General features: G+C 63.7%; 167 protein-coding genes and 5 pseudogenes. 91 read left to right on the top strand and 81 right to left on the bottom strand.

All coding sequences use genetic code 11. From position 1 onward, the window contains the following. Positions 1–103 precede the first annotated feature (103 nt). Positions 104–562 (top strand): annotated as a pseudogene (locus GGR40_RS15870) (Fic family protein); the annotation flags it as partial. 114 nt (positions 563–676) lie between these two features. On the opposite strand, the gene GGR40_RS15875 reads toward GGR40_RS15870, so the two are convergent. Next, complete coding sequence (locus tag GGR40_RS15875; RefSeq protein ID WP_429277223.1) at positions 677–1,123, bottom strand: GMC family oxidoreductase N-terminal domain-containing protein; 447 nt, start codon at positions 1,121–1,123, stop codon at positions 677–679. Between the two features lie 5 nt (positions 1,124–1,128). On the opposite strand from GGR40_RS15875, the gene GGR40_RS15880 reads away from it, so the two are divergent. Beyond that, positions 1,129–1,566, top strand: coding sequence for a hypothetical protein (locus GGR40_RS15880; protein WP_429277224.1), 438 nt, complete (start codon positions 1,129–1,131; stop codon positions 1,564–1,566). 35 nt (positions 1,567–1,601) lie between these two features. Here GGR40_RS15880 and GGR40_RS15885 read toward each other — a convergent pair whose 3' ends face one another. Both GGR40_RS15885 and GGR40_RS15890 read right to left on the bottom strand, forming a co-directional pair. Further along, a complete protein-coding gene (locus tag GGR40_RS15885) occupies positions 1,602–2,390 on the bottom strand; it encodes an SDR family oxidoreductase (RefSeq protein WP_429277225.1) in 789 nt (262 codons plus the stop codon). Further along, entirely contained in the window at positions 2,387–2,716 is a 330-nt protein-coding gene (locus GGR40_RS15890) for a nuclear transport factor 2 family protein (protein ID WP_429277226.1), read from the bottom strand. The genes GGR40_RS15885 and GGR40_RS15890 overlap by 4 nt, the downstream gene beginning before the upstream one ends. Before the next feature lie 97 nt (positions 2,717–2,813). On the opposite strand from GGR40_RS15890, the gene GGR40_RS15895 reads away from it, so the two are divergent. The 4 genes from GGR40_RS15895 to GGR40_RS15910 all read left to right on the top strand — a co-directional run bounded on the left by GGR40_RS15895 (position 2,814) and on the right by GGR40_RS15910 (position 7,587). After that, on the top strand, positions 2,814–3,719 hold the full coding sequence (locus tag GGR40_RS15895) for a LysR family transcriptional regulator (RefSeq protein ID WP_429277227.1): 906 nt from the start codon (positions 2,814–2,816) through the stop codon (positions 3,717–3,719). 81 nt (positions 3,720–3,800) lie between these two features. Continuing rightward, positions 3,801–4,913 (top strand): DNA alkylation repair protein, encoded by a 1,113-nt coding sequence (locus GGR40_RS15900; RefSeq protein WP_429277228.1) that lies wholly within the window; start codon positions 3,801–3,803, stop codon positions 4,911–4,913. A gap of 452 nt (positions 4,914–5,365) precedes the next feature. Next, positions 5,366–6,646 (top strand): sensor histidine kinase, encoded by a 1,281-nt coding sequence (locus GGR40_RS15905; protein ID WP_429277229.1) that lies wholly within the window; start codon positions 5,366–5,368, stop codon positions 6,644–6,646. Between the two features lie 482 nt (positions 6,647–7,128). Then, positions 7,129–7,587, top strand: a complete 459-nt coding sequence (locus GGR40_RS15910) for a GNAT family N-acetyltransferase (protein WP_429277230.1) — start codon at positions 7,129–7,131, stop codon at positions 7,585–7,587. Here the strand turns inward: GGR40_RS15910 and GGR40_RS15915 are convergent. From GGR40_RS15915 to GGR40_RS15925, 3 genes are all read right to left on the bottom strand, one after another. Beyond that, positions 7,584–8,135, bottom strand: coding sequence for a hypothetical protein (locus GGR40_RS15915; protein WP_429277231.1), 552 nt, complete (start codon positions 8,133–8,135; stop codon positions 7,584–7,586). The genes GGR40_RS15910 and GGR40_RS15915 overlap by 4 nt on opposite strands. A gap of 86 nt (positions 8,136–8,221) precedes the next feature. Beyond that, positions 8,222–8,836, bottom strand: coding sequence for an outer membrane protein (locus tag GGR40_RS15920; RefSeq protein WP_429277232.1), 615 nt, complete (start codon positions 8,834–8,836; stop codon positions 8,222–8,224). Positions 8,837–9,247: 411 nt separating this feature from the next. Continuing rightward, the gene (locus GGR40_RS15925) at positions 9,248–10,078 is read right to left on the bottom strand and encodes an alpha/beta fold hydrolase (RefSeq protein WP_429277233.1); all 831 of its coding nucleotides are present in this window, start codon (positions 10,076–10,078) and stop codon (positions 9,248–9,250) included. On the opposite strand from GGR40_RS15925, the gene GGR40_RS15930 reads away from it, so the two are divergent. Beyond that, positions 10,071–10,334: a hypothetical protein gene (locus GGR40_RS15930; protein WP_429277234.1), complete on the top strand. Its 264-nt coding sequence runs from the start codon at positions 10,071–10,073 to the stop codon at positions 10,332–10,334. The two genes, GGR40_RS15925 and GGR40_RS15930, sit on opposite strands and share 8 nt — an antisense overlap. A 444-nt stretch (positions 10,335–10,778) precedes the next feature. Here GGR40_RS15930 and GGR40_RS15935 read toward each other — a convergent pair whose 3' ends face one another. Both GGR40_RS15935 and GGR40_RS15940 read right to left on the bottom strand, forming a co-directional pair. Further along, positions 10,779–11,420 (bottom strand): FMN-dependent NADH-azoreductase, encoded by a 642-nt coding sequence (locus GGR40_RS15935; protein ID WP_429277235.1) that lies wholly within the window; start codon positions 11,418–11,420, stop codon positions 10,779–10,781. Positions 11,421–11,504: 84 nt separating this feature from the next. Next, complete coding sequence (locus GGR40_RS15940; protein ID WP_429277236.1) at positions 11,505–11,984, bottom strand: carboxymuconolactone decarboxylase family protein; 480 nt, start codon at positions 11,982–11,984, stop codon at positions 11,505–11,507. Positions 11,985–12,456: 472 nt separating this feature from the next. Between GGR40_RS15940 and GGR40_RS15945 the strand changes: the two genes are divergently transcribed. Both GGR40_RS15945 and GGR40_RS15950 read left to right on the top strand, forming a co-directional pair. Beyond that, positions 12,457–13,071 carry a response regulator transcription factor gene (locus GGR40_RS15945; protein WP_429277237.1) on the top strand — a complete coding sequence of 205 codons (615 nt, stop codon included), beginning with the start codon at positions 12,457–12,459 and terminating at the stop codon, positions 13,069–13,071. After that, complete coding sequence (locus tag GGR40_RS15950) at positions 13,061–13,534, top strand: response regulator (RefSeq protein WP_429277238.1); 474 nt, start codon at positions 13,061–13,063, stop codon at positions 13,532–13,534. Before GGR40_RS15945 ends, GGR40_RS15950 begins: the two co-directional genes overlap by 11 nt. Here GGR40_RS15950 and GGR40_RS15955 read toward each other — a convergent pair. Next, positions 13,525–14,190 (bottom strand): response regulator transcription factor, encoded by a 666-nt coding sequence (locus GGR40_RS15955; RefSeq protein ID WP_429277239.1) that lies wholly within the window; start codon positions 14,188–14,190, stop codon positions 13,525–13,527. The genes GGR40_RS15950 and GGR40_RS15955 overlap by 10 nt on opposite strands. Before the next feature lie 464 nt (positions 14,191–14,654). On the opposite strand from GGR40_RS15955, the gene GGR40_RS15960 reads away from it, so the two are divergent. Beyond that, the gene (locus GGR40_RS15960) at positions 14,655–15,074 is read left to right on the top strand and encodes an Ohr family peroxiredoxin (RefSeq protein ID WP_429277240.1); all 420 of its coding nucleotides are present in this window, start codon (positions 14,655–14,657) and stop codon (positions 15,072–15,074) included. Positions 15,075–15,078: 4 nt separating this feature from the next. Here GGR40_RS15960 and GGR40_RS15965 read toward each other — a convergent pair whose 3' ends face one another. The 6 genes from GGR40_RS15965 to GGR40_RS15990 form a co-directional block, all read right to left on the bottom strand. After that, positions 15,079–16,044, bottom strand: a complete 966-nt coding sequence (locus GGR40_RS15965; protein WP_429277241.1) for a LysR family transcriptional regulator — start codon at positions 16,042–16,044, stop codon at positions 15,079–15,081. Further along, a complete protein-coding gene (locus tag GGR40_RS15970) occupies positions 16,010–16,789 on the bottom strand; it encodes a sensor histidine kinase (protein ID WP_429277242.1) in 780 nt (259 codons plus the stop codon). The genes GGR40_RS15965 and GGR40_RS15970 overlap by 35 nt, the downstream gene beginning before the upstream one ends. Positions 16,790–17,024: 235 nt before the next feature. Further along, entirely contained in the window at positions 17,025–17,453 is a 429-nt protein-coding gene (locus GGR40_RS15975; protein WP_429277243.1) for a cupin domain-containing protein, read from the bottom strand. 49 nt (positions 17,454–17,502) lie between these two features. Next, a complete protein-coding gene (locus tag GGR40_RS15980) occupies positions 17,503–18,264 on the bottom strand; it encodes an SDR family oxidoreductase (RefSeq protein ID WP_429277244.1) in 762 nt (253 codons plus the stop codon). Positions 18,265–18,327: 63 nt separating this feature from the next. Beyond that, positions 18,328–20,046, bottom strand: a complete 1,719-nt coding sequence (locus tag GGR40_RS15985) for a sensor histidine kinase (RefSeq protein ID WP_429277245.1) — start codon at positions 20,044–20,046, stop codon at positions 18,328–18,330. Positions 20,047–20,419: 373 nt separating this feature from the next. After that, positions 20,420–21,433, bottom strand: a complete 1,014-nt coding sequence (locus tag GGR40_RS15990) for an AraC family transcriptional regulator (protein WP_429277246.1) — start codon at positions 21,431–21,433, stop codon at positions 20,420–20,422. On the opposite strand from GGR40_RS15990, the gene GGR40_RS15995 reads away from it, so the two are divergent. Then, complete coding sequence (locus GGR40_RS15995) at positions 21,415–22,377, top strand: oxidoreductase (protein WP_429277247.1); 963 nt, start codon at positions 21,415–21,417, stop codon at positions 22,375–22,377. The two genes, GGR40_RS15990 and GGR40_RS15995, sit on opposite strands and share 19 nt — an antisense overlap. A 511-nt stretch (positions 22,378–22,888) precedes the next feature. On the opposite strand, the gene GGR40_RS16000 is transcribed toward GGR40_RS15995, so the two are convergent. Next, positions 22,889–23,335 carry a carboxymuconolactone decarboxylase family protein gene (locus tag GGR40_RS16000; RefSeq protein ID WP_429277248.1) on the bottom strand — a complete coding sequence of 149 codons (447 nt, stop codon included), beginning with the start codon at positions 23,333–23,335 and terminating at the stop codon, positions 22,889–22,891. Positions 23,336–24,395: 1,060 nt separating this feature from the next. Here GGR40_RS16000 and GGR40_RS16005 point away from each other — a divergent pair. Further along, entirely contained in the window at positions 24,396–27,485 is a 3,090-nt protein-coding gene (locus GGR40_RS16005; protein WP_429277249.1) for a sensor histidine kinase, read from the top strand. On the opposite strand, the gene GGR40_RS16010 is transcribed toward GGR40_RS16005, so the two are convergent. Next, entirely contained in the window at positions 27,482–28,114 is a 633-nt protein-coding gene (locus tag GGR40_RS16010) for a response regulator (protein WP_429277250.1), read from the bottom strand. The two genes, GGR40_RS16005 and GGR40_RS16010, sit on opposite strands and share 4 nt — an antisense overlap. 253 nt (positions 28,115–28,367) lie before the next feature. On the opposite strand from GGR40_RS16010, the gene GGR40_RS16015 reads away from it, so the two are divergent. Then, positions 28,368–28,787: a DoxX family protein gene (locus GGR40_RS16015; protein WP_429277251.1), complete on the top strand. Its 420-nt coding sequence runs from the start codon at positions 28,368–28,370 to the stop codon at positions 28,785–28,787. Positions 28,788–28,990: 203 nt separating this feature from the next. On the opposite strand, the gene GGR40_RS16020 is transcribed toward GGR40_RS16015, so the two are convergent. The 3 genes from GGR40_RS16020 to GGR40_RS16030 form a co-directional block, all read right to left on the bottom strand. Continuing rightward, positions 28,991–30,253, bottom strand: a complete 1,263-nt coding sequence (locus GGR40_RS16020; protein WP_429277252.1) for an MFS transporter — start codon at positions 30,251–30,253, stop codon at positions 28,991–28,993. Between the two features lie 78 nt (positions 30,254–30,331). After that, positions 30,332–31,477 (bottom strand): nuclear transport factor 2 family protein, encoded by a 1,146-nt coding sequence (locus tag GGR40_RS16025; protein ID WP_429277253.1) that lies wholly within the window; start codon positions 31,475–31,477, stop codon positions 30,332–30,334. Between the two features lie 29 nt (positions 31,478–31,506). Next, positions 31,507–32,238, bottom strand: coding sequence for an alpha/beta fold hydrolase (locus tag GGR40_RS16030; protein WP_429277388.1), 732 nt, complete (start codon positions 32,236–32,238; stop codon positions 31,507–31,509). Positions 32,239–32,430: 192 nt separating this feature from the next. Between GGR40_RS16030 and GGR40_RS16035 the strand changes: the two genes are divergently transcribed. Then, on the top strand, positions 32,431–33,465 hold the full coding sequence (locus tag GGR40_RS16035; RefSeq protein ID WP_429277254.1) for a cupin domain-containing protein: 1,035 nt from the start codon (positions 32,431–32,433) through the stop codon (positions 33,463–33,465). A 470-nt stretch (positions 33,466–33,935) separates the two neighbouring features. Here the strand turns inward: GGR40_RS16035 and hisD (GGR40_RS16040) are convergent, their stop codons facing one another. After that, on the bottom strand, positions 33,936–35,231 hold the full coding sequence (hisD, locus tag GGR40_RS16040) for a histidinol dehydrogenase (protein WP_429277255.1): 1,296 nt from the start codon (positions 35,229–35,231) through the stop codon (positions 33,936–33,938). A 215-nt stretch (positions 35,232–35,446) separates the two neighbouring features. Here hisD (GGR40_RS16040) and GGR40_RS16045 point away from each other — a divergent pair, with 215 nt between their 5' ends. Beyond that, positions 35,447–36,451, top strand: a complete 1,005-nt coding sequence (locus GGR40_RS16045; protein WP_429277256.1) for a LacI family DNA-binding transcriptional regulator — start codon at positions 35,447–35,449, stop codon at positions 36,449–36,451. 265 nt (positions 36,452–36,716) lie between these two features. After that, a complete protein-coding gene (locus GGR40_RS16050; RefSeq protein WP_429277257.1) occupies positions 36,717–38,993 on the top strand; it encodes a TonB-dependent receptor in 2,277 nt (758 codons plus the stop codon). Between the two features lie 227 nt (positions 38,994–39,220). On the opposite strand, the gene GGR40_RS16055 is transcribed toward GGR40_RS16050, so the two are convergent. The 3 genes from GGR40_RS16055 to GGR40_RS16065 all read right to left on the bottom strand — a co-directional run bounded on the left by GGR40_RS16055 (position 39,221) and on the right by GGR40_RS16065 (position 42,395). Beyond that, positions 39,221–40,507, bottom strand: coding sequence for an amidase (locus tag GGR40_RS16055; protein ID WP_429277258.1), 1,287 nt, complete (start codon positions 40,505–40,507; stop codon positions 39,221–39,223). Then, entirely contained in the window at positions 40,497–41,261 is a 765-nt protein-coding gene (locus GGR40_RS16060) for an HpcH/HpaI aldolase family protein (RefSeq protein WP_429277259.1), read from the bottom strand. Before GGR40_RS16060 ends, GGR40_RS16055 begins: the two co-directional genes overlap by 11 nt. Positions 41,262–41,381: 120 nt before the next feature. After that, entirely contained in the window at positions 41,382–42,395 is a 1,014-nt protein-coding gene (locus GGR40_RS16065; RefSeq protein ID WP_429277260.1) for a LacI family DNA-binding transcriptional regulator, read from the bottom strand. 226 nt (positions 42,396–42,621) lie between these two features. Between GGR40_RS16065 and hisD (GGR40_RS16070) the strand changes: the two genes are divergently transcribed. The 5 genes from hisD (GGR40_RS16070) to GGR40_RS16090 all read left to right on the top strand — a co-directional run bounded on the left by hisD (GGR40_RS16070) (position 42,622) and on the right by GGR40_RS16090 (position 47,882). Continuing rightward, entirely contained in the window at positions 42,622–43,953 is a 1,332-nt protein-coding gene (gene hisD, locus GGR40_RS16070) for a histidinol dehydrogenase (protein WP_429277261.1), read from the top strand. A gap of 92 nt (positions 43,954–44,045) precedes the next feature. After that, positions 44,046–44,810: an SDR family NAD(P)-dependent oxidoreductase gene (locus tag GGR40_RS16075; protein WP_429277262.1), complete on the top strand. Its 765-nt coding sequence runs from the start codon at positions 44,046–44,048 to the stop codon at positions 44,808–44,810. Positions 44,811–45,072: 262 nt separating this feature from the next. Continuing rightward, positions 45,073–45,690, top strand: a complete 618-nt coding sequence (locus GGR40_RS16080) for a DedA family protein (protein ID WP_429277263.1) — start codon at positions 45,073–45,075, stop codon at positions 45,688–45,690. 133 nt (positions 45,691–45,823) lie between these two features. Further along, complete coding sequence (locus GGR40_RS16085) at positions 45,824–46,498, top strand: response regulator transcription factor (RefSeq protein WP_429277264.1); 675 nt, start codon at positions 45,824–45,826, stop codon at positions 46,496–46,498. 25 nt (positions 46,499–46,523) lie between these two features. Continuing rightward, positions 46,524–47,882 carry a HAMP domain-containing sensor histidine kinase gene (locus GGR40_RS16090; protein WP_429277265.1) on the top strand — a complete coding sequence of 453 codons (1,359 nt, stop codon included), beginning with the start codon at positions 46,524–46,526 and terminating at the stop codon, positions 47,880–47,882. On the opposite strand, the gene GGR40_RS16095 is transcribed toward GGR40_RS16090, so the two are convergent. The 17 genes from GGR40_RS16095 to GGR40_RS16175 form a co-directional block, all read right to left on the bottom strand. Beyond that, positions 47,877–48,590 (bottom strand): hypothetical protein, encoded by a 714-nt coding sequence (locus GGR40_RS16095; protein ID WP_429277266.1) that lies wholly within the window; start codon positions 48,588–48,590, stop codon positions 47,877–47,879. The two genes, GGR40_RS16090 and GGR40_RS16095, sit on opposite strands and share 6 nt — an antisense overlap. Positions 48,591–49,004: 414 nt before the next feature. Next, a complete protein-coding gene (locus tag GGR40_RS16100) occupies positions 49,005–49,658 on the bottom strand; it encodes a hypothetical protein (protein ID WP_429277267.1) in 654 nt (217 codons plus the stop codon). 122 nt (positions 49,659–49,780) lie between these two features. Continuing rightward, positions 49,781–50,959, bottom strand: coding sequence for a Ca2+-dependent phosphoinositide-specific phospholipase C (locus tag GGR40_RS16105; protein WP_429277268.1), 1,179 nt, complete (start codon positions 50,957–50,959; stop codon positions 49,781–49,783). Between the two features lie 67 nt (positions 50,960–51,026). Then, on the bottom strand, positions 51,027–53,309 hold the full coding sequence (locus GGR40_RS16110; RefSeq protein WP_429277269.1) for a TonB-dependent receptor: 2,283 nt from the start codon (positions 53,307–53,309) through the stop codon (positions 51,027–51,029). A 108-nt stretch (positions 53,310–53,417) separates the two neighbouring features. Beyond that, complete coding sequence (locus tag GGR40_RS16115; protein ID WP_429277270.1) at positions 53,418–54,611, bottom strand: TetR family transcriptional regulator; 1,194 nt, start codon at positions 54,609–54,611, stop codon at positions 53,418–53,420. A gap of 121 nt (positions 54,612–54,732) precedes the next feature. Continuing rightward, entirely contained in the window at positions 54,733–55,371 is a 639-nt protein-coding gene (locus tag GGR40_RS16120; protein WP_429277271.1) for a hypothetical protein, read from the bottom strand. Then, the gene (locus GGR40_RS16125) at positions 55,368–55,844 is read right to left on the bottom strand and encodes a hypothetical protein (protein WP_429277272.1); all 477 of its coding nucleotides are present in this window, start codon (positions 55,842–55,844) and stop codon (positions 55,368–55,370) included. Before GGR40_RS16125 ends, GGR40_RS16120 begins: the two co-directional genes overlap by 4 nt. Beyond that, positions 55,841–57,154: a FliI/YscN family ATPase gene (locus GGR40_RS16130; RefSeq protein ID WP_429277273.1), complete on the bottom strand. Its 1,314-nt coding sequence runs from the start codon at positions 57,152–57,154 to the stop codon at positions 55,841–55,843. The genes GGR40_RS16125 and GGR40_RS16130 overlap by 4 nt, the downstream gene beginning before the upstream one ends. After that, complete coding sequence (locus GGR40_RS16135; RefSeq protein ID WP_429277274.1) at positions 57,144–57,749, bottom strand: FliH/SctL family protein; 606 nt, start codon at positions 57,747–57,749, stop codon at positions 57,144–57,146. The genes GGR40_RS16130 and GGR40_RS16135 overlap by 11 nt, the downstream gene beginning before the upstream one ends. Then, entirely contained in the window at positions 57,746–58,243 is a 498-nt protein-coding gene (locus GGR40_RS16140) for a hypothetical protein (RefSeq protein ID WP_429277275.1), read from the bottom strand. The genes GGR40_RS16135 and GGR40_RS16140 overlap by 4 nt, the downstream gene beginning before the upstream one ends. Then, on the bottom strand, positions 58,240–58,950 hold the full coding sequence (gene sctJ / locus GGR40_RS16145) for a type III secretion system inner membrane ring lipoprotein SctJ (protein ID WP_429277276.1): 711 nt from the start codon (positions 58,948–58,950) through the stop codon (positions 58,240–58,242). Before sctJ ends, GGR40_RS16140 begins: the two co-directional genes overlap by 4 nt. A gap of 50 nt (positions 58,951–59,000) precedes the next feature. Next, on the bottom strand, positions 59,001–59,393 hold the full coding sequence (locus GGR40_RS16150; protein ID WP_429277277.1) for a hypothetical protein: 393 nt from the start codon (positions 59,391–59,393) through the stop codon (positions 59,001–59,003). A 2-nt stretch (positions 59,394–59,395) separates the two neighbouring features. Continuing rightward, positions 59,396–59,710, bottom strand: coding sequence for a hypothetical protein (locus tag GGR40_RS16155; protein ID WP_429277278.1), 315 nt, complete (start codon positions 59,708–59,710; stop codon positions 59,396–59,398). A 24-nt stretch (positions 59,711–59,734) separates the two neighbouring features. After that, complete coding sequence (locus GGR40_RS16160) at positions 59,735–60,922, bottom strand: SctD/MshK family protein (protein ID WP_429277279.1); 1,188 nt, start codon at positions 60,920–60,922, stop codon at positions 59,735–59,737. Beyond that, positions 60,922–62,772, bottom strand: coding sequence for a type III secretion system outer membrane ring subunit SctC (sctC, locus tag GGR40_RS16165; protein WP_429277280.1), 1,851 nt, complete (start codon positions 62,770–62,772; stop codon positions 60,922–60,924). Before sctC ends, GGR40_RS16160 begins: the two co-directional genes overlap by 1 nt. Then, positions 62,769–64,727, bottom strand: a complete 1,959-nt coding sequence (locus tag GGR40_RS16170; RefSeq protein WP_429277281.1) for an FHIPEP family type III secretion protein — start codon at positions 64,725–64,727, stop codon at positions 62,769–62,771. Before GGR40_RS16170 ends, sctC begins: the two co-directional genes overlap by 4 nt. Further along, positions 64,724–65,419, bottom strand: a complete 696-nt coding sequence (locus GGR40_RS16175) for a lytic transglycosylase domain-containing protein (RefSeq protein ID WP_429277282.1) — start codon at positions 65,417–65,419, stop codon at positions 64,724–64,726. The genes GGR40_RS16170 and GGR40_RS16175 overlap by 4 nt, the downstream gene beginning before the upstream one ends. Before the next feature lie 558 nt (positions 65,420–65,977). Here GGR40_RS16175 and GGR40_RS16180 point away from each other — a divergent pair. The 19 genes from GGR40_RS16180 (at position 65,978) to GGR40_RS16270 (ending at position 79,847) form a co-directional block, all read left to right on the top strand. Then, complete coding sequence (locus tag GGR40_RS16180; RefSeq protein ID WP_429277283.1) at positions 65,978–67,105, top strand: EscU/YscU/HrcU family type III secretion system export apparatus switch protein; 1,128 nt, start codon at positions 65,978–65,980, stop codon at positions 67,103–67,105. Continuing rightward, positions 67,102–67,425 (top strand): flagellar biosynthetic protein FliO, encoded by a 324-nt coding sequence (gene fliO / locus GGR40_RS16185; RefSeq protein ID WP_429277284.1) that lies wholly within the window; start codon positions 67,102–67,104, stop codon positions 67,423–67,425. The genes GGR40_RS16180 and fliO overlap by 4 nt, the downstream gene beginning before the upstream one ends. Further along, entirely contained in the window at positions 67,416–68,171 is a 756-nt protein-coding gene (locus GGR40_RS16190; protein ID WP_429277285.1) for a hypothetical protein, read from the top strand. The genes fliO and GGR40_RS16190 overlap by 10 nt, the downstream gene beginning before the upstream one ends. Then, complete coding sequence (locus tag GGR40_RS16195) at positions 68,168–68,467, top strand: FliM/FliN family flagellar motor switch protein (RefSeq protein WP_429277286.1); 300 nt, start codon at positions 68,168–68,170, stop codon at positions 68,465–68,467. The genes GGR40_RS16190 and GGR40_RS16195 overlap by 4 nt, the downstream gene beginning before the upstream one ends. Positions 68,468–68,470: 3 nt before the next feature. Next, positions 68,471–69,139 (top strand): type III secretion system export apparatus subunit SctR, encoded by a 669-nt coding sequence (gene sctR / locus GGR40_RS16200; protein WP_429277287.1) that lies wholly within the window; start codon positions 68,471–68,473, stop codon positions 69,137–69,139. A 13-nt stretch (positions 69,140–69,152) separates the two neighbouring features. Continuing rightward, a complete protein-coding gene (gene sctS, locus GGR40_RS16205) occupies positions 69,153–69,419 on the top strand; it encodes a type III secretion system export apparatus subunit SctS (RefSeq protein ID WP_429277288.1) in 267 nt (88 codons plus the stop codon). 26 nt (positions 69,420–69,445) lie between these two features. Then, entirely contained in the window at positions 69,446–70,210 is a 765-nt protein-coding gene (gene sctT, locus GGR40_RS16210; RefSeq protein WP_429277289.1) for a type III secretion system export apparatus subunit SctT, read from the top strand. Then, on the top strand, positions 70,207–70,572 hold the full coding sequence (locus tag GGR40_RS16215) for a helix-turn-helix domain-containing protein (RefSeq protein WP_429277290.1): 366 nt from the start codon (positions 70,207–70,209) through the stop codon (positions 70,570–70,572). The genes sctT and GGR40_RS16215 overlap by 4 nt, the downstream gene beginning before the upstream one ends. 157 nt (positions 70,573–70,729) lie before the next feature. Further along, positions 70,730–71,332, top strand: coding sequence for a hypothetical protein (locus GGR40_RS16220; protein ID WP_429277291.1), 603 nt, complete (start codon positions 70,730–70,732; stop codon positions 71,330–71,332). 246 nt (positions 71,333–71,578) lie between these two features. Next, positions 71,579–72,367 (top strand): DUF6683 family protein, encoded by a 789-nt coding sequence (locus GGR40_RS16225; RefSeq protein ID WP_429277292.1) that lies wholly within the window; start codon positions 71,579–71,581, stop codon positions 72,365–72,367. Positions 72,368–72,424: 57 nt separating this feature from the next. Further along, a complete protein-coding gene (locus GGR40_RS16230) occupies positions 72,425–72,727 on the top strand; it encodes a hypothetical protein (protein ID WP_429277293.1) in 303 nt (100 codons plus the stop codon). A 150-nt stretch (positions 72,728–72,877) separates the two neighbouring features. Then, a complete protein-coding gene (locus GGR40_RS16235; protein WP_429277294.1) occupies positions 72,878–73,315 on the top strand; it encodes a hypothetical protein in 438 nt (145 codons plus the stop codon). A gap of 23 nt (positions 73,316–73,338) precedes the next feature. Further along, entirely contained in the window at positions 73,339–74,235 is an 897-nt protein-coding gene (locus GGR40_RS16240) for a DUF1521 domain-containing protein (protein ID WP_429277295.1), read from the top strand. Between the two features lie 44 nt (positions 74,236–74,279). After that, positions 74,280–75,707: a hypothetical protein gene (locus tag GGR40_RS16245; protein WP_429277296.1), complete on the top strand. Its 1,428-nt coding sequence runs from the start codon at positions 74,280–74,282 to the stop codon at positions 75,705–75,707. A gap of 12 nt (positions 75,708–75,719) precedes the next feature. Further along, positions 75,720–76,166 carry a YrhA family protein gene (locus GGR40_RS16250; RefSeq protein ID WP_429277297.1) on the top strand — a complete coding sequence of 149 codons (447 nt, stop codon included), beginning with the start codon at positions 75,720–75,722 and terminating at the stop codon, positions 76,164–76,166. 116 nt (positions 76,167–76,282) lie between these two features. Further along, positions 76,283–77,725, top strand: coding sequence for a hypothetical protein (locus GGR40_RS16255; RefSeq protein WP_429277298.1), 1,443 nt, complete (start codon positions 76,283–76,285; stop codon positions 77,723–77,725). Next, on the top strand, positions 77,722–78,192 hold the full coding sequence (locus GGR40_RS16260; RefSeq protein ID WP_429277299.1) for a hypothetical protein: 471 nt from the start codon (positions 77,722–77,724) through the stop codon (positions 78,190–78,192). The genes GGR40_RS16255 and GGR40_RS16260 overlap by 4 nt, the downstream gene beginning before the upstream one ends. 4 nt (positions 78,193–78,196) lie before the next feature. Then, positions 78,197–79,042 carry a hypothetical protein gene (locus GGR40_RS16265; RefSeq protein ID WP_429277300.1) on the top strand — a complete coding sequence of 282 codons (846 nt, stop codon included), beginning with the start codon at positions 78,197–78,199 and terminating at the stop codon, positions 79,040–79,042. Positions 79,043–79,046: 4 nt separating this feature from the next. Further along, positions 79,047–79,847 carry an ankyrin repeat domain-containing protein gene (locus GGR40_RS16270; protein WP_429277301.1) on the top strand — a complete coding sequence of 267 codons (801 nt, stop codon included), beginning with the start codon at positions 79,047–79,049 and terminating at the stop codon, positions 79,845–79,847. On the opposite strand, the gene GGR40_RS16275 is transcribed toward GGR40_RS16270, so the two are convergent. The 3 genes from GGR40_RS16275 to GGR40_RS16285 are packed head-to-tail and all read right to left on the bottom strand — an operon-like array spanning position 79,841 to position 86,799. Further along, positions 79,841–81,685, bottom strand: coding sequence for an Svx/AvrXca family virulence/avirulence protein (locus GGR40_RS16275; protein ID WP_429277302.1), 1,845 nt, complete (start codon positions 81,683–81,685; stop codon positions 79,841–79,843). The genes GGR40_RS16270 and GGR40_RS16275 overlap by 7 nt on opposite strands. A 1-nt stretch (position 81,686) precedes the next feature. Then, a complete protein-coding gene (locus tag GGR40_RS16280; RefSeq protein ID WP_429277303.1) occupies positions 81,687–84,458 on the bottom strand; it encodes a DUF5695 domain-containing protein in 2,772 nt (923 codons plus the stop codon). Positions 84,459–84,477: 19 nt separating this feature from the next. Continuing rightward, positions 84,478–86,799, bottom strand: a complete 2,322-nt coding sequence (locus GGR40_RS16285; RefSeq protein WP_429277304.1) for a S9 family peptidase — start codon at positions 86,797–86,799, stop codon at positions 84,478–84,480. A 176-nt stretch (positions 86,800–86,975) separates the two neighbouring features. On the opposite strand from GGR40_RS16285, the gene GGR40_RS16290 reads away from it, so the two are divergent. The 10 genes and pseudogenes from GGR40_RS16290 to GGR40_RS16335 all read left to right on the top strand — a co-directional run bounded on the left by GGR40_RS16290 (position 86,976) and on the right by GGR40_RS16335 (position 105,154). Further along, positions 86,976–87,713 carry a FadR/GntR family transcriptional regulator gene (locus GGR40_RS16290; RefSeq protein ID WP_429277305.1) on the top strand — a complete coding sequence of 246 codons (738 nt, stop codon included), beginning with the start codon at positions 86,976–86,978 and terminating at the stop codon, positions 87,711–87,713. Between the two features lie 97 nt (positions 87,714–87,810). Next, on the top strand, positions 87,811–90,198 hold the full coding sequence (locus GGR40_RS16295) for a beta-L-arabinofuranosidase domain-containing protein (protein WP_429277306.1): 2,388 nt from the start codon (positions 87,811–87,813) through the stop codon (positions 90,196–90,198). Next, positions 90,195–91,196 (top strand): annotated as a pseudogene (locus tag GGR40_RS16300) (Ldh family oxidoreductase); the annotation flags it as partial. The gene GGR40_RS16295 and the pseudogene GGR40_RS16300, both read left to right, overlap by 4 nt. Before the next feature lie 258 nt (positions 91,197–91,454). Next, a pseudogene (locus GGR40_RS16305) lies at positions 91,455–93,029 on the top strand (DUF885 domain-containing protein); the annotation flags it as partial. Then, positions 93,019–94,593, top strand: coding sequence for a family 43 glycosylhydrolase (locus tag GGR40_RS16310; RefSeq protein ID WP_429277307.1), 1,575 nt, complete (start codon positions 93,019–93,021; stop codon positions 94,591–94,593). The pseudogene GGR40_RS16305 and the gene GGR40_RS16310, both read left to right, overlap by 11 nt. A gap of 216 nt (positions 94,594–94,809) precedes the next feature. After that, positions 94,810–97,530 (top strand): TonB-dependent receptor, encoded by a 2,721-nt coding sequence (locus tag GGR40_RS16315; RefSeq protein ID WP_429277389.1) that lies wholly within the window; start codon positions 94,810–94,812, stop codon positions 97,528–97,530. 209 nt (positions 97,531–97,739) lie between these two features. Then, positions 97,740–98,669: a dihydrodipicolinate synthase family protein gene (locus tag GGR40_RS16320; protein WP_429277308.1), complete on the top strand. Its 930-nt coding sequence runs from the start codon at positions 97,740–97,742 to the stop codon at positions 98,667–98,669. Between the two features lie 10 nt (positions 98,670–98,679). Then, the gene (locus tag GGR40_RS16325) at positions 98,680–99,678 is read left to right on the top strand and encodes a 4-hydroxyproline epimerase (RefSeq protein ID WP_429277309.1); all 999 of its coding nucleotides are present in this window, start codon (positions 98,680–98,682) and stop codon (positions 99,676–99,678) included. A gap of 68 nt (positions 99,679–99,746) precedes the next feature. Further along, a complete protein-coding gene (locus GGR40_RS16330; protein WP_429277310.1) occupies positions 99,747–102,011 on the top strand; it encodes a S9 family peptidase in 2,265 nt (754 codons plus the stop codon). A 41-nt stretch (positions 102,012–102,052) separates the two neighbouring features. Beyond that, positions 102,053–105,154 carry a glycoside hydrolase family 2 TIM barrel-domain containing protein gene (locus GGR40_RS16335; protein WP_429277311.1) on the top strand — a complete coding sequence of 1,034 codons (3,102 nt, stop codon included), beginning with the start codon at positions 102,053–102,055 and terminating at the stop codon, positions 105,152–105,154. A gap of 111 nt (positions 105,155–105,265) precedes the next feature. Here GGR40_RS16335 and GGR40_RS16340 read toward each other — a convergent pair whose 3' ends face one another. From GGR40_RS16340 to GGR40_RS16355, 4 genes are all read right to left on the bottom strand, one after another. Beyond that, positions 105,266–108,163: a TonB-dependent receptor gene (locus GGR40_RS16340; protein WP_429277312.1), complete on the bottom strand. Its 2,898-nt coding sequence runs from the start codon at positions 108,161–108,163 to the stop codon at positions 105,266–105,268. A 151-nt stretch (positions 108,164–108,314) separates the two neighbouring features. After that, positions 108,315–109,829 (bottom strand): glycoside hydrolase family 27 protein, encoded by a 1,515-nt coding sequence (locus tag GGR40_RS16345; RefSeq protein WP_429277313.1) that lies wholly within the window; start codon positions 109,827–109,829, stop codon positions 108,315–108,317. A gap of 56 nt (positions 109,830–109,885) precedes the next feature. After that, on the bottom strand, positions 109,886–111,304 hold the full coding sequence (locus GGR40_RS16350; protein ID WP_429277314.1) for an amino acid permease: 1,419 nt from the start codon (positions 111,302–111,304) through the stop codon (positions 109,886–109,888). 23 nt (positions 111,305–111,327) lie between these two features. Continuing rightward, positions 111,328–111,984, bottom strand: coding sequence for a GntR family transcriptional regulator (locus tag GGR40_RS16355; protein WP_429277315.1), 657 nt, complete (start codon positions 111,982–111,984; stop codon positions 111,328–111,330). A 275-nt stretch (positions 111,985–112,259) separates the two neighbouring features. On the opposite strand from GGR40_RS16355, the gene GGR40_RS16360 reads away from it, so the two are divergent. The 3 genes from GGR40_RS16360 (at position 112,260) to GGR40_RS16370 (ending at position 117,017) form a co-directional block, all read left to right on the top strand. After that, entirely contained in the window at positions 112,260–113,486 is a 1,227-nt protein-coding gene (locus tag GGR40_RS16360) for an NAD(P)/FAD-dependent oxidoreductase (protein WP_429277316.1), read from the top strand. 13 nt (positions 113,487–113,499) lie between these two features. Further along, positions 113,500–114,681 (top strand): M24 family metallopeptidase, encoded by a 1,182-nt coding sequence (locus GGR40_RS16365; RefSeq protein ID WP_429277317.1) that lies wholly within the window; start codon positions 113,500–113,502, stop codon positions 114,679–114,681. 146 nt (positions 114,682–114,827) lie between these two features. Beyond that, entirely contained in the window at positions 114,828–117,017 is a 2,190-nt protein-coding gene (locus GGR40_RS16370) for a TonB-dependent siderophore receptor (RefSeq protein ID WP_429277318.1), read from the top strand. A 64-nt stretch (positions 117,018–117,081) separates the two neighbouring features. On the opposite strand, the gene GGR40_RS16375 is transcribed toward GGR40_RS16370, so the two are convergent. The 9 genes from GGR40_RS16375 to GGR40_RS16415 form a co-directional block, all read right to left on the bottom strand. Beyond that, the gene (locus tag GGR40_RS16375; RefSeq protein WP_429277319.1) at positions 117,082–117,840 is read right to left on the bottom strand and encodes a FadR/GntR family transcriptional regulator; all 759 of its coding nucleotides are present in this window, start codon (positions 117,838–117,840) and stop codon (positions 117,082–117,084) included. A gap of 41 nt (positions 117,841–117,881) precedes the next feature. After that, positions 117,882–118,799: a sugar kinase gene (locus tag GGR40_RS16380; RefSeq protein ID WP_429277320.1), complete on the bottom strand. Its 918-nt coding sequence runs from the start codon at positions 118,797–118,799 to the stop codon at positions 117,882–117,884. Positions 118,800–118,823: 24 nt separating this feature from the next. Further along, on the bottom strand, positions 118,824–120,032 hold the full coding sequence (manD, locus tag GGR40_RS16385; RefSeq protein ID WP_429277321.1) for a D-mannonate dehydratase ManD: 1,209 nt from the start codon (positions 120,030–120,032) through the stop codon (positions 118,824–118,826). A 208-nt stretch (positions 120,033–120,240) separates the two neighbouring features. Beyond that, complete coding sequence (locus GGR40_RS16390; protein WP_429277322.1) at positions 120,241–121,662, bottom strand: carboxylesterase/lipase family protein; 1,422 nt, start codon at positions 121,660–121,662, stop codon at positions 120,241–120,243. A gap of 24 nt (positions 121,663–121,686) precedes the next feature. Then, positions 121,687–122,985, bottom strand: a complete 1,299-nt coding sequence (locus GGR40_RS16395; RefSeq protein WP_429277323.1) for an alpha/beta hydrolase family protein — start codon at positions 122,983–122,985, stop codon at positions 121,687–121,689. A 116-nt stretch (positions 122,986–123,101) separates the two neighbouring features. Further along, positions 123,102–125,330 carry a TonB-dependent receptor gene (locus GGR40_RS16400; protein ID WP_429277324.1) on the bottom strand — a complete coding sequence of 743 codons (2,229 nt, stop codon included), beginning with the start codon at positions 125,328–125,330 and terminating at the stop codon, positions 123,102–123,104. 222 nt (positions 125,331–125,552) lie between these two features. Further along, positions 125,553–127,952, bottom strand: coding sequence for a glycoside hydrolase family 31 protein (locus tag GGR40_RS16405; protein WP_429277325.1), 2,400 nt, complete (start codon positions 127,950–127,952; stop codon positions 125,553–125,555). Positions 127,953–127,955: 3 nt separating this feature from the next. Continuing rightward, complete coding sequence (locus tag GGR40_RS16410; protein WP_429277326.1) at positions 127,956–129,227, bottom strand: MFS transporter; 1,272 nt, start codon at positions 129,225–129,227, stop codon at positions 127,956–127,958. 136 nt (positions 129,228–129,363) lie between these two features. Next, a complete protein-coding gene (locus tag GGR40_RS16415; RefSeq protein ID WP_429277327.1) occupies positions 129,364–130,890 on the bottom strand; it encodes a glycerol-3-phosphate dehydrogenase in 1,527 nt (508 codons plus the stop codon). A 129-nt stretch (positions 130,891–131,019) separates the two neighbouring features. Here GGR40_RS16415 and glpK point away from each other — a divergent pair, with 129 nt between their 5' ends. Beyond that, entirely contained in the window at positions 131,020–132,537 is a 1,518-nt protein-coding gene (gene glpK, locus GGR40_RS16420) for a glycerol kinase GlpK (protein ID WP_429277328.1), read from the top strand. Between the two features lie 43 nt (positions 132,538–132,580). On the opposite strand, the gene GGR40_RS16425 is transcribed toward glpK, so the two are convergent. From GGR40_RS16425 to GGR40_RS16435, 3 genes are all read right to left on the bottom strand, one after another. Further along, positions 132,581–134,773 carry a TonB-dependent receptor gene (locus GGR40_RS16425; RefSeq protein WP_429277329.1) on the bottom strand — a complete coding sequence of 731 codons (2,193 nt, stop codon included), beginning with the start codon at positions 134,771–134,773 and terminating at the stop codon, positions 132,581–132,583. Then, positions 134,770–135,915: a PepSY-associated TM helix domain-containing protein gene (locus tag GGR40_RS16430; protein WP_429277330.1), complete on the bottom strand. Its 1,146-nt coding sequence runs from the start codon at positions 135,913–135,915 to the stop codon at positions 134,770–134,772. The genes GGR40_RS16425 and GGR40_RS16430 overlap by 4 nt, the downstream gene beginning before the upstream one ends. Before the next feature lie 163 nt (positions 135,916–136,078). Then, positions 136,079–136,483 (bottom strand): hypothetical protein, encoded by a 405-nt coding sequence (locus GGR40_RS16435; RefSeq protein ID WP_429277331.1) that lies wholly within the window; start codon positions 136,481–136,483, stop codon positions 136,079–136,081. Positions 136,484–136,809: 326 nt separating this feature from the next. Between GGR40_RS16435 and GGR40_RS16440 the strand changes: the two genes are divergently transcribed. From GGR40_RS16440 to GGR40_RS16465, 6 genes are all read left to right on the top strand, one after another. After that, entirely contained in the window at positions 136,810–137,793 is a 984-nt protein-coding gene (locus GGR40_RS16440) for a GGDEF domain-containing protein (protein WP_429277332.1), read from the top strand. 1,009 nt (positions 137,794–138,802) lie between these two features. Beyond that, positions 138,803–139,714 (top strand): HEPN domain-containing protein, encoded by a 912-nt coding sequence (locus tag GGR40_RS16445; protein ID WP_429277333.1) that lies wholly within the window; start codon positions 138,803–138,805, stop codon positions 139,712–139,714. Positions 139,715–140,188: 474 nt separating this feature from the next. Then, on the top strand, positions 140,189–141,271 hold the full coding sequence (locus GGR40_RS16450) for a LacI family DNA-binding transcriptional regulator (RefSeq protein ID WP_429277334.1): 1,083 nt from the start codon (positions 140,189–140,191) through the stop codon (positions 141,269–141,271). 119 nt (positions 141,272–141,390) lie between these two features. After that, positions 141,391–142,167, top strand: a complete 777-nt coding sequence (locus GGR40_RS16455) for a ThuA domain-containing protein (RefSeq protein ID WP_429277335.1) — start codon at positions 141,391–141,393, stop codon at positions 142,165–142,167. Positions 142,168–142,206: 39 nt separating this feature from the next. Next, the gene (locus GGR40_RS16460) at positions 142,207–143,322 is read left to right on the top strand and encodes a pectinesterase family protein (RefSeq protein ID WP_429277336.1); all 1,116 of its coding nucleotides are present in this window, start codon (positions 142,207–142,209) and stop codon (positions 143,320–143,322) included. 200 nt (positions 143,323–143,522) lie between these two features. Then, complete coding sequence (locus GGR40_RS16465) at positions 143,523–144,401, top strand: rhamnogalacturonan acetylesterase (RefSeq protein ID WP_429277337.1); 879 nt, start codon at positions 143,523–143,525, stop codon at positions 144,399–144,401. 379 nt (positions 144,402–144,780) lie between these two features. On the opposite strand, the gene fucP is transcribed toward GGR40_RS16465, so the two are convergent. Beyond that, positions 144,781–146,094, bottom strand: coding sequence for an L-fucose:H+ symporter permease (fucP, locus tag GGR40_RS16470; RefSeq protein WP_429277338.1), 1,314 nt, complete (start codon positions 146,092–146,094; stop codon positions 144,781–144,783). A gap of 154 nt (positions 146,095–146,248) precedes the next feature. Here fucP and GGR40_RS16475 point away from each other — a divergent pair, with 154 nt between their 5' ends. From GGR40_RS16475 to GGR40_RS16520, 10 genes are all read left to right on the top strand, one after another. After that, the gene (locus GGR40_RS16475; protein WP_429277339.1) at positions 146,249–147,139 is read left to right on the top strand and encodes an amidohydrolase family protein; all 891 of its coding nucleotides are present in this window, start codon (positions 146,249–146,251) and stop codon (positions 147,137–147,139) included. After that, positions 147,136–149,511 (top strand): glycoside hydrolase family 95 protein, encoded by a 2,376-nt coding sequence (locus GGR40_RS16480; RefSeq protein WP_429277340.1) that lies wholly within the window; start codon positions 147,136–147,138, stop codon positions 149,509–149,511. Before GGR40_RS16475 ends, GGR40_RS16480 begins: the two co-directional genes overlap by 4 nt. A 10-nt stretch (positions 149,512–149,521) precedes the next feature. Next, positions 149,522–150,265, top strand: coding sequence for an SDR family oxidoreductase (locus GGR40_RS16485; RefSeq protein WP_429277341.1), 744 nt, complete (start codon positions 149,522–149,524; stop codon positions 150,263–150,265). Next, positions 150,262–151,539, top strand: coding sequence for an L-fuconate dehydratase (locus GGR40_RS16490; protein WP_429277342.1), 1,278 nt, complete (start codon positions 150,262–150,264; stop codon positions 151,537–151,539). The genes GGR40_RS16485 and GGR40_RS16490 overlap by 4 nt, the downstream gene beginning before the upstream one ends. Continuing rightward, entirely contained in the window at positions 151,539–152,315 is a 777-nt protein-coding gene (locus GGR40_RS16495; protein WP_429277343.1) for an L-fucose dehydrogenase, read from the top strand. The genes GGR40_RS16490 and GGR40_RS16495 overlap by 1 nt, the downstream gene beginning before the upstream one ends. A 218-nt stretch (positions 152,316–152,533) precedes the next feature. Next, entirely contained in the window at positions 152,534–153,544 is a 1,011-nt protein-coding gene (locus GGR40_RS16500; RefSeq protein ID WP_429277344.1) for a zinc-binding alcohol dehydrogenase family protein, read from the top strand. A 13-nt stretch (positions 153,545–153,557) separates the two neighbouring features. After that, entirely contained in the window at positions 153,558–154,403 is an 846-nt protein-coding gene (locus GGR40_RS16505; protein ID WP_429277345.1) for a fumarylacetoacetate hydrolase family protein, read from the top strand. Between the two features lie 91 nt (positions 154,404–154,494). Next, a complete protein-coding gene (locus tag GGR40_RS16510) occupies positions 154,495–157,200 on the top strand; it encodes a TonB-dependent receptor (RefSeq protein WP_429277346.1) in 2,706 nt (901 codons plus the stop codon). 93 nt (positions 157,201–157,293) lie between these two features. Continuing rightward, the gene (locus GGR40_RS16515) at positions 157,294–158,115 is read left to right on the top strand and encodes an IclR family transcriptional regulator (RefSeq protein WP_429277347.1); all 822 of its coding nucleotides are present in this window, start codon (positions 157,294–157,296) and stop codon (positions 158,113–158,115) included. 1,050 nt (positions 158,116–159,165) lie between these two features. Further along, positions 159,166–162,528: a TonB-dependent receptor gene (locus tag GGR40_RS16520; protein ID WP_429277348.1), complete on the top strand. Its 3,363-nt coding sequence runs from the start codon at positions 159,166–159,168 to the stop codon at positions 162,526–162,528. Positions 162,529–162,718: 190 nt separating this feature from the next. Here GGR40_RS16520 and pelA read toward each other — a convergent pair whose 3' ends face one another. Both pelA and GGR40_RS16530 read right to left on the bottom strand, forming a co-directional pair. Next, on the bottom strand, positions 162,719–164,017 hold the full coding sequence (pelA, locus tag GGR40_RS16525) for a pectate lyase (RefSeq protein ID WP_429277349.1): 1,299 nt from the start codon (positions 164,015–164,017) through the stop codon (positions 162,719–162,721). A gap of 21 nt (positions 164,018–164,038) precedes the next feature. Beyond that, positions 164,039–166,624, bottom strand: a complete 2,586-nt coding sequence (locus GGR40_RS16530; protein ID WP_429277350.1) for a glycoside hydrolase family 3 C-terminal domain-containing protein — start codon at positions 166,622–166,624, stop codon at positions 164,039–164,041. 179 nt (positions 166,625–166,803) lie between these two features. On the opposite strand from GGR40_RS16530, the gene GGR40_RS16535 reads away from it, so the two are divergent. The 6 genes and pseudogenes from GGR40_RS16535 (at position 166,804) to GGR40_RS16555 (ending at position 174,418) form a co-directional block, all read left to right on the top strand. Next, positions 166,804–169,947: a sugar-binding domain-containing protein gene (locus GGR40_RS16535; RefSeq protein WP_429277351.1), complete on the top strand. Its 3,144-nt coding sequence runs from the start codon at positions 166,804–166,806 to the stop codon at positions 169,945–169,947. Beyond that, positions 169,944–170,930 (top strand): pectinesterase family protein, encoded by a 987-nt coding sequence (locus tag GGR40_RS16540; protein WP_429277352.1) that lies wholly within the window; start codon positions 169,944–169,946, stop codon positions 170,928–170,930. The genes GGR40_RS16535 and GGR40_RS16540 overlap by 4 nt, the downstream gene beginning before the upstream one ends. Positions 170,931–171,219: 289 nt before the next feature. After that, a pseudogene (locus tag GGR40_RS22120) lies at positions 171,220–171,372 on the top strand (HU family DNA-binding protein); the annotation flags it as partial. Further along, on the top strand, positions 171,350–171,988 hold the full coding sequence (locus GGR40_RS16545; protein ID WP_429277353.1) for a MucR family transcriptional regulator: 639 nt from the start codon (positions 171,350–171,352) through the stop codon (positions 171,986–171,988). The pseudogene GGR40_RS22120 and the gene GGR40_RS16545, both read left to right, overlap by 23 nt. 535 nt (positions 171,989–172,523) lie before the next feature. Beyond that, the gene (locus GGR40_RS16550; RefSeq protein ID WP_429277354.1) at positions 172,524–174,035 is read left to right on the top strand and encodes a hypothetical protein; all 1,512 of its coding nucleotides are present in this window, start codon (positions 172,524–172,526) and stop codon (positions 174,033–174,035) included. A gap of 206 nt (positions 174,036–174,241) precedes the next feature. Next, entirely contained in the window at positions 174,242–174,418 is a 177-nt protein-coding gene (locus tag GGR40_RS16555) for a hypothetical protein (RefSeq protein ID WP_429277355.1), read from the top strand. A 66-nt stretch (positions 174,419–174,484) separates the two neighbouring features. On the opposite strand, the gene GGR40_RS16560 is transcribed toward GGR40_RS16555, so the two are convergent. Beyond that, complete coding sequence (locus tag GGR40_RS16560) at positions 174,485–175,387, bottom strand: DUF4238 domain-containing protein (RefSeq protein WP_429277356.1); 903 nt, start codon at positions 175,385–175,387, stop codon at positions 174,485–174,487. A 63-nt stretch (positions 175,388–175,450) separates the two neighbouring features. Here GGR40_RS16560 and GGR40_RS16565 point away from each other — a divergent pair, with 63 nt between their 5' ends. From GGR40_RS16565 to GGR40_RS16575, 3 genes are all read left to right on the top strand, one after another. Then, complete coding sequence (locus GGR40_RS16565) at positions 175,451–175,690, top strand: BrnA antitoxin family protein (protein ID WP_429277357.1); 240 nt, start codon at positions 175,451–175,453, stop codon at positions 175,688–175,690. Positions 175,691–176,335: 645 nt separating this feature from the next. Continuing rightward, positions 176,336–176,848 (top strand): helix-turn-helix domain-containing protein, encoded by a 513-nt coding sequence (locus GGR40_RS16570; RefSeq protein WP_429277358.1) that lies wholly within the window; start codon positions 176,336–176,338, stop codon positions 176,846–176,848. Next, complete coding sequence (locus GGR40_RS16575) at positions 176,811–177,869, top strand: reverse transcriptase family protein (RefSeq protein ID WP_429277359.1); 1,059 nt, start codon at positions 176,811–176,813, stop codon at positions 177,867–177,869. The genes GGR40_RS16570 and GGR40_RS16575 overlap by 38 nt, the downstream gene beginning before the upstream one ends. Positions 177,870–178,156: 287 nt before the next feature. On the opposite strand, the pseudogene GGR40_RS16580 reads toward GGR40_RS16575, so the two are convergent. The 12 genes and pseudogenes from GGR40_RS16580 to GGR40_RS16635 all read right to left on the bottom strand — a co-directional run bounded on the left by GGR40_RS16580 (position 178,157) and on the right by GGR40_RS16635 (position 196,008). Then, positions 178,157–179,543: pseudogene (locus GGR40_RS16580) on the bottom strand (IS1182 family transposase). A gap of 168 nt (positions 179,544–179,711) precedes the next feature. After that, a complete protein-coding gene (gene pgi / locus GGR40_RS16585; protein WP_429277360.1) occupies positions 179,712–181,232 on the bottom strand; it encodes a glucose-6-phosphate isomerase in 1,521 nt (506 codons plus the stop codon). Positions 181,233–181,273: 41 nt separating this feature from the next. Next, positions 181,274–183,577 carry a heparinase II/III domain-containing protein gene (locus GGR40_RS16590; RefSeq protein ID WP_429277361.1) on the bottom strand — a complete coding sequence of 768 codons (2,304 nt, stop codon included), beginning with the start codon at positions 183,575–183,577 and terminating at the stop codon, positions 181,274–181,276. A gap of 49 nt (positions 183,578–183,626) precedes the next feature. Next, a complete protein-coding gene (locus tag GGR40_RS16595) occupies positions 183,627–185,597 on the bottom strand; it encodes a glycoside hydrolase family 97 protein (RefSeq protein WP_429277362.1) in 1,971 nt (656 codons plus the stop codon). Between the two features lie 31 nt (positions 185,598–185,628). Beyond that, on the bottom strand, positions 185,629–187,113 hold the full coding sequence (locus GGR40_RS16600) for a glycosyl hydrolase family 28 protein (RefSeq protein WP_429277363.1): 1,485 nt from the start codon (positions 187,111–187,113) through the stop codon (positions 185,629–185,631). Between the two features lie 29 nt (positions 187,114–187,142). Next, on the bottom strand, positions 187,143–189,797 hold the full coding sequence (locus GGR40_RS16605; RefSeq protein WP_429277364.1) for a TonB-dependent receptor: 2,655 nt from the start codon (positions 189,795–189,797) through the stop codon (positions 187,143–187,145). Between the two features lie 131 nt (positions 189,798–189,928). After that, positions 189,929–190,939, bottom strand: a complete 1,011-nt coding sequence (locus tag GGR40_RS16610) for a sugar kinase (protein WP_429277365.1) — start codon at positions 190,937–190,939, stop codon at positions 189,929–189,931. 1 nt (position 190,940) lies between these two features. Beyond that, positions 190,941–191,699: a 2-dehydro-3-deoxy-D-gluconate 5-dehydrogenase KduD gene (kduD, locus tag GGR40_RS16615; RefSeq protein ID WP_429277366.1), complete on the bottom strand. Its 759-nt coding sequence runs from the start codon at positions 191,697–191,699 to the stop codon at positions 190,941–190,943. Positions 191,700–191,820: 121 nt separating this feature from the next. Continuing rightward, complete coding sequence (gene kduI / locus GGR40_RS16620) at positions 191,821–192,657, bottom strand: 5-dehydro-4-deoxy-D-glucuronate isomerase (RefSeq protein WP_429277367.1); 837 nt, start codon at positions 192,655–192,657, stop codon at positions 191,821–191,823. A 30-nt stretch (positions 192,658–192,687) separates the two neighbouring features. Next, positions 192,688–193,536, bottom strand: a complete 849-nt coding sequence (locus tag GGR40_RS16625) for a class I mannose-6-phosphate isomerase (RefSeq protein ID WP_429277368.1) — start codon at positions 193,534–193,536, stop codon at positions 192,688–192,690. A gap of 1 nt (position 193,537) precedes the next feature. Next, the gene (locus GGR40_RS16630) at positions 193,538–194,716 is read right to left on the bottom strand and encodes a glycoside hydrolase family 88 protein (RefSeq protein WP_429277369.1); all 1,179 of its coding nucleotides are present in this window, start codon (positions 194,714–194,716) and stop codon (positions 193,538–193,540) included. Continuing rightward, entirely contained in the window at positions 194,716–196,008 is a 1,293-nt protein-coding gene (locus GGR40_RS16635; protein WP_429277370.1) for an oligosaccharide MFS transporter, read from the bottom strand. The genes GGR40_RS16630 and GGR40_RS16635 overlap by 1 nt, the downstream gene beginning before the upstream one ends. Before the next feature lie 158 nt (positions 196,009–196,166). On the opposite strand from GGR40_RS16635, the gene GGR40_RS16640 reads away from it, so the two are divergent. Genes GGR40_RS16640 through GGR40_RS16655 form a run of 4 tightly spaced genes read left to right on the top strand, consistent with a single transcriptional unit; the run spans position 196,167 to position 201,380 of the window. Next, a complete protein-coding gene (locus GGR40_RS16640) occupies positions 196,167–197,276 on the top strand; it encodes a LacI family DNA-binding transcriptional regulator (protein WP_429277371.1) in 1,110 nt (369 codons plus the stop codon). A gap of 47 nt (positions 197,277–197,323) precedes the next feature. Beyond that, positions 197,324–198,229: an ROK family protein gene (locus tag GGR40_RS16645; protein WP_429277372.1), complete on the top strand. Its 906-nt coding sequence runs from the start codon at positions 197,324–197,326 to the stop codon at positions 198,227–198,229. Between the two features lie 2 nt (positions 198,230–198,231). Then, positions 198,232–199,977 (top strand): glycoside hydrolase family 43 protein, encoded by a 1,746-nt coding sequence (locus tag GGR40_RS16650; protein ID WP_429277373.1) that lies wholly within the window; start codon positions 198,232–198,234, stop codon positions 199,975–199,977. Further along, positions 199,974–201,380, top strand: coding sequence for a glycosyl hydrolase family 28 protein (locus tag GGR40_RS16655; protein WP_429277374.1), 1,407 nt, complete (start codon positions 199,974–199,976; stop codon positions 201,378–201,380). The genes GGR40_RS16650 and GGR40_RS16655 overlap by 4 nt, the downstream gene beginning before the upstream one ends. A gap of 85 nt (positions 201,381–201,465) precedes the next feature. Here GGR40_RS16655 and GGR40_RS16660 read toward each other — a convergent pair whose 3' ends face one another. Continuing rightward, a complete protein-coding gene (locus tag GGR40_RS16660; RefSeq protein ID WP_429277375.1) occupies positions 201,466–204,375 on the bottom strand; it encodes a TonB-dependent receptor in 2,910 nt (969 codons plus the stop codon). Positions 204,376–204,897: 522 nt separating this feature from the next. Between GGR40_RS16660 and GGR40_RS16665 the strand changes: the two genes are divergently transcribed. Then, a complete protein-coding gene (locus GGR40_RS16665; RefSeq protein WP_429277376.1) occupies positions 204,898–207,723 on the top strand; it encodes a TonB-dependent receptor domain-containing protein in 2,826 nt (941 codons plus the stop codon). A 584-nt stretch (positions 207,724–208,307) separates the two neighbouring features. Here GGR40_RS16665 and GGR40_RS16670 read toward each other — a convergent pair. Beyond that, positions 208,308–209,030 carry a cytochrome c biogenesis CcdA family protein gene (locus tag GGR40_RS16670; protein ID WP_429277377.1) on the bottom strand — a complete coding sequence of 241 codons (723 nt, stop codon included), beginning with the start codon at positions 209,028–209,030 and terminating at the stop codon, positions 208,308–208,310. A gap of 192 nt (positions 209,031–209,222) precedes the next feature. Between GGR40_RS16670 and msrA the strand changes: the two genes are divergently transcribed. The 5 genes from msrA (at position 209,223) to msrB (ending at position 212,490) form a co-directional block, all read left to right on the top strand. Beyond that, the gene (gene msrA, locus GGR40_RS16675; RefSeq protein WP_429277378.1) at positions 209,223–209,960 is read left to right on the top strand and encodes a peptide-methionine (S)-S-oxide reductase MsrA; all 738 of its coding nucleotides are present in this window, start codon (positions 209,223–209,225) and stop codon (positions 209,958–209,960) included. 31 nt (positions 209,961–209,991) lie between these two features. Next, positions 209,992–210,576, top strand: coding sequence for a sigma-70 family RNA polymerase sigma factor (locus GGR40_RS16680; RefSeq protein WP_429277379.1), 585 nt, complete (start codon positions 209,992–209,994; stop codon positions 210,574–210,576). Further along, positions 210,569–211,261, top strand: coding sequence for an anti-sigma factor (locus tag GGR40_RS16685; RefSeq protein ID WP_429277380.1), 693 nt, complete (start codon positions 210,569–210,571; stop codon positions 211,259–211,261). The genes GGR40_RS16680 and GGR40_RS16685 overlap by 8 nt, the downstream gene beginning before the upstream one ends. Positions 211,262–211,343: 82 nt before the next feature. Continuing rightward, the gene (locus GGR40_RS16690; RefSeq protein WP_429277381.1) at positions 211,344–211,904 is read left to right on the top strand and encodes a fasciclin domain-containing protein; all 561 of its coding nucleotides are present in this window, start codon (positions 211,344–211,346) and stop codon (positions 211,902–211,904) included. Positions 211,905–211,998: 94 nt separating this feature from the next. Then, the gene (msrB, locus tag GGR40_RS16695) at positions 211,999–212,490 is read left to right on the top strand and encodes a peptide-methionine (R)-S-oxide reductase MsrB (RefSeq protein ID WP_429277382.1); all 492 of its coding nucleotides are present in this window, start codon (positions 211,999–212,001) and stop codon (positions 212,488–212,490) included. A gap of 28 nt (positions 212,491–212,518) precedes the next feature. On the opposite strand, the gene GGR40_RS16700 is transcribed toward msrB, so the two are convergent. Further along, positions 212,519–212,824 carry a DoxX family protein gene (locus tag GGR40_RS16700; protein WP_429277383.1) on the bottom strand — a complete coding sequence of 102 codons (306 nt, stop codon included), beginning with the start codon at positions 212,822–212,824 and terminating at the stop codon, positions 212,519–212,521. Positions 212,825–213,939: 1,115 nt separating this feature from the next. On the opposite strand from GGR40_RS16700, the gene GGR40_RS16705 reads away from it, so the two are divergent. Continuing rightward, a complete protein-coding gene (locus tag GGR40_RS16705; RefSeq protein ID WP_429277384.1) occupies positions 213,940–217,863 on the top strand; it encodes a beta strand repeat-containing protein in 3,924 nt (1,307 codons plus the stop codon). A gap of 52 nt (positions 217,864–217,915) precedes the next feature. After that, a complete protein-coding gene (locus tag GGR40_RS16710) occupies positions 217,916–218,986 on the top strand; it encodes a TIGR03032 family protein (protein ID WP_429277385.1) in 1,071 nt (356 codons plus the stop codon). Between the two features lie 195 nt (positions 218,987–219,181). Here the strand turns inward: GGR40_RS16710 and GGR40_RS16715 are convergent, their stop codons facing one another. After that, positions 219,182–220,168 carry an MBL fold metallo-hydrolase gene (locus tag GGR40_RS16715; protein WP_429277386.1) on the bottom strand — a complete coding sequence of 329 codons (987 nt, stop codon included), beginning with the start codon at positions 220,166–220,168 and terminating at the stop codon, positions 219,182–219,184. Between the two features lie 20 nt (positions 220,169–220,188). After that, a partial coding sequence (locus GGR40_RS16720) for an SDR family NAD(P)-dependent oxidoreductase (protein WP_429277387.1) occupies positions 220,189–220,685 on the bottom strand: 497 nt, incomplete at its 5' end.

The raw sequence follows: 220,685 nt of genomic DNA on the forward strand, positions 1-220,685 counted from the left end.
ATCTGCGCCTCGGTAAAACGGCTCTTCCTCATGCGTCTGCTCCTTACAGTGGCAGACTCTACATCAAAATGAGGGACCTTTCGGGGGGCAGGTCACCCGCGAAGCTGTCCTTTCCAGTAAAATCGAAGGCACCCAGGTCACACTCGGCGAAGTCCTAGAATTTGAAGCGCAGGCACCTTTTCGACGAAAGCAGCCCCAAGAAGGCTGGCGCCCGCGAGGTACTCAATTATCGAGCCGCCCTTCATGCGGCCACGCGGCTTATGGAAAATCTGCCGCTGTCGCAACGTCTCATCAAGGCGGCGCATCAGGTGCTGATGGACGGTGTTCGAGGTCGCAACAAGGACCCCGGGCAATATCGGGGCATTCCCAACTGGATCGGTGCGGAAGGATGCACCATAGAGCAAGCGCGGTTCGTCCCCCCGGGCGCGGACCGTTCAAAGCGGCTATGGCCGGATGGGAAGAGTATATTCATTCCGAATCGCCTGACCGCTTGGTCCAGTTGGCCATCGTTCATGCTGAGTTTGAAGCGATCCATCCTTTCGGCGAACCAGCGTGTCGATGAGAATGGTCAAATTGAGACGATCGGCCACGGGCTGGACATATGCCCTGTAGAGCGAGTGACGCCGCCCATCGCGAACGAGCATGTCGGTATAGGCCGCGCCGCCCGCACCCTCCATCATCGCGCCATTGGGATGATCAAAGCGTGGGATGCCGAACGCTTTGGCCGCGTCGAGCAACGCGCCTGCCACCGGGCTCGGATCACGCGCTGGCGCGACCCAGACCGGCCCTGTGGTGCCCCGATACTGCGGATCGGGCGCGCCTGCCAGTTCTCGATCCGGCGGAAGATATCGAGCACGGCATCATACCCCCAACCAAGATCCCCCGATACCGCCGCGAAATGGTCCCAGTCGCTTCGATGCCCCCGTGCCCACGCCATGACGTTGACGCTGGACCCGCCGCCGAGCCCCTTGCCCATCGCCATGGACAGGGCGCGGCCATCGAGATGCGGATTGGGTTCGGCCTGGAAGCCCCAGTCGCGTTCGCTTCCGAGATTGGTGGGCCATAGCGCCGGGTCCAGCACGGCTTCGGCTTCGTCGCTGCCGCCCGCTTCGATCAGAAGCACGGTGCATGCGTCTTTTCGGCGAGGCGCCTGGCGATCACCGATCCGGCAGCCCCGGCGCCGCACACGATGAAATCGTAGGCCGACCTGAGATCGGTGCGGCGTCCTGCCTGATTTTCGCGCGCGCGACGATGCATTTCCCCGGCTTCGCCGGAGAGGAAGGTAACTGTCATGTCCTGGGTCTTTCGTTAGTTGGCGCTCGCGCCGGCTCGGTCCGCCGAACGCGAAACCTGGCCAATGCGCGACAGGTCGTCATCGCGCTCGCGAAAGAGGGCGACGCGCTTCGTTTTCGCACGGGATGCCTGGGTGACACATTGCTTGAGGCATCGGGGCAGACACCCGCCGCGCTCGCCAAGTTGAACGACGAGATCAACGCACTGCGTAACCCGGCCTATTGGCATATTGGTGGCTGGGTGGTAGCGGAGACGCCGGCCGAAGCGGACTGAGTTTCCTGCTCGCGGCCGGCGATCGTCCTGGTTGCTCAAACGGTCGGCATTGTCCCACCGTCAATCACAAACTCGGCCCCGTGGATCGCTGATGCACGATCGGAGGCAAGATAGGCGATGAGGTCGGCCACCTCTTCGGGTTCGGCGCCGCGTCCAATCGAAATCCCTCCCAATGCGTCCAGCACGAATTGGCGCGCGTCCTCGATTGTCCCGCCATTGGCAGTCCGAAGCATTTCAAGAAAGTCGTCGGTGGCTTCCGTCATGATCCAGCCGGGCGAGACGGCGTTGACACGAACACCCTGAGGACCAATCTCTTTCGAAATCGATTTGCTGTAGGTCCTCAGGGCAGCTTTGGCAGCGGCATAGGCTGTCGTGGACTCGGGCAGCGGCAGAACGGACTGGATCGACGTGACATGAACAACGACGCCCGCGCCACGCTCAAGCATCTGCGGGATCAGCAGACGATCGAGCCGGACGCTCGCCATAAGGTTCAGGTTCAACTCCGCGAGCCAGTGGTCGTCCGTTAGCGCGGCGAAGCCACCGGCTGGCGAAGCCGAACCGCCAACGACATGAGCAATGATGTCTATGCCGCCCAGTCGCTCAAGTGCCACCTTGGCCAGCGCTTCGCTACCTTCCGCCGTCGTCAGGTCCGCCTGCACATATTCGACGCCCTCAACCGGGTTTTTGATCGTGCGAGCTCCCGTGACGACATGGGCTCCTCCGGCCACGAAGCGCTCGACCGTTGCGCGGCCCAAGCCCTTGGTGCCACCGCTGATGAGCACGCGCTTGCCCGCGAAACCGGTGGGATCTGCCTTGATACTCATACCGTGACCTCCAGGGTTTTGATGGCGCCGTTTGCCAGCGTAAATCGATAGGTGAAGCGGAGCGGGCTGCCCGGAAAGTCGCCATGGGCTGGACCCTCGACAACGACGGTGCCGTCTTCCTGTCGAACAGTATCGGGTGCGAATATGGCCGTCACGGGAACCACTTCTTCTTCGAGCAGCTCACGGATTTCTGCATGGCCTTCGAAGCGTTTGCCGTTGTCGATGAAAACGGCGTCGTGAACGAACGGCTTCAACATGCCATCGACATCGAGACGGGCGTTTGCCTCGACAAAAACAGCGATCGGTTCTGGTAGATCTATTGTCATAGCTAATCTCCTCGCAGCTGATGAGACCTATTTAGCGGTAGACTTTCCAGCTGATAATCGAGACAAAATGCCATAGAGTATCACGGAGATCGGGATAATGATTCGCCATTCGCTCATCGAGCTCGAAGCGGTCCTGGCGATAGTTCGATGCGGCTCGTTTCGAGCAGCGGCGCTGGATCTTGGCATGTCAACCACTGCGATCAGCAACGCGGTAGGCAAGCTCGAACGGGAGCTTGCCGTTCGCCTGTTCAATCGCACGACGCGCAGCGTCTCGCTCACCTATGCGGGACGGATCTTTGTCGGGCAGATCAAACCAGCGTTCGAAGGCATCCAGAAGGCAATGGATACGGCGCGGTCGCAGCAGGAGACGCCATCCGGCACCTTGCGGATCAATGCCTTTGCAACGGCGGCGCGCGAGATCATGGCTCCGTTGGTCCTGCGCTATATGCAGCGTTACCCGCAGGTTCATATCGACCTTGTCACTGAAGGGCGGCTGGTAGACGTCGTAGCGGGGGGATTCGACTTGGGTTTGCGAAGTGCGGATCTGGTGCCAAGTGACGCGATCGCCATTCCGCTGGGCCAGATACGACGCATGGCAGTTGCCGCATCACCCGACTTTTTCGAAGGAAGAGCTATCCCGCAGGTGCCGCAGGATCTGCTCGCTTACCCCTGCGTTCGCGGGCGGCTCCCCAATGGTGCATTGCTCAGATGGCGGTTCGAGAAGGCTGGAGAAGAACTTCTGCTCGACGTTGACGGACCGATGACCCTGGACGAAGCTTCCCTGGCACGCATCGCGGTGACACGGGGTGTAGGGATTGGGTATTTCATGGAGACCGATATTCGCGAAGACATCGCGGCAGGCCGGCTTGTGCGCATTCTTGAAGACTGGACGCCGCCGCTTGCGCCTTTGTGCCTCTATTATTCCAATCGGCGCAATTCCTCCGCAGCGTTCCAAGCCTTCATTGCTCTCGCGCGCGATTTCGCCGCTGGACGGCTCGCATAGATCGAGGGCTGGTGCAGCGTTCTTTCCCTGACTCTTGGCATTGCGCCATTCAGCGCTACTCAAATTGAAAATGGCTTCGCGATGACGGACATGACCACACCTGTCTTGCTTAAGGACATTCTCGGTCCGCAGGCGCTGACCATCATCGCCGATGCCGGCAGCTCAGTATCGGCGCGCTTCGATCGCGCCAGCTTTCTCAGCGCCGCGTCGGAGGGGCTCGATGGGCTGTCGATTATGGAGCGCGTCCGCCATGTCGCCGACGCTCTCCATTGCGCGCTACCGGCGCGATATGTGGATGCGCTTGAGATCATCCGTGGCATGGCGCCCCAACTCACGCATGGCTTCCAGGCAGTCGCAGTCATCGAGTTCGTTGCGCGATACGGGCTTGGCGATTTCGACAAATCAATGGTCGCGATTGCCGATCTGACCCGCTTTGGGTCCGCCGAGTTCGCCATTCGCCCGTTTCTGGTCCAGGATACTGAACGGACGCTTGCCATGATGAAACAATGGACCAGCAGCGCTGATGAGCATGTTCGCAGGCTCGCCAGCGAAGGTAGCAGGCCGATGCTGCCGTGGGCATCGCGCATCCCGGCACTAAAGGATGATCCGACGCTCGCTGCCCCGATCCTCGAAGCGCTCAAGGCCGATCCGAGCGCCTATGTTCGCAAGTCTGTCGGCAATCATCTCAACGATATCGCGAAGAACCATCCGGACTGGCTGCTGGATCGTCTTACCGAGTGGCCGACTGACAATCCTGATACGGTCTGGATCATCCGTCATGCGCTGCGGACATTGATCAAGAAGGGCAAACCTCGCGCCCTTGCTCTCATCGGCGTCACACACGGTGCCTCGGTGAAAGTGCGCCGTTTTTCGATCGAGCCTCACGTCGTGCGTCTGGGCGAAACAGTCGTTATCGATGCCGAACTGGCCTCCACCTCCCACAACGATCAACGCCTAGTCGTCGATTATCGCATCTATTATGCGCGTGCCGGCGGAAAGACTGCGGCCAAAGTTTTCAAACTCAAGACCTTTGAACTCCCTGCCGGACAAACTGCCAATCTCAAAATTCGCCAGGCTATTCGTGACTTCAGTACGCGTCGTCATTATCCCGGCCGGCATGAGGTGGAGCTCATTGTCAATGGGCTGACGATGGCAAGCACTGCTTTTGAAATCGCAAGCGATTCTTTTGCCTGAGCAACTGGTTTTTCAATTCATTATTGAGGGGATCCGCCCCAGCTCTTGATTTGGTTTTTTCAATCAGGTTCTGCGATCTTTAATCGAAGGAGCATGACATCCGCCATTGCCCTTCGTGGCAAGCCGGAAGATGCATCCTGATGGGCCATGCTCTTCGGATCGAGCATTACGACCTGGATGCCCGCCACCGCGATGGACGTCCGTGGCGCAAGCATCGAGTCGGCGACGACCTTTACCCGTTCGGGGATTGTGTCGTTGATGAGTTGGAATCAATGTGCACCTGCGGACGCGGGGCTCGATCGGCGGACGGTCGGGTAGCGCTGCGGTTGGTCCTTGAAGGGCGTGATGAAGAGGATCGCGCGCAGCGGGATCGATCAGGAAATGGGGCTGGTTCGATGTGTCGGCCGACACCGGCTGCGGATCAGGGGGCGAATATGAGCAGCTTGTTGCCAATGGCCGAAGCCACCGTATTTTCGCTTGCGGCGCGGCAAGAGCCCCCCGTGATACAGGCTGACGAGGGGGAGACCTTCTCGCGCCTGTTGATGCACATGCCCATCGCGCTTTGGCAGGTGGATTCGACCAGCCCGGCTGACGCCTTTGAGAAGCTGAAGGCGCAGGGCGTGCAGGATATAGAGGCCCATCTTCTTCAGAACCCCGAACTTGTCGAATATGCCTGCGATACGGTGATGGTGACCCGCGCGAACAACGCCGCCCTTGCCCTGATCGGGCAGACCGACGAGGGGTTCTATCCCAAGTCGGTGCGGCACATCTTCGAGGCGACGCCGCAGGCCGCCGTTCGTGTCATAGTAGCGCATTTCCATGGCCGCAGGACTCACGTCGAAGAGCTTCGCATACACTGTTCAGACGGACGTACCGTCGACGTGCTTTTCCTCGTGACCTTTCCACGTCCGCCCGAGCGCCTCGACGTCACCTTCATCATGATGCTGGAGATCACGGACAGGCTGGCAACGGAAGCGCACCTTCGGCAGCTGCAGGCGGATCTTGCACACGCTTCGCGCGTATCGACGCTAGGTGAGCTGGCGACTTCGATTGCGCACGAGGTGCGACAGCCGCTTGGGGCGATAGTGCTGAACGGCAACACGAGTCTGCGTTGGCTCGACAAGGCAGAGCCGAACTTGCCTAAGGCCCGCCAGCTCGTAACGCGGATGATCGAGGCCGCGACCCAGGCGACTGAGATCATCGACCGGATCCAGGGCATGGCCTCCAAGCGCGTACCGGTTCGATCACGCCTCAAGCTGAACGAGATTGTCGACGTCGCGCTGCGCTTCGTGCACCATGAGAGCATCGAGCGGAGGGTGGCCATCCGGGCCAACCTCGATCCCGACATTCCGGAGATCGAAGGCGATCGCATCCAGCTCCAGCAGGTCATCGTGAACCTACTGGTAAACGCCATGCATGCAATCGACCATCGCGACGGGCCGGGGCCGCGTCAGGTGTTCGTTTCGACGGAGCGGCATGGCAACAGCCGGGTCACGCTGGTGGTCGCAGATACCGGGCCTGGAATCGCTGACGAAAATCTGGAAAATCTGTTCGACGGCTTCTTCTCGACAAAGCCGGAGGGGATGGGGATGGGCCTCACGATATGCAGCAGCATCATGCGATCGCATGATGGCGAAATCCGTGCCGAGAACCGCGTGGATGGCGGCGCCAAATTCACCTGCAGTCTTCCCGTTGCCGATTATTCGGAGCCGCCCGAGGAAGATGTCCCTTAGCACCAGCCCGAGATTGATGCGTGCACAGCCCTGCAATCGTGGGGACTCAGAACCGATCGTAGCGCTGCGGACATTACCGCTTCTGCTACCGCCTTATGCAGCACCTAGACTCCCTTGATCCTGGCATCCGAACGTTCGATACTAGGCAGTCGCAAATGCCGATCTCATACGTTGAGAGGAAGGTGTCGGCACCGCCGTAGCCCTTGCACCGGCGGCCGTGAAGTTCTCGTAGTGCAACAACCGTTCGACCACTGTCGATGGCTGTGCATCGCTCTTTAAAGGCTCCTGGTACAGGGCGGGGTTGCCACGTTTCAGGGCGCATTTCGTCGATACGATGGTCGATCTCTCCCTTGGTATGAGAAGAGCTGCCCTCCGTCCGGTCGTGACGCACATACTTCATGGGTAGGATCGGAAAACCTGCCGTCGCGACCAGGGCTCATGAGGAGCGACGGCCTTTGACGCATGGATGGGAGCGGTAGAACATGGATACTGTTGGATCGGGGCAGGAACTGGAATGCAAAGAGCTTACGACCGCGGACCAGCTCTCAGCAGCGGTTCCGGTTATGCGGGTTCTGCGCCCGCATCTCGAACCGTCCGACGAGGCGATTGTAAGGCGGCTAAGGTGCCAGATGGAGCAGGGCTATCGATTGCTCGCGCTTAGGCGCGGCACCGACATCCTGGCTCTTGCCGGGTTCCGCATCCAGGAAAACCTTGTCTTTGGTCGCTTCCTGTACCTCGACGACCTTGTGGTCGCTATCGATGCGCGCAAGCAGGGTCATGCCGAGACGCTGCTTGCTGCCGTCCGCGAGATCGCGATCACCTCCGGACTGGACGTTCTTGCGCTGGACACCGCGCTGACCAATACCGGTGCCCAGCGCGTCTACCATCGCGCCGGCTACGAAACGGTGGCCTATCATCTGATACAGCGCCTCGACCGTTAGTGGGGGCGAGGGTCGCGCGGGATCATGATCGAGGCCATCGTCGCAAAGATAAAGCCGGTGATGATTATGCTCATCAGGGCTTCCTCGACCACGGATTCCACCAAGAAGTAGATGGCTGCAGTGACGGCCGCGAGAACGAGCCAGGCTGTCAGCTCATGGTGCCGATCCAAACGCTTGGGAGCGAGGCACTTGACGATCCGGATAACCACCGAGGCCTGTTCCAAAGAGTACCCGGCGCGAATGAAGCGGTCGAGCGTCTCGGGATCGATGGCCTGATCTACACGTGCGAGGATCGCGAAGCGGCGCAGTTCCTCCAGACGTTCGTTAGCAAGGCGGTTCGGGTGCTCGTGTTTGAAGAAGTGGGCGAGGGTTCGCCGCCACGGGGGGATGTCGGCGATCGACTTGGCGGTGTCGCGAACCGAGAGTTCGACGACGATGCGCTCCCTCTGCGTGAGCGATGTGCGCTTGGACTTCTGAGCGACTGAAACTTCTGCGGCACAGTGCTCGACCGCGTCGAACTCCCGGAGTGCAGTGACGGCGTAGCCCATCTTGAAGCTCCTGCTTCGTCAGGGAACCCCAGCCGCCGGAGCGGCCGGGAGGTTCCTCGGGGAAGGGGCGTTTGGCCCCGTCACGTTCAGAAGTGGTAGGCCACGCCGACCAAGGCCTGGTGGCGCTGGAACTTCGTGTCGTTGCCTCCGAGATCGCTGTAGCGATACTCGATACGGGCCGAAACCTTCTCGGTCAGCATGCGCTCAACGCCTCCGCCGATCGACCAGCCGTCGAAGGTGTTCTTCCCGTAGCGTGAGTCTGCGGCGTCGGTGACGCGTACCGAACCGCGCAGGTTCTCGTAGCCTCCACGGACGTACAGCAGCGTCTTGTTGTCAGCGAGGTAGCCGGCGCGCGCACCTAGATTGAAGCTGTACTCCGGATCAATGCTGGCGAGTGTGCCAGCACCCGAGCGGGTGATGGCATCGTCGAAGCCCATGCTGAAGCCGCCTTCGGCTGACAGAACGACGCTGTCCGAGACCTTGTAATTGTAGCCGGCGAAGATTCCTGCGGTGGCGGAATCCCGCGACCGGCCAATGTCGGCACGACCGATATCGGTCTCGGCGCGCTCGACCTTGTTCTTGTTCCAGCCGGCCTCAATGCCAGCATACGGGCCTTGGAAGGCTTCCTGAGCGGCAGCGGGGGTGCCTGCCGCGACGGCGGCGGCGAGGGCGAGCGAGATGGAGGCGATCAGCTTCTTCATGGCACTTACCTTTCGTTCATGCCGCCTCGGCCCGTTGGCTTTGGTCGGCGGTTGTCGTCAGGCGTGACGCGCTTCGGGTTGGGGGGACGAAGGCCGTCGTTCTCGGAACCGCGTTATTGTGGTTCCGACGGTCTGCTTCGGCCTTGTCCTGTATCCTGCGAGAGCGTCGCTAGACGCACTCTAGGTAGCCCGGGTAGCGGGAAAGTATTATCGGGCACAATGCCATGTCATTCATGCTGAGATGCGAGGAATGGCTAAACGATCGTCGAGATATTCCATCTCTTCGGAGAGTAGCCGGCAGGCATTAGAGGTCGCGTGCGGGCACCGGATGGTCCACGGGTCGCCATGGTCGCCTCAATGGCAGCGGTGCAGTCGCGGCGGGATCGTCTGATCCCGCCGCGACGGCGACTTTTACTTGCGGATGAACGCGAGGATATCGGTATTCAGGACGTCGGCATGCACAGTAAGCATGCCGTGCGGGTATCCCTTGTAGACCTTGAGCTCGCCGTTCTTGAGCAGCTTGACCGCGAGTTGGGCGGAGTTCGCGATCGGAACTATCTGGTCGTCGTCGCCATGCATCACGAGGACCGGGACATCGATGGCTCTCAGGTCCTCAGTGAAGTCAGTTTCGGAGAACGCCTTTATGCAATCATATTGGGCTTTTGCTCCGCCCATCATTCCCTGGCGCCACCAGTTGTTTATGGTTCCCTGGATGACCTTGGCTCCCGGGCGGTTGAAGCCGTAGAACGGCCCCGACGGGACGTCGATGTAGAACTGGGCGCGGTTAGTCGCCAGCGCAGCGCGGAAACCGTCGAACACCGAAAGCGGCAGGCCTCCGGGGTTGTTGTCGGTCTTGAGCATGATCGGTGGCACTGCGCCGACCAGTACGGCCTTTGCGACGCGACCGGCCTGCGCCCTGGCGACGTAGCGGGCGACCTCGCCGCCACCCGTGGAATGGCCGACGTGGATCGCCCGGTTTAGATCGAGATGTGCGGCGAGTTCGACGACGTCCTGGGCGTAGGTGTCCATGTCATTGCCTGCGTCGGTCTGGGTGGAGCGCCCGTGGCCGCGCCGGTCATGCGCTACGACACGAAAACCCTTCTCACGGAAGAAGAGCATCTGCGCGTCCCAGTCATCCGAGCTTAGTGGCCAACCGTGGTGGAAGACTATCGGCTGTAGGCTCTTGGGCCCCCAGTCCTTGTAGAAGATTCGGGTACCGTTCTTCGTGGTGAAGTTGTCCATCTTCATTTCTCCGGTGTGCGAGGTGGTTGGCGCCGACCCGGCCGCTGTGATCGGCGTCGACAGGATTATCCCGGCAGCAGTCATTCCGCCCAGCACTTCGCGCCGGGTCGATCGGAAAGATGCGGTGTCGTTTGAGCCAGAGGGAGTTGTCATTGATCCGGTCCCCTTTCCGAAAGGCAGGCCGCAATGGCAGGCCGGAAAATCCGAACCCGCCCTCGACGGTCCCGATCTCTCGGAAGCGGGACGCGGCGGTTGAACGAGCAAGACGACCGGACGCAGTGCGATTGAGCGAGATCATTGGCCGGTCAGGGATCAGAATAGCCCCGGCAGGTGTCGGTAACCACAGGCGCAAGGTTGAGAGGCGCTCATACGAACGGGTAGGCGGCGGTCTGCGTTGGTACAGGATGGGGTAGCGGCCCGCGAAGTCGGATTCTCGATCGGGCTCTGATTTTGCCCCTTGCGGGCGGACCGGCGTTAAAGGCCGGCCCGCCCTTGGCCACGCGTGCGGGGGGCAATGGCACGGTGGCATGCTCGGATTGCGGACGGGGGGAAGTCCGAGCATGGTTGGATTGCATCAAGGAGGTGAGTGCGACTATCAGACAGGCGTCAGTGGCCGTCATCCTTGTGTATAGGTTGGCGCCAGTTCGAGATTTTCGCGCATGACACGCACTCGTCTGGAGCGCAGCCCTGTTCGACGACTTCAGGCGAAGGCGGGTGTCGGCTCGCCGACACCAAACACCTCGTCCCGCGCGATGGTCTTGGCTCCCTCGATCGTGACCTGCTCGGCACGTGCTGGGCTGGCGAGGCCGTCGAGGTAGACGAACTTTAGTCCTGTGATGCCTATCGTCGTGAGGACGTCACCTAGATACCCGGTGAGATGATCAGGTTGGAATTTGCCTTCACCGGCGACGATGCCGCCAGCCGTCACGACGACCAATGTAGGACGGTTTTCGATGAAACCCTTCTTGATCCCATCAATGGTTGCGAAGCTGCGTCCGTATCGGAGCACGAAGTCGATCCACATCTTCAGCGACGCGGGAACGGTGTAGTTGTGCATCGGTGTTGCGATGACGACGAAGGCAGCATCTTCGAGTTCGCGGATCAACTGCTCGGAGAGCGTGAACACCTCGCTGTCATGCGAGTGGCCACCAACAATGGCATCGGCGTATACGGAATGGACTGTTGCATCGGCGAGCACTGATAGGTCGCGCTCGACGAGTTCGAGCGACGGGTCCTTGCGCTGGAGATTCTTCACCGCCTGCATCGCGAGGATGGCGCCGCGCGATGCACGGCCGTAAGGGCTCGCCGTGATGAGGAGGATGGATGCCACAGGGTCGTCCATTCTTGTCGTGACAGGGAATCGTCGGCAGCCCTGGATGTGCGGGGCAGGGCGCGGACAGCCGAGACTATCATGCGATCCTGAGGATCAGGACAGGTTTGCCTTGTCGAGACCGAAGGCCTTGTCCTGCGAGCCCGGAACGGACTGGAAGGCGATGGACGCGCGGTTCCAGGCGTTGATCACCATCACCATGTAAGTCAGGTAGACTGTCTCCTCTTCGGAGAACTCGGCGCGGACTGCATTGTAGATTTCGTCCGGCACGCCGTGCGGCGCCAGCTTGGTCAAAGCCTCGGTCCACTCGAGGGCGGCTCGTTCGCGGACGTTGAACAACGTCGATTCACGCCAGATCGCGATGTGGTGGATTCGCAGTTCCCGCTCACCGTGGATCTTCGCCTGCTTGATGTGCATGTCGAGACAGAAGGCGCAGCCGTTGAGCTGAGAGGCCCGCATCTCGACCAGGCCAAGGATCGCCTCCTCGACGGTCCCCTTCTTCGCGGCGAAGGTCAGGTCCATCAGCTTCTGGGTGAGGGCGGGCACTTGCTTGAGATGGTCAATACGCTGGGTCATTTCTCCGAACTCCTTCGTGTTTCTTGGTAGCGCGAAGATACGGCGCCGTATTTCATACGATTAGCTAGGTGAAGGACATGAGATTGATGCCGGAAACCGCGCAATACCCGCTTGAGGATTGGCCAGCGAGGATTTTCAGCTATCGACCGCACTGGAAAGTTCCTTCGCGTACCAACCTGCGCCGCGCGATTGAGGGACTGAAGGCTGAGGCGGCAAAGGTACCTGCACAGCCAGCGCGCGACGCAGTTCTGAATAGGCATGGCGTCGACGAGAGAGGGACTATGTTTCGCGGGGCGTCTAGATCACGCTCGGGCCGGCATCATACGAAGGGCTATGTGGGGGCTTCATCCTTGGTGAGGCTGGAGCGCTCTGCTACCTTCTGGCCGAGGAGGCCGACACGTTGATCGAGAATGGCACACGGGCGACGAGGCAACCCGCAGGGTTGACCGTCGCAGAGGACGACCGCCCGCTGGTGGTGATCGCCGACGACAGTGCCAAGCTGCGTGAGGCGCTGGAGGAACTGTTCCTGTCCGTCGAGATCGAGACGCGAAGCTTCGAGAATGCGAAATCGCTTCTCGAAGGCGGACTCCCGGATCGACCGGGCTGCTTTATCCTGGACGTGCGCATGCCCGGCCTTAGCGGCCTTGATCTGCAAACGCAGCTGGTCGAACGTGGGCACCTGATGCCCATCATCTTCCTGACGGGTCATGGGGACGTGCCGATGAGCATCCGGGCCATCAAGGGAGGGGCATTCGACTTCAGGACGAAGCCGATCCGGGACCAAGATCTGCTGGACGCCGTCGCCGCAGCCATAGACGCGGACCGGGCGCGACGGGCGATCGACCAAGTGGCGCATGAAAGCGTCGGCAGGTTCAACAGCCTGTCACCGCGCGAGCGTCAGGTGCTGGAGTTCATCGTCGGGGGCCTTCTCAACAAGCAGATCGCGTATGAGCTGGGGGTGACCTCGGCTACGATCAAGCTGCACCGCGGCAGCGTCATGAAGAAGATGGAGGTGCGATCGGTGGCGGAGCTGGTGCGGGTGTGGGATCACATCCCGCTCACAATCCGTCAGGGCGATGCTGCATAGACTTGCGTATGGCTACCGCGCCACGCCGGAATGTCCGATTGGTAGCGGTCTGGTTCCCCTTGTTAAGGAACTCCGTTTGCAGCGTAATCCACTGATTGCGGTCGTCGATGACGATGCAGGCATGTGCGATGCCATCGCAGAGCTTCTCGAGCTTCTCGAATATGAAAGCGTGCGCTTCTCGTCCGGCTCGGAGTTCCTGTCAGACCTCGAAAAACGCCGCTTTGACTGCCTCGTTTCCGATGTCAGGATGCCGGGGATGGACGGGTGCGAGCTTGGACGCCGCGTCACCGCGCTGGTGCCTGAACTGCCTATAATATTCGTGAGTTCGAGCGAGGATGAGCTGGGGCGTGTGCGCGCATCGCGCGCAGGCGGCTACGCGTTTCTGCGCAAGCCGCTCGATGCCGACGAGTTCAAGCTCCAGATCGATCTGTCTCTGGAGCGGGCGAATCGAAATCAGGCCTGATGGACCTGGAAGTGGGGAGTGGTGTTGCTGATCGCGAAGTTGATCAGCCGGTCCATACGCACCAGGTGCTGCACGTTATGGGCTCCGAGCTTGTGCATGGCGTTGCTGCGGTGGATCTTGACCGTGATCTCGCTCAGCGAAAGCGCGTCGGCGATTTCCCGGTTCTTCCTGCCGGACAGTACGAGCGACGCGACCTGTTTCTCTCGGCAGGTCAGCGTAGCGAACTTCAGCCGAACCTGCCCACCCTCGAGGGCAGCCGACCGGGCGAGGTTGTCGAACTCGATCGCCGCGTTCGCTGCATCCAGCACTTCCTGATCGCGCAGGGGCTTGAGCAGGAAGTCCTTGGCGCCCGCCTTCAAGCCGCGGACCGCCATGGGAATGTCAGCGTATCCGCTCATGAAGACGACGGGCAGGAGGAAGCCGTGCGCAGACAGTCGCACCTGAAGCTCCAGACCGCCCAGCTGCGGAAGTCGCACGTCGCACAACAGGCATCCGGGAGAGACAGGGTCAGCCTGATCGAGGAATTCAAGAGCAGTCGCGTAAGTGCGTGCCTGCAGCCCTACCGATAGAAATAGGTCCTCCAGTGCTTCGCGCACACCCTCGTCATCATCCACGATGTGTACGATCACTTCGCTCAGGATGAACTGTGCTTCCATCGTTCTCTCCAGTGCTGGCGGCGAACGAGCCGATCCGAAGACCGGCCTGGTCGCAACCATCTTAGCCGCTGCCCAGGCAACATGCCATCATACGAAGAGCGAGTTGCCCGAGGCCGTCCATGGCCGCGATCCCGTGACCAACTCTAAATGATGGAAGCCGAGACCAACGGATGATCATTCCTCCCCCGTCAGCTTCGCGGGCCTGACGACAAGCCCGATAATCGACGGAATGGATGCGGCTATCTTCCTCGTGTTCTGCAGGCATCCGAGGGAGAAGATCTTGCCCGCACCCGCCGATCAGAAGCCGCCTTACGCTTGCGCTGAAGCCCCATTGCGCCGCGATCGGCACCGATGATGTGGCACCTTGCCCGTTATCCGCCCCTGCGGGAACGTCTAGACATAGGCTGCGGGCGCTCGAAGCTTCCCGGATTGAGCTTTCGCAACCCTCAAAGAGGACGTGCATCATGAGTAGGTTCTACAAGGCCTCCGCCACTGCGGTCGGAGGCAGATCGGGTTTCGCGTCCAGCAGTGATGGACGATTGAGGGTCGAGCTTTCGACCCCTGCCATCCTGGGCGGCGATGACGGTCCGGGTACCAACCCCGAACAGCTCTTCGCCGCAGCGCGCGCGGCATCCCTGCTTGCGGCGATCCGTCAGGTGGCCGCTGGCAGGGGCGTCCGGGTGCCTGCCGACAGCAACGTAACCGCCACGGTCGCGATCGGTCCTGATGGCGCGAATGTCATGACCCTGAACGTGGCGCTTGCGGTCGACATTCCTTGCATCGACATCTCAGAGGCGAACTCCATCGTCGAGGAGGCGATGGGCATCTGCCCGATCGCACGTGCGACGGGCGAGCAGGTTTCTTCCGTCGTCCATGTCGGCTGACGGCTCATCCCGACCCGCTTCTCCGTTGGAGGTTCCGCCGTGCATAGTAGTCCCTCAGCCATTCGATGAAGACGCGGACGCGGGCGGGGCGGGCCACACCCGGCGGCGTCACCATGTAGGCCGATACTTTCGCGGCCGACCACTCGGGCAGCAGCGGCACGAGGCTGCCGTCTTGCAACTCCCTGGTCATGAAGAAGTCGGGCAGAAGCGCCACGCCGATCCCCGCCACGGCTGCGGGGACGACCGCCACTGCATGGTTGACGTGGAAGCGCCCGGACATCCGCACGGACACGGAGCCATGGTCGGGGTGTTCGAACTCCCAGTCCAGACCCCAAGGGACGTTTGTAGGAATGATCGCGGGGAACCGCGCCAGCTCTTCGGGGTGCTCGGGCAGCCCATAACACTCAATGAGGGATGGAGCGGCGACCAGAGGTCGGTTGAATGAGATCAGCTTCACCGTGCGCAACGTGCTGTCCGGCGGTTGGCCCGGTCTTATGCATATGTCGTAGCTCGAACCGATCGGATCTACCTCCTCCTCGGTCAGGCATAAATCCATCTCTATGTCCGCGTAGTCCGACAGGAACATCGGGATGATGGGGACGATGGTAGCAAGGCCGAATGCCGTCCCGCATGCCACCCTGATCTTGCCCCGCGGGATGGCGGCCTCCTCCACGATGTCCGCCTCGATTGCGCGGCCGTCGGAGAGGATGCGTGCCGCCCGGTCGACGGTCAGGCGGCCACTTTCGGTAAGCGAGAGCTTGCGGGTCGTGCGGTGGAAGAGCGTTGTCTGCATCCGCTGCTCGAGGCGGGTGATAGCCTTCGACACGGTGGTGCTGGCCAAGCCGAGGTCTTCGGCGGCGCGGCTGAACGAGCCGAGTTCGGCCACTCTCGCGAAGATCGCCCATGCTTCGAAGTCGGGAATGTGCGGCAACTCGCTAACCTCGCGATGCACCGGGGCGCGTGATGCCACGTCGCTTGGTCCGGGTACCGCGACGAGCGCCCGAAAGCGGTTGAAGCTCGAACTTCGCCTCTGCAGCCGGAAAGCGGCGGAGCGGGTTGGGTTGGTTCTGTTGGGGAAGATCGCCTGCCTTCATCCACAGTGTGAACCGCGTGCCCGGGGCCGTATCCTGCCAGACATAGAACGCGCCCAGCTTCGCTGCCGCCGCGTCTATCAGGTGTGCGCCCAGCCGCGCTTCTGTCCGGGAGGGCGAATGTGCGAACCCGATGCCGTCGTCTTCGACCGTCAGCTGCCACCCGGTCGCATTCGTCAACAGCGCTATTCGCACCTCGCCCGGCTTGTCGTCCGGATAGGCGTGCTTGCATGCGTTACTGACCAACTCCGCCACGAGGATGCCGATGCTGGTGGCTTCCTCTGCGGGGAGATGGACCGTTTCGGCGTGGATTGAGAGGTGTCTTCTGCGACCCGCGTCCTGGCATACCAGCCGCAGATCGGCACCAAGATCGTCAAGATAACTGGCCAAATCGATCCGCCCGGGCTGATTAGAGCTGTGGAGGCGTCGGTGGATGTTCGCGATGGCGTAGATACGTCGGCGAGTGATGTGGAGGATTTCGGCAAGACCCACCGCCCCTGCGTCCTCGGCCAATCCGCTGTCCAGTTCGAGCAGGGCTGCCAGAAGGCCGAGGTTGTTCGCAATCCTGTGGTCTGCCTCTATCTGAGCCATGGCGTCGACCGGCGGTAGCACGGTGGTATGCATTGGTTCCTCCGGCGGCTTTGAAGGTCGCGCGCTCTTGAACACGGCCCGTCAGCAGCGAAGCGAGGTTGCGGCGTCTCTAGCGACACCGCTGAGCCGACGCGGTTGTGCCCTTAATCACCTCCACGGCGGCCTAGAGCGGGAACTCGGCGCCGGTTGCCCCCGTCATGGCAGGTTTTTCGTGAGGTCGAAGGCGGCTCCACAGTTCCTGCGACGGTGATGACCGGCGCCGTGCGGATCAGTGGGGCTTGTCGAATGTGGTCAGCGGTCCGTCGTTGTCGTCAAGGATGAAGATCGCCAGGAGCTTGGCCGGCTGGGTCTTGCTGGCGTTTGCGCTCACGCCGTGCTGATCGCCGGGACTCTCGGTCCAGTATTCGCCCGCCTTGTAGGTTTTCGGTGCATCGCCGTTGACGGCACTGACGATTGCACCCTCCAGTACATACGCGGTGATGAACGCGGATTTCGCGTGTGTATGCGCGGGCGAGCTGTCGCCGGGTGCATAGGTGACAAGCACCGTCCTGATCGTTTTGCCCGGGATGTTGGTGATTGGATGAGAGAAGTCGGGCTTGATCGACGACAGCACGGGTGCGTTCTTGGCGGTCTGGGCGTTAGCCGAAGCTGCTCCCAGCAGCCCGGCGGCGAGCAGTGTCGCAATGGGGTAGCGCATGATTTTACCTCTCGTTGTGCTTGGTGATGAAGGCATAAGTGATCACCGCTCAGGATGCTGCCGGCGTCCTCTGACCGGCGAGCCATTGCTCGAACGTAGTTGCCCTCAGGTGGATGTCGAAACCGGGAAGCAGCGTCTCGTCTTCCAGCGGCGCTCCGAAGTAGGTGCCTTCGGGATCAACCTCGATCTGCACGGCACCACCAGTCTCTTGCACCCAGCGTCGCGCAAGTTCGTCGATGCGGAACACCTCCGGACCTGCGATCTCGTAAGAGCCGTTGACAGGTGTCGCGAGCACGCGCTCTATCAAGGTCTCTGCGACGTCCGCCGCCGAGATCGGCTGGAACTTGACGTCCGCCAGCCTTGCGATGCCATCCACTGTGCCCATTTGGACCATCATTGGCACGAGTTCAAAGAACTGGGCCGCGCGGACGAGCGTGTAGGGGACCGGCCCTTGCTCGATAAGCTTCTCCTGCGCCACCTTCCCCGCGATGTAGCCGCTATCGACGAGGCGGTCGCTACGCAGTACCGAGAGCGCCACGTGGTGCCGCACATCCGTGGCGATCTCCGCCTCCATGATGTTGCGAGCGGCAGTCTTGAAGAAGCCGACGGATGCATCGCGGTCCATTGTGATCATGTTTGTCACGTCCACGACGACGTCAGCACCCTGCAACGCTTCCTTCAATCCGTTGCCGGAAATGATGTCGACGCCGTTGTCAGGCGAGGCGGAGATCGCTTCATGTCCACGATCGTTGAGCCCTGTTACGACTTTCGAGCCAATCTGCCCGGTGCCTCCGATGACGACTATGCGCATGTGCTTTCTCCCAGCGATCTGACTGCACGGGATTTCAATAGCCTTTCGGTCAACGCCGCTGGATCATAGCTTGGTCCCGTTCCGCTCATACGAAGGTCGAGGAAGAACGGGGGGCGGCCATCCGCTGCCGAACAAACCGTCTTGGCTGATGGATGGAGCAGCGCATCGAGGGATCCGGACATGCGCGATTGCCCCGCCGCCTTCGGCGTTCTCGATTGTCAGCGTTCCGAGGTGGTTTTCGACGATGGACCTGCTGATGGCGAGGCCCATTCCGATGCCCTGCGCCTTGGTCGTGAAGAAGCTCTCGAAGAGTCGGGGAAGGTGCTCTTCGGCGATCCCGGGACCGGTATCGCTGATGGCGAGTTCAACGAGGTCGTCAGGTCCATCCACCACACGGAGCACGACGTCCCGGCTCCCGCATATCGACTGTGTCATGGCTTGTACGGCGTTAAGCACGAGGTTGACCACCACCTGCTGGATCTGGACCGGGTCCACCCAGACGCATTGCAGGGTGCCGCGACGATCAATTCGAAGTTGTACTCCGTTCGATCGCGCCTCGTCCTCGACTAGGGTGAGTGCTTCCCTTGCGAGTTCGCCGAGATCTACGCAGACCCGTTCACCGCTACCGCCCTTCGCCATCTTGCGCATTCCGTGCACGATGGTCGCGGCTCGCTCGGCTTCCGACGCAACGCGCTCGAGCCGTCGCGCGGCGCGTTCGATGTCGGGCGGCTCCTTTTCCAGCCACTTGCGCGCGGTGCTGCTGTTCACGTTTATCGACGAGAGCGGCTGCGTGATCTCGTGCGCGATCGAGGCCGCGAACTCGCCCATGAGGGACATCCTGGCGACCCGGGCGAATTCGGCCTGTGTTCGTTGCAGCTTGGCTTCTGCGCGCAGGCGGTCACTGATGTCCACCATTCCGACGAAGCTGTTCCCTTCGATTTCCTCACCGTCCGGGTAGGCGATGGTGAAGAGGACGTTGATCTGCTGTCCGGCCGCCCCGCACATGACGACCTCCTCGGAATAGTGACGTGCGCCGGCGAAGGCTGCGGCCATGTTGCGTTTGAAGGCTTCGGGCGCGAGGCGGTAGTAGGATCGCACCGGGCATAGCACCGACTCTCTGGTGCCGTCCCCGAACATCTTCACCGCCTGGTTGTTGGCCTCCACTATGACTGTGCCGTCCAACGCCGCCTCGAACGCGGCTGGATGATCGTCAAGGTAGGCGATGAGGTCATGGTAGCCAGCTTCGCGGGCGATTGTGAAAAGGCCCAGAGCGCCTCGGGAGTCCACGCGCATCAGCGCTATCGGTACATCGTTGAAGAGCCGCCCATAGCGCTGCTCGATGATCTGGAGGCGCGGGGACGGCGTCACCTTCAATTCGTCGGATGCGAGGACCAGGCAGATCGACTGGATTGCCCAGCGCGTAGCCATGACGCGAACACCGATACGCTTACCAGCGAGGCTGCGCGCTAGGACAGTGTCAGGCTCAAGGTCGACCCCCTCCGACGCAGCGCGGATCATTCGATCAATGAGCCCGCAGCTATCCTCGGGGAACAGCTCGCCCAGCTTGCGACCCACAAGGTCGCTCGGGGAAAGCGAGCCAAAGAGCGTGCATGCGGACGGCGACGCCCAACGCACCGTCAGGCCAGAGGCTAAAGCAAGTTCTCCTGCTTCGAGAGCATCGACCTCGAGGCATGCGTTGAGGCGCGTGATCAGGCGTTGGTAGCGCTGGATCCCGTCATCGGAGGGCGAGGTCGTGACGCCGTCGGGATCGTTAGGCGACATGCTGCGAAGATCCTCTGCAGCCTCTCCTTTGACCATACCCATCCGGGTATCGGAGCCGTCGGACCCGGTAATTCTTGCTGCGCCGCACCGAAGGATTGATCGCTCCCGGAGCCGGATCGGCGTCATTCCCAATGTCTTCTATCGAGCTTCGACGGTTCATGGGCCTTTGATCGGGCGGATTTTCCGCGGAGGGTGACGCCGGCGGGGCAGCGGCTCGCGGGGGAGCGACGAAATGGACGAGGTTCATCGGCTCGTACCAGCATCGTCTCATTCGAGGCGGCATTGGTCACGACGTCCCGCATTAGGCTCCAAAGGAGTTCGCGCACGCGGTCCAGTCGAACGTCGCGGGCAGCTGAGATGCATCAGGCATGGATCAGTCGGGAGCCGGCTTGGATGCCGCCGCAGCGCGATATTGCCCCGGTGACACGCCGAAGCGCCGCTTGAACGCGGCACCGAAGGCGCTGTCGGACAGGAAGCCGAGAGATCCGGCGATGGACGAGGCCGATTCCCCGCCTGCCCTGAGGCGAGAGGCGGCAATGGTCAGCCTCCAGCCGGATGCGTATTCTACGGGAGTGGTGCCGACCCGCTCGCGAAAGCGGGCAGCAAACGTGGAGCGGGACTGGTGAGCGAGGTCGGCAAGCTCCTCCAGCCGCCACGGGTGCGCGGGCTTCGCGTGTATTGCCCGGATGGCGGACGCAAGCGGGGGATCGCTCAACGCACCGATCCAGCCGGGTGCCTCATTCCCGAGCGTCTCGAAGTGGGCTCGCAGGGCATGGACGAACATGAGCCGGAGCAGATCGTCGCATGCGGCGCGCGATCCGGCGAGACCGCTGCGCCACTCCGCGTCCAACTGGTCGAGGAGCCAGGCGAGAGGCCGGGCTCCGGTGTCATCAGCACGGATCACCATCGTGGCCGGCAGAAGGTCGAGCACCTGGGCTGCACCTACCGCTTCGAACGTGACACTGCCGCCGAGGATCTCGACTTCGGAGCCGACGCCGTATCGACCGGCCAGCGCATCGTCTGAGAATGCCACCGCCGCATCGACGGGATCGAGATCCGGATCGCTCGTCAGCACGAATTCCGAGCGGTCCTTGATCACCACGCAGTAACCCGGGCGCAGTCGATGCCGCTCGTTTCCGAGCACCAGCCAGCATTCGCCGCGCCGCACTAAGTTGAACTTGCAAGTGGCCGGTCGAAACCGGAGCGACCAGGAACCCCCGGCTTCCAACCTGACCGAACACGCCGGTCGCGCCTGCACCATCGCGAGGATGTCCGACAAAGGATCTATGGGGGGATTCTGGATGATCACGACAGATTTTCCGACGACGCGCGATGTTTCGTCCGACAGATATGGGCCAGAGTTACCGCATGACAACAGCACAAGCACCAATTCATTCGGGCTTTGGGCCCTCCTCGACCGCCGACGAAGTGATGAAGGGTGTCGACCTCGTCGGCACGACCGCAATCGTCACGGGCGGTTATTCCGGTATTGGGCTGGTCACGACGCGCGCACTTGCCCAGGCCGGGGCGGAGGTCGTCGTTCCCGCCCGCGATTTGAAGAAAGCGGAGTCAGCGCTCGGCGGCCTTGCCGGCGTCAAGATCACGGAGATGGACCTGATTGACGCAAGTTCGGTCGAGGCATTCGCTAGACGCTTTCTGGATAGCGGCCGGTCCTTGCCCATCCTCATAAACAGTGCGGGCGTGATGGCGAGTACTCTGTTCCGGGATGCGGATGGGCACGAGGGACAGTTCGCGACGAACCACCTCGGCCACTATCGGCTCGTATGCGCCCTGTGGCCTGCGCTTGTATCGGAGGGGGCGCGCGTGGTGTGCGTCTCGTCGCGGGGACATCAGATCGCGCCGGTGGACTTCGAAGATGTCGATTTCCTCGATCGCGAATACGACAAGTGGCAGGCATATGGACAGTCGAAGACTGCAAATGCACTCTTCGCACGTGCGTTGGACCGCCGGGGTACGGGTCATGGCGTGCGCGCGTTCTCCCTACATCCAGGACAGATCATCACGGACCTGGCGCGTCACCTCTCCAAGGACGAGCTGAACGGCTTCGACGCCTTCGATGCGGACGGTAGGCCGAAGATCGACCCTGCGGCAGGGATGAAGACGGTGGAACAAGGTGCGGCAACGAGCCTTTGGTGCGCGACCAGTCCGGCCCTGAAGGGACTGGGCGGCCTCTATTGCGAGGATTGCGACGTGGCCGGGATCAACCACTGCGAAATCGGCCGGAAGGGTGTAGCGGAATGGGCGGCCGACGATGCGGCTGCGGAGCGGTTGTGGCAGCTTTCCGTAGACTGGACCGGCCGGACCGTCTGATCATCGATCCGGAACGGGGATGGAAAGGCATGGCGAACTGACTTTTGTTGGGCCAGGCTCACCTTTCGGCGTATGCGGACCCACGCTGCCAAGCCATTCCCATCGGGTTGCGCGATGGCAAGTTCGAGCCCCGAACGGGTGTGATCGACACCGACAGCGGCGAAGCGCTGAGGGCTGCGGCGCGCGATCTCTTTCGGTTCTGCCAAGGTGCAATCGGCGACGGTGCCGGCCCAGGTTCTCCACGAATTTGCTCGTGCAGTGCCGGCGCGCGTCCGCGCTTATTGACCAGTTCGAATCGGATCTACCGAGAAGCATCCGAGATGCAAAGGCGCCGCTAGTCGCGATGCCGGGACCCGCAATTATTACGCGACCGGATCGATGAATATGATGATGCCGTGGCCGATCGCGTCCACGCCGAGGAGGCGGCGGAGGCCAAGATGATCCGCTGCATGGCTCTCTTCGAATTTGGTGATGGACGGCTTGGACGCGGCTGGGCCGCGCCCAAAGTCAGTCAGGGTCTTGCGGCCACCGGAAGGCGGAATGGGGCGCCCAGCCGGTTGAAGGCGTTCATGGCCGCGATGGTAATCGTCAGGTCGACGAGATCTTTCGGTTCGAAAGCCTCAGCGACCGCCGCATACGCCTCGTCCGAAGCATGTGTCTCGCTGACGTTCGTGACCTCTTCGGCCCATGCAAGTGCGGCGCGATACTGGTCCGCAAAGAGGTGTGGCACCTCCTGCCACACGGGCACCAGAGCGACCTTGTCGATGGGCATGGTCTTTAGGAGATCGCGGGTGTGAATGTCGATACAGTGCGCGCAGCCGTTGATCTGTGAGACGCGCAGGAAAATGAGGTGGATCATCTCCTCGGGGAGGTTGGTCCCCGTCATGATGTAGTGGTGCATCCCGTAAAGGGCCTTGGCTCCGGCGGGGGCGACGTCGGGCCAGTTCAGTCGGTTCATGCTTTTTTCCTTTCCTCTAAATTTCGCAGATCCGCCCTTCGTCATCTCGTGGGATGAAGCCGAACGTTTCCGTAGTTGATGCCGCAGGCACGCTGGGCGCGCGATCAGGTGCTTGGCGAGGCCATGTAATACGGTCGTCCAGATAAGCCGTCCCCGCGCACCCGCCACGTAATGGGAACTGCTGTGAGCGTTACTTGCCAAAGACATGCCATCCGGACGATCGAGACAAATGTGGGTGCCGGTGCCAAGCGAGCTTTCGCGGTTCTCCGCGCAAACTGTCCGTCGATGAAGTCGAAGACCGTCATCAGGGGCTCGTTTTTGCACTTATGTCAGGCTGGCCTCGCACCTGTGGCAGGTCGACCACGAGAGAGGTGACGGCAGCGTCCGCGCTCGATCCTCTACTTGTCATATCACGCTCCCTGCGGCGTCTTGCCGGCGACCATTCGCCTCAGCTTCCGTGGCGCGACGGCGCAGTCGGGACCATACCCACATGGGTATTCACCTCCGAGCCTGGGTGGGTAAGCCGGTGCCGTGGCCCCGATATGGCCGCGCTGCTGGAACTGGGAAATGTCTGCGGATGGCGCAGAAGGACGAACGAGGGGCTGCGTCGCCGTACGTGACCCGCGAGCTGATCGTCGATGATCATCCGCTTATGCGCGCGACGTGCGCATCGGTGCTTGAAGATCGGAAAGAAGACATAGTCTTCGGAAACGCGCTTATGCCAATCGGCTCTCGGCGCCGGGATGTCGTGATGATGGACCTCCAGATGCCGGGTAGTGAGCCGCCGGACGCTAGTGTTTCAGCATGCTTGCCATTCAACCCGGCGATCCGGTTGGGGTCCTCATGCTAGCGAGCGGAAGTGGAAATCAGCCCGCGTTCGGCAAGTCGGTGCCTGGCAGGGCGCTCGCCACGCCAACATAACAGAATGACAAATCTTTCAATCAATCGAGGAAATTTGCGTTATTCTCTGGCAGCGACTGCAATCCGGCTTAGAAACTGTTGCTTCCAGCATTTCACCCGGCGCTTGCTGCGGGGCGACAGGAGGGGTGAGCGGCGGACGATGGTCGGGTGGCTGGCAAAGTTGTGGGCAAAAGTATTGTCGACGATGCTCATGATTGCCCTCAGTGGTGCAGCGCCCTCGGTTGACCAAAGAGCAGTTTGGTCGTCCCCTGGATTTGCGGCCTATACCCATCAGAAATGGGGCCGCGAGCGCGATGCTCCCAAGCAGATCTACTCCATTTCACAGGGAAGGGACGGTTTCCTCTGGTTGGCGACCGGAGAAGGCGTCTACCGCTTCGACGGCATTCGCTTTGAACGCATTCCGGCGCCGGAAGCACCCAATCAGGGTGCGCCATCCGCTGTCCTGGTCACCCGCAATGGTGACGTGTGGGTCAGCTTTTCGGGATCACACCGCTTTGCAATTTATCGCGGTGGACGTATCTCGATGTTGCCGGTCTCTCCGGTGACCCACCGAGTGTCCTCCATGCGGGAAGGGCCGGACGGTTCGGTCTGGGTTCTTAGCGACGCCGAGGACGACCCTTTGTTTCGGCTGAAGGACGGTCGATGGACGAACTACGGCCGGGCACAGGGAATACCGTCCGGAAACCCGTTCGACATGGTAATCGACGCGAGCGGCGCCGTCTGGCTGACCCATGCGAGTTCGATCCTCAGGCTCGACGCTGGCGCCCGTCGCTTCTCGCGTTTCAGCGTCTGGAATTACACCGTGGCGCGGATGGCCCTCGATCCTGACGGCAGGATGTGGATTAGTACGGATCACGGCAGCTATCCGGTCACCGGCCCCCACGGACGCGGCTCCCCCCCGGCGTTACGACATGCCTACGCTACCGATCGCCCTCAGATCAGGGGCTACACCATGTTCGACAGGGAAGGGAACCTGTGGATGGCCACCGAATATCGCGGGATCCAGCGGGTTCAGCGGCCCAACCCCCGGGGGGCGGCAACCAAGGCTGAGGCGGCGTTTGCGGTGGAACGATTCACGGTGCAAGACGGACTGACGTCGAACATCACCGAACGCCTGATGCAGGATGCAGAGGGCAACGTCTGGGTCGGGACGGAGAAGGGCCTCGACCGATTTCGTCGAGCATCGGTAGTTGATGTGCCGCAGCTTGACGATCCGCATGTCTTTGGCGACCAACTCCTGGTCGCGCGCGACGGAAGCGTGTTCATCTCCGAAGCGGGGCGGATCTATCGCGTGCCCCCGGGCGGCAAACCAGAGCAGATACTCGTTGCTTCGGACCGCCCGAGCACAATCTGCCAGGCACCCGATGGGGATATCTGGATCACGCTCTTCCGCACGGTGCTCGTCTGGCGGGACGGACGGGTGGTGGGCAGAAAGCCGACGTTGCCCACCGATATCACTGTTTATGATTGTGCTTTCGATGCAAGCGGCGACTATTGGATCAGCGTGGCCCGTGCCGGGCTCTACCGGCTGCGGGGCAATCGCTGGGAGCGGGTGTTCGGCCAAACCAGCCCCGACTTTCGTCCGCGTTCCATGATTGCAGATCGGAACGGGAGGCTGGTCACCCAGTGGAGCTACCGGACGCTGCGATATGCGGAGCCGTCAGGCCACCGCGCGATCAGGGTCCCGTTCCAGATTCAGGATCCTCAGCCGGTCACGCTGTATAGTCCGCCGAAAGAAGTTCGAGTCCCCTATCTCTATGTGGGAGGACCCGATGGTGTCGCCCGTCTGGTAGAAGGCCGCTGGCAGCGGCTCGGCAAGGACAGGGTGCCGGGACTGGTGAACGTCAACGGGATAGTGGTCACCCCAGGCGGAGAGCATTGGTTTGCTGGAAGTGCCGGCATCGTCCGGATCGCCGCCTCAGAGGCGGAGGCTGCCTTCAAGAACCCGGACCGGCGGCCCGAATATGAACGGTTCGACGAGGATTCCGGGCTTGCAAGCATGCCTCACGACCACAGTCGCAGATCAATCGTGCAGGGCGGGGACGGCCGCATCTGGATAGCGACCCAGTCGGGCGCGGCCTGGATCGATCCGGCGAGGCTGACCCGCAATCCGCACCCGCCGAAGCTGCGGGTGTCGAATGTGAAAGTGGACAATCGATACTATCGGGATCCGACGTCGGTCCGATTGAACGCGGGGGAATCCGATATTGAGATCGACTTTTCGGTTCTGAGCCTCTCAAACCCGGAACAGACGCGGGCTCGATACATGCTCGAGGGGCAGGATGACCGCTGGACGTCCAGCGGGCACCGGCGCGAGGCCTTCTACACGAACCTCGCACCCGGCCGGTATCGCTTCAGGGTGGTGGCCGCCAACGAGGACGGGATCGAGAACAGCGATGGGGCCTCGGTCGACATCGAGGTCGTGCCGACGTTCGTGCAGTCGATCTGGTTTCTTATCGCTCTTGCCACGGCGACGGTGCTGATCATCTGGCTTCTTCTGCGACTTCGCGCAGCTCAGGTCGCGGCGCAGATGCGAAGCCGGCTGGAGCAGCGCCTGATGGAGCGCGAGACCATCGCGCGCGATCTGCATGATACGCTGCTTCAGGGCGTGCAGGGCCTGATGTTCCGCATTCAGGCAGTAGCCAACCGGCTCACCTCGGGAAGTCAGGAGCGCCAGTCGCTCGAGCAGGCGCTTGAACGGGCTGACGACCTGGTCATGCAGGGCAGAGAGAGCGTACGCAACCTGCGCGTCAGCGACATGGCCGGCGACCTGCACCGCACGCTTCGCGACGCTGTTGACGACGCGCTCCTCGATGACACTATCGACGTCCAGATCGTAGAGCGCGGCTCGCCGCGGTCGATCCATCCTCTCGCTCTCGCCGAGATCAAAGCAATCGTCGGCGAAGCGCTTTTCAACGTCGGGAGACACGCCGACGCCACGCAGGTTGAACTGGTTGTGTCCTACGGCCGCAGGACACTCAGACTGAGGGTGCAGGACGATGGCCGAGGAATTCCGGTGGACGTGCTCGACAGCGGGTGTCGGGAAGGACATTTCGGCTTGGTGGGAATGCGTGAGCGCGCGCAAGTGATCGGTGGCTCCGTCGTAGTGCGGAGCGTGAAGGAGGAGGGGACGGAGGTCGTCCTCGATGTGCCGGGCGGGGTCGCTTACGGACATGGGTTCCGGTTTGGTGAATGGGCTGCGAGGCTCTGGCCTCGACGGACTCTCTAGAGTTCTAGGAAGCCCCGACGGGTCGCAGTTATGGCTGCCTGCGTACGGTCGGTTGCGTCGAGCTTGAAGAAGATGTTCTTGAGCGCGACCTTTACCGTTTCGGCCGACACTCCGATACCGTTGGCGATCTCCTTGTTCGTAAGGCCGCGCGCCACCATCCGCATGATCGTGATCTCGCGGCCGCTCAGATGCTCGCTGACCGGGTGCTGATCGAACTCCTCCAGGATCTCGCTCTGCACGTAGGTGCCGCCGTCGTGGACCTTACGGACGGCGTCGAGCAGCTGGTTGCGCACGCCGCTCTTCAGGAGATAACCACTGGCGCCGGATCGAAGGAGTGCACGGGCCGGCACGTCGCCTTTGTAGTTTGTAAGGACGATAATGCGCGCGTCTGGGCATTCGGCACGAATTGCCACCAAGGCGTCGAAGCCGTTCATGCCGGGCATCTGGAGGTCCATGAGCGTGACGTCGGGACGCAGCTCACGGAAGCGCTCCACAGCTTCGGTGCCACTGGAGGCCTCGCCGCACAGAATGATGTCGCCCTGACTACCGATCAAAGCGGAAATGCCGTCGCGAAGTAGTGGATGGTCGTCCACCACGAGGACTTTGATTGGGATCTTCAGGGCTGCCATCACATCTGCCCACCTTTCTTTTGGGCCACGCCTTGTAGCTATGGCGCGTTCATAGCGCGACAGATTTATAATTTCGACATTACCCGCATGGGTATGTTCAATTCTGCGAAGCGCGCAGACTTTCAGGTTGTCATATACAGGTTTCGCTTGTGCCGACACGATTGAAGATCGGTGCCGGGGGGCTTGCTCGCATACCGAGGGTTTTCCCTCGGCCACGATGGCGGGCCTCCGAGGGCCGTGGGGAGAGATTTCGATGAACGCTAGTCCGACGGATAGGGAGCGGCGCATCGACCCGTTCTCGACGGCGATAGCCGACGGGACGCAACTGATAGGGAGATTGGTGATCGCACCGATGTTTCTCCTGACCGGTATAGCCGCGATCAGCGATCCGCAGAAGTTCATTGCGTCGTCCAGCCTTCCCGCTCCTGCGGTTGCGCTGGGGGCGGCAATCCTGACCGAGATGATCTGCGGCTCGCTGCTCGTCATCGGCTATAGGACGCGTTTGGCGGCGGGCGTGCTGGCAGGGTTCACATTGATGACCGCAGCCATGTCGCATGGTAATCTGACCGAGAGCACCCAATTTGCGATGTTCTGGAAAAATCTGGCCATCGCGGGTGGGCTGATGCAGATCGTGGCGGTGGGCGCGGGGCGATGGAGCGTTGACTTCAACTAGAAGCAGCCATCGACGTGATCTCGATCGCGAAGTCTGAGATCCTTCGAGGGGCATTGAACCCTGCTGCGGTCAGAAACCGATCAATCGTCCTATGGCCAGACCCGGTCACGCTCCGGCGAAGGATACGCCCTGTCCGTCATGCGGGCCCTTGAGCTTGGCAGTTGGGGTTTTGCCTGACTGCAGGATCTTGGCTGGCCGCCGCCTCAGCGGCGCTCCAGCGTCTCGCGCTGTGCGAGCCACAGCACTGCAGCCAGCGAGAACGCCAGGCTTGCAGAGGCCATGGCGATGGTCATGCCGAGCTTCTGCGCAAGCGTCGCGGTGATCAGCGGCGCGAAGAAGCTGATAATCCGGCCCCAGTTGAAGATCGAGGCGGCGGTAGACTGCAGATGCGGCGGGTACAATTCGGCCAGCCACGGTCCCCAGGTCACGCTCGAACACAATGCAGCGCCATAGACCAGCCCGATCAACTGCAGCGTCAGCACGTCGGTGGGCGCCAGCAGGTAGGCGATGATGGCGGCGGCAGCGATCAGGAAGCCGATCGCGTTGAAGCGACGGCCGAAGCGATCGGCCGTCCAGCCCCAAAAGAAGCCGCCGGCGATGTTGCCCGCAAACTGCCAGGCCACCAGCTTTCCGACCGTCGCAGCGTCAAACCCGCGTTCACCCGAAAGGTAGGTGGTCAGCCAGCCGCTGTAAGCGGCGTAGCCGAAGAAGTTGAGGCCGGTCATCGCCGCCAGCATCAGTGTCTGGCGGCGCACCGCGGGCGCGAAGAGTTCGCCGATGGGCAGCTTCGCCGCGCGTTCGGTAGCCATGTCGATCCGCGACCGTGCCGGGATCAGCCACAGCACCATGAGTGCCAGTGCGAACGTGGGCAGGCCCCCGATCCACAGCAACAGCTTCCAGTCTCCGGGCGCCACCGCGCCCATCGATAGGCCGAGCGCGACGATGGAGAAGCTGAAGAACGCGTTCATCGTGCCTGCAAGTCTCCCGCGCAGCGAGGGGCGAAAGAGGTTCACGTAGATGCCCACGCCCACCGGAAAGCTCGCGCCCGCGAAAGCGCCAAGCAGGAACCGCTGGACCAGCAGCATTGGATAGCTGTTGACCGCCGTGCCGGCGATCAGCATCGTGCCATAGCCGAGCACGACCAGCGCGAAGATCCGGCGACGCCCGAAGCGGTCGGCGACCTGCCCGATCAGCACCGCGCCTACCAGCGCACCCGCGCCTTGCGCCGAATAGGCCGATCCTGCCTCCAGCAGCGAGAGATTCAGGGACGCGCGAATGAACGGGCGCAGCACGTCCACCGTGTTCCACGCCCAGCCATAGAGAAATTCGCAGGCGAGCAGCAGCGCGAAAATCGTGACTTGCCGCCCCATGCCTGGCATGAGGGAACGTGCGGCCCCATCGACCGGCTCGGCTTCGATGGCGCCGTCAGGGGCAACGTCAGGCGCGAGGGGGGCGATTATGGGCATGCACGGCTCCGGTCATGGTTGGAGTGTGGCGGAAGCAGGGTCGGGGCCGCGACTTGCTCGCGACCCCGAAAATGTGCGTCAGGCAGCGGCCTGGATTGCCGCCAGCTTCAGCTGCACGAGCATCGACAGCTCGTCGTAGACAACCCATTCGTCGACGATCTTGCCGTCCTTCACGTGGAAGTGCGTCACGCCCATCACGAACAGGTGATGTCCGGTCGGCGCGCCGAGCGAGCCGTAGCCAAGGTGGTGGCCGTCCATCACCCAACGGACCGCGTATTTGGTGCCGCCTTCTTCGCTGTCGACCGAGGCGATATGCTGCGGTACGAACGAGCAGTCGGGCAGCAGCGCAACGAGGCGCATGGTCTGCTGCAGCACGGAGGCGACGCCATACAGCTCGCGCATCAGCGGCCCGTGCCACTGGCAGTTTGGCGCGTAGATCTCGTGGATCTTGCCGAACATGCGCTTGTTGTAGATGTGGTGCAGCCATTCGAGCAGCTGCTCCTCACCCGCATTGTGCGCGATCGAAAGGTCGGCCTCACTCTCCGGGGGGTACTGGCCGAGCAGACGGCGGTTTTCGGTGAGGTCGAGCACCGTTTCACCCAGATCGAACTTCTTCTGCGCGATGCTCTGCGCAAAGACGTGCGGATCGAGGCCGACCTGGATCAGGGGCCCCATGTTGTCGCGCACGATCCACTCCTTGTAGATCTTGTTCTCCAGGATCATGCAGTCGGCGACGGTGCGGGTGCAGTACGTGCGGCCCGTCGGCTTGCCCCAGGAACCCGGCTCGGTGTGGCGGCCCAGGCCGTGTGTCATGTGGCTGGTGTAGAAGCCTTTCACGTCATCGCCATTCCAGATCACCTGCTGCGCCATGCCGCGCCGGTCAGGGAACTCGACGAGGCGCTGGATGGTGTCGCGGATGTGCGTCTCGCGGTCGTACATCGTGCCCATCGTCGTATAAGCGACGCAGTTATGCGTGTAGTGCGAGTAAATCAGCCCGACGTCGCGCTCGTCCCATATGCGGTGGGTGCAGCGGATGATGTAATCGACGATGTCGGTGTAGCATTCGTCAAAGCCGCGCATCGACTGTACGCGCTTGCGCCCCTCGGGCACAAGCTGGGTGAAGTCGCGCCGCTCGACCTGCAGGACGCGGCCCGTCTCGCCGTCGCTGGGAGAAATGTCGGTGCGCGGCGGCGTGGGCTTCTTGGGGGCTTGGGTATCAGTCACGTGACCTCCGTGGGATGATCTTGATGATGCTATGCGAGCGTCCGCACGTGCGCCAGCCAGTCGGCCAGCGTGCGGGCACACAAATCAGGACATTCGAGCGGCAGGAAGTGCCCTGCGCCCGGTGCGATCACTAACTCGGCGTCGGGCAGGCCCTCGGCCAGTTCACGCTGCAGTTCAGGCGGAGCGATGCGGTCTTCAGCCCCGCCCAACACAACTGCGGGCATTTGCATTGCCAGCAGCAGCGGGCGCTTGTCGGAGCGGGTGAGGGCCACTTCGACCTGCAGTGCCAGCGTGCCGGGTGGCTGGCTTCGCGCCATCGCCACGATCGTCTCCTTCAGCGCATTGTCGCCCTGCGCTGCGGCGGCGACCGAGCGCTCCCACAACACCTCGCCCACGAGCACCCCCGGATCGATCATGGCGGCGGCGCGGCGGGCCGCGTGATCGGCATCAGGAACGTCGCGTCCGCTGGCGGCGATCAGCGCCATGGCGGCGACCCGCTCGGGCGCGAGCACCGCCATTTCCAGCGCGACGATGGCGCCCAGCGAGAACCCGACCGCAATGAAAGGCCCGGAAACCCTCGAAAGCGCCCGCTCGGCGAGCCCGTGCGCCGATGCTAGGCCGGTCATGTCGCAATGCACCACCGGACGTCCGGTCAGCGCTGCATTCCGCAGCATCGGCTCGAAAAGCCGGGCGTCGCACAGCGTTCCCGCAAGCAGGAGAAGCGGCGGGTCGTCAGCACAGTTTCGTTCATTAACGGCCATCGTCACGCACAGCTCCCCGCGGGACCGTGTATCTGGTCCTCTCGATCAATTATCGTCCAACCGACGTGTCATAGCTTGCGCCGGCGGTGTCCATGAAGTACCACCATTGAATTCGAATGCAAGTGTGATTCATGAAATCTGAAAAGGTACAGGAAAGCACCCCGCATCGAAGACCCTATTGAGGAGTATGACGTGACCGAGTGGACTCGCGAAGCGATGGCCCAGCGCCTCGTGCGCTACGCAGACCTCGTGCCTTGCCGCACCGCCTTCATCGATACCCGCACGCCGGGCTCGACCGAGAAGGAGAACTTCACGATCATCGGTGCCGGCGTGTCCGAAAGCGCCGACCAGTTCGTCCACATCACCGAGCCGCACGGCTTCAACGTCGGCGCTGCCCGCCAACCCGAAGGCTGCGTGAACTCGCAGCACAGCCACGAGACGGCGGAGGTCTTCGTCGTGCACTCCGGCCACTGGCGCCTGATCTTCGGCCCCAACCGCGAGGACGGGACGCTCGACATCGCGCCGGGGGACGTCTGCTCGGTTCCCACCCGCATGTTCCGCGGGTTCGAGAAACTCGATGAAGGGGTGGGCTTCCTTTGGGTGCTGCTCGGTCAGGATGATCCTGGCAAGGTGACCTGGGCGCCCGCCGTGTTCGAATCCGCCGCCGACTTCGGCCTCAAGCTGACAAAGGGCGGCATTCTGATCGACACCAGCGACGGCGACTACACCTTACGTGAGGCCGAACTGGAAGCCCCGCTGGGCGAGGACGACATGGCGCAGCTGCGCACCCCGCCCCTCGAAAAGTTGGCTGAATGCGTGGTGCGCTTCGCCGACGTCTCGGCCAACCCCGCCTCGCCTCTGGCCGCGCCCGGTGTCGAGGAGGCGGGGCTGATCGTCCCGCAGCCGACCGCAGATGGCTTTGCCCCCGGCCCGATCAGCGGCTGGTGGCCGCACGGCTTCAACTTGCGCCTGCTGACGCTCCAGACCGGCGCCTACGTCCCGCGCCACAGCCGGCGTGAAGTGGAAGTGATCTTCGTCCATTCCGGCACGCTTGAAGTGAGCTGGGACGGCGACGAGATTGTCATGGGCGCTGGCGACACCCTGACAGTTCCGGTCGGCCTGTCCCGCGCGCTGCGCAACACCGCTTCGGTGCCCTGCGTGGCCTACGTGGTGCGCGGCGGCGAGGACATCGCGCGGCCGCTGTTCGAGGCCGGCGCCACAGCCTGATTTTCTGCGAACACCCACGTCGTCCGGCACATCTGATTGGCCGGGCGACATTTTCTGGCCTGCCCGGCGCCCCATCCGCGCCGAGCAGGCTCCTTGTTGCCCGGCCCCTGGCGGCTTCGGCCGGCAACGATCGTCTTTTCCGGAACTGGCGGGCGTTTCGCGCCACAGACCTGCCAGACCTGCTACGGCGATCAACAAGGTAGCCGTCGGGCGTCAAGGTCGATGGACTTAAGCGTGAATGGGAACTCCGCAGGCCGGCAGCGGGGCGCTGTCAATGACTGGAGAGGGATACCGTTTTCCGCCCGCCCGAGCGAGCAGCCGTCAAGCTATGCCTTCCAAGGCGACCGCTTAGGGGCCGCGCGGAGACATTTTCCTTCAGAACCGTCCAAACCTGTGCACTTGGCGCAGCCGGAAACGTGAGGGGGCGGCTTCGGGCTCCCGAAGCCGCCCCCTCACGCTGCGACGGGGGGTCAGGCGGGCTGCTTCAGCCGGTCGAAGCGGATCGCGGCGGCCTTCTGGTGGCCTTCGAGACCCTCGCTGCCGCTCTGCCGGATCGCAGGCGGGGCGACGGCGGCGACGGCTTTGTCTTCCAGCCACTGATGCGTGGCGATCTTGACGTAGGAGCCCACCCACAAACCGCCGGTATAGCGCCCTGCGCCCATCGTCGGCAGGGTGTGATTGGTGCCTACGTTCTTGTCCGAATAGACGACGCTGGCGTTCTCGCCGATGAACAGCGAGCCGTAGTTGCGCAGCTTCTTCGCGAAACCGTGGGGGTCGGCGGTGTGGACCTGCAGGTGCTCGGCCGCGACGTAATCGGAATAGGCGATCATCGCCGCCTCGTCGGCGCAGAGCACGACTTCGCCGTAATTCTCCCAAGATTCCGCTGCGACCTTGGCGGTGGCAAGGGTCTGGAGCTGGCGCTCGACCTCGCGCACGGTGGCTTCGGCCAGCGCGCGGTCGGTGGTGATGAGGCCGACGCGGGTGCGCACGTCGTGCTCGGCCTGTCCAAGCAGGTCGCACGCGATCAGTTCAGGGTCGCCGGAGGCGTCGGCGACGACGAAGATTTCCGAAGGGCCGGCGAGCTGGTCGATGCCGACCGGGCCGAAGACCTGTCGCTTGGCCTCGTTCACGAAGGCATTTCCCGGGCCCATGATCTTGTTGACTTGCGGCACGCTTTCGGTGCCGTAGGCCATCGCCGCGATCGCCTGCGCCCCGCCGATGCGGAAGATGCGATCGGCACCGGAGAGGTGGCAACCCGCGATCATCGCGCGGTGAGCATTGGGCGGCAGGCAGGCAACGACTTCGGCGCAGCCCGCGACTTTGCCTGGCACGATCGTCATGATCGGCGCGGAGAGCAGCGGAAAGCGTCCGCCGGGCACGTAGGCGCCGACGCGGTCGATCGGGATCACCCGGTGACCCAGGTGCAGGCCGGGGATCGGCTCCAACTCCAGCGGGAGGATGGTGCCGAGCTGGGCTTCAGCGAAGCGACGCACGTTGTCGATCGCGAATTCGGTGTCGGCGCGAGTCTGCGGATCGAGTTCTTCGAGCGCGGCCTGCCGCTCGGCAGGGGTCACCTCGAAGCGGTCCAGTTCAGCCTTGTCGAACTCGGCAGAGTAGCGGCGCAACGCGGCGTCGCCCTCAGCGCGCACGTCGGCAAGAATGCGGGCGACCAAACCGGCGACGTCACCACTATCCGTGATTTGGTCGCGCACGGGCGCCTTGATGTAGGTTGTGGTCTCGGAAAATCCGTGCGGCGCATCGGTCATGGAAGGGCTCCCGTTGGGTTGGGTTTGGGTGGGTCGGTTTACACGACGTACCAAAGATTATTGCATTCGAAGTCAAATGTCACGTGACAAACGGCGGGCGCTGTTGCGTTGCATTTGCGGCGGCGCGTTTACGCCGCTAGACCGGGCTTTCGCGCCAAGTTACGGACGTTTTCATGCCAAAGCCTCGATCGACCAAGAAGCTCAAGTCCACAGGAATGGAAGACGGTCGCCGTCCCACGTCCTACGACGTGGCACGTATCGCCGGGGTGTCGCAGTCAGCGGTATCGCGCTGCTTCGCCCCAAATGCGTCGATCGCTCCCGCCAAGCGCGAACTGATTCTCAAGGTCGCTGCGGAAATCGGGTACAGGCCTAATGCGCTGGCACAGGCTCTGATCTCGAAGCGGACCAACATCGTGGCGGTCATCATTGCTGCGCGCACGAACCTTTATTATCCCGAAGTGCTAGCCGAACTGGGCGCGCGGCTGAGCGAGAAGAACTTTCGCGTACTTCTCTTTGCATTGTCCCAGGAGAGCGAGGTCGACGGCGTGCTGGAGCAGATCTGGCGGCATTCGGTCGATGGCGTGATCTCGGCAGCGCGACTGTCCACATCGCAAATCGCGCAGTTCTGCGAGCATCGTGTTCCGGTGGTCCTCTATAACCGCGTCGCCAGCGGCGCGGCATCTGTGCGGTGCGATTCAGGGGAAGGGGAGCGGGATCTGGTCGGCCGCCTGCTCGCGGCGGGGCATCGGCGCTTCGGTCTGATCTCCGGTCCTTTGGACAACTATGTCGGAGAGGAGCGCCGCAGCGCTGCGTTGGCGGCGCTGTCCGGGGCCGGTATCGCCGACGTGCCCGAGGTGCGCGGCGACTTTACATACGAGAGCGGCCATGCGGCGATGGCAGAACTCCACGGCAGGGGGTGCGAGGCTATCATTGCGGTCAACGACATGATGGCTATCGGCGCAATGGACGCGGCGCGAATCGATCTTGGCCTTTCGGTGCCGCAGGACCTGTCCATTGTCGGTTTCGATGGTTCAGGTGCATCAAGACTTGGTGCATACGACCTCACCACGGTGCGCCAGCCGGTGCGCCGGATGACCGAAGCAGCCATCGAGCTTCTAATAAAGCGTATTGAAGATGCTTCTTCTCCGCCTGAACAGCGATTGTTTAGTGGTCAGCTGGAAGTGGGAAGAAGCGCGGTCATTTCTTTAGAAGGTTCTTGAAAAAATTATCATTACAATTCCACAATATTTGGACATTTCGGCGGTACTGTCTAAAATTGCCCTAGATTGTCGCTCAGCATCATCGGATGTAATGATAATTTCGCTTTATAATTAGTCGTTTTTAACAGGTCATCCATTTAACGAAGTTGTGACTTCGAATGCAAAAATTCGTGGACAGCGGGGCGGGTCGCAGATACGTTTCCTGGAGTTCGAGGGCATTTGAGGGATGAACATGCACACTCGTTTGATCCAGGGAGTTTCGTTGGTGGCGCTGATTTTCGCGGCGGCGCCCGCCATGGCGCAGGATGCCACCACCACCACTTCCGTGCCTGCGGCGGAGGAATCCGCAAATTCGGCAGCAGATATCGTGGTTACCGCACAGCGGCGCAGCGAGCGGTTGCTCGACGTTCCCGTCGCCGTCACTGCTCTTTCAGGGGATGCGCTGCAGCGGCTCGGCGCGCAGAACGTGTCAAAGGTAGAATTGGCAACGCCGGGCTTCACCTGGGGGTCGCAGGGGTCGGACTCGTTCCCCGCGATCCGCGGCGTGCGCACGAGCCTCGTCAGCGCGCAGACCGACCCGGTCATCGGCTTCTACCTGGACGGCGTCTATCAGAGCCGTACCCAGCAGCAGAGCATACCGCTGTTCGACGTCGCCCGCGTCGAGGTCTTGCGCGGCCCTCAGGGCACGCTCTACGGACGCAACACCTTCGGCGGCAACATCAGCGTCGTCACCGCCGAGCCCACTGACGAATTCGCGGCCGGGATCAACCTCGACAAGGGGAACTTCGATTCCGCCCGCATCGACGGTTTCGTCAACATCCCCGTAAGCGACACCCTGCAACTGCGCGTCGCCGGGGTTTTCCAGCGCCATGACGGCTACGTCAAGTCGACGACACCGGGCATCGTCCTCAACGACCTGAACGAGAATGCGCAGCGTGCCTCGCTCAAGTGGACGCCCGATGATCGCCTTGAGGTGATCATTCACGCGGGCAGTTGGCGCCGCGACGACGCGGGGGCGGGCTCCTACGGATACAAGACAGCCGGTACGCTGATAAACACCACGACCGGCTACCAGTCGATCGACGGATCGGGTGTGGCAGTGAACCCTTCAGTCCCCAACGGCAGCCCGAACGTTGCGGGTCTTGACGTCGGCGTTCCTGTGACCGGCGGAGCCTGGACCAACGATTGGGATTACCAGCCGTTCGAGCATGTCGCCGAAGACTACGTTTCTGGCAAGATCGCCTATGACCTGGGCTTTGCGACGATCAGTTCGATCACTGGCTACACGCACTTCACCGCCCACCGCAGCGCCGACAATGATCAGTCGAGCAAGGTCTTTGAAGCCTATGGCTACGGCTCGGGCATCCAGGAGCCGAAAACCCGATCAAAAGCGTTCTCGCAGGAGTTGCAGTTGGCTTCGAGCAGCCGCACACCGCTTGAGTGGATCGTTGGCGCCTACTATCTCAAGGACGACATCTTCGAGACGTACCAGCAGAAAGTTACCGCGCCCGGCGCCACGACCAATGGCTTCCGTGCGGATTCCGATATCAGCGTCGAGGCGCTGGCGTTCTACGGCCAGGCCAGCTACGCGATCGTGCCTGACAAGCTGAAGCTGATCGGCGGGATCCGCTATTCGCACGAGAAGAAGAGCTTCGTCTTCTCAGACTTCGCAGATGCACCGCCGAACACCTACGATTTCACGACGCCTTATGTTGTCACCCGTGGTTCGCCCAGCTTCAACAGCTGGACCTGGCGCGCTGGCCTGCAGTACACCGTCGATCGCAACACGATGATCTACGCGACGGCATCAACCGGCTTCGCATCGGGCGGGGTCAATGACAGCGGCGGCAATCCCCTGATCCCGCAATCCTACGCGCCGCAGAAGGTGGACGCCTACGAAGCGGGCTTCAAGAGCCGCATCCTGGGTGGGCTTGGCCAGTTCGAGGCCTCGGTGTTCTACAACAAGTTCAGCAATCTGCAGATCAACATCTACACGCCGCTGGTCTCGTACTTCGGCTCGGCGGGCAAGGCGCGCAGCTATGGGGCCGAGATGGCGCTGCGGCTGAACCCGGTACAGGCGCTGCATATCGATGCCACTGCGGCGCTGATGAACGCCGAGTACACCAGTTACATCAGCGGCAACAATTTCTACGGTCTTTCCGATGGTACCGATCCGGTGTCGCTGAACCTGAAGGGCAACCGCATTCCGCAGTCGCCCAAGCTCAAGACGACGCTGGCGGTATCCTACGACATCGATCTGGGCACCGCGGGCATGCTGTCGCCAATGGGGTCGTGGCTGCATTCGAGCAGCTACTACACCACAGACCGCAACACCGTGCTGGACCGCCAGGGCAGCTACGACAAGTTTGACGCCTCGCTGCGCTGGAGCAGCCCGGACGATCGCACATACGTCGAAGCCTACGGCGACAACCTGACCAATCAGGCCGTGCTGCTAAGCGGCGTGATTGGTCGCCGCCAGCGTATTCAGGTATCCTACGCGGCACCGCGCACTTATGGCATCCGCGTCGGCACCAAGTTCTGACGAGGGCAGGGCAGGGGCGGGGGCCTCGCCCCCCCCTAGGCCCGGACGGCGATCTTCCCCGTTTGAAACAACAGTTGAAATTCCGGCGAACGCGGGAGCCTGTTTCCCGACTTCTCGTATCGCGCGGGCATCACTTGGGCTCCCCCCTGCGCGGGGATCACGGGATGAAGTTGAAGATGAACGGCCTCTTCCTTGCGGAGGGGGCCGTTCTCGTGGGCAGAAGGCGTTCAGGCCTGCTCGATGATGCGCGCGAGGTCGAACAGCATCTGTTCGCGACCCGTCGGAGCCAGCAGTTCGACACCGACAGGGCAACTCTGCGCGCCGGCCGGTACGCTGATCGCGGGCCAGCCGGTACGCGGCGCCAGTTCGGGAGCCCAACCGACGCTGGGATTGCCCAGACCCTCGGGAATGACGCGCAGGGTCGGGTGGAACAGCCCGTCGAGACGGCGTTCCGCCATGGCCCGCACCAAGGTGTCAGTCAGCCGGCGATGAGCGGCAAGGACTGCCCGCGCCTCCTCCACGTCGCGCGACAGGCGATTAAGGATCACCGGGCGGTATTCCGGCAGGAACCGGCCCCCTTCGAGCAGGGCAGCGAGGCTTTGAGGTGCGGTTCCTGTCACAAAATTCCGGGCGAGATAAGCGCCGAACGCGGCCGCGAATTCGACATCGACGATATGAGGGCCTGCCAGCAATTGCGCGATATCGGGGATCACGAACGGATCGACGATTTCGGCCCCTCCGTCCGCCAGTTTCCGCAAGGCGCGCTCACAGGCGGCAATTACCCTCGGGTCGGTACCGAAGGCGGCGCGCAGTACGCCGATACGCGGCGGCTCGCGCGATTCTCCCCCAGCGATTCTGCCGCCCATGGCAAGATAGATCCTGCGGGCATCCTCGACGGTTCGGGCGATCGGGCCGATGGTGTCGGTGGACGGGGCCAGCGGCGCGACACCGTCCAGCGGCAAAATGCCGTGCGCGGGGCGAAGTCCGACAAGGCCGTTGCAGGCCGCCGGAACGCGGACCGAGCCACCGGTATCGGTGCCGATCGCGGCGGTTGCAAAACCGCGCGCAACCGCGACCCCCGAACCGCCGCTCGATCCACCCGCCGTCGTGGCCGGGAAAAAGGGGCTGAGAACGTCGCCCCCGAGCGAACTGCGCGAACGCACTTCGAAGGAGAACTCGGACAAGTTGGTCTTGCCCACGATGATGGCCCCGGCAGCGATCAGTCGGTCAATCACCGTTGCATTGGTGAGCGGCATCGCGGCTTCGAGCGCGAGGCATCCCGAACTGGTCGCCATGCCCGAGATGTCGATATTGTCCTTGATCGCCAGCACCATGCCATGGAGCGACCCCGCCGGCGTCCGTCGGCCCCTGGCCGCGTCCGCTTCGCGCGCCGCCATGCGGGCGCGCGGGTTCAGCGCCAGCATCGCGTTCCAGCGATGATCCTCGGTGGCGATAAGGTCGAGGCAGGCGTCCAGCCTTGCCTCCACGCTGGCGGTTGGGCGATCAGGCAGCAACGGACCTGCGCGCCTTGTCGAGAAGGTCCGCGGCGCCTTGCAAAAGGAAGCCATGATCGGAGCCAAGCAGGAACAGGCTGGCGCCGCGTTCGTGCCAAAAGGGGACGTCCTCGATCCGGCTGAGAAACATGCCGACCGCCCGGCCATTTCTGCGGCCCGCGTCGCAGATGCGCTCAACGGCGCCAACGACGCGCTCATGGTCCTGGCTGGCGAGGCCGTAGCCCACCGTCAAGTCCACGCGGCCGACAAACAGGCAGTCGATGCCCGCGACGCGGGCGATTTCTTCAATGGCATCGACCGCCACGGGGTCTTCGATCTGGGCGATGGCCACGGTTTCGCGCTCGCTCAGGCGCAAGTGGTCGGGCATGGCGCGCGTCGTATAGCAGGCCGCGCGAGTGGAGCCGGCATATCCGCGCCCCCCGGGGCCGAAGCGGCATGCACGGGCGAAAGCAGTAGCCTCTGCCGCATTGCGAATATGCGGCGCAACGACGCCGGTGGCGCCGCAGTCCAGCGCATTGAGCACGTGCTCCGGCGTCGCCACCGGAATCCGCACGAGGCTGGGCATGCCGATGGCGCGGGTCATCGCCACGCAGCCGTCGATGGCCAAGCGGTCGAACGGCGCATGCTCGGCATCAAGGCACAGGCAGTCGAGGCCGGTCAGCGAAAGCACTTCGGCAACGACCGGCGAGGGCGTCTTGACGAATGTGCCGACTAGCAGTTCGCCCGAGGCCAGCTGTTCACGGAATACGGGCATGCTCAAGACAGAGCCTGACGGCATTCGCAGTGCGGCGTTGCAGTTCCCATAGGATCATCCTCCGATGAATTCGAATGCATCGATAGGCACTAGCGTTTGCGCGGTCAATCGGATTTCCGGTCAGGAGCCTACCGGACGGGTGCTGCCGCGCACGACGAGGGAACCTTGCGCGACGACCTGCTCGTGCCGGTCGGCATCGGTGCGCAGGGACAGGATCAAGCGCATAGTCTGCGCCACCATGAAAGCGGCCGGCTGCGAATAGCTGGTGAGCGAGAAGCCGGGCCATCCCGCCATAGGCACGTCGTCGTACCCGGCGATCGAAATCTCGCGGCCCACGTCCAGCCCGAATTCGTGGCGGGCGACGGTGATCGCAGCCAGCGCCATGGTGTCGTTGGCGCAGAAGATCGCCTCGGGCCGTTCCTTGCGCAGCAGCAGGCGGCGGGTGGCGGTCATCGCGGTATTGAAATCGAAGGCGCCCTCCTCCCGGACCAGGGCCGGTGCGCCCTTCTCGGCAAGGTATTCTGCAAATCCCGCCTCGCGCTGGGCGTTGGTGGAGGAATCCGCAGTCCCCGCCATGAAGGCGAAACTGCGGTGACGTCCGGCCAGCAGGTGCGCAGCGATCGCCCTTGCGCCTGTCTCGTTGTCGCCCACCACGCAGGAGGCATCCTGCGCAGGGGTGGTTCGGTTGTAATGGATCACCGGCACCTGCGCGCGGCGGCACTGCTCGGTCAGGGTGGAGGAGGGGCTGACGGACAGCAGCACCAGCGCATCAATCCGGTAATGCAGAATTTCGTGGATGGAGGGCTCGGGCCGGGTGCTGCCTTGCGCGGGGAACAGCATCAGGCGCAGCCCGGCGCCGTCAAGCGCATCGGACAGCAGTTGCAGGGTGTGGGTGAAGAACGGATTGGTAAGATGCCCGACGCCCACGCCGACGATGTTCGAGCGGCCGCGCAGCAGGGAGCGGGCCAGCGGATTGGGTCGGTAACCCAGTTCTTCGGCGGCGGCAATGATCCGCTCGCGCTTATCGGCGGCGATGCTCGCGCCCGGCGTGAAAGCGCGCGACACCGCCGATTGAGACACGCCGGCCCTGCGTGCGACGTCCAGGGACGTGATCCCCTCTTTTTCGATCTCCATGCCGCTCCCTATCGAGTGGGGGAGGGGGAGGTCAACGACGTTGCGCAGGCACGCGGTACGGTTTTTGAATGCATGTGCATGGATTTCAGCACACGATAAAAGAAGATATAGCTGCAGGAGTTGCATATTGCTTGGGAGCAGTTGCACATGTATGCATCGTAGGTCGGTGTTCGATTCGTGGCGCCGCACGGGAAGCGGGCAGACCGCCCGAGCAGGAGCAGGACGAATGGCGATCTATCTCAAGCGCGGCGCGACCGCAGAGGCGAAGGCGGACGCGGATCGAAAGGTGCGTGACATCGTGGAAGCGGCTCTGGCCGACATCGAGGCCCGCGGTGACGCTGCCGTGCGTGAGATGAGCAACCGGTTCGACAACTGGGACCGCGAGGATTACCGCCTCTCGCAAGCCGAGATCGACGCCTGCGTGGAGTCCCTCTCAGCCCAAGAGCGCAAAGACATCGAATTCGCGCAGGCGCAGGTTCGCAATTTCGCGCAGATTCAGCGTGACAGCATGAAGGACGTCGAGGTCGAGACGCTGCCCGGCGTCGTGCTTGGCCACAAGAACCTGCCGCTGAATTCGGCGGGCTGCTATGTGCCGGGCGGCAAGTATCCGCTGTTGGCCAGCGCACACATGTCGGTCATTACCGCGAAAGTTGCTGGCGTGAAACGGGTGATCACCTGTGCGCCCCCGTTCCAGGGCAAGCCCGCGCGTGCGATCGTCGCGGCGCAGGCGATGGCGGGTGCCGATGCGATCTATGCGCTGGGCGGCATCCAGGCGGTAGGCGCAATGGCTCTGGGCACCGAGACGATCGACCCGGTCGATATCCTCGTTGGCCCCGGCAACGCCTTCGTGGCCGAGGCCAAGCGTCAACTCTACGGCCGTGTCGGCATCGACTTGTTCGCAGGGCCGACCGAAACGCTTATCATCGCCGACGAGATCGGCTGCGATCCCGAGATGGCGGCCACCGATATCCTCGGGCAAGTCGAGCATGGCCCGGACAGCCCCGGCGTCCTGCTCACCAATTCGGAGAGGTTCGCGCGTGAGACGATGGCCGAAATCGAACGTCTGCTGCAGATCCTGCCCACCGCCGATCACGCCCGCAAGGCGTGGGAGACCTTCGGCGAGGTGATCGTGGCAGACAGCTACGAAGAGATGGTCCGCGTCGCTGACGAGATCGCCTCCGAACACGTGCAAGTCATGACCGCCGACCCGGACTATTTCCTGAAGCACATGACCAACTACGGCGCGCTGTTCCTGGGCAATCGCACCAATGTCAGTTTCGGGGACAAGGTGATCGGCACCAATCACACGCTGCCTACCAGGAAAGCGGCGCGCTATACCGGCGGGTTGTGGGTCGGCAAATTCATCAAGACCTGCACCTACCAGCGCGTCCTCACCGACGAGGCTTCGGCGATGATCGGCGAATACTGCAGCCGCCTCTGCGCGCTGGAAGGTTTCGCCGGACACGGCGAGCAGGCGAACATTCGCGTGCGCCGCTTCGGCGGGCGTGACGTGCCTTATGCCGGGCAGGCAGAACCGACCCCGGCAACGGCGGCCTGACCGGTCATGAACGGGGTGGACAAGGTGGCTTTGGCCGTCTCTGTTGGCCCCGTTCGGCGTTGCGGCGATCTGGAACACACGAGGACGATGCGATGACCCTGCCCAGAACTCCCAGCCTGCGCCTTGATGGGCGGCGCGCGGTCGTGACCGGCGCGGGCCGCGGCATCGGTCTTGCCGCCGCCGCCGCGCTGGCCGAAGCAGGGGCGGATGTCACGCTGGTGGCGCGTACCGCAGGCGAGATCGAGGCGGCTGCGGCGCGAGTCGCCGCGCAGGGCGGCACCGCGCAGGCCGCAACGCTCGACGTGTCGGACCTTGCCGCCGTCGACGCCTTCTTTGCCGGGCGAGAGCCATTCCACGTTCTCGTCAACAATGCCGGGACCAACCGGCCCAAGCCGATGTGGGAGGTGAGCGCCGAGGATTACGATGCGGTGCTCAACCTCAACGTCAAGAGCGCCTTCTTTGTGGCGCAGGCCTGCGCGCGGCGGATGATGGCGGCGGGGGAAACCGGCAGCCTGATCCACATGGGGTCGCAGATGGGCCATGTCGGCGGGCCGAACCGCTCGCTTTACTGCGCTTCCAAATGGGCGCTGGAGGGCATGAGCAAGGCCATGGCGCTCGACCTTGCGCCGCACGGCATCCGCTCCAATACGATTGCGCCGACCTTTATAGAGACGCCGCTCACCCGGCCATACTTCGAGGATCCGGTGTTCAAGGCCAGCGTCCTGGCCAAGATCAAGCTTGGACGGCTGGGTCGGGTGGAAGACCTGATGGGAGCGGTGCTGTTCCTGGCGTCGGAGGCTTCGGCGCTGATGACCGGGACCAGCCTTGTCGTGGATGGCGGCTGGACCGCCGATTGAGGCATGGTCGCTCTCGCGCCTGTCGGATGATGTCCCCGATCGGATAATTGCCGGAAACCGGGCCGTCGCAGATGTCCGAATGAAACATTGCGATTCCCCAATGTTCAGCCCTTGTCCTTGTTGCACGAGCGGAAGTTGATTACCTTCTGCAAAGGTAGCTCGACGGCTTGCACGTATATCCGCGACGTAAAACAAACGTCGCGTTCCGAACGTCTCTCGGCAGCTTCCATGCAGCAATTGCTCTGACGGGACTATTTTAGGAATGCTGCAAAGCTGGTCATCGCCCACTGAATTGCTCATTCATTATAGTGACATATCGAGTTGGATCCTGGGGGCGTTGATCTTTGCTGAGTGTACTGCGTTGGTCGGTCTCCTGTTCCCGGCAACCATCACGATGATTGGCGTAGGCGGCTTGATAGGTGCTGGCCTGCTTGACCCGATTGTCGCCTCGTCAGTAGCTGTGACCGGAGCTGCACTTGGCGGCACTCTGTCATTCGCAATGGGGCGCTTTGCCGGACCGCATGTCCATCGCTGGGAACGCCTACAGCGGCATCGGGCCGTCGTCCTTCGCTCGGAGAACCTCTTTCGAAGATTCGGGCTCCTGCTGATCTTCGTTGCGCGTTTTTACGCTCCTGCCCGCGCGACAGTTCCGCTGCTGGCGGGCATGATGAAAATGAAGTCCAGGCCCTTTGTGCTGGTCGATACGGTCGCCGCGATTTTCTGGGTATCGATCCTGTTCTGGATCGGAAGCACATCGGCTACGGCCCTCGAAAACGTCTCTGTGGGTTCCACGGGCAAGGTGGCGCTGTTCGTTGTTCTTGCCATCGCGATGAGTTCTGCAGGGACTCTCGGGATGAAGAAACTGTTGAGTGCCGGGTAGCCGACATAGTCCCCGCAAGCGCGATGCATAATCGCGGGAGGTTCGGTGCCGGCGTGAAATGGCACATTCCCAAGGTTGGGGTGCACGGCGTTTCGCGTTAATGCTGCGGCGAGAAGGATTCCTGAAGGCTGCGATGCGCATATTGCTGATAGAAGACGACCTGGAGATGGCTGGCTTCATTGCCGAGGGGTTAGCTGCACAGGGCCACACGGCGTTGATCGCGTCGGAGGGCAGAGAAGGTCTTCGCCGCGCCCAGAGTGAGAACTGCGATGTTCTGATCGTGGACCGAATGCTGCCGGACATGGACGGCGCGGATCTCGTCTTGCAGATGCGCAATCTTGGCCTTTCCGAGCCGATCCTGCTGCTCACCTCGCTGGGCGCGATAGAAGACCGGGTCAAGGGCCTGGGAAGCGGGGCGGACGATTATCTCGTAAAGCCCTTCGCCATGGCGGAACTGTCTGCACGCATTGATGCACTTGGGCGGCGTGGCCGGGGCGGGCTTGGCGACACGGCCGCTTGCGGCACCATCAAACTCGACAGGGTACGGCGCGAAGTATGGCGCGAGGGACAACGGATCGTGCTCCAGCCTCGGGAGTTCGAGCTTCTTGAGCAGCTGGTTCGCCAGCAGGATCAGGTAGTCTCACGCGCGATGCTGCTGGAACAGGTCTGGCATTTCCATTTCGATCCGCAGACCAATATCGTGGAAACGCACATGAGCCGGCTGCGTCAGAAGATGAACGCCGGCTTCGAAGTGGACCCCATCGTCACCGTGCGCGGGGTGGGATACAAGCTGCGCAGCGATGTCTGAAGTGAGACGCCGACGGCTGGGAACCATGACGCGCATCGCCGTCTGGTTCGCCGGATTTTACACGATCGCGACGCTGAGCCTTGGTGCGGCCATATACGTGATCGGTGAAAGCGCCTTGCGCGAACAGCTCGACGATCGCATCGTGGCGGAAAGCGACTATCTTCTGGATGTTCGCAGGCGACGCGGCGTGGCGACGCTGCGAAACACCCTGCAAAGGCGTGACGATCGCGGCGTCAATACCCTGGGCTACCTGCTGGCCGATCATGAAGGCAGGAGGATTGGCGGAGAGCTCACGACAAGAGTTCCACCAGTCGGCTGGAACCAGATCGAGTTTCAGGATCAGGAGGGGCAACGCAATATCGCCCGCGCACTGACGGTTGTGTTGCCGGATGGCGGCAGTCTGACCGTTGCAATGGAGCTGGCACCGCAGCGTGCGCTGCGTCATACCACGGCTCTGCTTCTGCTCGCAGGCCTGGGAGCGACTCTTCTTGGCGGTATCGTTGGCGGTGCATTGCTGACGCGGGCAATCCGTTCACGGTTGAAGGCGATGAATGCGACGGCACAGGGCATCATTTCAGGCGACATGCAGTTGCGCATGCCCGTGCCGCAGCCAGAAGACGAATTCGGTCAACTGGCGGGCAAGCTCAATGCCATGCTGGATCGCAACAGTGCGCTGATCGAGAATCTGCGGCAGGTATCCAGCGGCATCGCCCACGATCTCAGGACGCCGCTTGCCAAAGTACGCCAGCGTCTGGAACGCATGACGTCATTCGTGTCCGAGGACGATCCCCTGCGCGAAGAGGTCGAGCATTCCATAGCCGAGATCGATGGAACGCTCTCCCTATTCAGTGCCCTGCTGCGCATAGCAGAGGTCGAAGCCGGTGCTCTGCGACAGTATTTCAGGCCGTTCGACTTGTCAGGTGCAGTCGCAAGCGTCTGCGAGAGCTATGCAGCGGTTGCCGAAGACAGCGCAAAATCGCTCACTTGCAGCATCGCGCCGGGCGTCTGCCTTCTCGGCGATGAGGAACTGGTATCGCAAGCGCTGGTCAACCTGTTGGAAAACGCGATTCGATACACCCCGACAGGATCGCATATCCGGGTGAGCCTCGATCTGTGGAGAGATCGTGCGCAGCTTGGCGTCACAGATGATGGACCCGGCGTCCCGGCCAGCCAATGGCAACTGCTGACGCAGCGTTTTGCGCGGGGAGACCCGTCGCGCACCAGTCCCGGCTACGGGCTGGGGCTGAATCTGGTCGAGGCGGTCGCCAAGGTACATGGTGGTCGGCTTCGGTTCGCGGATGCTTGCCCGGGGCTTCAGGTGGTCATCGATTTCCCGCTGGTGAGCGCCGGATGCCAATCCCAGGCCACCACGCCTTCTTCATAGTTCGCGAATGAGGCGCAGGCCCGCGCGGGGCCGCCAGCCGAGGCCCACTTCATGTGCGGCACCCACGCCAGCCTGAAGCGACAGGCTGCCACCAAGCTTCTGGTGCAGTTGCGGCATGATCAGCGCTTCCTTGCCGGCTCCGGACTTGAAGTTCACCTCGACGCCCACCCGGCTTGCCGGTGACAGGTCATAGAAGGTCGAATGGTTGAGCAGCAACCGTCCGTGCCCGTCGTCGCCGGAGCTGATATCGCCAGCCCCGGCCATCGCCATCATGCTCCACCGTTCGTTGAAGCGAAATCCCACAAGATAAAGGGCGCTGCTCTCCCATCGTGCATTCTCGCGATTATAGAGGCCAAGGTACTGGACTCCGTGCACGCCCTTTCCGTCGGCGAATGTACCGAACGTGCCCTGCAGGCCCATCTTGTAATCGGTGACCCGCGTGTCTTCCAGGGGAAGCTCCAGTTCGACCGCGAAGCCGTCAACGAGCGCCAGCTCTATCTCCGGAGCCCACTCGACCGCTTTGTGTGGCCCTGACAGGCGGGTCTGCGCCAGGGCATTGACCTCCAGTTCTCCGGCGCGCGCGCCCAGCGGGCGTACCATGTCGAAGACCATCGGTTCCGGGACGTCGGGATAGTCGCGCGCCATCGCCGGGGCGGTCGACGACAGCAGGAAAAAGGCAGCCAGAACTACGCGAATGGGACGCGTCAAAGGACAATCTCCAGATCAGGGCCGGTAGCCCGACGAATTCACCGGAGCGCTATTGCGGTGCCTGCGCGCGAATGACAGACCGCCGGTGTCACATTGGGAAGAACCAATATTTGCCCGGCGGCTGCAGTTACCTGCTGCGCGCCACGCACTTACTCCCGTCGGGACCGACGTCCCCCCGCACAGGTCCGCTCAGCATTGACGCTGTCCCTGGTGACACCGGGTGCACCCGAAACAGGAGAGGCTTTTTCTTCCAGCGTCAATCTATCGCCGAACGCGCCGCTTGCAATGTGATGGCCAGCTATGGGGTCAGGGAAGCAAGCCGTATCCCGCCTGCAGAAGCGGGTCGAATGTCGTCACATCATCGGTGCTCTGGTGCAGAGCCCTGACATCTTCCGTTACTGAGCAGCCGCCCTGCTACAGATAGCGTGCCCGTGCCATCGTCAGTTGGCCGATCACGTCGCTGAGCAGGTATGCGTCGCGTTTTCGGGTCCAGGGTTGAGCCGATTGCGGGTCATATTGCACAGGCAGGCGCACCTGCCGTACCACGGCGGCGTCCATTCCGTTGTCGCGCGAGACCAGAATGCAGCGCTTCACATGATCGCGGTGCCCGACCACCGCGACACGGCCGAGTGCGGCAGCGCTTCCGGCGTGGGCGAGGACGGCTTTGGCAACACCGTCGGTGCTGAGGTAGATCGTCCTGCCATCATCGCCCCTGCTCGGAGAGATCGACACGACGTCGACCATTCCATGCTGGCTGCGCAGGCACTCGGCTATTTCCCATTGCGCGTAGATCCGCACGGGTCGGACCCTGCGGATGGCGTGAACCGCATCGGCCAGCAGCGCGTTGATCGGGCCGGGTTCAGGTGCTTCTTCGCCGTCCGCTAAACCGGTATCCGGATTGACCGCCCCGGTCGCCGATCGGTAGCCGAAGCTGTAAGCCACGACGCTGTCGGCATCTTTCGCCGAAAACTGCGGATAGCTCCAGCGAAAGCCCGCCTCCCGGATACAGGATGCCAGTGTGCGGGCCGTGTCCGCGTCAGCAAGTTCGCGTTCCAGCGTCCTTGCCATGAGCTGCTCCAGAGGGTCCACATCGACCGCTGCAGAGCCGCCACTGGTCAACGTGCCCGCGATGGCGGAACGACCCCCAAGCAGGCTGGCCGTCCCGCCGATCAGAACCCCGCGACGCGTCGTCACTTGGCCGCGTCCGAACATCTGGTCAGGACGGGATTGCATTGCCACCCTCGCGCGGACGGCGCGAGGTGGTAACCGTTCGCGTAGATGTTGGGCGCGCTGAGATAGTCGGTCGAGACGATCTGCGCCCCGCTGGCCAGCGCCGCGTCGCGGCGGGCGGCATTGTCCTGCCGGGCGTCTGCGGTATCGATATCGGCGCGGCTGCGTACCAGATAGCCCTTGCGCACGGCATCGCGGATTTCCTGCCCATGGCTCAGCGCATTGTCGAAGAGCATGAACGCGGTGTGGGCCATGCCGGGCCTTCCCTGCACGAAGGCCATGCGCCCTTGGAGCGACGGGCGGCCTTCAAGGTAAGGAGCAAAAGCCTTCAGGTTCATTGCCGGTACCAGGAACAGGAACACGAACTTGCCGCGTGCCTGACCCAGCGTGGGCCAGCGCCTGGCAAGCGCGGCAGACTCCAGCGTGGGCATCGTGCCACGCAGATCGTCGGGGGTGATGACTTTGTCGCGGCCCAGGATCTCGCGGATCGTGGCGTCCACTTCCTCAAACTGCGCAGCATCGAACGGCGGAACGGGGGTGGCGCCGGGGATTACCCGGTCCAAGCCCGAGAGTTTCGGCTCCAGCAGCACGAACACCGGACTGTGGCCGGGTTCTGTATCCGACCACTGCCGCAGCAGCGTCAGACATGACCGGAAGGTCGGACACTGGCTGCGAAAGTCGAGATCGGCGACATGAAACACCTTGAGCCCCGGCTTTGTCAGCTCATCCCGATAGATCGGGGCCAGGTCCGTCTCGCCTTTCGCGCGCAGTTCGCGGTAGGGCAGCGGGTCGGCGTAGGCGCCGCCGGTTGGATCGGGCTGGAGATCGATCTCCACGCTGCGCACACCGCTGCGCAACTGGGCCTGCAGCGGCATCTGGACGTAGTCCAGAGCCTTCGCCATGTCGGTGATGCCGCTGGGATGTTCGTCCTGCATGGCAGCCGTCTGCTCGGGCGTCATGGCAGAGGTCATCTCCGCCATCAGCGCGCTCAGCCGCGGCGCCATGAACGCCATGGCGCGGGGATCCGCAGGCAGCGCATAGCTGTTGTGCGTGCCCACGACCTGGATTTCATTGATAGGCAGATCTTCCCGCACATCGCGCGCGTCGCCCCAGGCCGCGCTCGCAAGGAGCGCGGCCATCGCCGTCATCGCCATTCCAACTATCGTTCTTTTCATGGTTTGCGTCCCGAAGGGCTGGATGGAGCGATCAGAAGTTCACGTTCACGAAGCCGCCCACGGTGTGGCGCGCATTGGGCGAGGTGTAGTGCAGAAGGCCGAGGACGCCGTACTGCTGCCAGCCAGTGGAGAAGTACTTGTCGAACAGGTTGCGCGCATAGACGCCGACCTCGACCTTACGGTCGGGCAGGGTCACGCTGAGGCGTGCGTTGACCAGGCCGTAGCCCGGAACGTTCGAATAGTCGGGCTGGCCCACGACGGTCCAGTATTCGCTGCGATAGGCGTAGTCGGCATGGGCGCGAAGGCCCATGCCCGATCCGAATTCATGGTCGTAATCGATGGCGGCAGTACCCGACCATTCGGGAGAGTTGGTCAGGCGCGATCCGGTGTAGTTGGTGGTCGCGTTGTAAACGTAATCTGTGAACTTGGCATCGGTATAGGTCAGCGCGCCCGACAGTTGCAGACCGCGCATCGGCTGGACCACCAGATTGCCTTCCACGCCCTGCGTGCGCAGCCCCCCGGCATTGCCGATCACGGTGGCGTTGATGGTGCCGCCCGCGCCATCAGGGATGTTGGTCAGGATGGTGGCCTGGAAGTCCTTGAAGTCGGAACGGAACACGTCGAGGTTCAGGCGCAGCCGGCGGCCGAACCATTCGGACTTGATGCCGGCCTCCCAAGCCTTCACCGTCTCGTCCTCATAAGGCGCATACTTGTTGCCGACGAAGGCGATCCCGGCGGGCTTGTAGCCCGTGGAGTAGCTGGCATAGACCATCAGGTTGTCGGCCAACTGGTACTGCGGCGCGATGCGGAACGAGAAGTTATCCCCTTTCACGCGGCCAAAATCGAATGCCGGGGCCGCGCTGGATGCGACGAAGTTGGGGTTGTAGCCTGCTACCTTCAGCGGGTGGATGGTGACATAATCGAGGCTCTGCGAGTTGTTGTCATGGGTATAACGCCCCCCCAGCGCCACGCTGAACTGCGGCGTGAGGTTGAACTTGAGCTGGCCGAACACCGCCATCGTCTCGTTCACCGAATCGAACAGCGAGGCATTGCCCGGCCTGCCGATGGCGCCGGTCAATGCGATCAGCGTAGGCAGCGGCGTACCGTTCGCGTCATAGAGCGGCGCGCCGCCGGTCGACCACTGCAATTGCGTCTGGCGCGCATGGAGCCGGTTGTAGAACGCACCCACCAAGTACTCGACGAAGCCGCCGGTGGGCGATGCCAGATGGATTTCCTGGCTGAACTTGTCGGTATCCAGTTCGCCCAGGTTGAAGGGGATGTAGGCGTAGCGGTCGTAAGGCGTCAGGCTGGCAGGGGTCGAGTTGTCGTAGCGGGTGGCGCGATAGGCAGTGATCGAAGTCAGGTCATGGTCGCCGATCTTCGCGCTGGCACGCAGCGAGGTGCCCCACTCCTCGGTGATGATCTCGCCGAACGAGGAGTCTGCGGTGTCGGCGCTTTTGGGGCCGGGATAGACGCCCAGTTCGTTGAGGATCGCGGTGACGGCAGCGGGTTGCCCTGAAACCGGCGTACGCACGCTGCTGTCCCAGTGATAGGCGTAATCGCCCGAAAGCGTCAGGTTGAAGCTGTCCGATGGCTCAAGGTAGAGCTTTGCACGACCGCCGTATTCGTGCTGCGATCCGACCTTGCGATCAAGCGTCACGTTGCGTCCAAAGCCATCGAATGCCTGGTCGAAGCCGGAGATGCGCAGAGCGGCGATCGGGCCAAGCGGCACGTTGGCGGTCGCATTGAGAATGCGTTCATCGTGTTCGCCGAAGCTGGCACTGGCGCGCAACGACCATTCGTCCAGCTTGGGCTTCACGGTCGAGACCGCGATCACGCCCGAAGTGGCGTTCTTGCCGAACAGGGTGCCCTGCGGCCCCATCAGCACGTCGATGCGCTGGATGTCGACAAGGCCGGTCAGGCCGTTCGCGCGCTGGCCGTCCATGACCACGTCATCGACGACGACGCTGACCGATTTGGCGTTGGAGAAATCGAACGACGTGCTGCCCACGCCGCGGATCTGGAATGCCGCGCCCTGCGTCGGATCGTACTGCACGCCCGGCATCGTGTACTGCAGGTCCGTGACCGACGTATAGCCGGTCTTTGCCAGCGCCTCGCCATCGATGGACTGGATTGCAAGCGGCACCTTCTGGCTGCTTTCGGCGCGGCGCTCTGCGGTCACCGTGATTTCGGGCAACGCATCATCGGCGCCCACCTCTTCGGCACGGGCGGTCGTGGCCCAGCAGGGCATCAGCGCGCCGGCCATGAACGTCGAGAGAAGGTGGATGGTACGCGTGCGGTGGAAAGCAGACATGGGAGGGCTCCGTCCTGTTGACCGATGGTCTTCGGGACGCAGCCTCTAGGGGCGTTTCATGACTCTTTTGAGGCGTTAGTGCGGTATTCTACGCTGTCGAAAAGGTGATTATAAAACGGATGTGCGGTTCTTGAAGATTTGAACAAGGTCGAATGAATTCAGCAATCCATCCCCGGCGGCAAGGCTCTGAAGGTTGCGACCGATTGATGCCATGACGATTGCCTGCACTTTTGCCCGGTCGGAATTCTCGGAAATTTCCAGCCACTGCGCGATCTGTTCGTGGACGTTCTCGGCGCGCCGGCGCCGCATATCTATGGCGAACGGAACAAACGCCGGGTCGGACAATGCGGCAAGCGCGCACTCGTGCGTCAATCGAACGATGTCGCTGCTGGCGAGCCGGGCGCCGCTGTCCAGAATGCGGCTGCGCATCCGGCGATAGACCGCCTCCACTCCGGCGAAAAGGACGTCGCGCTGGGAAGGAAAATGATGCGCCACGCTGGAGCTTGCCACCCCTGCAGCCTGGGCCACTGTGCGATGGGAAAGCGCGCCAACTCCCTGGCTGACGATGACGTCGGCGATATGATCCGCCAGAACGCCCTTTGCGCCTTCTGGCGGACGGGCCGTGGCATCATGGGCGGCAGAGGCCGGGGCGGCAAGGCGATCGACTAGGGCCATGTGCCAGTTCGTCGGCGCACGGTCTGCAAGCGGCTTGTCGCCACGCAACAGGCCCCGGATCGTCGAATGACGCAGCAGCCGGTAATCCGTTTGCGTACTCAAGAGGATCGTGAAGATCTGTTCGTCCTGGCAGTAACAGGCGATCAGATGGGCCAGCCCCCTGCCTTCCGGCGTCGCCGGCAACAGATCGCACCAGAGCGCTTCCATGCCCTCCATGAGCGCCGCCATTCTGGGGAGCGTATCGGGTTGGCGACTTGCAAGCAGCGCAAGTTCGCACGTCACGATCGCCGACGTGCGCCTCGTTCCTGCGCCCTCATCCAGCCATTCACAGACAAGGTCGGGAAGTGCGCCCAGAGCTAGTGGATCGTGCCCTGCCGTCCGGTCTCGCCATTCGGCGCGGGTGTTCGACAGCAATTCGATCTCTCGTTCAAGCACGGCGATGATCAGCGATCCGCGATCCCCGATGCGATGGCTGATGGACCCCACCGACTTCCCGGCTTCTTCCGCGACGCCGCGCAAGCTCATTCCGGCCAGCCCCTTCAAGGCGATGACGCTGCGTGCAGCGTCGGCGATGCCGGTGATTTCCCGCGACTGCGATCGGGGGCGAGATGTGCTGAATGCTGCCATCCGACACGGAATAATGCCCTCGCGCCGCCCGTCCAGTCAGTACCGACCGGGCATGCCGCGGATATTGGCCCGGCCCTGGTTCACGGGCCCGCCCGGGCAGGCCATGGCAGCCGGTGGATCGTCAGTTATCTGGCGAAATCGGGGGGAAGCCGGCCCCAAGATCGACTACCGATTCAACAGCCAGACCCCGCGCTTCCAGACGCGCGCGTAAATCCTGCTCCGAATTGGCGCCCGCATCGTCGGACGTTTCGTAAGATAGCGTCATCCCGCCGTTCGTGCCGCCGTCGATAATGACGTTCTCGACCGTGTAGTGGCGGGGGTCGAACTGGACATGGCTCTGCGCGGAACCCGCCTGAGGCAAGCCAAGGCGCGCGGCGAACTCGGCCATCATGTCCGAGCTCGCGATGGGTGGCGATGTCAGGGGGGCGGCATCCTGCGGCATATGCGCGCCGGCTTTCGCATCCTGAGCGGACATTGCCGCGACTGGGGTGTCGTCACTCGCCTGCTGCCCGGGCTTCGTCCGATCCAGCGGAGCGGGGCTTGTCCATCCGTCTGATGGCTGCGCGAGCGTGGCCTCCACATCCGCAACGATGCCTTTTTCGTCCTTGCCCTTGCGATTTCGGGCCAGCGACAGGGCGAACTGCTCGGCAGGGTCAAGGCCGGTACGCGACTGGTCCGGAAGGCCTTGCTGGCGAGGAGGCGGCAGGTCCGGGCGTGAAACGTGCCCCGAGGCCGCCGATGAACGCGCAGTCTCGATCACAGGAGCGCTCCCCTGGCGGAAAGTGCGCCATTCTGGCTGACATCGTCGCTCTTGCGGGCGCGCTGCTTGACTTTGTGTTTGCGCGCGAGATCCAGCTGGTTCTCTGCCACATCCAGCCGCAGGTTGGCGCGATGATGATCGCTTCGGGCTTTCGCAAGATCTTCACTGGTGCGCCGGACCGCGTCGGTGGCGTCCAGTTCCTGACGGGAGAGGGCCTCGATCGCGCTGTGCCGCGTTATCAGGTAATCGTGCAGCAGCGCATCGACGGGCGCCGAGGCGCGCAGCCTGAGGGCTGCTTCGTGACGCTGCTCTTCCGACATCAGCTCATTGCGGCAAAGCTCCAGTTCGGCCTGGCGCAGTTGGTGGTCGCGGGCACAGGCGATGAACGCCTGCTCCTGCCGCTCCCGCTCGCGACCGCGCACCCGCACGAGGATGCCGAGCTGGTCGATGTCACCTGCCGGGGGCTGGCTCATGCTTCAATTCCTCTCAACAGTGTCAGGGTCTTTTCGAAGGGTGTTCGGTCGTGGCTGGACTGGCGCAGCAGGGCTTCGATCCCCGCACGCGCGGCGAGGGCCTTGTCCGCCAGCGCATCCTGCCCCGGCCTGTAGTCTCCCAGCTGCAGCAGGAGTTCGATGTCGTCCAGCTTGGCCAGCATGGCGCGCAGGGCCTGTGCGGCCCTTTGCTGCGCAGGCGGTGCGATCTGGCCGAACAGGCGGCTCTGGCTGGAGAGCACGTCGATGGCGGGATAGTGGCCCTTGGCAGCCAGCTTGCGCGACAGGTAGATGTGTCCGTCCAGCAGCGAACGCACTTCCTCGCCCACCGGATCGTCTTCCTCGTCTTCCAGCAGGACGGTGTAGATGCCGGTGATCGCGCCCTGCGCATCGGCCCCCGCGCGTTCGAACAGGCGGGGAAGTTCGGCGAAGACCGAAGGCGGGAAGCCGCGCCGCACCGGCGGTTCGCCGGCGGCAAGGCCGATCTCGCGCAGGGCGCGGGAAAAGCGGGTCACCGAATCCATCAGCAGCAGCACGTGCAGCCCTTCGCGGCGAAAGCCCTCCGCCATCGCCGTCGCCGCATGGGCCGCGCGGGCGCGTTCCAGCGCCGGGCGGTCGGACGTGGCGACGATGACGACCGAGCGCGCAAGCCCTTCCGGCCCCAGCGTGTCCTCTACGAATTCGCGCACCTCGCGGCCACGTTCCCCGATCAGGGCGATGACGGTCACATCGGCGCGCGACTGTCGGGCCAGCATCCCAAGCAGAGTGCTCTTGCCGCCGCCCGCCGCCGCGAAAACGCCCATGCGCTGGCCGCGTCCGATGGGCAGCAGGCCGTCCACGGCGCGGATGCCGGTTTCCAGCATCGTGTCGATGCGCGCACGGTCCATCGGATTGGGCGCCGGGGCGTGAAGGGGCTGGCGCATGTCCGTGACGATCGGCGGGCCGGCATCTAGCGGGTTGAACCGCGCGTCGACTACGCGCCCCAGAAGGGCCTGCGCCACTGGTACCTGATCCTCGCCCACGCGCAGGATCACTTCGGTTTCGCTGGACAGCCCGCGCAAGTCGCCCATTGGTGCCAGCAGCACGTCGCCGTCGGCAAGGCCGACCACTTCGGCCAGCAGCGTCGGTTCGCCCGCGCCGTCCAGCAGCGCGCATGTCTGGCCAATCCGCGCGGTGATGCCGCCGACGCGGATGGCGGTTCCGATGGCGCCCTTGACGCGGCCCCGCTGTTCGTAGGGGGGCGCCTCGGCCAGCTGGTCGAACAGGCTGCGGACCTGACTGTCAATCGACATGGGCGGCGCTCCACCGATGTTCTATTGCGGCGATCTGGCGGTCGATGTCGGCGATCACCCGTCCGGACGCGGTGACGACCCGGCACTGGTGCGGCAGCAGTTCGGGGTCCGGCCGCAGCGTGACCGGCACCGCGCGTTCGGTCTGGGCGAGGGCGTGGGCCACCGTGTCCGCCATCTCCGGCGCGACGTGGACCTGAATGTCGTCTGCTGGAAGCACCGAGGCGACCGCGCGCCTGGCCGCGCCGACCAGCATCGCCTCCTCGCCGATGTCATCGACCATGCGGCGCAGTGCGGCCAGCGCAAGGTCGGCGATCTGGTGCTCCTGCGACAGGCGATCGTCGGCGGCCTGGACCGCGATCCCGGCCACGGCAGCGGCGAAGGCGGCGCGGCCCTGCTCCTCTCCCTGCCGCAATCCCTCGGCGCGGGCAGAGCGCTCGGCCTCCGCACAGCGCAGTGCGACCTGATCGTGAAGCGCATGAAGGTGAGCCAGAAGCGCGCCCGCTTCGCGCAGGGCCTGCGTGTCGCGGGCCTTCACCACCTTGCGCGAAGTGGCGATCAGCGCACGGCCGTCGTCGTGGATGAGGTGGAAGGTCACAGCCGCAGCAACCCTTCCGCTTCGGCGACATGGCGAGCGGCCTCGGCGTCTCCCGCAGGGCTCTGGCCAAGGCTGCGGGCAAGCGGCTGGGGAAGGCCGTGAAGGGCCAGCCGTTCGCCTTCGCCGGTCAGATCCTGTGGAGAGGGCAGGGTGCAGGTGCCGCTGCCGCCCAATGCCAGCGCCCGTTCGAACACGTCGTCGCCGACGGAAGCGGCGTAGAGGCGCAGCGCATTCCCGGAAATCACCTGCCCCAGCGCATCGCGGGCGGACAGCAAGGCGGTGAGCGCGAAGACACGGTGCTGGTCCGAAACGTCCGATGCCGGCCATGCTGGCCACCGCGCCACCTCGGACAGGCGCGGCGTGGCATCGGCCGCGGCACCATTCAGACGTGCGGCGAAGCGTTCGGCGCGGGATCGGACAAGCCCCTGCGACCGGGCGTACCGTGCCGTGCGCAGAAGGGTCGCGCGGGTCCGGGCTGCGCGCCCGCGCTTCATTGCGTCGTCTCCGCCAGTTCGCGGCTGGCCGCGGGTCGCGGCGCGCGGCGGCGCATGAACAGGGCGAAGATCAGCCCGCCGATGCCGGCCAGACCCAGCGCGCCGGCCACCACGGGCGTCCCGAGCTTCATCATCGGCCCGGCAGCTTCCTCGGGCGCGGCCTGGCTGGGGACCATCACCACCGATACCCGCTCGTAAGCCAGTCCTTCGATTGAGTTGGTGACCAGCGACTTGATCGCCCCGGTCTGGTCGCGCAGGTCGTAGCCCGGCTGATACTTGACGAACACCGCCGCCGACGATGGCTTCAGTTTGTCGGACAGCGGGTCTGCTTCCGGGATGGCAAGATGGACGCGCGCCTGGACCACGCCATCGATCTCGCTGACCGTGTGGCTCAGTTCCTGCGAAAGGCCGTAGACCAGACGCGCGCGTTCCTCGGTGGGTGAGGAAACGAAACCCTTCTTCTCGAAAACCTGACCAAGCGAGGCGAAATCGCCGCGCGGCAGGCCCTTGGCCTTGAGCACCTCGACGGCGTGGGCGAAGTTTTCGGGATCGACCGAAATGCTCCATTCGCCTTCGCCACCGGACGTCTTGGTGGCGGGAATGTCGGCCTGCTGCAGAACAGCGACGGCCTCGTTGGCCTCACCTTCCTGCAACTTGCCGTAGACTTCCTGAGACCCGCAGGCCGACAGGGCGAGCATGAGCGACATCGCGGTCGTGACCGCCAACCATGGGCGACTTGCGGGCATTGCTTGTATCCTCAACCCTGCTGCCGGAACAGCTGCTGGACGCCTTCCGCGCTGCGGTTGGCGATGTTGGAGGTGAGCTGGCAGTGGAACATGAATTCCTGGCAGCGCATGGTCAGCTGGACCACTTCGCCCGGCGTCATTTCACTGCCCGAGCTTTGGGCGGTGCGGGCATATTCGGTGACGCTTTTGGCCTCGCCGTTCACCTTGTCGAGCATGCCCATCATGTCGCGCAGGGCCGGGGGCACGTCGCCCGCCCCGCCGACGGCATTCGTCAGCGCGGCGTCGAAGCGGCCGGCAAGGTCGCCACTGGCCTGCGGAGCCGGCTCCGGCGTCACCGCAGGCCCCAGTTCGCTGATGCGCGGCGGCGGGGCGGCGCTGGCCGCCGCGATGCTTTCCACCGCCATGGTCAGCTCTTGCGCGCCATCGTCTCAAGCGCCTTGCCGACGCTGTCGAGCGAACTGTGCGAGCTGTTCGAGAGGAAGCTCATCTTGAGCGATTCCGCCGTCAGCTCGGTGATCTGCGACGGGTTGTCGCCGCCGGCGTTGGCGACCATGTCGGACCGCTGCTCGATCTGCGCGGCCTGGCTGTCGAGCGCCTTGCCCCAGGCGGCGGCGAAGGCTTCGAACCAGTTGTCGGGAGAATCGCCCTGCTGCATGCGGTTGCCGGTCAGCGGCGTCGCGGCGAGCATCGAAGTGTCGGCATTGACGGAGAGATTGGCCATGATTTCAGATCCTTTCCTTGAATTTCAGAGCTTCAGGTCTTCCATGCGGCCGTCCTTCTGAAAGCGGACGGAATCCTTGCCGACGGACACCAGCGTGTGCCCGGTGGGCAGCACGGCGCCGGGGAACCAGCGCGCGCCGTCGGCGGTAACGATGTAGCCGGGGTCCGGCACCAGCGTGGCCATGCCGGTGGTGCCCGCTCCGAAGAACGCCTGCAGCGCATTGCCGCCGCGGCTGTCGTCGATCCGGTAGGTGACCCGCTCCAGCCCCGGAAGATCGCGCTTGAGCAGCTGGGTCAACTCCGCCTGCTTGTCGGCGGGCATGAACGCAGTCGCCACGCTCAACGCACGGGGTGCGGAGGGAACCGGTTCGATCGCGGCATCGATGCCCTGCGCCTGCAAAATCTCGCTGGCCGCCGAAGCCAGACCGGCGCTGGTATCGACGTCCAGCGTCACCGGAACGGCGGCGTCGGAGGCGAGAAGGCGCAGCCGCTCAAGGTCCGCCTTGCTGGATACCAGCCCGCTGACCACCAGCCCTCCGGCGCCGTTGCGGGCGACGGCAAGGCCGGTGATGCCTGCATCCGCAAGCTGGTCCTCGAAGCTGGCAGGCTCCTGACTGCTGGCGGCGAAATCGGCGTGAAGCAGCGCGGCGGCGGCGATGACCAGCAGGCCCGAGACGGCGGCCAGCGCCAGTCGCGGTCCACGCACCTGCACTTCCAGGTCGCGCCACCTCTCGCGGCTCATGCGGGCGATGCGATCGGCCAGACCGGGGGCGGGCAGCGGCTCCACCGGGGCGGCGGCGCGCGATGTGGCCACCCGCTCGGCCTCGTCCCACCGGGTGCTTTCGCGCGTGCCGTGGGCCAGTACGAATTCGCCAAGGCGGAACGGCAGGAAGCTGGGCAGCTGCGCTTCCTCGCCGTTTTCCAGGCAGCGGCCCAGCAATTCCACCCGGCCTTCCACGACCCGCAGCATGGCGGTGTCGCCATCGCGGCGCAGTTCGACCACCGTGCCGCGCGTTCCCGCGCCGCGCAGGACCACGTCGTTGGCAAGGGCATGGCCGATGCACAGCCGCTCGCCCGCGCGCAGGGGATAGTCCTTGCCCGCAAGCCGCCCCGCCACCACACGCACGACATGCGCGTCCATCACGGCAAGCGGCTGCGGCGTGTCCTCGGCGACGCCGATGGAGGTGAAGCTGTCTTGCGCAAGGGTGGCCATTACTTCACCTCTCCGAAGTTCGGCGTGGGCAGAGCGGGAGACGGCGCGGCGGACAGGGGAGTGGACCCCTGGTGCGATACGCCGAACGCTGCGCCGCCCGCAGAGGCCGTCGCGGGAGCAGCGGCGTCGAGGTCGATCAGACGCGGGGTGATGAGGAACAGGCGCTCTATGCGCTGGCGGCGCTTGGTGGTGGACTTGAACAGGTTGCCCAGCACCGGAATGTCCTTGAGCAGCGGGATGCCGCTTTCGGCGTCGTAGTCGGAATTGACCGTCATGCCGCCCAGCAACAGGCCCTCGCCCTCGTTGATGAGGGCCTGGGTGTTGACGCTGGCGCGTTCGACCACGGGAATGCGATCAACCCGGCTGTCAAGCACAGAGCCGTCCTCCACGCCGATCACCATGCGGATGCGCGGGCGCCCGTTTTCCGAAAGGACGTGGGGATTGACGCGCAGCACCGTGCCTGCGGTGACGTTGAAGAGGTCCACCTGCCGGTCGCCGGCCACGCGCACGTAGAACGTCCGCGACCGATCGAATACCGCCTCCACGTTGGACAGGGTGACTAGCTGCGGCCGGGATACCACACGCGCCGCGCCCTTTTCCGCCAGCGCCGAGATGCGGCCGATGAATTCGCGGTTGGAACCGATCACGCCGCCCAGCGACAGGCCGGAATTGGCCGCGCCGGTGTTGGCGATATCGGTCAGCGGATTGCCGGTGCGCCGCACGATGTCGCCGCCGAACACGGAGTTGAAGCCCTCCGAACGGAAGCGCCAGTTGATGCCCAGTTCCTGAAGGCGGTCCACGTTCAGGTCGATGATCGTGGCTTCGAGCTCGACGATCTGGGGCCTGACATCCAGCGCCTGCACGAGTCCTTCGTAAGCGGGCATGTTCTCGGGCCGGTCGCGGACGATGACGGCGTTGAGCGCCGGATCGATGGCGATGCGCGGCCCCTGCTGCGGCAGGTTGCGCGGCTCACCGCGGGCGTCCTCCACTGCCGGACGCGGGGGGATGCCCAGGTATTCGTCATCGTCGTACGGGGTGGAGCGGCTGGCATCGGGCGCGACCGAATCCAGCCCCTTGCCAAGCAGGCGCGGCTGCGACTGGCGGATGGCAACGTCGCTGTAACCTGCGGTTATGCCCCCCGCAACGGCGCCGTCACCCATCACGCGCGACAGCGTTGCGCCGACGCCCGGCACCCGGATCTGGCGCCCTCCGGCGTTCAGCGTCGTGTCGTCTGCGCGGGCATAGCGCAAATAGAACACGCGCAGTTCGTAAGGCTCTATCGTGCCGACGCCGCTTTCGACAAGCCGGGGATAGGCGGTGCCCGGCGGCGCGATCTGGCGGGTGCCCATGGTCGGCTGCAGGCGGGTGAGCGAATTCGCCATCTGCTCCACCTGATCGAGATAGCGCGGCACACCCGACGCCATCACAAGGTCGGGCGCGGCCCGGCGCAGGCGGTTGTTGGCGTCCATCAGCCCGGCACCGCGTACCTTGGTCGCCAGTTCGTCCGACCGGCCCGCCGGCACCGAAACGGAGCGGCTCTGCACTTGCGTGGCGCTGTAGACCGTGGTGCTCGCCCCATCGCTGTAGGCGACGAGGTTGAAGGCCTGCGCCAGGCGCTTCCAGATCTGGTCCGGTTCGCCATCGAACTTGCCGTTGACCTTACCCGTTACTTGCGGGTCGATCGTCACGTTCTGGCCGGATGCGGCGAAGAATTCGCGCAGGAATTCTCCAATGTCCCGGTTGCGCGCGGTCAGCGTCACCGTGCGGGTGCTGAAGGCCGGCTCAGCCGCGAACGAGGGGAGGGGCTGGGAAAGCAGGGCAAAGGAAGCAAGGGTGCTGCGCAGTTTCACTCGGCGGGCTCCATGCGGTTGTCTGCGACGGCCAGAGGCGTGCGGTCGAGCTGACCCACGACATCCAGCGGCATCGTCGGCGAAAGTTCGTTGAAGGCGAGGATGGGCACGTCGAACAGCTCACCCCCGGTAAGGCGGCGCAGCACGCGCCGCAGGTCGTAGGCGACGACCACGGCGCGCGCGCCGCTGCCCCGCACCTCGTCGGCGATCATGCCGATCAGGATGCGTCCATGCTCCGGCTCCATCGCAAGGCGGGCTATGCCGTCGACCTGGCGCACGTTGTCTTGCAGGAACCGTTCCAGCTCCAGCCCGACGACAAGCACTTTCAGCCGGCCATCGACGCAGTGCGGCGGCGTCAGATAGCGCTTGAGGGCGACGCGGGTACGGTCGGCGAGGGGCAGGGCGGCACGCTCGGACTGTCCGGCCTCGGCCAGCGCTTCCATCACGTCGCGCATGTTGCGCATCGGCACTTCCTCTTCGGCAAGGAGGCGCATGACTTCCGCGATCTTGGGCGCCGAAACCGCGCGCACCACTTCCTTGACGACGTCGGGGTGCGTGGCGCCCAGCTGATTGAGCATCGTGGTGACTTCCTGAAGGCCCAGGAACCGGCCCACGTTGCGGCGCAGGATGCCTTCGATCTCAAGGCACACGCGATCCTCGAACCCGTCCTCGTCCAGTACACCCGACCCTGCGCAGGCATCGTAAAGGTACAGCGCCCAGGCTCTGGCGGGGGCCTGCACCTGAACGATCTCGGCGGACGGCAGGGCGACGCCAAGGCGGTGCTGCAGCGTGCTCAGCACCCGTACGACCCCGGCGTGAAGGGCGCGCATCTGCGGCGCGCTAAGGCCGTCGCAGGCGATTTCAAGAACGAGGGGGCGCACCGGGCGCAGCTGTTCCGGCTCCGCGGCCAGCACGTCGGGCGCCGTGGTCTCGACCGCGCACAGGGGGGCCAGCTTGCCGTCGATCCACGTGCGGGAGAGCGGATGCTGCCACGCCCCGCCACCGGCAAGCGCCAGCGCAAGCCCCAGGAACACCAGCGTGGGGAAGCCAGGGATCAGGCCCAGCAGCACGCAGAGCGCGGCGCCGGTGAACAGCACCCGCGGCTTGCTGGCGATCTGCGCGGCGATGGCGGGGCCAAGGTCGGCCTCGCGTTCGTCGTCGGTCGTGCGGGTGACCAGCAGGCCCGCCGCCATCGCGCTCAGCAGCGCCGGAAGCTGGGCGACGAGGCCATCGCCGATGGTCAGGATGGAATACGTGGTCGCCGCTTCGCCCGCCGACATGCCGTGGTACATCACGCCCACCGCCAGCCCGCCGATCAGGTTGACCAGCACGATGATGATCGAGGCGATGGCATCGCCCTTCACGAACTTCATCGCACCGTCGAGGCTGCCGTGGAGCTTGCTTTCCAGTTCCAGCGTACGGCGGCGCTGGCGCGCCTCGTCCTTGCCGATGAGGCCCGAACGCAAGTCGCTGTCGATGGAAAGCTGCTTGCCCGGCATCGCGTCCAAGCTGAAGCGCGCGGCCACTTCGGCGACGCGCTCGGCGCCCTTGGAGATCACCACGAACTGCACGATGGTGATGATGAGGAACACCACCAGCCCGACGACGAGGTTCCCGGCCGCCACCATCTGCCCGAACTGCTCGACGATGTGCCCAGCCTCGGCATGGGCCAGGATCATGCGCGTCGTCGCGATCGAGAGCGAAAGGCGGAAAAGGGTGCTGAGCAGCAGCACCGTGGGGAACGTGGAAAAGTCGAGCGGCTTGGACACGTAAAGCGTGCTCAGCAGCAGCAGCACGCCCAGCGTCATGTTCGTGGCGATCAGGATGTCGAGGACCAGCGGCGGCAGCGGCAGGATGAGCAGGCCGACGACGGCGACGACCACGCCGACCAGCAGCGTGTCCGCTGGCCGCAGCTTGCCCAGCGGCAGGCGCGAGAGGAAGGCGCGGGCTGTCACCGGCCCGTGCTCGCCAGACGCAGGTCGCCGTAGCGGCCCATCACGTTGGTGACGTAGGCCTGCGTTTCGGCGAAAGGCGGGATGCGGTTGCCGTAGCGTTGCACCGCGCCCTCGCCGGCGTTGTACGCGGATAGGATAAGCGCAAAGTCGGTGCCGAAACGCTTCTGCAGTTTTTTGAGATAGCGCGCCCCGGCATCGAGGTTCGTCGCCGGGTCGAACAGTGCGGCGGGCGTGACGCCCAGCATCGCGCCGGTCGACGGCATGATCTGCATGAGGCCAAGCGCCCCCTTATGGGACCGGGCCTGGGGCCGCGCCGAGCTTTCCTGCGCGACCATGGCATGCAGGAACAGCGGATCGATCCTGTAGCGCGCCGCCACCTGACGGATCTGCCCGTCGTAAGCGGGCTGCACGATCAGCTTGCGCCGGGTGCGGTTGTACGTGATCTCTTCTTCGGGGATGGCATCAGTATTCGGCGCGGTGCGTAATTTCTTCTTCTTCGCACCGGCATCGTCCTTGGACTTAACGCCGATGATACGTGCGACCGGGGGCAGCTGATCGACGCTGGGTGTCCGCGCCTGCACGATGCGATCGGAGCAGTTGCTCAGCGCTTCGAAGCGCTGGGCAGACTGTGCGTTCGACACACGCACGGCATTGTTGACCGGACAATCCGCGAAATACGATTTGTCCTTCAAGTCCTTCGCCTGCGAATCGCTCGCAGGATACGTCAATAATGCAAGAGCGGTCGCTGAAAACAGCGACGGCCAATTCTTTATGCAAGACATGACAAAATATCCCCTCACATGCTGAACTAGTCAGCGGGTGAAGTCGGTTCGCCCAACCTTGATCGTCATCGTCTGTATTTAAGGTTGCGCCAGATGGGCGCTGTGTAGTCGCGGCGTTTCCTGTCTCGTGTTGCGGTGAGTTGAAAACCCGGTTTGCGATGAACCGTGCAAACACGTGGGTGAACGTGGAAACGTTTCAGTATTTTGGCAGTTACGCGGCCTCATTGTGACAGCGCTGCTACCACTCGACCTGAAGTGTTCCAAAGTAACACTTTGACAAAGGCTGTAAAAATTTCCGACGCGGTTGACAGAATGTGGAGCCATAGCCCTATATTGGGGCTCTGGTCGGAGTCGCCCGCTCTACCTCGAAGTTGATCCTGGGATTATTCCTCAGGTGAACCTTCAAGGCCCAACTCAAGTCATCGTCATTTCGTCCTCCCGGCAGAATTGCCGTTGCTGGAGCGTGGAATGGCAGAGAAGAACGACGGCGGCGACAAGACCGAAAAGCCCACAGCCAAGCGCTTGCGCGATGCGCGGCAGAAAGGCGACGTCGCCAAGTCCAAGGATTTCGGAACCGCCATCGGCATGATCGCCTGGCTGGTGCTAGCCATGGGCGCGACCGGCTACGTCGGCACCCGAATCGCCGAGTTGATGCGCCATGTCGTGACTGGCGCCGCCAGGGGAGAATTCCACTCAGCCGTGGGCGCTTTCGGCGCGGAAGCGGCATGGCTCACGCTGATCGCCGCCGGGTTTACGCTGGTGCCTGCGGCGGTGGTCGGGCTTGCAGGGGAGTTCATGCAGGTCGGCGTGCTCGTCACCACCGAGAAGCTCAAGCCGAGCCTCGACAAGCTGAACCCGATGTCCGGTTTCAAGAAGATGTTCAGTATGGACAGCCTGTTCGAACTGGCCAAGACGCTGGTGAAGGCGGCGATGATCCTTGCGGTGGGCGGCCTGGTGCTGCTGGGCGCGCAGGACCGCTATGCGGAAATCCTCAACGCTGCCAGCTGGCGCCCGCTGGGCGGGATGGGGCCGATCGTGGCCGCCGAGGCCTTCGACCTGACGCGGTCGCTGACGATACAGCTGATCCTGGGCACGATGGGCGTGTTCCTGCTGGTCGGCGCCGCCGACTTCGCGTGGTCGCGCCACCGCTACATCAAGAAGATGATGATGAGCCGCCGCGACATCAAGCAGGAGCACAAGGACAACGAGGGCGACCCGCACGTCAAGGGACAGCGCCGCCAGATGCACGAGGAATGGGCGAACCAGAACGCGGTGGGCGCGGCGGGTGCGGCCAACGTGCTGCTCACCAATCCGACCCATCTTGCCATAGCGCTCAACTACGATCCTGATACCTGCCCGGTCCCGGTGATCGCCGCCAAGGGCGAAGGACCGCTGGCCGCCGCCATGCGCCGCCGGGCAGAGGAAGAAGGCGTGCCGATCGTGCGCAATGTCCCGCTTGCGCGCACCATCTTTGCCACCGCCAACGTCAATGAACTGGTGCCGGCGGATCACTTCGACGCGATTGCAGAGATCATCCTGTGGGCCCGGCGTGCACGCGCGGGCCAGTCGCCGATGGAAAGGGAGGACGTGGCATGAGCTTTGGCGCGGTGTTTTCCAGCCTGCTGGCGGTGGTGCTGGCGCTGGTCGTGGTGCTGGCGCTGGCGTGGGCGGCGATCAAGCTGCTGCGCCGCTGGCAGGACCGCTTCCAGCAGGGCATCGAGGATGCGGGACAACCCATCCGCTTTCTGCGCGCGATGCCGCTTGGGCAGAGCGAACGCGTGGTGCTGATCGAGGCGCAGGGCGAGGTCATGCTGGTGGGCGTCACCCCCGGCGGGATCAGCCTTTTGGCGCGTTGGCCGGAAGGGTCCGAACCGCCCGTCTCGTTCGACAATCGGGAGAGCGGATCATGGAAATGACCCCTGCGCCCCTGCTGGGCCTTCCGCAGGTGCCGCCGCTGGAAGCCGAGGCGCGAACGGAGCTGCTGGCGGCGCTGAACGGCTGCGTGTTTGGCCGTGAGATCCTGCAGGCGGGCATCGTCGATGCGGCGCCCGCCGCGCTCGCGTGGTTCGTCTGCCGCAACGGGGCGGCATTCGCGTTCGATCGGCTGGATGGCGTTCCGCTGCACCTTTCCCCCGCCGACACCGCGCGGGGCGTCGAGGTGCTCGACACAGCCGAGCCGATGCTCTGCGCGCTCGAAGCGGCGCTCGGCATCGAGCTTGAACCCGAAGCGCTGGAACAGGCAGCCCCGCCGGGCGCCGAACGAATCCTGCGGCTCATGCCGGGCAAGGAGACGTGTTTCTACCTTGCGCTGCCAACGGGGCTGCGGCTGGCACCCAGACCCGCGCCGTTCTCGCCGGGCCTGCTGCACCACGTCCCGCTGCCGGTGACGATGCGGATCGTGGGCCCGCGCCTTTCGCCGGTTGAAGCTGCGGACATAGAGCCCGGTGATCTTGTCCTGCTGGGCCCTGGTCCGCTGCAGGCCATGCTCGATGTGCCGGGGCGGTCCCGCCTTGAAGGTCGCTACGATCCCGCAGCGGCCTCGTTCCACCCCCATCGCCCTGCCGCAGATGCGCCGGCCCCGGCGCAGCCAGTCCCGCCGCAGGACACTGCCAAAATTCCCACCGCGCAAGTCCCCACCGCGCTCCAGGAGCATCCCCTATGACCGACACGCTTGCCGATACCCAAGCACCCGTGAGCGGCCCTCCCGAAGACGCCGCCGTCGAAGCCACGGCCACTGGCGCCACCAGTGCGTTCACCGTCCAGTTGCAGGTCGAACTGGACCGCATGGAGGTGCCGCTGGGGCGGCTGCAGGCCCTGAGCGAAGGCGCCGTGCTGCCGCTCGAAGTCGCCGAAGGACCGATCCCGGTGCGCCTGATCGTGGGCGCGCGACAGATCGCCACGGGCACGCTGGTGTCGGTGGGCCCGGGTTACGGCGTGCTGGTTTCCGGGACGGAGTGAACGATGGACCTGTCAAGCTTCACGCCGAGTTCGGCCCTTGTCACCGTAGTGCTGATCGCGCTGGCGCCGTTCTTCGCCGTCATGGTGACCAGCTTCACCAAGATCGTCGTCGTGCTCAGCCTGGTGCGCAACGCGCTGGGGCTGCAGCAGGTGCCGCCTAACATCGTGCTCAACGGGCTGGCCCTGATCCTGTCGGTCTATGTCATGTATCCGACAATCCAGAACATGCAGGCTGCCGCAGCCGCACCGGGCACCGCGCCTGTTGCGGTCGAACAGGGGAGCAACGCAACCCTTTTCGCCACGGCGGACAAGGCCAAGGAGCCACTGCGCAAGTTCCTTCTGGAGCACAGCGAGCCGGGTGAGCGGGCGTTCTTTCAGCGCACGCAGGCCCGCGTGGCGCAGAAGTCGGGCACCGCGGCGGCGACGGCTACCGATTTCGTGGTCATCATCCCGGCCTTCGTGGTCAAGGAACTGACCGCCGCATTCCAGATCGGCTTTCTGATCTTCCTGCCCTTTCTCGTCATCGACCTTGTCATATCCAATATCCTGCTGGCGATGGGCATGATGATGCTGTCGCCGGTGACGATATCCCTGCCGTTCAAGCTGTTGCTGTTCGTGCTGGTCGATGGCTGGGTGAACCTCAGCCACGGTCTCGTGCTGAGTTACCTGTAGGGGAGGCCGAGCCATGCAGGACATCGTCGGCATCACCAACGAAGCGCTATGGCTGGTACTGCTGCTATCCGCCCCGCCGATCGTCGCCGCGTCCGCGACCGGGCTGGTGGTGGCGATCCTGCAGGCTGCGACGCAGCTTCAGGAGCAGACGCTGCAGTACACGCTGAAGTTCTTCGCGATCGTGCTGACGCTGTTCATCACCGCATCGCTCCTCGGCAGCACGCTGTACCAGTTCGCGCATCAGATATTCACCCAGTTCCCCGGCATGGTAAGAAGCTGACGATGGATGCCGACCAAGGCACATGGATGAGCCAGCTGCTGCTCGTCGGCCTATCGTCGGCGCGGTTCGGCTTTGCGTTCGTCCTCGTGCCGATCTTCTCGCACGAGACGATTCCGGCAATGGTGCGCAACAGCGTGATCCTGACGCTGGGCTGGGCCGCCTATTCGATGCAGCCGGCGATTGACCCCGCCGTGATCGGCGCTTTCGGCTGGGCCCGGCTGCTGTTCAAGGAAGCGGCCACCGGCCTTGTCATCGGGTTCTTCTTCGGCACCATCCTGTGGGCGCTGGAGGCGGCGGGCGAAGTGATCGATGCCAAGATCGGCGCCACCATTGGCCAGCTGACGGAGCCGCTCGGCGGCAACTCCACATCGCTTAACGGCGCGCTGCTGGGCAGGCTGGCCAATGTCGTCTTTGCCAGCGGTGGCGGCATCCTGCTGCTGGTCAGCACCATCATGGGCAGCTTCGCGCTCTGGCCGATGACCGCCGACTGGCCGACGCTGGACGCCAGCGAACTGGTCGTCTTCGAGAACGAATTCGGGCGACTGGTGGCACTGCTGACCCTGTTCGCGGCACCGGTGCTGGTGCTGCTCTACGTCATCGATGCCAGCCTGGGGCTGCTGAACCGGTTCGCGCAGCAACTGAACGTCTTCTCGCTTTCGCTGTCGATCAAGAACTGGGCGGCGACGCTGATGCTGGTGATGCTGTTGCCGGTGTTCGCGCAGGCGGTGCTCAGCGAACTGGGCACGCGCGCCGGGCTGGTGGAGCATGTGATAGAGGCCATGGCGCGATGAATGCCGCAACCGATCCGCTGCAGATCGACACCGACGAGGAAGCGCGCCTGCGCGAACTGATGCGGCTGCTGCGCAAGGCGGACGAACAGACCGGCGCCGAGCATACGCTGGGAGAGTTCCGCATCCCCGCTGCCCGCATCCCGCAGCGCCACGCCGAGACGATGGCGGCGCTGACCAAGACGGAGATCGCCGTCCTGCGGTTTCTAGGCTGGGGGCGCGCCAACGGCGACATCGCCACCCTGCTGGCGATCAGCGAGAACACGGTGCGCGTCCACCTCAACAACATGTGCAACAAGCTGGAACTGGACGGCGTGCGGCAGCTCAACGCCTTTGCAGGCCTGCTGTTCTACCCCGTGACCTAAGCGATCCGACTAGGCGGCTAATCGGATCGGATAGAGCAGCGGCCGCCGGGATCATCGATAACACTTCTTGTCGACGGTGTTCGGTTCCGAACCGGATCGGCTCCCGCCCATCGCCAGGCGATCGGCAGCACAACAGTTTCATAACGGAGAAACAGCCATGTTCGGTATCGACCTCAACCCTGTCAGCCTCCTCGCCACCGCCGCGCTCGGCCCGATGGGCGGCATCGCTTCGCAGATCATCTCGCAGCTCGCGTCGTCGATCGGCCAGCAGATTATCCAGCAGCTCGGCACCCAGCTAGGTCTGCCGCAGTCGACCATCGACCTTGCGCAGGGTGCGTTCGCCGGCTCGGTCGGTGATTATCAGGGCGCGCAGCACAACCTGCAGGAAGCGGTCGAGCAGTTCGGTGCGCAGTTCGGCGCCAGCCCGCTGGACATCGGCCAGGCGCAGGGCGACCTCGACAGCGTCATCAACGACTTCGTGTCGGGCCTCAGCGAAAGCCCCGAAGCCAAGGAAGCACGTGCGGGCGGTGCCGGCGGCGCTGGCGGCTGGCTGATGGCGATCGCCGAAAGCCTGGGCAAGAAGCTCGACGCGATGGCCGAGGAACTCAACGGCATGGCCGACCAGCTGAGCGACGACAGCCCGAGCCTCACCGCCAAGTTCGGTGCCAAGTCGCAGGAATTCGGCATGATGTTCAACGCCACCAGCACCGCGATCAAGGCGATCGGCGAAGCGATGGCAGGCATGGCGCGCAAGCAGTAAGCTGCGCCTCTCGCACAAGGACGGACCCGGGGGACATGCTCCCCCGGGTCTTTCCCGTTTTGGGTCGGTATTCGGCGACAGTCTCCGGCCTGCCCCAAAAACGGCACGGTGCGTGGATGAATCGGTGGGACGTCGCAAGACATTCAAATAGATATCGAACGTTCACGGAAGACGCGGCACCTTGCCGGGACAGAACTTCCATCGACCTCGCACAGGTGGTGCGAGACCCGTTACAGGAGCAAAGCCATGCGCAGTCTCTTCGTGGTCGGACTATTCGCCATCGCGCAATTGCCTCTTTCAATGCAGGGCTCGGCGCAGGCGCAGACTTACGGCGCATTCGACATGGGAATGCTGACCAATACGCTGGCGCAGGACCACGTCACCCGCTCGCAGCGATCGCGCGTGCGCGCGCCGCAGGCCAGCCCTGCGGCAGGCGTGTCGGGAATGCGGCAGCTTTCGCAGGCGCTCTCGCTGCAGGCCCGCGCGCCCAGCCACACCGCGCCCGATGTCGATTCCCGCTACACCGCAACGCAGGCCGTGCGCGAAAAGCTGGCCGGGATCATGAGCGATGCAGCGGCGAAGCAGGGTGCGGCGGAAGCGGCCGAGATGCGCAAGCTGGTCCTGTCGAAGGCCGCGCTCAACCAGTATGTCCGTGTCGCGCCTTCGCTGGGATACCGGGCCGACGATGCAGTGGACGCGCTGGCGTTCTACATGCTGGCGCAGTGGGGCGTCGCGAACGACCATCGCGCCGACGTCACCCGCGTCCAGGCGGCGGCGGTGCGACGGCAGGCGGCCAACGCCTATGCCGAAGTGACGGGCCAGCTCGGCACCGATGCCCTGCGGCAGGAATTCGCCGAGATGCTGGTCATCCAGGGGGCGATCATGGCCGGCACGCATGAAGCCGCCGTGCGCAGCGGCGATACGCAGGCGCTGCGCCGCTATGCCGATCTGGCCCGGCAGGGCGGAAAGATCCTCTTCACGATGGACCCCACCACCATCCAACTGACCGACGACGGATTTCGGCAGCAGGGATGACCTCGCAGCCCGGTCCTGACGGGCTTGTCCGGCAAGGAACTTCGAAAAGGTGTGCTGATGATGAAGAAGACGTTGGGGATCGCCGCTGCGGTCCTGCTCGGCTCCACCGCCGCCCCGCTTATGCCCGTGGCGCGGGCGCAGGGCGCCTTCGACATGGGGGCGCTGACCAATACGCTGTCGCAGGATGCGGCACGACGTCAGGCACAGAAGCGGGCGCGGTCCGGTCGCGGACCGGCGGTATCGTCGCAGAGCGCTCGGGCCCGTGCATCGTGCGCCAATGCCCGCCGAGCGGCGGACAATGGCCGCGACGGCGTTCAGCTGCGCCAGCTGCTCAACTTGTGTTCGCGCGCGGGCTACTGACCTGCACGCGGCGTCGATCTCCGGCCTGACCGGAATCAGGCCTCCACCTTCCTAGTCGATCCGATTACCTGACTAGTCGGATCGCGGAAGGATCAGCCGGGCCGAATATGGTTCTATGCTCCCGACAAGGACGCAATGGACCCGACCCGCATGACCCTCAACCCCCTCTCCTCCACATCGAGCGCGCTGTCGTCGCTGTCGGGCGTATCGCCCACGGCCGGCGCGGTGGCGGCGGCGGGTGCGCGTTCGCTGGCGCTTGGCGTCGCGAGCGAGGTGGGCTCTCAACTGCTCGCCCCCCTGTCCGGACAGGGCGCCCCGCAGCCCAGACCTTACGAGGTGGCGGCGCTGGCCGAGGTGCTCGGCCGGTCGCTGGACGCGACGCCGATGGACGTCATGGACATCGAGCGCGCGCTGCTGGGCCTTGCCGGAGCCGTCGCCGCCGATCTGGTGGCGCTGGCCGACGGGCGGACGCTGGAGCGTCTGGACAATGCCATTGCCGCGATCGAGCCGGCGGATGCACCCGCAACGCCGCTCGCCGTCGCCGAACATATCGACACCATCGCGGCCCATATCGCCGCCGCTTCCTGAACCCGCCAGAAAGGACTCAAGCGATGACCAATATCGTGTCCAACACCAGCCTGACCCTCAATGCCTACCTGAACCCGGGCGCAACGGCGAACCGTGCACTCGAAGGGATCGCCATGCAAATCGGCCGCGGCATCCTGGCGCTGTTCCAGTCGCCGCTGCCGGCAGGCCCGCTGGCGATGCCGGCCCTGCCGACTTTCGTGAACGTGACCGGCGGCACCTGCCAGCAGGGTTCGGGCGCGACGGAAAGCTTCGTTCCCACCCCCGGCGCGGAATGGACCGCGCAGATGAAGGGCGGCGACAAGGCGTCCATCGACCTTGGCGACGGCTACACCCTCGACATCGACGAGAACGCCTCCGAAGTGGTCATCACCAACGCCGAGACCGGCGAAGTCACACGCATCTGGGGCGATCCGCACGTCTCCATCGACGGCCGCCACGAATACGACTTCTGGGGCACCACGACGTTCACGCTGGAGAACGGCACCAAGATCACCATCAACACCGAAGCGGCGGCAGACAATCCGAACGTGTTCTACGCGGAAAAGCTGACCATCACCAAGGGCGACCAGGCGATCGTGGTGGACGGCGTCAGCGAGCTGACGAAGGGCGACCTTTCGCTGTCCATGTCGAACAACGGCGAACTGCTTGACGCGTTCACCCGTGACGGTTTCGTCCTGAACGAGAACGCCACCGGTTCGGGCTGGCGGTCGGAACTGACCGGCGAGGTCGCCACGCAGGCCGATCTCGACCTGACCCGGCCCGGCGCCCTTTATGGCCCCGACAGCACCATGCCCAGCCTTGGCGAGCTGAACCAGGCGCTTTCGAGCTTCCTGTTCTTCGGCGTCGTCGGCGCGATGATCGACGCCAGCGCCAGTGCTTCGACGCGGGCGCAAGTGCAGTTGCTGGCCAGCCTGGCCTGAGCGGCAACGCCCCGGCTCCACTCCTTCAACCGCGAGGTTTTCCGATGAACTCCGTAGCGCAGACCGGCTCGTCCGGTTCGACGTCCACGACTTCGACCAGCCCGGCCAGCGAGGCGGCATCGATCGCCGCTGCGCACGGAGGCATCAACAACCTCGACATGACGGCGCTGGCCAGTGACGTGGCAGGCCGCCAGCAGCAGGATCCGCAAGGGGCGACAAAAGTCGTTGCCGAGCTGGAAGGCATGATGACCCCGGTCCAGCGCGGCGAGTTCGCTGCTGCGCTGGACGGGGCCGGGGCGGCCAACGACAACGCGACCGCACTTGCCACGGCTGCCGGCCAGACGTTCGAGATCGGCCATCCCGATGCACCGGCTGTGGTTGACTGGGGCAGCCAGCCGGATGGCAGCAGCTATCGCACCGCGTGGAACGACACTGCGGCGCGCATCGGATCGAACGATCCGGCGGCGGTTACGGCCGCGCTCGAAACCGAACTGTACGGTGCCCCCTTATCCGCCAGCGCGGCGGCGGGGCAGGGGCCGGACCCGGTGCAGCTGGGTCTGGACCTGACGCAGATGGGCCTCGACATCGCCGGGATCTTCGAGCCGACGCCGTTCGCTGACGGCAGCAACGCGCTGATTTCGCTGGGCCGCTCGATCGGCTCGGCGGTTTCGGGTGAGTGGGGCAGCGCCGGGGGTCACCTGCTGAACGCGGGCATTTCGACCGTGGGCGTGCTTCCCGGCCTTGGCGATCTGGCCAAGGCGGGCAAGATCGGCAAGTGGGCGCAGACCGTGGCCGACAGCGTCAGCGCCATCGCGCACAACCCCGCTTTGCGTGAAAGCCTTGAACCGGGACTGCGCGCCATCGCCGATGCCGTGGACAAGATCCCACAGGGCGCCCTTGACGCGCTGCCTGCGGACGCCCGCGCCTCGATCGAGGGCATGAAGCGGCAGCTGGACGAGTTCTTCGGCGCGGGCAGCTCCACCGGGACCCGTGCGGCGGACGACGTGGCCGAACAGGCCGCCGACGTACCGGTCTATCGGGGCACGGTGGGCGGCAAGCCGGTGGAGCTGCCGCATGTCGACAGCGTGAACGTGAACTACGTGAAGCGCGACCGCGCAGAGTACACGCAGCTGCGCAAGGACTTCGACAACGGCACCCGCGCCGATTTCGCCAGAGACCTGGTGTCCACGCCCGAAGGCATCGCGGCTGCGAAGCGCGCCGGGCTGGACGACACCGCGATCGCGCGCCTTCAGGATGGCAAGATCCCGCAGGGCTATCAGGTGCATCACAAACTGCCGCTCGACGATGGCGGCACGAACGACTTCGACAACCTTGTGCTGATCCAGAACAGCCCATACCATACCGCCCTGACCAACGCCCAGCGCGAGCTGGTCGGCGACCTGCCGGTGGGCGGCAGTCGCGAAGTGGATTTCCCTGTACCGCAGGGCAACATCTATCCCGCCCAAAAGTGAGACGGAGCGAGCATGCAGGTCGAAATCGAGCAGGTCGAAACGGATCAGGTTACCCACGGCGAAGCCCGTCAGGGCGCTGCATCCGCAGAGCAGATCGCCGCCACGCGTGCGGAACTGCGCGCCCGGTTCAGCGCCACGCTGCCGGATGATTATGCCACGTTCCTGAGCCGGACCAATGGCTTGGCCTATAACGGCCTGGTCCTTTACGGAACCTCGCAGAATGCGGACAAGCCGGGGCCGGGCGGGTTCTGGCAGGGTCTGGTCGCGGCGAATGCGCAATGGCGCGACGGGCCGGGGCACGAATCCTACATCGTCCTTGGCGAAACCGACATGGACCTGTTCACCGTCGCGCCTGACGGAACCGGCCCGGTCCTGCGCGATAAGGTTTCCAGCGACGTGAACGAACTGTTCGAGACCGTCGCGCAGGGGCTGGAAAGCCTGCTGCAGCGCCGCCTCTGAAAGCATCTATCCGCCTAGTCGAAACGACTAGGCGGATAATCGGATCGCGCAGTGGCATCGGCGTCCCGCCCCGCCATCCTTCCGGTATCGAAGCAGCCAGCAAGCGAGAAGCCCTGATGACCGATCCCGTCCAGAGCGCCACGGCGACGATCCACAACCGCATGGAAAGCGGGTTCCTGAACCCCGTCACCAATTCCGACATCAAGGACGTGGTGCGTGAAATCACTGCGCTTCCGTCTGCGCAGGCGGACGAGGTGGTCGATGCGCTGGCGGCGGACGGGATGCTGGATCGCGTTGCCGCAGAGATCATGGACGGCTCGATCCTGGGCCTCGGCGGCCTGAGCGGGAACGAGCGGCAGGCGTTCTTCGCGGACATGGCAGGCAAGCTCGACGGCGACAGTCTGGGCGCACTGAGCGCAGCCTTCGCGAAGACGGACGAGCGATCGGGCGGCTTCACCCCCGTCACCGAACTTGGCGCTGCCGTTGCCACCCATGCGGGACCGGACGCGAAGCTGGATTACCTCTCCGCGATCACGCCGGGAGTGGAGCAGGGGCACCAGTCGGATTTCGGGTTCGGCTATTCCAGCACCACGTTCGCCGATGCCGAGGCCAGCGCTGCGGGCGAAGTGCTGGGCAGCCTTCAGGGCGCGAATGCGCAGGAAGGTTTCAGCCGCATCGGCAGCCACCTGCCCGATGTTCTCAGCTCTGCCGTGGACGCGCGGATGACCACGGTGACGTCGTACCCCGGCGGTTCCACGTCCATGACCTGGGACGCCAGCCGGTTCGAGGCGATCATGGGCGCGGCGGCCACCACGTCCGACGCCGATCTGAAGGCGCAGGTGTTCGATGCCGGCGTGGATACCATGCGATCGGTGCGCGACACGAACAGCGTGATCGGCGGCCTGACCGTGGTTGGCAAGGACGCGGCGCTTGGCCAGATCGCGGACGGGCTTTCCGCCATCGTCGACAGCGACACCACGGGTGTCATGCGGGAACTGACCTTCAATGCCTCCACCCGCGACGGCAGTGATTTCGCTGCTTATGCCAAGGAGATGCTCAGCCAGAACCGCGAGGGCGGGCTGGGTGAGCAAATGGCGCGGCTGCAGTTGGGCAACGGCATGAACGAAAACCCTGTCGAGCGGCTGGCCCAGACCGAAGTCGTGCCCGACAGCGGCCGGCAGACGCGCCTGCCCAATGCCGGGTCGCTGGGATATTTCGTGGGCGGCGTGGCGGCGGGGGTCAAATCGCTCGACGCCGACGTGGCGCAGCAGCAGGCGATGACCACAGCGGTGCTCAAGTCCGCGCTTACCGTGGTGGACAAGGCGAAAGTCGGCGGCCCCGCGGCCCTGGCGGTCGGCACGGCGGCCAGCGTGGCCAAGGAATGGGTGCAGTTCGGCGTCAGCGCCGCCATCAAGAACCCACACGCCGATGCCGCGACCACGCTTGCTCACGCGGCCATGCCGGTCAATCCGGCGACCGGGGAAACCGGAGTAGGTTCCGGGGTGATGAGCGACTTCGAGGATACGCTGACGTTCACCAGCCAGTTCGCCAAGCCGTGATCCGTGCTGCCGTGACGTCGCTGCTGATGATCGGCGCCCTTGCGGGGTGCGATGAAAACCCGGCCGCCGCTGGTGGGAGCGGCGCGGCAGGGACGATGCCGGAACTGCCGGCGATCCTCGTCACGCATGACGATCCGCCGATCGGCAGCGCGCTCAACCACCGCGTCGTGCGCGCTTCGCGCGAGGTTGCGGTGAGGCTTGAGCCACGCTGGGGTGACGTGCAGCCCCGCATCCTCACCGTGGCGCCGGAAAACCGCGACCGGCTGGGTGCGGAACTGCGCAAGGCCTTGCCCACCGACTGGCAGATCGAACCACTGGACGGTGTCGCACCGAAGGGAACCCGGCTCTACGGCTTCTCGTCGGGAGGCAGGTTCTTCGCCGCGTTGTTGGTGGAACCGGAAGGAGCGCCGGTGACCCCGGTCGTGATCCTGCGCAACCGCAAGCTGCTCGACATGACGAAGGGATAGACGGATGCGGATCGACCAGAATACCGCCCTTGCGTTCAAGGCTCCTGCGGCAGAGCCTGTGCCGATGCCGGGCGCAGCGAACCCCGCGTCCAACCGCCCCGAGCCCCTGCGGCTCGTCGCAGCGAACGATGCGGGGGTGGCGTCCACTTCCTCCGGCGCCGTGGCCACGCAGGGCCTGCTGGCGCAGGACGTCTACAACGACCAAGCGCAACCGCCGGAAGGCTTCCGCGTGGCCGATGCCGATGACCTGTCGGCACTGGGGCTGTCCCCGTCCCTGCTGAGCGAGGGGGAGTTTCGCGCCCGCGTATACGTGACGGGCGAAGGGGCTTCGGCAGAATACACGATCGCCTTTCGCGGATCGCAAAGCGCGTCCGACTGGGTGAACAACGCGCAGCAGGGGCTGGGGCTGGATTCGGCGCATTACCGCTCCGCCCTGGCGATCGGAGAGCGCATTGCCCGATCCGACCTGGCGGGGCAGGTGCGTTTCACCGGGCACTCGCTGGGGGGAGGACTGGCGTCCGCGGCGGCCATCGCTTCGGGGCGACCGGCGGATACCTTCAACGCGGCCGGCCTGCATGAAGACACGATCGCTGACGCCCGCGCGATCCATCAGGCCAGCGCCGTGCCCGGCCAGGCGCAGGTCGACAGTTGGCAGGTGCAGGGCGAGATCCTCTCGCTCATCCAGGACGGAGGCGACCGGGTGCTCAACCCGCTTCTCGACCTGCCCGAAGCTTATGGAGAGCGCCACGTGCTGGATGCGGTGGCGCCGGATGGAACCGGCTTCTTCGGCCGCTTCAATCCGGTTGCCCGCCATGGTATGGACTGGGTTCTGAGCAGCCTTCCTGGGTGACGCCATGAAGGCAGGGCCGCTGCGGGGTGCCATGATCGTCGCACTGGCGATGCTGGCGGCCTGCGGCCCGTCCTCCAGCGGTCACGAAGGACAAGCGCGCGTCATGCTTCCCGATCCTGCCAAAGTCCGCCAGTCGGTGAACCACGCCGGGTCGGGACGCGCGCTCGTCGATGCGGTGTTCGAAGGCGATGCCGATGCCGTGCGGCGGATGCTGGCGGCCGATCCGGCGCTGGGCGACACGCATGTGCCGCCGGTCCGCTACCCGGATTTCGCGCCGGACGGGCAGTTCGGTGATCTGCTGACGTTCGCCGTGGCGCGCGGCGATGGGGCCATGCTGGACGCCTTGCTCGCAGCCGGCGTCGCTCCCGACGGTGCCATTCCCGGCAAGGCGCTGGACCTTGCCATCGACCTTGACCGGCTGGCACTGGCAGAGCGTTTGCTGAACGCCGGTGCGCGGCCGGAACCGGCGGCTGCGGATGCGGTGGACGTTCCGCTGCTGTCCGCCGCGCGCCGCGGCAATGTAGAGGCCACCCGCCTGTTGCTGCGCCATGGCGCGGATCCGGCCTGGAAGGACAGCAGCGGCACCTCCATCCTCCAGACCGCCGTGGACATGGATTCCATGCGCGTTGCCGAAGCGATGATAGAAGCCGGCGCGGACCCCTGGGCGGCGGACGATCGCGGCACGGTGCCCGCTCGCGGCATCTACGAAGACCTGAAGCTCACCTCGCCCGAGGAGCAACAGGCCCGGCAACGCCTGCTGGCCCGCATCCGTCGGCACGACAAACCCTGGCCGCCGGGTCAGTGATTGCGGGACGCCGCTGTGACCTCCTGAACGGGCTGCGCGAGGTCTGCGCCATGAAGTGAATCCTGCAGGGTCTGGGGATCGACATATCCGTAGAACACGCCCTTCGAGGCAGTGCCGCCCCGATGCTCGACGTCGCCGATCACCTGCGCGGTTCCTGACAGGACGATGCCCTTCTCGTACTCTCCGATGCCAAGCATGGCGGTACGGGCCGAGGCGCGGTCGCGCAGCACGGTGTCGCCTCGCAGGACGGTAAGGCCGCCGACCACCGCGGCATCGCGAACCGACGCCTGGTCCATCACGACGGCATGGTCCTCGATGCGGGCCTTGTCGCCAACCGTGCCGGAGATGACGCGGGCGTAGGGACCGACATAAGCGCCGGGTGCGACCTGTGCCTGGGGACCCACCCAGCCGCCGCCGTTCGGGTGGCGGTGGCCGCCGGGAATGCGCGGAGGGGCATCGGGCTGATGGCCTTCGGGCATTGCGCCCTTGAAAGAGGCGGTCCACGGATAGCGGTAGATCGAATACCACGGCTGGTCCCAGCGGATCTGCTGCATCTGCGACGGGGTGGCCATGACCATCAGGAACAGGCCGGCGTCGTCGGCCCGGACCTCGACCGAGGCGGTCGCGGATGCACCCCGTTGAAGCGGAGCGTAACGGCTGCGGCCATCGGCACCAACGGCGACGAGGCCCCAGCGCCAGTCCGATGCGGGCGACGGGATCGTGGCAGGCTCGTCGGCCAGGCCGGGAAGGGCTGCGGTTGCGCTTGCGTCCTGAACGATGCCCTGGAACGATACGGTCACGCGGCGGGCACCCTTGTCGGGGTACAGCTTGACCATGTTGTAGCCCCAGCGCTGAGGCGCCCACATGTCGGGCACGGCAAAGCGCCGCCTGGCAAGGTCTATCGGATCGAGCAGCGTTGCCGCCAGTATGTCGGGGCCGGTTGACTGATCGTAGCTGCCGTAGTTGCGGCGCAGCACAGCGCCCTGATCGGTGCCGTCCGGGTTGGTGTAATCCCAGTTGGCATTGTGCAGCGCCCAGTCGCCGAAAGTGTCGTTGAGCTGGGACTGGGTCCAGCCCATGTTCGCCTTCAGGACGCTGAACGGATCGGTGGTCAGGTGCGCCGGGTCGTCGGTGCCGGGCGACTTCCGCCAGATGTCGTTGACCGCCTCGAAGCCATGCCGGTCCTTGATGTATTCAAGGAATTGCCAGTTGCAGTACCGCGTCCGCGTGGAGCCGTAGTAGAGGTGCGGATACCGCTTGAGCAGGACGGAGCAGTGCGTGTTGCCACGGAACTCGGGCAACTGGACGGTCATCCAGTTGGCATGGCTCTCGAACAGCCAGCCGGTATAGGGCGAATCCATCAGGTGCCCGGTCGCGGCCTGCAGGGCATGGGTCAGCTCATGCGCCAGTCCGAACCGGTCCCGCAACGCGCCGGGACCAATCCACATGCCCGGATGTCCCAGCGAGTCCGCGCCTCCGGTCAGGCCGTAATCGACGCCGATATAGGCATTGACCTTCAGCTTCTCGCTCGATCCGCAATGCGGCTCGGGAAAGTGCAGGGTGCGGGTGAAGTAGTCCCACGCGTATTCAAGATGCTTCGCCGCCCCTTGTGCGTCGGCGTCGGCTACCGTGCCCGGCTTCCAGTACAGCGCGAAGTGCGCGCTCTGCATTTGCAGCGGCAGCGCGGAATTGGCGGTGTCGGACGGGTCGGTTGCAGCGACCTTCCATGCGCCGGCCGCGCAGGCCGGCACATGGGACGCTTCTGGAACCGGCCCGGCGCTCACCGTGCCGGGAAGGACGGCCAGTGCCAGCACCGATGCCTGAAGCAGCGCTTTCATGTCAGCGCGGAGCCAGCGTTACGGTGGTGGCCGCATCGCCCAGCGGGATCGCATAGCCGCCGCGATCGGCGGTGCCGGTGGACGTGGCATAGGTGCGCCCCTTTGCGGTCGTTGTCTCGAGTAGCAGGCGCGCAGCGGGTGCGGTGGCGCTTGCAGGGTCGAGCGCGAGCACGACCTTGCCCGACTTCGTGTCGTACGTCGCGCTCTGGATGCGCCCGGCCTCCAGCGTGATCCACAGGCCGGCGGGCGCCACGAACAGGCGGCGACGGGCGCCGTCCTTCGGCGTCAGGTGCACCTGACCGCTCTCGCTCTCCAGATCGCCGCCGAAGCCCAGCCAGCCCAGCTGCGGGTCGTTGACGATGTAGCTGGCCGACGTGATCGCATGGCCGTAGAAGCCCATTCCGTAGTCGCCGGTGATGACGTCCCACTTCATCATGTCGGGCCAGGAATGGAACGCGGCCGAGCCGAAACCCTCCTGGTCGATGTTGGTGATGCCGCCCATCATGCCGCCGTAGGCGACGCGCAGCAGGTGCAGGTCCGCCGGGTTCTGGCGATAGGCGTCGAACAGCGGGACGGCGTTCAGCGCTGAGCCGTAATGGTGGATCTGCCGCTCGATGCGCGATACCTTGCCGCCGTACAGGAAGTCCCAGTAGCGGCGCGCGTTGCCGTTGTAGCCCCAGCTCGGGATCGTCGGATCGTAGCCCAGGATGACTTCGCGGGTGACGTCGGCCTGCGGCTGATAGCCGAAATACCGCATCCAGGCGTAGACTTCGGGCTGGCCAGTGGAATCCCATGCCATCTCGCTGCCGAACGGGAATTTCAGCGTGCGCCAGTGATCGGCACGGGCCTTCATCAGGCCCTCCATCTCGGTTGCCTCGGCGGTAAGCCCTTCACGCTTGAGGTCTTTCAGGATGTCGACGAAGACGTCTCCCTCCATCTGGCCGAACTGTGCGTAATAGGGCGCATCGCGCATCATCGCCACGCTCGTGCGGTAGGCCCAGTCGAGGTAGAACTTCCAGTCGTGCTGCTTCACCAGCCCGTGATTGTCGCGGGCAAGGCGGTAGAGCACCCAGTGGCCGATCGCTACGTGGGGATAGTTGTAGGACCGGCCAAGGTCGTCGGAGTCCTTCTTCGACCACGCGGTCCAGGACTTCCAGTTGATCTTCGGGTCGTAGTAGTCCGGGAATTCCTTGGGGTCGTAGTAGAAAATGCTCTTCTTGACCGCGCCGGCCTGTGGCCCCTCGGCGACCTGAAGCGTGCCGAGGACGGTCTCGTTGACCAGCCGCTCCAGCTTGGCGACTTCCTCGGCGTTCGGGTTGTCCAGTTGCTTGATCGCGGCCGCGACCCACGATCCGGCGCCGCCCTCGTCGCTCATGCCTGCCACCCAGACGCGGCCATCCTGCGTCAGGATCCGGTTGTCCTCACGATCATAGGACAGGATCGCGGGAGAGCGGTGGAACGGGTCGCCTTTCCCTTCGAACCACTGCTTTGTCGTGGTGAAGTTGCCGATGTCGGCCATCACCTTGTCCAGCGGTTTGGTGATGTAATAGCTGACGGTCTGCTTCTGGCCGTCGGCATAGGTCACCGTCAGCCGCGCCTGTCCCCAGCCGCTGGCCTTGATGCTGTAGCGCGCCCAGTTCTTCCCGGCTCCGTCCTTTCCGGTCTTGTCTGCCGTTGCCGTCAATGCACCGGCGGGCCAGGATTCAATGCCGGTGACTTTGGCCGGAGCCTTGAGGAACAGGCTGGCTGTCTGGTCGGTGGGTACGACGTAGCCCGGAATGCCGACGGCTACGGGGCGCCTGTGGGCAACCAGCGTATCCTCGATCGCGCGCACGCTGGGCGAGGTGACGAAGCGCAGGCCAATGGTGCGGCTTTCGCCCGGCGCAAGGGTGAAGCTGCTGGCCTCGTTCCACTGCGGCCCCGCCTTGGCCCATTCCTTTTCCGCGAAGCCCTTGCTGGCAACGGTCCAGTCGTAGAACCCTTCGGACACCTGCGAACGCGGGCTGCGGTCGGTGAAAATGTCGCCCTTGGGCGCGGCGCGCGCCTCCAGCACGGGGCGATAGGCCTCCAGCGGGGTGCCCTTTTCCGGCAGCACCAGCAGCGCCGGACCCTGCCCGTTGAGGCGGGTCACCTGCAGGTAGCCCGCGTCGCGCCCGATGTAGGGATCGACGAAGCTGGCCTGCGCATGGGCCTGGTCCAGATCGCGGTCGAGGATGATGTTGTCGAACACCATCGGCAGGCCAAGGCCGCCGATCTCCACCGGAGCCTGGCTGGTGTTCACCAGCGTGAAGCGCATCGCCAGCACGCCGCCATCGTTCACCCAGCGTCGTTCGATCCGCAGCGGCATTCCCGCGCCCATCGATGCGGTGATGTCCGCCGCGGCAAGGACGCCCGCGCCGCCTGCCAGGGCGGTAATCTGCTTGCGCGCATGGGCGGAGGAGTAGTCCTGCCAGTCCGATCCGGCGGTTTTCAGGCGGACATGGATGTCACCGATGTGGACGTAGCCGTCACCCGCCCTCTCCGCCTCGCGCCCGGCGGGAACGAAATCGAACGCCGCCTCGCCGGTGGGGGACAAGTGCGCAAGCGTCTGCGTATCCGCGCGCAGGGCAAGGTCGAAGGCAGGCGTCTGCAGCGCATTCGTCCGGATCGGCGGGAAGACCGGCTTCGGCTTCTGCTCGCCTTCCTCTGCATGGGCGGCGAAAGCGGGCAGCATCGCGGGAACGGCAGCCAGCATCAGTGCCACGTAGGGCAGGGGCTTCAGGAGATGCTTCATGTCTTGTCCTCGCGTATGATTATTGGCTGGCGACCGGCTTGACCGGGCCCAGCGGTGGCGGGCTTTCGCCCAGCAGGTGTTGGGTGAAGTAGTCGCGCAGCTTCTTGAAGAAGAACGGCTGGTTGACCCTGTGCGTGGTGTTGAGCAGCACCACAAGGTCCACATCGCGCCCCGCGTCCATCAGCGCCTTGGCAAGGCGGAAGCTTTCGGTGACGGGCACGTTGTCGTCGATGTCGCCGTGGATCAGCAGCAGATGGCCCTTCAGTTGACTTGCCACGGACATGTTGGAATTGCGTTCCCACGTTGCCGCATCCGGATTGCCCATGGAAACCTCCGGCCACCACGTTTTGTCCAGCCTCAGGTCGTGGTTGCCGGACGAGGCGACGCCAACCTTGAAGAAGTCCGGACGCCGCAGCACGAAGCGTGCGGTGTCGTAGCCTCCGGCCGAGCCGCCGAACACGCCCACCCGGCTGGTGTCCATGTAGGGGTATCTGGCGGCCATCTGGCGGATCAGGGCGATGTGATCGTCAAGACCCACTTCGCCCAGGTTCTGGAACGCGGGAAGCCGGAAAGCCTGCCCGCGACGCGATGTGCCGGTGCCGTCGATCATCACCACGATCGCGCCGATCTGCGCCAGACTGTTGCCGCCAACGCGGCGCGCCTCGTTCCACGTTGCGGGCACGTCGGTGGTGGTCGGGCCGGTGTAGACGTTGTCGATCACCGGATAGCTGCGGCCGGGGTCGAAGTTCGCGGGGCGCAGGATCATGCCGTAGATCGGCGTCTTGCCGTCCGCGGCAAGGCCCTGGAACGGTTCGGGCGCGGTGTAGCCCCTTGCGCGCAGGCGGCTGTCGTCGGCCTTGGCAAGGTCCATCACGATGCGCCCCGTTGCGCCGTCCCGCAGTACGGCGCGGGTGGCGGAGACGGGGCTGGACATCTGATCGACGATCCACTTGCCGTCGGGCGAAACCTGCGCGTCGTGGTCGAGCGGCTCAGGCGTCAGTTCGGTGGGGGCGCCGCCAGCGACGGGCACCTTGTAGAGCGCGCGCCAGTACGGGTTGCGATCCGCCTCGCGCCCCACGCCGGTGACGATGAGGGAGGACTTGTCAGCGGCCACATGATCGACCGAGAGCACTTCCCACTGCCCCTGTGTGAGCGCGTTGCCGCCGTCCGGCGCGTCCGGCTTCACCAGATAGAGCTGCGCCCAGCCGCTGCGCTCGGAGATCGCCAGTTCGCCGCCCAGTTCGGGCGCGGGCATCAACATGCTGGAAGTGACAGTGACCACCGGCTTGATGGCCTCGTGCGCAACGATCCGCGCCTTGCCGGTGACCGGATCGGCGCGGTAGACCGCCTGCTGCGCATAGCCCCGCTCGGTCCACAGCATCCGCGGCTGGCCATCCACCCAGCCCATGTCGGGCGGCGCGGGGTAGAGGATCGATTCCGCCGGCATGGCGATGGGCACGATGCGTGCCTTGCCGGTCTTCATCGCCGCTTTCATGTCTATCACGAAGCGCGTCGCCTGCGGCAGTTTCTCCGCCCCGGCCAGCGGATAGACGTAGGAGAAGCTGCGCGGATAGAAGCTGCCGGGCGGGTTTTGCTGTGTGATCGACAGCTTGCGGACACCGCGCGTATCGAGGCGCCAGCTCAGCAGATAGCGCCCATCTGGCGACCATTGCGCCGACACCGGCATCGCCGGTTCCTCGGTCCCTTCGCGCAGGATATCGGACAGTTCGGGGATCGAGCGGCCATAGGGCTGTTCGCGCGTGCCGTCAGTGGTGAGCGGCACTTCGCGTCCGCTGGCAACGTCCACGGCCACAAGGTTGAAATCGCGTGCGACGATCCGCGTCCTGCCGTCGGGAGAGAGCAGGTCGAGTTCGCGGTGATCGGGCTTCTCGACCTCTACCGCCTTGCCGGCGGCGTCCATGCTCCACAATGCACCGTCGAAGGCGCGGAATTTCAGCGTATCCTCACCGGGATCATATACGACTTCGGCGAGCCGCGCCGCATCAAGCGTTACCGCGGTTCCCCTGGCCGCAGACAGCGCCGCCAGGAGGCCTGCGGTGGTGGCGATTTCCCGCTCTTTGCGCGTCGTCAGATCCAGCAGGCGATAATGCTGGTCCTGACGGTTGCCGGTGCGGTAGAACAGCCCGCCTTCGACAAAGCGCGGCGCGATGTCGGCATTGTCGACAAGATCACCCAGCGCGTTGCCCATGAAGGCGTCCGCCGCCGCATAGCGCTGTGCGATGCTGGTGGCGGGTTGCCCGACCTGTGCTTCTGGTCGTGCCTGCGCCGCCATGGGCGCATAGGCCCACGCCAGCGCCATGAGGCTGATCGACCGGGACATTCTGGAAGAAACAAAGGTCACCGCTGAAGCCCGTCGCCCTGTTGAACTGCGGACTGTTCATGACCGCCAGTTGCACCAGCGTCAAGAACATTATACGATATATGATCTGATCTTTAACGCCTGTTCTTATTCGCGATGCGTGTTAGGAAGCGTTACGAATGAAGAAGGCGAACAGCATGGCCGATCGCGACGCAGGAGAGGAAACAGGCGGGCTTCCGCTACCGAGCGGCCGATTGCACCATGTGGTGGCGCAGCGGCTTGCGACGCAGATCGTCAGCGGCGACGCGATCCCCGGTCAGGTCTTTCCTCCCGAAGTCGAACACGCCGAATTGCTGGGCGTATCGCGCTCCGTACTGCGCGAGGCATTCCGGATGCTCACTGCCAAGGGGCTGGTCAGCAGCCGTCCCAAGGCGGGCACGCGGATCAACGAGCGGCGCAAGTGGAACCTGCTCGATCCCGATGTGCTGGCATGGCAGATCCAGTGCGGGGCCAGCGACGAATTCCTGCGCGACCTGTTCGAACTGCGCCTGATGGTAGAGCCGCAGGCGGCGGAAATGGCCGCGCTGCGCCGGGACGAGGGGCAGCTTATCGATATGGCCAATGCCCTCGACACGATGGAGCGTTTTACCCTCTCCACGCCAAAGGGGCGGGCCGCAGACATTCGCTTCCACGAACTGCTGATGGAGGCCACCCGCAACGAGATGCTGCTGGCCCTGTCGAACTCGATTTCGACCGCGATCGCCTCCACCACCGCAATCAAGCAGGCACTCGACGGTTCCCCGCGCGACGCCATGCCCGAGCATCGCGCACTTTATACCCATATCGCCGACGCGAACCCGAAGCAGGCACGCAAGGCGATGATAACGCTGATCGAACTGGCTCACGCCGACACCCGGATCGCGCTGCGCCGCTGACAGGCGGACCGCGCCATCGACGGGCCAAGCGGGCTTGACTCTGCCGACCCGCCTTCTATCAATAACGTATACGATATTCGATAGGAGTTATGAGGGCATGAAGGCCAATCGGCGCGAATGGATGGCGGGCGTTGCCGCGCTGGCGATCTGCTCTGTTCCCCTGAAGGGCTTCGCGGCGATCGTCGCACCCAAGGTGCCGCTGCGTGCCACGCCGCTGCCGCTGACCGACGTGCGACTGCGCCCCTCCGCGTTCGCGACGGCAGTGGAAGTCAACATCGACTACCTGATGTCGCTCAGCCCGGACCGCTTCCTGCACAACTTCCGCAAGTATGCGGGGCTTGAGCCCAAGGCGCCGATCTATGGCGGGTGGGAATCCGATACAATCGCGGGCCACACGCTGGGCCACTACATGACCGCGCTGGTGCTTGGCTGGCAGCAGACCGGCAACCCCGAATGCCGCCGCCGGGCCGATTACATCGTCGATGAACTGGCGCTGTGCCAGTCGAAGCGCAGCGACGGCTATATCGGCGCGCTGGGTCGCAAGACCAAGGACGGCAAGATCGTGGATGGCGAGGCGATCTTCCCCGAAGTCATGAAGGGGCAGATCAAGTCAGGCGGGTTCGACCTCAACGGTTCGTGGTCGCCGCTCTACACCGTGCACAAGTATTTCGCAGGCCTGCTGGATGTCCATGCCGCCTGGGGCAACGCGCGCGCACTGGGGGTCGTGATCGGCCTTGGCGGCTATTTCGAGAAGGTCTTCGCCGCGCTCGACGATGCACAGATGCAGGAACTGCTGGGCTGCGAATACGGCGGTCTGAACGAAAGCTATGCCGAACTCTATGCCCGGACCGGCGACTTGCGCTGGCTCAAGGTGGCGGAGCGCATCTTCGACAACAAGGTGCTCGGCCCGCTGGTGGCGCAGGAGGACAAGCTTGCGAACTTCCACGCCAACACGCAGGTGCCCAAGCTGATCGGCCTGGGTCGCATCCACGAACTGACCGGCAGGGAAGACCCCGGCCGGGCCGCGCGCTTTTTCTGGGAACGGGTGACGCAGCATCACAGCTACGTGATCGGCGGCAATGCGGACCGCGAATACTTCTTCGAACCGGACACCGTGGCGCTGCACCTGACGGAATCGACGTGCGAGCACTGCAACACCTACAACATGCTCAAGCTGACGCGTCAGCTCTATGGGTGGCAGCCTGACGGTGCATTGTTCGACTATTACGAACGCGCGCACCTGAACCATGTGCTGTCGGCGCAGAACCCGGCGACCGGCGGCTTCACGTACATGACGCCGATGATGAGCGGCGCCGCGCGCGGCTATTCGGGACCGGGCGAGGAGGCGTTCTGGTGCTGCGTGGGTTCCGGCATGGAGAGCCACGCCAAGCACGGCGATTCCATCTACTGGGCCGGGAATGACAAGACAGGCGGCGATACGCTGTTCGTCAACCTCTACATCCCGTCCACCGTGCAGTGGCGGGCCAAGGGCGTTGCCGCCAGCATCGACACCGAATATCCCTTCAAGCCGGAGGTCCGCTTCACACTGGATGCGGTGAAGCAGGGCAAGTTCACGCTGGCGCTGCGCATTCCCGCATGGACGAACGGCCGGGCGACGGTGACCGTCAACGGCGCAGCCGTGCCCGCGACGCCTACCAACGGCTATGCCTTCATTGACCGGCGCTGGAAGAAGGGCGATGTGGTGGCGCTGAACCTGCCGCTCGACCTGCGGCTTGAAGCGGCGCCGGGATCGGCAGACGTGGTAGCCGTGGTGCGCGGGCCGATGGTGCTGGCCGCCGATCTCGGCCCGACCGAGACGGAGTGGACCGGCGTGGAACCGGCGATGGTCGGCGAGAACCCGCTGGCGGCTTTCGTGCCGATGGTATCGGACAAGCCGCGCTTCCAGACCACCGGCATCATCCGTCCCGCGAACCTCAACTTCGTGCCGTTCTACAGCCAGTATGAGCGCCGTAGCGCGGTCTACTTCAAGCGCTTCACCGAAAGCGGCTGGAAGACCGAGGAAGCCGCCTTCCTGGCCGAGCAGGCCCGCCAGAAGGACATCGTCGCCCGCTCGATCGACATCATGCACCTGGGCGAAATGCAGCCCGAGCGCGACCACGGCCTGACCTCCGAGCTCTCCTACCCGGCTTCGTACCGCGGGCGGAACGGACGCGATGCGCGTTCGGGCGGCTACTTCGAGTTCACGATGAAGGTGAAGCCTGGCCCGCTGCTGCTTCAGGCAAGCTACTGGGGCAGCGAGCGTTCGCGCACGTTCGACATTCTGGTCGATGACGTGAAGATCGCGACGCAGAAACTGGACAACGACCGTCCGGGCAAGTTCTTCGACGTTGATTATCCGCTGCCCGAGGCGCTGACTAGGGCCAAGAGCAGCGTCAAGGTGCGCTTCGTACCCGCCGACCGCAGTTCCGCCGGGCCGGTTTTCGGCGTGCGCCTGTTCACTGCAAAGGCCGATACCGCAAAGTGAGCGAGACCGATCAAATCGTACTGACGCTGGAGGAGGCTGACGCGCTGGCGCGCACGGTGCTGCAGGCGTGGGGGCTGGCGCCGGACCATGCCGCTGCCGTGGCGCAGACCATGGTGGCGGGCGAGCGCGATGGGTGCACGTCCCACGGGCTGTACCGCCTGCTGGTGGCGGCGAACTCGGTCGAGCGTGGGGTGGTAGTACCCGATGCCGTGCCGCAGGTGAGCGAACCCGCCCCCGCGCTGGTGCGGGTGGACGGGAAGGGCGGCTTTGCCCAGCTTCCCTTCGCGCAGGGCATGCCGCTGCTGGTGGAGAAGGCCCGCCGCTACGGCATTGCGGCGATGGCGCTCAACAACGTGGTGCACTTCGCCGCGCTGTGGCCGGAGGTGGAGGCGCTGGCGGAGCAGGGACTGGTGGCGCTGGCCTTCACCCCCAGCCACGCCTGGGTCGCGCCCGAAGGGGGCACGCAGCCGGTGTTCGGCACCAACCCTATCGCCTTCGGCTGGCCGCGTCCGGGCGGCGCGCCCTTCGTATTCGACTTTGCGACGAGCGCGGTAGCGCGCGGCGAGATCGAGCTGCACCGCCGGGCGGGCAAGGCCATCCCGCCGGACTGGGGCTATGACGCGCAGGGCAACCCTTCGACCGATGCCAAGGCAGTGCTGGACGGCGCGATGCGCACGTTCGGCGCGCACAAGGGATCGGCGCTGGCGGCACTGGTGGAACTGGTCGCAGGTCCGCTGATCGGCGACATGACCAGCGCGGAATCGCTGGCGGCGGATAAGGGACGCGGCGGCTCTCCGCTGGGCGGCGAGCTGATCGTGGCGATCGATCCGGCAGGGTTCCTTGGCGCCGGGGTGCAGGACCACCTGCGCCGCGCAGAAGCGATGTTTGAAGCGATCGAGGGGCAGGGCGCGCGCCTTCCCGGATCGCGGCGGCTGGTCGCGCGGGCGCGTTCGGACGCGGAGGGACTGCGCATCCCGGCCCGGCTGCATCAGGATATTCTGGAAGTTCTCGAAAGGGGAAATGACGTGAACGGAACGGTCGGGCGGACCCTGCTGATGGCGGGCGCGGCTCTTGCGGCGACGCCTGCGGCCTTCGTCGCCGCGCCTGCGACGGCGAAAGTTGAGGCTGCGGCGAAGACTTCCGGGGCCAGCGAGGCGGACAAGGCGTTCGAGGCGATCTACACCGCGGAATACGAATGGCGCCAGAAGCAGTTCGGCCCCTGCGAAGACACGCCAAGGGATGCCAAGGTCGCGCTGCCCGACGTCGGACCCGAAGCGCAGGCGCAGCGGCTGGCGTGCTGGGAAAAGGTGGAAAAGCAGCTTGCGGCGATCCGGCAGGACCGGCTGTCGCCCGCCAACCGCATCAATCTTGCGGTCTACAAGAGCCAGATCGATGCGCTGCTGGCGTCGCAGCGATACCGTGATTACGAGAAGCCGTTCAATGCCGACACCAGCTTCTGGGGCGATCTGGCCGACTGGGCGCGTAATCCGCTGAAGGACAAGGCCGCGGCGGACGACTATCTCGAGATGCTGCGCGGCATTCCGCGGTACTACGACCAGCAGATCGTCAACATGCGTGCCGGCCTGGCGCGCGGCTTCACCGCGCCGCAGGTGACGCTCGCCGGACGCGATAAGGGCATCGAACTGGTGCTGCAGGCGAAGACGCCGGAAACCTCGCCCTTCTACGAGCCGTTCGTGCGCCTGCCCGCCACCATCCCGGCGGATGAACAGGAAAAACTGCGTGCAGAGGCCCGCAAGGCGATCACCGAGGGCGTCGTCCCGGCCCACGCAAAGCTGCTGGCCTTCATGCGCGGCGAGTACGAAGCGGGCGCGCGCAAGTCGCTGGCAGCCTATGCCCTGCCCGATGGTAAGGCGTACTACCGATCGAAGATCCGCGAGTTCGTCACGCTGGACAAGAGCCCGGACGAGATCCACCGGATCGGCCTTTCCGAAATGGCCCGCATCCGCACGCAGATGAACGAGGTCATGGCCCAGGTTGCGTTCAAGGGCGACCTGAAGGCCTTCCTGCACTTCCTGCGCACCGACCCGCAGTTCTATCCCAAGACTCCGAACGAACTGCTCTATCGCGCCGCATGGATCGCCAAGACCTTCGATGGCAAGGCCGCGCAGTTCTTCGGGCGGATGCCGCGCAGCCGGTTCGCGATCAAGCCGGTGCCGGACGACATCGCCCCGTTCTATACCGGCGGGCGCGGCGGTCCGGGCATCTACTCGGTCAACACTTACGATCTGCCATCGCGTCCGTTCTACTCGCAAATCGCGCTGACGCTGCACGAAAGCGCGCCCGGCCATGCATGGCAGATGCCGCTGGCCGCCGAGAACGCCGACTTGCCTGCCTTCCGCCGCGACACCTACCTTCCCGCCTATGGGGAAGGCTGGGCGCTGTACTGCGAAGCGCTGGGAGAGGACATGGACATGTACGAGACGCCCTACGACCGGTTCGGCATGCTCAGCTATCAGGCATGGCGCGCATCGCGTCTCGTGGTGGATACCGGCATCCATGCAATGGGCTGGTCGCGCGAACAGGCGCAGCAGTACCTGCGCGACAACACCGCGCTGTCCGACCACGAGATCGAGACCGAGGTGGACCGCTACATCTCCTGGCCGGGTCAGGCGCTGTCGTACTACATGGGCCAGCTTGCCTTCGTGGATGCGCGCCACAAGGCGGAAAAGGCGCTGGGTCCAAAGTTCAACATCCGCGCGTTCCACGATGCGGTGCTCGAACTGGGCGGCGTTCCGCTGCCGCTGATCGACCAGCGCATCGACACGCTGATAAAGGACGAGGGCAAGGGGCCTTATCCCGATGAGGAATGATCGCAAGGTCTGCGTCCTCCTTGCCGGCCTCGCCGCCGGAGCCCTCGCGGCTCCGGCGGTCGCGCAGGACGCGCGCGAACTGACCGTACCGGGTAATCCGATCCTGGCGGACGGGGATTACTATTCGACCGACCCCGCGCCCTTAGTGGCGGACGGTGCCTTGTGGATCCTGGCGGGGCGTGACGAAGCCGCGCCGGACGTCAACGACTTCATCATGCCCGAATGGCAATTGCTGAAGACCGCCGATCCCGCATCGGGCAAGTGGACGCATTATCCCGCGATCATCAAGCCCGAGAACGTCTTCGCCTGGGCCGAGCCGGCGCGCGCCTATGCCGGCCAGATCGTGCAGGGGCCGGACAAGCGCTACTACCTCTACGCCCCGGTGCTGGAGAAAGGCAGCGACGCGCAGGACCGCTTCGCGATCGGCGTGGCGGTGGCGGAAAGCCCCACCGGCCCCTGGCGCGACGCGCACCCTTCGGGGCCGATCATATCGCAGCGGGTACCTGAGCCGAACGACATCCAGAACATCGATCCCACCGTGCTGATCGACGATGACGGGCGGGTCTACATCTACTGGGGCACCTTCGGGAAGCTGCGCGGCATGGAACTGGCCCGCGACATGGTGACACCCAGGGGCTTGCAATGGAAGGTCGATGGGCTGGACGGCTTCTTCGAGGCGCCGTGGATCATGAAGCGCAAGGGCGCCTATTACATGCTTTATGCGGGCAACAAGGCCGGCCCCACGTCCGACTGCACTCCTGCGGTATATCATGCCTGCATCGCCTATGGCACCGCGCCGTCGCCCACCGGGCCGTGGACCTATCGCGGCATCGTGCTGAAACCGGTTTCCTCGACCACGTCGCATCCCGGTGCGGTGGAGTTCAAGGGGAAGTGGTACCTTGCCTATCACACCGCGGACGGCGCGGGCGGCGGGCACTTTCGCCGCAGTGTCGCAGTCGATCCCATGGAATGGGACGACAGCGTGACGCCTGCGCGTATCCGCACTGTCGTTCCCACTCGCAGGCCGGTGCCGCCGCCGCCGTCCAGCCGGAACATCGCGCGCGCCGCCTGGGCGACGGCGTCCAACGATCCGGTGCCGGTGCAGTTCTGGATCAAGGCGCTCAACGACGGGATCGTCAGGGCCGCGCCTCTGCCGCCCGACATGTGGGGCAGCTGGATGCCGGAAAATCCACCGCGGCAGTGGATCGAATACCGCTGGGACAGGCCGGTCACGATCGACGGTTCGCGTATATGGTTCTGGAACGACCAGCCCGCCGGATCGGGCGTGGGCGTTGCGCCGCCCAAGGCATGGCATCTGGAATACTGGAGCCCGCGAGGGTGGAAGCCAGTGCCGCACGCGCGTGGCTATGGCGTTGCCGCCGGGGCCTGGCAGCAGGTTGCGTTCAAGGCGCTCACCACCCGTTGTCTGCGTGCCGTGATGGACGCATCGAGCGATGGCGCACACAACGCCGCGCTTGCCGTTCAGGAATGGGAGGTGCTGGCGCCCGGCATCCGCCCCGTCGATTTACGCGGGTCCGAGGCACCGCCACCGCCCTGCGACTAACCGTAACCCCGGCGAATAATAAGGAAAAGGCGTGGGTTATGGCCCACGCCTTTTTCGTATTGGCAGGGCGTTCAAGCGAGCGCCCAATTGTCCGACTAAAAATTCACGAAACAGCCACAATCGGCTTGACTCTCTTCAGATACCATAAGAAGTATACGATATAAATTGAAGGTGCCGCAGCAAGGTGCCGGGCGATCTGACAGGGGGTTTGCGATGATGTTCCTAAAAGCCTTGAAGTTCTCGACTGCGTTGTCGTCAGTTTTGATCGCCGCGACAGGCGCTCCAGCCTTTGCGCAAGTTGCGGAGGGGGCCGCATCCTCTGACGACACGGGCAAGACGGACATTGTCGTGACCGGCGTTCGCGGAAGTGTAGAGGCTGCGGCAACCAAAAAGAAGAACTCAAAGCAGATAGTAGATTCGGTCGTTGCCGAGGACGTCGGTAAATTGCCGGACAATAACGTGCCAGAAGCGCTTGCCCGCGTAACCGGCGTTCAGATCGAACGCGCACGCGGTCAGGGGCAGAGCGTCACTATTCGCGGCCTGGCCGAAGTGCAGACCACGATCAACGGCAACAACACCAACCTGGGCGAAGGTCGCTCGCTGAACCTGTCGGATGTCCCGGCAGAGCTTCTTAAGCAGGTGGACGTCTACAAGACGCGGACCGCTGACCAGGTCGAAGGCGGCATCGCGGGCACCGTGAACGTGGAACTGCGCCGTCCTTTCGACCTCAAGAAGGGCTGGACGATCGCGGGCAGCGTGCGCGGTTCCTATGATGATATTTCCGAGAAGGTCAGCCCCTACGGCAGCCTTCTGGTAGCCAACCGCTTCGAAACCGGGATCGGCGAGATCGGGTTCCTGGTCAACGCATCGTGGACCAAGACCAACTACCGTGAAAACTACATCGAAAGCGAATCCCCGTTAGAGCGGACGTTGACCGATGGTTCCACCGTCGTCATCCCCTACCGCGCCTATTATGGCATCGAGCAGGGCAGCGTTAAGCGCCCGTCGGTCAATGCCGTGCTGCAATGGCAGGCCAGCGACACGCTCGATCTGGTCCTCGAAGGCGGCTACCTGGGATCGCGTGAAAAGCGTTCCGTAGAGCGTCTCTACGTGCAGGACATGAACGTAGCTGGCTCTCTCAGCGACGTCGTGCTGATGCCCGATGGCCGTACCGTGAAGTCTGCTACGATCAGCGCCCCGGCGGGTATCCCGGCGGGCATCGACACGCAGTACAACACCTTCCATTCCAACCTCTATACCTCCAACCTGGAAGCCCATTACAATTCGGGTATCGTTCATCTGAACGCGAGCGCGCAATACAATCAGTCGAACGAAGGCAATTACTTCGTGGAGACGATCCTGCGTCCGGGCACGCTGACGTCCGCGAACATCGACTTTGCCTCTGACGTCTATGGCAAGGGCGCCCCATCGATCTCGTTCAACGGCGTGGATCTGAATGACCTGTCCAGGTACGTGGTTGAACGTTTTCAGGACAATCGCGGCGGCTCGAAGAACCGCGAGTTTGCGGCGCAGCTCGACCTGACGCTTGACGTGTCGTCCACCGGTTTCCTGCGCAACATCCAGGTCGGCAGCCGCTACAACCGGCGTAATACCAGCCGTTACTACGGCTATCGTGACGGCTTCCCGAAGGTGAACGGGGCCTATGCGCCGTTCAGCACGTTCCCCGGCGCGGATATGGCTTCGCTGATCGGCCCGAACATCGGCGGATCGAACACGCAATGGTATCGGATCCCCGGCGCTGACGTTCTGTCCAATATCGCGTCGATCCGCGAATACATCCAGCAATACGATCCAGCCAACGCCGAACGCTTCTCCAGCGAATTTCCGCCGAGTGACAGCGGCCAGACCTTCAGGTCGATCGAAAACAACTTCGCAGCCTACGTACAGGCCAACTATGCGTTCGACGTTGGCAGCGTCACCATCGACGGTCTTGCCGGTGTGCGTTACACCAACACCTGGGGCTCGTCGGAAAGCTTCAACTTCCGTCCGGGCGATGCGACCAACGGTTTCGAGGACATCGTGCAGGCCTCGCCGGGCAGGGGCAATTACTACAGCCTGCTGCCCAGCTTCACCTCGACCATCCACTTTTCGCCCAAGGCGCAGGTGCGGCTTTCCTACACCACCAATGTCAGCCGCCCCAGCTTCTACGATTCGCGCCCGTTCTACTTTGCCGAAACCCGTGGCACGTCGCCCATCGTCTTTGCAGGCAACCCGCAGCTGAAGGCGCAGCGCGAACGCGCCTTCGACGTCAGCGCCGAATACTACTTCGGTCGTGGCGGTCAGATCTCGCTGGCGGGGTACTACAAGAAGGCCACCGGCTTCCTCTACTACAGCCGCGAGAGTGCGACGGCGGAGCAGTTGCTGGCTTACGGGATCGACCTGTCTGACTATCCGTCCGGGCAAGGCTTCATCGAGCAGCAGCGCAATGCCGGTGACGGAACGTTCGTGGGCATGGAAGGCACGGTCCAGTCGTTCTTCGACTTCCTGCCCGGCGCGCTCAGCAACTTCGGCGTCAGCCTGAACGCCAGCCACATCTTCAAGGCCCGTATCGAATATCCCTATCCGGAGGACTTCCCCGGCGCCTTCGATTCGCCGAACACCTCCAAGTGGACGGCAAACGCCACCCTGTTCTACGATACGCCCAAGTTCAGCGCGCGTGTCGCTTACAACTGGCGCTCCTCGTATCGCATGGGGATCTGGCAGCAGAACCCTGAATATTCGCCCTACCAGGACGATACGTTCAAGCTCGATGCAGCGGTAAACTATACGCCGGTTCCGTTCATGACGCTGTCGTTGGAAGCCTCGAACATCCTGGGCAACGACGTTTATCGCTATCACGGCCAGCAGGCGCTTCTGCCGCTGGGCGTGCGCACCTTGGCGCGCACAGTTCAGGGCAGCGTCCGCTTCCGTCTGTGACACCGTCCATGGCGCGCGATCCCGCCCCGGCGCCATAAACCGAACAGCCGCGCCCGTTCTGGCGCGGCTGTTTTCGCATGTACGCCCCTCAACATGCGCACGATCGCAATCGCGCCAAACCGATGTGCAAATGCGAAAAGAGCAATTGCGGTACGAAAAATAATATCGTATACGATATTTCAAGGTAACACGCAGCAGGAACGACATACATGGCAATCGGTTGGAAGGGTGTTTTCCCGGCAGTCACCACGCAGCTTCGCGCAGACCTGTCGATCGATCTGGCGGATACCCAGCGCGTCGTCGACGATCTGGTTCGCGATGGTGTCACGGGCGTGATCGCCCTGGGCACCGTGGGTGAGAACAACTCGCTGGAATTCGAGGAAAAGGTTCAGGTTCTCTCGGCCATCGTTGAGGTGGTGGACGGACGAGTGCCGGTCATCACCGGCTGTTCCGAATACGATACCCGCCGCGCCTCTCGCTATGCGCAGGCTGCGGAAAAGGCGGGGGCGGACGGCCTCATGCTGCTGCCGCCGATGGTCTATGTACCCAAGGCGCACGAACTGGTCGCGCATTTCAAGGGCGTGGCCGAGAGCACCGGCCTGCCGATCATGCTCTACAACAATCCGCCCGCCTACCGCACCGTCATCGACAGGGACGTGCTGGCCGCGCTGGTCGATGTGGCCAACATCGTCGCAGTCAAGGAATCCGCGCCGGACACGCGCCGCTTCACCGACTTCAAGAACGAGTTCGGCGACCGCTACGTGCTCTTTGCAGGCCTCGACGACGTGGCGCTCGAAGGGCTCTATCTGGGTGCGCAGGGCTGGGTTTCCGGTCTCACCAACGCCTTCCCCAAGGAATCCGTGGAACTGGTCAACGCCTTTGCGCGTGGCGACCATGCCAAGGCGCTGGAAATCTATCGCTGGTTCATGCCGCTCCTCCACCTCGACGCCGAGCACGATCTGGTCCAGTCGATCAAGCTGGCCGAGGAAGTCATGGGCCGTGGTTCGGAGCGCGTGCTGCCGCCGCGTTACGTGCTGCAGGGCGAACGCCGCGCCGAAGTGATCGCGATGGTCGAGAAGGCCGCCGCGACCCGCCCGGACCTCACCCCCTCGGCACCCGCCGCCCTCACGGCAGCCTGAAGGAGCATCGATGCGGCATACGTTCTTCTGCATCGACGGTCATACGGCAGGTAACCCCGTCCGCCTTGTGGCGGGCGGGGCGCCGCTGTTGAAGGGCGCGTCGATGTCCGAGCGGCGGCAGGATTTCCTAGCGCGTTTCGACTGGATCCGCACCGGCCTGTGCTTCGAGCCGCGCGGGCATGACATGATGTCGGGCGGGTTCCTCTATCCCCCGGTGGACCCTGCGAACGACATCGGCATCCTGTTCATCGAGACCAGCGGCTGCCTGCCGATGTGCGGGCATGGCACGATCGGCATCGTCACCTTCGGCCTTGAGCACGGGCTGATCCAGCCCTCCGTTCCGGGTCGCCTGAAGGTGGAGGTGCCTGCCGGCACCATCGACATCGCCTATGAGACGGAAGGCGCAAAGATCACTTCGGTGCGGATCACCAATGTTCCCGCCTATGTCGCGGCGCGCGGCATCGAAGTGGACGTGGAGGGCATCGGGCCATTGTCGATCGACGTGTCCTATGGCGGCAATTACTACGCCATCGTCGAGCCGCAGGGCGCCTATACCGGCCTTGACGACCTTGGCGCGGCGCGGATCGTCGATCTGAGCGGCCGCATCCGCGAAGCGGTGCGCGCGAAGTTCGAGCCGGTCCATCCGCTGGACCCGACCATTCGCGGCGTTAGCCATGTGCTGTGGGCGGACAAGCCCAGGCATGACGGTTCGGATGGGCGCAACGCCGTTTTCTATGGCGACAAGGCGATAGACCGCAGCCCCTGCGGCACCGGCACGTCCGCGCGCCTGGCGCATCTGGCGGGAAGGGGGCAGCTTTCGCCGGGCGACAGCTTCGTCCACGAAAGCTACATCTGCAGCCGCTTCATCGGCCGCGTGGAACAGGCGGTGACGCTGGGCGACCAGCCCGCGATCATCCCCTCCATCGAAGGGTCGGCGGTGGCGACCGGCTTCAACACGATCTGGATCGACCGCGAAGACCCCTTCTGGGCGGGCTTCCAGGTCACGTAACCTGCCGCTGCCGGGTCGCATGCAAGTGCGGCCCGGCGGCGTTGTTCTTCCGTCGAAAGAGGTCTGTCATGTCCCGTTTGCCACGCCGCCTGTCCCTGTTCGGCGTTGTTGCGGGGCTGCTGCTTTGCACGCCGGCGCTGGCGACGCCCACGCGCGAGGAGATCGACCGCTCGGTGGCCTTGCGCGAGGACTGGCAATACCTGACGCGCGAGATCGCCTGGCCTGCGCACTGGACGCCGGACTCTTCCGCCTTCACGTACCGGAAAACCGTAGCGGGCGGTTTCGCGTTCGAGACTGTCGATGCCGCAACGCTGACCAAGTCCCCCGCCTTCGATCACCAGCGCCTTGCCGATGAACTGACCCGCGCGCTGGGCCGTCCGGTGCAGCCGCTGCGGCTGCCCTTCGCCGAGTTCGATTACACTGAGAACCGGCAGACGATCGCCTTCGGTCTCGACGAACGGGGCTGGCGATGCACCCTCGTCGACTATCGCTGCGAGGCGCAGGCGGAACCGGGCCGTCCGCGCGGGTTCGGGGTCGTGCGCGACTTGTCGGTCCCGGCGGACAATCACCCACGCCTTTCGCCCGATGGCAGCCGCGAGGCGCTTATCGAAGGTGACAACCTCGTGGTGCGGCGCAAGGGCGGGGCCGACCCTGTACGGCTCAGCATGGATGGATCGGCGGGGGACTTCTACGATCCGGAGACGATCGCGTGGTCGCCGGATGGGCGCTATCTGATGATCTACCGGGTGCGTCCCGGATACGCGCGCCACGTGCTGCGCGTGGAGGCGGCGCCGGACGGGCAGCTACAGCCCGCGCTGCGAAGCCAGCTTTATCCCAAACCCGGCGATGCGGTGGACATCGAGCAGCCTGTGCTGTTCGACGTGGCGACCGGACGGCAGACCATCATCGATCCGGCGCTGTTTCCCAATGCCTATGAACTGTCGGCCCCGCGCTGGCGCCCCGACGGGCGCAGCGTTGCGTTCGACTACGTGCGGAGAGGCTTCGGGCAGGCGCGCATCGTCGCGGTCGATGCCGCCACCGGCAAGGCCCACGCCGCCGTAACCGAGGACGCGCGCACCATCGTCTATGCCGACCGTCGCTTTGCCCGCGAACTGGGGAGCAGCGGCAACGAGATCGTCTGGGCGTCCGAGCGGGACGGCTGGAACCATCTTTACCTGATCGACGGGCGCAGCGGCCGGGTGAAGAACCGCATCACCACCGGCGACTGGGTGGTGCGCGAGGTTCTGAAGGTGGATGAGGACCAACGCCGGATCTGGTTCGCCGCAAGCGGCATGACCGCGGGCGAGGATCCCTATTTCCGCCATTACTACCGCGTCGACTTTGACGGGCGCAATCTTGTGGCGCTGACGCCGGAGAAGGCGGATCATGCGGCCAGCCTCTCGCCCGACGGGCGCCTGCTGGTCGATACCTATTCGCGCGTGGACCTGCCCACTGTCAGCGTCCTTCGCCGTGCCGCAGACGGAACCGCGATCGCCACGGTGACGAAGGGGGACGTCACCCGGCTTGCCGCTGCGGGCTTCCGCCCCCCCGAAGTGTTCACCGCAAAGGGGCGCGATGGCCGGACCGACATCTGGGGCCTTGTCGTGCGTCCGCGCGATTACGATCCTGCCAAGAAGTACCCGGTGATCGAGAACATCTACGCCGGGCCGCACGACAGCTTCGTTCCCAAGCAGTTCTGGCCTTTCGGCTATCATTCGGGCGGCGACAAGGTGATCGGGATGCAGGCGCTGGCCGATCTCGGGTTCATCGTGGTCCAGATCGACGGGATGGGGACGGCGAACCGGTCCAAGGCGTTTCAGGACGTGGCGTGGAAGAACCTCCAGGACTCCGGGTTTCCCGACCGTATCGCCTGGCACAAGGCCATGGCCGCGCGCGATCCCGCCTACGACATCAGCCGCGTCGGCATCTACGGTGCTTCGGCGGGCGGGCAGAGCACGCTGAACGCGCTCCTGTTCCACGGCGATTTCTACAAGGCCGGCGTTGCCATGGCGGGCTGCTACGATAACCGCATGGACAAGATCAGCTGGAACGAACAGTGGCTCGGCTGGCCGGTCGATGCCAGCTATGCAGCCGCTTCGGGGGTGGATCACGCGGGGCTGCTGAACGGCAAGCTGTTCCTGATCGTGGGTGAGCAGGACAGCAACGTCGATCCTGCCTCCACCATGCAGGTGGTGGATGCGCTCATCAAGGCGGACAAGGACTTCGACCTCCTTGTCGTGCCGGGCGGAGAGCACAGCGTGGGCCGTTCCAGCGGGCCGATCGACTACGTGACGCGGCGGCAGTTCGACTTCTTCGTACGTGTCCTGCAGTAAGGCCCGCCACTCACAGAGAACCGTCTTGAGAGGATAACGACATGCGCACCGTCTACACCAGCATGGCGGCGCTTGCCGCAAGCCTCCTTGCCAGTCCGACGCTTGCCGAGACACCCGTGGCCGAATGGGAACAGCCCGAAGTCGTCCGGCAGGGCGCAGAGCCCATGCACACGACCTTCGACGGCTTCGAAACACGCGCAGGCGCCTTGTCGCGCGATGTGGGCCGGTCGCGCTATCACCTCTCGCTGGACGGGGACTGGAAGTTCAGGCTGTCCGCAACGCCGGAAAGCCGCCCGGCGGACTTCTTCCGGCCCGGTTACGACGTAAGCGGCTGGGGCACGATGAAGGTGCCCGGCATTCTCCAGGCCGAAGGACATGGTCGCGCGGTCTTCGTGGGCAGCGGCTATCCCTTCCCGCGCGACCAGCCCCGGATCGATCATGCGCTGAACGAGGTCGGCTCCTATCGGCGGGACTTCACCGTTCCCGCACACTTTGCCGGACGCCGGCTGCTGCTGACGGTCGGGGCGGCGGGGGCCGCCTACTACCTGTGGGTCAACGGGCAGCGGGTGGGCTATTCAGAGGATTCCAAGCTCCCCGCCGAGTTCGACGTCACCGCCTACACCCATGCGGGCACCAACACCGTGGCGATCGAACTGTACCGGTTCGCGGACGGCAGCTATCTGGAGGACCAGGACTTCTGGCGCGTCAACGGGATAGAGCGCAGCGTGACGCTGTATGCCGCGCCGCCCACCCACATCCGCGATCTCGTGGTCGATGCCGGGCTGGAGAATGGCTACCGCGACGGCAGACTGGGCGTGAAAGTGGAGCTTGGCGGACGCGATGCGGCCATGCGCCTACGCGCCACCGTGCTGGACGGCAGGCGTGCGATCATGACGCGGGAGACGGCGGGGCAGGGCATTTTGACGCTGGCTGCCGCGCTGCCGGGGGTGCGCTCCTGGACGGCGGAGGCGCCCAACCTCTACACGCTGCTGGTCGAACTGCTGGACGGCAAAGGCCGGCTGGTGGAAGCGACCAGCCGCCGCATCGGCTTCCGCACGGTGGAGATCGCGGGCGGCGAAGTGCGGGTCAACGGCAGGCGCATCATGATCCGCGGCGTCAACCGGCACGAGCACGATCCGCATACCTTCCGCGTCCTGTCCGAAGCGACCATGCGGCGGGACATCGAACTGATGAAGGCGGCCAACGTCAATGCCGTGCGCACTAGCCATTATCCCAACGACCCGCGCTGGTACGATCTTGCCGACGAGTACGGCCTCTACGTCATGGACGAGGCCAACATCGAGAGCCACGGCTACCTTGCGCTGTCGCAGGAGCATGACAACGACCCGTCGTACCTCCTGGGCAACGACCCGAAGTGGCGCGCGACCCATCTCGACCGTGTCAGCCGCATGGTGGAGCGGGACCGCAACCACCCCTCGATCATCTTCTGGTCGCTGGGCAACGAGACCGGCATCGGCGACAGCTTCGAGGCGGCGGCGAAATGGGTGAAGGCCAGCGATCCCACCCGCCTCGTCAGCTTCCTGGGCTGGAGCATGAGCAACTGGCGGCATCCGACCAATTCCTACGTCGACATCTTCGCGCCGATGTATGACGACGTGCCCAAGATGATCGACTACGCGAACGATCCGGCATTCACCCAGCCGCTGATCCTTTGCGAATATGCGCATGCCATGGGCAACAGCCTGGGCGACATCGCCGGTTACTGGAAGACAATGCGCAGCCATCCCAAGCTGCAGGGCGGCTTCGTGTGGGACTGGGTGGACCAGACCATGCTGCGCAAGGACAAGCACGGCCGGGAATACTGGGCGCAGGGGCCGGATTTCGATCCTGATCCCACCGCACCCGGCGTCCATGGCGACGATAGCCCCGTGGGCGACGGCGTCATCCAGTCGGATCGCACCCCCGATCCTGAATACTACGAACTGGCCCATGTCCAGTCGCCGGTGACGTTCACGCGCGATGCAGGCGGCTACCGCGTGGTCAACCGCCATGATCACATCGATCTTGCAGGCTTCACGCTGGACTGGGCCGTGACGGAGGACGGGGTGGAGACGGCCCGCGGCGTGCTGGCCGCCCCTGCCGCCGCCGCGGGGGAAAGCGCGCCTGTGAACGTGCCGGTCCCGGCGGCAAAGGTCCCTTCGGCAGAGCGCCTGCTGACCCTGCGCGCGCGGGCTCGGGCGGGCACGGTGCCGACGCAGCCTGCGGGGCATGTGGTGGGGTGGGAGCAGTTCGCGCTGTCTCCAGCAGCCCCGGCAGCGATCCCGGCAGGCGCGGTTGCGCCGCAGGAAGGCGAGGGAACACTACGCCTTGCTACGGCCGACGCGGTGCTGGAGATCGACCGCGCCACCGGTGTAGTGCGGCGCTATGCGCGGGGTGGGACGGTGCTGCTGACCGGCGGCGCGCCCAACTTCTGGCGGGCGCCGACTGACAACGACGTGGGTGCGGGCGTGCCCAAGAGCCATGCGATGTGGCAGCACTTCTCCCAGAACCGGCGCGTGGTATCGGTTACGAGCACGGACAATGCCATCGTCGTGCGCCATGACATGGGCGTGGGCTCGGTCACGGTGGAGACGCGCTGGACGATGGCGGCGGACGGCACCGTTGGCGTCGCGGCGCGGTTCGAGCCGCTGCGCGACACCCTGCCGGATCCACTGCGCGTCGGCCTCGCGTTCGAGACGCCGCCCGTTCTGGACACCGTGCGCTGGTACGGACGTGGCCCGCAGGAGACGTACGCCGATCGCCAGAGCGGGGGCATGATTGCGCGCTGGAGTGGAAAACTGGCGGATCAGTTCCACGACTATGCCCGCCCGCAGGAAAGCGGCAACAAGACCGACGTGCGCTGGATCGAGCTGACCGGCGCAAAGACCGGTCTGCGCGTGACCGGCGCCCAGCCGCTTTCCGTCAACGCGCTGGCGTTCCCTTATGCGGACCTGGCCCTGAAGCCGCCACGCAAGGCGCACAGCTCGGACGTTCGCCCGCATGGCAACGGCACCCTGCTGATCGACGCCGCGCAGGCCGGGGTGGGCGGAGACACCGGCTGGAACCTCGATGGGCGGCCGCACATGCCCTATCGCGTCGCGCTGCAGCCGGTGACGTGGTCCTTCACCATCGGCCGGCCCTGAAACAAAAAGAAGGCCCTGAAATAAAAAAGACCCGCCCGGTTCCAGAACGGGCGGGTCGCTCCGCAGGCGGCGGCACTCGATGGGTGATAAGGCCGCCGCCCGTTCCGCGGATCAGAAGTTGACCGTCGCGCCCACGAAGATCGTGCGGCCCAGCGAATCGTAGACACCCGGATAGGTGTTGCCGTTGCCGAAAGTCTGCAGCAGCCCTGCGGACAGCGCCGGCGGATCCTTGTCGAACAGGTTGTTGACGCCCGCGCGCAGGGTCATGCGCTTGTCGATTACCTGCGTCAGCGACAGGTCGATATAGTTGTATGCACCGATCCGGCTGTTCACGACGGGATCTTCCTCGCTCAGCTTCGTGCCGCCGATGTGGCGCCAGGATACCGACACCGTCGTGTCGCTGGGCAGCATCCAGGAGAACCGTGCCACATGGCGCCATTCGGGCGAGGGCTGGCCGCAGGTGAAGCCGAACAGGCCCTTGCAGTCGTAGGATCCCGCGCCCGGCACCGGCTGGGCCACCTGCTCGATCAGGTAGGTACCGACGACGCCGATATTGACGCTGCCGGCGTTGCCGACGTCGAACGTGTAATCGGCGTTGACGTCGATGCCCGAGGTCTTGAGATAGCCGGTGTTCATCGTGGTCGAGACGATGTAGCCCGCATTCTGCCCGAACAGCGCACCCGAACGGGCATCGCGCCTGAACAGTCCGCAGAAGTAAGGGTCACCGCTCGCCGCGCACTGGTCGATGATGTAGGAGGGCGCGATCGAACCGATGTAGTCCTTCACCTTGATGTTGTAATAGTCGATCGACAGCGAGAAGCGGCGCAGCCACTTGGGCGTGATGACCAGGCCTGCGGTCCAGGTGTCGGCGGTTTCCGGTTTCAGCGCGATGTTGCCGCCGCCCAGTGCAGAGCACGTGTCCGCCGGGCATTCCACGATGCGCCCGTACTGCGCGGCGGTGACGCCGGTCAGTTGGCAGATTTCCAGCGATGCGATGGGGCTGGCGCCCGCGCACGGATCCTGCGCGGCGACGTTGCCGACCGTCTGCGAGGCAAACAGTTCGGCAACGTTGGGCGCGCGGATGGCACGGTTGTAGCTGGCGCGCACCCGCAGGTCGTCGACCGGCTGCCAGCTCAGTTCGCCCTTGTAGGTCCACACGTTGTATCCCGAACCGAAGCCGGTCGAGTCCTGCTTGTTGTCGTAGGACGAGTAGCGCAGGCCGCCATTGATCGTCAGCGAGCGGAAGAACGGCTTGTCCTCGATCAGCGGGACTTCGATTTCGCCGTAAAGCTCGGTTACGCTGATGATGCCGTCCGCATTTGTCGTGCCGTTCTGCTGCGCCACTTCGTCGGCCGTGAAGCGCAGGGTCTCGCGGCGGCGCTCGGCGCCGAGCGCGATGGCAACGCCGTTGGTGGCCCAGGGAAGGCTGACTCCCAGCTTGCCAAGGTCGCCGCTGAGAGTGCCGGAGAAGACGCTCAGCGAATTGCGCGAGGCGGTGTTGCTTTCGCCGAATAGGTACGCTGCCTGTTCCGCCGTCACGCCGCCGGGGCGGAAGACGTTGACGGGGATGCAGTCGGGATCGGTGCCGTCGATCACCGAGCGGCAGGTGGCAACGCCGTTAACGTCGATGACGTTGAGCGCGCGGCCCGCCTTCACCTGGTTCACGTCGTTGAGGTACGTCTCCTTGTACTTGACCAGCGAGTACATGTAGTTGACGTCATAAGTGAACCCGCTGCCAAGGTCGCCGCGCAGCCCGGCCGTATAGCGATAGTCGTTGAACCGCAGGTTGTCCCGTCGCGGCGCCACATCGGTGCGGTAGGCGACCAGCGCGTCTTCCGTGGTGTTGGTGCCCGCGGCGCTGCCGCAGATCGCGGTCAGCTGTGCCTCGCTGGCGTAGGGGTGGTTGCACGAGATCGGAAACGCAGTGCCCAGCCAGATCGCCGAAGGCGCGACCTGCGAGAAGGTCTGGTCGTGCATGTACATGACGCTGCCGTAAAGCTCGGCGGCCTTGCTGAATTCGAAGTGCGCGAAACCGCCCGCCGTGATGCGCTGGTCCGAGCGCTGGAGGTAGCTGTCGGGCGCGTAGTTGTAGGCGTAGGAATTGTCGTAGGGGACAAGGGTGCCATCGCCGTTGCGGTTGTTGACCAGGGTCTGGCCCTGGAACGCGCTCCTGTCCGACAGGGGCACGAAGGAGCCGAACGGCGAGTTGCTCGAGCCGCCGCAGAAGAGCTCGGTACCGTTGTTCTGGTCCTGCAGCGCGCAGGAGGAGACGTCGCGGCTGGACTGGCGGACCGGGCTGAAGCTGCGATAGCCACCGTAGACGGTGATGTTGGCGCGGCCATCGGCGAAATTCTTGCCAGCCGACACGGTGATGTCCTGCTTGCCGCCGTCCACCACGGAACTGGGCGCAAGGTCGTATCCGCGGGTGCGAAGCAGGTTGCGCATCGCGGTGTTGTTGTTGTCATGCTGCGCGAAACTGGTCTGTGCATCGACGCGCACGCCGTCCAGATCCTTTTTCAGCACGAAGTTGACGACGCCCGAAAGCGCGTCCGAACCATAGACGGCCGATGCGCCGCCGGACATGACGTCTACGCGCTCCACCAGGCTGCTGGGCACGAAGCTGAGGTTGACCGCCTGCGACGGCATCAGGCGCTGCCCGTCGAGCAGAACCAGCACGCGGTTAGAGCCGAGGTTGCGCAAGTTGATCTTGGACGTGCCGTCCGAGCCGTTGGAGACGTTCTCGTTGGCGTCGGCGGTGAACTGTGGAAGGCGGTTGAGCACCTGTTCCACCGAAGTTGCGCCCTGGTAGCGGAACTCTTCGGAACCGACGATCGTCTGTGGGCTGTTGCTCTGCAGGTCGGCGCGCTTGATGCGGGTGCCGGTGACGACGATGTCGTTGGCCGGTGCGGCGTCTGCGCCATCTGCCGGCAGATCCTGCGCCTGCACGGTCCCGGCTGTGAGCGCCGCGAGCGCGACCGCACAATAGAGTTTGCGTTGGTGACCCCTCATGAACGTGACTCCCTGTTTTTGATGAGGGGAGGATGCGTCAACTTGAGTGCCAAGTCAAATATCGTATACTAAATATCGTAGAATTAAGATGGACTGGCGGATTTCCGCGCCATGCCGCGCCAAGGATCACCCCCGGCGCGGCATTCCCATGTCATTTTCCGGTGAGCACGACCATGACTGCGCCGCGCGCCGGGACGGCGTAGGCGGCGGGCAGGCGGGCTGTACTCTGACCCGACCATGCATCCTCAACGTTGGTGACGGTGGCCATGCCGGCGTCCGCCGTAGTCAGTTCCAGAGAGCCCGCAGCGTCGCCCCGGTTGAACAGTGCCAGCGCGACGCGCCCGTCGGCCAGCGGCTTGGCCCAGACTTCCATCGTGCCCCCCTTGCGCACGGCCTTGCCCTGAATGCCCCTGGCGTCCTGGTCGATGGCGATGACGCGCCTGTTGGTCAGCATTGCCAGCGTTTCCGCAGAGGTTTCGCGCAAGTCGTGGCCCATCATCAGCGGCGCTGCCGACATCGCCCACAGCGTCATGTGCGTCCGGTATTCGTCCGCGCTCATCCCGCCGTTGCCGACTTCGAGCATGTCGGGATCGTTCCAGCCGTGGGGGCCGGCCCAGCCGGGGTTGCCGTTCTTGTCGAAGCCGATCCTGGCCATCGTCGGGTAGTCATCGGTAATGTCGCCGGTGGTGCGCCACAGCTGGCCGCCTACGTCGCGCCCCCAGCTTCCCACGTCGAAGCGCCCGTATTCGCACAGTGAAAAGATGAAGTCGCGGCCCGTGGCCTGCAATGCGGCGCCCATCTCGTGGTAGCTGCGCTTGACCGTGTCGGCGTCGGCATAGAACCATTCGCCCGAGCACAGATCGTACTTCAGATAGTCGAAGCCCCATTCGGCATAGGTCTTCGCGTCCTGCTGGACATGGCCGTAGCTGCCTTCGTACCCGGCGCAGGTGCGCGGCCCCTGCGAGGAGTAGATGCCGATCTTCAGCCCCTTGGAATGGACGTAGTCTGTCAGGGCCTTCATGTCAGGGAACTTGGCGTTGGGCTGCAACACACCATTGGCATCGCGCTTGCCCTGCCAGCCGTCGTCGATGTTGACGTAGGTGTAGCCCGCATCGCGCAGGCCCGTGGCAACCATGGCGTCGGCCATGGCGCGCACCGTTCTGTCGTCGATATGTTCGGCGAACTTGTTCCAGCTGCTCCAGCCCATGGGCGGCGTGGCGGCAAGCGGGTTGGGGATCGGGGCGCCAAGCGCGGGCAGATCGGCGAACCGGAACGCGCGCGCCTTCGCGTCCTTTGCGGTGCCGGGACGGCCCAGCCCGTCGACCTCGGACTCCCAGATCCGGCCCTTGAGGTGCGCCTTACCGCCTTCGATCGCGACGCTCCAGTCACGGGTCGGGTGCTCGCGGTCGTTGATGTTGCGCGCCGTGAAGTGCAGCACGCCCTCCTCGATGCGCGGGTTCTGCATCTCCACCGGGCCGTACCACCGGGTGGTGACGCGGCCGGTGACCTTGTCGCCCTTCGAGGTCACTTCCATCATTGTGACGCCGGGGTTGGGCGGTGTGTCGTCGAACAGCCAGACACCGTCGTAGGCTGTCCTGGCGAGGGCGGGAGTAGCCGAAAGGCAAGTGCCGACCAGGGCGGCGGCGGCAAACAGGGCGCGCGACATCGCGATCTCCTTTGAAGGAATGAGAGGCAGGATGAAGGAAAGGTGGAGCGGAAGCCTCAGGCCCCGGCAGCGGCCTCGCGCCCGGCTTCGCTGCGCAGGCGTCCGTATAGCAGGTACACCGCCAGGCCGATCACATTCCACGCGCCAAACCGGATCAGCGTGCCATTGGGCAGGCTGAGCAGCAGGTAGGCACAGCCCAGAATCGTCAGGGTGCCGACCACCATGGGTTGGGGGCAGCGGAACAGGCGCGGCAGTTCGGGCGAGCGGCGGCGCAGGATCATCAGGCACGCGCCCACGGACATGAAGGCGATGAGCGTGCCCGCGTTGGCGAGTTCGGCGATCTCGTCGAGGCGGAAGATGCCGGCAACGATAGCGATCGAGATGCCGGTCAGCAGGGTGATGCGGGTGGGCGCACCGGTGCGCGGGCTGACCTTGGCGAGCGCGCGGGGTAGCAGGCCGTCGCGCGCCATGACGAAGAACACGCGGCTTTGCCCGTACATCATGACGAGGATGACCGAAGGGAGGGCCAGCACGGCGGCCAGAGCGATGAGGTGGGCGGCGACAGGCTGGTTCAGGCTGCGCAGGACCAGCGCAAGCGGTTCAGGCGAGTTGGCGAGCTGCTGGAAGGGCAGCGCTCCGATCGCCGTGACCGCGACCGCCATGTAGATGAGGGTGCAGACCACCATCGATCCGATGATGCCGATGGTCAGGTCGCGTCCGGGGTTCTTGGCTTCCTCTGCCGAGGTTGCGACCGCGTCGAATCCGTAGAAGGCGAAGAACACGATGGCGGCGGCCGCCATCACCCCGCGCTTCTGACCCTCTATCTCGGTGCTGGCGAACCCATAGGGCATGAAGGGTTCCAAGTGGCCGGACTGGAACGCGGGCAGGGCCATGACGACGAAGACGGACAGCGCGGCCAGCTTGATGATGACCAGCACGATGTTGAGCGTCGCGCTTTCACGCGTGCCGGCGATCAGCATCCCCATGACGCCCAGCGCCACGAGCACGGCGGGAAGGTTGACGACACCGCCGCCGTGCGGTCCGACTAGCAGCATGTGCGGCAGGTGTATCCCGGCGGACTCGATCCAGCCGACCAGATACCCCGACCAGCCGACAGCCACCGTGGAGCAGGCCAGCGAGTATTCGAGGATCAGGCTCCAGCCGACGATCCAGGCGATCGTCTCGCCCATCGCGGCATAGCTGAAGGTGTAAGCGCTGCCGGCGGCGGGGATCAGCGTCGCCATTTCCGCATAGGCCAGGGCGGCACAGGCGCAGACCGCCCCGGCGATCGCAAAGGCCAGGATCACGGCAGGGCCGGCACGCTCGGCGCCGACGCCGGTCAGGGTGTAGATGCCCGTCCCCACGATCGCTCCGACGCCCAGCGCGATCAGGTGCGGCCAGCTCAGGGTCTTGGCCAGGGAGTGCCCGGATTCGCGTTGCGACAGTCTTTCGATGGATTTTCGCGGTCCGAGCATAGGGTCCCCTGAAGTGTTATGGTTCAGCCGGTCTGGCTGGCTGTGAAATGGGCGCGCAGGTCGTCCAGCGTGCTGGCGATGTGCGCGGTAAGCAGATCCTTCACCTTCGCCGCGTCTCCCGCGAGCCAGGTTTCGAGAAGTTCGCTGTGTTCGTTGTGCGCCCGGTCGCCACGCCCCGCGGGCTCCAGATGCGCGATGACATAGCGTTCCGCGAGCACTTCGAGCCGCTCGACCAGTTGGGTCGTCAGCAGGCGCTTGCCGGGGCGCACCAGCGACACGTGGAATTCGCGGTTGCGCACAGCGACCTCGCCGGGATTGCCCGTGGCTGCCGCGTCGAGCACTTCGAAGGCGTGGCGCGCGGCCTCCTTGTCCTGGTCATCGGCGTGGGCGCAGGCATAGGCGGCAGCAGCGGGTTCGATGGCAAGGCGCAGGAGGTAGATTTCCTCTGCCTGATCCTGCGACATCGGGCGGACGAACCAGCCACGATTAGCCTGGCTGGTCAGCAGGCCTTCGTGTTCGAGCCGTGCAAGCGCTTCACGAAGCGGGATCTTGCTGACGCCCAACTCGGCGGCAAGGGCATCCTGGCGCACCGGTTCCATGACGGGCAGCTTGCCCTCGACGATCCTCTCGCGGATCACGTCGAAAATGCGTTCGGCAAGCGTGCGGACTACGATAGGCACGTGTGGATCTCCATACGGTTCATGGTGCGACGATGCCGCCAGTTGTTACCGTATACCGTAGATGATCGGCGATCGGCCTGCAATCGCACTGCAGCAATGCGCGAGTTCGTCCGCCTTGCAACGATTGCGCTTGCGCATAGCTCCGCCAAGGGAAGTGCCATGGCGGCAAGCAGCGGAGTGGAAGAGCGCAACATCCTGAGCGACATGCCTTGTGCGAGAGAACAGCAATTGATATACGGTATACGATACAGTCATGCAAATGCAACGGAGTTTTCGTGGGGGTGATCGGTATCGTCGGCGGCGGGGTCGTCGGGCTTTGCGCCGGGCTTGAACTGCTCGAAGCCGGGCATGACGTGGCCCTTGTCGATGAGGACGCAGAGGGACAGGCCGCCTCGTGGGGCAATGCCGGCCATATCGCGGTCGAACAGGTGGAGCCGCTTGCTTCCATTGACACCGTGCGCAGCCTGCCCCGGCGGCTGTTCATGCGCGGGGGGCCGCTTGCGTTTCCGCCCGGTGCAGCGACGCAATGGCTGCCGTTCGGGCTGAGGCTGCTGGCGGCGGCCCGGCCTGCGCGCTTCCACGCCGGATGCGACGCGATGCGCCCGCTGATGGCCAATGCCCTTCCGACATGGAAGGCGCGGGTAGAGCGCATTGGCGCGCCGGAACTGCTGCGCGAGCAAGGCCATTTCGTGCTGTGGTATGGTGATGCCGCGGCGCGCACAGGGCGCGCGTCATGGGAAGCTGCCGAAATCGGCACTGCGCAGGTCCATCCGGCAACCCCCGATGAGATCGCACGGCTGTCCACGCTGTGCCGCGATCCGATCGCGGGAGCCGTGCGCTTTTCAGGCACCGCGCAGATTTCCGACCTGCGCGATTTGCGCAAGGCATTGCGGCAGGCTTTTGTCGAGGCCGGGGGCACGCTGACGGAGGCCAAGGCCGACGTCGCGCTGACCAATGGCCGCGCGCGGATCGCCGGGCTGGATACGGACCGGGTACTGGTCTGCGCGGGCGTGCGTTCGCGCGCGATCATGGCGGGGCTGGGCCATGCCGTGCCGATGATTGCCGAACGCGGCTACCACATCCGCGCGCAAGCGGGCGAAAGCGACTGGCCCGCCGACTTGCCCCCTGTGGTATTCGAGGAGCGCGGCATGATCGTCACCCGCTATCGCGACACGCTGCAGGCCGCCAGCTTCGTCGAACTGGGCCACCCGGATTCACCGGCAGACCCGCGCAAGTGGAAACGGCTGGAGCGCCACGTGCGTGAACTGGGCCTGCCGGTTTCGGGACCGTTCACGCGCTGGATGGGATGCCGCCCGACGCTTCCCGACTATCTGCCCGCGATTGGCCGCTCGACGAAGGCGGACAATCTCTTCTATGCGTTCGGGCATCAGCATCTGGGCCTCACGCTGGCACCGGTAACCGCGCAGCTGGTTGCCTCGATGATCGGGGGAACGGCACCGGTCGTGCCGCTGTCGCCTTTTGACCTCGCGCGTTTTGCATAAGGAATTGAAAGACATGATCGGCGGATCGACCGCAGAAACCGAACTGGCCGCGCTTTCGCCGTGGACCGACCGTGCTCCCGCCATCACCGCCTCGGAGCGCACGGCTCGCATGGACCGGGCCTGCGACCTGACGCAAAAGCTGGGCGCCGATGCATTGCTGGTCGATGCCGGCGCGTCGCTTCGCTATTTTACCGGCCTGCCATGGGGGCAGACCGAACGCCTCGTCTCAATGCTGCTCGTGCCCGGTCGCATGCCGATCATGATCTGCCCGCACTTCGAGATCGGCACGCTCGAAGCCGATCTTGCGATGCCAGTGGAAATCCGATCCTGGCAGGAGGACGAGGATCCTGTCGCCCTGGTAATCGACGCCTTGCGGCAGATCGGCGCGAAGACGCTGGCGATCGACCCTGAACTGCCGTTCCACTTCGCCGAACGCATCCGTGCCGCCGAAACCCTGCGGCTGGTGGACGCCATGCCGGTCATCAAGCAGTGCCGCATGGTCAAGTCCGCGGCGGAGCTGGCGCTGATGCAGCAGGCGAAGTCGATGACGCTGGCCGTGCACCATGCCGCCGCCCGCATCCTGCGGCCCGGCATCCACCAGAGTGAGGTCGTCCGCTTCATCGATGCGGCCCATCGCCGGCTGGGCGCGAGCGGATCGAGCTTCTGCATCGTCCAGTTCGGTGAAGCGACCGCCTATCCCCATGGCCTGCCTGGCGACCGTGCGCTGGAAGAGGGGCAGCTCGTCCTCGTCGATATCGGCTGCACCGTGGAAGGCTACCACTCGGACATCACCCGCACTTACGCTTTCGGTGCGGTTGCGCAGGACATCCGCGACATCTGGGCTATCGAGAAGGAAGCGCAGCAGGCAGCCTTCGACGCGGTGCGGCCCGGCGAACCTTGCGAGAACGTCGATCACGCCGCCCGCGTCGTCCTCGCGAAGGCGGGCCTGGGCCCCGACTATGCGCTGCCGGGCCTGCCGCACCGGACCGGGCACGGCATCGGCCTGTCGATCCACGAACCGGCCTATCTCGTGCGTGGAGACCGGACCCCGCTGGAGCCGGGCATGTGCTTCTCGAACGAACCGATGATCGTCGTGCCCGGCCGTTTCGGGGTGCGTCTGGAGGATCACATGTACGTGACGGAGGGCGGCGCGCGGTGGTTCACCGATCCGCAGGCCAGCATCGATCGGCTCTGACGTTTCGGGGCATCGCCCGATCGCCATCCTCAGGAAGCAGCGCCCGGCTGCGGCCACGCAGAGGATGGCGATCCATCGCGCAGGGCGGCGTCAGGTTGACCTCATCTCGCCGTAAAATCACGCCCCCCCCGACCTTGATAATGCGATTGCGTCGCATATGCATTATCGCTATCGCGCTGCAGCATTATCAAAGGGGGCAAGTCATTCCACGGTTTTCAGTTCTGACATGTCTGGCGCTGGCGGCGCCGATACTGTCCACCCAAGCCCGGGCCGAAGCGGAAGAGAACGACGCGATCGTCGTCAATGGCCGGTCCGAAGGCATCTACGCCATCACCACGGCCAGTACGGGCATGAAGATCGACGTACCGGTGCTCAAGACGCCGCAGTCGGTCACGGCCATCTCCAGTCAGGTCATTCTGGAGCAGTCGGCCGAAACGCTGATTGATGTCCTGCGCAACGTCAGCGGCATCACGGAGGCGAACTCCTTCGGGAATACCGGCGACAACTTCGTCATTCGCGGTTTCGAGAGCGGGCAGGGCTCGGTCCTGCGCGACGGCTATCTCAGCGTGCAGGTGCGCGCGCTCAACGCCTCGACCGAACGGGTGGAAGTGCTCAAGGGACCGGCCTCGCTGCTTTACGGACGCTTCGAGCCGGGCGGGCTGGTGAACGTGGTCACCAAGAAGCCGCTCGACACCTTTCACTACACCGTCAGCCGCAATTTCAGCACGCGCGGGCAGAGCCGGCAGATGGCGGACGTTACCGGGCCGCTGGGCGGCGGCTTCGCCTTTCGCCTGATCGCAGAACGCGAGGACAGCGATTACTGGCGAAAGCACGGCCACGACATCGAACGTACTTTCGTGGCGCCCAGCTTGTCGTGGAGCGGCGGCGGCTTCACCATGCTGGCGACATACGAATATACCGACAGCACGCAGCCGTTCGATCGCGGACGGGTCTATTACAACGGCAAGCGGCTCGACACCCCGTCCACGCGGTATTTCGGTGAAGCCTTCACCACGCTCAAGCAAAGGCTGCATTCGGGCAACGTGCTGCTGACGTATGCCATCGCCCCCGGCTGGCGGGCCGAGGCGAAGTACGCGATCCAGCGGACGTCCGGTTCCGACCTGCAGGTCCGTCCGCGCAGCCTGGTGGTCGGTCCGGACGGTCAGGCGACCGGCGAACTGATCCGCAGCCTGGATGGCAACCGCGACCTGCACGACAACCGCGACTACGTGTCGTTGAACCTGCATGGCGATGTGCAACTGCTGGGCGCGCGGCACAAGCTGCTGTTCGGCACCGACTACGAGAGGTTCGAAAGCCTGCGCGGCTTTCAGGTGGACTCGCCCCGACGCGGCGGCTTCAATGTGTTCGACCCCGTCTATGGCCTGCTTGACGGCAATTATGCCAACCTGACGGTCACGCCCAATTCTTCCACCGTGGACCGGTACAGGACGGTTGGGCTCTATTTCCAGGATCTGGTCATACTGGACGATGCCTGGACGCTGGTGTTCGGCGGGCGGTACGAAACGTTCAAGGACTTCACCCGCAGCGGTTCCGCCGTCAGCGACCGCTCGGAAACGGACACGTTCCTGCCACGCCTTGGGCTGGTCTATCAGCCGCGCCCCAACGTCTCGATCTATGCCAGCTATTCGCGCGCGTTCGCGCCGAACCCCTCCGTTCCCGCAGAGGGCAGCCAGCCCGCCTCCGGGCCGTTCCCGCCGGAACGCAGCCGCAGCTACGAAGCGGGCGTGAAGGCGCAGCTGTTCTTGGGCGTGACGACCACGCTGGCGGTCTACGACATCCGCAAGAACAACGTTCTGGAAACGGTGGACATAGGCGATGGCAACACGATCACCGAAGCGCGCGACAAGGTGACGTCACGCGGCGTGGAGTTCGACCTGGTGGGCGAAATCACCCGCCGGCTGAGCGCCATCGTGTCCTACGCCTACACCGATGCCAGCGATCCGCAGAGCACCTTTCGTAACAGCGTCGTCAACGTGGCCCGGCACACCGGCAGCGTCGCGCTGTCCTATCGCCCGGGCGGCGTGCTGGAAGGGCTGTCGCTGGGCGGCCGCGCCTATCACGTCGGGCGGCGCTACGGCGGACTTTCGCAGGCGCCCAACGGTTCGACGAGTGTGCCGTTCCACCTCGACAGCTACACGACGTTCGACCTTAATGCCGGCTACACGGTGCGGCTGGCAGGCGGGCACAGCGCATTCGCCCGCCTGACCCTGCGCAACCTGACCGACCGCAACTACGACCAGTCCGCCGGCAACGCCCTGCGCGTGGTGCCGGGGCAGGCCCGCACCGTCTTCGCGACGATCGGCATGAAGATGTGACGCTGAACCGGCCGCCCGATCGTTCCGGTCCGGGGCGTCATCGGGCGGCTGAGGTACTGCGCTCTTAAAGCTGCGTCAGGGCCGGAGCCCCGACGATACGCCGCCTTTTTTCGCCGATCTCGCGCTTGGCCTTCTCGATCAGCTGGAGTTCGGTGACCGCCAGGAGATCTTCCGACACCCGCATCAGGTGCGCGCGCATGGCGCTGCGCGCCTGTTCGCTGTCGCGCCGGACAAGAGCGTCGTAGATGCGGCGATGTTCGTCGGGGCGCGGGTTGATGCCTTCGCTGCGGGCCTGTTCGAACATGTGGCGGCACAGCGGCGACTGTTCGCGCAAATCCCACAAGTGTTCGATGGTCTGCGCGACCAGCGAGCTTTGCGTGCCTTCGGCGATGGCCATGTGGAACTGTCGATCGAAGGCGAGTTCCTCGGCCGAAGCGGGGTCGAGCGCTTCCATCCCTTCAAGGATGATGCGCACCCGGTCCACTTCCTCGTCGGACATGACGGTGGCGGCCAGTGCGGCGGCTTCGCCTTCGAACATGATGCGCGCCTCGATCAGTTCGAAGGCGCCCACGTTGAGTTCCGCCGTAGAGCGGTCCGTCGGCAGGCTTTCGGCGATGTAAACGCCCGAACCGTGCCGCACTTCAACCAGCTCGCGCATTTCGAGCGCGATCATCGCCTCGCGTATGGTCGGGCGGCTGACCTGAAACTTCTCGGCCAGATCCCGCTCTGCAGGCAGGCGCGTCCCCACCGGATACATGCCGGTGCGGATGGCCTGTTCAATGTCCTGCGCGACGCGCTGATAGAGCTTTAGACGTTCTGCCATGTCCCCTGAATGTCATATGCCGATGACGGTGGCAACATATCTTACCACTTGACCAAGTGGGGGTAAGGCGACTCCGGATCGTGTGGCGGGATCGCGCCGCGCCGCATCACCGTCCACCCCGCCAGCGCGTGGCCGGCGGCGGCCGCGTCGATCGCCGATGCACCGGAGATCCGGGCGGCAAGGTAGCCGCCGTTGAACGCATCGCCTGCGCCGCTGGTATCAACGGGCGAGAGCAGGCGCGGAACGGGGCAGGGCAGGCCGTCCAGCAACAGGCATCCTTCGGCGCCCCGCATCACCACGACTTCGCCGCAGCCCAGCCCCTGCCAGTGGGCAAGGACGTCCGCAGCGTCGGTCACGCCGCCGATCAGCGCTTCGTCCTCGAACGTGGGCAGGCCGATGGCGGCAAGGGCGATCGCCCGGTCGCGCCAATAGGCAGCGCTGACGGCAGATTCCCACAAGCGCGGGCGGTAATTGCCATCGAACGCCACCCTGCCACCACGCGCTTTCACCCGTGCCGCCAGATCAAGGAGCCGTTCACGACCCTCAGGCGGCAGAACGGCCAGCGAGATGAGCGAGAAACACAGCAGGTCCGCAGTTTCCGCCACGTGCATGGCAGCGTTCACAGTCTCCACCTCGAACAGCGCCCGCGCCGCGCTCGTGTCGCGCCAGTAGGCAAAGCTGCGCTCACCGGCATCGTCCGTGGTGATTGCGTAGAGTCCGGCCTGCCGCGCGGGGTGGGTGAGGACGAGCCCGCAGTCGAGCCCTTCGGCCGCCCACGCGCCGCGCAGCCTGTCGCTGAAGGCATCGGTTCCCAACGCGGTCATGTAGGCGACGTCGTGTCCGGCGCGGGCGAGATGGATCGCGGTGTTCAGCGTGTCGCCGCCGAACCCCACGTTCCACGCGCCCTGTGCACCCGACAGTTCCACCATCGCCTCGCCGACGCAGACGATCCGGGCCATCTCAGCAGAACCCCCCGAGATGGGTCACCAGCTCCACATCGTCCCGTCTTCCAGGCGGGCGACGGGCAGGTAGGCTGGCTTGTAGGGATACTTCGCCGCCAGTGCCTCGTCGATGTCGACGCCATGGCCGGGGGTTTCGCCGCAGAACAGCTCGCCCTTCTCGAAATGGTAATCGTGCGGGAACACGGCGTCCGTCTCTTCGGTGTGGCGCATGTATTCCTGGATGCCGAAGTTGGGCACCCAGGTGTCGAAGTGTAGCGCCGTGCCCATGGTGACGGGCGAAAGGTCGGTGGCGCCGTGGCTGCCGGTGCGGATCTGGTACAGCGCGGCAAGATCGGCGATCCGCCGCAGGTGCGTGACGCCGCCCGCGCTGACGATCGTGCAGCGGATATAGTCGATCAGCTGATTCTGGATCAGGTCCTTGGCGTCCCAGATCGTATTGAAGATTTCACCCACGGCCAGCGGGGTGACGGTGTGCTGGCGCACCAGCCGGAAGGCTTCCTGATTTTCCGCAGGCGTGCAGTCCTCCAGCCAGAACAGCTGGTAGGGCTCCAGCATCTTGCCCAGATTCGCGGCTTCCTGCGGGGTGTAGCGGTGGTGGCCGTCGTGCAGCAGGTGATGGTCGAAACCGTACGTCTCGCGCAGCTTCTCGAACATCTTCGGGACATAATTCAACGCCTTGCGCGTATCCCATCCGGTGACGGAGGGCAGCGCGGCATCAGCCGGTTCGTAATACAATTTTCCACGACCGACGCCGTAGGCATCCTTGATGCCCGGAACGCCGGTCTGCGCGCGGATCGCCTTGTAGCCAAGATCGATATACTGGCCCACGGCATCGACGGTCTCTGCAATGTCGCTGCCGTTGGCATGGCCATAGACCATCACACCGTCCCGGCTGCGACCGCCCAGCAGCTGATACAGCGGCATGTTGGCCATCTTGGCCTTGATGTCCCACAGCGCCACGTCGACAGCGGCGATCGCGCGCATCGTCACCGGGCCACGGCGCCAGTAGGCACCCTTGTAGAGATACTGCCAGATATCCTCGATCCGGCGCGGGTCCATGCCAACGATGCAGGGAATCACGTGCTCTTCGAGATAGGCCACCACGGCTTTTTCGCGCCCGTTCATGGTGGCGTCCCCGATCCCGTACACGCCCTGATCGGTCATGATCTTGAGCGTCACGAAGTTGCGCCCGGGGCAGGTCACGATGACCTTGGCGGATGTGATCTTCACGGCTTGATCTCCATTGGCGATCGCGGACTCGTGCCCACGCTCCCTCGCCTTGTGGACATTCTTATTGGTCTTACCTCCTTAGCGCAATACATCAGATGACTTGTGCGTGCGCTAATTCACTACCGTTTTACGGCGTCCAAGAAAAACCGGGCGGTCGCTGGGACCGCCCGGCAGAGGCCTGCCGTCAGGGCAGGTTGGGAGAGAACTGTCAGGGCGCCTTTGTCGCCCACGGGTCCGGGCCGACCCTGGTGGACCCATCGACTTTGAAATCCATCATTTCGCCGCCGGCGCCCGCGTAACGGGGCCAGGGCGTGACCGTCTGGCCGTTCGGGTCGCCGGTCTTCACGAAATTGGCGACGTAGGTGGCGATCGTGCGGCCCATCGCCTGATCCGCGGGCCGGGTCTTGGCGCCGTACTTGATGTCCACGGTATCGAAGAAGTAGGGCAGGTCGTCGGCATGGATCGCCCCGTCGCTCTTGGGCGTGACGGCAGCGTCGGAGACATAGGAGAAGCGATAGTACCACGTCGGCACCCCGGCAGCCGCGATCGCGCCAGCCAGATCGCGTGCGCCTGCGACCATGATGCCGTCCCTGCCGCCAAGGTCTCCGCTGGTGGCACCGATCACGACAGGCACCTTGGCGAACCGGCCCGCGCGATAGGCTGCGCCCACATCCACCGATACCTCACCCAGCGGGAAAGGCGAACTGAAGGTGCGCGGGCCGCCCGCCAGAACGGTGCCCAGCTTGATGTCGCCGGTCACCTCCTTTGCGGAGATCGCGCGCAGCTTCGCCAGCGCCTGCGGGTCATTTGCGGCGATTCCCTGCGCCTTGCCAAAGGCTGCGCCGATCGCTTCGGCGTCCTTCAGGCCGGTCTGCTTGATCGCAGTGCCGCTGCCTCCCGACATGACGAGCGCGCGATGGAACAGGTACTTGCCCTGCGTCTCGGGAGACGTCATCAGATTGTGGACGGACATGCCGCCGGCGCTTTCGCCCATGATTGTGATGTTGTCCGGATCGCCGCCGAATGCCGCGACGTTGCGCTTGATCCACTCCATGGCAGCGATCTGATCCATGAAGCCGTAGTTCGCCAGCCGGCCGCCGTCTTCCTTCGCTTTGGTCAGGGCGGGATGCGCGAACGTGCCGAAGCGTCCGAGGCGGTAGTTGAAGCTGACCACCATGACGCCCTGCTGCGCAAGGCGCGTGCCGGTATAGATCAGGCGGGAGGCCGATCCGTTGACGAAGCCGCCGCCATAGATCCACACCATGACCGGCAGCTTGGTCGCCTCGCCCGAAGGACGCCATACGTTGAGGTAGAGGCAGTCCTCCGCCGGCGCGGAACCGGGTGGCAGGGGCACCGCGCTGTAGTTCTGCATGCAGTCATGGCCATAGGCAGCGCCGCTGCGCAGGCCTGACCACTTGGCGGCAGGCTGCGGCGCGCGCCAGCGCAGGGCACCGACCGGCGGCGCGGCGAACGGGATGCCCTTGAACGCGGTCACGCCGTCTGCATCGACGCCCGAAACCGTGCCGCCTTCCACGGTGACCTGCGGAGCGGGCACGTCTTCGGCCTGGGCCATCGTCGCGGAAAGGGTCAGAAGCAGCCCCAGTCCTGACGTGATCGTCACTTTGCGCATTGATATCTCCGTTTTGATCGGTGCTCAGGATGCAGGCTTGAATTCCAGCGACATGGCCATGGCCTTGTTGGGCTGGAAGCCCTTCCACAAGGTTGCGGCGGGGGCGCCGGGGCTGTAGCCGGCATAACGCCCGCTGGGCGCGTCAGGCCACTTGCCGTCGTTGGAATCAACGATCAGGCCGTCCATGTACGCGGCCCTGGTCTCGTCGCCCTTGACGGTGCGATCGAGGAAGGCGGTAATGAAGTGGGCCTGCACTGCCAGCAGCCGGTCCTTGCGCCATACGGCATCCTCGAACCATTCGTAGTCCCAGAACCTGCCGCGCGCCTCCGGCGGGGCGCCGGTCAGGGCGATGCTGTGCCCGGCTTCGCGCAAGGTAAGGAGGTACCGCGGGGCATGGGCCTGCTGCGTGAACAGCGTGCGAACGCCCGGATCGTAGCCGACGGCGCGGTCCTGATTGCCGGCGATATAGAGCGTGGGCGCCGTGATCGCGGCGACGCCCGGTGCAGTCCAGGGGGTAAGGGCAGGCGATCCGCCCGCCGGGGCGATGGCGACGACGGCCTTGAGGTGCGGCACCTTGAGCGCATCCGCCCGTGCCGCGCCCTGCACGTAAGGGGCAAGGGCGCCGCGCGTCCTGGCTGCCATCGCCGGGTCCAGGGGCGCTCCTGCCGCCGTAAGCACGCCATAACCCCCCATCGAATAGCCGATAAGGGCGGTGCGGCTCACGTCGGCAGCGGCGAATGCGCCTTCGCCTCGCTTTGCCAGTCTGGCCGCTTCGGAGGCGACGAAGGCGATGTCGAGCGGACGCCGCGCCAGCGGAACGGCGCGCGCGGCTTCGGTGCGGATGCTGATCGGCGGATCCCGGAACGCGGGCGCGGCGACGATGTAGCCCTTGCTGGCGAGGTTTTCGCCCAGCCACGCAAGAACTTCGGGGCTGTTGCTGTAGCCGTGGGCCAGAATGACAAGGGGGAAGTGGCCTGTCGCCGGGGCCGAACGATCCGAAGCGATGCCAGGTACCGTGAACAGCACGTCCTTGCCGTCTTCGCCGGGCAGGGGGGTGGAATACGTCATGGCGGGGCCGGATGCCGCAGCCGGATACCACAGCCGGACGGTCAGGCGGCGATCGGCGAGGACGGCGCGGTCTGCACTTCGCAACGGATCGAGCTGTGCGGGCTGGACCAGTTCGACGGTGGTGGTGCCGACCGGCAAGGTGCCGGGCGCGGCAAGTTCGGGGGCATCGGGCGCGGGAATGGTCGGAGACGCGGGCACGTCGGCAGCGGCAAGTGCCACGGGGGCGGCAGCGCCCAGCATGAGGACAGGCATCATAGCGCGGCGCATCATCATCTCCCTGACAGGCCAAGGTCGATAAACTCGGGGATGCGGACCTTGCGCTGCCCGCATCCCCGAAAAAATCGGGGGCGTCAAACGCCCCCGATCCCTCTTCAGAAATTCAGGTTGAACCGTACCCCGCCGTAGCGGCGGAAGTCACGCGGGAGGATCGCGTTGGCGGCCGGACTGTTTCCGAAGAAGTTCGCGCGGTTGATGATGGTGGCGTAATACTGCTGGTCAAAGACGTTGTTGACGAAGGCGATGACTTCCCACGCCTTGTCTTCGGCGCGCAGGCCCACGCCAAGGTTGACGATGTGGAATGCGTCCATCTGGATCGCCGGGTCGTTGGCGTGGGTTTCGCTCTGGTACTGCCAGCTGACCTGCGCGACGCCGCGCAGGGTGTCTGTCAGCGCGGGCGTGAAGTCGGCGCTGGCCTGCAGGTTCCAGGTGGGCGAAGTCAGGCGTTCGCCGGTCAGGCTCTGCCGTGCCGGCGTGCCGGTGCAACCCTGCGCCGCAGTCTGCCCGATGTAGCAGGGCGCGCCCTCGAACTCGGTATACTTCGCGTCCAGGTACGTGCCCGCCGCGCTCAGCGACAGGTCGCTGACCGGGCGCACGAAGAGTTCTGTCTCGATCCCTCGGGTACGCAGGCCGCCGACGTTGGTGAGGCGGAAGAACTGCGTGATGCCGTCGGTCTCGATCGACTGCGCCTGCAGGTTCTTGTAGGTCGTGTTGAACAAGGTGACGTTGAGCGTCACGGCGCGGTCCAGGAACTGGCTGCGCAGGCCCAGTTCCCAGTCCTTCGAAGTTTCGGGCTTGATCGCGCCGGCAGCAGCGCGGGCGGCGTTGAACCCGGTGGACAGATCGTAGGTCTGGCCCTTGTAGCCCGTGGCGAACGTGCCGAACATGCTGACGTCGGGCGTGAATTCGTAGCGGATGCTCGCCTTGTAGGTATCGGCGGTATCGCTGGCGTTGCCTGACCAGTAGCCGTTGCCGTTGTAGATGTCGTTGAAGGTGTACGACACCTTCTCATTCTGCAGGCGAGCGCCGCCGGTCAGCGTCAGGCCCTGAACCGGTTCCCAGTCCGCCTGCACGAAGCCAGCGATCTGGCGCTGCTTGGCAGTGGCGTACCACTGCGCCAGCGAGAATGCCGGGCCACGGTAGAACGGGCGGTTGAAGCGGGTGTCGGCGAAATAGACGCCCACGGTGTAGCGGAACTTGTCCTCTGCCGGAGACTGCAGGCGCAGTTCCTGCGTCACCATTTCGGAATTGAAGGTGCCGACTTCTATGTTGTTGCCGCCCACCGGGGCCACGGTCTGGTCCTGATCGACGTAGTCGTGCAGCTTGAAGCGGTCGTAGGACGTGATCGACGTCAGCGTCATGTCGCCCAGGCCGAATTCACCGCGCAGATAGCCGCCGTAACCGCGGTAATCGGTGCCCGAATCGAAGTTGTCGACAACCTGCTGGTTGTTGGGCGAAACCGTGATCCCCGGCAGCACAACACCGGCGGTATAGCCCGGCGTACCACGGAACAGCGCCCCGTTGGCCAGGTTGATGAACGGCATGCCCGAACGGGTCTTGCCGTCGTTGTAGTTGGCGGCGAGCGTGATGGCGACGTCGCTGCTGGGTTCCCACTTCAGCTTGCCGCGGAAGCTGGAGGCCTTGCGGCTGTTGACGTCCTTGTCGAGCGTGATGTTGCGCACGTTGCCATCCCACCACGAATAGCTGCCCGAGACGATGAACCCCAGGGTATCGGTCAGCGGGCCGGAGACGCTGAAGCTGCTGGCGACTTCGTCGTCGCTGGTCACCCTGCCGTTGACGCGCATCTGCAGCGTGTCCGTGGGGCCACGGGTGATGAGGTTGATGAGGCCCGCCGACGCGGCCTTGCCGTAAAGGGTGCTCTGCGGACCGCGCAGCACTTCGAGGCGTTCCACGTCGGGCAGGTCGGTGAAGGCGCGGGCCTGGAAGGCCAGCGGCACTTCGTCGATCAGCACCGCGACGCTGGGCTCTACGCCGATGCCGAACGCATAGGTGCCGACGCCGCGCAGCGAGATGTTGGCGCTCTGCGGCTGTTGCGCGGGGTTGATGCGCAGCGAGGGGGCGACCTTGTAGAGATCCTGGAAGCCGCTGACGCCGGCGGCCTGAAGCTTGGTGGGGGCAACGACCGAAACGGCGAGCGGGACGTCCTGAACGCTTTCAGCGCGCTTGTTGGCAGTGACGATGATGTCCCCGCCGCCAGCGTCGGCCACATCCTGCGCGGGCTGACTCTGCGCCATGGCAGGCAGTGCGAAACCTGCCGCGCCTGCAATCATCGTGGTGGCGCAAAGATAGTTCCAGAACTTCATTGTATCCCTCCCCTTCCGTATCGAAGGTAACCCCATGCAGGTTATTCCTGCCGACTGACCAGCGGATAACAACTGATCTTACCAGCTGCAACAAATGTTTTGCTCTATTTTTGGATAGTCGGTCGCCCCAGAGAGCGAAGCCTTGCGCGGAAGCCAAAGAAAACGGGCCGGTAACCGCTGTCACTGGCCCGCCAAGGGCATTCATCACAAACTGAAATTCGGTCAGGCCACTTGGATTGTCACGCCTTGGCGGTTACCCGCTTGCGCTGTTTGCGTCTCGCCTCCGACGATGACCAGCGCCCTGTCGTCACCGGGCGGGAGAAGCACTGTCAGCGATTCGCCGGCGATCCCATCCGACGCGTCGAGGGTGATGGTGACGGTGCCGGCATCGGCAGTGCACGTGCCGCTCCAGCGGACGGGCGGGGCATGGCTTTCGCCATCGCCGACGTCTTCGTGGAAAGACCACTGAGCGCTGTCACCGTCGGACGGGGGAGCGAGCCACAGACCGCGTGTGAAGGGCGCAGGGTTGACGCCGCCGCGTGCAAGATCGACGGGAATGGCGCTGCCGGTCCGCTGCAGCAGCGGCGGCAGCCCGTCGAGCGGCGCGGGGAGAGTGACTGTATCGCCTCCACGGTGACGAACGCCCGACCATACCTCCACCCAGTCCGCGCCGCGCGGTAGGGTCACCGAAACGCTGGAGATCCCCGGCTCGCAGGCCAGCACCACCAGCAGGTCGCGGCCCAGCAGATAGGCATCGCCATCGGTCCAGGTTGCCGCGTCTTCGGGGAAGTCCAGCCACAGCGGGCGCTCCACCGGCTCGTAGTCGCGGTGATAGCGCCACAACAGGTCCGACAGATACGGCACCAGAGTCTGGCGCAAGGCCATCAGGCGGTGGATGGCGGGCAGCGTTTCCGGGTACATCCAGGGCTCGTTGACGCTGGCATCGTCGTTCCAGCTGTGGATCGAGAAGCGTGGCATCAGCACCCCGGCCTGCACCCAGCGCACGAAGAGTTCGGGCTCCGGCTTGCGCCCTGCAAAGCCGCCCACGTCATGCCCGCTGTTCGAGACGCCTGACAGGGCCAGACCCAGCGCCATCTTCGCATTGTAGCGGATGGTCTTCCAGTCCGTGCGGTTGTCGCCCGTCCAAGTCTGGGCGTAGCGATGCAGGCCCGCCATGCCGGACCGCGTGACGACATAGGGCCGCCGTGCCGGATCGTTCTCCACCTGCGCCCGGCGCGATGCGCGCATCATCAGCAGCGACTGCAGGGGGCGCGCTTCTGCGGCGGGGCGGGGGGAGCCGAAGAAGTCGAACAGGGCGCGCTGGTTCCACACGCCGTATTCGTTGTTGTCGTTCCAGGTGGCGCGAATGCCGTAGTCCAGCAGCGCCGACTTCACCTGCCCGCGCCACCATGCAGCGCCTTCGGGCTTGGTCAGGTCGATGAACGAGCCGAGTTCGTCCCAGAACTGCACCTCGATCGGCGTCCCCTCGGCGTCGGCGACGAGCAGGCCTGCGTCCTGCAACTCCGCAAAGCGCGGGTGATCGCGCAGGAACGCCGGCTTGATGTTGGGCACCAGTTCGATGCCCGCCTGGCGATAACCGGAGACGAAGGCGGCGGGATCGGGAAACTTGTCGCGGTTCCAGTTGAAGACATAGCGCTTAGGCCCGATCGAAGTGTAGCCCGACGACAGGTGGAACGAGGTGCAGCCGATGTCGTGCTCCTCCAGCTTCTCCACGAAATCCTGCATCCGCGCCTGCGCATCGGGCGCGTCGGTATAGGTCATGGTGGAGCCGGAATAGCCCAGCGCCCAGCGCGGCATCAGGGCCGGGCGCCCCGTCAGCCATGTGAAGCGGCGCGTCACTGAAAGGGCATCGGGCCCCGCGATCATGTAGAGGTCGAGGTCGCCGCTTTCCGCCACGATCGAGCGGTACAGGCCATGGTAGTTGTCCAGTTCCTGCCCCAGATCGACGGTGACGTCGGCCATGATGTCGTAGAACGCGCCGTGACAGGCGTTTTCGGCATCGGCGACCAGCAGGTACGGGATCGTCTTGTAGAGCGGGTCCGAGCTTTGCGCATCGTAGCCCATGGGGTCGAGGTTGGTCAGGCGGAAGCGCCGTCCGGCGCGGTTTGTCCCGCCCGAGCGTTCGCCAAGGCCGTAGTAGCGTTCTCCGGCAGGGCGCGCGACGTGGTGATGGACCTTGCCGTCCCACCAGCCGAAATCGTAGCTTTGGGTCGGGCGGTCCGCCATCATCAGGCGCCATCCGTCGCTATCGCGCTGTTCCCAGCGGCAATGGAACCCGTCGAGCGCCACGGTCAGGCGGATGCTGCCGGTTTCCACCGTCAGGACGCCGTCCGCCTCGGTTTGCCCGAACGCGGGGCAGGCAAAGCCCTCGACGCTCATGCGGTCGCGGCCCGGTTCCGCCACGTCTTCCGCGCCGGGAGCGATGGACCAGCTGGGCGGGCCCTTCACGGTGCCTTCGGGCAGCAGGAGCAGGCGCACGACGTCCTCCTCCAGCACGAAGATGTGGGCGACGGCGGCAGTATCACTGTGCAGCGTAAGGCGGCCCACGGCCTGCTCGGCAACGTGGAACAGCGGCGGGCGGGAAAGCGTCGCTTGGCGCATGGTTTACTCCGTGGCAGCGGGGCGAAGGCGGCCGATCATGGCGATCAGCACGGCAGCGCCGATAAGGTCGAAAACGGAAAGGCAGGCGAACAGCGGCGCATAGCCGACGGTGTCCGCCATCTGGCCGATCATCAGCGAGAAGAGCAGTCCGCCCAGCCAGCCGGCCTGGCCGACGAAACCGTTCGCGGTACCGACTTCCTCGGCGGAGAAGACGTCCGCGCTCAGCGTGTTGATGAGTACCGAGATGATCTGGTGCGCGAACCCGCCCACGCAGAACAGCGCGATGGCGACGTAGGGGTCGGCGGCAAGACCGATGCAGCCCGGCGCGATCATCAGGATCGCGGCAAGGCTGATCGCCGTCACGCGCGAAGGGATCAGGCGCATGCGGAAACGCTTCATGAAGAACGGCGAGAGGTAGCCGCCCAGCACGCCGCCAAGGTCCGCCGCAAGGAACGGCAGCCACGCGAACAGCGCGATCTGCTTGATGTCCATGCCGCGTTCCTGCGCAAGATAGAGCGGGATCCAGAAGCTGAAGGTCTGCCACGCAGGCTCTGCCAGGAAGCGCGGGATGGCGATCGACCAGAACTTTGCGCTGGCCACGATTTCGCGTGCGCTGGCGCGGCTGGCAGGGATCTTCGGGCGGTCGGCCTCGATATAGGCGAGTTCCTCTGCGCTGATCGCCGGATGGCTCTGCGGCGAGCGGTAGAGGCGGTACCAGGCAAAGGCCCAGAACAGGCCCACGCCGCCGGTCACCAGGAAGGCGACGCGCCAGTCCGCAGCCAGCGACACCGCGATCACCAGCGGCGGCGCGATCAGTGCGCCCAGCGAGGTGCCCGCGTTGAACCATCCGGTGGCGACAGAGCGCTCCTTGGCCGGGAACCATTCGGCGATCGCCTTCATGCCCGAAGGAACCGCCGCCGCCTCGCTCATGCCGAGCAGGCCGCGGAAGAAGGCCAGCCCCATCCAGCTGCCCGCTGCGGCATGGGCCATGTTCGCCAGCGACCATGCGACGGCGAACAGCGCGAAGCCCAGTTGCAGCCCCACGCGGTCGACCACCCAGCCGCAGACCGGCTGCATCACCGTATAGGCAAGCTGGAACGCCCCGACGATGTAGCTATATTGCTGCGTCGAGATGTGCAGCACTTGCGTGAGTTCCGGCGCCAGCGCCCCCAGCGAATTGCGCGCGAGGTAGTTGAGGATCGTGCCGACGCAGATCAGCACGACGATCCACCACCGCAGATGGCGCACGGCCTTCATCGGCCGGCTCCAGCGCATAGGGCCTGTCCGGGCTGTGCGCGACCTTCGCGTGAATTCAAGGCATGTCTCCCAAGACTTGCGCGATGGTTAGGGCGTCGGCATCAGATTGTCCATAGAGGGCAGGCCAAATTGGGCAAACCAATTTTCCCGACGCTCAGGCGGGTGATCTGGAAGTGAGGTAAGTGTCCAGAGCTGCCTCGACTTCCGACCCCAACTTGAGGCCCAGCTTCGAGCGCCTGAACAATATGTCGCGTCCGGTACGTGCCCATTCCTCGCGCGCGAGGTAATCGACCTCGGCGCCATAGAGATCGCCGCCGAAATGGCGGCCCAACGCTTCGAGCGTCTGCGCATCGCCAAGAATGGCAAGCGCGGCAGACCCATATGCACGGGCCAGCCTGCGCAGCAGCGTAGGGGGCAGGCCCGGACGACCCGCCACAAGGCTGCGCACGAATCCGTCGAAGTCGCCACCCGGCAGATCGCCGCCGGGAAGCGTCGCGCCTGCGGTCCAAGCCGCTCCGGCGCCGTGTGTGAACGGCGCCAGCTTCTCCATCGCATGCTCCGCCAGCTTGCGGTACGTGGTGATCTTGCCGCCGAAGATGTTCAGCATCGGGGCCTTGCCGTCCTCTGCATCCAGATCCAGCACGTAGTCGCGCGTGACCGCAGAGGCGTTGCTAGCGCGGTCATCGTAGAGCGGGCGGATGCCGGCATAGCTCCACACCAGATCGCTCTCGCTTACCGGACGTTCGAAATAGCGCGCAACCGTATCCAGCAGGTAGCCGGTTTCGGCAGGGGAGATCGCGGCAGCACCGGGGGCTTCGTTCCACGCCTCGTCCGTCGTGCCGACAAGGGTATAGTCGCCCTGGTAGGGGATTGCGAAGACGACCCGCTTATCCGGGTTCTGCAGCAGGAAGGCGTGATCGCCTTCGTAAAGGCGCGGCAGGACGATGTGGCTGCCCTTAATGAGACGCACCCCGCGGTCGCTGCGACTGCCCGGTACGCGCGAAATGACATCAGCCACCCACGGCCCAGCCGCATTCACCAGGATGCGGGCCCGTACTTCGGTGATGATCCCTGCATCGTCCTGGATACGCGCAGTCCACAGGCCGTCGCGGCGCTGCGCATCGATGAGGCGCGTACGGGTGCGGATGTCGGCGCCCCGGTTGCGCGCATCCATGGCATTTAGCGCGACAAGGCGGCTGTCTTCCACCCAGCAGTCGGAATAGACGAAGGCCTTCGCCCCCGATTTCAGGCCGTTGCCGCGGCTGTCCTTGTCCAGTCGGGCGATCGTGCGAGTTGCGGGCAGCACCTTGCGACCGCCCAGATGATCGTAAAGGAACAGCCCCAGCCGCACGAGCCACGCGGGGCGCGGGCTGTTCACCTGCGGCAGGACGAAGGACAGCGGCCAGATGATGTGCGGCGCCATGGCCAGCAGGCGCTCACGTTCGATCAGGGCTTCGCGCACCAGCCGGAACTCGCCGTACTCCAGATAGCGAAGGCCCCCGTGGATCAGCTTGGTGCTGGCGGAAGAGGTGTGCTGGGCCAGATCTTCCTGTTCCACCAGCAGCACCGAAAGACCGCGCCCGGTGGCGTCGCGTGCAATCCCCGCGCCGTTGATGCCGCCGCCTACGATCAGCAGATCGTGTACGGGGGCGGACTCTTGAATAGGGGCGCTGAGGGACATGGAGCATTCCTTCGATCGACTACGTGGGCCGCTGATTGACGTTACGGCATATATGGGTATCAGAGTGGCCTTACCAGCATCAATCGACATGCCCGAGTCAACTGACCTCTGGGCGGGGAGAGTAACCGAGTGTCAGCCAACCCCTATGTGCTCGCCATAGATCAGGGCACTACGTCCACGCGCAGCATCGTGTTCGATGCCAACGGGCAGCCGGTCGGCAGCGCGCAGCGCGAATTCGCCCAGCATTATCCGCAGGATGGCTGGGTCGAGCACGATCCCGAGGACATCTGGCGCGATGTCGTGGCGACCGTGCGAGATGCCCTGGCCGATGCGCGGCTCTCGGCGAGCGACCTTGACGCCATAGGAATCACCAACCAGCGCGAAACGGTGGTCGTCTGGGATCGTGAGACGGGCGAGCCGATCCACCGCGCCATCGTATGGCAGGACCGCCGCACGGCGGCAGTCTGTGCGCAGCTGCGCGAAGCCGGTCACGAATCGCTGGTGCGCGTCCGGACGGGGCTTTTGCTGGACCCGTACTTCTCCGGCACCAAGGTCGCCTGGATCCTGGACAACGTGGAAGGTGCGCGGGACCGGGCAGAGCGTGGCGAACTTGCCTTCGGTACGATCGACAGCTTCCTGCTGTGGCGCCTGACCGGCGGCAAGGTCCATGCCACCGACGTCACCAACGCAGGCCGCACCCTGCTGTACGACATCCATGCACAGCGCTGGGATGATGACCTTTGCGCACTGCTGCGGGTCCCGGTTGCCGTGCTGCCGCAGGTGGAGGACAGCAGCCACGTGTTCGGCTCCAGCCTTCCCGAACTGTTCGGGGCATCGGTGAAAGTGGCCGGGATCGCCGGCGACCAGCAGGCGGCCCTGTTCGGCCAGACCTGCTTCGATCCCGGCACGGTCAAGTCGACTTACGGAACCGGCTGCTTCCTGTTGCTGAACACGGGCACGCAGGCCGTCACGTCTGAACACGCGATGTTGACCACGCCGGCCTATCGCATCGACGGCAGGATGACTTATGCGCTGGAAGGGTCGATCTTCGCCGCTGGTGCAGCGGTGAAATGGCTGCGTGACGGGATCGGCATCATCACCCATGCCAGCCAGACGAACGACATGGCGACCCGGATCGAGGGCAACCACGGCGTCTACATGGTGCCCGCCTTCGTCGGCCTGGGCGCGCCGCATTGGGATCCCGATGCGCGGGGCACCATCACCGGCCTGACGTTCGATACCAAACCCGCGCATCTGGCCCGCGCCGCGCTGGAGGCCGTGGCATACCAGACGCTGGACCTGATAGAGGCGATGATCGCAGACGGTGGCGAAACGCCGCTTGCCGTGTCGGTGGATGGCGGCATGGCGGCCAATGACTGGCTCTGCCAGTTCCTTGCCGACATTCTGCAGATCCCGGTTGAACGCCCCGATCATCTGGAAACGACGGCGCTTGGCGCGGCGTTCCTGGCGGGCCTTGCCGTGGGCGTATGGCCCGATCTGGACGCGATCGTGGCGACTCGTTCGCATCGAAAGCGGTATTTGCCGACCCTGGATGCCGCCGACCGTGGACGGCTGCTGGCAGGTTGGCGTCGTGCCCTTGCCTCCACCCTGACAGGCAGCGTTCGGGGTGCACCTGCGTCCGGTTAAGGTGTCCGGACGCACGATGCTGTGAGAGGCGATGCCCGGTCGCTCAGAACCGGGTGGAGAGGGACACCTCGACGCTGCGCGGTGCGCCGATGTAGATGTCGTTCGATCCGTACCCCGAATATTCGCCATAGAACGCGTCCGTCAGGTTGCGCCCGCGCACGGCCATGGTGAGCTGTTCGGCGATCTGCCAGGAAACGGCGGCATCGAAGATAGTTCGTCCTTCGACCAGGATCGTATTGGCGGTGTCGGTGTAGAACCCGGAGACGTGGCGCACGAAGCCGCTCAGCGTCACGGGCACGCCGGGCAGCGTGTAGGCGAAGTTGGCTGCGGCCGTCGTTGAGGGCACGTTCACCGGTCGGTTGCCTGCGCGGTCGATGCCGCCAGCCTCGACCAGTTCATCGTACTGCGCATCCGCGTAGCCGAAGCTGGCTCCAAGCGACAGCGCGTCCGTGACCGCCGCCCCGACGCTCAGTTCCACCCCTTGCGACGATTGCGTTCCGCCCTGGACGGTCAGGGTCGGATCGGTGGGATCGCGGGTGATGATGTCATTCTGGACGATCCGGTAAGCGGCCCCGGTAATCGTAAGCCGCCGGTCGAAGGCGGCGAGCTTGAAGCCGCCTTCATAGGAATACCCCTTGGTCAGCTTGAACCGCGTATTGGCAAGCGGCATCAGCAGGATCGAGGATACCGGGCTGACCGCAGTGGTGTACTGGCCGTAGATGGTGAGTGCGGGCGTCAGCGCATAACTGGTGCCCACGCGCCAGGAGAAAGGATCGAACTTCGGATTGGCCCGCGTGACAGGGTTCGGCGTGACGAGGTAGTCGGTGGAGGCACGGTCCAAATCCATGTGATCGTAGCGGATGCCTCCTACCAGCAACCACTGCGGCGTGAGGTTCAGCGCATCCTCGGCAAAGACCGAGGTGGTGCGCAGCCGTGAATCGAAGTTGACGTTGGATGCGCGGTACTGCGTCCCATCGGTGGGGAACATGCCCACCGCCGGATCGAAGGGATCCACCCGCGCAACCAGGGTGCTCGTGCTCGTCTCGCGCAGGCTGGCAAGGTCGGTGTGGTTGTATTCCGCCCCGATCGTGAAGCGATTGCGCAGGCCCGCGATCGTGCCGTCATTGCCCAGCGCCGTGCGGACGTTCCAGAACTGGTGATCGTGGTAGAAACGGGTCAGGCCGCGCTGGATACTGCCGTTGGGAAAGCCTGCACTGGGCGCGACGAACGTGCGCGTACCGTTGTTCACGAAAGCGCGGTTTGCCGTATACCACAGCAGGTCCGTGCCCAGCGACCATCCTGCGCCAAGCGCCAGGTCGATGCGCGAGCGGATGGTGGTGTCATCGGCACCCGAGTATCCGCCACGAGGGGTGTAGTTTCGGTGCCGGGTCGCCTTGTCGACAACCATGCCATTTGCGGTCGACACCGCCTTTCCAGGATCGCGGGCATAAGCCAGCGGGATCAGCACCGCGCCTTGATAGGCACTGTCGGCGCGGTCGTTGTAATGGTCTACCGCCAGCAGGATCGAAAGATCGTCAGACGGACGGAATAGCAGGCTGGCTGTGAGGCCGCTGGACCGGGTCCGGTTGTCATCGACGTCGTACAGACTGTCGGAGTGGAGATAGCTGGCGTCGGCCCGCAGCGCCAGCGTGTCCGAGACCTGGACATTGACGCCGCCCGCAGCCGAGAGCGTGTCAAAGCTGCCGTAGCTCAGCAGGGCATCCATATGATTGCCGTCGAAGGTGGGTTTGCGCGTCACCTTGTTGATGACCCCGCCCAGCGCGCCTTCGCCGAACAGCACCGAAGCCGGCCCCTTGATGACCTCGATGCGGTCGAAGTGCCAGGTGTTCGTGTCGCGCTGGACGACGGTGGACGAGGAAATGCGCACTCCGTCCTGCAGGATGGAGACGACGTTGCCGGCAAAGCCGCGCATGCTGACGACGGCGGGATTGCCCGGCACGTTCCCGGCGATGGCGCCGGGAACGTCGGCAAAGGCTTCCCGCGCGGTGCGCAGACCGCGGAACTGGAGGTCGGCCTGGGTCAGGGTCTCGACGCTGGCGGGGGTCTCCATGATCGTGAGGTCGAGCCGGCTGCCCGCGTCGCTGCGCTGTTCGAGCTTGAGCTGGTCGCGCTGAGCCGTGACCGTGATGGCGCCGCCGTCGGGCGCTTCATCCGCAAGCGCTGGCGCGGCGGTGAGGCAGGCGGCGATGGAAATGGCGACTGGAGAAGTTTTCAAGATTTGCTCCCTGAAGAATGCATCGCGGAGCGCGCGGTGGTGCGTCGGCGCCAGTGAAGAAGGCCCGTGACGAACAGGCATGCGGGGATGAAGCCGAGAAGGACGGTAAGAATACGGGTCGCAAGACCGCCGACAGACCCATCATGCAGCACACGGACCCAGGCGATGAGCCTGGTCGAGGCATTGCCCCGGCGGACGTCGTGGACAGCCAGGACATGGCCGGTATGCTGGTCGACGAAGACGAAGCTGCCGGGGAACCGGCGATGCGGATCACCCGGAACCTGCACCCGTACCCGGATCGGCTCGCGTCCGGGCTGCGGGACATCCACGAAGACCAGCCGGGCGTCCGGCAGGGCACGATGGGCTTCCGACAGGGCTTGCGAGATGGAAATCTGCCCACCGGATTCCGTTGCCGATTTCGGCGTCGGGACTTTGTCCGGAGGGGCGATCGTTGCGGAAAGGATCGTCGTTCGGATTTCGGGCAGCGCCAGAAGAGCCCCTGTCGCGGCAAGGATGGCAAGGAGCCCGAAGCTCCACAGGCCGCCCAGCTTGTGAAGATCGCGTAAGCGGCGCTGGGGACTCGCTTCCCGTTTGAAGGCGAGCGCTTTGCGCCAGCTGCCGCGCGGCCACCAGACGGCGATGCCCGTCAGCAGGAGGCCCAGGACCGCGTATCCCGACCAGCCCACGACCTGCCGGCCCGGTTCGCCGGCAAGCAGGTCCATGTGCAGGTCGTAGAGCCAGGTCATCAGATACCCGCCCCACGGTTCCGCCCGGATTACGCGCGAGCCATCAGCGGAGAACCATACCATCTGGCGCTCGGCATGGTGGTCGCCATGGCTGGACGCCGGATAGAGGCGGGCGGGGATAGCTCCGCCTTCGTCCGTCGCCTCGAACGACCACTTGCCCGGTGTATGCTTCCATCGCGCGCGGCCGGTCGTAAGGGCGCGGTCCCACACAGGTGATGACCATGCGGGCGGACTTCCGGTTCCGGCACGCTCGATCCCGGGATGAAGCGCCTTGTCGATCTCCACGTAGAAGACCAGCGCCGAGCCGGAAAGACCGAGCACGGCGAATACCAGCCCAAGGCTGAGGCCAAGCCACAGATGGATCTGGCGGATGAAGGGGCGTGCTTTCAGCGACACGGCGCACCTCCCGCCGATGCGGGGCGACGGCCGCGCACGACAAGCAGGTTTGCGCGCCTGAAGGCACATAACGCGAAGACGGACATGTAAAGGAAGCTCCGGCAAGGCCGCAGCAGGCAGCGCATAGACGCTGCCGGCCGTTCCGACAAAACGATCTAGTTTGTCAGATCAGCGCCGGGGGGCCGCGCAGGGGCGGACGAATGTGGGCGAAGCGTGTCGCAGGCGCATGGCGGGTCGGCGCGAAGCCGAGCAGCATGATGAAAGCCAGCGCGAGCGCCAGCAGGATCGGATCGGCTCCGCCCAGCGCAACCATCGACAAGGCGCCATAAGGACATTCGCCTTTGGCAGGCTTGCCCGGACCGTCGTGCCCGGCGGATTTGACCGGCACCGAGATGGTAAGGTCGGAACCTTCGCCGGTTGCGTCATGGCAGACCTGAAGCGTGATGGTGCGCGTATCATGCACCATCATATACCCGCTCGGCACGACGATCTTCAGGCACAGCGCCAGCGCGATCAGCCCGAAGGCCAAGGCGCTATGCCGCCTGAAGAAGGTGCGAAGCGTGTGCATCAGGGCTGCAGTAGCGGTGGGGCGCCCGCCTGTCACGTGGGCAAGTTGCCCCGGATGAGAAAGTCGCATGCGCGCGAGTGGGGGCGGCAGCGGCGCTGCGCTTTTACACCGCCGTTCTACGCGAGCCTTTCTCTCCTACCTTGTGCAACCCTCGGCTGCTGGGTGCGTGAGGCCCCTTCCATGCCGTGATTCGTGGTATATGTCCGCGGGTTGTGGAGCAGCGATCGCCCGCAGCGCGGCGACATCATGTTACCTGGCAGGCTGGAACTCGTCGGATTATTCCCTAGGTAAGAGGCCGGTACGAAAAGAGTGAAGGAGACGAGGGCTTGGACAGTGTGCCGATCCTTGAGGATGAGCCGGGGCGGCTCGCAGCCCTGAAACGCCTGGACATTCTCGACACCGAGGCGGAAGAGCCGTTTGAGCACATTGTTTCGCTTGTGCGCTCGGTTCTCAACGTACCCATCGCGGCTGTCTCGCTCATCGATGCCGATCGGCAATGGTTCAAGGCGAGGGCCGGTCTCGATGCCTCTGAAACGCCGCGAAGCGTGTCGTTCTGCTCGCATGCGATCAGGGATACGCAGCCGTTCCTGGTTGAGAACGCGCTTGATGACACGCGGTTTGCCAACAATGCACTGGTGACGGGCGATCCCAACATCCGCAGCTATGCCGGCATTCCGCTCAGAACGCCCGAGGGGTACAACGTAGGGGCCTTGTGCGCCATCGATCGTCAGCCACGGCAGTTCACGGACAGTGAAGTGGCCATGCTGAAAAACCTGGCGAAGATCGTGGAAAAGGAAATGGAACTGCGCCGTATCGCCGAGCGCGATGTCCTGACAGGCGCCCTGACACGCAGGGCATTTGCCGAGCGGGCGCTGGCAGAGATCGATCGGTTCCACAGGTATGCCCGGAAATGCACGCTCGTTCTCGCGGACCTCGATCACTTCAAGTCCGTGAATGACACTTACGGCCACATCGCCGGCGATTGCGTCCTGCGCGAAGTTGCCCGCCTCGTGACCGACATGAAGCGGGACGGTGACATTCTCGGTCGGCTCGGCGGGGAGGAATTTGCCGTGCTGTTGCCTGAAACCTCTGCGGCGTCGGCCTGCGCGGCGGTCGAGCGGTTTCGCAGGAAGCTTGAAGAGCACTCAATCGCACTTCCCGGAGGTGAGGTTCTGAAAGTGACAGCCAGCTTCGGCATCGCCGAAGTCAAATCGGTTTTCTCGTCAGTTGACGACTGGCTGGAAGCAGCGGACAAGCCGCTCTACGCCGCCAAACGGCTGGGGCGTAATCGCGCGGAGACGGCAGATTGAGTGATCGGGAAGGAAGGTCCGACGGTATGCAGCCGTTAGAAGCGGAACCTGAAACCTTCCGGCTTGCGGTTTCCGTGCGTAAGAGCCCGGGATCTCCCGAGCGCATCCCAAGCCATCATGGATGGCGCGCCTTACAAGACCTCGAAGCGGTAATCTGGTTTGCCTAAAGGCGTGGGGCGAGTTCTGCAGCTTTGTACCGCGAGGAGCCGACCAGTCCGACCTTCGCCGGCATCGACGTAGGAACGAAGTCATTTAGCGTGCGCTAGCGCTACAGGTTGCGGCTTGTATTGGTCGACGCGAAGGCGGCGACTGAGCCATCCAAGCTGCTTGGGGCAAGGTCGCTGTGCCCAGAGCCCGACATCCAGGTTTTGGCTGCGCCTGGTTTGCGATCATGACAGCTACGTCTGGTCCAGGTGCCGCCAACCAGACATTTCGAATGCTGAGCGCCGTGTTTAGCAAGGCAGAAGAGTGGGGCGTGCTTGGCGGTGGGTCGAACCCTTGCGTGCTGGGGAAGCGCGATCGTCCGCGGAAACACCAATGCATGCTGTCAGCATGTGAACTATCCCGCTTCGAGAGGCCCTGGATGGACGACCGTCTACTCGCCGTATTGCGGTTGGACGGTTATTTTGACGCGCGCGCAGGGAGGCCGGGCTGGAGCACGTTCGGATTCATGATCTGCGCCCTTTGCCAGTCATGCTGCCCCCACATCCCAAACGCTGCCGACAATCGGCAAGCTGCTCGGCCATTCGAGTCTCGCGATGACTGTACGGTATGCACCCCTCGACGATGGGTCGGTCCAGAACGCGAATGAAGCAATCGGCGCAGCGCTAAGGGGGCTAATCGAATTTCGGGCGTCAGCCAGTGAAGGCAAACACCGGACAAAGCCTGGCGCTGCAAGGAGGAACATCGCCTGAGCCGCTGCTATATGGCCTGAATTCGCAGATTTGCCCGGAGTTGAAGGGCTGGGGCCCGCTTGCTATCAGGCTGTCCCGCCGTCAGGATACAGTCAATGCGTAGCGATCTTGATCATCTCCCGGCCAGCAAGCAACGCGAACTGGAGCGCGTTGTCCAGGTTCTCTTTGAGGAATTTTCAGCGGCGCATGCCAACGCAACGTCCCGGCGAAGCAGGGGCAAGATGCTGAAGGTTATTCTGTACGGCAGCCACGCGCGGGGCGGATGGGTGGATGAACCACATACCGCCAAAGGTTACGTGTCGGATTTTGACCTGCTTGTCATCGTGAACCAGCAGGACCTCGCTGACCGGGCAGCTTATTGGACGTCGGCGGATCAGCGCCTCATTGAGGAGAAGCTGGTTGGAAACCTGAGAACGCCAACGAATTTCATTGTCCATTCCTGGCAGCAGGTGACCGACGGGCTTGCGCATGGTCGGTTCTTCTTCATGGACATCGCAAGGGACGGGATCGTTCTGTTCGAAGCTGATGACAGGCCTTTTCCGGAGCCTAAGCCAAAAACGCCTGAGCAGGCGCTGGCGCTGGCGCAGGAATATTTTGACGAATGGTTTCCGTCGGCCATGAAGCGGTTCGAAAGTGCTCATTTTCTGATGGAGAAAGAGTACACAAAACAAGCGGCATTCGATCTTCATCAGACCGCAGAAAGCCTCTATCATTGTCTACTCTTGGTCTGCACCTTCTACACCCCTCATAATCACAATCTGGCTTTCTTGCGCACGCAGGCTGAAGGCTTGGACATGCGCCTTGTTGATGCTTGGCCGCGCAATACCCGTCGCGACCGGGCCCTTTTTGAAAAGCTGAAAGACGCTTACGTCAAGGCGCGCTACTCCAAGCATTATCGGATCTCGAGCGAGGATTTATCATGGCTATCTTCTCGTGTGGAGCAGCTTGGGCGGATCGTGCAAGTGGTCTGCCAGGAGCAGCTTTCGAGCCTTCGACTCCGATCTTAATCTTTAGACTAGGCGTAGAAAGTTCGGTGTTCCGTCGCGGAAATGCCTTGAATTGGGACTTGCTGGAATGTCGGCTTCGGTGCCGCGCATTCAAATAAGCTGACCGTCAGGAACGCCTTCTATCGATGCTTCCGAGTGGAGGCTTGGAGCATTCGCGGTGGACTCCTGACTTGGGGTTTGCAAACCGCAAGTCGCGCGTCCTACTTCACGAACCATCGGAAGCGGCTGTGACTGGGCGTGGTAATAACATCGCAGGTCCATCCTAGGCTTTCCATCATCTGCCAATGATACATAGGCGGTATTCGCTATCCCTCGCTGGTGAAGCGATTGCCGTATGATAGCACGCAACATAAGTGACTTGCGCTTTGCGGATGGGGGAGGGTAGACAACGGTTGTCTCGGCATAATCGCTACTGGCCATGCTTTGACGGCGTGGCGGATTCAGCGGAAGTCGGCTTTTGGGATTGGTCCGTTAGTGCCCGCAGTTGAAGGTTCTGCTCCACGTGAACGTGTACGTCGCCGCAACGCATCGACGGTTACGATTTTAGATGTTGCTGAACATGCGGGTGTGTCTCCGATGACAGTTTCCAGGGTAATCAACGAACACCCGCGCGTTCGGGAGACGACGAAAAATGTCGTTAATGAAGCAATCGCGGCGCTCAACTACTCCCCAAATCCGGCTGCGCGAAACCTTGCCGGGGTAGAGGAAATCAAGATCGGGATCCTTTACCGTATTCCCAGCGCGGCCTACCTGAGTGAGTTTTTGATTGGAGGGATCGAGGAAGCGGGCCAGCACTCCGTTCGCCTCATCATCCAGAAGAAAGAGGACGATGAGGGCGATCTTGACGCTCTTCGAAGATTGTTGAAGGGCGGGGTAGGTGGAGTGATCCTTCCACCTCCTATTTGTGATAACATTGAGGTGCTGGATTTTCTGCGCCACAATGGTATCCCTACTGTTCTTGCGGCAGCGGATAATCCTTCTTACGATTTTATGGCCCTGCGGGTCGACGATTACTCCGCTGCCCGGCGCATGACCGAGCATCTGCTTGAACAGGGCCATCTCAAAATAGCCTTCATAACCGGCAACCAAAGTCAGCATTCCAGTTCGCGTCGATTGTCAGGCTACCGCGATGCTTTAATGAGCAAAGGAATTGCGTTCGACGAATCCTTGGTTGCGGAAGGATTGTTTACATACAAATCTGGGATTGCTGCTGCCAATAAGTTGCTGAGCAACGCAACTTTGCCGACCGCCATATTTGCCAGCAACGATGATATGGCGGCCGCCTCGATCGCGGTTGCTTATCAAAAAGGGCTGAGTGTTCCGAGCGATCTGTCAGTGGTCGGCTTCGATGATACGATCCTTGCGACTGCAATTTCGCCCGAATTGACGACCATTCATCAGCCGATCGCAGCGATGTCGCGGCGGGCAATCCGACTTCTTCTGGATGCGATGCGGGGTCGCCGCGACAGCGCAAGCATTACGCCGCGTCATGAGATGTTGCCGTACACTTTCATTCAGCGCGAATCCGACGCTGCGGCGCCCGGCGGTAACTCCTAAAAGGCGCAAGTTCGGATCACTCCCCCTCGACTGACACACCAAATTGCCTTGACACCGGTTACCCAAAGTTATTAGCGCTATCACAAGGGCGGTAAACGCTGGATTCGGGAGTGGATCGCTTGCGCACGACTATTGCCATCTCGCATCTTGTCAGCCTCTTTTTAGCAGGGCTATTTTTCTTGCTCTGCGATGGGGCCATCGCCAGTACGCGTCGTTGGGATACGATGCTTATCGTCACTCATACCACCGGTTTTCGGCATGCTTCGATCGAGGCAGGCGCTGCTGCTCTTGCGAAGATGGCTGCAGAGGAGGGGATGAACGTCGAGTTCACAGCCGATCCTGCCCGCTTCGATATGCCACTCGACCAAGTGAAGGTGATCGCGCTGGTCAGCACGACCACCAGGCGCAACAAGCCTGAGACTGAATGGCTGACAGGCGCACGGCGCGAAGCGTTGAAGGCGTTCGTACATAGGGGCGGCGGTGTTCTGGCTGTACATGGGGCCGCCGATGCCCACTATGGCTGGGACTGGTACGGCAAGATGATCGGCGCCCGTTTTGCCAGACATCCAAAGGGTACGCCCACCGGAACATTGCGCCGCGCCTCCGTTCGTCACCCAAGCCTGAAGCATTTACCGCGCGAATTTTCGCACGTCGATGAATGGTACTGGTTTTCTGATTTCGATCCAAAACTGCGTCCTTTGTTATGGTTGATGCCCGCATCCATCGGCGCGGCGCAAACCGCGCCGCAACCGGTATCCTGGGCGCACATCTTTGAAGGCGGGCGTGTTTTTTATACTGCGTTGGGTCACACGCAGGATGCCTGGGCCGATCCGAAGGTGCTTCAGCACGTTAAGGGTGGCCTTCGCTGGGCGGCGGGGCGCGGGACCAGCCGGTAATCGTCGGGCCAGAATGCTTCTAGGAGGTTTTGCAGAACGATGGTTGCCCTGCTGAACCGCCGTACTTTTGTGGTGGCTGCCATGAGTCAGCTTGCACTTCCGGCTGCAGCCAATACCCTCGCATACGATGCAGTCGTTGGGTCTGGACCTGTGCGCGGACGCATGTTCGCAACGCTACAGGAAGCCATAGATGCCGCTCCGGGTGACAAGCCCTGGCGGGTATGGCTGGGAGAGGGGAGGTTTCGCGGGCAATTCCGTATCGAGCGACCGAACGTCGAAATCCATGGGCGGGGTTCTGGGCGAACGGTATTGTTCTTCGATGCGGCGGCTGGTCACATAGCGCCGGACGGCAAACCCTACGGCACTTTCAGAACGTGGTGCTTGAGCGTTACGGCACCCGATGTGACCCTGCGTGGGCTGACCATCGCCAACAGCTTCGACGCTCCGGCGGAAATGCGTCGACCGGGGGGGATGCGCTCCGACGAAGGCGGCAGTCAGCAGGCGCTTGCTCTTTCGCTGGGCCTCGGGGCTGATCGCACGCTGGTGCACGATTGCGAAATAACCGGGCATCAGGACACGCTTTACTGCGCCGATGGCCGTGCGTTGTTTTACGCCTGCCTAATCACGGGAAGTTATGATTTCATTTTTGGCGGCGCTGCGGCCCGGTTTGAGCATTGCGAAATCCGGTCTTTGCCGCGGTTCGACCCGATCGAAGGCTACATAACCGCGCCCAACACGCTGGCCAGCCAGCCCATAGGTCTGGTCTTCGATGCCTGCGCACTGACGGCCGAAGGCGGAGTGCCGCACGGCAGCGTGTTCCTGGGACGCCCGTGGGGAACCACGACCATGCGCGGCGGCGTGCGAGTGCAGACAGTGGGAATGACCACGTACCTGCGTTGTGCGATGGGGGAGCATATCGCTCCGGCTGGCTGGACCAATATGTGGTACACTGGCGACAATGGAGAGCGTCGCTTCTTCGAGCCGGAAAATGCACGTTTCTCCGAATTTGCCAGTGTCGGCCCCGGGGCCCCGCCGCCGTCGGGAAACAGATTCTCCGCACCCATCGGTCGCAGAGGGAGTATCCTCAACGCTGCGCAAGCATCCGAGTTCTCTCGCCAACGTACGTTCGGCGATTGGCAACCGTCAATATACTGAGGTTGCAAAGGTCACGCATGGCAATGCCTTAGTACAAAACGTTCACTGTACGAACATAAGCGCTTAACCTGACGGAGCAGAAGAGCGAGCGCTTCGCTTATGCCGACGATCCGATGTCCACGACCTGCATGGCGACGGGTCGCCAGATCTTCGTCGGCGCGCACCTGACTTTCTGAACATCGGCCAAGGAAGGGATAACGATGACCAAATTCTGTAAATCGGCCTGGGTCGCGCTGGCCGCTCTGTGCTCGCCAGCGCTTACCGCACAGGCGCAGCAGGCCAAGCCGCCAGTGCCGCGTGAATTTCCAAAGGCGATCGAGCCGTCGAAGATCGTCCTCGTCGGAGATTCGACGACGGCGGTGATCGGTGGTTGGGGGCCGAGCTTTTGCGCCTATCATGTTACGTCGTTCGTAGCATGCGTGGATCTAGCGCGCGGCGGGCGCAGTTCGCGAACGTACATGCAGGAGAAGTCCTGGGATCTGGCGCTGAAGGAAGCACAAGTGCCGGGCTATCGCAATGTCTGGGTGCTGATCCAGTTCGGTCATAACGACCAGCCCGGCAATTCGCGCTCGACCGAACTGGCGCAGGAGTTTCCGGGCTATATTCGCCGTTATGTCGATGATGCCAAAGCGGCGGGGGCAACGCCGATCCTGGTAACGCCGCTGGTGCGCCGCACGTTCAAGGACGGCAAGCTGGTCAACGATCTGGCGCCCTGGGCCGAAGCCGTCCGTCAGGTGGCGAAAGAAACCGGTGCGTTGCTCATCGATCTCAATGCGCTGAGTGCGCAGGCGGCGATTGCCTTGGGGCAGCAGCAGTCCGAAAGCTTCGCACAACTCCCGCGCAGCACCTCCCCGGCGAAGGGAGCACCGGCGCGTGCCGCAACCGAAGTGAACGTGCAGCCCACCGCCAGCGTGCGCCTGTCCTACGACGACACGCATCTTGGAGAGGAAGGCGCCGATTACATCGCCGCCATGATGGCGCAGGCGTTGGCGGATACCGTGGCGCCGATGCGGTCGTTGCTAGTCGTCGAACGCCGTCCCGACCGGCGGCCGGCTGCTCTGAATTATCGCGCGCAATAAGGTCAGAAGCGAGCCGTACCCTGACCTCAGATACCGGGGCACGGCGATCAACGTGCCCCGGAAGCAATGCAATCGATCAGACAGTCGCGGTTGATTACAGCAATCGTCTTGGCGCCTGGCTATCCGCGTCTCGGCCTCTACGCCGCGTAGCATTTCGCCACGCCTTTCTTGTCCGTTGCATGGACAAGTTGGTCTAGTAGACGTCTCGCTGCCCACGCTGGCGAAATGCCCGTCGACCAAGATGGGATACGTTGCAATGCAAGCCGGCCTCTACATAGGATACCGCCCTCGATATACCCGAAGAAGAGGTGCGGGAGCGTGGGGCTGTCTAGGCGTTTATCACGCGCGGGCAGTCGCGAATGGAAGGGCAGATTGCACGTCAGTCCCGCGCCGTGCGAGCGAACATTGCAACGATCGCAAAGCAGAGGAGCGGTAGCGCAAGAGCGGTTTGCAGGTCCATACTCTCGCTGAGAAGCCCCATCAGCGGCGGGAAGATTGCGCCGCCGATGATCGCCATGATGATCAGCGAGGAGCCCAGCGCAGTTCCGTCGCCGAGGTTGCGGATGCCGAGGGCAAAGATCGTCGGGAACATGATCGACATGAAGAAACTGGTCAGCCCCAGCGCAGCGACAGCGGCGCTGCCCGGCAGCATAATGGCCAGCGCCAACAGCAGCACGTTAGTTACGCCGAACAGAAGCAGCAGGCGCGTGGGACGGATACGGTGCATCAGCGCGGCGCCTGCGAAGCGCCCGATCATGAACAGCAGCAGGCTGGCCGACAGCAGATAGGCCGCCGTCCGCTCCGGTGTTGCGGGAACAAGGTGCTTCACGAAGTCTACGAAGTAGCTCCAGATGCACACTTGCGCGCCAACATAGAAGAATTGCGCAATAACCGCGCCTACCAGTTGCCGGTCTCGCAGGACGGCAGCGACAGCCCCCGCCCCCTCATGTTCGCTTTCGCGGATAACCGGCAAACGCACTCGTGCGATGGCTACCGCCAGGATGACGACGAATACCGCAAGCGCTAGGTATGGCCCTTGTACCATTGCGGCTTCGGACGCCCGGTAGGCTTGCAACTGGTCCGTGGACATAGCCGCAATATCCTGCGCGCTGTGTTCGATGCCGGAGAAGATGAACAGGCCGCCGATCGTCGGCGCGACGACGGCGCCCAGTCCGTTGAACGCCTGCGCCAGCGTCAGTCGCTGCGACGCGCGCGAGGAATCTCCGAAGCGCGCGATGAAGGGGTTGGCTGCTGTTTCGAGGAACGCCGCGCCCGATGCCAGTACGAACAGAGCCAGCAGAAAGGCCCAGTAACGATGTATCTCCGCCGCGGGATAGAATAGGAGCGCTCCCACCGCATAGAACGCAAGGCCCAGCAGCAAGCCAGCGCGATAGCCGAAGCGGCGCATAAGCATTCCCGCCGGAATCGCCCAGAGGAAATAAGCGAGATAGAACACGAACTGGATAAAGCCCGCTTCACCGCGAGAAAGGGCCAACGCCTTCTGGAATTGGCGGATCAGGATGTCGTTGAGGTTGTTCGCCAGAGCCCAGGTGAAGAACATCGCAGTGACCAGCACGAACCCGGCGCGAAACCCGGGCGTCACGAAGCGCCCGGATGGACTGCCCGCAGTGGGGTCGCCTTCATCGTCTCTAGGCAGGTCCTTCACGGCAACCGGCGGCATGCTGATACCCATTCGTATCCTCTCCATGTCTTTCGCGCATCCTGTAGCCGTGCGCGGTTGAAGACAACCGGTGCGAGATTATTCCTTGCACCTGAAATCCTATAGCGCTAACTTTCACATATAGAAGATACTGTCAAATACGACAGTGAGGCGGGAGCCGGGGAAAATGGAAGGTCGAATTGACGCGCACCAGCATTTCTGGCGCTATGATTCAGCCCAATTCGAATGGATCGCGCCAGAAAGCGTGTTGGCGCGGGACTATGCACCGGAACATTTGCGCACCGAACTGGAGCCTGCGGGAATTTCCTGCAGCATAGTCGTCCAAGCGCGGCAGAGTGATGACGAAACCCGCTGGCTGCTGGACGTCGCTTCCCGTACACCATGGATCGCAGGTGTGATAGGCTGGGCTGATCTTCGCGCCGAGGATGTTGCCGCCCATCTCGATGCATTGGCGCAAGAAAAGGCGCTAGTCGGCCTGCGGCATGTGGTGCAAGACGAACCCGACCCTCGTTTCCTGCTCGACCCCGCATTTCAGCATGGGGTGAGAGCGGCGCTGAAAAGGGGGCTGGCTTACGATCTGCTCGTCCGTGCGCCGCAACTGGAGTATGTACCCGCCTTTCTCGATGCCATCGGTGCGGCAGATGCAGGCATGGGGGCAGTCGTCATCGATCACGGTGCCAAACCTGCGATCATCAATGGCGAATGGCAACCCTGGGCCGATCGTATTGCCGCCATCGCGCGGGACTATCCGGTGTGGTGCAAGCTCTCCGGTCTTGTCACCGAAGCGGACCTTGCAGCATGGGACGAGGACAATGTGCTGCGCTACATGGCGCATCTTCTCGAATGCTTCGGGTCGGATCGGCTGATTTACGGTTCCGATTGGCCAGTGTGCCTGCTCGCTGCGCCTTATGCGCGGGTGAAGGCGCTGGCCGACCGCTTGCTTGAGCAACTCGACGCGCCATCGCGCGAAGCCATCATGGGCGGCAATGCACAGCGCGCCTACGCGCGGATCGCCGCGCCGATACTGAACAAGATTGAGGGAGAAATAGTCCAGTGAACTCCAATCACCTTGAACTGTCGCGCCGCGAACTCGTGGCGGGAACGTCCACGGTCGCAGCATTGTCCTTGCTGGGCGCGCCGGGGGTAGAGGCGGCGACGCCTGCCGCACCGTCCGGCGACAACATGCTGTGGTATCGCCAGCCGGCGAAAGAATGGACCGAGGCGCTGCCGGTCGGCAACGGGCGTATCGGCGCGATGATCTTCGGCGGCGTGGCCGAGGAGCGGCTGCAACTGAACGAGGATACCTTGTGGGGCGGCGGGCCCTATCATCCCGCCAACCCGAAGGCGAAGGCAGCGCTGCCCCAAGTGCAGAAGCTGATCTTCGATGGCCGCTATGACGAGGCTCAGGCGGTTGCCAAGGAAAAGCTGATGGCAGTGCCAGTGCGGCAAATGTCGTATCAGGTGCTGGGCAACCTGATGCTGACATTCCCCGGCCTGAGCGAACCGGCAGCAGGCACTTATCGCCGCGAACTGGACATCGACGCGGCGCGCCACACAACGCGCTTTACCGTGGACGGCGTGACGTACGAGCGCACTGTCGTCGCCTCTCCGGCGGATCAGGTCATCGCGGTACACCTAAAGGCGTCGAAGCCCGGTAAGCTGGCGTTCGACACCCGGATGAGCGTGCCGCAGACGCAGCACACCGTCCGCGTTCTGCCCGGCGACGTCTTGCTGCTCGAAGGCACGAACAATACCCAGCACGGCATCGCCGGCGCGTTGAAGTTTCAAGGTCGCGTCAAAGTGATTGCCACCGGCGGCAAAGTCTCAGCTGCAACCGACAGCCTTTCGGTGCGCGGCGCGACCGAAGCGACGATCCTGATCGCGATGGCCACCAGCTATCGCAATTACGCCGACGTCAGCGGCGATCCCGAAGCCATCACCAGCGGCCAGATTGCCGCTGCGTCCCGCAAGACGTTCCGCGCCATTGCCGACAAGGCCGCCGAGGATCACCGCGCGATCTATCGCCGCGTAAGCATAGACCTTGGCCGCAGTGCCGAGGCGGACAAGCCGACAGACGAACGCATTCGCCAGTCCGAAAGCGCGAACGATCCCGCTCTGGCGGCGCTCTATTTTCGCTATGGGCGTTATCTGCTGATCACCTCTTCGCGACCCGGATCGCAGCCCGCAAACCTGCAGGGCATCTGGAATGACAGCGTGAATCCGCCCTGGGGATCGAAGTACACGATCAACATCAATACCCAGATGAACTACTGGCCCGCCGAGCCGACGGCCATGCCGGAAATGGTGGAGCCGCTGATCGCAATGATCCGCGACATCGCGCAGACCGGCGCCCGAATGGCGCGCGACATGTACGGCGCGCGGGGCTGGGTCTGCCATCACAACACCGATCTCTGGCGCGCCACCGGCCCGATTGACGGGCCGCAGTTCGGCCTCTGGCCAATGGGCGGCGCGTGGCTGTGCCTGCACTTGTGGGACCGCTACGATTATGGCCGCGATGCGCAGTTCCTTGCCAGCACGTACCCCATCCTGAAGGGCGCCTGCGAATTTTTCCTGGATACGCTGGTGAAGGACCCGAAGACCGGCTGGATGGTCACCAACCCCTCGCTCTCGCCCGAGAACAACCATGGGCATGGCGAGGGATCGCTATGCGCCGGCCCGACGATGGACATGCAGATATTGCGGGCGCTGTTCACCGTCACCGCGCAGGCCGCCGCCGTGCTGAAGACCGATGCGCCTTTCGTGGCGGAAATAGAGGCGATGCGCGCGAAACTGATCCCCAACCGGGTTGGGGCGCAAGGCCAGTTGATGGAGTGGAAGGACGATTGGGACGCAGGCGCGAAGGACCTCCATCACCGCCATGTCTCGCACTTGTTCGGCCTGTTCCCCGACGCGCAGATCAGCCCCGATACGACGCCGGAGCTTGCTGCAGCGGCGCGCAAGTCGCTGGAGATCCGTGGTGACAAGGCCACCGGCTGGGCCACGGCGTGGCGCATCAACTTGTGGGCGCGGCTACGTGACGGCGACCATGCCCATTCGATCCTGCGCTTCCTGCTGGGGCCGGAGCGCACCTATCCCAACATGTTCGATGCGCACCCGCCGTTCCAGATCGACGGCAACTTCGGCGGTGCGTCCGGCGTCACCGAAATGCTGATGCAGAGCATTGGCACCCAGGTGCACCTGCTGCCGGCTCTGCCGTCTGCCTGGCCGGCCGGTTCTATCCGAGGCCTGCGTGCGCGTGGGGCCTGCATGGTGGACTTGTCGTGGAAGGGTGGCGCGCTGGCGCAGGCGCGCATCGTGTCGGGCACCGGCGGGCGGCATGAAATCCGCTGCGGCGAAGTGCGCCGCACCATCGACTTCACGGCGGGCAAGGCGATCGTGCTGACCGGTCCCGATCTGCGTACCGCATAAAGGAGCTGTGATGAGACTTGTTGGAAAAACTGCGGTGGTCACAGCGGCCGCCGCCGGTATCGGTCGCGCCATCGCCGAGCGCTTTGCCGCCGAGGGCGCACAGGTTCACGCCGTGGACCGCGATGCTGCTGGATTGGCCACGCTGGCGAGCGTATCGCCGCATCTGGCGGACCTCACCGATCCCGATGCCGCCGCAGCCTTGGTTGCAGCAACGGGTGCTTGCGACATTCTGGTGAATTGTGCGGGCATCGTGTTTCCCGGCACTCTGCTGGATTGCACGGACGAGCAGTGGGCGGCCTCTCTCGACCTGAACGTCACCGCGATGTTTCGGCTGATCCGTGGCTATCTGCCCGCGATGGTGGCGCAGAGCGGCGGCTCGATCGTCAACGTGTCCTCCGTAGCGTCCTCGATCATCGGCGTCAGGAACCGGTTCGCTTACGGCGCCAGCAAGGCGGCGGTGATCGGGCTTACAAAATCGGTCGCTGCGGACTTCGTGGGCGAAGGCGTGCGCTGCAACGCAATCTGCCCCGGCACCGTGGACAGCCCTTCGCTCCGCGCCCGGATGGCCGCGCAGGCCGAAGCCAGTGGCGAAAGTCTGGAGAGCACCCGCGCCGCGTTCTCGGCGCGGCAGCCGATGGGGCGTCTTGGCTTGCCGGAAGAAATCGCGGCCCTCGCGCTGCATCTCGCCTCGGACGAAAGTGCCTTCACCACTGGCACAACGGCAGTGATCGACGGAGGCTGGACAGTAGAATGACGCGCATTACCGGACTTCGCACGGCGGACATCCGCTTTCCCACCAGCCAGTCGCTGGACGGATCGGATGCGATGAACCCCGACCCCGACTACTCGGCCGCTTACGTGACCCTCGATACCGACGACGGGCTGGAAGGCCACGGCCTGACGTTCACCATCGGGCGCGGTAACGAGATCTGCGTCGCGGCGATAGAGGCGCTTCGCCCGCTTGTCGTAGGCATTGAACTGGATTGGATGAGGGAAAACCCCGGTCGGTTCTGGCGCCATGTCACCGGCGACAGCCAGTTGCGGTGGATCGGACCCGACAAGGGCGCGATGCACCTTGCGACTGGTGCCGTGGTCAATGCCGTATGGGACTTGTGGGCGAAGGCAGAGGGCAAGCCGGTATGGCAACTGGTGGCCGCGATGACGCCCGAAGAAATCGTGCGCGCGATCGACTTCCGCTACATCACCGACTGCATCACGCCTGAAGAAGCGCTGGATCTGCTGACGGCTCGCGCCGAAGGCAAGGCCGAACGGATCGCGCATCTGCAGGCTTCCGGCTATCCCTGCTACACGACTTCTGCGGGCTGGCTGGGCTATTCCGACGACAAGCTGCGGCGTCTGGCGAGAGAGGCGGTCGACGCGGGATTCCGGCACGTCAAGCTAAAGGTCGGGCGCGATCTGGACGACGATATCCGCCGTTTGCGCATCGCGCGCGAAGCGGTTGGGCCGGACTGCAGGCTGATGATCGACGCCAACCAGATATGGGAAACCGATCAGGCGATCAAATGGGTCAAGGCACTGGCTTTCGCAGAGCCGTGGTTCATCGAGGAACCGACCAGCCCGGACGACGTCGAGGCGCACCGGGCGATCCGCGAGGCCGTCCACCCGATCCGCGTCGCAACCGGAGAGATGTGCCAGAACCGCGTGCTGTTCAAACAGTTCATCATGCGCGGCGCGATAGATGTGGTGCAGATCGACAGTTGTCGCATCGGCGGCGTCAATGAGATCCTGGCGGTGCTGCTCATGGCGGCGAAGTATGGTTTGCCGGTCTGCCCGCATGCGGGCGGTGTCGGTTTGTGCGAATACGTGCAGCACTTGTCGATGATCGATTACCTCTGCTTTTCAGGCACGATGGAGGATCGCGTGATCGAATACGTCGACCACTTGCACGAACATTTCGAGGATCCCTGCGTGATCCGCGATGCCGCTTACATGCCGCCGACGCGGCCCGGTTTTTCGATTACGATGAAGCCGGAATCGATCCTGCACTATCGGGTGGACAAGCGCTGATGGACCTGGAACTGAACGGAAAGGTCGTTGTGGTAACGGGCGGCGGAGCGGGGATCGGCGGCGCGATCTCGCTGGGACTGGCGGCGGAAGGCGCCATCCCGGCGATCTTCGGGCGCAGCCCGCTGAAGGCGGACTTTGAGGGCGAAATCCGCGCGCGCCAGCCTGCAACGATCTTCGTGCAAGTGGACGTGACTGACGATGACGCCTGCCGCGACGCCGTAGCGCATGTCGTGGCAGAAGCGGGTGGCATTCATGGCGTGGTCAACAATGCCGGAACGAACGACGGCGTTGATCTGAGCGCGGGGACGGATGATTTCATGGCGTCGGTCCGGTCTAATCTAGCGCATTATTACGGCATGGTACATCATTGCCTGCCGCATCTGCGCACCAGCAGGGGGGCGGTCGTCAACATCTCTTCCAAGACGGCAGTTACGGGTCAGGGCAATACCAGCGGATATGTTGCGGCCAAGGCGGCGCAGCTGGGACTGACGCGCGAATGGGCGGCTGCCCTGCTGGATGACGGCATCCGTGTAAACGCGGTTTTACCCGCAGAAGTGATGACGCCCCTCTATGCCCGCTGGATCGAAAGTTTTGACGATCCCGAAGCGCGGCTATCCGAGATCACGCGGCGCATTCCGCTGGGACGTCGGATGACCACTGACCGAGAAATCGCGGATACAGTGCTGTTCCTGCTTTCTGCACGTTCAACCCACACAACAGGGCAGTGGATATTTCCGGACGGTGGCTACACGCATCTGGACCGGATGTTGGCCTAACTTTTCCCGTCATCCCTGACGCGATTCCAAAACCCTCGGGCCGGCATGACCTGCTGCCGCCGGATCCGCGGCTCCGCGTCTGCTACAAAGCTACCTAATTTCCATATGCAAAAGCATATTGCATATATGGCAGATTAGCGCATACATGATCAAACAGCCGATACCGTCAATGTACGTGCGTGATTCGGTGACCTAGTGGAGGGATTGCAGTGCGGGACATGGCCAGGATCAGATGTGTGGAGCCGGGCCATCTCGTCCTTGACGCCTGCGAACGGCCTGTTGCTGCACCTGGCGAAGCGCTGGTGCGTATTCGTCGCGTCGGCATCTGCGGCACCGATTATCACATCGTGCGCGGTACGCAGCCTTACCTGTCCTATCCCCGTGTACCGGGCCACGAACTGGCTGGCGAGATCGTCGCGGCGGGTAAAGGCAGCGTGTGGAACGCGGGCGACCGCGTCTGTATCATGCCGTACCATTCCTGCGGCACATGCATCGCCTGCCGCAACGGCAAGCCGAACTGCTGCACCGCGATCAGCGTGCTGGGCGTCCACAAGGACGGCGGCCTTGCCGAATATCTGGCCATCGACGAACGCTACCTGATCGCAGCAGAGGGCCTATCGCTGGACGAGATCGCGATGGTCGAGTTTCTCTCCATCGGTTGCCACGCCGTAAGGCGCGCAGCGTTGCAGGCAGGCGAACGGGCGCTGGTGGTCGGAGCCGGGCCGATCGGCATGGCAGTGGCCTTCTTCGCGGCACGGGCGGGGGCGCAAGTCACCGTACTGGACGGCAACGCCACAAGGGTTGCGCTGTGCGTCGATGCGTTGGGCGTGACGAATGGCGAAGTGCTGGGCAGCGACAGTGCAGAGCGCCTTTCCGCGCTGACCGGCGGGGATTTCTTCGACTGCGTGTTCGATGCCACCGGCAACGCCGCCGCGATCGAGGCGGGTTTCGGCTATGTCGCGCATGGCGGGCGTTACGTGCTGGTGTCCATCGTCACCGCGGATATCCGCTTCAGCGATCCCGAATTCCACAAGCGCGAAATGACCCTGCTGGGCAGCCGCAATGCCACGCATGCGGACTTTGCAGATGTCATCGAAGTCCTGCGCGGCCGCGCATTTCCGCTGGACGCGGTGGTCAGCCACACGCTGCCCTTCGCGGACTTGCCGCAGGCGATCGGACACCTGATGACACCGGACGCAGGCGTCATCAAGGCGCTGGTGGTTTTGTGAAGGAGAGTATCACGTGAAGTTGCTCAGGTTCGGCGAAGCAGGCCAGGAACGCCCCGGCATCCTTGATGACGAGGGCCGCATCCGCGACTTGTCTGCGCACGTCGACGACATCGCCGGTGCAGTCCTTGGCGCAGAGACGCTGGCGAAGCTGCGCGCGATCGATGTGAATGCGCTGCCCCTTGTCGAAAGCGATGTGCGCCTTGGCGCCTGCGTCGGTCGGATCGGCAAGTTCGTGTGCATCGGCCTCAATTACCGCGATCATGCTGCCGAAAGCGGAATGGCGATCCCTGCCGAACCGGTCGTCTTCAACAAGTGGACCAGCGCGGTTTGCGGACCGAACGACGATGTGGTGCAGCCGCGCAGTTCGGACCGGCTCGACTGGGAAGTCGAGCTTGGCGTCGTCATCGGCAAAGCGGGCGCGTCTATCGAGGAAACAAATGCACTCGATCACGTCGCAGGCTATTGCGTGGTCCACGACGTCAGCGAACGCAGCTTTCAGTTCGATCGCGGCGGCACGTGGGACAAGGGCAAGGGCTGCGACACATTCGGCCCGACCGGCCCATGGCTGGTCACGGCAGACGAAGTGCCCGATATCGCCAATGCCCGCATCTGGCTGGAAGTGGACGGTGAGCGCCATCAGGATGGCACAACTGCCGACATGATCTTCACGGTCCCCCAGATCATCGCGCATCTGTCGCAGTTCATGAGCCTGCAGCCAGGAGACGTCATCTCGACCGGGACGCCTGCCGGGGTCGGCCTCGGCCTGAAACCGCCGCGCTATCTGCAGCCGGGCAATGAAATCAGGCTGGGGATCGAGGGCCTTGGTGAACAGCTTCAGCGGGTGGTCGGCCCGCTCTAATTCGAATGAGAAACGCAGGCCCCTGCACAAGATCGGGGCGGCAGAAGCGGAGAGGAAAACAATGACACGATATTTGCATCGTACTGTATCGATGATGGCCCTGCTCGCGGCGGGTATGGGGGCACCCGCATTCGCGCAAAACGCCGCTCAGCCAGACCAAATTTCGACGCCGAATAATGATAGCGCTACCGAGCAAGAGATTATTGTTACCGGCATCCGTCGCAGCCTTGAAGACGCCGCTAATATCAAGCGCGCCGCTCCCAATCTGGTGGAAGCGATTTCGGCAGAAGACATCGGCAAGTTTCCGGACCGAAATCTGGCGGAATCTCTCCAGCGCGTTACCGGCGTGCAGATCACCCGCAACAAGGGCGAGGGCAGCGGCGTCAGTGTCCGCGGCTTGTCCGAAAACTTCACGAGGACGCTATACAACGGGCGCGTCCTGACGTCTCCCAACGGCACACGCGGGTTCTCTTTCACCTCGATGCCGACAGACTTCGTCAGCACGGTGGAAGTCAGCAAGACGCCGACTGCCGACATGATCGATGGCGGTCTTTCTGCAACGGTGAACGTCAAGATCAACCGCCCCGCGGACGTAGGCAAGAACATTGTGACCGTGGTGGCAGAAGGGTTGTACGAGACCAACCCGAAGAAGGTTACCCCCCACGTCTCCGCTTTTATCAATCGCGTGTTTGGCGATGGCAGTTTCGGCGTGAACCTGGGTGTGAACTATGAGAAGCGTAAGGTCATACAGGCAGGCTTCACCGGTTATGGCATCGAGCAGCGCCGCGAGAATGCGACGGGCGGCTACGACTACAATCTCGATGGCACCCGCTCTGCCACGTCGTATGGCTTCGACCATGCGACGACGTTCGTATCCGATGAAGGCGATTTCGAGCGCAAGGCGATTGTGGGCGGCATTCAGTGGAAGCCGGCCGACAACGTCAACCTCTATGCGGACGGCCTGGCGACCTGGTTCACGGACGGCTTCAACCGTTTCGAGCATCAGTTGCGCTGGACCAACATCGGCGGGCCGACCGGCGCGGTTCGCGGCAGCACCGTGGGCGAAAACAACCTGTTGACGTTCCTGGACGCGGATGGCGTGGATCACCAGTCCAACAACCTGGACTGGGTGACGAAAGACCGCACGCTCAATTTCGCGCTGGGCGGTGATGTCACGTTCGACCGGTTGACCGTGTCAGGCGAAGCGACTTTCGGCAAATCGGTGCGCAACGTGTCGGATCGCAATTCCTTCGCGCCCATTTCTCGCGCATCGGCATCGTACGACCTGGGTGACGATATCGGCGCGGTGCCGCAAATCGATTATACGCGCGGTTACGATCCGCTCGACCCCAGCACGTTCTACTTCCGCAGCTTCTCTGCAATCCGTGGTCAGAAGACGACCGAGACGAACAAAAGCGGACGTCTCGATTTCAAGTACGATTTGGATGACAGCTTCATCCGCTCTATCAAAGTGGGTGGATACTATGGCGAGGATGAAGTTGAGTTCGGCGCCCGCCCGCGGTACTTTGTCAGCCCACAAGTCTTGTCGCAGGTCTACGGCACGCCTTATCTCGCCGGGGTAGAGGGCGGTGCAATATCTGCAGCAAACCTCCTGAAAGTCGTCGATTACTCGCGCTTCATCGGAGAAGGTCTGGGCGTGTTCCTGGTGCCGGACTATTCCAAGCTGTTCGCCGGTGGCAGTCTGGAAGACGTGCTGGCGCAGGGTACACTTACGATTGATCGCACCAACCAGTTCTCGGTAGGCGAGAAGGTTCTTGCCGGATATGCCCGCGCCGATTTCGCCACGGCGGACGACCGCCTGTCAGGCAACATCGGCTTGCGCTACGTGCGGACGCGGGTGACCTCAGACGGCTTCGGGGCGGATATCGAAAACGCGGAGCTGCAAAACGACAGCATTACCCTGATCGTGCCTGACAGCGGCCCGATCTCGTTCCGCAACAGCTATTCGAACTGGCTGCCCAGCCTGAACTTGCGCTTCAACGCTACTGAAAACCTGATCGTGCGCATGGGTCTGGCCCGTGCAATGACCCGGCCCGATCTCAACCGCCTGTCACCGTCGGTGGCGATCAATGCCAACGTGCGCACGATCACCACGCAGAACCCGTTCCTGAAACCATATCTGGCCGATCAAGCGGATCTTTCGCTGGAATATTATTTCGGCAAGACAGGCCTGCTATCGGCAGCGGTGTTCTACAAGGACGTGAAGAACTTCATCGTCGATACCGCGGCGGTGGAAACGCGCACGATCCGCTCCACCCTTACGGGCACCGTCACGTTGGATTTCCGCACGTTCCGTCCGGATAATGGCGAGGGTGGCAAGATCAAGGGGCTGGAACTTAATGCGCAACTACCGCTCGACATGCTGCCATCACCGCTGGACGGTTTCGGCATTACATCGAATCTCACACTGCTGGACGTAAGCGATGTGGCCACGACCGAGGGCGGCCCCAAGGTGCCGATACCCGGCGTGTCCAAGCGCAGCTACAATCTGGGTGCCTACTATGAAAAGGCGGGCTTCGGTATCCGCGCCAATTACTCGTATCGCAGCGCCGCCGTTAACAGCGTGGCGGGCACGTTTGGCGATGGTGACCGGCAAAAGTCTTATGGCCAACTTGATATCTCAGCCAATTATGATGTGACGGAGTTCCTCTCGCTCACCTTCAACGCCAGCAACGTGACGGGCGCCACGCTCAAGCGCGAGACGCTGCAGGGCGTTCTGCTCAGCGAGTATGACTTTGGCCGCCGGTTCACTGCAGGCGCCCGCGTGAAGTTCTGACCGAGCTACTCCCCCTGTCGGCCGCAGCAGATTTCCCCGCTGCGGCCGATCCTTTTATTGCACCGGAACCAGCGCTCACGTATCCCCGGACTCATGGCCAACACCGACGAAAACGATGCCGTAAATTTGGGAGAGAGTGGTGGAGGGGGGAAGCGTCCTTATTCCGCACCTGCGCTGGAAAAAGGCATCGAGATCTTGGAGTTGTTCGCCGCAGAACCGCGCGGCCTGACGATCAGCGAGATTGCGCAGAAACTGGGCCGTTCTATCAGTGAAGTGTTCCGCATTATCATCGTGATGGAGCAGTTAGGCTGGCTGGCCAAGGACCCGACGAATGACCGTTATGCGGTGACGTATCGAGTGCTGGACGTGGCGTTCCGGGCCACCCCTGCACAGACCCTCAGCAATGTGGCCGCGCCAGTAATGCACGAATTGTCGAGCGCGACGAACCAGTCATGCCACCTCGTGGTTGAGACGGGCGCGCGGGGTACGGTGATCCATCGACAGGAAAACATGGGACCGGTTGGCTTTGGCATCCGCCTAGGTACAGTAGTGGACCTGGCGACGAGTTGTTCGGGCCACGTTCTCCTCGCCTTCGCGGTCGGCGACCGACGGGCGCGGGTGCTCGGTGCGATGGGCATTGCCGATGATGCGAAGGCCCGGCTGGAGCGGCGTCTCGATGCCGTGCGGTTGCAGGGATACGAGATGCAGCCCAGCGCGCGCACCGCCGGGGTCACAGACATCAGCTTCCCGATATTCGGTTTTGACGATCATGTATGCGCGGCGCTGACGATCCCGTTCCTCGTCACCATCGACGGCTCGCAAAAGACCTCGCTGGAAGAGACACGAGAAGTTCTGGGCCAAGCGGCACACGATATCGCGCGTGGGCTGGGGTGGTCCGGCGTTGCATCTTCCTGATCTGCGAACAGTAAAGGCACGGCGAGTATCCGAAACATGCCTGCGGTTGGATCGGTCGGGAATGTTGGCCCAAACACCCAGGGCAGATGCCGCCTCGAGAATGGCATAGCTAACGTGCCATTATCACCCGGCAGGGCGGCGCCTGCAGGATATAGTGTCGATCAACGCTTCGGTATCGGAGACACTGTGGACCTGCCCACCATCCAGCCTCAGGCCAACGGGGCGTCCGCAAGCATTGGTAAAAGCAGCGAGATTGCTGGTGAGGCTGACCCAGGGATGTCCCATGCCACGATCTTCGGGTTCCCTTTTTGCCGCTCGCACCATGTTAGTGGACGCGCGTACAAGTGGAACCGATCATCACCAGTTTGCCAGTATAATCAGCTGAATCGCCGCCAGCAGCAGATCCCAAGCCTTGGCCTAGCGCCGGCGGATCAACCGTGGCAGCGAGTCGAAGGTGCATAGGGATGCGGGACTTCAGACCATGTAGCGCCCGAGCGAAGGCGCCACATGACCGTCGATCTCCCGAGGCACAGCGCGAGACTTGTTTGGCAGCGAAGACTTGATGATCGCCCATTCTTGATCTGAAGTTCAAAAGACCACTGGCTACTTCAAGACCGCAAGAAGGTGAGTTCCGTTCAACTAGTCCGCGATTGAGGATAGCGCTAACTTTGTGCTTGTCCAGTTTTGCAAGTTGGGGTACGCCTTGAGTCTTAGTCCAGACAAATACTGGCTTGAGGAGGGGTAGCACATGCGCGAAGGTAAAAGGCGTAGCTGACATTATAACGTGATCGTTCCCGCCGGGCGTGGAAAATCCATCAGCGCACCGCGGGTTTGCAAACTGTTCAATCATCATTTGGCCGGGCTCTGCGTGGCGTAGGTTGCGGTGTGTCGTCCCCCGTGTCACGTGAGCGATTGACACCGGTATCATTACAGAGGCCGAAACTTGAGAGCTTCGGGCAGGGGTCGTTTGCGTTCGCAACGCAGGGCCTTCGAGCCGTGGCCGGCTGTCCGTGGACGGCGCTCCGGCCCCATTACAGGGAGAACATAACAATGTCGAAGTCCGTTACTCCATTTCGTACCCGCCTGGCATGGACGAGTGCGGCGTATGCCATCGCGGCGGCCTGTTCCTCCCCGGCGCTTGCGCAAGATGCCGGCGAGGCTGTGCCGCCCGCCGGCGAGCCGAGTGCGCCCGAGATCATCGTCACCGGCTTTCGCGCCAGCCTTGAAAACGCGATCAACACCAAGCGCAACGCCACGGTCATCGTCGATGCCATCAATGCCGAGGACATCGCCGACTTCCCAGACGCCAACCTCGCGGAATCGCTGCAGCGCCTGACCGGCGTATCGATTGACCGCGACAATGGCGAGGGCCGCACGATCACCGTGCGCGGCCTCGGCGGCGACTTCAACATTACCCGCCTCAACGGGCTGATGGCGCTGTCCACCTCGGGCTCCAATGATTCCGGCACCAGCCCGAACCGCAGCCGCTCATTCGATTACAACACCTTCGCGTCTGAGTTGTTCAACTCGCTCAAGGTGCAGAAGACCGCCTCCGCCGCCACCGACGAAGGCGCGCTTGGCGCCAACATCGACCTGCAGACGGCCCGCCCGTTCGACTTCAAGGAAGACCGCTTCGCAATTTCGTCAGAAGGCAGCTATCAGAAGAACTCCAAGGCCTGGAGCCCGCGCATCGCAGGCCTCGTCTCCAAGAAGTTTCTCGACGATCGCATGGGACTGCTCGTTTCGTTCGCCTATAACAAGACCCGCAACGAGCTGGATTCCTACCAGCGCTCAGCCGGATCGTCGGACTATCTCTACCGCGGCTCGGATTTCGCGGGCAACGAGAACCCGCAGCGTGGCGGCTTTTCGGCGCCGGCTGGCACCAATCTGGGTAGCGGCGTGACCAACCCGGAGGCGATCGCGATCCTCACCGGGTCCGATCCGGCGGCCTATGCCAAGCTCTATCCCGGCGCACCCTTCAACACGCCAGGTCGCTTCGACGACTCCACCGTGCGCATCCCTGCGCTGCCCTCGATCCAGCAGCAGGACGTCAAGAACCATCGGCTGGGCATTACCACCGCCTACCAGTGGCAGATCACCGACCGCACGCGGCTGAACGTGGACGGACTTTATTCGCGCTTCAGGAACAGCAGCACGAAGTATCAGGTCGGCACCGTGGGCCTCAATCGCAACAACACCAATGCCGCGTACAACACCGCCGGCAACAATCTGGCGCCCACCGCCGCGCGCAACCTTTATCCCGGCCTGTGCACCCCGCGCGCCAGTTCCGACATCACCTATGGTCAGGATTGCGGCGAGAGCCTCTATGGCAGCAGCCCGGCGTTCACCACCGCACTGGATGCCAGTGGCAACAGGGTGGCATCGCAGCTGGGCACCAACATCTTCAGCACCAACCCCAACAACCTCGACCCCTACGATTACTACAACAACCCCAACTCGGTCGGCTACATCCCCTCCAGCAACCGGCTGGCCTATCGCGGCGAGTTGATCGGGCGTCCCGGCGTGGATGTGCTGGACGCCAACGTCGACAACGGCACTGCCAATTACCTGAAGCTGCGCAATGTCGACTGGCGCTCTGCCGCAGACCGGATGGACTACACTACTAAGTTCTACCAGTGGTCCGCCAACGTGGATCACGAATTCACCGATACCCTGCGCGCCAACTTCACCTATGGCCAGTCGAAGTCCACGAATGATTCGCAAGGGTTGCTGGTCGAATTCAACCGGATGAACGCGGCCGAGACCTTTACCTACGACGAGCGGGACGGGGGCTCGATGCCCGTCTTCGATGCCGGCTTCGATCTGGCCGACCCGAACAACTGGACCACGGTGAAGGGGTTCTCCGCCATCCGTAACTACAAGCGCACGGTGGAGAACTCGCAGAAATCCGCCAAGGCCGATTTCCGCTGGGACCTCGATCCCGCCTTCGCGATCTCGTTCGGCGGCACCTGGCGCAAGTTCGGGTTCTATACCACGCAGTACGAACGTGCGGTGGATACGTTGAACCCGACGCTGCGCGAGGCTGGCACCAATGCCGCGGCGCTCGGCCACGTGGTGGACTTCGGGCAGGGACTCGAAGTGCCAGCAGGCACCGCCAAGCAGTTCTTCGCGCCCGATATCGAAAAGTTCGCCGATCTATTCGACTTCACCTGCAACTGTATCAACAAGTGGGGCGACTGGCGCATCTGGAACACGCGCAATAACACCGCGACCTTCGGCGTCAACGAAAAGGAATACGCGGCCTACCTGCAGGGTGACTGGGATCTGACGCTGTTCAACCGCCCGTTCCGCGGCAACGTGGGAACGCGCGTAGCGGTGACGGACCTCGTCTCCACCGGGCGCACCACGGCGGGGCGCAGCATTTCGGGCAGCAACAAATATACCGACTGGCTGCCTTCGGTGAACCTGATCTACGAACCGGTGAACGACGTGGTAATCCGCCTGGCCGCCGCCAAGGTGATGGCGCGCCCGCTGCTGGGCAACCTTTCGCCCACGGTCAGCAGCATCTCCATTCCCAACACCGGCGACACGACCGGCGGTACGCTGACGGTGGGCAACCCCAAACTGAAGCCGTTCTATTCCACAAACCTGGATTTCAGCGCGGAATGGTACTTCGCCAAGGGCGGTCTGCTGTCGGTCGCGCTGTTCAACAAGAAAATTAAGTCGTTCCCTCAGACGATCCTGTTCTCCGGGCCGCTGTCGCAGTTCCTGGACGCTCCGGCGCTGGCGGAGCTACGCGCGCAGTTCACCGATCCCAACCAGCTGGCCTACATCAACGGCGACTATGAAGTCACGGCGCGGCAGTTTCGCGACGCGCCGGGCGGCTACATCCGCGGGTTCGAGATTAGCTATCAGCAGAACTTCGATTTTCTTCCCGGCTTCCTCAGCCACTTCGGCGGGATGATCAACTACACCCACATTGACAGCAAGCTCACCTACATCCTCGATCCTGGCAATGCCACCAAGCCGCAGACGCTGGGCAAGGCGCCATTCCTGGGTGTGTCGCCCGATGCGCTGAATGCCACGCTGTTCTACGAGACGGAGCGCTTTCGCGCCCGCGTATCGATGGCCAAGCGTAAGGGGTACAGTACCACCTACCCGCTTTCGGCCGGCGACTGCGCCCCGGGACTGACGAACTCGCCCTCCAATCCCTCCGTTGCGGGGACGATCTGCAACAGCCCGCTTATCAACGACTTCCAGTTCAGCAAGGGCACCACGAACATCGACGCCTCGATCAGCTACAAGCTGAACGACATCGCCACTGTGACGCTGGAGGGCCTGAACCTGACCAACCAGACCGCGAACAACTATGCCTATCAGGACTCCCCCGTAGTGACGAACTACTCCAGTTCGGGGCCGGTATACCGTGTGGGGGTAAGAGCGCAGTTTTAAGGTCGAAGGCCCCAGACCTGACCTGGGGCCTTTTTCGATAAGCTCAGGCCGAGCGGAGCAAGAAATCCTTCAGTCCGCTCGGTCTGAGCCTGTCGAGCGCCTTGGCTCAAACCGCTTACAGTCCCGGATCAAGTCCACAGCGTCAACTAGGTGAGAGTCAACCTCCAAATCCTGCCCCGTGGCAGGAGGATCAGTGCGTTTTCGACCAGCTTTCATAAGCCTTCAGCGCCGCCGCGGGGCCCGCTCCGTACCAGCTGTACCCGTTGCGCCGTTCCAGGCTGATGTCATTGACGTCGTCATGCACCGACCGGTCGCGGTCACCGAACACCGGACGGCCGGTTCTCAGGTCGTAGAACCGCGCCCACAGCGGCCCGGCGCCCGGTCGATTGATCAGGTGCTTTCCGGCGATGCCGTCGTCCGCGAGACCCCACGCCTTGCCACTGACTGCTGCCGCGCGCAACCAGGCGATGCCGGCGTGGATGGCCGTCACGGCCCGCGCGGCGGGAGCGGGCTGCTGCATCAGCAACATCAGCAGCCGCGCGCTTTCGTTGCTGGAGAGGGCAGCGGGTTCGAAGTTGCGTGCGCCCGCCGGGGCCAGGCTCAGCGCATCGTGCTGCTGCGACCAGCCGGTCGGTCGGCCATCGATCTGCACTTGCGTCGCGAGGATCACGGCGATGCCGCGATCGTAGGCCTTGCGCGCGCTGCTCGCTTCAACAACTGAAAGGAAGGCGAAGTCGCCCCGGCGAAGGGCCACTTCGTCCAGCAGTGCCAGCACTTGCGCCATGGCATCGTCGTTATAGGTCAAGGCATCATGATAGCCCCCCTGGAGCGGATAGACCTGCGGCCAGCCGCCATTGGGGAACTGCGCAGCCAGCAGGTAGGCCAGCCCCTTGCGGAAAGCGCCGCGCGCCGCCGCACCGGGCTTGCCAGGAGCCTGCGCCTGCACGCGCGCCAGAAAGCGCATCTCGTCCAGCGTGGCATTGTTATCGATCGTGCCTACGTAACGCCATTCCTCGCTGGCGCTGACGATATCCTCGCGCGCGTTGGCGGGCAGGTTCTCGTGTGGCACCCAGCTCTGGCCGAGGACGCGCAAAGGTCCGGAGCGGTCCATGTTTTTGCCCCAGCCTCCGGCAGGTGTCTGGAAACTGACGATATTCGCGGCGACATGGCGCGCCTCGGCCCCGGCATACCACGCTGCAGGTCGGTCGAGCGGCATCCCGGCCCCGCCGGAGGGGCCGGTCGGCGGGCTGGCGCTCGACCCTGCGGGGGAATGGCCTTTACGCTCGGCCGCCAGCGCCGCCTTGTCCGCAGCCATCGCCGCCTGTGAGCGGGCCAGGTACTGTACCCAAGCGGCGCGCTGCAGTGCGGGCAGGGCGTCGATGCGCCCGGCGGTAATCGGCTCGGCAGGTGTCATGGTGCCGATCGCCGCGCCCTGCGCGCTCGATGCAAGAAAGGCGGTGGCGAGAAGCAGGGTTTTCAGGTTCTTCATTGGATCTCTCCCCTCATGACGTCATTTCGGCAGAGCCAGCGCCTCGCCGGTGATGCGCACCGTGGCCCAGCCGCCCGGCACGCCGGTATCCGGCTGGCCGCCGCCGACCCAGACCTCGACCGCGCCTGGGACCACTTTGCGCTGCCCCGCCGCATCGACACGGCTGAGCGCGCGCGGATCGAGGGTGAAGCGCACCTCTCGGCTTTCGCCGGGCTGCAGGTGGATGCGGGTAAATCCCTGAAGGGCATGGCGCGCCGGGCCATCAGGATGGCGCAGGTACAATTGCGCCACCTCATCGCTCGCGCGCTTACCGGTGTTGGTGATGCGCGCCGACACCTCCAGAGCCTTGCCCGCAACCACCCGCTGCGCGGTTCGGGGCGGGGCGTAGGCAAAAGTCGTGTAGCTCAGACCATGGCCGAAGGGGTAGAGCGGCTTGCCCTGGAAATAGCGGTAGGTGCGGCCCTGCATCGCATAGTCGCCGAACGCGGGAAGCTGCTCTGCGGCGGTGTAGAAGGTTACCGGCAGGCGGCCCGCCGGGCTGAAATCGCCAGCGATCAGGTCTGCTACCGCGCGCCCGCCGACACCGCCGGGATACCAGGCCTCGACGATGGCGGGAAGATGCGCCTGCGCCCAGTTCACGCCCATCGCGCTGCCATTCATCAGTACCAGGATCACCGGCTTTCCCGTGGCGTGCAACTGTTCGAGCAACTTTTCCTGCGGGGCCGGCAGGTCCAGACTGGTACGATCGCCGCCTGCGAAACCCGGGGCATTGACGCGCATTTCCTCGCCTTCCAGCCTGGCGTTCAGCCCGGCGGCAAAGACCACCAGATCGGCCCCGCGCGCCACCTCCAACGCGGCGCCTTCCTGTTCGCGCAAATCGCTCCACAACAGCGTCTGCTCGCCCCGGTCGCCATCCTGCCGTGCCTCTACGACGAGCCTGTGCGCCTTGCCGGCGGTAAGTGTGACCCCGTCGTTGTGGATTGAGGGCGGATCGCCCGGGTCCCAGGCATCGGCGATCTCTCGCCCGTCGATCAGGATTCGATAGCCATCGTCCACGTTCATGCGGAAGTGGTACTCGCTGGTAGCCTCGGGCACGATCCAGCCGGTCCAGCGCATCGCGCTGCGCCGCTGGGCGCGGGCAGGGCGGCCCCAGTCGAACTTCACTTCGCCGCTGGTAGCGCGACGCACCGCATTGCCTGCGGCCTCGGTGCTGGCGAACTCCTCGACGGTGACGCCCCTGGCGCTGCATTGGGCATCAAGGCACAGCACCGCGCCGGGCACGGGCTTGAGCGGAGGGCCGACATGCCCGGTGCCCTGCACATAATCAATCCGCGCCTCAGGAAAGCGCTGACGCAGGCCCGCCAACAGCGTCACCGGCTGCGACGGGGTGCCGTTGTAATTGCCGACCAGCGCATCCACGCTGTCCGCGTTAGGCCCGACCACCGCGATCGAGCGGGGCGCCGTGGCCAAGGGCAGCAGCCCGTCGTTCTTGAGCAGCACCAGCGATTCACGCGCCACCTTGCGGTTCAGCGCGGCGTTCTGTGCGGTGTCATTCTGCGCGGGAGTAATGGCGGAAAAAGGCGTCGTCTCGCCCGGCAGGCCCAGGCGCAGGCGGTCGGTCAGGGTTCGCTCCACCGCGCGGTTCAGCAGTTCCTCGGGCAGCAGGCGCTGGCGCACGGCATCGACGATGATCGCCGGGTCGGAGGACTTGTCGCGCCCGAACTCGATGCAGATGAGGTCGGTCCCGGCCCGCACCGCGCTTGCCACCGCCTGGACCGGACCACGGCTGTAGCCATGGGCTTCAGGGTTGAAGAAATCGACCATTGCCGCGCAGTCGGTGACGACATGGCCCGTGAAGCCCCAATCCCCGCGCAGCCGCTCGGCCAGCAGAGGAGAGCCGCAGGCGGGCACCCCGTCGATCGCGTTATAGGCGCACATGATGCCGCTGGGCCGGGCCTCGGTTACCGTGGCGCGGAAAGCGGGAAGGTAGGTGTCCTCCAGATCGTATGGCGAAGGGTGGACGTCTTCCCGGTGGCGGTTACCTTCCGGGCCGGAGTGGACGGCGAAGTGCTTGGCGACTGCGGCGGTCTTGTAGAACGCAGGGTCGTTGCCCTGCAGCCCGCGCACGAAGGACACGCCCATGCGCGCGGTCAGATGCGGGTCCTCGCCGAAAGTCTCCTGCCCTCGCCCCCAACGCGGATCACGAAAGATGTTGATGTTCGGCGACCAGACGGTCAGCCCGCGATAGCGCTTCGAACTGCCGTCAGTATCCAGCGTCTCGCGGTACTTGGCGCGAAATTCGGTCGCAATGGTGTCGGCAGCCTGCTCGATCAGCGGCGCGTCGAATGTAGCGGCCATGGCCACGGCTTGCGGAAACACAGTCGCCTCGCCGGCGCGGGCGACGCCGTGCAGGCCCTCGCTCCACCAGTCGTAAGCAGGGATGCCGAAGCGCGGGATTGCGGGGGCATCGGATTTCAGCTGTGCCGCCTTCTCCTCCAGCGTCATCCCCCGCACCATCTCGGCGGCGCGGCTCTGGAACGCGGCGGTGCTGGTTTCCTGCGCGCCGGCTATGCCCGGCAGAACCGCGGTGGCCGTGCATAACAGCATTCCTGTCAGGTGCGTCACAATACTCTCCCGGTCTCCTACGAGCCATGTCGGTGGCGCTGACCATCCGCGACTCTTTACTCGGCACTACTTGCACCGCTTCACAATTTAATGATAGCGCTATCGTACTTCGTGGCAATCAAACATGAAAAACGGCGCCGAAGTTCTGGGAAAAGGATGGCATGATGCACGAATCATTCGAGGGGGTGCCCGGTGCGGTGCTGGATCGACGGGGCTTCCTTGGCGTTGCCGGAGCATCAGGCGCGGTAACGATGCTGCCAGGTACGGCGCAGGCGGTGGAGCAGGACAATCGCCTGTCCCTTCCTGACGAAGGCTGGCGTCTCTGGCTCGATCGCGAGGCGCGGTTCGAAAACGATCGGATCGTGTTGCCTTCACAAGTAGATCTCACCAGCCTGCCGATCAATCTACCGACCGGCGGATGGAGCGTGTTGGACACCGCGCCTGCCGTCACCGTCACCCTGCCGACGACGGTGGAGGAGCACGTCTGGGGCAAGCTGGGCGAGCGGCCCTACACCGATGATGAATATCGCTACGCCAACGACGATGCCGTACCGCAGAATGGTGCGTACCGCGGAGTTTCGTGGTGGACGAAGGACTTCGACGCGCCCGTTTCATTCGCTGGACGGCGCACGCTGTTGCACATTCGCGGGGCGCGACTGCGGGCCGAGGTGTTCTTGAACGGCAAACTGGTCGGCTACTCGATCATGGCCGAGCTACCGATCGTCTGCGACCTGACCGCCGCGATGCGCCCCGGCGCGCGCAACCGGCTGGCGATCCGCATCACCAACCCAGGCGGCCGCTACGACTGGCGCGATTCCACCACAATGACCTGGGGCGCGGTGAAGCTGTTCCGCTCGCACGGGTTCGGCGGGATCGACCGCGACGTGCATATCACCAGCCACCCTCTGGATGCGCATATCGCCGATGCCTGGGTTCTCAACACGCCCGATCCGCATGTAGTGACTGCACATATGGAAGTGGCCTGCCGCGACCCGGCGCTGGCGGGCCGGCTTGGCAAGCAGGCGAAGGCCGTTCTGCTCAATGCCAGGGGCGAACGGGTGTCGGCGAAAGTGACGCTGGAGGATGCTCGGGTGGACGGCGACACTGCGCACGTGCGCCTGCGCGTCGAAGCGCGCGGCGCGCCGCTGTGGGACATCGACACGCCGGTGCTCCATACCTTGCGCCTTTTGTCCGGCAAGGACGTGCGGGAGGTACGCTTCGGCTTCCGCTGGTTCGCGCCCGAGGGGCTGGGCAGCGATGCCATGCTGCGGCTGAACGGGCGGCGCATCAAGCTCTACTCGGCGATTTCTTGGGGATACTGGGGTTTCAACGGCCTCTGGCCTCGCCCCGAACTGGCGACGAAGGAAGTCGGTGCGGCCAAGGCGCTTGGGCTCAACTGCCTGCATTTCCATCGTAACGTCGGCAAACGCGAGGTGCTGGACCGTCAGGACGAGATGGGCCTGCTGCGAGTAATGGAGCCCGGCGGGGGGCGCTTCGCCATTGCCGGCTATGGAAAGAACGGCGAACTCTCTGATGCCGACCGCTTTGCGCGTGACTATCAGGTAGAGAAGTGCGTGGCGATGGTGCGCGCCTTCCGCTCGCACCCCTCGCTGGTGCAATACACGCTGCAGAACGAAGTGGGCGCGGACTTGGCCAATCCCGATGTGCAGGCGGTGCTGCTGGCCATGCACCGGGCAGATCCGAGCCGCACGGTGATCCTCAACGATGGCTTCGTCCAGCGTGGCGCGTCCCAAGCGATGTACGTGCCGTATAGTGACAAATACTACCGCTCGGACGAAGTCGAGTGGGGTGGCTGGTGGGACAACCACCAAGGCGCGGGCGACCAGTGGTACGACGCGTTCTACAAGCACCCTGACGATTACATTCATCGCCAGACCGGCAAACCCTTCATCGTCGAGTTCGGCGAAATGGAGGGTTGCGCCGTAGCCGACGATCACGCCGCCATGGTCAAAATGATCCGCAAGGGCGGGGGGCGCTCCTACGACCTGGCCGATCATGCGGTGATCCTCACGAATACAGAAGCGTTCCTCGACCGCTGGGGTTTCCGTAGGGCCTTCCCCACTGCGCAGCACCTGTTCCTCTCGATCGGCGCCAAGTGCTACGACGCCTGGGCCAACTACATGGAGAACATCCGCATTGGCGACGAGGTGGACGTGGCAGCGATCAGCGGATGGGAGACCACCGCAATCGAGAACCACTCCGGCATCGTCGACAACCTGCGCGGCTTCAAGGCCGACCCGGCGTCGGTCCGCGCCAGCCTGCTGCCGGTGCGCCCCGTCGCCAAGCAGCGCAAGCTGGTCTATGCGACCGGAGAAAACGCGGTGCTCGACCTGTTCCTGGTCAACGATACCGGTCGGTCGATGAGCGGCGAACTGGCGCTGTCCCTTCGCGATCCGCGGGGCAAGGTGGTTGACGTCGGGCGCTATCCCGCCGCTGCTACCGCGCCGGATCGGTTCAGCCAGTTGGTCGCCCGCGAAGTCGCGACACCGGCGCTGGCGCGAGAGGGGGAGTGGCAAGTGCGCCTGGCATTCTCCGGCGCGCCTGATGCCACCTTCACCCGCAGCCTGTGGGTAACGGGGCTGCCGGTGCAAATCGCTTCTGGCCGCCGCATTGCCGTCTCGGGTATCGCTCGCAGCCTGCGCGCGCAGCTTGATGCCTTGCCGGGCCTGAAGCTGGAAGAGTTTCGGCCAGGGCAGCACTATGATCTGGTCATCGCATCAGGTCTCAAGGCGGACGAGATCGCCCGCCGTCAGATCGGCGAGCAGACTGGCCTCGAAGCTCAGCCCAAAAAGGGCGAGAAGCCCAAACTGGTTCTCGGCGAACTGTCACCGGACGTTCTCGCCACCGTACGTTCAGGCGTGCCGCTGCTGGCGCTGGTGCCGGAGGATGGCTTGTCCGAAGGCGTCGCCCGACAACTGGCGGGACTCGGCCTGCTGAAATTCAAGGGTACTGTGGGCGACATCCGCGCACCGTGGATGGGCAACTGGAACTACCTGCGTGCGCACCCGCTGTTCGCCGGCATCCCGGCGGACCGGGCAGCGGGGATTTTCCACCAGATCGACGGCCGCCTTTCAAACGGGCTGCTGGTAGACGGGCCGGGCGTCGAGATCGTCGCGGGCTACAGCCGCGATCACGATCGGCACAATGGCGCCGCCACGCTGGTCGCCGCGAACCGGGGAATGCGCGCGGTGCTGCACCGGATGCCGGACATGGTGGCGCCGCTGCAGCGCAGATTTCTCGCCAACGCCATTGAGTGGCTGTCAGTACGGGAGAAGACTTCGTGAACCATCGACTGATCTGCGCGGTCCTTGCCGCATCCACCCTGCTGAACGCGCCGGCGCTGGCCCTCACCGTCCACGTCGATCCGGCGAAGGCTGGCGCGTTCCGCACTGTTCAGTCCGCCGTCGATGCCATCGCGATCGAGGGCGGGACGATCCGCATCGCGCCCGGAACCTACCGGGAGAAACTGACCGTCAGCGCCGCCAATGTGACGCTCGCGGGCACCGGCAAGCGGCCGGAAGACGTCGTCCTCATCTACGGCGATTCCGCCATGACTGCGGGCGGCACCTTCAAGTCCGCGACGCTCACCGTCACCGGCGCCTCCTTCACGATGCGCAACCTGACGGTGGCCAATGACTGGTGGCTCGATGCTGCGCACCCGCCTTCACAGGCGGTGGCCGTTTCGCTGACGGGCGATGCGGCGGTGGTCTCGAACGTGCGGATGCTCGGCCATCAGGATACACTGTTCGTCAACAACGGGCAGGGTGACAAGGCCACCCGAGCCTATTTCGAGAACTGCTACATCGCCGGCCACGTCGATTTCGTGTTCGGCAATGCCAAGGCCTTCTTTCGCAAGTGCCAGCTTCACGGCGAGGCGCACGAGTCCGTCATGTATACCGCCCAGAGCCGGAACGCCCCCGACGAGGACAGCGCCTTCGTATTCGAGGACTGCCGCCTCACCGCCGACCCGGCGGCGCGCAACGTCTCGCTCGGTCGGCCTTGGCGCGATTACGCTTCCGTCGTGTTCCTGACCCCTGTGATCGAGACGCCGTTGGCGCCGGGCGCCTTTACCGAATGGACGCCAGGCAAGACCAACAAGCTGCCGACCACTCGCTACGCGCTAAGCGGTCCGACAGGCCCCGGCGCCAAAGGGCTCACGCTGACGAAGGAAGCTGCTTGGCTGGACGCCGCTGCCGCGAAGGCATGGCGCTTGGGAGTCTTCTTCGGCGGCGATACCGGTTGGATTGCCCGGGGCCTACGCCGCTGAAGCCTGACGGGGTGGACCGCTCCCGGCGGCATCGATCTGCCATAACGGAGATGTTGAACATCAGTTGAAGGAGGCTTTCGTGTCAGAGCCTACCACAATCGGCGAAGGTTTGCATTGAACAAGCTCGATCTGCAAAGGCCTTTGGGCGTAACTAACCTGGGGCGGCTAAGCGCACGAACGCGGAAGTGCGCCAAGGCGTCAGGACATCTTTTTACGATTTCTTGCTCTGGAAATCATGGATCTAGCCGCCCATGCCGATAAGGCGCCGCTTTGCTCCCTTTGAGGCTTGCTGCATGGTCAGGAGCACCAAAAGCCAACTCGTAAGGCGGCTACCGGCGATCACAATCCCTCGAAGGTAGATGCCCGCAAGGTCGTCGATGCGATCTTCAAAACGATCGGCAATGCCGCTGCCAAGGGCGATGAGGCTTCGCTCAACGGCTTTTCAGGACCACGTTCCCAGCCTCATTGATGGTCAGCCGTACAAGACATTGAAGCGCCATCTTGCGAGCCACGGTCTGACGCCGGACACATACCGGGAGCGCTATGGCTTGCCTGCCACCTATCCAATGGAGGCACCACATTTGCCGCACGTTGCAGCGAGATTGCTGAGCAAATCGGGTCTTGGTAGCCGCAACGCTACTGGGACCGGCAGCACTACCGAAGTGTCCGCTGAGGCCATTTCCGAGGCGCAGACCGAGCCTCAGGATGTTGTCGCTGGTGTGGCGGCCGTCGCTAAGGCGAAGTCGAGCGGCAACTCTAAAAGCAAGCCAGCAAAGAAGGTGACCTCTAACTCGGCAACAGCGCAGACACCAAGCGCTACCATTGCGGCACCAGACGATGCAGCTACGACAAAGCCCAAGGACGCAAAGCCGGCGCGGTTCAAGAAGGCGCCTGTAAAGGCGGGCGTGAGCGAAAAGCCTGGTACCGCAAAGCCGGAGGCGCACGCGGAGGCCGATGAAGGCCAAACTGTTGTCGCCAACGAGGCGGCGAAACCGGCCACCAAGCGACGTGGCAAGCTTGGTCTTTTCAAGGGCGGAGATAAGCCGCTACGGCAGTGAATACTGATGTACCTGAAGGCAAGGCCGCAGCACCAGGTGACAAAGTCAAAGCTGACGGCAAGGCGCCTCGAGGCAAGCGGATGGCCCGAACGGTAAAAGACGCCACATCACCTTCGAAGCCGACCGACAATGCCGAATAGTTGTTACTATCTGAGGGTTGTCGTCGGGGCGGCCCTCTCATTTGCCGGAAAAATCCGTTGAAAACGGGCCAGCTTGCCGTAGCCGGATTTGGGACTTTTACGACTGTCCGCTTCGAAGCGAAAATCAGAGGATGTGGACACTCAGGCCCATTCAGCCAGTTGCGGGGGCGGGCAGTCCTCGTCGTCCGGCGCTAGGGACCGGACCGCAAAAACGGCCTAGATGAGGGCGGGCAAGAGCTCACCCGGTGTCGTCACGGCGGCGAGGACGATCCACCTACTTTCTTTGTAACGTGCCACCCTTACGCGCCGAAGCGTGTCCAAGGGGGCATCACTCTTGTAGCACACACAAGCCTTTCGGACGAATTTCTTCTTTTGCTTCCCGAACCCTGGGCGTGATGGACGACGGCTTCGGGTCAGGGCATATCCCGACCATGGATCAGATCTCGCTCGTTCGCTTCAACGCCATTGCTGGCTATGCCCGCAATCCTGCGGTTCAACTGCTGGGCGACGAGCTTTGTCATTTCGAGCTCGACGCAGGCCGCATCGTCGGGATGATGCTGCGTGATCGAACGGACGGCGATTTCACCGGGATCGTCTTTGCGCCCGACAGGAAGCTGCGCTTTCGCTATGTTACGCAGACCATCTTCAACGAGGACCCCCAGGCAGCTTTTGCGGCTTTCGCCCAAGCCATGCAGGAAGCTGCCGACGCGCCCCCAGAGGAGCACTACCAGGACGAGGACGAGGACGACGGCGAGCCAGTCGACTTCTTCACGCCTGTTTACGAAGCAGACCGCCTGCATCCCGATTTTGTGCAACTGATCAGCGAGGAGGCCAACTCGCCGGCACGCGGTATCATCGAGAAAATGATGCGCTGGTACGAGGACGTCGACGGCAACTTCATTGAGCAGTTCCAGACAACCGGCTTCGACCAGCGCATCTGGGAGCTGTACCTGTTCGCAACGCTGGTGGAACTCGGGTACGTGTTCGATCGGGAGCAACCGATGCCGGATTTCGTGTGCAAGGGCCTTGTTGGAGGCTTTTCGCTCGAGGCGGTAACAGTCGCTCCGACTCGGAAGGGGGCGGTTATCGTCCCCCCACCACCGCGCGACACCCCGAAAGAAGAGCTCGCCTTCGTCGCACAGTACATGCCGATCAAGTTCGGCAGTGCGCTCTATTCCAAGCTCTGCAAAAGATACTGGGAGAAACCACAGGTCGCCGGGCGTCCCTTTGTCCTGGCTGTAGCCGATTTTTCGTCACCCGACGCGATGTACAATTCGGCCCCGTCTCTCGAACGTTATCTGTTCGGTTACTGGCATGAAGGCGTAGTGGACGAAAATGGCACGCTCACCATCGTTCCCCACAAGATCGAGCAGCACGCCTTTGGTGGCAAGACAATACCCTCGGGCTTTTTTCGAATCGCCGACGCGGCAAATGTGAGCGCGGTTGTCTCAAGTCCGGCTGGAGACCTATCGAAGTTCAACCGCATGGGTGTGCTCGCAGGTTTCGGCTCTGGCCACGTCGCCTTGATCCGCGAAGGGAACCTGCCCGACCCCGATCCGAACGCGACCGCGCCTTTGCGCTTCCAGGCGCTTGTCAATGCACCGGACTATGTCGAAAGCTGGGTCGAGAGCATGAATGTCTATCACAATCCGGGCGCAGTCCACCGCTTGGATCCAGCACTCATGCCGGGGGCGGCTCATCATGACTGTTGGCAGGATGGCCAGGTCACAAGTTTGCTTCCAGAGATGCATCCGTTCGGAACCTCGACCGCGGCTGAGACCCAAGTGGATGTGGCTTCGATCGTGGAGGAATGGGGAGATGGTGCCGTGAAGATCTGGTCGGATGATAAGTGGCTGAGGTGGTCCGAGTTCCTGAAGTCCCGCGAGACCATTGGTCAGGGCACCTGATCGTAAGGGCCAACGCATCCCCGAACTCTGAGGTGGCAAGGATTGAGAGACGTAAGGCTGATCGGGTCCGCGCTTACCCTGGTCCAGGAAGGCTGTGCCCCTGTTCACCCAGCAGCACATAAAATTACAATGCTAAAGACGCGCGGGAGACTATCCCGCTCGCGGAACAAAGGATGCAATGACGAACCAAAGATGAAGCCAAGTGCGTGCAGGAGATCATCGGCTCACGCATTGTCGATGTTGTGCGCCGGGCTCCAGAGTGGGGCCGACGCGAACTGGAAACCAAGGACGCACCCGCGCGTGAACGGGCGGAAGAAACCACTGCATTAATGATTGCGGAAGCTCTGCGGCACGTCGATCTGACTGCTAGGGCGATCGGCTGACACCGCCGCTACGGAACCGCTGGCGCGCTAACCCACTTTTTCCGGTAAACAATGGATCCCTGGTCATTATCCATCCGCGCTGACCAGCGGAGGTCGCGGAGTTCTGCCGAAGCGATTCTCAATGAAGCGGGCCTGGCGTTCGTCGGTGGCAACGACGAAGTATCGCGCGGCGCCGACCGTCTGCTGGTTGACCTGTTGCACCAGATGGGCAGGCGGCATCCTTTGCAACTCCAGAAGCTTCTCCGGTTGCCAGGCTCCGATCATAAGGTGGTCTGGTGATATCGGTAGGGCCACATGTCCGCCATCGATCCTGAGGCCATTGGTACGAACGAGCGGATCGTCGCTCAACAGCAGATTGGGCCGCATCCCGCCAGTGAACAGAACGGCCCAGTGCATCTTGTGCAGGAAGGCGATGATGTTCGAGTTCAGAATGAGGTTGGGAATGACGTCGAAAGTGCGGGTTTCAGCATAATCTTCGCCGAAGCCAGCGACGAAGTCCTCGAAGCAGGGCGGATCATTGCTGGCCCTTACAGCGTCGTAGCGCTGCTCCAGATCGCCGAGTACGGCACCGAGTTGGCGTTTGCCTCCCTCGATCAAGGCTTCAAAATACGCCGGGTTGCGGTGGAGCAGAGCAAAGATAAAGATGCACCAGATCTCGAGGCTCTCACGATGCAAAGTGCGCCGTTCGGCAATGAGCAGGGTGTCGAGGGCCTTGGCGGCCAGATTGTCCAGTGCGCTGAAGAACCCGGCCTCGAGTGCTTGTGCCGCGACCGGGTCGGTTCTCGGGGATCGATAGAGGTTTCTCTCGAAACCAATCTGGCTGGGAAAGACACGTTTGCGGTGAATTTTGCCTGGCACCGGTGCGGTGAAACCCATCACCTGCCCGTTGTCGTCTGCCCAGCGCTTGAGCAGAAATTCGGGAATGTAGTGATGTCTTGAAGGTGGGTTTGGCGAGGGTGCGGCAGACATTGGATTAAGTGAGCCGCACGATGGCGGGGTGTCCACTGCCCCGCGAGCGCGTTCCACAGATGCGTGCCGATCTACAAACCAGCCGCCGCCATTAGCGCTTCTCTTTGGAATAGCCGGCTTTCAGGTCTTCAATTATGCGATCAACCGTCTCGATCAACCGTCTCGATGCACCATCGAGCAAAGCTTCGCGTTTCGCCCGAGGTGATCGAGCATTTCGAATCCAGAGGCCCCGGTTGGCAGTCACGGATCAATGCAGCCCTGCAGGACTGGGAGGCAGCACGCTATGGCCGATTTGCGCCCTGACTGCCGGAATGCTGGACGGACCGCACCTGGGCGTCGGATTTTAGCCGCTGAACGGCGACAAAGGGCCGGTTTGACGGAAAGCGCCCAACTCCGTCATCTGAAGCAGCAAGTGCCGATCCTGAAAGCTGCCGCGGGCGCTGTTTAGCCTCTGTGGCACTCGGCCAGGTATCCAAATGGCGCTTCGGGGCGGCACGATCCACAGACCGCCATCCACCTCGCAACTGATCGCGACATTCAGCTACAAGGTCGATCTATAGTTCATCGTCGGTACGGCACATGCTGTATTTAGCGGATTGAGAATCCTGCCAATTGCATCTCGCGGGGCAGTGCGCGGCGCGCACAGACCTTCGGCTTCCCTAGAAACTGCGTCATAATGGCACATTATCTCCACTGGTGATAATCGATCTTGCAGCATTCCCGGTGGGCCTCTAGCTAGGTTTGGCGATGGTAGCTCACACTGAACCCGTCAGAAGCTGGGGCGAGAACAAGCCCTGTGAGAGGATTGTCCTCTCAACCATGACCTGTGTCTCGAGGGGGGGGCGGCGAGCCGCGCCCGTCCGGGACCGGACGCGGCATGCCCGAGGTAAAAACGCTCCGGAACATAGCTCCTACCTGTGCCGACGGGCGCCGATCAGTTGGATCGGTGTGGCCGAACAAGGAGCGCCAAATGAGCAACAAAGACCCTCGCACGCAGCGGCACCAGCCGCCCGCCCCATCGAAATGGCTCCTTCTTGCGAAGGTAGTTATCGCGGTTGGACGGGTGGTTTCCTTTCTGGCGCTTTTATCAAAGCATCACGAATAGGCGGTGACCTCGGGACAGCCCGCGTACCTGAGAGAAATGATATGACGAAACGACCTACAATTAATGAAGCACTGCGATTGCTTCGTTTGTATTGTCGGTACTCGCAAGCGGAGATGGCTGCTAAGCTCGGGGTTGCACAATCCTTGGTTTCGGACATCGAGAACGCCAACAAGTCCGTAAGTATGGACCTTTTGGCGGCTTACAGCGAGGCAATGGGCATTAAAATGTCTCAACTTCTCTTCTTTGCCGAAGAAATAGAAGGACAACCTATTGCACGGCGAGGACAGCTAATCATAGCTGAGAAGGTTTTGCAGCTTCTTGAAAAACTTCGTCCGGCTGAACGTGACAAAGCCTAAGCGCCCTCGTTACGAACGTTACGAGTTAGCGGATTCTCCGTGGACAAAAAAGCTTACGCAACGAGACCTTGCGGTTCTGCTCGGTACGACCAAAGACCGACTTGAGGCGCTGGTTCGCGACCATGAAAATTATGTTCACCGCCGTGACGAAGATATCAAGGGAAAGCTTCGCAAACTGGCTATTCCCAGGGGGAAGCTGCGCGCCGTTCACGAGAGGTTGAAGGGGCATCTCAACAAAATCAAGCAACCGCCGTACCTATATAGTCCAAGAAAGGGCCGTGGACAGCGCGACAACGCATTTCTTCATGCTTCAAGCGTTCAGGTGCTGAAGGTAGATATTCGCCAGTTCTATCCCCAAACAACCGTAGAGGACATCTGGCGCTGGGCCCATTACACCGTAGGGATGAGAGAGGATGTTGCAGGGCTTTTCGCGAAGCTCGTGGCTATCGACCGCAAAATGCCATTCGGGTCACCAATAAGTCCCGTCCTTACGTCGTTAATCCACCGGCCTATGTTCGACCGCGTGTATCAGCTGGTGAGGGAAGCCGGATTTGAAATGTCACTTTACGTCGACGATCTTACAATATCCGGCCAAGGAATAACTGGCGAGTTTTTAGCCGCTGTCCGTTCTGAAATCCGTTCCGGTGGCTTCAACACCCATAAGATCGCGTTCCTTGAGGCAGCGCGTCCCGTTGTAATCACGGGTGTTCCAATTGCTGGAAAGAGAGTTTTAGCACCAACCGCACTACATCAGCGCCTCCGCCGATCCTACGCTGATCTTAAATCGGCAGGATCGGACAAAGAGCGCGCTGAAGTAATAGATCAAATCTTGAGCGCTTTAGGAACCTACCGCCATTTTGTCGGCGCTAGCAGCGATGAAGGCCGAAAAGCCGCCAACCGGATGCATGCGTTGAAGCAAAGACGCCGGAACCTCTCAATTGAACTTGTGACAATGCCAACCGTCGACTTTGTGCCTAACGCGACGCTGTCCCCAGCAGCGCCGGGTGTACCTTGGGCATAATATGCCAACAAAGCGGCCATGCCTTAGCTGTTCGGCGAACTGTAAATTAGGTCCAGCACAAGCGTTAATTGCTATTCGAAAGGCGAACGGCCGCATGACTCTTATTCCATCCGAGACCTGCCGGTCGGCAAACGACCCGTCCAAGGCATCCAGAATGGGAAAGGAGACAGACCGCACCTGGGGACGCAAAATCGGCGGCTGAACGGCCACTAAGGGTCGAGGCTGTGTAAAAACGCGGTGTCGGGGTGCCTTTCACATGGCGATAGCGACGAGGCAGGATGGGGCGATCAGGCGCGGATCGCCTGGATCAGCATGGGGACGCCCAGCATCTGGATCAGGCGCTTCATGTTGTAGGCAAGGACACTGAGGCTCATCTCGGTTCGGACGTTTTTCAGCGTTTTGGTGAGGAAGGGCGTACGGCCCATCCAGGCCTTGAGCGTACCGAAGACATGCTCGACAATTTGTCGTCGCAAGCCCATGGCGTCAGGTAGCCGATCAAGGCGCTGCTGCATGCTGTCGAGCACCGCCTCATGGACCCACCGCTTTACGCGCTTCACTTTCTCCGGCGTGCAGCGCGGCCGCAGATCGCAGCTGTGGCAAGCAGACAGATGGCGATACTGGTCGATCTCGCCCTGTTGGTAGGAACGGATCTTGCCTTTGGTCAGATGGGCGCCAGCCGGACAGGTATAGTGATCATGGGTCGCATCGTAGATGAAGTCCGGCTTCGTGAAGTGACCGTGCTTTGCTCGGCCGGTGGTATCGACCTTCGGGACGCACGGCAGCACGCCGGTGCCTTCGCACTCCAGCACCTGAGCGCCGTTGTAATAGCCACGATTCGCCAGCACGGTCAGTTGATCTGATCCAATGGCGTCCAGCGCCGCCCGTCTCATCGGCGCCAGCTGGGTGCGGTCATGCCCATCGTTTAGCACTTCGTGCGCGACGATGAGGTGATGCTCGGTATCGACCGCAGCCTGCACATTATAGCCGACCATGCCGGTGCCACGACCCGAGGTCGCCATGGACCGCGCGTCCGGATCGGTGAGGGATACCTGATTGTCAGGGGCAGCTTCCACCTGCGATGCCATATCCTTCAGATACTGCATCTGACCCCGCAGTCCGGCAATCTTTTCCCGGATTTTGTCGGTCCGCACCTCAGGCACGTCGCTGTCTTCGCGATCGGCGCGGTCCAAGGCGACCAGATAGCGGTCAATGCTTGCCTCGACCTGCTCGATACGCTTGGCCGCCTTATGCGCGGTGAAGTTGCGATCCCGATTGTTCACCGCTTTGAACTTGCTGCCGTCCACTGCCACCATGGCACCACCGAACAGGCCCATGCCGCGGCAGAGCATCACGAATGGTTTTGAAGTCGGGCGCCAGCCGGCCCGTCAGCCACATCAACTCGATATTGCGGCTCGCTTCCTTCTCAAGGCGGCGGCTCGACTGAACGCTGTTGAGATAGCCATAAAGGTAGATCTTGAGCATCGTCGATGGGTGATAGGCCGGACGTCCTGTCGAAGCCGGCTCCATGCCAGCAAAGCTGAGAGCTGTCAGATCCAGCTCATCTATGAAGGCCTCGACTACCCGTACCGGGGTGTCCTCGGCGACATAATCATCCAGCGATGCAGGCAGCAAACTGGCTTGCCGGCGGTCTTCCCCTTCGACGAAACGGCCCATGACCAAGTCTCCCGAGACGCCAGAAAACCCTATCACCCAAAGGCGTTTTTACACAGCCTCGGTCGGGAACTGCCGAAAGCTAACCGACGGGATTTGGGCATCCGAAATCGCCGATTGAGCATCGACAAACGTTCACCGGTTACTGAAAGTCGCTGCCTTGCTTAACTCTCAGCCAATCCCCGCTAGCGCCAACAGTGCGGTGGTGGAGGGATCGAACTGCGTGCCGCCCGCCTCGATCTGCTTGGCGATCTCCTTGCCCAGCTCGACGCCGAACTGGTCGAATGGGTTGATGCCCAGCAGCACCGCGTTGGCGAACGTGCGGTGTTCATGGAACGCCACCAGCGCGCCGAAGGTCGCGGGCGTAAGGTCGTCCACGAGGATCGTCGCGGAGGGACGGTCGCCCGGATAGGCGCGCGCGGGATCGTCGCTGTGCTTGCCCGCCATCAGCGCCGCGCCCTGTGCAAAGCAGTTCGACAGCAGGATGCGGTGATGATCCTCGGCCAGATCGTCACCGGGAGCGATGGAGGCGATGAAGTCTACCGGCACCAGATTGGTGCCCTGATGCAGCAGCTGGAACACGGCGTGCTGCGCATCGGTGCCGACGCCGCCCCAGGTGATCGGCGCGGTCGGGCCGTCCACCGGCTGGCCGTCGAACGTCACCTGCTTGCCGTTGGATTCCATCTCCAGCTGCTGGAGATAGTCGGGCAGCAACGCAAGGCGTTCGTCATAGGCGAACACGGCGCGGGTCTGGCAGCCGCGCAGGCGCGTGTAATACTGATCGGCAAAGGCGGCGCGCAGCGGCAGGTTGGCAAGACCGTCAGCGTCGCGGAAATGCTCGTCCATCGCGGCTGCGCCATCCAGGAACTCGGCGAAGTCCGGCCAGCCCAGCGCCATCGCCACCGGGAACCCGATCGACGACCACAGCGAGTAACGCCCGCCCACGCTTTCGGAGAACGGCAGGATGCGGGTTTCGTCCACGCCCCATTCGACCGCCTTGGCCGGAGCCGCGGTCAGCGCCACCACGCGGCCATAAGGATCCTCGACGCCGTTCTCGCGCAGCCAGATCAGCACGCTGTCGGCGTTGGTCATCGTCTCGATGGTGGTGAAGGTCTTGGATGCGACCGCCAGCATGGTGGTGGCCGGGGCGCACTTTGCGAACGCCTGCTCCAGCGCGCAACCGTCGATGTTCGAGACGACGTGCACGTCCACCATCGATCCCTGCCGCGCCAGTGCATCGATCGCCAGTGCCGGACCAAGCGCGGAGCCGCCGATGCCGACGTGGATCAGGTGCTTCACCTCGCCCATGGCACCGCGGTGAATCGCCTCGACGATGGCGGCCATACGATGGTGGTTCTCCGCCGCCGTGCGCACGCTCTCTTCGTTGCCGACGCCGCGCTGCGCGGTATGCTCTGCCGCGCGCCCTTCCGTCGGGTTGACGATGTCGCCCGCGAACAGGGCGGCGCGGCGACCGTCAAAGTCCTGCGCTGTTGCCAGTTCCTCGAACGCGGCGACATGAGCGGCGTCCAGATGCGTCTTCGACCAGTCGAACAGGATGCCGGTGGAGCTTTCCTCCTCACCCAGACCAAAGCGCGTCGCAAACGTGTCGAGACGTCCGGAATCGGCATCGAAGAGCTGCTTCAAGCACGGCTTGTCGAGGCCCTGCAACTTGTTCCACACCGCTTCGCTCATTGTCGTCCCTTTTGACTTACATTCCGAGAGTGGAGCACGCTTCAGTTGGTGCGCGGTAGCAGCGCCTCGCCACTGGAACATGCGATCTGTGCCTGTGTGCCGACGAGTTGCACAGGGGCAGTACAAGCCATGCGCACGCTTCCATGTGGGCCCGTGAATTGGGCCTTATGGATTGCTCCGATCCCAATTTGCGCAGTGACTTTCGAAAGCGAGTCGAGAAGGACCGTGCCTGAGCGGCGTACATAGCTGCCATCCACCACCGTTATCTCGTCTGGTTGCGTGCTTCCATTGCGGCCGTTGGGACGACTGAGGGCCAGGATATACGCATCCGTATCGAAGCCGGCGATCGTCGCGTTGACATTGCGATGTCGAACGTGACCATCGGCCAGGCGATTGAAATAGACTTCGGTAACCCGATCGGCACCGACGATGCGTACGCCGACCCAGTCGGTTCCTGCTATCCGTTCGATGCGTGAGGGAGCCTTGCTGTCAGCGCGCGGCTGGAGAGCCACCAGGAACTTCTCACGCTCGGTCTTCCCGACTGGCTGGAAGCCGAGGTAGGTCTGATTCTTCTTCGGATCCTCGTCGGCGAGGCCCTCATGGGTGACCATCCGCAGAGCATCGGGATAGTCGGTCGGCAACCCGCCGTCGGGGAGCGTTTCCGGAAACAGGGGGGTGACGTCAACGCCCGCGCCGCCATCGCGTATCTCGACGGTTCGACCCTTGCGGGTTGCGGTACCGCCGTGATGCAGCAGCCATTCGAATTGACCGGGATCGCGGCTGCGCAGGTCGTCCAGCAACAGGATCGTGTCGCCGATCCACAGGATGCTGCGATAATTACGTTGGAAATACCGGCTTGTCGGGCCGGTCGCATCCGCCCAGGCATAGCGGATGTTCGGTGTGTCGAGGAGGTGGTCGATCGTCCCCATCGAGGCCGAGCCATCATACAGGTCGCTGGCCGGCTCCGCGTGTCCGTCGATAGTAACGACATTATGGGCCTCGCTCTGCCGGTAGTAGCGATCGTATTCCGGCGTCGAGTAGCCCGAGTGTCCGGAATCCGCGAGCAAGGTGCGCCCCTTGTGATAGAGGATGAAGCTTCCGGCATCTGCGTGGTTGTGGTTCCAGGTATAGCCCGACTTGACCGCGAAGAGAGTACCGTCGGGAGACCAGCTGTCGCGCATGGTCAGCAGGCCTTGATCGCGCGATAGGTACGTGAGCGGAGCGGCGATCGGTGCGCCCGCACCGGACCTCGCTGCCGCGTCGGGGAAGTAGGGAAGGTTGGTGGCATCCTTCCACGCGTCTTTAGCGGCGACCCCTGCGTATCCGGCGATGTACTTGAGGTATTCCGGATTGCGGTCGCCCAGCGCCCATAAGTCGGCCAGCGTGTGACAACCGCAACTGGGCGGGCGGCTGTCGCCGAAGTTGAGCGATACCCATCCCTCGCTGCGGGGGTAGCCGGTCGCCAGGAAGTAGCCCGCGATCTTGTCGAGACCCCTGATTGGCGAGGGAGACGCATCCATCGCCTCGGTCCAAGAGCGGCGGAAGAGCATGAGGCTGTGCAGCGCCAGTTCGGCGTAGGAGACGGTCTCGGAATACGCACCTTCGCTTCCGAAAGTAGGCGGCTTCACGCCGATGCGGGTGCCAGGGAACTCGAACCATTCGACGCTCGCCTCGTCGATGCGTCTGGCCCATTCCAAGCCCCGCGGATCGTCGTTGCGGATTGCGAGTGCAGCTACCCCCGCCCCGAAGACGATGTGCGCCCACCAGTTGTGGCCCATCGTGTCGAGGGCGTGGATTCGCGTGGAACCGTCCACCCAGTCATTCATGATCGGCAGGATGGCGCCGCGGATCAAGCCCTGGACTATCGTTTGGCGGTCGGCTGCGGAAAGCGTGTCGCGCACGGCATCGTAGGCGATCCCGGTGCTGGCGGCAGCATAGCCCATGCCGAGATCGGATTTCCAGGGTGGATCGCGCCGCGCCAGCGGGGCGTCTGTCAGCCAGTTCGCCTTCGCAGCGCGCTTGAGTAGCAACGTCCTGGTGGCTTGCGCGTATTTTGCCTGCCCCGTTACGCGAAATGCGAGGCCGAGCGCCTCCAGCGCCGCATCGATCTCACGGTCGCCCTTGGGCGATGTGGATGTTGCCTTGTCCGCTGTCCGGCGCAGTGCATCCCAGCGCGCGCGCGCCTCGCCATCGCTGGCGATCAGCTGCCTGACCCGCGCAATATTGGCCGGTTTGAACGTGAGACTGGGAACGCTCGGCCCTGCGTCCTGTGCACGTCCTGTCATCGGGACGATCGCCATCGCCAGGGTTGCGGCTGCCAGCACGGATCGCATCATTTCACCCATTCTCTTGCCCGCAGCATGGCGCCCCGGGCTGTTGTTCTGTTGATCGCGGTCAGCCCAGTCTTTCGAACAGGATCGCCTGACCACCGCTTGGTTGCATCTCGATGGTGATGGCAGTGGCGGCGTCCACCTCCCGCTGGGAGATATGGACTTGCGTCAGGCGCGGCTTTTCCATCCTCGTCCCGTCAGCGAAGACGCTCGCCTGCCATTTACCCTCGCCAAGGAATGCGAGAGGCACCTTGATCGTGCGGGCTTCCTCGTTGGTCATCGCACCAAGGAACCAGCGCTTGCCGCTCCGCCGCGCGATCACGACATGCTCGCCAGGCTCGCCGCCGATCGCACGGGTCTCATCCCAGGTGGTCGGGCATTCGTCGAACCAGCGAAGTGCGGGCCAGGCGCCGGTGCGGTATTTGGCCGGTGCATCGTACCAGTAAAGAAAAGTGAGCGGGTTGTAGTAGACTGCCGCCATCGCAAGTTGATGCGCGTTGGTGGTCTTGTTCATGTAGTGGTCGTAGCAGATCGTGTAGTCGATCGGACCGGACAACGCGCGGGTGAAGGGAAGGGTGACGTTGTGCCGGGCTGTCGGGAACTGCTCGTTCCCACGCACGCCTTCGAGCGCAAGGTAGTTCGGCAAGGTGCGCTCAAGTCCGGCGGGGCGCAGGTTGTCATGCAGGTTTACCAGCAACTGGTTGTCGCCGCAGGTCTTCACGAGGTCGTAGATCCAGTCGACGTCCTCCTGCCGCCCTTCCCAGATGAAGCCGAACTTGATCCCGGCAATACCCCATTTGCGGTACGTGGCGACGATGTTGTCGAGTTGCCGCATGGCCGGCACGCGATCGACGTAGACGATGGTGCCGAGACCTTTTTCGCGTGCTGCCGCGACGATGCCTTCGATGTCCAAGCCGTCGATCGGGCGGGTCGCTTCGCTGGGATCAGTGCCGTCGCCGTACCAGTGCGCGTCGAACTCGATGTAGTCGAGCTTGCGTTCGTGAGCGAAGGCGATGCCCTCCATGGCGCCTGCGTTGGAATAGGGTTTGCGAATGCGAAATGCTCGGCCCGGCCGGATCCAGTCGTCGGACGCGAGCCTGTCCGGCGTTGCCAGCGTGGGGACGAGCCCGGCCTTGCCGATCAATGCTGCGGTACGATCGGCCACCATGATGACGCGCCATGGGGTCGTGAAGGGCACTTCGACCGCGAACACAGGCGCAGCGTGGGTGTCACCCGGTCCGGAATATCCGGTTGCACGACCCGGGAAGTGCATCAGGCGGCTGACCATGGTCTGTTCGTCGGCGCCGGGGGCGAACATCATGCGCGGATAGTGCAGTCGGTCTGACTCGCACAAGAGCATGGCAAGTCCCGAGGGGGTCTGGGCCAGCGCCGGAGTATCGGCGAGCGCGCCCTTGTCGGTACTGGCGGTCAGTTCGGGGTGGGGCACAGGGGCAATCCGGCCGGCTGCCGAAACCGCGTATTCACCTTCATCGCGACTGCTCCATACCCGGGTTCCGACGGGCATGCGGAACTCGATGTGTTCGCCGCCCAGCCGGACGATACGCTTCGGTGCGGAGAGCAGAGCGAAGCGGCAGGCAATACCATCATCGTGCGCCAGGAGGCGAATCGCGAAGCGGATGCGGCTCCGGCGGTCCTCGAACCGCGCTTCCAGCTGGTTGGCCTTGCCGTCGTAGCGCGCGGCAATGCCATATGGCGGCTGCCATGTACCATCGATGGGAATAATGTCGGAGCCGAGGAACTTCGCATCGGGTCCAAGGCGCCTGCCGTCCGCAAGAACGAGCGCCATCTGCGATGGATCGAGCATCACCGCATCGCCGTGGCGAGCGGCCCAGCGAGGGTGCTCGCCGCGCGAGGCCGGGACCAGAAGTTCGAGTGTTGTTTTCCCGTCCGGAGACGAAACGGTCAGGCGCTGACCGCTCTCGGGAGCGGCATCGACAGCCGCTGGGACGTTCGCGGCCATTCCGGTGGTCACGGCGCCAAGTCCTGCCAGGACGGTTCGACGATTGGTTTTCATGCTGTTACGTTCTCCTGGCGCACATCCTGCATCAGCGGATGCCCAAACCCTCTACATACTTTCCGACCACCATGTCGGGGGCAGCCGGCGTGTCGATGCGGCGGCCCCCGACATGCAGGTTCTCGATCGTCACGTTGCGCACCGCCGTTTTCGCAGAGAGCCCCGAGATAACCGATTGGCTCGGCATACCTCCGCCAGTGAAGGTGACGTTGCGGATGGTCACGCCGTCAATCCCGCGTCCGGGTGCCTTGTTGTACCGAGCGTTGTTACCCGCGACGATGTTGATCAGCTTGCCTTCCTCAATCCGATCGACACGAATGTTGCTGAAGGTGATGTTGCGGATCAGCGTGCTGTCGCCCGAGTAGGCGGCGATGACACCCTCCCAGTCGGGATCGTCTTCGTCGAGATTGGCGACGTCGATGTTGTCGAAAATGATGTCGCGGATCGTGCGCGGGTCGGCATTGTCCCCGAAATGGCCGATGTAGAGCGCGTGAGCGACGTCGTTCCAGATGCGCAGGTTGCGGACCGTAATGTCGAACGTGTCGCCCGGCGGGTTCACATCGGCAATGCCGGTCTGCGCGGAGCGCTGACGGCACAGCGGGCAGTCGGCCACGGCATATACGACCACGGCATCGTCGGAGACGCGCAGGTATCCGCCATCGACCGAAACGTGCCGGGATGTGGAGATGTTGATCCCGTCTGACCACTTGCCCGAGGTGAACCCGGCCACCCCACGCACCGAAACATTGCTGGAGTTGCGGATATTGAGAACCCGCGCCGCGTCCTTGCGGTCACTGTTGACGAGGATCAGGTCCGAGATCGAGATGTTCTTCGCCTTCTCCAGGTCTATCGCGCGTCCCGGATCCCAGAGCATCCCGCGGCCGGATATGCTCACATTGTGAACGCCCTCCAGCGCGAAGGCGCCCTTCAGGACCGAACCTCCGGCCAGATAGATGCGTTCGCCGGACTTGACCGGGAACACGTCGCTTCCTTCGGGAGGGACGTGAACGCCCGGCCCGAACACGCGCACGTTGGGCCCTGCGGGTGCTGCGGGAGGAATGGCGCCCGCAAGGACATGCAGGTTGTGCAGCCGGTCGTCGTCGAACTGGAGCGAGAAGCTCTCGGGATGGTTCAGCGTCAGGTACACGATACTGCCCCGGCGTTGCGGTTCGACCGTGCTCGACAGCGGAGCGAGGGCGACCTTGTCGAACCCCCCGTTGTTCTTGAGAACTTCGAGTTCCACCGTGCCGTCGAAGTCGAAGTACACCATCGTCGCATGCTGACGGGTGTCAGTGTCGACCTGAACGCGGTATTCGTAAAGATCGCGCCACGGGCCACCTGGCTTGCGGACCCGCACCGTGAAATCGTCGTTATGTGCCGAATACAGCAAGGCGTTCGGCACCGGGTAGACGTTCAGGGCATCGTCCGCTGCGCTGGCGGCCGGTGCGACTGCGCCGGCCAGGACGAGGCTCGCAAGGCTGATGCCGGCACGGTGCATGATCGAGGCGAGAGGCATCGAGAAGGCTCCCTGGCGGTGTGACCGCATCAGAAATTCGCGGTCCCGGTCAGGAAGAATGAGCGGGGCTGGGTCGTGAGGATTCCGGTGGTCGCATTGGGATACATGCTGATGATCTGGGCCTGCGTCAGCCCGGAGATCGGCAAGTTGGGGCTCTGGATCGAGAAGATCCCAATGTCGTTGAATACGTTGTTGACGTTGAAGCCGAGGCGGAAGTCGGGTGTCACGTCGTATGACAGCGAGAGATCGGTCTGGGTCTGGGTGGGGAACGTCGTTAGTCCTGTGAAGCTCGAAGGACGGGAGCCCAGATAGGTGAAATTGACAAGCGTCGTGAACGGCCCCGTCGCGTACTCCACGCCTATGCGCCCCTGAACCTTGGCGAGGTTCTCAAGCTTGCTGTCGGGATAGGCTTCCAGCTGGTCGTCGGCCCGACCCGTCTGGCCCATGTTCCAGTTGTACCATTCGAGCGCCTTGCCCTTCTGGAGCGTCACGGCAGCCGTCAGGCGCAACTGCCGCGTCACTCGGACGTCGCCCTCGATCTCCACGCCGTATACCCTCGTCTTGTTAAAGGCGGGGGTGGTCACGTAGGTCGTGCCATCGAGGTCGGTGCCCTGTCCGACCACGTTGACCTTGTCGAGGAGGGTAAGGAAGGGAGTGAGCGTCAAACGCACTGCGGGGCTCGCATAGCTGAAGCCCGCTTCGTACTGGGTGATCAGCGGCGGCGTGATTGGCTGGTTCTCGGCCTTGAACACGGTGTCGTAGCCGCCCCAAAGGCCATCGCCGTTTTTCTTCCCGCGGGCGTAGCGGACATAGGCCGAGAAGCGATCGGAGAAACGGTAGTTGGCGGCAGCCGTGTAGTTCACGAAGCTCAGCTTCTTGTCGAAGGGTACTTCGCGGTTCAGCACGCCCACGAGATTGTCGTAGATGGTCAGGGGATTGCCATCTACGCCGCCGTAAGTGCGATCGCGCGCCTGCGGGTTCGCCGAGGCGAGCAGGTTCGTGCCCTTGTAGCCGAAGCGCTCGTAACGGATGCCGGCATCCAAGGTGAGTTCGTCGGTCGCCTTCCAGTTGAGGCCACCGAACAGCGAGGTCGAGCGGTTCCTGACGGTATTGCGGACTGGTGCAGTGCCGATCGAACCGAACCCGGCGGGATTGGTCATCTGATAGACATTGCCGGTCGCCGCGTCGGTGAAGGAGACCTGCGCGGCCTCCATGTCGGACTCGATTGGTGCGATATAGCCGCCGGGGGGCAGCAGTTCGCGCACGAACTTCGAGCGCGAGAGGTAGCCGCCCGCTGTCACTGTCAGGCGGCCTATCCGCTTGGAAATCGTCAACTGGTCGATGAACGACTGTTCGTCGAAATCGGTTGAGGTGCCTGCGCCCGAAATCACGCCGTTGGCAAGAACCTGCTGGTTGGGCAGGGCGTTGGTCAACACGGTGTAGCCGCTGGCGGCGCTGGCTACCCGGGCCAGCAGTTGTCCGTCGCTGCCAGTGACCGTGATCGTTCCGGGAACGCGGCTGAGACCTGCGGCGCTGAAGCCCAGGTTGTTCCACAGGTTCTGGTTGTCGAGCCCGAAGGTGCCGACGCCGTTCTGATTGAGCTTCAGGCGATTGTCGTTGAAGCGGAAGTGGTTGCTGATCTGGAGCGTGTCATCGACGTCATGTTCCCACTTCAGGCCCACCGTCCGGGCGACCGTGTGGTCGAGGTTGTCCGGATCGAAGCGCTGGCTGCCCACCACGCCCGCGCCCGGGATGGTGAACGGCGATTTGCGGCCCAGCGTGTAGTTGTCGTAGCGCGACAGGCCGGGCGCGATCTGCGGGTCGTCGAAGCCGATCGAGGGAATGCGCTCGGAATCGTAGGAGCCGTTGTGGTCGTCGAGGTACTTGCCGTAGAGGACCAGTGAACCGGTGCCGTAATTCCAGCCCAGCGAGGCCTTGACCTGTCCGCCCCGGTTGAACGGATAAGCAGTCGGACGTGCGCCGAACGAGCGACGATAGAAGCCGCCGATCGAGCCGTAGACGCCGCTCTCGCCGAACTCGGTCCCGTAATAGGCGTCTGCGCGCTGGTAGGGCTGGCTCTTGCCTTCAAGGCCGATGCGGACCGAAGCGATGCCTCCATCATGGTCGGTGAGAGCATTCTTGGAAATGTAGTTGAACAGGCCGCCGGGGGCGTTCGGGCCCGTGACGGTCGCGCTGCCGCCGCGCAGCGCCTCGACGCGCTTTAAAGTCAGGTCCTGGCGATAGAAGCTGTCCGGCTGGAAGCCGCTGCCCTGAATGCCGATCACCGGCAGGCCATCGTCGAGCAGGGCGACGAAGTAATAGCCTGACGTCGCGGACTGCGTTCCGACCGACAGACCGCGGGCATAGACGATGTTGCGCGCCTCGCCGATCGACGAGTTCACATAGACGCCCGGCACGTTCTTCAGAAGGTCGGCGGCGCTGACCGGGGCCGAGCGCTGGATGGTATCGGAATCGATGGTCGAGATGGCGACCGCGGCGTCACGCTTGGCCGTGCGGTTGAGGACGCCTGTGACGATGATCTCGTTGGCCGACGCATCCTGCGGAGCAGGTGCGGATTCCTGGGCAAGAGCCGGAAGTGCCGAACATGAGGCGAGAAGCAGCGAAGCCAATCTGGCGCTTGCGGACAGGCCTCCGCAGCAGCGGAGCAGGGCGTTGCGATTCATGTGCGCTCTCCCGAGGGCGTCTGGTTGTTGCGAATCTGATATCGATATCAGCAAACAGGTGCAAGGAGATATCGATATCATGGCTTGATCTTGTTGCATTTTCGGCCAGGGGCGGTGCCTGAGGAGCAAACCTAACGCCGGACGTCGCCGCCGCTTGCGGAGAAGGCCTCGAGTTCGTCGGGGCTGACGAGGCACATGCCGCCCGGCACGGTGTACTTGAGGATGGTGTAGGCAAGGCCCGCCTGCGCCATGGCGACGAGGTCGGCGCCCGCGAGCCACTTGTGCAGGATACCTGCGGCGTAGGCATCGCCCGTGCCGATGCGGTCGACGATGCCGGTGACATCCACCTCGCTCGTCTGGTGTGCGCCATCCCGCGCATCGAGACGCGCGGCGATGCGGTGGTGGCCGGAATTGACCACGTGGCGCGCGGTCGAGGCGATCAGCTGCAGCCTGGGGAAGGCGTCGAAAGCGGCGAGGGCGGCCTCACGGCGGCGGTCGGAGCCGTCGCCGGAGAACGCCTTGCCGAGCACCAGCGAGATATCGCGGTGGTTGCCGATCATGATCGTGGCCGACTGCATGAGGTCGGTCAGGATCTCGCGCGGGCTGCTGTCCCACGCGTCCCACAGCAGCGCGCGGTAGTTGCCGTCGAAACAGATGGGCACGCCGGCGCTGTTGGCCGCGGCGATGGCGGCTTGCGCAAGCGCGACGCCTCCGGGGCCGAGCGCCGGCGTGATGCCCGACAGGTGGAGCAGTCGGGCTCCCTCGAGCGCGGAAGCGAAGTCGAATTCGCCGGAGGAGGACCCTGCGAAAAGACTTCCGGCGCGATCGTAGGTGATCGAGGAGGGCCGAAGGCCCGCCCCGCTCTCGAGGAAATAGAGACCCATGCGGCCGGGTGCGCGGCCGATGCGGGAGGTATCGATGCCGGCTGCCCCCAGCGCGGCGCGGGCCTTGTCGCCCAGCGGGCTCGACGGCAGGCGGGTGAGCATCGTGACCTCGTGGCCGAGCGAGGCGAGCCCGGCCGCGACGTTCGCCTCCGCGCCGCCCACGACCATCTCGAGCGCATCGCACTGCACGGTCAGCCGATGGCCCGGCGTGGCAAAGCGCAGCAGCACTTCGCCGAACGTGACGATGTGTCCGCTCACCTCAGCGCCCCAGCCAGCCGCCGTCGACCGCCAGCACCTGGCCGGTCACGTAGTCGGACGCTGCCGAAGCGAGGAACACGGCGGCACCGGCGATGTCCTCCGGGCGGCCCCAGCGCCCGATCGGAATCCGCTCGAGGATCTGGCGGTTGCGCGTCTCGTCGGCGGAGAGCGCGGCGGTGTTGTTGGTGGTGATGTAACCCGGCGCGATCGCGTTGACCTGTACGCCCTTGGGCGCCAGTTCGTTCGCCATCGCCTTGGTCACGCCGCTGACGCCGGACTTGGCGGCGGCATAGCTCGGCACGCGGATGCCGCCCTGGAAGGTGAGCAGCGAGGCGATGTTGACGATCTTGCCGCCCGTTCCGCCCTCGACCATGCCCTTCGCCGCCGCCTGGCTGAGGAAGAACAGCGTCTTGAGGTTGGTGTCGATCACCGCGTCCCAGTCCTCCTCGGAGAACTGCAGAAGGTCGTCGCGGCGGATGATGCCCGCGTTGTTGACGAGGATATCCACTTTGCCGAGCCCGGCGACAGCCTCTTCCATCACCCGGCCGACCGGCTCGATGCTGGAGAGGTCGGCCTTGATGTTGACGCCTTTGCGCCCCGTCGGCGCGATCAGCGCGAGCGTCTCCGTGGGTTCGGAGCGACCGGCGACCGCGACGTCGGCGCCGGCCTCTGCCAGTGCGACAGCGATGGCCTGGCCGATGCCGGTGTTGGCGCCGGTGACAAGGGCGGCCTTGCCCGTGAGGTCGAAGGAAATTGCCATGTTTGCCGTCTCGTCATTGCGGGCACGACTGCGCGATGCGCGGATCGCGCGCCTGCCTTCAGGATTGCTTCACCGCCGGGCTCCCGCGACGGCGGATGCCCGGCGATCGAGGGAGGGGCTCCTACTGGAGCTGGCAGATATCCAGCACGTTCATGTCGGTATAGTCGAGGTTTTCCCCGCCCATGGCCCAGATGAAGGCGTACTTCTTGGTGCCCGAACCCATGTGGATCGACCACGGCGGGCTGATGACGGCCTCTTCGTTGGCGATCACGATGTGGCGCATCTGCTCGGGCTCGCCCATGTAATGGAAGATGCGGTCGTTCTCTTCGGGCAGCTCGAAGTACAGGTAGATTTCCGATCGGCGATCGTGGAGGTGCGGCGGCATCGTGTTCCATACCGAGCCTTCTTCCAGCACGGTGAGGCCGAGCAGCAGCTGCGCGCTCTCGCACACGCCGGGGATGACGAGCTGGTAGATCGTGCGCTGGTTCGAGTTGGCGAGGTCGCCGCGCGCCAGCGGGTTGGCCTGGTCGAGCGTGATGTGCTTGACCGGCAGCGCCTTGTGGGCGGGAACCGACGCGATGTAGAAGCGCGCGCCCTGGCCCTCGAAGATCACCTCATTGGTGCCCATCGGCACGTAGAGGCATTCCTTGTTCTTCATCTCGAAGCGCTGGCCATCGACCGTGATCGCGCCCGGACCACCGATGTTGGTGATGCCGGCCTCGCGGCGTTCGAAGAAGGACTTGCCCTCGGCGCTCTTGGGCGCGGTCTGGAGCGGCATCGCCAGCGGCGTCGCGCCCGGAACGGCGCCGCCGATGATGAAGCGCTCGTTATGCGAGTAGTTGAGGTTGACCTCGCCGTCCTTGAACATGCCGGTGACCAGATAGCGGTCGCGCAGTTCCTCGTTGGAGACACACTCCATCATGTCCGGATGGGTGGCATGGTAAGTCTTGCAGAACATCGTAAGCGATCCTGTCTTTAGGTGTCGAATTTAATCGGCTGATGCGATCCGCATGCCTGCCGCTGAGGCGCTTTGGGGCTGGTAAGCCACGAGGGCGCGCGTGGATCTGGCAGCCTCGAGGTATGCAGCCGAGCCGACCGCCCAGCATTCACCCGCTTGCCAGGTCTGGCCGTCGATCACGCCGCGCCCCTCGATCGGAATGAACAAGCATGCGGCGGGCAGGCGGCGCCTCCCTCGCTCACCCACTACCAGGCTCTCGAGCGCGAATGGGCTGCTGCTGCCGTCCAGCAGGACTTCGGACGTCCTGCTGGCGACAAGCCTGTCTGGCATCGTGTAGGGGTGCAGCGAACTGACGGCGATGCCCTCCTCAAGGTGCAGTTCACGAGGCCGACCGTAGTCGTAGAGCCGGTAGGTGACATCGTTGTTCTGCTGGATTTCGACCAGCTTGATTCCTGCGCCGATCGCGTGAATGGTCCCGGCGGGGATATAGTAGAAGCTGCCGGGCCGAACGGGCTTCCAGTCCATCAAATCCTCGATCGTTCCATCTTCCATCGCCCGACGTAAAGCCTGCTCATCGACATGCCGGATCAGGCCGATCCCCAGCACGGCATCGGGTTCCGCTTCCAGGACCAGCCAGCACTCGGATTTTCCGCCAGCAAGACCTGCTGCGCGCGCCTGGGGGTCGTCCGGATGGACCTGTACCGACAGCTTTTCGCTTGTGAACAGGTACTTCACGAGCAACGGCTCCGACATGCTTGCCGGGTCGGTGAACCAGACCTCGCCGATGCGCTCTTTTCCATTGGATGTGAACGGGGCAGCCAGGTCGCAGCGCCCCCACGGCTTGACCACGCTCTTGGGCTCCAGGCGGTGGATGCTCATGTCAGGCCCAGTACGGCAGCCAAGCGCGCCGAAGACGCATCAGGGCTTCAAGATAGAAGTAGTCGCCCCAGATACAGGCTTCATCGACACCCGCCTTGTTGGGCATGTGATAGACTGCATGCAGCAGCACCGCATTCGACCCCTCGAGCGGGGCGAGGTATTTTTCTCCGAGCGTCTCGACGATCGCGACCGCCCATGCCTCATACGTTTCGCGAAGAGCGTCGGATAGCGGCAGTGCCTGGGCGAGCTCGAGCAGGCCGCAAGCCGCGATGGCTGCCGCCGAACTGTCGCGTTCGCAGTCGGCGTCCGAGGTGAAGATAAGATCCCAGCAACATATGCCGTCTGCGGGCAGGCGGTTGAGGAAATGGTTTGCAAGGCGTGAAGCCAGATCGAGATAGTCCTGATTGCCGGTATGCCGCCAGGCCAGAGCGAAGCCGTAGATGCCCCATGCTTGCCCGCGGGCCCAGCTGCTGTCGTCCGAGAAGCCTTGATGCGTACTGCCGTGAAGCGGCTCGCCGCTGACGGTATCGACATAGTAGGTATGGAAAGTCGAGGCATCTGGACGAACGAGAAGCCGAGCCGCCTGTTCTATGTGCTGATCTGCCGCGGCGGCGAAGCGACGGTCGCCCGTCTCGCGCGTTGCCCAGTAGAGAAGCGGAAGGTTGAGGTTGCAGTCGATGATCATGCGACCCCGCTCGGCAGGGACATTCATGTTCCCCCAGGCCTGTATCACCTTGGCCACCGGATCGAAGCGCGAGAGCAGCTGCGAGGCGGCGGCAACGCCTGCGTCCCTTGCCGCCCGGTCTCCGGTCAGCCGGTGTCCCGCACAGGATGAGAGGGTGTAGAGAAAGCCCAGATCGTGATGGTCGACGTTGATGCGCTTGTCGATACGGTTGGCGAAGGAAGCAAGGTTGTGTGCCGCGATTTCGCGATACCTTTCCGCCCCGGTGAACTCCCAGGAGAGCCAGAGCATTCCGGTCCAGAAACCGTTGGTCCATTCGACATTGTCGATGGGGGCGTAGATGTTGCTTTCGCTCGAGGGCGCAGGAAAGTGGGTGTCGAACTGCGGCAGCATGCGATCCACGCGGGCCAGCGCCGCCTCGATCCAGGTATCTACGGTCTCGGTGGAAGGGCGCTTGAGTTTGAGATGCGGCAGGGGTTCGAAAGCAATTTCACTCATCAATGAGCATCCTCGTAGCGGCGCACGTCCGCCGAGGACGTGATCGCGGCAGTTTGGGGCACCTCAGCGGCCCTGGGGTCGGCTGGGGCATATTCGGGGGGAGTTGGTTCGAGGGCGATCGCTGACCAGATCCAGAAAACGAGCGCGAAGCCCGCTATCAGGAAATAGGTGTGCTGGAAGCCGAACAGGTCGTAGCCCAGCCCTGCGAGCGGCGAGAGGATGGCGAGGCCGAGCGAGTGGCCGAAGCTCACGCCGACCATGTAGACCGTCGAGGCAAACCGGCTCTCGAAGTGATAGGCGATGTAGCGGAAGATCGAGACGGCAAGGATGGGAAGCTCCACCGCATGGGCCATCTTGCACATCGAGATCGTGATCGGTCCAATCGCGAAGCCCGAACCGGCGATCCGAAGGATCATGATCATCGCGGCCAGCAGCAGTCCGCGCGTGGCGCCGATCCGGCGGACGATCAGCGGTGCCACGAACATGCCGCCTGCTTCCACGAAAATCTGCGCTGCGTTCAGGTAACCGAACATCGCGCTGCCTTCTTCCGGCGTGGCGAAAAGCGAGGAGAAGTAGAACGGGAACTGCTGGTCGTAGACCAGGTAGAGATTGGTGACCCCGAGGATCAGGATCATGAACCGCCAGAAGCGGGCCTGACGGAACAATGCCAGCGTGTCGCGCAGCCTCAACTGGTCGGCGGCAGCCTGTGCGTGCTCGTCCGGTTCGATCCGGGCCAGACGAATCAGTGGGATCAGGGCAAGCCCGGCAAGACTGGCCAGGAAGAAGTTGATTGCCGGATCGAGGTTGTACAGCCGTCCTGAAAAGGCGGCCGCAGTGGCGAAACCGATCGAGCCCCACAGTCTCGTGCGACTGTACTCGAAGCCATAGCGCCTGCCGACGCGGTCGACGTAGCTTTCAAGGGCGTAGCTGCCCGCCATGAAGGTGAAGCCGAGATAGATACCGCCCGTGATCGCGCCGAGGGGAAGGTTCCAGCGCAGCAGCGGCGCATAGACATACAGGAAGAATGGGCCGGCAAGCATCACGAGCGAGGCGATCATGACCGGCACGACCTTGCGGAATCCCATCCGGTCGGAAATGAACCCGTAGGCGGGCTGCGCGAGCATCGCCCCGACCGAATTGACCGCGAAGACGGTGCCGGCCTGTGCGCCATTGAGCTGGAGCGACCGGGTGAGCCAGATCGACAGCAGCGACATCGCCATTGCCTGCGCGAAGAAGAAGGCGAACAGGAAGGCGCTCAGGACCGCATAGTTTCTTTGTCGATTGGCAAGCACGGCATCCTCGTTCGGCTGTGTCCGGCAGCTGCTTCGACCGCTGGGAAGCACTCCGTTCTGTTATCGATATCACATATGGCGCCGCGATTTTGGTTTGGCAAGTGCATAACTTGACACATCGTCAAGAGCAGTTATCGATATCAGGAAGGGGCGCTGCGGTGCAGGGCGCGCGCCGGGCAGTTCCGCACTGGAGGGGCAATTTGATGACAAAAGAGGCGAAGCGCAAGGAAGGCGGCGCAAAAAGCGCGCATCGTCCGGTCGTGACGATCCATGACGTGGCGCGCCATGCCGGGGTTTCGTCCATGACAGTGTCGCGGGTGATGACGGGCAAGCGTCATGTCAGCGAGGCCATGCGCGAGAAGGTGAACGCGGCGATCGCCGAACTCGAATATTCGCCAAACCTTAATGCCCGCAGCTTTTCGAGCGCGGTGCGGGTAGGGGCAATCTATTCCAACCCGTCTTCGTCGAACCTTGGAACCTTTCTCATGGGCGCCTTTCGCCAGAGTGGGGAAAGTGGTTGCCAGTTCCTCATCGAACCGGGCGCGAGCGAGGCCGAGGCGATTGCCAGTCTTCACCGCCTTGTCGAGGCACGTATCGGTGGGGTCATCCTGCCACCACCGCTTTGCGATTCGCAGGCGTTGCTCGATCTGGCCGCCAGTGCTGACGTGATCCCGCTGGCCTTCGCCACGGCGATCCCCAGGGAAGGCATCTCGGCCATCATCGTCGATGACTACAAAGGCGCTTTCGACATGACGCGCTATCTCATCGGCAAGGGCCACCGCGCGATCGGCTTCATCCAGGGCGACCCATCGCATTCGCCGTCGCAGCGTCGTGAACAAGGCTATCGTGCGGCCATGGCGGGTGCTTCGTTGAGGATCCGCGACGAATGGATCGCGCCGGGCCTCTTCAATTATCGTTCGGGCCTCGATGCGGCGCGCCAGCTTCTCGATCAGCCCAATCGACCGACCGCGATCTTCGCCAGCAACGACGATATGGCCGCCGCCGTCACTGCGGTTGCCCATGGACTCAATCTGCGCATCCCGGGCGACCTCAGCATTGCCGGTTTTGACGATGCGCAGATCGCGGCGACCATCTGGCCGGAGCTTACCACGATCCGCCAGCCGATTTCCGACATGGCGTCCCGGGCGGTCGCATTGCTGAGCGACCAGGTGCGTGAGGCGCGAACCGGCGCGCGGCCGGAAGTCAAGCATGTGCGCGAAATGCTTACCCTCGTCGAGCGGGCGTCGACCGGCGCACCCATCGACTGAACCGGCTGCGCCTGCAGCAACCAGAACAATCCTAAGAGGACAATCGCATGACCATCTTCGGTGCGATCGAAGCGGGCGGCACGAAGTTCGTCTGCGCGGTCGGCAGTTCCAGTGGCGGATCGCTACGGTCGGCGACGATCCCGACGCGCGATCCGGATTCCACCTTCGCCGACGTCGCGGCGTTCTTCAGTGCAGCACGTGATCTGGGTTCGATTGCGGGGCTCGGCATCGCCAGCTTCGGACCTGTCAGGGTCAATCCGGCTTCGCCCCAGTACGGACGGATTCTCGCGACCCCCAAACCGGGATGGGAGGGCACGGACATGATCGCGCGCGCGCGCGCGTTCCTCGATGTTCCGATCGGCCTCGACACCGATGTGAACGCCGCCGCCCTCGCGGAACTTGCCGCGATCGGCGCAGGTCTGCAGCATCTCGCCTATGTCACCGTCGGCACCGGTATCGGCGTGGGGCTGGTGAGCGCTGGACGCTCCGTTCACGGCATCGGCCATCCGGAGGCCGGACACATACCGGTCCGCCGCCATGCCGCTCATGGCGATTTTGCCGGATTGTGCCCGTTCCATGGTGATTGCCTCGAGGGTCTGGCGGCGGGACCGGCCGTAGCCGCAGCCTGGAATGTGACGCCTTCGCACATTCCGGAGGAGCATCCGTTCTGGGAGGTAGAGGCCAGCTATCTCGCGCAACTGTGCGCCTCGTTGTTCCTGACCACCGGCCCCGAGCGCATCGTGCTGGGCGGCGGGGTGATGAAGCAGGAGCGCCTGCTGCCGCTGATCAGGGGGCACACGCGCGAATTGCTGGGAGGGTATGTCGATGCGCTGCGCAGCATCGAGGATGTGGAACGTGCGATCGTGCCGCCCGCGTGCGCCGAGCCATCGGGTCTGGTGGGGGCATTCCTGCTCGCCGAGCGCTCGACCCGGTCTGAAACGAGAGGAGGATAGCCATGTTGCGCAACTCTGCGCTTGTGATCGGAACGCTTGGCGTCTGCCTGGCGATGGGGGCGACGGCGGGCGCCGGGACCACCTACGTTCCCGACCGGCGGACAGCGACCGGAGATGGGCGCTGGATCGCCGATCAGGGCGACGGCACGTATCGCAATCCGGTGCTGGCCGGGGATTATTCGGACCCTGACGCCATTCGTGTAGGCGACGATTTCTACCTCGTATCGTCCTCGTTCACCGATGTACCCGGCCTGCCTGTCCTCCACTCGCGCGACCTCGTGAACTGGACGCTGATCGGGCATGCTCTGAACCGGGTTCTGCCGGATGATCACTATCGCACCGCCCGGCGGGGCGGCGGCGTGTGGGCCCCGGCGATCCGCCACCGTCAGGGCCGCTTCGTCATCTATTACCCCGATCCCGATCGCGGCATCTTCATGGTCTCGGCGGTCGATCCGAAGGGGCCATGGAGCGAGCCGGTGCTCGTCGACGACACTCATGGCGCGATCGATCCGGCCCCGTTCTGGGACGACGACGGAACCGGCTGGCTGGCTTACGCCTTCGCCAAGAGCCGCGCGGGGAAGGCGAACCTGATCGCCATCAAGCGGCTCAACGCGCAGGGCACGAAGACCGAAGGTGCCGAACGCATCATCATCGACGCCGATCGCATGCCCAAGGCTGCGACGAGCCTGGGCCCGCGCCCCTGGCAGACGACGGAGGGGCCAAAGCTCTACAAGCGCGATGGCTGGTACTACGTCTTCGTCCCCAGCGGCAGCGTCAAGGGCGGCTGGCAGGGTGTCTTTCGTAGTCGCACGATCACCGGCCCCTACCAAGGTCGTAACGTCATGGACCAGGGTGGCTCGGCGATCAACGGCCCGCACCAGGGTGCGTGGGTCGACACTCCACGCGGCGAGGACTGGTTCCTTCATTTCCAGGATCGCGATGCCTACGGGCGCATCGTTCACCTCCAGCCGATGCGCTGGAAGAACGACTGGCCGGTGATTGGCGCCGATCCGGATGGCGACGGGCGCGGCGAGCCCGTGATCACGCATCGCAAGCCCCAGCTCGCAGCGCAGCCGTTGTCGGCGCCGATCGCCGACGACGAGTTCGATGGAGGGTACTCGCTTGCCTGGCAGTCCGGCAGCAATCCTACGAGCGACTGGGTGGGGGTGGAGGAGGGCTGGCTCCACCTGAAGTCGGTGACCGGCTCGCCGGATCTCTACGAAACCGGAGCTGTGCTCTCGCAAAAGCTGCCGGGGCTGACATTCTGCGTCTCAACGCTCATGCGCTTGATGCCCTTGCGGATCGGGGAAAGGGGCGGCCTTGCCGTTCACGGGATGAACTTCGCATGGATCGGGCTGGAGAACCGGCCCGAGGGTCTGCGGGTGGTGCAGGCGAGCAAGCAGGACGAACGCCCGGGCACGGCCATCGTGGAAACCGCCGGACCCGTTCTCCAGCAGGATCGCATCTGGCTCAAAGCCTGCGCCAGCCCGGTTGCCATCGACGTGCCGCCGCCCGATTTTGCGCCCTATTGGCCCTCGATGCTGCGTGACACGCGCATGGCCACAAGCTTCTCATACAGTCTCGACGGGACCCGCTATATCGAATTGGGCGCACCGTTCGAGGCCAAGCAGGGGCGCTGGGTCGGCGCGCAGATCGGTCTCTTCGCGCAGGCTGCCATCGGCACGCCCGCGGCGGTGGCGACGACGGTAGGTCATGCGCAGTTCGACTGGTGGAGGATCGGCCCTTGAGGTCGCGTGCGGCAGTCGTCGCCATCGGTGCGCTGGCGGTCGCACTTGCTGCCTCGCCTGCGCAATCGGAACCGCTTGAGATCTACCCGCCCCCGCCGGGCAGCGACTACTACACATCGTTCGACGATACTTTCACCGTTCGGGTTCGCCAGCCTGGCGGGGTCTGGCGCGATCTGTACGAGTATCGCGTCATGGTCGATCTCGACCATCCTCAAGCCGCATCGATGGTGACCTTCGGAACCAGTGGTCCGGTAGAGGTCGCAATCCAGAAGAACAACGGCGCTGTCCGCGAAGTCGCCGTTCGTCCCGCCTCTTCGGGGATCGCGGCCAGGCTTGTCGGTGCAATCGCCTATCTGACCTTGGACGGGCCGGCCAACCTGTCGGTCGAGTTCGATGACGACAGGCTGCACAACCTTCATGTCTTTGCCAATCCGCTTTATCCCGCCGCCCAGCCAGCCAAGGGACGCAAGCTGGTCGCATTCGGTCCTGGCATTCACGTCCCGCCACAAGGCCAAAACACCTTCCGATTTGAATCCGATACCGACGTGCGCCTTGCCGGAGGAGCGATCTTGAAGGGTCAGGTCGATATCGACAAGACCCATGGCGTGCGCATCATCGGGCCTGGCATCCTTAGGGGTGGCAAGGAGGGGGTCACGGTCCTTCATTCCGAAGGTGTCGAGATAGACGGACCGATCATCGTCAATCCCGGGCACTATACCCTGATGTGCGGGCAGACGCGCGGCCTGACGGTCAGGAACCTGCGCAGCTTCAGTGCCGGCGGCTGGACCGATGGCATCGACCTGATGGCGTGTTCCGATGTTCATATCGACGGGGCCTTCCTGCGGACCTCGGATGACGCGGTAGCCATCTACGCCGATCGCTGGGACTATCACGGCGATGCCCGCAACTATCTCGTCGAGAATTCTACCCTCTGGGCGGACGTGGCGCATCCGGTGAACATCGGGCTCCACGGCAGCAAGGATGAGCCGCGCACGATAGAAAACCTGGTGTTTCGCAACATCGACATTCTCGCTCACGACGAGGACGACCGGGACTATCAGGGAGCGCTGGCGATCACCGACGGCGACAACAATCTCGTCCGCAATGTGGTCTTCGACGACATCCGCGTCGACCGCATCGAGGAGGGCATGCTGTTCAACTTCAGGGTGGTCTTCAACCAGAAATATAGCCTGGCTCCCGGTCGCGGGATCGAGAATGTACTGCTGCGCAACGTGCGCCTGCGCCATGGGCGCGCCAACGCTCCTGTCATCGCCGGTTTCGCCGACGATAGGACGGTCAGCGGGGTCCAGCTGCTCGACGTGAGCGGGCCGGAAGGCGCTATCGCCACGAGGGACGTCGAAATTGGCGGTTACGTCGAGGGCGTGACGTCGTCACCGCAGTGAAAAGAAGGGTCGCCAGCGGAGGAGCTGGCGACCCGTCAGGTTTGAGAGGGTTCGTTGGGAGGAGTCCCCTCTCGTTCCAGAAGCGTCAGCTTCCGAAATTGTAGCGGAGCGTGGCTCCGAAGTTCCGGCCATTCATGAAATGCTGGCGCTCGATCCCGGTCGCGAGATCGGGTTCTCCCACGAAACGGTCGGCGGCCTGGTTGGTAAGGTTCGAAGCCGTGATCGCGAGCGAGAAGTTGTGTCCCAGATTGAAATTGACCGAGGCATCGAGCAGTCCGAAGCTGCGGATGTAACGACCATCGATCGGGTTCGCGGCCAGACCGAAGAGGATGGCTTTCGATCGCCAAGTGTAGACGAGGCGTGCCGAGATGGTGTCGTTTTCGTACAGCCCCGTGACCGAATACGAGTACTTCGATGTCAGCGGCTGCATCGTATCGACGCGCTGTCCGTTCAGGGTGAGCGGGTTCTTTGTCTCGACGTAGGTAAAGGATCCCTGGACGCCGAAAGTCCGGGCAAAATCAGGCAGGAAATCATAGTCGAAGAAGGTCTGCCCGGCGAGCTCGATGCCCTTGGCGGTGCCCTTCTCGGCATTGATGGTCTGCGTTATGAAATACTGGTCGCCCGAGCAACTGGTATTGGTGGTCGGTGTGGGCGCACCCGCCACGGTCTGACAGGACGTCACACCGCTGAAAAACCCATTGATCGTCTTGTAGAACAGCGCTGCCGAGACATAGTTCACCGGCGAGAAGTAGTGTTCTAGCGAAAGGTCGAAGCTGTTGGCGGTCTGAGGCTTGAGGTCGGGATTGCCGACCGATCCGACGCCGCTAACCGTATTGATGATCAGGGAGGGATTGAGCGCCGAGAATTCCGGTCGCGTGATCCCCTTGCCATAACCGAACCGCACCAGGGTGTCGGGTGTTACGTAGCCGGTCAAGTTGAAGCTCGGCAAAGCATAGGTGTAAGAAGACGTGCTCTCGCTGGGCACGACGTTCCCGGTATTGAGCGGGTCGATCATGGCGCGCACGAACGTGTCGGTCTTGACCACGCGGACGCCGGCATTGCCCTTGATGCGATCGTCCAGGAAACCGAAGTCCGCGACGACGTAACCGGCATAGCTCTTCTCGCTGAAATAGCGGCGATTGAGCACCACTTCGGCCAGCGAGTCTTCGGGCAGGATCCCGGCGTTGGGGAAACGCGCGCGCACATTGTCGCCCAGCAACTCATCCGGCGAGAACACCAGGAAGCCACCCCGATAGCCGGCCTCACCGTTCATGAAATTGGTCGGAGAAGTCTCCACCAGATCCGCCATCGAGGCCACCGATATGGCATTCGAACGATTGGCTGCGAGCGCCAGACCGTTGGCGGTCAAATTACGATTGCTGAACGAGTAGTTGCGGTAACGATCCTTCTGCGTGGCGTACCGGCCGCCGAACTTGACGTCCTTGAGGAAGGAATCGTCGAACCTGTAGACCAGATCGAGGGCTGCGGCGATGCCATCGTCATGCCAGACCTGGTTGGTGGCATTCGAGTAGTTGTTGAACACCCATGAGCTTGCCGAGGACAGGTCCGGTCCGGCGATCGAAACCTGCTGTGGACGGCCGAGGTCGCGCGTGATGTCCCAGGTCAGGCCTGCCGCCGAGGCGAGCGTCACCGCGCGGTTGTCCTGGGACTGATCGGCCTTGACGTACGAGAAGTCGAAGTTGACGTCGAGATGATCGGTGGCGTTCCATTTGGTGCCGCCGGCGATGACGAAGGTCTCGAAGCGACGATGCTCGTCGCCACCGGTCGTCGAAAGACCGGAGTTCAGGAAAGTGCCGCCCGTAATGCGCTGACCGGAAAGCAGGTCGTTCGAGCCGCCGTTGGCGTTGCGATTGGCCAGCATCTCGTCGATCGTGAAGGCGCTCGTCGCAAGGTTCTGAGCATAGCGACTGTCCGTCGCATTCAGGAACCGATAGTTCTGGTGGTAGAGGTAAGAGTTGTAATTCCCCTCCACGTAGAACTCGAGGTCCGGGCCGGGTCGCCACTGCAGCGCGCCATTAACGCCTTTGCGCGTACGGGCATAGTCTTCCTGGGCGATGTTGTTCTGCACGCCCACCGACGTCAGAAGGTTCTGGCGTTCGCTGGCAGATACTGTGGCGGGATTGACGTCCGCGAGATACGTGACATCGGAACGCCCCAGGTACGCGGCATCGAGGTTGAGGCCCGTTCCGACATTTGCCGCATATTGGGCGCTGTCCCCGCGGATCGCCCGGCGAAACTGGGTTCCGCCTACCGATGGGGTGTTGTCGCCGCGGTTGAAGCTTTTGGCGTAGCTGGCAGCGAGCAATACGCCGAGTTCGCCGCCTCCCGGAAGATCCCAACGGTTCGACACCATCCCGAAGTATTCGGGTGTCAGCTTCTTGCCGAGGTCATTGTAGCGGCCGCCCACTGCCGCAGACACCGCAAGGCCCTTGAAGTCGAAGGGTTTGCGGGTGCGGATGTTGACGAGACCGCCAATCGCACCTTCGATGTGCTCGGCCGACGGGTTCTTGAAGACGTCGAGGCCGGCCACCATGCCTGGGCTAGCGCCCTCGACATTGAACTCGCGACTGCCTGCGGTGAAATACGCGCGGCCATCGACGCGCGACCCGGTCTGCCCGGTGAGGCCGCGGATCGTCAGGCCTGAGCCATTGCCCACCGGAGAGGATGCCTCGCCGCCGAAGCGATAGGCCTGGACGCCTGGAACGCGCGTCAGTGTCTCGGCCACATTGGGATCGGGCAGCTTGCCGATGTCCTGCGCGGTAATGGAATCCACGATCTCCATCGTGTTCTTCTTCATCTGCGCGCTACTCTGGAGGCTGGCGCGAATGCCGGTCACGACGATATCGGTGCCCCCGCTATCCTCGCCATCGCCCGTGCTTTGGGGAGCCATCGCCTGCCCGGCGGGCGCTTGCGCATAAGCGGGTACGGCAGCGCAGCCGATGAGCAGAACAGGCACCAATCGCATCTTTTTCATGTTTTCCCCTCCTTGAATTCGGACGCATCGCGCGCCTCGAGCTTGCCGTCGGCATCAAGTCGTCAGCTGATATCGATATCCAGACAGTTATCGATATCAGCCATTTTCGGCAATAGCTTTTTTCCGCGATTGATCAGGAGATATTTTGTCGTCCTTTCAGTTACATGACCTGCATCTGCGAAGCTGGCGGCCTCTCGGAGCTGAGAGAATTCGGGAGATCAGTTCGGCGATTCTGGGGGCCTTGCACGCGTGACACGCCGCTTTTGCGCCGCCGGACGGGGCCGCGACAAAGCGCGGCGGGATTGCTGTGGGATGCATCTGCCAAACCCGGACGTCGTGCGTGGCGAGGCGCGTGCTCATGACCGTGATCCTGGTTGGTACCACCCGGTCAAGACCCGCGCCGGCGCCTGATGGAATTGCATGCGCCGTCTCAGAATCGGGATTGCCTAAAAAAACTGATATCGATATCAGGATTCGCGGCAGGCACGCTGTCCATGAAAAATCTACAAAATGGAGGGGATCATGACGCGCAGGGGCATCCGCACGTTCACTGGCCTGATTACGGGAGTTTCATTCATCGCGCTCTTTCCGGTCGGTGCGTCCGCGCAAGCCGTCGGCACCGGGGCCGAGGCATCCCAGGATGAGGCGACCACCGAGGAGATCATCGTCACGGGTGTCCTGCGCGACACGGCCGCCTCCAAGGCGCCGGTAGCCGTGACCACGGTTGGAGAGGACCGTATCCGCGATACCGTACCGGTCAGCGCCGCCGATCTCCTCACCGAGATACCCGGCGTAGTCGTGAACAGCGATGCGGGCGAGACGAAGAACACGGTCTACGCCCGCGGGCTGTCTAACGGAACAGCGTCCGGAACCTATGGTTACTACTGGACGACGATCCTAGAAGACGGGATGCCGGTGGTCCCGGCGCCTTATTCGAACTTCCAGCCCGACATGTTCCTGCGCGCCGACGCGACGATCAGGCGGGTGCAGGCCGTCCGGGGCGGCTCGGCGGCCGTGACCGGTCCGAACGCACCGGGTGGGCTCTTCAACTACATCTCCAAGACCGGCTTGTCGGACCCTGGCGGGCTGGCCATCGTCCGCTTGGGGATCGAGGGTGAAGACAATCCGTACCAGAAGTTCGATCTTTACTACGGCTGGCATAACGAGGCGCGCGACCTGGCCTTTTCGATCGGCGGGAATTATCGTCGAAGCTTCGGATATCGCGACATTCCCTACCCCTTGAACCGGGGTGGGCAGATCAAGGCGAACGCCAACGCCAACTATGAATCAGGCTTGGGTTCAGGCGGCTTTCTCATCTCGGTCAAGTATCTGAACGACCAGACCGGCAATCTCGACAATTATCGACCTCTTGCCTACGGGTTCGACAATCCGCAGTTCACAGAGCAGTTCGGTGATGCGGTCAATTTTCTGCCGACCGGCAATTTGACGCACACCGTGCCTTTCGGCGGGAATGGCGAAACGCGAGACTGGAATCCGAGCGACTTCAGCCACGAGAAGACCATCGCCGGCAGCGTGAAATGGGACCACGAATTCGGGGGCGGCTGGTCGATCACCAACAACTTCCGTATCCAGCGTAATCAGGTTACCCATACGTACGCCACCGATATCGGATATCAGAGCCTTCTGAACGCCGACACCTTCCGCCTGCTTGGCACGCAGGCGTCCGGGCTTGCCAATACCCCGGGGTTCTTCACGCTTAGCGATCGGTCGACCGGCCAAGTGCTTGCGCGGGTCTATCGTGTTACCGCGGCCAGCCAGAACGGCGTTTGCGTGACACCAGTGAGCAACGGCTACTGCATCGATCGCAACACGCCCAACCTTCTGCCCAACCAGACTATTGTCAACGAGGCGCCGATCGACAGCAGCAACCTCATCCTGACAATCGGATCCTCGAACTCGAGCGGGGTGATCCGCAGCAAGGACATCACAGATCAGGTCACGGTGACGAAGGACTTTGGACCCGTCACCGTGACAGCAGGCACCTATTTCAACCGCACGCGGTTTTCGCGCGACTTTGCCTATGCGGGGCGCGGCGTCATGCCGTTGCAGAACAATCCGACCACGCTCGATGTCGATTTCCAGACGACGACGACGACCGCGGCGGGGGGCGCCGCGGGCACTGTCTACCAGCTGACCGATCGGACCGGATTCGGCGCGCTGGGAAGCAGCACCGGCCTGACCCTGCGTGACCGGGCCAACGTTCGCGAGATTTCCCCGATGTTCGGCATAACCTGGGAACCGACCAGCCGCCTGCTGTTCGATTTCGGCGCGCGCTATACCTTCTATCGGGGCTGGGGCGTCAACCGGCGGTTCTCGACCAATGCCAACGCATCGTCCCGCACGTTCGCAGGCATCGATGGCGATCCGCTGACGCTCTACGACAACCTTTATGCGGTCCAGTCGGACGCGACAACGTTCCGCTACGACAAGAGCTCGAAGTTCCTGCAATACAGCGGCGCGGTCAGCTACATGATCAGCAGGCAGGCCGCCATCTATGCGCGCTACACCAAAGGGCGCAAGAACAACGATGCGTTCTGGGACGGGTTCAACGTGTCGCAGAGCCTGGTGGATGAATTCTCGCTCGAGCCGCTTCCGACGATCGAGCAGTACGAGCTGTCGCTGCAATTCCGCAACAAGTGGCTGACCTTCAACCCGGTACTCTTCTACACGGACCTGACGCACGTGGCAGTGCGCAACAACGGCGGGCTGCTTGCCGACGGCGTCACGCGCTACACTACCCGTCCGTTTTTCAGCCACTATCGGTCGTACGGACTCGAACTCGATAACTCCATTCGCTTCACCCGATGGTTCGACATCCGCAACGTCTTGACGCTGAACAAGGGCACGACCGTGTCGTTCGCGTCCATCAGCCTGGGGACCTGCAACGGCGTTCCCACGCCCGAGAAGTGCCCCAACGGGATCCTGCCCCCCGACGACGATACCGCAACCTATCTTTCCGGCCCGCAGGAGCGTGCCGCGCTCGTCACCTACAACGGCACGGCCAATCTCCATTTCGGCCCGTTTTCGGCCTACTACCGCTTCCGCTACATCAGTTCGCGGCCGGTCACCGTTCGCGATACCTTCCGCCTGCCTGCCCAGAAGCTTTCGGATATCGGGTTGCGCTACGACCTGAGCAAGGCGGTGACCGTCAACTTCAACGTCAACAACCTGTTCAACGACATCAATCCGACCCAGCTGAGCCAGGTCGGGACGCGGCCGCCCGAACTGACCGAGGAGCAGTTCCTTGAGATGTACCCGAATGCACTCTCACAGGTCCAGACGAACGCTCCGCGCTCGTACTTCCTAACCATGTCCGCCCGCTTCTGAACCCCGCTGCTACCGTCACGTCGCCGGCACAAATGCCTGCGGCGTGACGGCACCGCGAATGGGGTCGGCATCAACCGAAAGACGTGCAGAGCACGGTTCGAGCGACATCGCGCGGCGATATGATGTGCAAGCTTGCGACTGCCGCGACAATTATACTCGTGAATGGACGAGTGGTTAGAGCCGATGACTCCGCCGGTGGGCGCGACGTGAACGTTCTGGCAGAGATTTAAACCCGGTGTCGCCTGCTTAAAATAGGTGAAAATGCCTCTTTTCAAAAATGCACTTCTGATGGTGAAGATGGCGCTTGACCCGAAGGTCATCCAATAGATCAGTAGTCGGTCGAAAGACAGCTCCAGAAATTAGCCGCCTTTCCGCACTTGGTCCGGTGAATGACGTAAGTTGGTCGCAAGCTGACGGAACCGGACCGTCTGCACCTGGAGATCCGATTCCGACGATTGAACGGCAGCAATGGGTCGCTCTCGCAAGTTGCGCAACCTCTGGGTTGGATCGTTGCCAGTGATGGAAACGCACATTCGTCGGCCAGTTGCCCGCCTTTGCTTATGGCAGCCGAAGGCATCGCCTCATCAGGATGGAAACGGTCGAGCAGGCCCTGTTCGAAACGCGCGGTGTCTGACAGCGATAGGCGCGTCAGCAGCCCGGTGTCCAGCCCCGGCGCGATCGCGGCGACACCGACCAGGACGGCGATGCCCAAAACCTCGGATACGCTCTCCGACGCCAAATGAGCGCTTCATCGCCGCGAAGACCTTGCCTCCCACAAGCAAGGCCAGCGCCAGCGAGGTCGCAGCGCCTGCTGCATAAGCGAGCAGCAGCAGGCTCGTATGTGCGCTTGCGCCCTGCAGCGCAGCCCCGGTGAGCACGAGGCCGAGCACCCGCCCCGCACAGGGCGCCCACAGCAGGCCGGTCGCCACGGCCAGCAGCAAGGCGAGGAAACTCGAAGCGCCGTGATTCGCCCGATCGGCGGATTGCGAAAGAGGTCCTGCCAGCGCCACGAGCGGCCGCGTCGCCCGGTCTGCCAAAGACGGAAAGAGCAGCAGGAGCCCGAAAGCGGCCAGCACAACCAACGCCGCGATCCCGCCATAGGCGTTGGCTTGCACGGCACACCCGCCCCCGACCGCCGCCAGCGTCGCGACCGCCGCGAACGTTATCGCCGTCCCCAGCAGCAGCGGCAGTCCGCTGCGCAGGAACGGCTTGTCGGCGCGCGCGAAGACGAACGGCAGCACAGGCAGGATGCACGGACTGATGATCGTCAGAACGCCGCCCAGGTAGGCCGGCAGGAACAGGATCATGGATGGGTGCCGCCTTGCCGAAGATGCCGAAAAATGCTCGACAGCGCCGTGCTTCGATGCGTCGGCGCGATCGGTTGACGCGCGTGATAAGCGCTGCCGCACCATAATGATGCATGAATGGCTTCGGCTTGCATCCTTCCCGGGGCCTTCGTCGTATCTTCGGGAAATCGGAAACAAGCGAAAGGCGAGCCCATGACTCACCTAGCAAAGGCTGCCTTGCTCGTCTTCGCCGTCGCCGGAAGCATCATCGGCGGCGCAGCGCTTCTGCGTGAGAGCTCGGCTGAGGCCGCGCCGCAAGCCGTGTTCCGCATCCGTGCACCCGCATTCCAAGCTCCCGAGCCGGCGAAGCGCGAGACCGCGGTGTTCGCAGGCGGCTGCTTCTGGGGCGTTCAGGGCGTGTTCCAGCATGTCCGGGGCGTCAGCAGTGCGGTATCGGGCCATGCGGGCGGCGATCGCGGCAGCGCAAGATACGCGGTGGTCTCGCGCGGTGGCACCGGCCATGCCGAAGCGGTGAAGGTCACGTACGATCCCCGGCAGGTGAGCTACGGGCAATTGCTGCAAGTGTTCTTCTCGGTGGTCGCGGATCCGACGATGCTCAATGCGCAGGGACCGGATCGCGGCACCCAGTATCGCAGTGCGCTGTTTCCCCAGTCGCCGGGCCAGCGCGTAACCGCCGAACGCTACATTGCGCAGCTGGGCAAGGCAGGCGAATGGCAACGACCGATCGTGACGCGCGTCGAAGCGTTCAAAGGGTTTTATCCGGCGGAGGCCTATCACCAGGATTACCTGACGCTGCACCTGGATTCGGCATACATCCGGCGCAACGACCTGCCGAAAGTCGCCGCGCTGAAGGCCACGTTCCCCGCCCTCTACAGTGGCAACCCGGTCCTCGTATCCGGGCCTGGCACAAGTTGCGCGCAGGATCGTTGATGCTGCGACGAAACAGGAGCAGTATCGGCGAATGCACGAAGCGAGCACTGCGGCGCGGGCCGAAGACCGGGCGCTTCTGGTATCGGCGATCCATCGTGCGGCCAGCGGAGATGCTGCAGGATTGCGCCGCATTTACGAACTCACATCCGCCAAGCTCTTCGGCATCTGCCTGCGCATCTGCGCCGACAGGGAGGCGGCCGAGGACGTGCTTCAGGATGTCTACGTCAAAGTCTGGCGGCGCGCCGCCTCGTTCGACGACACCCGCGCCAGCCCCGTCAGCTGGCTCGCCGCGATCGCCCGCAACGCCGCCGTCGATTGGCGTCGCACCGAGCATCGTCACGACCCGCTGCCGGACGATGCGATGGCCGCGATGGCCGCGATCGCCGACGAAGCGCCGCAGGCCGACGTGCTGATGGAAGGCGATCAGGAGAGGCGCAGGCTTCTGGCCTGCCTTGAAGGACTACCGCACGAACAGTCGGGGGCGATCCGCAGCGCGTTCCTTCAGGGCCTGACCTATCAGGAGCTTGCCGAACGCAGCGATACGCCGCTCGGCACGGTCAAAAGCTGGATCCGGCGCGGGATGCTGCGCCTGAAGGACTGCCTTGGCCATGGTTGATATGCCGGAAAAACATGATCGCGGCGCACTTGCGGCAGAACTGGCGCTTGGCCTTCTCGATGGCGCCGAGCGGGCGCAGGCCTTGCGCCTGTGCCTCTCCGATTCGGCCTTTGCCCGGGAGGTCGAGGAGTGGAGCGCGAGACTTTCGCCGCTGCTCGACACGCTGCCGCCGATTCTCCCGTCTTCGCGGGTCTGGGATGCAGTGGCGACGCGGATCGGTTTCGTCCCCCAAGTGCACGGCCTGAAGCGCCTGCGCGCTTGGCGTGCAGGCGCGCTGGTTTCGGGCGCCGTCGCGGCAGTGCTGGCGCTGATCCTGGTGCTGCCTCCGACAGCGACTCCCGAAAGCGCTCCGATGGCCGTATCGCAACTTGTCGAGGCCAACGGGGGGCAGATCCTCGCCATTACCTACGACCCGCGCAAGGGCGTGTTGCGTATCGGTACCCAGGCCATGAACGGGCCAAGCACGGGCAAAAATCCCGAGCTATGGATCATTCCGCAGGACGGCGTCCCGCGTTCGCTTGGCATGATGGCGCGGGAGGGCGGCACGATGACCGTCGATCCCGCCATCCGTCCCTTCATGGCGTCGGATGCGACGCTGGCCATTACCATGGAGGACCCCGCGACCGCGCCGCACGCCGCGCCGAGCGGTTTGCCGGTGATGAGCGGAAAAATCTCGATGATCTGAATTTTCGCCGCATCCGGATCGCCGCGCGCTCCGTACCTTGAGGGCATTCCACCGAAGGAATGCGCGAAAGAGGATGCCTGACATGCAAGCATTATCCCGCAAGTTCGCCTCCGGCCTCGCTGCCGCCCTGCTGCTTACCGGTGGCGTGGCCATCGCCGCCAAGAACCCGATGGTAGGCGGCGCCGCAATGTATTCGACCAAGGACATCGTCGACAACGCCGTCAACTCCAAGGACCACACCACCCTCGTTGCCGCCGTAAAGGCCGCCGGGCTGGTCGAAACGCTCAAGGGTCCCGGCCCGTTCACGGTCTTCGCGCCTACCAACGCGGCGTTCGCCAAGCTGCCCACGGGCACCGTGGACTCGCTGCTGAAGCCCGAGAACAAGGCGATGCTGACCAAGGTTCTGACTTACCACGTGGTTGCGGGCCGCATGACCGCAGCCGACATCGCAGCCAACGCCAAGGCCCACGGCGGCAAGGCCACGCTGACGACGGTCGAGGGCGAGAAGCTGACGGCCTGGAAGGACAAGGCCGGCGCCTGGTGGCTCACGGACGCCAAGGGCGGTAAGTCCCGGATCACCATCGCCAACGTCATGCAGTCGAACGGCGTGATCCATGTGGTCGATACCGTGCTGATGCCCTGAACCCAGCGTCAGCGATGCGTGGGGCTTGTCGATCCTTGATCGACGGCCCCATGTATCACCCGTGTTTTCTCGCGACTCACATTACCCTGAAACCATGACTTCAAGCGTTTTCCCGCAAGACCGCCGTGGTTTTGTCCTAGCCTCCATTTCGGCGGCTGGCACCGCGCTGGTCGGCGGTCGCGTTTTCGCGGCCGCGACGGCGGGCCTCGACCTGCCGGACGGGGAATGGCGCAAGCGGCTGTCCGCTCCGGCCTATGCGGTCTTGCGGGGGAGCAGCACCGAGCGTCCCTATTCAAGCCCCTTGCTCAGGGAGCGCCGGAAAGGGCGCTTCCTTTGCGCAGGGTGCGACCTGCCGTTGTTCTCCTCGACGACCAAGTTCGACAGCGGAACGGGCTGGCCAAGCTTCTCGGATCACTTCCCCGGAGCGGTGAAGATCGTCACCGATCGCTCCATGGGCATGGTCCGCAAGGAAGTGCGCTGCACGCGCTGTGCGGGGCACCTGGGTCACTTCTTCGACGATGGCCCGCCGCCCACCGGGTTGCGGTACTGCATGAACGGTGCCGCGATGATGTTCCGGCCTGCCTGAAGAACGGCACCTGACACGATGCCCCGTTTCAGCGCAACCGGAGTGGCCAGTTCGTAACGCCTGACGCCCACATCGGCCACCAGATCGCACCGGCTGCAAGGCAAGTCTCGGTAAATGATAGACAAGCCCCCAGCCCGTGCCCAGGCCTCGCGAGATCGAGCAGCATATGCTGGACGTTGGCTGGCCACACGCACAACGCGTATGTGGCAAGCCCCCATGCCGAGGCGACGCGAAGCCGAGGCGACCATGGTTGCGCAATACTAGCTGCACCCGCGATTTCCGCCACACCCGTCAACATCACGGTCTTCGATGGCACGGGGACCCAACCCGGCACGATTGCGACAAAAGGCTAGGGGATTGCCAGATGGAGTATCCCTGCAGCGGCATACAATACCGCCAGCGCGGTGCAGGAAATCTTCCTCGGATTCATTGAGCGCATGATGTCGTCGGAACTATGCGTAGCCACAAGGCGAGGCTCGCAGAAAAACTAGATACAAACCTGAAATCACGCACAGCGCAACTCTGACTTGGAAACGGGCCATGGTGCATCGAGGCAATCGTCAAACGGCAGCTTACAACCCGTTGGCGCTATTCAGAATGGGGAAGCTGACGGACCGTATCCGGGAAAGTGAAATTGACTGTTGAACGACTGGCGAGGTTTGTTCCCGAGATTGACGCCGGGTTGCAGGGCAAATGACATCGCAACTTGGTCTACCCGGGAAAGCTTGAAACGAACTTTCATGATCGACGACTCTCGATCTTCCGCACGAGGAGGCGCGTCACAGCTATATCGTTGCTAAGCGCATGAATATGCCAATCATGCGTGGCATCAAAATCGCTCGCGAACATGGGAATCCCGATTTAGTTTCCAGCCAATAATTTATTTATTTTCATTTCGAACGGGATCAAAGAACCGGGTTTCAGAGTATCAGGATTGCTTGACCGAAAAATCGGGTAAGTGGTGCTGGGCGTCGGCGGAACCGCGCAACAGATCCGGGATTCGACATAACGGTTTCGCGCAGGGAGCAGATCATGAAATCGATGCCTACAATAAACGGCGCGTCAGCGTCCGTTGGCGCTCGCCTTAAGCTCAGCAGCGCTCTTGCGCCGATCGCCATGGGTTTGGTCGCGTTTTCGCCTCCAGCTTTCGCGGATAACGAATGCGGCGTCCCGGTCGCAGGTGGTGGGACGGTGATCTGCGCGGCAGGAAATCTGTACGCATCGGGCATTTCATATCCTGCGCAAACGGACGGTCTTACGGTCCAGCTGGATGACGACGTTTCAGTTTCCACAACCCCTTCTGGAACCCGCGGTGTTTTCGTCAGCACATCAGGTACCGGAGCAATTGCCCTAGATGGAGGCTCCGCTACGGTAGCAACGTCCGGAGCGAACGCGAACGCGGTCGAACTCTCGAGCTCCGGAGGCCCGGTTTCAATCACGATCGGTGACGTGTCGACTTCCGGTCCGCTCGCGGGCGGCGTCCGTGCGATCGGCGGCCTTGATGGTGATGTCACGGTCGCTACCGGCAACGTCACGACCACTGGCCTTGACGGCAGCAGCTTCTTCTTCCTGCCCAATTCCACCGGCATCACTGCGACCGCCGCAGGGACCGGAAATGTCTCTGTGACCTCCGGCTCGATCAACACCGCAGGGCTTGGCGCACGCGGCGTCAACGCCAGTGCCGCCGCAGGTGACGTGACTGTCACTACCGGTCCTGTCACTACGACCGGCGGTAATGCCATTGCCGTCGCCGCCAACAGCGACACCGGCAATGTCAGCGTCACCACCACCGGTGCCGTCAACACCACCGGCGATGGCGCGCAGGGCATCTATGCCACCGCGCGCAACGGCAGTGCAGCGGTCTCGGCCACCACCGTCGCCACCAGCGGCTTCAACGCCGCCGGCATCCAGGCGATCTCAGGCGCAGGTGGCAGCACCGTAGACTTCGACGAGGTCTCGACCTCAGGCACCTTCTCGACCGGTGTGATCGCAGGCTCGACCGGCGGGGACGTGAATATCACCGGCGGCGACGTCACGGCGACGGGGGCCGTCTCTTCGGCGATCTACGGCTATTCGGACACTGGCACGGTGAACGTGACCACCACCGGCGATGTCGTCTCAACGGGGCGCGGCAGCTTTGGCATCTACGCCATTTCGGCAACCGGCGACGTTGCGGTTTCAGCCAACAACGTCTCGACCGTCGCAGCCGATGCGGCTGATACCGCCACCAGCCGCAGCGCGATCTATGCGCAAGGTGCCAACGCCAGCGTCGTAGTGACCGGCACGGCCGCGATGGCCGGCCAGGCACTTTACGGCGGCCCCGCAGACGCCGTTACCGTCATCGCCACCAACGGCGATGCCAGCGCGGACCTCAACAATGTCTTTTCCACCGGAACCGGCAGCGACGCTGTAAATGTCTCCGCGACCGGCGGCATGGCCATGATCAACGTCGATGGCGCCGTATCGACCACGGGGGGCAACAGCTTCGGGCTCTATGCGCGCGGCGATCAGGGCGTCACGGTGACGGGCGCAGGCAGCGTCACGACCAGCGGCGCAAATGCGAACGCAGTGGATGCGCTCAGCACCACCGGTCCCGTCTCGGTGACGATCGGCGATGTCTCGACCTCCGGTTCGCTCGCCGCTGGCATCCGCGCGATCGGCGGCCTTGATGGTGATGTCACGGTCGCTACCGGCAACGTCACGACCACTGGCCTTGACGGCAGCAGCTTCTTCTTCCTGCCCAATTCCACCGGCATCACTGCGACCGCCGCAGGGACCGGAAATGTCTCTGTGACCTCCGGCTCGATCAACACCGCAGGGCTTGGCGCACGCGGCGTCAACGCCAGTGCCGCCGCAGGTGACGTGACTGTCACTACCGGTCCTGTCACTACGACCGGCGGTAATGCCATTGCCGTCGCCGCCAACAGCGACACCGGCAATGTCAGCGTCACCACCACCGGTGCCGTCAACACCACCGGCGATGGCGCGCAGGGCATCTATGCCACCGCGCGCAACGGCAGTGCAGCGGTCTCGGCCACCACCGTCGCTACCAGCGGCTTCGACGCGGCCGGCATCCAGGCGATCTCGGGCGCAGGCGGCAGCACCGTCGACTTCGACGAGGTCTCGACCTCAGGCACCTTCTCGACCGGTGTGATCGCAGGCTCGGCCGGCGGGGACGTCAACATCACCGGCCGCGATGTCACGGCGACGGGGGCCGTCTCTTCGGCGATTTACGGCTATTCGGACGCCGGCGCGGTGAACGTGACCACCACCGGCGATGTCGCCTCGACGGGGCGCGGCGGCTTTGGCATCTACGCCACTTCGGCAACCGGCGACGTTGCGGTTTCAGCCAACAACGTCTCGACCGTCGCAGCCGATGCGGCTGATACAGCAACGAGCCGCAGCGCGATCTATGCGCGGGGTGCCAACGCCAGCGTCGTCGTGACCGGTACGGCCGCGATGGCCGGTGAGGCTCTCTACGGAGGCCCTGCCGACGCCGTCACCGTCATCGCTACCAACGGCGATGCCAGCGCCGACGTCCGCAACGTCACGTCCACCGGCGCAACCTCGCGGGCCATCAACGTGACGGCTACCGGCGATGCATCTGCGACCGTACGCGGCGCTGTGTCGGCCACCGGAACTGGTGCCGATGCCGTGTTTGTCAATGCCGGTGACCGGGCGAACGTCACCGTAACCGCCAACGGCACGATCGCGTCGGTCAATGGCAACCTGATCACCGCAAACTCCGTCAACGGCACGACGATCAACAATGCCGGTGTGCTGGGATTTGCCCAGAACGGCTACACGATCGCCGTCACCGGCGGGCCCGCTGTTATCAACAACAGCGGCACCCTGCGCAGCGACATCCTGCTTACTGCAGGCAATGACGTTGTGAACAACAGCGGTCGTTTCGTCCTGGCTGAAAACCCGGACTTCGGCGCTGGCGCCGACGTGTTCAACAACACCGGGACGGTGGCACTCTCCGCTGGCCGCACGACAGCCGGAACGGTGACGCTGACCGGGCTGGAGCAGTTCAACAACTCCGGTCTGGTTGACCTTCGCAATGGCGTCACCGGCGACAGGCTGGTCGTTCCCGGTGCCTTCACGGGCTCCGGCGCTTCCCAGCTCGGACTGGACGCCAACCTTGGGACCGGCGCTTCTGACCGTCTGGTCCTCGGCGCGGGCGCAACCGGTAGCACCACCATCCTTCTGCGCCAGACAGGTACCGAGGCTCTGTTCAATCCCGGTACGATTGTCGTCCAGGCTGGCGCCGCATCTTCCGCGAATGCCTTCAACCTTGGCGGTGCCGGCGGCGGAATGGACGCTGGTCTCGTTCGCTACGATGTCGTCTACAACCCAACCGACTTCTCCTACAGCCTCGTAGGTGGGCCGAGCGATGCGGCCTTCCGCACCCTGAACTATGTCGAAGGCGTTCGCAGCCTCTGGCTGAAGTCGGCGGATGTCGTCAGTGCGCAACTGCAGGCTCGCCGCGACCAACTCTGGGCTGAAGGCGAGGGTGAGACCACCGGCAAGATCTGGGTCCAGATGCATGGCTCCGTCGAAGATCGTGGCAATGGCGGCAACTTCACCGCGTTCGGCGCCACCCGTGCGGTCAACACCGGCTACAAGCAGGACTACTTCGGCGGGCAGGTCGGCCTCGACATCGGCGGAGGCAGCGGCGAGCGTGGCGGTTTCGCCTTCGGCGTGACCGGCGGCTACATCTCGTCGTCGATGCAGTTCGATGGTTCGGCTGATCGCGTCAGCTTCGATGTCGTGAACGCGGGTGTCTACGGAAGTTTCACCAGCGGCAACGTCTTCATCAACGGCCTGGCCAAGTATGATTATTACTGGGCCGATGCACGCAGCACCGGCGGTGGCTTCCGAGACAAGTCCAAGGGCGACGCCTACGGCGGTCGTGTCGAAGCCGGGCTCCGCTTCGGTAATGACAGCTTCTTCGCCGAACCGGCCGTTAGCGTATCCTACGTAAAGTCTGACTTCGACAGCTTTGCCTCGCAGGGCGTTGCCGTCGACTTCAACGATGCCGATGGACTTCGCGGGCGTGCCGGCGCACGTCTAGGCACCCAGATCGACATGTTCGGCGCTAAGGCCTCGATCTATGCCGGCGGCAACTACGTTCACGAATTCAAGGGACGCGACAGCGTCACTTTCGTGAGCGGCGGCCAGACTCTCACCTATCGCAACAATCGGGTGGGCGACTATGGTGAGGCTAAGCTGGGCGTGGAAATCGCCCAGGTCGGCGGGGTCAGCGGGTTCATCGAAGGGACCTATATCAAGTCCTTCAGCGATAACAGCGCTCGCCGTTCGGACATCGAAGGTGCCGGCGGCCGCGCCGGTCTTCGAATTCGCTTCTGATCAAAGCCGGGATTGCGCATAACCTGCGCAATCCCGTTTAAGGACCGTGCCAATGGCCCATGCCGAAAATGCAGGGGCCACGCCCCCGAACACAGAATTCATCGTATCGCCGGGGCTTCCCGACTGGTTGCGACGGCACAGGATGTCGTTCGGCTTCACATCCTACCAGACAGGGCAACTGTTTCTGGTAGGATTGATGCCGGATGGCGGGATATCGCTGAACCAGCAGAATTACTCTCAGGCCATGGGCCTGTGCTGGGACCAAGGGCGATTGTATCTCGCGAGCAAATTCCAGATATGGCGCCTGGAGAACATGCTCCGGCCAGGTCAAATTGGCAACGATCGCTTCGATGCCGTTTTCGTTCCTCGAAACGCCCACACCACCGGTGATCTGGATGTTCATGAATTGGGGGTCGATGCTGCCGGGCAGGTAATCTTTGCGAACACCAGTTACTCGTGCCTTGCAACGCTCGATCCCGTCGACAGCTTCCGCCCTTTATGGATGCCCGGCTTCATATCGGAACTTGCTGCTGGGGATCGATGCCATCTGAACGGGCTGGCCATGCTCGAAGGAACACCGGCCTTTGTGACGGTAGTCGCCGCTACGAATGAACCTGGAAAGTGGCGCGAGCATCGTTCTGATGGCGGGCTGCTTATCGATGTCAGAACTGGAGGCATCCTCGCCGGAGGCTTCTCAATGCCGCACTCTCCCAGAGCGGTAGAAGAGAAGGTCTATCTGCTGGATTCAGGTCGTGGCTACGTCGTTCAGGTCGATACTGGCAGCGGATTGTGTCGGGACCTGGCCTTCGCGCCCGGCTTTATGCGAGGGCTCGAAATTTGCGGCGGGTTCGCATTGGTCACGCTTTCCAAGCCGCGCTACGGAACATTCGCGGGATTGCCGCTCGACGCTGAACTTCAGGCACGCGGGCTTGCTCCATGGTGCGGAGTGATGATCATTGATCTGTCTACCGGGTGCCTGGTCGAATGGTTTCGATTGGAAGGTGACATCACTGAATTATTTGACGTCACAGCCATACCGACGATCGCGGCTCCTATGTCCGTCGGGGTGGGGTCAAGAGAATTGCTAGACACGATATCCTTCGATTATTTCCCTTGCAGCTAGACAGCGCGCCATACTTGAGGGCGTTGGTCGCAAGCTCGTTTAAAGTCCGCGCAATCGGCTTATTCACCCGTTCCAAGGTTAAGACCGGTTTTCGTCGACACCTGCTGAGATAGCAGACCGTCAGCAACTAGGGATCAAGAATTGACTGCTGAGAGTCTTAAATGGGTCGACGGTGTACAAGCGCCTGGCATGTAGCTATTCGAATTCGGCTGTTTCAGCAGGGCGCATGGGGACAAAACTCGCCGCGTCGATGCCGCGTGCGTGCAGGCCTGCCGTCAGTCGCCGGGCGGGTTCGTCCCAGAGTTCGTCCGTCAGCTTGAATGTCCCCCAGTGCATGCCGACCGCCGCCTTTGCTTCCAGATCCTGCATGATCTGGATGGCATCGTCGGGATCGGTATGCTGGGCTGCCATGAACCAGCGCGGCGCATAGGCTCCTATCGGCAGGATCGCGACATCGAGCGGCCCGAAGCGCGCCCGCAAGTCGCGAAAAATCGCACCTGTGCCATAGCCCGTGTCCCCGGCGAAATAGACCGTCCTGCCAAAGGCCTGCAGCATGAACCCGCCCCACAGGGCCATGCGGCGGTCGCGGGGACCACGCGATGACCAGTGCAAGGCCGGCACGATATGGGCATCGGCACCCGGGGCGATGTCGAAGCGGTCGAACCAGTCGCCCGTTTCGACGCGGGCATCGGGGATGTGGCGGCGGATTATGCTGTCATTGCCCAACGGGGTGATGATCCTTGGGGCATGCCGCGCCTGAAGATGCCGAAGGGTCGCAAGGTCCAGATGGTCGTAATGATTGTGGGACAGGAGGATCACGTCGATGGGCGGCAGGTCGCTCCTCCGGATGCCCGGCGCCGTCACGCGCCGCGGCCCGGCAAAGGCGATCGGGCTGGCGCGGTCGGACCAGACCGGATCGGTCAGGATGTTGAGCCCGCCGGCCTGGATCAGCAGGGATGCGTGGCCGATCATGGTGATGCACAATCCCTCCACCCTCTCCGCCGGAACGATGGGAGACACCGGCATCGATTTCGGCCATCGGGTTCGGGGAGCCGTGCGATACCAGCGCAGGATATCGCGCATCGACCGGTCTGTTTCCGGCTCTCCTGCCGGGTTCGTGAACCGGTGCCCGTCGAAGTGGGATGAGACGGGCCCGGTGTAATAGCGGTTCGTGAATGACATGGAGCCTCGCTTCAGAGGGATCACTCCGCTTTTGCCCAAGCAATGGCGTCGGCCCCAGCCGGGAGCACTGCCGGACAGTCCACGTCGGTCGCCGCACGGAAGATCGTGTGCGCGACATCCTGGGCTTCCGTCACCGGGCCGTTGGCCGCCTCTATCATCGTCGCCAGTGTTTGCCGGGCATAGTCGGCATAGGGTTTGGGGAAGCCACCGGCATCGGCCACGTGGCCTTGGGCAGTGCTGCCGAAACTGGTCGACGGCGCCATGCCGGGCATGACGACTTGAACGCGGATGCCGAACGGCGCCAGTTCGTGCGCCGCGGACTCGCTGAGGGCATTCATCGCTGCCTTGCTGGCACGATAGACCGACAGCAGGGGCAAGGGCTTGTAGAGCGAACTGGAACTGACATTGACGATCACCCCCTGGCGTCGCTCCCGCATTCCGGGAAGGACGGCCTGCATCATGGCGATCGCCCCGAACAGGTTGGTCTCGAACACCGCGCGTACCGTTTCGAGGGGGG

The organism is Novosphingobium gossypii, from assembly GCF_050433305.1.
In the GTDB taxonomy this organism is placed as follows: Bacteria; Pseudomonadota; Alphaproteobacteria; order Sphingomonadales; family Sphingomonadaceae; genus Novosphingobium; species Novosphingobium gossypii.

Coding starts and splice junctions, on each gene's coding strand:
- GGR40_RS16190 (WP_429277285.1), top strand. CDS start 67,416: ATGGAAATGACCCCTGCGCCCCTGCTGGGCCTTCCGCAGGTGCCGCCG.
- GGR40_RS16395 (WP_429277323.1), bottom strand. CDS start 122,985: ATGATGCCTGTCCTCATGCTGGGCGCTGCCGCCCCCGTGGCACTTGCC.
- GGR40_RS16230 (WP_429277293.1), top strand. CDS start 72,425: ATGATGAAGAAGACGTTGGGGATCGCCGCTGCGGTCCTGCTCGGCTCC.
- kduI (WP_429277367.1), bottom strand. CDS start 192,657: ATGTTCTGCAAGACTTACCATGCCACCCATCCGGACATGATGGAGTGT.
- GGR40_RS16400 (WP_429277324.1), bottom strand. CDS start 125,330: ATGAAGTTCTGGAACTATCTTTGCGCCACCACGATGATTGCAGGCGCG.
- GGR40_RS16545 (WP_429277353.1), top strand. CDS start 171,350: ATGAGGCTTCGCTCAACGGCTTTTCAGGACCACGTTCCCAGCCTCATT.
- pgi (WP_429277360.1), bottom strand. CDS start 181,232: ATGAGCGAAGCGGTGTGGAACAAGTTGCAGGGCCTCGACAAGCCGTGC.
- GGR40_RS16000 (WP_429277248.1), bottom strand. CDS start 23,335: ATGAACCGACTGAACTGGCCCGACGTCGCCCCCGCCGGAGCCAAGGCC.
- GGR40_RS16085 (WP_429277264.1), top strand. CDS start 45,824: ATGCGCATATTGCTGATAGAAGACGACCTGGAGATGGCTGGCTTCATT.
- GGR40_RS16345 (WP_429277313.1), bottom strand. CDS start 109,829: ATGTCGCGCGCCCTGTTTGCCGCCGCCGCCCTGGTCGGCACTTGCCTT.
- GGR40_RS16410 (WP_429277326.1), bottom strand. CDS start 129,227: ATGCGCTGGAGCCGGCCGATGAAGGCCGTGCGCCATCTGCGGTGGTGG.
- GGR40_RS16115 (WP_429277270.1), bottom strand. CDS start 54,611: ATGGCAGCATTCAGCACATCTCGCCCCCGATCGCAGTCGCGGGAAATC.
- GGR40_RS15985 (WP_429277245.1), bottom strand. CDS start 20,046: ATGTCGCCTAACGATCCCGACGGCGTCACGACCTCGCCCTCCGATGAC.
- GGR40_RS16530 (WP_429277350.1), bottom strand. CDS start 166,624: ATGCTGTTATGCACGGCCACCGCGGTTCTGCCGGGCATAGCCGGCGCG.
- GGR40_RS16465 (WP_429277337.1), top strand. CDS start 143,523: ATGACCAAATTCTGTAAATCGGCCTGGGTCGCGCTGGCCGCTCTGTGC.
- sctS (WP_429277288.1), top strand. CDS start 69,153: ATGCAGGACATCGTCGGCATCACCAACGAAGCGCTATGGCTGGTACTG.
- GGR40_RS16080 (WP_429277263.1), top strand. CDS start 45,073: ATGCTGCAAAGCTGGTCATCGCCCACTGAATTGCTCATTCATTATAGT.
- GGR40_RS16715 (WP_429277386.1), bottom strand. CDS start 220,168: ATGTCATTCACGAACCGCTATTACACCGGGCCCGTCTCATCCCACTTC.
- GGR40_RS15920 (WP_429277232.1), bottom strand. CDS start 8,836: ATGAAGAAGCTGATCGCCTCCATCTCGCTCGCCCTCGCCGCCGCCGTC.
- GGR40_RS16495 (WP_429277343.1), top strand. CDS start 151,539: ATGGACCTGGAACTGAACGGAAAGGTCGTTGTGGTAACGGGCGGCGGA.
- GGR40_RS16310 (WP_429277307.1), top strand. CDS start 93,019: ATGAGGAATGATCGCAAGGTCTGCGTCCTCCTTGCCGGCCTCGCCGCC.
- GGR40_RS16405 (WP_429277325.1), bottom strand. CDS start 127,952: ATGCGCCAAGCGACGCTTTCCCGCCCGCCGCTGTTCCACGTTGCCGAG.
- GGR40_RS16195 (WP_429277286.1), top strand. CDS start 68,168: ATGACCGACACGCTTGCCGATACCCAAGCACCCGTGAGCGGCCCTCCC.
- GGR40_RS15950 (WP_429277238.1), top strand. CDS start 13,061: ATGCTGCATAGACTTGCGTATGGCTACCGCGCCACGCCGGAATGTCCG.
- GGR40_RS16020 (WP_429277252.1), bottom strand. CDS start 30,253: ATGCCCATAATCGCCCCCCTCGCGCCTGACGTTGCCCCTGACGGCGCC.
- GGR40_RS16235 (WP_429277294.1), top strand. CDS start 72,878: ATGACCCTCAACCCCCTCTCCTCCACATCGAGCGCGCTGTCGTCGCTG.
- GGR40_RS16225 (WP_429277292.1), top strand. CDS start 71,579: ATGCGCAGTCTCTTCGTGGTCGGACTATTCGCCATCGCGCAATTGCCT.
- GGR40_RS15910 (WP_429277230.1), top strand. CDS start 7,129: ATGGATACTGTTGGATCGGGGCAGGAACTGGAATGCAAAGAGCTTACG.
- sctJ (WP_429277276.1), bottom strand. CDS start 58,950: ATGTCGCTCATGCTCGCCCTGTCGGCCTGCGGGTCTCAGGAAGTCTAC.
- GGR40_RS16245 (WP_429277296.1), top strand. CDS start 74,280: ATGAACTCCGTAGCGCAGACCGGCTCGTCCGGTTCGACGTCCACGACT.
- GGR40_RS16045 (WP_429277256.1), top strand. CDS start 35,447: ATGGAAGACGGTCGCCGTCCCACGTCCTACGACGTGGCACGTATCGCC.
- GGR40_RS16605 (WP_429277364.1), bottom strand. CDS start 189,797: ATGAATCGCAACGCCCTGCTCCGCTGCTGCGGAGGCCTGTCCGCAAGC.
- GGR40_RS15940 (WP_429277236.1), bottom strand. CDS start 11,984: ATGACCCAGCGTATTGACCATCTCAAGCAAGTGCCCGCCCTCACCCAG.
- GGR40_RS16240 (WP_429277295.1), top strand. CDS start 73,339: ATGACCAATATCGTGTCCAACACCAGCCTGACCCTCAATGCCTACCTG.
- GGR40_RS16500 (WP_429277344.1), top strand. CDS start 152,534: ATGGCCAGGATCAGATGTGTGGAGCCGGGCCATCTCGTCCTTGACGCC.
- GGR40_RS16515 (WP_429277347.1), top strand. CDS start 157,294: ATGGCCAACACCGACGAAAACGATGCCGTAAATTTGGGAGAGAGTGGT.
- GGR40_RS16490 (WP_429277342.1), top strand. CDS start 150,262: ATGACGCGCATTACCGGACTTCGCACGGCGGACATCCGCTTTCCCACC.
- GGR40_RS16140 (WP_429277275.1), bottom strand. CDS start 58,243: ATGAAGCGCGGGCGCGCAGCCCGGACCCGCGCGACCCTTCTGCGCACG.
- GGR40_RS16600 (WP_429277363.1), bottom strand. CDS start 187,113: ATGCCTCTCGCCTCGATCATGCACCGTGCCGGCATCAGCCTTGCGAGC.
- GGR40_RS16065 (WP_429277260.1), bottom strand. CDS start 42,395: ATGGAGATCGAAAAAGAGGGGATCACGTCCCTGGACGTCGCACGCAGG.
- GGR40_RS16010 (WP_429277250.1), bottom strand. CDS start 28,114: ATGGCAGCCCTGAAGATCCCAATCAAAGTCCTCGTGGTGGACGACCAT.
- GGR40_RS15935 (WP_429277235.1), bottom strand. CDS start 11,420: ATGGACGACCCTGTGGCATCCATCCTCCTCATCACGGCGAGCCCTTAC.
- GGR40_RS16520 (WP_429277348.1), top strand. CDS start 159,166: ATGTCGAAGTCCGTTACTCCATTTCGTACCCGCCTGGCATGGACGAGT.
- GGR40_RS16295 (WP_429277306.1), top strand. CDS start 87,811: ATGAAGGCCAATCGGCGCGAATGGATGGCGGGCGTTGCCGCGCTGGCG.
- GGR40_RS16280 (WP_429277303.1), bottom strand. CDS start 84,458: ATGAAGCATCTCCTGAAGCCCCTGCCCTACGTGGCACTGATGCTGGCT.
- GGR40_RS16485 (WP_429277341.1), top strand. CDS start 149,522: ATGAGACTTGTTGGAAAAACTGCGGTGGTCACAGCGGCCGCCGCCGGT.
- hisD (WP_429277255.1), bottom strand. CDS start 35,231: ATGACCGATGCGCCGCACGGATTTTCCGAGACCACAACCTACATCAAG.
- GGR40_RS16415 (WP_429277327.1), bottom strand. CDS start 130,890: ATGTCCCTCAGCGCCCCTATTCAAGAGTCCGCCCCCGTACACGATCTG.
- GGR40_RS16375 (WP_429277319.1), bottom strand. CDS start 117,840: ATGGCAGAACGTCTAAAGCTCTATCAGCGCGTCGCGCAGGACATTGAA.
- GGR40_RS16320 (WP_429277308.1), top strand. CDS start 97,740: ATGGCAATCGGTTGGAAGGGTGTTTTCCCGGCAGTCACCACGCAGCTT.
- GGR40_RS15880 (WP_429277224.1), top strand. CDS start 1,129: ATGCGTCTTTTCGGCGAGGCGCCTGGCGATCACCGATCCGGCAGCCCC.
- GGR40_RS16650 (WP_429277373.1), top strand. CDS start 198,232: ATGTTGCGCAACTCTGCGCTTGTGATCGGAACGCTTGGCGTCTGCCTG.
- GGR40_RS16445 (WP_429277333.1), top strand. CDS start 138,803: ATGCGTAGCGATCTTGATCATCTCCCGGCCAGCAAGCAACGCGAACTG.
- GGR40_RS16220 (WP_429277291.1), top strand. CDS start 70,730: ATGTTCGGTATCGACCTCAACCCTGTCAGCCTCCTCGCCACCGCCGCG.
- GGR40_RS16435 (WP_429277331.1), bottom strand. CDS start 136,483: ATGCACACGCTTCGCACCTTCTTCAGGCGGCATAGCGCCTTGGCCTTC.
- GGR40_RS16680 (WP_429277379.1), top strand. CDS start 209,992: ATGCACGAAGCGAGCACTGCGGCGCGGGCCGAAGACCGGGCGCTTCTG.
- GGR40_RS15890 (WP_429277226.1), bottom strand. CDS start 2,716: ATGACAATAGATCTACCAGAACCGATCGCTGTTTTTGTCGAGGCAAAC.
- GGR40_RS16275 (WP_429277302.1), bottom strand. CDS start 81,685: ATGAAAGCGCTGCTTCAGGCATCGGTGCTGGCACTGGCCGTCCTTCCC.
- GGR40_RS15905 (WP_429277229.1), top strand. CDS start 5,366: ATGGCCGAAGCCACCGTATTTTCGCTTGCGGCGCGGCAAGAGCCCCCC.
- GGR40_RS16535 (WP_429277351.1), top strand. CDS start 166,804: ATGATGCACGAATCATTCGAGGGGGTGCCCGGTGCGGTGCTGGATCGA.
- GGR40_RS16105 (WP_429277268.1), bottom strand. CDS start 50,959: ATGGCCGCGCTCCTTGCGAGCGCGGCCTGGGGCGACGCGCGCGATGTG.
- GGR40_RS16595 (WP_429277362.1), bottom strand. CDS start 185,597: ATGAAAACCAATCGTCGAACCGTCCTGGCAGGACTTGGCGCCGTGACC.
- GGR40_RS15995 (WP_429277247.1), top strand. CDS start 21,415: ATGACAACAGCACAAGCACCAATTCATTCGGGCTTTGGGCCCTCCTCG.
- GGR40_RS16160 (WP_429277279.1), bottom strand. CDS start 60,922: ATGGCCACCCTTGCGCAAGACAGCTTCACCTCCATCGGCGTCGCCGAG.
- msrB (WP_429277382.1), top strand. CDS start 211,999: ATGACTTCAAGCGTTTTCCCGCAAGACCGCCGTGGTTTTGTCCTAGCC.
- GGR40_RS16155 (WP_429277278.1), bottom strand. CDS start 59,710: ATGGCCAATCTCTCCGTCAATGCCGACACTTCGATGCTCGCCGCGACG.
- GGR40_RS16665 (WP_429277376.1), top strand. CDS start 204,898: ATGACGCGCAGGGGCATCCGCACGTTCACTGGCCTGATTACGGGAGTT.
- GGR40_RS15885 (WP_429277225.1), bottom strand. CDS start 2,390: ATGAGTATCAAGGCAGATCCCACCGGTTTCGCGGGCAAGCGCGTGCTC.
- GGR40_RS15970 (WP_429277242.1), bottom strand. CDS start 16,789: ATGCATACCACCGTGCTACCGCCGGTCGACGCCATGGCTCAGATAGAG.
- GGR40_RS16265 (WP_429277300.1), top strand. CDS start 78,197: ATGCGGATCGACCAGAATACCGCCCTTGCGTTCAAGGCTCCTGCGGCA.
- sctR (WP_429277287.1), top strand. CDS start 68,471: ATGGACCTGTCAAGCTTCACGCCGAGTTCGGCCCTTGTCACCGTAGTG.
- GGR40_RS16030 (WP_429277388.1), bottom strand. CDS start 32,238: ATGGCCGTTAATGAACGAAACTGTGCTGACGACCCGCCGCTTCTCCTG.
- GGR40_RS16645 (WP_429277372.1), top strand. CDS start 197,324: ATGACCATCTTCGGTGCGATCGAAGCGGGCGGCACGAAGTTCGTCTGC.
- GGR40_RS16365 (WP_429277317.1), top strand. CDS start 113,500: ATGATCGGCGGATCGACCGCAGAAACCGAACTGGCCGCGCTTTCGCCG.
- GGR40_RS16590 (WP_429277361.1), bottom strand. CDS start 183,577: ATGGGTGAAATGATGCGATCCGTGCTGGCAGCCGCAACCCTGGCGATG.
- GGR40_RS16660 (WP_429277375.1), bottom strand. CDS start 204,375: ATGAAAAAGATGCGATTGGTGCCTGTTCTGCTCATCGGCTGCGCTGCC.
- GGR40_RS16340 (WP_429277312.1), bottom strand. CDS start 108,163: ATGAGGGGTCACCAACGCAAACTCTATTGTGCGGTCGCGCTCGCGGCG.
- GGR40_RS16630 (WP_429277369.1), bottom strand. CDS start 194,716: ATGAGTGAAATTGCTTTCGAACCCCTGCCGCATCTCAAACTCAAGCGC.
- msrA (WP_429277378.1), top strand. CDS start 209,223: ATGACTCACCTAGCAAAGGCTGCCTTGCTCGTCTTCGCCGTCGCCGGA.
- GGR40_RS16060 (WP_429277259.1), bottom strand. CDS start 41,261: ATGCCCGTATTCCGTGAACAGCTGGCCTCGGGCGAACTGCTAGTCGGC.
- GGR40_RS15925 (WP_429277233.1), bottom strand. CDS start 10,078: ATGGACAACTTCACCACGAAGAACGGTACCCGAATCTTCTACAAGGAC.
- GGR40_RS16090 (WP_429277265.1), top strand. CDS start 46,524: ATGACGCGCATCGCCGTCTGGTTCGCCGGATTTTACACGATCGCGACG.
- GGR40_RS16710 (WP_429277385.1), top strand. CDS start 217,916: ATGGCCCATGCCGAAAATGCAGGGGCCACGCCCCCGAACACAGAATTC.
- hisD (WP_429277261.1), top strand. CDS start 42,622: ATGGCGATCTATCTCAAGCGCGGCGCGACCGCAGAGGCGAAGGCGGAC.
- GGR40_RS15960 (WP_429277240.1), top strand. CDS start 14,655: ATGAGTAGGTTCTACAAGGCCTCCGCCACTGCGGTCGGAGGCAGATCG.
- GGR40_RS16285 (WP_429277304.1), bottom strand. CDS start 86,799: ATGTCCCGGTCGATCAGCCTCATGGCGCTGGCGTGGGCCTATGCGCCC.
- GGR40_RS16005 (WP_429277249.1), top strand. CDS start 24,396: ATGGTCGGGTGGCTGGCAAAGTTGTGGGCAAAAGTATTGTCGACGATG.
- GGR40_RS16625 (WP_429277368.1), bottom strand. CDS start 193,536: ATGAGCATCCACCGCCTGGAGCCCAAGAGCGTGGTCAAGCCGTGGGGG.
- GGR40_RS16150 (WP_429277277.1), bottom strand. CDS start 59,393: ATGGCGGTGGAAAGCATCGCGGCGGCCAGCGCCGCCCCGCCGCCGCGC.
- GGR40_RS16460 (WP_429277336.1), top strand. CDS start 142,207: ATGGTTGCCCTGCTGAACCGCCGTACTTTTGTGGTGGCTGCCATGAGT.
- GGR40_RS15895 (WP_429277227.1), top strand. CDS start 2,814: ATGATTCGCCATTCGCTCATCGAGCTCGAAGCGGTCCTGGCGATAGTT.
- GGR40_RS16330 (WP_429277310.1), top strand. CDS start 99,747: ATGTCCCGTTTGCCACGCCGCCTGTCCCTGTTCGGCGTTGTTGCGGGG.
- GGR40_RS16670 (WP_429277377.1), bottom strand. CDS start 209,030: ATGATCCTGTTCCTGCCGGCCTACCTGGGCGGCGTTCTGACGATCATC.
- GGR40_RS15975 (WP_429277243.1), bottom strand. CDS start 17,453: ATGCGCTACCCCATTGCGACACTGCTCGCCGCCGGGCTGCTGGGAGCA.
- GGR40_RS16390 (WP_429277322.1), bottom strand. CDS start 121,662: ATGCGCAAAGTGACGATCACGTCAGGACTGGGGCTGCTTCTGACCCTT.
- GGR40_RS16510 (WP_429277346.1), top strand. CDS start 154,495: ATGATGGCCCTGCTCGCGGCGGGTATGGGGGCACCCGCATTCGCGCAA.
- fucP (WP_429277338.1), bottom strand. CDS start 146,094: ATGGGTATCAGCATGCCGCCGGTTGCCGTGAAGGACCTGCCTAGAGAC.
- GGR40_RS15980 (WP_429277244.1), bottom strand. CDS start 18,264: ATGCGCATAGTCGTCATCGGAGGCACCGGGCAGATTGGCTCGAAAGTC.
- kduD (WP_429277366.1), bottom strand. CDS start 191,699: ATGGCAATTTCCTTCGACCTCACGGGCAAGGCCGCCCTTGTCACCGGC.
- GGR40_RS16255 (WP_429277298.1), top strand. CDS start 76,283: ATGACCGATCCCGTCCAGAGCGCCACGGCGACGATCCACAACCGCATG.
- GGR40_RS16180 (WP_429277283.1), top strand. CDS start 65,978: ATGGCAGAGAAGAACGACGGCGGCGACAAGACCGAAAAGCCCACAGCC.
- GGR40_RS16380 (WP_429277320.1), bottom strand. CDS start 118,799: ATGGCCCGGATCGTCTGCGTCGGCGAGGCGATGGTGGAACTGTCGGGT.
- GGR40_RS15915 (WP_429277231.1), bottom strand. CDS start 8,135: ATGGGCTACGCCGTCACTGCACTCCGGGAGTTCGACGCGGTCGAGCAC.
- GGR40_RS16015 (WP_429277251.1), top strand. CDS start 28,368: ATGAACGCTAGTCCGACGGATAGGGAGCGGCGCATCGACCCGTTCTCG.
- GGR40_RS16270 (WP_429277301.1), top strand. CDS start 79,047: ATGAAGGCAGGGCCGCTGCGGGGTGCCATGATCGTCGCACTGGCGATG.
- fliO (WP_429277284.1), top strand. CDS start 67,102: ATGAGCTTTGGCGCGGTGTTTTCCAGCCTGCTGGCGGTGGTGCTGGCG.
- GGR40_RS16100 (WP_429277267.1), bottom strand. CDS start 49,658: ATGGCAAGGACGCTGGAACGCGAACTTGCTGACGCGGACACGGCCCGC.
- GGR40_RS16335 (WP_429277311.1), top strand. CDS start 102,053: ATGCGCACCGTCTACACCAGCATGGCGGCGCTTGCCGCAAGCCTCCTT.
- GGR40_RS16250 (WP_429277297.1), top strand. CDS start 75,720: ATGCAGGTCGAAATCGAGCAGGTCGAAACGGATCAGGTTACCCACGGC.
- GGR40_RS16130 (WP_429277273.1), bottom strand. CDS start 57,154: ATGTCGATTGACAGTCAGGTCCGCAGCCTGTTCGACCAGCTGGCCGAG.
- GGR40_RS16075 (WP_429277262.1), top strand. CDS start 44,046: ATGACCCTGCCCAGAACTCCCAGCCTGCGCCTTGATGGGCGGCGCGCG.
- sctT (WP_429277289.1), top strand. CDS start 69,446: ATGAGCCAGCTGCTGCTCGTCGGCCTATCGTCGGCGCGGTTCGGCTTT.
- GGR40_RS16550 (WP_429277354.1), top strand. CDS start 172,524: ATGGACGACGGCTTCGGGTCAGGGCATATCCCGACCATGGATCAGATC.
- GGR40_RS16690 (WP_429277381.1), top strand. CDS start 211,344: ATGCAAGCATTATCCCGCAAGTTCGCCTCCGGCCTCGCTGCCGCCCTG.
- GGR40_RS16290 (WP_429277305.1), top strand. CDS start 86,976: ATGGCCGATCGCGACGCAGGAGAGGAAACAGGCGGGCTTCCGCTACCG.
- GGR40_RS16560 (WP_429277356.1), bottom strand. CDS start 175,387: ATGTCTGCCGCACCCTCGCCAAACCCACCTTCAAGACATCACTACATT.
- GGR40_RS16110 (WP_429277269.1), bottom strand. CDS start 53,309: ATGTCTGCTTTCCACCGCACGCGTACCATCCACCTTCTCTCGACGTTC.
- GGR40_RS15900 (WP_429277228.1), top strand. CDS start 3,801: ATGACGGACATGACCACACCTGTCTTGCTTAAGGACATTCTCGGTCCG.
- pelA (WP_429277349.1), bottom strand. CDS start 164,017: ATGAAGAACCTGAAAACCCTGCTTCTCGCCACCGCCTTTCTTGCATCG.
- GGR40_RS16350 (WP_429277314.1), bottom strand. CDS start 111,304: ATGCTCGGACCGCGAAAATCCATCGAAAGACTGTCGCAACGCGAATCC.
- GGR40_RS16315 (WP_429277389.1), top strand. CDS start 94,810: ATGTTCCTAAAAGCCTTGAAGTTCTCGACTGCGTTGTCGTCAGTTTTG.
- GGR40_RS16215 (WP_429277290.1), top strand. CDS start 70,207: ATGAATGCCGCAACCGATCCGCTGCAGATCGACACCGACGAGGAAGCG.
- GGR40_RS16325 (WP_429277309.1), top strand. CDS start 98,680: ATGCGGCATACGTTCTTCTGCATCGACGGTCATACGGCAGGTAACCCC.
- GGR40_RS16125 (WP_429277272.1), bottom strand. CDS start 55,844: ATGAGCCAGCCCCCGGCAGGTGACATCGACCAGCTCGGCATCCTCGTG.
- GGR40_RS16475 (WP_429277339.1), top strand. CDS start 146,249: ATGGAAGGTCGAATTGACGCGCACCAGCATTTCTGGCGCTATGATTCA.
- GGR40_RS15955 (WP_429277239.1), bottom strand. CDS start 14,190: ATGGAAGCACAGTTCATCCTGAGCGAAGTGATCGTACACATCGTGGAT.
- GGR40_RS16685 (WP_429277380.1), top strand. CDS start 210,569: ATGGTTGATATGCCGGAAAAACATGATCGCGGCGCACTTGCGGCAGAA.